This window comes from Vibrio methylphosphonaticus (genome assembly GCF_023634655.1).
Lineage (GTDB): Bacteria > Pseudomonadota > Gammaproteobacteria > Enterobacterales > Vibrionaceae > Vibrio > Vibrio methylphosphonaticus.
In genome coordinates this window covers 1-171,243 of sequence record NZ_JAMKMS010000010.1, presented here as the reverse complement: position 1 = coordinate 171,243, position 171,243 = coordinate 1, and the positions used below count along the sequence as shown (strand labels likewise).

The window sequence follows — 171,243 nt, the reverse complement described above, 5'->3', positions numbered from 1 at the left end:
GTTTATTGGAGGTATGTTTATTGGAACTGCTGGAGTATTACAGGTCCTGTTTAGCTAAATTTATCGTCGTAACAAGGGTTTCGTCGAACTCGTCGTTATAAACAAATGCGATTCTTGAGCCAACATGGTGCCCGCTTCGCACTTTGTTGGTGCGCGTGAGACTATGAAACTCCCCAGATTAGTGCCTTAGCTCACCTTTTTCTCTATTCTATCTAAAAAATCGATATATTTCAGTTAGGTACGTAAATTGCAAAGTAGTCAGTAAATCGCAATTAAAGGGAATTGATCATGGATTTAACTCATTCAGAAAGACATTGGCTACCGTGGTTAGGGAAAACCGGCAAGGTCGCTATGAAGATGTCATGTTTTGCAAACCGACGACGTCAGGTAGAGCTGGAGCAAACATTTGAAAGTATTGCGGAGACACGAGTCAAGCTCCTGACGACGTGGGCAAATAATCAGTGGCGCTTTCTGGAGGATGCGGCATTCTATTTGTCATCAAAGTCGGAGCAGGAATACTCGGAAGCTTTAACATTGCTGCTGAGTCGAAGCCGTGACTTTTCTGAGCTCTTTGTTGTCAATGACGAAGGCAGAGTTTCACATTCCACCTATCTTCCTCAGAACAATGAAAAAGTTACCCAAGCCAAAGCGCTCGATCTCGGTCGCTCACAACCGTTTTTACATGGACCTTATGTTGATCCAGTGACCACCGCTGTTGGTCCATCTTCCTCGACATTTCACGATGCCGTAACACTGATGTTCTATCAGCCCATCTTGCTTAGTGACGGCGAAAAGAAAGTACTGTGTGGCCGAGTGCCTAACGATGTTTTAGGCGATTTAATTCAACGTGAAGCCGGGCATATTTACACAGAATCAGGTGATAACTACCTGTTCATGGTGGAGGCGAAATTTGACCCAAGTATCCCACAAGGCTCAGCGCTTTCTCGGTCTCGATTTGAAGATGCCACGTTTTCTCATGGTGAAAATTTAAAACAAGGCATTTCTACGGACTGGGGAGAAGTGAAAATACGAAATCACACGGAATTTGAGGTCATATTCAATGATCCAGCGACGAATCAGCTGCATCCGGGGGTACGAGAGACGATTCGTCATGGACGTAATCTATTTGTCGATTATCCCGGCTATTCAGACTATCGACATATCCCTGTAATAGGTAAAGGTGTCACATTTTCGTTGCCGGGCTCAATGGATAAATGGGGCATGATGTGTGAATCAGATTTAGAGGAAGTGCATCGTCATCGCTCTGTGACAAGACGATTGACGTCGCACTTTTTTCTATCTGTGTTGTTGGTGACGTCTCTCCCTGTTGTATTGCAATATTTTCTTTCGTGGTCAGCTTATATGAGCGCGGGTGTATCCTTGGTGTTTGCTTTGGCAATGACCGTGTTGTTCCAGCAACTGACCGCTAGACCGTTGGTAAAAAGTCTCGAGCAGATGACAGGGGTGATGAAAGTCCTTGCTGAAGGAGACGGCAATTTAACACAGCGACTTGACGCGTCGAAATTCAAGTCTGATGAAACCGGTGATCTGGGACGGTGGACAAACAGCTTTATCGATAATTTAGAAACGGTGGTACTTGAGCTAGTTTATGCGAGTCGAGAAGTGAATAAGGTTTCAGAGTCGATGTTCCGCTGCAGCCAACGTTTGTCGAGTTCAAGTGAAGACACCGCCAATTCAATTTCTCACTTGCTTGAACTTTCTGGTAAGCAAGGTAACGAAATACAGTCAGCAAATGATAATGCGCATGAGATGCATGGATTGATGACTGACTCGGTTGAGCATGCACAAAGTGAATACGTTAAAGCTCGAGACAGCGCAGAGTCAATTAAGCAGATCGTACAGGCGTCGGCGACCAGTGTGAATGATGTGAATACTGAAATGGAAAAAATTGGCGATATCGTGACGCTCATTACTGATATTACAGCACAGACGAATTTGTTGGCGCTCAATGCAGCGATTGAAGCGGCTCGTGCTGGTGAGCACGGACGAGGGTTCTCTGTGGTGGCTGATGAAGTGAGAGTATTAGCGGATAGAACCGCCAATGCGGCGCAGGATATTGGGCAACTCATGAATCAATTACGCCAACAGTCAGAAAAAGCAGTGGGTACAATGCATCAAGGCATTCGAAATGTGGAGAGTAATTCTCAGCTCATCGATGCTTCGCATAAGAATGAACAACTGCAACTTTCGGTGAACTCACTATTTGAAGCGATCACTGATCTTGCCAGCATGAGTTCTAGCAATGCGACAACGGCGGAAAAAGCGGCGAATTCAACAGATACACTTCAACATCAATCTCAACAGCTCGCACGAAGGACAACACTGATGCAAAATGCTATTTCTAGACTTGATCAATTAGTGGGGCGGTTTGAAGTGTCTTAACCGCATTTTCATTCCTAATGTTTCGCGACCCTATCGTTTTTACAAGCCTAATGCCTAATATCGGTGCGAAAGTGATAGTCATGGTGATTGCGCGCGTCTTGTTTACTTGATGTTTTTCAATAGGTAATGAATGCAAATTGATCTAATACAGTTAACCTATCAGTCTGAATGGGGTAACATCCGAGACTATGATGTAAATGCCTGATTAAAATGGAATTGAATAGTAGATGTTGTTGGAACGAATTGCTGAAATCATTGAACTTACTGATAGTGACCACCTCGCTCAAGCGATGGAAATATTTAACCAAAACGGTTCGGTATTAGATGAGTACTTACCGTTTTTAAATGTTGTCTTTGAACAAGCTCCGGAACTATTGGTAATGCGGCTGAGCAAGCTTGGATTTAAAGGCACTATAGTGATTACCCAGGTTAATGGTACTGAAGGTTTTAGTGGTTATATGCTTTACGATGCTGAGCGAATTACCCATAAGAGGACGTTAGCGCCTGTTACAAATGAGGCGGTAGTTCTTCCTGCTGAGTAGTAATGAGTTTCTCTAGGTTACTTATTATTGTTGTAAATGCGGGTGGTTTTAGTGAGCTAAATTACGAGCGTCCTTCATTTCTACAGTGTCGGGTCTGACTTCTTGCCGACGCTATCATCTCTATATTTTTAGTTCTGTACACAGTCGAATTTTAACGGCTTACACTCGCTACGGAGCGAGTTAACACACGATCAAGTAATGCGCGTTTTAGCTTTCGATATTCAATAAAAAAGCCAGTCATTTTAATTTCATAATGACTGGCTTTTCTTTGCGTCGTAGCATGCTAACGTTAATGTCGTCTCATGGCTAAGGCTAGCGAGACAAAGCGTTAAGCTTAACCTTCTGCGCGTTTTACTCGGATTTTGCTTTTGGCAACGTCGCTAAGGTTCAGTGCCGCGATAGCTGCTTTAGCTTCATCGTCGTTTGGCATTTCAACAAAAGCAAAGCCCTTAGACTGACCTGTTTCTTGGTCTAGAACGAGTGTGCATTCGCCCACAGAGCCATGTTCTGAAAAAAGAACACGAATTTCATGCTCTGTCGTGGTGCGCGCTAGGTTGCGAACTAAAAGTTTCATAATGAACCGTTTGATATAAGAATTCCATCGGCGATTGTCTCAGGTTAGCTGGTGCAAACCAAGGGATTATTGATACCCAACCCATTTTATTATTCACACTCACCCGCTTTATTATTCTAACTCTCGAAAGTGGATAGTTATTTTTGAGCAATGGCGTATCTCAGAGTAGACTGTCTCCTATGAAATTTTTGATAAAACGACAGATTCGAAAGGGGAACGGGTGAGTATTCATCGTCATAATATCGTGGGTGGGCTTTTCGCACTGATCGCCCTGTTTTTGAGTGTCTTTTTTATTGTAGAGGGCTCTCAGTTCCCTATTTACCAATGGATCCCAGAGGCGTTTAACGGCTTGGTCTTTAGTTTCGTTTGGGGATTTGGCGTGTCGAAGTGGGTCGGTAGTGCTTATGCCGTGATGAGCTTTGTCACCATTGCCGTCGTGAGCTTTGCTTGCGGACATAAAGTCAGTCGTATGTTGAACTCTGACCAAACTGAATAGTTCGCGCTAAGGTAGGCGCAAAAACACAAGGAGTGTGTTGTTGAAAAAATTTGCAGTGATCTCAGACATTCACAGTAATGTGTATGCCTTAAAAGCGGTGGTCGCCGATGCTCGCGCAAAAGGAGTCAATGATTTTATTAACTTGGGCGATATACTTTATGGGCCTATCGCGCCTCGTGAAACGTATGAATATTTACGGACATTGAACGCACTGACAATTTGCGGTAACCAAGATAGACAGATCTATCAAGCCACGCACAGTGACGTGCAATCTAATCCTACGATGCCGTTTATCTTGCAAGATCTAGGGGCAGAACCCCTTACTTGGATGAGGCAACTTCCTTTCGATTCTCGTGTTTTACCCGACTCTCGGCCACTTTCATTACCTGCTGATATTTATGCGTGTCACGGTACGCCTAGTGATGACCTGACTTATCTTTTAGAGGATGCCTCTTCTGGACGAGCCGTGGTTCGCGAAGATGCCGAAATTATTGATCTATTGGCGGGTATCACGGCCCCTATCGTTCTTTGCGGGCACACACATTTACCTCGCTGTGTTCAAGTATCGACTGGGCAATGTATCGTCAACCCAGGAAGCGTAGGTTTACCGGCTTATGAAGATGATGAACCGTTCCCACACGCAATGGAAACGTATTCGCCTATGGCCTCTTATGCGGTAATTTCGCAAACCACAGAGGGAAGCTGGGATGTGTCATTCAATAAAGTGGCCTATGATGTCTCGAAAGCCGTTGAGGCCGCCCGCGCTCAAGGACGTCTGGATTGGGTTCATTTTTTGACAACGGGTCGTCGTCAATAATGACAAGTAGCGATTCTAATGAGTTGAGCGCCTATGCTCAAAGCGCGCTATAAAGGGAGTATGCATGGCAAATTCGCAGGCACTATCGATGCCAGAAGCAAGAAAACTGGTGTTATTGTCACAGCAATTACCTTCGAAGCAGCAAAAAGGCACCGCCCACCACGCCACCTTGTCTGCGATTGAACATTTAGGCTATGTGCAGATTGATACGATATCGGTTGTTCAACGCGCCCATCATCATACTTTATGGAATAGAAACCGACGTTACCAGCCAGAGCACATTGATCACCTAACAAAAACACGAGATATCTTTGAGTATTGGTCCCATGCCGCCGCATACTTACCTATACGTGATTATCGCTTTAGTTTGTTCCGTAAACTCGCCTTTAAGGAAGGACGATTACGTCATTGGTATCGTGATGACCGTGAGTTAATGCAGCAGGTTCACGAGAGAATTAGAACTGAAGGTCCATTAATGGCAAAGGATTTCTCTGGGGCCCGTCACAGTAAAAAAGGGTGGGGCAGTAAACCCACTAAGCAGGCATTAGAGTGTTTGTTTATGCAAGGCGATCTTATGGTGACGGCGCGCCATAATTTTCATAAGGTTTATGATTTAACTGAACGCGTTATTCCGGCTGACTCGGATGTTAATGTCCCTTCCGAGTATGACTATGCCCGCTTTTTAGTGATGCAATATTTGCAGGCCAATGGTCTTGGGCGGGTGAGCGAAATGACCTATCTACTCAAAGGGTTAAATACGGCGGTGAGTGGTGTGGTTGATGCCATGATTGAAGACGGGGAGCTCCTTGTCGTGAATGTTGAAGGGGATCGTTATGTTGCACTATCTTCTGCTCTTTCCTTGCTGAATCAGCCACTATCACGAGCCAAGGCTGTTATTCTATCCCCCTTCGATAATTGCATTATTCAACGTAAGCGTATTAAAGCCTTATTTAATTTTGACTATCTTCTTGAGTGTTACGTACCAAAACAAAAACGCCAGTTTGGTTACTTTTGTTTACCGATATTGTGGGCTGGGGAGCTGGTGGCAAGAGTGGACTGTAAGGTCAACAAAGCAACGGAGATCCTTGAAGTGTTGCATTTGGCTCTAGAGTTAACGTTGAAAGAAACCGCAGTATTTATGGAGGCGCTAGAATTAGAACTGCAGCAATTTGCTCGCTTTAATGGCTGTCGCACGTTCAAAATAGTGCGGATAACGCCATAAAATTTACGTTTTTAGGCATGGCATGGCATGAGGTAATTGGTTTCGGGGGCTTTACAGGATTAGCTATAGGATTAGTGATGCCAAGCCTCGCGTATTGGTTTACCACAGGGCTTTCGAAGGGCAAAAAAAACGCAGCGGGTGAGCGCTGCGGAATATAAAGATAGTAATCAAAACCAGAGGGCTGAGTTTCCGGTTGAATTCTCTATAGGATGATCGGCTACTTTGTGAGTAGTGCTTAGATCTTATCGGGATCGTTCAGTTTGAAGAATTAGACTAAAGAGGTATAAATAGTATGATACTTACAAACTTAGATTGCATCTTTGTTGTGTGCTTTTAGTGTAAACAAGCATGTGGCTATTTTTGGTAGACGTTTGCTTGTTTTATCAAGTCTACTTTCCTCTGTAGACAAAGACGCTCTTTGCCTAAGTTCACCTCCTGCTTACGGCGGTCAATGGGCGGCTACTGTTCGTGTCACACCGGCATGGAATTGATTTACGCTTCCAGATTAAGCAAAGCCACTATTGGGCAGCTGTGTGCTGAGTCCTGTAGTTAGCAGTATGTTTCTGGTTTGTCAGAGTTTGAATCGGTCAAAAACTGTCGTCGACTGACTTTTAAATAACGCATGGTTACGTTTGATAGGAATGACCTATTAAATAGATAGGAACAGACGAATTTCCTAAAACTCTCCGATGTTGCAATATACCTCCATCGGCGCAAAACAGCGCTTAACCTTCTAAAAAAGAACACGTTAAGAGAGAACGACATTATGATTAACACGACTATCAAGCCATTTTCAGCAACCGCATTCAAACAAGGCGACTTCGTAGAAATCACCGAGCAAGACGTGAAAGGTAAGTGGGCAGTCTTCTTCTTCTACCCAGCAGATTTCACATTTGTATGTCCAACAGAGCTGGGTGACCTTGCAGACCATTACGCAGAGCTTCAAGCACGTGGCGTAGAAGTGTACTCAGTATCAACAGATACTCACTTCACTCACAAAGCATGGCACGATAGTTCAGACACTATTGGCAAAATCAATTACTACATGCTGGGCGACCAAACAGGCAACATCACCAACAACTTCGGTGTGATGCGTGAAGGCCAAGGTCTTGCAGACCGTGCAACGTTCTTAATTGACCCAGAAGGCGTGATTCAAGCCATGGAAATCACAGCTGAAGGCATTGGCCGCGACGCCGAAGACCTAATGCGTAAAGTCAAAGCAGCGCAATACGTAGCGGCTAACCCTGGTGAAGTTTGCCCAGCAAAATGGAAAGAAGGTGAAGCGACATTAGCACCATCCCTAGACCTAGTTGGCAAAATCTAAGCGAGCATCTTAAGTTAGCGAATACCAACTAACTAATAATGAGTTTAAACGGAAGTTTGAGCCGGTTACACGCCCCAATATCGCCTAGCGAATTGGGGCGTGTGCTTTTGTGGCAAAGCAAAGGGGCTGTTCCAAGTGATAAGCTAGCGGCGAGATCGTAACTGTCCGTCACAAGTTTTTCTGCTTTTGTATCGCCACCTTATATTTATCTGATGATATAGTGCAGTTTCTTATCAATAGAGAGGGAGGAGATAATATGGATAAATTTTTAGAGTTGCTGGCGACAAAGCCGAATGAAATCATGTTTGAACAGACGATGCAAGTGATTGACGAACATTTTGATTTTAACCCAGTCAGCTTTGTAAACGGAGAAACCGAAAACCAAGCAGGCCAAAATAATGGGTCTTGTAAGATTTTTGCTTTTGCTCAGATACAGGGATTAGGTGAGTCATCTACGCTGGCCTGTTTTGGTCAATTCTATCGTGATGACGTTTTAAAGAATCCCAATGGCAGCGATCACGCCAACATTCGTAACTTTATCCAACACGGTTGGGCCGGTATTCAATTCGATGGTGTTGCGTTAACAGAAAAGTAAGCCTTTGACATGACTCATGTCAATAGCCCCGCCTTATAAACAAGCCCATCCGAAGTATCAGCAAAAAATTCTATCTTGCTCACCTTAGAGGTTAAGTTGAGCAAGGTGCGATGAGTTCAATAGTATGCGTAATGGCTTTACTATTCTCCAAGCCGCTTCGTTAATCATACTGCCGTTGTTGCGATTGTGACTTTCCGCACGTTGAAACTCATTTTTGGACAATTCCGTGTCAGTGAATCTACTAATTTAGATATTTATGGATTACTTCGAGTAAGGCGAATCGTGCCTTACTCGTTTGTTAGGTGACAGCAATGCCTATCGAAAAAGTAAAGCTGATTTGATTGTGTCTATCATCAACACCTATATTACGACTAACCAGTTCACGGTGTGTGATTAATGATATGACGTCCTGATTAGCGGGGCTATTTCCGTCATAGCCTAAATAGGCTGTACCAATCGCAATACCTAATATAAATGACTTCAAGTTGCCCCTGTCACCTAACTCCGCCATAATCGACAGCTGTGCGTGAAGCGAATTTTAGGCTGCCCTACCACTAAGTGGCGATGGCTAATGGCGTTGCTGTCATTGCCTTTTAATATCTTCCGTAGTTCTTGCTGCCATCGGTGTCTCAATATCCAATGCTTGAAACTCATCGAACCATTTATGTATTTTTGGTGATGATTTAACAAGTTGTGCACAATACACCTGAAGAAACCCTACCAGATTTCCAAGTGCTAATTCAGGAGAATCAAAATTATATGAATAAGATTGTAGTGGTCAACTAATTTAGCAAGATGCGGATAACTTTAGGTATTGGAAAGCCGCTTGGTAAGGCGGTCTACGGCAACTGGTAAAATTTTAGATAGAGGCAGGTTTGCTCAACAATCGGATTAAGCACTGGCTTCGTAGCGCTTAATCCTTATTTGTTATGGTGCACTTAGTAACAGCTACTCTACTCGCTCTCGTTCCAATTTATACGCTAAATACTCTCGAGAGACCTGTTCATCAGAATAATCGCCATCAACATTATTCGTTTCACCGACACCATCTAGTCCTTTTATACTTTTAATTGAACCGCCCCATGAATCCCGATTTCTAGATGAGCTTATAAATTGAGAAAGATATGCGTTTAAAGATTTATCTCTTGGCTTCTCAATCTCTTTACTCAAGGCAGTCAAGTATTCAAACTTCGTCGTTTTTTCCCACTCTATCGAGAAACCTGCTCGGTGACACAACTCAGTATGAATTAACAACATTGTACGACCATTTCCGTCTAGGAAAGGGTGACCATAGGCAAATAAGCCCATAACTTCACCCGGATTAGCCCGCATGTACTCTTTGTCTTGACCTAACCGCAACCCGTAATCAATTGAAAGCTGTATTTCCATAGGGTGACAAAACTTAACGCCCGCTTTAGATATAGCTTTATCAGGCACTAACTCATTTCTATCCTTACCTGCCCATGGATAAATTTCTGAGAATAATATTCGATGGACCTCTAGGAAGTCACTGTATGCAATCTCTTCTCTTTTTGATAGGTATTCTAATGCGTCATCTAGACCAGCACGAAACATCGTATGCTCTAGTTCTCTAATTACATTAGGATCTTTTTCTTTGAACCTATTTTGTAAATAGCCGTTTTCCTCAAAGTCTAAAAAAGGGTCAAAGACTGGCATGACGTTCCCTTAGATAATTAACTGATAACGAAGCAACTTGTTGCATTGATAGCTTTCCAGCTCTTTTTAATGCAACTAGTAAGTCCTCAACTTGATCATGTTTAACCTCATCTCCTGCCAATGAGGTCACCGAATCGGCAAATTGATCTATTGAACTGTATGTGTAAAAAACATTATGGAGCTTAGCCAGTGCTAACACGTACTCTCTAATATTTTTTTTCGGTATTCTCTCGACCGACTCCACATCACGGTTCTTATCACTCTGACTTTTCTTATGGCTTCTAAGTATGATTTTTATACCATTAAACTTCAAAACTCTTTCCGTACGCGAAGACTTTGTTTCAACAACTAAAGTGGACTTTGGTTTGGCGTTTTTTAGCTCTTTAGCTGCATTGCCGTACAATTGTATGCCTAGCTTTTTCAAAGTGTCTCTAACCACTTGATCTGCAGGAGCACAGGTTTTTACCTCTCCGCCCATAAAATGAGCTTTTGCATAAAACCCTCGTGAAATTCTCAACAACTCGCCATTATCAACTAGCTTAGATAAAACGAAAGTAACTTGAGATTGACTACCAAGCGAAGCTAAGTCTGAACGTGAAAAAACAGCATCTTTACGATGTGTTATCGATTGTCTAATACGAGTTTCAAGCTTCATAAAATGCACCTACTAAAACACACAGCTTCATTTTAACAGCAACAGGAAGAACCATCAAATTAATAGATGTAAAACAATAATTTAAAGTAAAAACAAGCTCTTATAAACCGTCAAAAGTTGTAGTGAATTAGAACTGAGATTGTGTTGGCACATAACGCTTTACCTACGGTTCAAACCCGTACATCACCTTATAAAACCGAATGTATATCAACTCAAAGCTGCTCGAACTATCGATCATCAAGCTATGTACAAATCTGTATTAGAGGTTCGTATTAGGTTTAGTAATACTCCTCTATTGGGGGCCAAGCACACTTTGGGGCAGATCTACGTTACGACGATCTACCCCGTCAGTGTGATCACCAAGCGACTTTGTACAGTCCTGTGTTGATTTCTGCTTAATGACAGAATTTGGACAATATGGAATAGCGTGTTGTCGAGTGTTACAACTCACTCTCTCTCAAACCGCACTCCTTTAATAGGAAACTCCTATCAAATAGATAGGAACAGACGAATTTCCTAAAACTCTCCAATGTTGCAATATACCTCCATCGGCGCAAAACAGCGCTTAACCTTCTAAAAAATAACACGTTAAGAGAGAGCGACATTATGATTAACACGACTATCAAGCCATTTTCAGCAACCGCATTCAAACAAGGCGATTTCGTAGAAATCACAGAGCAAGACGTGAAAGGTAAGTGGGCAGTCTTCTTCTTTTATCCAGCAGATTTCACGTTTGTTTGTCCAACAGAGCTTGGTGACCTTGCAGACCATTACGCAGAGCTACAATCGCGTGGCGTCGAAGTGTACTCAGTATCAACAGACACGCACTTTACTCATAAAGCATGGCACGACAGCTCTGACACAATCGGCAAAATCAACTACTACATGCTGGGCGACCAAACAGGCAATATCACGAACAACTTTGGTGTGATGCGTGAAGGCCAAGGTCTTGCAGACCGTGCCACGTTCCTAATTGACCCAGAAGGTGTTATCCAAGCCATGGAAATCACAGCTGAAGGTATTGGCCGTGACGCTGAAGACCTAATGCGTAAAGTCAAAGCAGCGCAATACGTAGCGGCTAACCCGGGTGAAGTTTGCCCAGCAAAATGGAAAGAAGGTGAAGCGACACTTGCTCCGTCTTTAGACCTAGTTGGCAAAATCTAAGCTGGCGTCTTAAGCCCGCCAAGTACTCGCTAACAACCCGTTAGCGTTAGCAGAAATTCGAGTCCGTGTTGCACGCCCCACTGTCGCTTTTATTGTCTCTACCATTGGCACATAAAAGTGGGGGCGTGCAGCCCTTAAACAGTAAATATAGTTATTAACCAAACATCAAAAGGGTCTCTTTTTTATTCATCCCTTTTTAAATTCCTTCTGATGTTAAGCAGTCTTATAGAGTAGGTATCGTTATGTTAGATCAAGCAATGAAGCAGCAGCTAAAAGCGTATTTAGAAAACGTAAAAACCCGAGTTCAATTGGTTCTCAGCCTTGATGACAGTGATACAGCAAGTAAGATCCAGTCTCTTGCCGATGACATCGCATCACTAAGCAGCAAAATTGACGTCGTTCGTGACGATGCTGCAAGTCCGAGAAAGCCTGTGATGCGCGTTGTTAATCCAGAAAAAGGCACGGCAATTGGTTTTGCTGGCCTGCCAATGGGTCATGAATTTACTTCACTTGTGCTCGCGCTGCTGCATACAGGTGGTCACCCAATCAAACTTGAAGCAGAAACGATTGAGCAAGTAGCGCAGCTCAACTCGCCACTTGATGTTGAGATTTTTATCTCGCTATCATGCCAAAATTGTCCAGAAGTGGTGCAATCTTTCAATATGATGGCAGCCATTAACCCACTGATTAATGCCACTATGATTGACGGTGCAGCATTCCAAGATGAAGTGAAGCAGCGCGATATTATGGCGGTGCCAAGTGTATTCATTAATGGTGAGTTGTTTGGCCAGGGTCGCATGTCGCTAAACGAAATCTTGAATAAAGTGGACACTGGTGCCGCTGAAAAGAAAGCTAACCAACTTAATGAAACCGCACCTTTTGATGTTCTGGTTGTTGGTGGTGGTCCTGCGGGTTCATCTGCCGCTATCTATGCGGCGCGTAAAGGCATTCGCACCGGTGTGGTTGCCGATCGCTTTGGTGGTCAAGTCATGGACACCATGGCAATTGAAAACTTTATCTCAATGAAATCCACTACCGGCCCGAGTTTAGTAGCGAGCTTAGAAGAGCATGTAAAAGAGTACGGGGTTGAAGTGATTACAGAGCAACGCGCGGCAACCATCATTGATGCAGAAGATACCGAAGACGGCTACACGCATGTGGTATTGGAAAGTGGCGCAGTACTCAAAGCTCGATCTGTTATTACCAGTACTGGTGCACGCTGGCGTGAAATGAACGTTCCGGGTGAGCAAGAGTATCGTAATAAAGGTGTGGCTTACTGTCCTCACTGTGATGGCCCGCTATTCAAAGGCAAGCGTACTGCGGTTATCGGTGGTGGTAACTCAGGTATTGAAGCCGCTATTGACCTAGCTGGCATCGTTGAGCATGTTACCGTGCTTGAATTCGCCGACACGCTTCGCGCTGATCAAGTATTGATCGACAAAGCAAACAGCACAGCTAACATTGAGATCATTACGATGGCTCAAACCACGGAAGTACTGGGTGATGGCACGCGGGTTACTGGTCTTGAATATAAAGACCGTAATACGGATGAAATTAAGCGTGTTGAGCTGTCAGGTATCTTCGTTCAAATTGGTCTAGTACCAAACAGTGAATGGCTGAAAGGCACCAACGTTGCATTGTCGCCGCGTGGCGAAATCGAAATTGATGCGCATGGCGCGACGAGTATGAAAGGTGTATTTGCGGCGGGTGATGTGACCACAGTGCCATACAAACAAATTATTATTGCGATGGGCGAGGGTGCGAAAGCAAGTTTAGGCGCATTTGATTTCTTGATTCGTAATCCAGCTCCTGTGAAGGAAGTAGAAGCCGCCTAATACTCGCTCACGATGAATATCATTTAAACCACGCCACTTGCTAGCACGAGTGGCGTTAGTGTATTAGACAAAGGGTATTTAATGGTAGCTTTAGACGTATAGCGGGTTTAGTGGTCACTTTGAGTTGGTTGATTCGCACCTTATACTGGTACACAGTGGCAACGCATCGTATAATCGCAGGTTCATCAAAAACAAGGTAATGAAATGAAAATTTGTGGTGTTGAAATTAGTGGTAATGATGCAATTGTAAGCCTGTTGTCACTATCTGACGGAGTGTTTACCATTCTTGATTGCCGAGTGGCAAAAGTATCCATAGGTGATGCAAACGACACTCAAAAAATGAAAGATTTTCAGTTTTCGTTCGCTAAATTAATGCAAGATTATCAGGTTGAAAACGTTGTGATTCGCCAACGCCAGACCAAAGGTAAGTTCGCGGGTGGTGCTGTTGGTTTTAAACTTGAAGCGGCGATTCAACTGATCGATGGGATTTCCGTTGATGTTGTGCCTGCAACAGAAATTAAAGAGCGCTTGAAACGAAACCCACTTGCGGTTCCGTTTAAAGAAACGGGTCTTAAGCAATATCAAGAGCAAGCCTTCCTTGTGGCTTATGCGAGCGTCATGAATTCGAACGGCTAAGTATCGTTTGGGGAAGCGATTATTTCTCGTCGCCTTCCCCTTTAATGATGACCTTCCAAAACGCGCGCTTAACGACGCTTGAGACTTTTCAAATTCGTTGCCTACATATGCCGTTCGTTATCGAATGAGCAATAAGGGCACCTCGCTATTTGCCAATACTTTCGTTGTATTACTGCCGACAAACACCTGCCTTAGCTTGGAATGCCCATAGGCACCCATGACAATCATACCTACCTTATGTTGTTGCTGGTAGGTGAGTAGGGCCTCATCAATGGGTCCATTGAGACATGCTGCTGTCACTTCCATTCCAGCGCTCTTTAGTTGTTGTTTCGCCTGCTCAAACGCAACACTTTTGGTTGATGACTCATCAATCGTCGTGAGGTGGCAGGGCAGTCCTTTTAGTAATGGGGTTCGAGTGGCCTTATCAATTAACTTCTGACTAATTGGACTACCATCAAAGGCGATCATATAGGAATGAGGGGCTTTGAAGTGATCACTAACTACGAGAATATGTTCATCTACTGCTCGAATGACGCTTTCTAATTGAGATCCGATAATATTCTTACTGCTGTGATGCTCGCCTGACTTTCCAATGACTAATACTCGTAATTCGCTAGTGAGATCGGATAAGGTCTCTAGTAAGCTACCGTGTCGTTGCAATTTTTTGACGTTACTGACGCCGTCACGGCATGCCCATTCATAGGCGGAATCGAGCATTTTATGGCTATGTTCTAGCATGATTTTACTGCGTGTTTCATCGAGTTTCGCTAATTCATCGAGCAACTCTTCTTGGCTACCTAGCCCAATTTGGCCTGAGAATTCACTTAAAACTGGGCGTGTTGTTTTATCAAGCGCATGAAACAGAACAAGCGGTGCATCAAGCGTCTTCGCCACCCAAGCGCTTCCCTCACAAGTCGAAATCGTCGACTGAGAGCCATCAATACAAGCGATTATGTTTTTCATATTTTATCCTTAATGTCCGGCCAATAACTTTTCTACTTCTTCTGGCTTATCGTGCACGCCAAATTTGTCCACGATGGTACGCGTTGCTTGGTTCATGCCAATTAGATTGACTTGAGTCCCTTCGCGGCGAAATTTAACGACGACTTTATCTAACGCCGAAACGGAGGTGACATCCCAAAAATGCGCTGAGGATAAATCGATAGTGACGGTTTTGATGACTTCTTTGAAATCAAATCCCCCAATAAACTTATCTGCAGACGCAAAGAATATCTGCCCAGTTACGGTGTATTTACGACAATGGTCTTCCGTTGTTTGGTTTTTCATCACCATCATGCGGCTAATTTTATTGGCAAAGAATAAAGAGGCGAGTAATACGCCAACCAAGACACCAATGGCAAGATTATGAGTCGCGACGACAATACTGACAGTTGCAAGCATCACGATATTGGTGGAAAGGGGATGCTTTTTTAAATCTGCAATTGAGCGCCAAGAAAAGGTGCCAATGGCTACCATAATCATGACTGCGACTAACGCGGCCATGGGAATTTGTTTGAGCCATGGTCCAAGAAATACCACCATAACGAGTAGAAAGATGCCCGAGGCTAAGGTTGATAGACGACCACGTCCGCCTGATTTTATGTTTATCATTGACTGTCCAATCATAGCGCAACCTGCCATCCCGCCTAAAAAACCAGTACAAATGTTGGCAATTCCTTGGCCTTTGCATTCCTGATTTTTGTCACTTTGGGTATCGGTTAAATCGTCAACTATGGTGGCTGTCATCATGGATTCTAGTAGACCGACAACCGCCAATCCGGCGGCGTAAGGAAAGATGATGAACAAAGTGTCTAAGTTGAGTGGTACATCCGGCCAAAGAAAAATGGGTAAGGTGTCGGGTAAATCTCCCATGTCGCCAACTGTTCTCACATCAACCCCAAACATCATTGTGATAATGGTGAGGGTAATAATGCAGACTAAGGGGGATGGGATTAATTTTCCAATAACAGGCACATAGGGGAAGAGATAGATAATCGCAAGCCCGCCGGCCGTCATGGCATAGACATGCCAAGTGACATGAGTCAATTCGGGTAACTGCGCCATGAAAATTAATATCGCTAGGGCGTTAACAAAACCTGTCACCACAGAACTAGAGACAAAACGCATGAGATCACCCAGCTTTAAATAGCCTGCTAGAACTTGTAATAGCCCGGTTAAAACCGTCACCGCAAGTAGGTACTCTAACCCATGCTCTTTGACAAGCGTCACCATTAATAAGGCCATTGCTCCAGTAGCTGCGGAGATCATACCGGATCGTGAGCCCGTGAAGGCGATGACAACAGAAATACTAAATGAGGCGTATAAGCCTACTTTAGGGTCAACACCTGCAATGATTGAAAAAGCGATGGCTTCGGGAATAAGCGCTAGAGCGACAACGATACCTGCTAGCAGGTCGCCACGGATGTTCGACATCCAATCGAGTTTGAAGTTTTTGTACATTGAATTCTCAATTTTTGCACGGCAAAACGCACCAGATAATATCTGGGGAAAGTGGTGCTTTGATGAATTTTTGGCGCGACAAATTAGCCTGAAATTGGCTGATTTTAATAAGCGCGAAGGTCAGCATGGCACTAAGGGTAGTCCAGTACTTTAGTAGCAATGAATGCTATAGAGAGGGGGTGGAGCGTTTAAGGCGGCGTAATTAACACGGTGATTAATATCCTCTTACATTTTGAGTGTGGCGAAATCATACGCCGATATTGATAGGAAGAATACTACAAATTAGATTAATTATTTTGATGGCTGGTTTTTTGAGCACCATCAAGGGTGTTTTGCATTGAAGAGCGTTATATCTCCTCAATGCAATGGCCACATCAGAACCGTTAAAGTTTTTAATTCTAATACTGTTGTTCTTGGCGAAATGACTGGCTAGGAAATGGATTTTTGGGAAGTCGCGACCATTTTTGCAAGTACGCATTTTAATTGCCCGTAATCATAACGTTGCTCGAAGTGTTCATGCAAAGGCTTGATCTTTCCTTCTGATAAAATATTGAGCGTGATAGCTTGTGCGATGATGGTATCGATCTCTGATGAAGACAAATCAAGGACTTGTTCAAGGTCGCATGCACCATTTTCTATGGCAATCGCTAGGTGTGCCAGCACCGTGGCCTTTTTTATTTGGCGCTGCTCTGCGATGTCATCAGCACTTAAACCACGCTTTAGCATGGATAATGATTCTAACTCAGTGTCGGTGAGCGTATTTTCATGCGCCATTTTAGGTGTGATTGCGGCTAGAAAGCGATCGCCATATTTTTCAATTTTAGTGTCGCCGAATCCTGAAATTTGGCTAAGCGCGGCTTTTGATAGGGGACGCTCTATGGCTAATGCTTGTAAGGTGGCATCGTGACAAATCATGTACGCAGGTACTTGTTGTTCAGACGCTAAGGCAGAGCGTATCACTTTCAACGCTTCGAACTGTTTGCTGTCTGCTGACGTTAACCCAAGGTGTTTTTGTTTCTTTGTTGATGCCTTATTGGTTGAAGCGCTTCTTAATGTCCTTAGCTGTATTGGCCGTTGGCCTTTTAGGAAGGGGCGACACATTTCAGTTAGCCTCAAGCTGCCATGATTACCGTGTACTTCAAGTAAGTTCATGGCCAGTAATTGTCGAAAAACGCCTTGCCATTGTTTGGCAGACAGGTCAGTCCCGATACCAAAGGTCGAAAGGGTGTGGTGTTGGTTTTGTTCAATTCGTTGGTCAGTCTTTCCAAGTAAGATATTAATGAGGTAGCTCACCCCAAATCGTTGCTCGGTTCTAAATACGGTAGACAATGCTTTTTGCGTTGCTTCAAGGCCGTCCCAAGTCTCAGGTGGCGAGACGCAGTTGTCACAGTTTCCACATGGCGTCTTTAACGTCTCACCAAAGTAGGCAAGTAAAGATTGTCTGCGGCAACTAGCAAGGTCGCAGTAGCCTAATAAGGCATTGAGCTTTTGCAAAGAGGTGAATTTAAATTGCTCATTGGCGTCAGAGTTTTGCACCATCTGCCTTTGCAGCACCATGTCTTGCATGCCGTAAGCCATCCAAGCATTAGCGGGTTCGCCATCACGACCAGCACGTCCAGTTTCCTGATAGTAGGCTTCAATGCTCTTTGGTAAGCTCAAGTGAGCAACAAAACGAACATCTGGTTTATCGATACCCATTCCAAATGCGATAGTTGCAACGATGATAATGCTATCTTCACGTAAAAAACGCTGTTGGTTTTGGGCGCGTTGTTCATTGGACATGCCTGCATGATAGGCGAGCGCTTGTTTTCCTTGGTCGCATAGCCACTTTGTTGTTTCTTCGACTTTTTTACGCGATAAACAATAAATGATACCCGCATCATTGGCATGATGAGTTTCAATAAATGACCATAGCTCTTGCTTGGCGTTACTGAGGTCCGAAACGTGATAGTGAATATTCGGTCTATCAAAGCTGTGTACAAACACCTGAGCGTCTTGCAACCCAAGCTGCTCAACAATTTCATCTCTTGTCCGGCTGTCGGCCGTTGCGGTCAGAGCAATTCTTGGCACTGACGGAAAGCGTGCTTTTAGAATGCTGAGTTTTTGGTATTCCGGTCTAAAGTCATGACCCCACTGGCTTACACAGTGAGCTTCATCGATAGCAAACAGTGATAAATGAGTTTGTTCTAAAAGTGATAAGGTTCTCTCCATTAATAACCGCTCAGGGGCGACATAGAGAATTTGAATTTCACCCATTAACAGCTGCTGCTCAACCGCTTGCTGATCATAAGGACTGAGAGACGAATTGAGATAAGCCGCTTTTACTCCAATTTGATGTAACGCATCCACTTGATCTTGCATCAATGCGATCAGTGGTGACACTACGATACCAACGCCCTCACGCAGAATGGCAGGGATCTGATAACAAATGGATTTACCACCACCTGTTGGCATCAATGTTAATGCATCTTGACCTGAGATTAAGGTGTCGATAATAGTGGCTTGTTGATGGCGAAAGTCATCGTAACCAAAAAGAGATTTGAGCAGTTGTTTTGGCGTCATTATTGTCAGAGAGAAAAGATTGATGTAGGTAGTGTCGCAACCTCACTCGCGCTTTTCAAGCCTTGTTCTGCCTTGTTAGAGTCGACTCACGAGAATTTGCTATTTCGATGTTGGTAAAGTTGTAGCCGAGAGGATGTTATTCTAGAAAGAAAGAAAGAAAGAAAGAAAGAAAGAAAGAGATGTCGGGCCTAGCTTGGCATGTAAGCCCGACATTTACGGAGCTTTGGAATACGCTAGCACTCCATTGCTAGTCACTTTTTGTATCTAGTGACGTCTTTTTAGAACAAAAGGTAACAGAAAAGTTCCGTTACCCTTTGTCAAAAAGTCTTGTTATAGATCTTTGATGTTTTCTACTTCAAGTTCGTTGAAGTATTTAACCGTCTTCACTTTTAGTTCTTGTTGTGCAGCTTCATCGGCAACGATGATAGCTTTACGGTGCATTTGCAGCGCAGTAACGGTCCACATGTGGTTAACTGAACCTTCAACTGCCATCTGTAGTGCAAGTGCTTTGTTGTGACCTAGTGTTAGGATCATCACTTCTTCGGCATCAAGTAATGTAGCAACACCAATGGTTAGCGCGTATTTAGGAACTTGGTTAATGTCACCATCGAAGAAACGAGAGTTCGCAATACGAGTATCTTCAGTTAGAGTTTTGATACGAGTACGAGACGCTAAAGAAGAACCTGGCTCATTGAATGCAATGTGACCGTCGATACCAACGCCACCCATGAACAGATTAATTTTGCCGTATGAGCGTATTTTTTCTTCGTATGCTGCGCAGTGAGCATCGATATCTTCAGCTTTACCATCGAGTAAGTTGATGTTTTCTTCTTGTACATCAACATGGTTGAAGAAGTTATTGTACATGAAAGAACGGTATGACTCTGGGTGGTTAGGGTCGATGCCTACGTACTCATCCATGTTGAACGTCACAACGTGTTTGAAACTCACTTCTCCAGCATTATAAAGCTCAATCAGTGCTTTATAAGTAGATAGCGGTGTACCACCAGTCGGCAGACCAAGTACAAATGGCTTGTCAGCCGTTGGTTGGAAAGCGTTGATGCTTGCTGCAATATGACGCGCTGCCCATTTACCTACTTGTTCTGCTTTTTTTAATGGAATAAGTCTCATGTTCTTCCCCTAATAGAAAAATTTGTGTGTGCTGAAACATTAATTCGCATTATAAAATAAGTTTTTCGAGTCGGCTATTACTTTTCTATGAATTTTATGTTTTTTCTTGATCGAGATCGCTAATGTGGCGAAATTCTCATTTAACGGCATGAATGGTTGGTCAAACCTGGGGCTAATTTTTGTGAGTAAATAAAGTAGAGGCTTAATTGAGTGGATTATTAAGCTTCTTTATTTTCAGCATGGAGTGCATGAAAAATGATCGTTGGGTGAGGTTGTGACGTAAGCAGGCGGTGAAAACCAAAAAACAACAGAAAAGGAAGCCAACATGTTTAAGAAAATGACGTCACTTCTATCAATTGTCGCGGCAAGCTTTTTATTTATGACCGGAGCGCACGCTGACCACCACGGGATGAAAAAAGACATTGTCGATGTCGCTGCAGATAACGGTTCTTTTAATACACTTGTCGCGGCGGTGAAAGCAGCAGGCTTAGTTGAAACTTTGAAAGGGGATGGACCTTTCACAGTTTTTGCCCCTACAGATGAAGCATTTGCTAAGTTGCCAGCCGGTACCGTTGATATGCTTTTAATGCCAGAGAACAAAGACAAGCTGGTTGCGATTCTTACATACCATGTTGTACCGGGCAAAGTAATGGCGGCTGATGTTGTCAAATTAGATAGCGCGGCTACGGTAGAAGGTCAAATGGTGACTATTAAAGTGGACGGAGGTAGTGTGATGGTTGACCAAGCCAATGTTGTGGCGACCGATGTTGCGGCCAGTAATGGTGTGATTCACGTCATTGATGCTGTATTAATGCCAAAATAATTCTGTCTTAATGCCCCTAGGCTCGACCCAATGTCGAGCCTATACAAAAAGAGCGCACCACTTCGTCATCTTTTCTCGTTGAAAGGATAGAAGTGAGGGCGCTCTTTTTTATTCGAGATGACAAGCGTAATCGGTCAACGATTAAAGGGCTTGTCCATTAGCGGTTACCTTGACATCAACATTGCCACGTAAGGCATTTGAATACGGGCAAACTTGGTGAGCGACCTTCACAAGTTCAACGGCTGCTGACGTCTCTAACTCAAGTGTTACGTCTAACGCCACATCCAGAACAAACCCACCATTTTCGTTTGCTTTTAGCGCAACGACGGCTGTCGTCGGTGCTTGCTTTAGCGGGATTTTTTGCTGTTGTGCGACATGCAATATGGCATTAGAAAAGCAAGCGGAATAACCAGCCGCAAACAGTTGTTCAGGGTTGGTTGCGTTACCTGTTCCACCAAGTTGCTTGGGATAGGACAGCGCAAGATCAAGCATGCCATCATCCGTTTTTACTTGGCCATTTCGGCCTGCTAGTGCTGTTGCTGAAGTAGTGTATAGAGCGCTCATGGCAATTCCTTTCGTTATAGGGGTTACTTTAATTGCTAACAATTAGGTTGTGTGCAAACTATATTGATCATTTGTGCCTTTTGCAAGTATATTGTGCACAACTTAAATTTTTGGTTCATGATAATGGATGTAAATAGCCCAGATAACTTAGATATTGATAAGCAAGTTTGTTTTGCTTTGTATAGAGCAAGTAACACGTTAACACGCGCCTACCGTCCGATTTTGGATACACTGGATCTCACGTACTTACAATATATGTCTATGTTGGTACTGTGGAAAAAGTCACCAATGAATGTCAAAAATATTAGTCAGGACTTAAGTATAGATTCTGGTACGTTGACACCGTTGTTAAAGCGATTGGAACAAAAAGGCTTAGTACTGCGCCAACGCTGTGAGAATGATGAGCGCGCCAGACTCATTTCTTTAACAGACGCCGGTTGGGCATTGAAAGAACAAGCGGAGGCGGTGCCATCAGCGATCGCCTGTAAAGCAAAGCTTTGTGTAGAGGATGCGATACAACTGAAGCGTCTTTGTGATCAACTAACAAATAATCTAATGGAATAGATAATGGACTTCGACGGACTGTCTCGTGTCAGCTTTAAACATTTAACGGCTTTGCATGTGATGTTGGATACCAACAGTGTCACGAAATCGGCAGAGATTTTATCTGTGACGCCCTCAAGTGTGAGCAAGACGATAGCGCAACTGCGGGAACTTTTACGAGATGAATTGTTTTACCGAGATGGGACACAGCTTACCCCTACTCGCTATGCATTAAAAATCGCCCCATTGGTTCACTCGATGCTGGCAAGTATGAACGGACTACTGAACCAAACAAACTTTATCCCTCATCGATTTGAAGGGCGCTTTTCCTTGTCGATGCGTGAAAGTACTTTTGAGTTGTTTGCGAAACCATTGGCTCATTTGACGAATGACTATATCCCGAACGGCAAACTTAATATTCTTACCAAAGCAAAGTATGGCTTTGATGCACTCATGAGTGGGCAGGTTGATTTTATTATTTTGCCCCATGACGTGAGTCAGCCTCCCACTAATATGAAAGATCTCATTTGGGAGCCTATTGTAGAAGATGAATTTGTTTGTTTGATGTCACCAACCCATCCGCTCGCCGATGAAGAGCTAACCATTGAAGCGTACCTAGACAGCCAGCACGTTGGTATTACGGACTCTGAGCTGAATCGCCCTTACTTTGAGCAATCATTGCGCCAAACCCATCGCGATCGTGATGTAAAAGTCATGCTGCCAGATTTTGGTTCAGCAGCGATTTTGTGTCACCAGTCCAATTTACTGTTTACTTGCTCTAAAAAGTGGGCAGATGTCGCCATGCAAGCAAAGGGGTTAGTGGCAAAACCAGCACCGTTTGATTACGGGCGTCTGGGTTACAGCCTTGTTTGGAACAAAGCGAGTATTAATGACCATTCGATTCAATGGCTGTGTAATTACCTTCGTGGATTGATTGATACTCACATGGATAGCGAGAAGGATCGCTAGACAACAGAATGAATAATGAATAATGAATAGCGTTCTGCTCGTTGCCTGAATCATGTCATTGTTCGCTCATTATTGACAAGGTTGCATAATCACTGATTTGTCCGTAGTGTAGTGAATGCTGATCTATGGAGAATAGAATGACACACGCAATGACCTACCTCTGGCTTCTTCTGCTTATACCTGTAGCCCGGTAGGTAACACTGTGCCTGGCTACGAGTAACGTAGTTAGGTTAGCCCTTCTCCATTTCTCGTAGCCCCAAAATATAAGGGAGATGAGAATGGCCAACCGCGACACTATGCATAATAGTAACTCTTCTATCCAACAAGCAAACGTTAGCAATCATCAACATGATGAAGCGCCTAAGCGAGATGCGTTAATAGGTACGGCTAACGTGGCCTGTGAGTCACTGCCGACCAAAAAACTGTTAACAGGAATATTGTTGGCGCTGCTCGGCGCAGCACTCTTTTCAATCAAACCTATTTTGATCAAAATCGCGTATCAGTACGGGGGCGATACTACCTCTATCATGTCGTTGCGCGCGTTCAGCTCGCTGCCTTTTTATTTGGTCGTATTCGTCTTTCTTTGTCGTGACAAAGAAAGACGAAAGAAAGTACGAAGTCATGGGCTCAATGCAGCGGCGCTTGGCGTGTTGGGGTATTACGGCGCCAGTTATTTAGATATTGAAGCGTTAAGCTATATATCTGCACAATTAGAACGATTGTTGCTGTTTTTATTCCCCAGTTTTGTGGTTCTTATTTCATGGCTATGGCTCAAGCAAAAACCCAGTGCGAACGTGTTGAAATCGGTAATGATTGGTTACGCCGGGATCACGCTCATTGTTGTTCATGATGTCACTTCATTGGGTAGTGACGTCTGGCGGGGAAGTGCACTCGCGGTGAGCTCAGCGTTGGCGTTCGCGTGTTATTTAGTGCTTAGTAAGCCGGTCATTAGTCAATTGGGCAGCACGGCGTTTACCAGTATTGGTATGGGTAGTGCTGGTCTTGCGATTTTAGTGCATTTGCAGTGGTCAGATACTGATGTTACGCAGTGGAGTATTGAGCTTGTGTCTTTGGGTCTCGCCTTAGGTGTAGTTTGTACCGTGATACCGTCTTATTTGATGGCGGGTGCCATGGCGCGGTTAACCGCAACGGAATTCAGTTTGACGGCAAATGTAGGCCCTGTCATCACGGCTATTGCAGCTGTCACCGTTCTAGGAGAGTCTTTTACGATATTCCACGCATTAGGAATGCTATTGGTGATCATCTCGGTTTATTGGATGACTAAGCCTAAATCGGAATGAGGGTGCACTATATACACGCTATCGCTGGGGTATGAATCCACGTACAGGTTTGATTCACAACTCTAGCGATAGTGGTGAGTAGAGCCAGTGCTATGACATTGGCAGATGGTAATTCGGTAGACTTACCAGGCGCCACCAAACTGAATATACGTTGTCCACTCCTCTGGACCTTTGGCAACATCTACACCCATTCGTAACCCTAATTGCCGTGCTAATAAGTAACGAAAGCCACCGCCACGAGTGTAGTGTAACTTGGCTTGACCGATACTCTGATCGTGATTGAAGGCCGTCCCTGCGCCAGCGAATGCCAGTACTGTCCAACGGTCATCGATATCGTAACTCAACTCTACTTCGCCCAGTGCGGTGTTGTCAGCTTGGTAGCGCATAGCGGCGATGCCGCGCATATCGACAAATGGTTTAGCGTAGATAGAGGCAGGAAACTCAACATTCTCCGATATCGATTTCGCATCCGCACGCAAGCCTAAGCCCCAGTCTTTCGATAAGCGTCGATAATTATGAACGTACGCATGGTATTTTTGATAGTTGAATTGCCCACCAAACGCTTTTCTATGATGATCGACTTGGAATTGTGCTTTAGTCCCCTCTCGCGGGGCAAATTGATTATTTCGACTATCGTATAAAACTCGCCACCCTAAACGTCCATCCTTAGAGTCGGTGTTGAGATCTTGCTGTCCCGCAATGGTCGACTCAGATGACATGTAGCTGTAAGAGCCGCCCAAAAAAAAGTTACTGTAACCTATTCGTACATCGAGATCTTGAAAAAAGTAGCTACCTTTGAGGCTAAGGTCGGTGGCACCGAGTTCTGGTACAGGATAAAACTTGAGGTTGAATGTCGCGCTGAATAATCCACCGAGATACCTCACTCGATCATTGAGCCAGTTACCCGAATGAAACCCTCCAACCATGTTACTGCCATTGCTCGTGCCTAGCGCCATAACGCCCGACACACTGGCAGGTATATCGCCTACATGTTCACCTGCGAGACGTTTGGCTTCGCGTTCTTCCGATTCGTGGAAAAAGAGCAGTGCTGCACCGCCGCCAAAACCTACGGCTGGGTCTGTGATCGTCAGGGGTACAGGTAAGAACCCTACAGCGTTGTCTAGAATAAATTGGCTGCCATCTAAGCGACCGTCTTCAGGATCGATAAAAGAGTCCATTAGGCTCGCGTTAGCTTGGAGCGGAGAAAATAAAGTCAATGCAAGTAGAGGAGGCAATGAAAGTGTATAGGATCTTTTCATGGGTCGTTTAATCTTAATTTATAGGCAAAAAGTGCTCCTTGCATTTAATGTCATTATAAACAGTAACTTTCAGTCCTGAAGTCAGCGTGGCGTGTATTATCCTTGATTATTTTTTAACTTCAAATATGTGTTATTTATATAATGAATGGTTCCTGGTTCAATATTGAATGGTTGTATTAAAATCGAACTTTTTTATCTGTTTACGACAGTGGCATGCTGAGCTTAGTGGGCAGGATCATGAGATTATTTGAGCGGCATTTTGAGTTCGCTGTTGTTCAAGAATTGTGACAAAGCGGTGGATCCCCCTTATCCATGCTTGATTATCATGAAAATTGGCGACATTAAAACGTAGACAGTGTGCGTATTGTCCCTTACTGCCAAATAATGTCCCAGGCAGTACCGATACGCCCTGTGTTAAGCATTGTGCATAAATTCGCTGACTGTCGTAATGGGTAGGCAGTGTTAGCCAGCATAGAAAAGAACCGGTAGGGCTGGTGAGTGCATACTCATCAAGAAAGTGACTGTCTAAGCGTTGACGTAGTAGGGTAATAAAATGGGTCAGATTATGTTGATAATGACGGGTCATACGGCGAACATGTTGCTTATATTTACCCGTGGCGAGAAACTCCCCAACAGCGGATTGTATAAGATTCTGACTGCCCATATTGTCACTAATGAGTGAGCGCTCTATATGATGATGGTATTGCCCGGCGATTAGCCAGCCAACTCTAAGACGAGAGTCCAACGTTTTTGACAAAGATGTGCAGTAAATGACTCTCCTTTGTGTGTCGAGTTGCTTGAGCGATGGAATGGAGGCGTTGTTGCCCAGCGCGCCAAAGACATCGTCCTCAATGATCGGAATATTGCCGCTGTTTTCGAGCAGTTGCTGACGAGCGTCTAGTGGCATTAAGGCCCCTGTTGGATTGGTATAGTTTGGGGTCACAACGATAGCGGCAACAGGCCATTGCGCCAGAGCGGATTGCAGCGAAGGAACATGCAGGCCAAATTCCGGTGAGCTTGGGATCTCCAGCGCTTTTAGGCCTAATGATTCAAGCATTAATAAGATACCGAAATAGCAAGGAGACTCTACCGCGACGGTGTCTCCGGACTGGGTAACGGCTCGTAAAGCCTGGCTGATGGCTTGTTGCGAGCCATTGGTCACAAACACCGATTCACCTTGAAGGTTAATGCCTTGGTCAATGGATAATTTCGCTATTTGTTTGAGTAGTTTTTCGTTCCCTGGTGGGAGTTGATAGTGGCTAGGGATGTGAGACTGTGCTCGGCTGTGGCGACCGATTTCTGCGTACAGGCTACTAATTGCAGGTCCTTCCGTGTTTGGGTGAGCTGAGCCTGCTGGCATTAGCAGTGTTTCCCGAGATTGACCGAGAATTTCTTTAGTCATTGATAGTAAGTCGACGGTTGTGGGGACAGTTTCTACCTGTGTTGAAATAGAAAACTGCGCCAAGCCGCCAAGAAATGAACGATGTACAACAAAGCCTGAACGGTCATGGGCGATAATTTTACCTCCGGCTTCTAACTCTTGATATGCCCGAATGACGGTGTTTTTCGCCACTCCTAGCTTAGCGCTGGTGGAACGGATTGATGGAAGTTTATCGCCCACATTCAAACCTCCGCTTTGTATGAGCTTATTGATATATTCTTCAACCGCTTTATATCGTGAGACGGCTTTGGTTTCTGTCACAGACATAATCATTCCTTAACGTGGCAGTGGAAACATAGCGACGCAACTATGGCAACGGACTTTTCAAGTCACGTGATAATTAACTGTACCCATAAAATAAAAGCAAACTGTATCTTACCGTTCATTTTGTACCCTGTTAATTTAGCACTATCATGGAGTGAATGACTAGGCTATATCATGTTAAAACAAGCTATTCCTTTTATTTTTGTTGTGCTTTGGGCATCGGGTTTTGTCGGCGCTAAAATTGGGTTGGTGTACGCTGAACCTGCCACGTTATTAATCATTCGAATGGTGGGTAACGTCGTGTTTTTTTCAGTGCTTATTATTTTGCTTAAGCGCTCGATACCTAAAGGAAAAGCGCTACTACACTCTGGTGTCGTCGGCATTCTAATCCATGGTTTTTATCTCGGTGGCACCTATGAAGCCATTAAATATGGGATGCCAGCAGGATTAAGTGCGCTATTAGTTGGCATTCAGCCACTTTTGACGGCGATTATTGTCACGAGTTTTGCTAAGCAGGTTTTAAAACCTTCTCAGTGGCTTGGTTTAGTTATCGGGTTTATCGGTATTGGGTGTGTGTTGGTGGGTAACATCCATTGGCAAGAAGGGAGTGAAAAGCTTGCTGCCTTTGTTTTTGTTTTTGCGGCGTTGTTAGGCATTACTTTTGGGACGCTTTACCAAAAGCGTTTTTGTCAGGGAGTCGATATGATTGGTGGAGCGATGACGCAATATATTGCCGCCGCGATGTTATTCATTCCAGTAGCGTTAATGACAGAGACTCGAGAAGTGAATTGGACGTGGGCGTTTTCATTGACCATGTTATGGCTGGTGGTCGTGTTATCTGGTGTCGCGGTATTATTGCTACTTTATATGGTAAAGCATGGTGAGTCTTCTAAAGTTGCTTCAGTCTTCTATTTAGTACCTCCGGTTGCTGCCATTCAAGCGTGGCTATTATTTGGTGAATCCTTTGACCAATTTGGTATGTTGGGCTTTGCTTTAGCCTCTGCTTCTGTCTATCTCGTGGCGAAAGCACCAAGGCTAAAGTTAAACGCGTTTTCATCCCGTGGAGATTCATTCAAAAAATATAAAAATGTCGACAAAGGCATGTCCAAGCAGTATGAAATACGATAATGTCCGAGATTATTGACACCTTATAGTAAGAATTTCCATGTTAACCCGTTTTTTAAGCTTATCCGAATCAACAAAGGGCGTTGTTGCTTCTATCATTGCTTCGTGCCTGTTTGCACTAATGCCACTCTATGTTCAGTTTCAACCGGAATTTAGTCATTGGTCTGTTGAAGGTGGGGAAGGGCATTGGATTGCCAGTCAAAGGGTGATATGGAGTGCACTCTTTATGATGCTCGTGCTCAATATTAGTGGGCGCTTTGCCCTTTTTTGGCGCGCTTTTCGTCAAACTCATCGCTGGCATAGATACCTTTTTTCAGCCTTGCTGGTGGGGCCTCAATATTGGATCTTTGTCTGGGCTCCTTTGTACGGTGAGACACTTTCTGTAGCGTTGGGTTACTTTTCTCTTCCGCTGGTATTGGTATTGGTGGGGCGATTTGTCTATGGAGATAAACTGTCCCCTCTGCAAACGGTCGCCTGTATTGTTGCTGCGGTTGGTGTGGCGTACGCTTATATGATGGCGGATGGGTTATCTTGGATTGTACTGCTGATCGCTTTAGGTTATCCGGTCTATTTTGTTCACCGTCGTTCACTCAATATCCAAAGTGATGTGGGTTTTACTCTAGACAACGTATTTTTGTTGCCATTTGCACTTAGTGCAGTGTTTTATTTGCAACCGCTGGATGTCATTCGTAACTTAGACCTATCCGTTATGGGGTATTACGTTGGCTTGGCGATTACTGGCTCTGTACCAATGCTGCTGTTTCTTTTCGCCTCGCAGTCATTATCTATGTCGCTATTTGGTCTGCTGGGCTATGTTGAACCAGTATTAGTTTTTGTCGTAGGGTTGCTATTAGGTGAGCGAGTGGCAACGGCAGATTTGCCTACTTACCTACTGGTTATGGCGGCGTTAATGATACTGGCTATAGACGGTGTGCGTCGGGCGCGCTCTCACGGTATGGTGAAAGCCAAGTCATAGCGGATTTCGTGAGTGAGTTAATATCTGGCAGTTGCGTGATGTTTATACGCTAATTTGATTTATACTCAATATTCAGGCGTTTTAATACAGAGGGTTTAACCATCATATCGTGGTTAAACCCTCTGTCATTTTGCAAGTCAGAGACTAAACTGTAAGACAAATGGAAAGAGACTATGATCGAAAAGAAACTATGATCGAAAAAATATGGGCTGATTATCAAGCTAGCCTGAAACGCTTCTTGTGGACGAAGTTATCAGACCCCGATGATGTAGAAGATGTGTTGCAAGAAGTACTGATTAAAACCTATCAAAATTTGGAAAAGCTTGAAAGTCCGGACAGCGTTAAGGCATGGCTATTTCAGATTGCGAATCGAGCGGTGATTGACTTATATCGTCGTAATGGGCGAAGTGCAGCATTAGAGGATAATTCGCTTTGGTTTGAACAAGATGAAGAAGATGCGAAAGCGCAACTGGCTCAATGTATGCAGCCGTTGGTCGACTCTTTGCCAGAGGCCTCTGCCTCATTACTGACAGCTGTGGATCTAAATGGACAATCTCAGAAGCAATTGGCACAAGAAATGGGAATTAGCTATTCAACGTTGAAATCTCGCATTCAAAAGGGACGTCGTGATTTAAGGGATACGCTTGAGCAATGCTGCCTACTCTCTTTTGATGCTAATGGCAATCTTATGGATTATCAGCCAAGAAAAAAAGGGTGCGACAACTGTTAGGGCGTTACGTTATGAGGCTGCTAGGGCTAGGTTAACGATAACTCGCGCGTTAGTGACGGCTTCTATTTGATTTTATGGTGGTATTAAATGATGTTAAGCCCATGGTAGTAAGCATTTACATTGTAAATCTATTTTGCGATAAATGGTCTCGCCTTGTAATGTCTTGTTTAGATTGGACCAAGAGGTGAGTGAGTCAGGCCTACTCAACATCGCGTTTGATGTAAGCCTGACTGAATATCTTAGTGATGACTTAAAGACTTAAAGACTTAAAGATGCTTGTGCGTTAAGAAAGCACCATCTTCTCTTACTTGTCATGCCAATCACTAAGAGGCTCTATGCAATACTTACATTGCGGTCTCGAATATCGCCATGATTTCTTCTTTTGACGCTTGTTTTGGATTCGTCATGCAGCAAACGTCTGTCAGCGTGCTTTCTGCCAACGCTGAAATATCGGCTGATTTCACGCCAATTTCCGTTAAATTGGCAGGGATACCGACCAAACTCGCTAAATCAGCCATTGCATCAATAGCGCAAAGCGCGGCTTCTTCAGCGGCCATGCCAGAAACGTCTCTTCCCATCGCGACAGCAATATCACGGAATTTTTCAGGGCAAGCCGTATAGTTAAATCGCTGCACGTGCGGTAGTAATACGGCATTACAAATGCCGTGAGGCAGGTGGTAGGTCGCGCCAAGTTGATGTGCCATAGCGTGGACATAACCTAACAACGCATTGTTAAACGCCATACCTGCCATAAACTGTGCGTAAGCCATTTGCTCACGAGCTTCTAAGTTTTCGCCATTTTCGATGCATAGCGGTAAATTAGTGTGGATCATCTCTATTGCTTTGAGCGCAACGGTATTAGTGATTGGATTTGCTGCCGTAGAAACATACGCTTCAATGGCGTGAGTTAATGCATCCATACCAGTTGCGGCAGTAAGAGATTTAGGCATCGCGAGCATCAGTTGCGGGTCATTAACTGAAATAAGCGGCGTGACTTTTTGATCAACAATCGCCATCTTGATTTGGCGAGCTTCGTCAGTGATTACGCTGAACATTGTCATTTCTGAAGCAGTACCAGCGGTAGTATTGATTGAAATCAGTGGGAATGGTGCCTGAGCCGCTTGGTTAATACCTTCGTAATCTTGGATCTTACCGCCATTCGTGGCAACCAGTGCAACACCTTTTGCACAGTCATGCGGAGAACCGCCACCGACAGAAATAATCAGGTCACAGTCGTTATCGACTAAGTGGCTTAAACCTTGCTCAACGTTGTCAATAGTTGGGTTTGGTTGAGTGCCATCATAGACTGCAAATGAGATATCACGCTCTGCCAACAGGTTGGTAATTTGAGCTACGACGCCGATTTTGTTTAGCACTGCGTCTGTGACGATCAGTGCTTTTTTAAATCCTTGTTGCTCAATAATATCGATGGCTTGTGTTAAACACCCGTTACCTAACAAGTTTGTAGATGGGAGGATAATAGTACTGCTCATTTGAATGCTCCTTGCTATTCGTCATGATGAATATATGGCGTAAGCTAACACGGAGTTTTTTTGAATTTTATGACTTACGTCAATGAGAACAATGCCGCATATTTAGTGAGCATTTTTACTTAATTAAATAAAATCATACACTTAACTTGTATTTTGGTCGCTACATCAAGCTGAGTGGATAGTTTGCCTGCTCAAGTATAAGTAAATCGGATGGTTAACTGAGGCTCAGATCACCTAATGTGACCTTTGATAACGCGTTGTAAGCCATATTCGAGTTGTGAACAATTTGCGCCGCGCCTTCGAGTTCAAACCCTAACTCTAACGATTCTTTCGTGCGTTCATCGACCTTGTTTAATAATTGAATGCAAAACGATACGTCGTCATTGGACCCTTTTATAGAGTCTAATAATTGCAAACTCATTAATTGGTCGGCGAGTTTTCTTACCGTCACTTCTAAATCATAAGCGTCTTCAGTGCGGCAAATTTGTTGTTGGTATTTCTCTAGTAATTTTAATGTGATGACAAGGTGTTCTTGTAGCGTCAACTGATCCATGTTTTTACTTATCCTAATTAGAAACGAAAAGGTGTTTAACTGTCTATGATAAACACCAGTGTCGTTCATAAAATGTTCACATGCAGGAAACAATTGAGTAACGCGACCTATATCCCATTTTAAGTTACTTGTTTCATATTGTATGCTGAAGTAAATGGATCTATCACGCGTAACCTGTTAGGCGCAGGAGCCGATGAATCAATGAAGCCTAAGTCAAATAAGGAAGCCTAAGCTAAATAATGCAACGAACCCAACCTAGCCAATAAAGCCTTTCAGTTTTGCCAGTCCCCAAGCGCCAGTCGTGACGATATCTTGAATGTCACCAGTAATGATCATGGCCTCAAATTCTTCAATAGAAAATGATTGCGTGATTAAATCTTCTTCCTCGATATCAAGATCACGTTGTGTTTGGGTCAATTCCGTTGCGATATAGATGTGACAAGTCTGTTTTAGGAAACCATAGGCGATGAGCTGTTGACCCACGGCAACCATGCTGCCAGCTATTAATCCGGTTTCTTCTTGAAGCTCACCTTTTGCCAGAGTCAGTGGATCAACGTCAGGATTAGACTCCCAAGCTCCTTGGGGAAGCTCCCAGTATCGAGCACCAACGGAGTAGCGATACTGCTGTACTAGGTGAATATACCCATTATCAATGGCGATGATCACCGCGCAGTCTGGCTTTTCTACTACGCCGTAAATCCCTTCTGCGCCACTTTCTCTTTCAATTTGGTCTTCTCTAACGGTCATCCATGAGTTTTGATAGACGACTTTCGAACTTAGGGTCTTGATGGACACTACGATTGCTCCTTTTCGTTATCACTAAAACGTCCGTCGATACTTTTGCAGCGAATAAGGGCTACGTTGAATCTACGGGTGTTATGAGAGAGTTGATATATTCTATGCTGATACAGCCACCTGCTCAATAACGGTTCCGTTTAGTTGCTATTTGAAGTAGTTGCTATTTAAGGTTCCGCTACGACAGCCATTTAGCATCCATTAGATAGAGGCAAATAACGATAATCAAAGCGATATCACAGTTAAGTGGAAAGGTAGTTATGAATAGGCAGAAATGACGAGGATTTCTACTAATTTACAGAGTACAAGTTTGAAATCAAGTAGAGTGGGTTGGAGTGATAAATATGATGCAATGGATGATGAAATGGGTGTTATGCCTGGCAATGGTAGCATTTCAAAGCGTGGCTCAGAGTTCATTTCCATTAGCACCGCCAGATACTAGCTCGCCAAGTGCGACGTACCATAGTTATTCAGAATTGGTTGAGGAAGCCAATCAAACCCTACAACAGGCGATTGAGTCGTCAAACACAATGACGGATGCTGAAAAGCAACATATCTATAGTCTTTTTGATAAGGCGACACAAACGTTTGATCTATCGGGAGTACCGGCTTCCAGCCACCACCGGGTTGGCGTTGAGTCCGTTATGTTGTTAAAAGAGATCCTCGACCGTTTGCCTGTGTTCGATCTGAAGACGATTCCAGTCAATCAAGATAGCGTTAGATGGCGTGTCCCCAATTCGAACATTGAAATTGTAAAGACCCCAGATGGGCAATTCTTATTCTCAAAGCGTACGGTTAATCAGCTATTTGAGTATTATTCGCTGGTGCAGCACTTACCAAGTCGTGATGGGATGGCGGTGGATTACTACCAATATTACTCACTAAGTGCGGGTCGCCTAATCCCACCAAGTTGGTTTGAATACATTGAAGCACTACCGAAGGGTTTTATGCAGGAATTCGCCGACCAAGCGGTATGGCAATGGCTTGCCATTATGGTGGTGAGTGCGTTGCTTGCAAGTTATTCTTTTATTGTCTATCGCCACGTTAAGCGCACTATGGTAAAGCCTATGCTGATGGCCATAGGAGTATTTGGTTATATTTGGGTTGCGGATTATCAGCTCAATCTAACGGGCAGTGTCATGAACCTCATCAATATTGTCGGTGAACTATTACTTTGGCCGTTAGTGGCACAAGTCGCTTATATGCTAGGTGCGTCAACGTGTAAGTGGCTACTTGGTAGTGGGCAGCAAGATAATGGATTGCGCAGAAGTTTGAGGCAAATTACAGGCACCATTATTGGTACTTTGTGCGCGGTAGGTGTACTGGGTTTTGGTTTGCATCGTTTAGGAGTACCTGTTTATGGCATTGTTACTGGCTTAAGTTTGGGGGGGATGGCCATTGCGTTGGCGATTCGCCCTACGATGGAAAATCTAATCGGCGGAGTGATCTTGTTTATGGATCGTTCGCTCTCAGTCGGGGACTTTTGTGCGGTAGGGACTATATCTGGTGTGGTTGAGCAAATAGGTGTACGTTCTACCCGAATTAGGGCAAAAGATCGTACACAGGTAACCATTGCTAATGGGGATTTGGCTAAAATGCAGATCATTAACTTTAGCCGACGAGATAGATATCCATTTCTGGTTAAGTTGGGGCTGCGCTACGAGACGCCGATGGAAACTATGGTGCAGATCACTCGAGGTATTCAGCAGGTTTTGTCCGCTCATGAGTCAGTATTAGAGTCGCCACTGCGCGTTCATTTCTCTGCTTTTAGTGACTACAGTATGGACATAGATGTGTTCGCACACATTGACACATCCGACAGGGAAACGTTCCTAACTATTCAACAGGGGTTGTTGGTGGAGATTAATGCCGTGATTGTCGAGCATAATGCGAAATTTGCCTTACCTTCGAATACGACTTATTTAAACCCAGACAATTTGGCTCAAATGACAACGCCACGCAAGGTCGCGAATGATACGGTTCAGTGATGTGCGAAGTAAGACGATATAACCGCGCGCGTTGTACCCGTTAATTACGCGATTTCTGCAGGTAAACCGAAAATGCTGCTAGCTCCAGTCCTGACTTTTTGTTAAAAAGAGCAGATAAAAATGAGAGTGCACCGCCAAGTTATCTTCGCATCATCGTTTGTGTGCTAATCAGCATAGCGAACGTACTAATTCGCATAGTTAGCGTATGAATCTGCATAACTGGCGTGTACTCAATAAATCCCAATTGAAAAATAGCAAAAGGACATAGGCGTGCAACCCAATATTCAGTTCGAAAAATTTGTAGACCTAGATTTTGACCTTGCCGAATGCCCTCGATGGGATTGGCGCAATGATTCTTGGATGTGGGTAAACATCTGCGATGGAGAGTTATGGCGAAATAAAAACGGTGAAAATGAAAAGCTCGAATTCGGTGAGCCGATTGGCTGTTTTGCTTTGTACGGTGAGCAGGGCTTCATTGTGGCATTAAAATCAGGAATGTACCTTGTTGATGGTTGGAGCAGTGAGAAAACCTCGCTAGCGCCGCTGGTTTCTGAGTACCCGAGAATGCGCTACAACGATGGGCGCGGTGCACCAGGTGGACGTTTTGTAGCAGGCACTCGTAATGGCGCAAAAGTTGGCGACCAAGGTCAGTTCCACCAATTGAATCTTGATGGCAGCATTGAAGCGTTACCTATGTTTGCATGGACTTGTAACGGCTTAGCGTTTTCTCCTGATGGTCAGTGGTTATATTGGGCAGATACTGGGTCAAGTAAAGTTTATAAACATAGCTATAATCCACAAACGGGTGAATATGGCGAGCAGGAACTGCTTTGTGATCTTGAAGGTTATGCTGGTCGACCAGATGGCGCAAGCGTGGACGTAAACGGTAACTACTGGGTTGCGATGTATGCTGGACAGTCGGTAGTACAAATTTCACCTCAAGGTGAGGTTATGCAGGTTGTTAGCCTAGAATCTGAGAACCCTACGATGGTGGGTTTTGGTGGCGAATCAATGTATGATCTGATGGTGACGTCTGCTGCGGGTGAGAATGAGAAAGGTCAGTTGCTTATTGCTAAAGGAGTCGTTGAAGGCTTGAAAGAGTCTCTGGTTACTGTCGCGCTATAAGCTGCTGTGAATGACGTAAACAGCGATACTTTGCTATCGCTGTTTAAGAGGTCATTAATAGCCGTTGTTTTTCCGTTCTGTTCATCTCACTTAAATCATCTTCCGTAATGTATTTTTTGGCTACTACGTTACCGGACACAACTAAGTGTGAAATGTAATCATGCCTAGGTGATGACGGCATATTGCTCCACAAAAAGTCCGCCTTTGTGGTGTCTGAAAATTGGATATTTAGCACGATAGCGTCTTGCTCATCTCTTACGTCATAGACGTTAATTTCGCATTGCCTCATGGGGTCACCTCTTTATTTAGTGGACGCACTTCGCTTCGTGAACTCACTAACGTTAAATCAAAACAAGTAATAGAAGAATGCGCTCTGGTGTTTCCCTCGTCAGCTTCTCAATACTGCAACATGTTCTCACATTCGTTAACGTTCAGGTTACGCGTAATCCGTACGGTAAACTTTGAATTACTTCTAAATGCCTCAACTTTGTGTTCTAAAATTGGCTAATTTGGAATGTATCTCTTAAAAAATCACCACTAAGTGATGCTTTTACCGGTAATTTCTAAAATCTATTCTGCATTTGGAAATCTTAATCTTATTTGTAAAAGTAGTTAAATATCGAGAACGAGTGTTTCATCCTTACTTAGGTTGGAAGCGTTGGTGGTGGTTGCAAATGATATTTGGGGGTCACCAAGAGGCATGTATTGGTCAAGAGGTAAGCGTGGGCAATATAGATGTTGACCGAAAGAGAAACGCTAAGCAAAGGTGAGTGTTGAGTAAGCGATGTAGCGCCGATGATTTAGAAATGAGAACGGTATGGCTCACCAAAATGGCAAACCATACGAAACTTTATTATTGAAGCACTTTTCTTGCGTGGATAGGTTGCACAGGTCTCGCGTTATTACCCATGATAGTTTTTAGCTGATCGATTTCTTGTTGATCTGCGGTTTGTTTGTCTTTGAGTACAAACCAACGAACGCCTTCGCTGCACGGTGGTGTGGTTAGGGAGCCACTAAAGCGATAATAGCTACGCACTCTAGGAAGAAGTGAATCCAGGGCAATAGATGCTGAGGGTTCTATCGTTTGGCTGTTGTTTGGGATGCTAGACAACACTTGCTTTAGCGCACTGTCTTCTCTTAATCCTGCTTGGTAAAAAACGCTGACGACGGCTAAGGCGTTATCGCTATTAGCATGGACAAAATGCGCCTCTAGCGGCGAATGTTCACCATTAAGCGTATTTTCTGACGGGGTATGGAAGTGGAACTGTTTGAGCGCAAAGGTATCACCATCGATACTGAGCGTATTGTCTCCAGAGACATTCACTTGCACGGTGTGCCCGTTGTTCACGATGTCAGAGACTTGCCCTGAATAGTTCATAGCGAGGTTGGTTAGTGAGGCATCAACGGTGACGTTGTTATTGATGTCTATAGGGCTCTGATTTTTGCCCTCAGAGCAGGTTGCACTAATTGCCCCCCAGCTATCAACACCATGTTCGCCTTGATACCCCCATTCAGATGCCATTGTAATTGATGGGGATAATAGTGCCCCCACGGTGATAAAAGCAAATAAACGGGTTCGATGGGGTGCGGTACGTGTCTTCATACAGTCTCCTTATCTTTGTTGAAATAGTGAGCAAATAAGCCCAGTTCCTTTGGATGTGCAAGCGTGGTCACGAGTTCACGACATGTCGTCATTTTATAAAGTAACAAAGACTAAGGGATTTATTTATGTATGCCATCGATTGACTATGGAGTTGTGAGACTAGTCCAATTTTATGCAACGAGTTTGTTTTGCTAGGCTCAGGTCACCCTGAGTGACAAGAGAGGCGCCTTTAGGAATAAGTCCCCACGAGAGGAGGGGACAGGGTTGGTGTGATTTTTAGACGCGGTGCCGGGATTAAAGTTGGTCTTTCAGACGCGCCATGTAGTAGGTAGAAATGAATTCGCCGTCACGTAATACGGAGCAGAGTGCTTCACCTTCAATTTCAAAACCGTACTTAGTATACAGGGCTATCGCCGCTTTATTGTCCGCATTGACTTCAATTTGCACGCGCTGAACATTTAACCAATTGTCGGTCAGCTCCAAGACGGTATCGATTAACCGACTACCTATACCCATACCATGAAAGTCGTCATGCACGCCGATCCCAAAACTGGCGCAGTGTGCCGTTCTTGGTCGTTGTGAATGTTCAAGACCTATATTACCGACGATTTTTCCATCTAGCTCAGCGACAAAGCTATATGTGCCCGTAGGCATGTTTTTCAGGCGCTCTTGCCACATACTAATGGAAGGGAAAGGGAGCTGAAGTGTTTCGCGCTGTGCTTTAGGTTGAGAGTAAAGTTGCGTTAGGCCCTCGGCATCTCTAAGTTCTGTCGGTCGGATAAGGATATTCATGCTCATGCCCTAGTATTGGATGGTAATGATATAACTAATTGATTTTAGTTGTTTATGCAATAGCGTTGATCATTATTCACTCTGGTCCCTACGTTTAAGCGTTATACTGACAATAGCGTGATCGGTACTGACATCATCATCACCAAACCTTGGGTCGATGATGTGTTTATCGACTAATTGATAATCTTGCAGCTCAAATAGAGAGTGAGTGTCGCTGATATCAAACTCTGGGGAGAGTAGGATATGGTCGAGTCGGTTTCCTTTCGCACCGTAATAATGGGTAATTGGAGAAACCGCGCTAGGCGATGCTTGTCGCTGTTGAAATAACGCCCAGCTGTCTAGCAACGTATAGGGAAAAATAGGCTTGGTGGATAACGGCTGGCGTCTTAAATGGTTGGAGCGTAGAGGGGTAAACTCAAAAGCGTCGAGATTATTATTGAAGTCTCCTAACAGGACTGCAGGGTTATACGTGGATTTTTTACGCGTCACAATGGCGTTGTGAAGCGACAGCACTTCGGTTTGTCGCAGTTGTGTAGAGGCATGGGAGGCATGCAGTTCGTTTAACCATTGTTCAACCGTTGATTCAAGTGTGGAATCAAGAATATCGGATGCAGGGCGTTGAGACTTTAAGTGAACATTGTAAAAGTCGATATTGTGTCCATCACCAATGTCGAGAGTCACATGCAATGGAGGGCGGCTGAATTCACCTTCTGTTCCCGAGAGAAATGGTAGGTTAGCCTGCTGTGTTAATGGAAAGCGTGATGCAAAGGCAAGTGAAGGCTCTGAGTAGATATAATCCGCCTCGATATGGCAATCTTGGTTGAGATAAAAGTAGCGATAGCCAAGCTTGTCTAGATGCATACGCAGTGTTTCTGCGGAAAAAACCTCTTGAAAGGCGATAATGTCGGCATCGAGTAAGCGCAGCGTTTTTTCCAACCAACGGGTCTTTTGAGACCATTGCTGGCTGGTGTAGATATTGTCCATTTCATAGAAGGCAAAGGGTGGGGCGGCGAAGTTACATAAGTTAAAAGTCGCGAGTTTTATTGTATTTATATTTTGCAACGGTTTAGACTCCACATTGGCTCGTAAAATCACTCGAATAACAGAACGAGCATCGGTCAGTTCAATAGTATCAGTACTTCAGGAAAATAATCATGTTATCTAGCCATAAATCACAAGATTGGCGAACGCCACAAAACTTTCTCATTATCATTTCGATTATTGTTCCTATCGCATTTTCCAGTTGGATGGCGCTGTTGAATAACTTTGTCATCGAAAAGGCGAACTTCGATGGCGCAGATATTGGTTTGCTGCAAAGTGTTCGAGAAATACCGGGGTTTCTGGCATTTACCGTGGTGTTTGTGCTGTTGTTCATCAAAGAGCAGAAGTTTATGGTGCTTTCCCTGCTCATGTTAACGTTGGGCACTGCCATTACAGGTTTCTTCCCGTCGGTTGCCGGGCTGCTGATCACCACATTTATTATGTCTACCGGCTTCCATTATTTTGAAACGTTAAAACAGTCTTTATCCCTACAATGGTTGAGTAAAGAAGAAGCGCCTGAAGTGCTGGGGAAACTCATCTCTATTGGTGCATTAGCATCGTTGCTGACTTATGGCGCGTTATGGGTAATGCTGGAAATTTTTGCATTGGACTACATTTGGGTCTATGGAATTTCAGGTGGTATTGGCTTTGTGTTGGTGCTGGTTATTGCCTTTGCGTTTCCTCAGTTTAAAACAGAAACGCCACAAAATAAGAAATTGGTATTACGCAAGCGCTACTGGTTGTATTACGCCCTGACTTTTATGAGTGGTGCAAGACGACAGATATTTACCGTTTTTGCCGGTTTTTTAATGGTAGAGAAATTTGGCTACAGCGTGGCGGATATCACGTTACTATTTTTAATTAACTACTTGTTTAATTTCTTGTTTGCGAAAAAAATCGGTCGCTTTATTGGCATTGTAGGTGAGAGAAAAGCCCTTATTTTCGAATACATTGGCTTGATCTTTGTGTTCGTTGGTTACGGACTTGTACAAACGGCGGAATGGGCGGCAGCGTTATATGTTATTGATCATCTGTTTTTTGCACTTGCACTAGCAATTAAAACCTACTTTCAAAAGATTGCGGACCCTGCAGACATGGCGTCAACGGCTGGCGTGTCGTTTACGATCAATCATATCGCTGCAGTCGTCATTCCAATAACGTTTGGTGTGATTTGGCTCGTGTCGCCGTCTAGTGTGTTCTATATCGGTGCCGCTATGGCGATGGTGTCATTGGTGCTGTCATTGAATATTCCTAGAAACCCAGAAGAAGGGAATGAAGTACGAGTACTAAAGTGGAATTGATCAAGTGGTGATTGTGTCGCTGATGACCAAAACTGCACCTGACGGTATAGGGTAATTGATATGTGTAGGCAGCCTTTTAGGCTGCCTTTTTTATGTGTTACATCACAAGGATAAGGGGAATAAACGCTACAACCGAGTTATGATTACTGGTATGATTGGATTTATTGAACCGCCATTTCATAAAAATAGATTCAACCTTTCGGATTGTTAATGGTTAATGGTTAATGGTTAATAGCCAATAGCCAATAGCCAATAGCCAATAGCCAATAGCCAATAGCCAATAGTTGGTGGTGAGTGAAAAAATCAGGGCGATCAAGCATCGCTGAACATGAGCTGTTTTTATAGCAGCGGCAATTTAATATTGAATAGAACACAACTGGACAGCCAATTATGACCCAATACAAAATAGCCATCATTGGCGAATGCATGGTGGAACTGCAACGTAACGGCGAGCTACTCAAACAGAGTTTTGGTGGTGACACCTTGAATACGGCACTCTATCTTTCTCGTCTTACTCAGCAACACGATCTCACCGTCAGTTATGTGACCGCGTTAGGTCAGGACCCTTTCTCTACTCAAATGATGAATGCTTGGCAGCAAGAAGGGGTGGACACGCATTTAATCCTCAAGCTAAATGATAAAATGCCAGGCCTATATCATATTGAAACTGACCAAACGGGTGAGCGAAGTTTCTTTTATTGGCGTAGTGACGCAGCGGCAAAATACGTTTTTGACCAACCAGAGTCGGATCGCCTGCTAGAAACCTTATTAAGTTATGATGCAGTGTATCTAAGCGGAATCACACTCGCGATCTTAACAGACCACGGTCGCCACAAGCTGTTTGAATTCTTGAGAGCATTCAAAACGCGCGGTGGCAAAGTGTTTTTCGATAACAATTACCGCCCGAAACTGTGGCAAGATCAAGCGTTTGCTGCTGACACTTATAAAACAATGCTAAGTTACACGGACACGGCGTTATTAACGTTTGACGATGATCAAGCATTATTCGGTGATGACGTTGTTGAGCAGTGTATAGAACGCACCTCTCAAGCGGGTGTTACTGAGATTGCGATCAAACGTGGCGCGGAAGACTGCTTAATATACAGCGGCAATGAAACGATAAGTGTCGCGCCAAAACCGATTAGCCATGTTGTGGATACAACGGCTGCAGGAGATTCGTTTAGTGCCGGTTACCTTGCCAAGCGACTCACTGGTGGCAGCGCTGTTGCATCTGCTGCTATGGGCCATAAAGTTGCGGGTGCGGTTATCCAGCACCGAGGCGCAGTGATTCCAAAAAATGAAACACCAGAACTCGATTCGTAGGACAAAAAAATGACAACATTGAATGAAAAACTAGCGGACTTAAAAGTCATCCCAGTTATTGCTATTAACAAGGTTGAAGATGCTGTTCCACTAGGTAAGGCGTTGGTTGAAAACGGCATGCCTTGTGCTGAAATTACGTTCAGAACAGCGTGCGCGGTGGATGCCATTGCTGCGATGCGTAAGGCGTTCCCAGAGATGTTAATCGGTGCTGGTACGGTGCTAACCAATGAGCAAGTTGATCAGGCTATCGATGCTGGCGTCGACTTTATTGTTAGTCCTGGCTTCAACCCAAGAACAGTTCAATACTGTATTGATAAGAACATGCCAATTGTTCCGGGTGTTAACAACCCGAGCTTGGTTGAGCAAGCGATGGAGATGGGATTACGTACATTGAAATTCTTCCCAGCGGAACCATCAGGTGGTGTGGGAATGCTTAAAGCGCTAACCGCAGTGTATCCTGTTAAATTCATGCCGACCGGTGGAGTTAGCCTTAATAATGTTGATGACTACCTGTCTATTCCGTCAGTACTAGCCTGTGGTGGTACGTGGATGGTACCAACGACGCTTATCGACGAAGGTCGATGGGACGAGCTTGGCGCATTGGTCAAAGATGCGGTTGCTCACGTAAATTGATTGAAAGCCGCTGCGCTCGTTGGGGTGGCTTTTGATAATGATTCCGATGATAGAAAAAGCAGCCGCATCGTATTGATGTAGGCTGCTTTTTTATCGTCGGTTGAACGTGAGTTACACAGGGTAGTTGTTGAACCCTAAATGCTCGGAAATATGTTTGCCGGCTTGGTGTAACAGATGCACATAATGATCTTTTCTATTTTCGTCGAAACGAATGGTGGGGAAGGAGATCGATACACCAGCAATAACGGTACCAAAGCGATCGTAGACTGGGGCGGCAATACAACGCAGACCAGGCTCTTGCTCTTCGTTATCTTCACCAAAGTGCTGTTGTTTGACCAGACTCAACTCTTGAAGAAGCTGTTCGATATTTTCCAGTGTATTGGGCGTGCTTTTGACAAATTCGGCATCGATTAATGCATGACGAATAAAGGCTTCATCACGCTCTGCTAGCAGTACCTTACCGATTGCCGTTGTGTGTAATGGGTTTCGGCGCCCGACTCTAGAGTGCATCCTTAATGCATGACTAGAGTCTATTTTATGAATATAGATGATAGAGCCATGATCCAATGCACCCAGGTGAATGGTCTCATTGGTTTCTTCTGAAATAACACGCATTTCTTTTTCCGCTAGCTCAACGAGATCAACCCACTCTAGCGATTTTGAACCCAGTTCAAACATCTTCAATGTTAATGAATATTTGTCAGCCTCACCTTGTTGGGAGACATAGCCAAGCCCTTTCATCGTTTGTAAAAATCGATAAGTGGTGGCTTTAGACATCATTAGACGTTGTGACAGGTCGGAAACACTGATCTCTTTTTGGTCACCTAATGACTCTAGAATATTGAATACTTTTAATACCGAAGAAACGGCTTCAGGCTGCGTGGATTTCTCCATGTTCATTCCTTTCTCATTATGGCTAACAAGCGAACGCTAACACTGTTCACTATTTTTAAAAAGCCTTTTTAGAAAAAATGATTCAATTGAGAAGTGCTTCACATTTGCTTTTGGTTTTGAAAAATATTTTTGAAATGATGTTTTAAAAATATTGCTAAAGGTGTTTTATTGATTTATTGTAATCACATATTCAGTCAGCGATACACATCGCTACGATGACAATCATAAGTTGAGGAAAAGGAAAATGATGTTAGATTCATTTAATTTAAGCGGTAAGGTTGCGATTGTTACTGGTTGCGATACTGGCTTAGGTCAAGGTATGGCGCTAGGTTTAGCGGAAGCTGGCTGTAAAGTAGTGGGTGTTAACTACGTAGAGCCAACTGAGACCATCGAAAAAATGCAGGCTGCGGGTCATACTTTCTTAGATGTACGTGCGAATCTACTCAAGCAAGAAGATATCCCAACGGTTATTGATAAAGCGGTGACTGCGTTTGGTCGAATCGACGTGCTAGTGAACAACGCGGGTATTATTCGCCGTGAAGATGCGATCAATTTCTCTGAGCGGGATTGGGATGATGTGATGAACATTAACTCTAAGACTGTTTTCTTCATGTCTCAAGCGGCCGCTAAGCAGTTTATGGCACAAGGTAATGGCGGTAAGATCATTAACATTGCGTCAATGCTTTCTTATCAAGGTGGTATTCGTGTGCCATCTTACACTGCGTCAAAAAGTGCAGTTATGGGCATCACACGTGCCATGGCAAATGAATGGGCAAGCCACAATATTAACGTTAATGCTATTGCCCCTGGCTACATGGCAACGAATAACACGCAAGCATTGCGTGAAGATGCAGACCGTAATAAAGCGATTTTAGAACGCATTCCTGCAAACCGTTGGGGTACACCACTTGATGTTGCTGGCCCATGTGTATTCCTAGCGTCGTCAGCGTCTGATTACATTAATGGCTATACCATTGCCGTAGATGGCGGTTGGTTAGCGCGTTAATACACAAAGAGAATTATTGAGATGGTGGAGGAAGTAACAGCACAAGTTTTTGGCTTAATTAGCTTTGCGCTGGGTATGTCGACGTTTTATCAAAAAGACGACAAGAGGCTCAAGATTCTGATGCTGTTACTTAACCTTAACCATCTGGTTCACTTTGTCTTAATGGGTTCGATGGTGTCTGCGGCAAGCGCGCTATTGTCCACTTTTAGAACCGGAATAGCGATTTACACCCGTTCATTATGGGTCGCGGCATTGTTTGTGATTATCAGTGTGGTGGTGGGCGTGACGTTAGCTCAAGATGCATGGCAATTATGGCCAATTGCAGGCACGGTTATCGGAACCATCTCTATTTTTTTATTAAAGGGTATTCCTTTACGCTTATGATTCTTGCTTGGTGCTACGTGTTGGCTTATCAATAATATTTCGATAGGGTCAATCGGTGGGAGCTTACTTGAAGCGTCTGTCATTATGATGAACCTATTGACGATTGCTCGCTTATATCGTGATAAGCGCAACCTAAACACCGTCTCGTCAGGTTAGCTAATCGCTATTATGGCAAGAGAGCGGACAGCAAAACGTCTTACACAAATAGCGCTCCTCGAAAGTAAAAATATGAGTAAGCAATATCTTGCGTGACATTGTAATTGGATGGTTGTTGCTATTAGTCTCTCTAGATAAAGATAAAGATAAAGATAAAGATAAAGATAAAGATAAAGATAAGACTCAGCGACCGCGTGTAGGCGAAACCGTCACACTACTGGAGCTTACTCCAGACAGCATGATATCGATTTAATCGGCTATGATAGTTTCATGCTAAGTGATAAAAATATTTTAGTTATAACTTTTGATTCGCAATATAGCGGGAGAAACAAATGAAAATTGCATTGATGATGGAAAACAGCCAAGCGGGTAAAAACGCAGTGGTTTACAACGAACTGACTAACGTGGTTGCACCACTAGACCATGCTGTATTCAACGTTGGTATGAGTGATGAAAATGATCATCATCTTACTTATATCCATCTAGGTATCATGGCAAGTATCCTTGTAAACTCGAAAGCCGTTGATTTTGTTGTGACAGGTTGTGGTACTGGTCAAGGTGCAATGATGTCACTTAATATCCATCCGGGTATTGTGTGTGGTTACTGCCTAGAGCCATCAGATGCATTCTTATTCAACCAAATTAACAACGGCAACGCGTTGTCTTTAGCATTTGCAAAAGGTTACGGTTGGGGCGCGGAACTGAATGTACGCTATATTTTTGAAAAAGCATTTACCACTGGTGAGCGTGGCCAAGGTTATCCACTTGAACGTGCTGAACCACAACAACGTAATGCTGGCATTTTAAATGATGTTAAAGCGGCAGTAGTTAAAGAAAACTACTTAGACACGCTAAAAGCCATTGATGTTGATTTGGTCAGAACAGCAGTGACAGGTGAACGATTCCAACAATGTTTCTTTGAGCATTGCCAAGTGCCAGAAATTGAGCAATACGTACGTACGTTATTGGATTAATCGTTACCCTACTCATACTCATACTCATACTCATACTCATACTCGAGCTACAGCTACAGCTACAGCTACAGTAATAGTAATAGCAATAGTGATAGAGAAAAGAATGGCAACCCTAGGGTTGCCATTCTTATTGTTTGCTACTTAACGATTATTCGGTTGGGTACTTACCATCATTATGGCTAAGAACGGTGCTCTTCACCGGAGGACACAGAGCTGATCTTAGTGATCCAAGTAGAGGTAATTTTGCCAACTTTTCATACGAATCAATACTTTTCGCATAATCGAAACATGTTTGAAACTATCGGAATAAATCGCAATCTCGGCATTGGAGCCAGTAGGGAGTACGTATTCACTCATATCATCATCGAGCACTAGTTTCACCATAGCACGACCCGTGGTATTGAATGTTTGCGTACTTCTCAGTGTGCCGCTTGCACTAATTTGACCTTCAGCAATGGTCGGTAACACTTCTACGATTTTACCTTTGAAGACTTTCCCCGGCAGTGCTCTAAATAAGAATTCTGCTTCAAAGCCAGGTTTAAGGCGTTGCAACGAGTTTTGTCGAAATGCCCCGACAAAGTATTCTTCTTCTTTATGCACGAATGTCATTAGTGGTACCAAAGGTAGCGGTACTGCCATCATGCCGGGTCTAAGTGCCAATTGAGTGACATAGCCATCAGTAGGGGCACGGACAACCGTTTCTCTTAGGTTAAATTCGGCTTGAATTAATGCGGCTTTTAACTGAGCAACAGTTGTATTCTCGCCAAATATTTGTGACTCAAACGCGAGTCTCGAGCTTTCTTCTTTCGCTTCTGCAGCTTCAAGTGCCGCTTGGTTTGCCTTGAATGATTGACGACGTGTATCGACTTGTTGCTCAGTAAATGCGCCTCGTTTGAAGCCTTTTTGATAACGAGCAAACTCTCGCTCTGCTTTGTCACGCTCGGCTACGGCTTTAATCGTATCGGACTGCGCCGCTTTATAATCACTCTCGAGTTGCAATACATCTTGATTGGCATCGGCGAGCGCTGCTTTAGCTTTAATGACTTCCGCTTCATAAGGAATCGGGTCAATTCTTAGCATGACATCGCCTTTTTTCATTTCCTGGTTGGCTTCTACGTTGACTTCAACAACTTTGCCTCGAACACTGGAAACGATAGGAGTAGTACTATAAAACTGACCGCCAACTTGCGTAAACGGGTGGTTATAGTTCATTAATAAGATAAGTGTACCGATGAGAACAACGCCACCCAATACGGCGGTAGGAACGGTCCACTTGTTGAGTGGGATTTTAAAAATTTTGAAAATGGCAATACACAGTGCTGCGTAAGTTAATACCAGTAATAAATCCATGAATTACTTCTCCTCTTCCACAGCTTGAGCTTGCTGTACAACTTGCTTGCCTTTTAGGTATTTTATTTCTTCTTCCATATCAGAGACTTGGTCAATCAGCTTTTCAAGGCGGTGGTGTAAATCATGCTGTTCTTCTTCAAGTTTATGAAAGCCCCATCCTCGTTCTGAGCGCCAAAGCGTTGCCCAAATCCATAGAAATGGCCAGATGGCATGCAGGGTGAATAAGCTGACCCAACCGGCGACATGAATCGCGTCCTGATGAGGGTGATCGCGTTCTTTTGCAATTTCAAAAGGAATGTCGTGAATAACAATAATGCCGTAAAATATGACTAGGGCGACGAAAACGAGCAGCCCAAGAGCAAAGTAATCAAGAAACATAATTCATCCTTGCGAGAGTTAAAGTTGCGAATTGAAATAGTTCGACTGGTTAAGTATTTGTTATATTTATGTATTATGCAATAGATAAATGATGATTAAAGAGGGGTTTGATGACATTTATTGGCGAGAGTGCTGCAATTGGTGCAGCGATGGTTTGGGCGATGGCGACTTGGATTTACAGCCAGTTTAGTCATCACTTTAGCTCGATGCAGTTAAATATCATTAAAGGCTCTATTGCTTCACTCATGATGCTCATGGTGTTGCCGTTGACTCAGATGCCTGATGTCACTGTAGAACCAAGATATTTATGGATTCTCGGCATTTCAGGAGTGATAGGTATCGCTATTGGCGATAGCGCTTATTTTGCGGCGCTAAAGCGTATCGGTGCGAATAAAACCTTACTGCTAGAATCTTTGGCTCCGCCACTTTCTGGTATTTTGGCGTTGTTATTTTTGGGCAGTGCTTTGCAGCTTCAAAGCTGGCTTGGCGTTGTGATTACCACCATTGCGGTGACGTCTGTCGTCATTCAGCCAAATGATGGCAACGGAAGCGGTTATGATTTAAAAGGCATTGCTTTTGGTCTATTGGCAAGTACCTGTCAGGCATCTGGCGTAGTGATTTCCCATTTTGCATTGGTGCAGGGGGATCTACCACCTTTACTTGGCGCGTTAATTCGACTGACGATTGGGGTTGCAGCGGTGGCTATGTTTGTTGTGGTTGCCGAAAAAAAGCCCTTTAGTGCGATAAAAAAGCAGTGTTTGTCGATGACACATAACAATTGGTTATGGTTACTAGCGGCTATTTTTGTTGGGACGTTCTTGGCCCTGTGGTTACAGCAGGTGGCATTAAAATACGCCAACCCTGCTATTGCCCAGACTCTGATCGCAACCAGTCCGTTGTTCATCTTAATTATTTACGCGATCCGTGGCGAAAAGATTAGTCGTCGTAGCGTCGTTGGTACGTTGTTCGCGGTGTTAGGAGTATCGCTATTCTTCCTTTAAGGCGCTGTATTATTTAAAGCACTATTTACAGTGTGGTTCCTCGAAAGGAAATTTTATAGAGCATCTACTTAGTCCAGTAACTGTTTTAAGGTCATCGGGGTCTCACAGACGTTTAGCCTTTGGGCTGCGGTGAGCCCTTGTTTGTCTTGATAACAGAGGTTATGCCAAGCCCGAAAGATGTCGAGTAACGGCATAATGCCTCCCGGTCTTAATTTTCTTCTTGGCTCGTTAATAAAGCTTTCAAACAGCAGCTGGAAACGAGATTGATAAAATTCCACGCTCTCAATAGAAGCCACCTTTAGCCAATAATTGGTGTGGTCGACGTTGTCTGAGGAAGAGTTGTTGCCTGACAAAGTCTCATTTGCGGATGATAGGTAACATAACCCTTTGCTTGCCCCACTGGCTTGGTGCGCTATAGCCCAGCGGTCACGCCACCAACCCATCAGGGCAATATCGGTTGTTTTTGATAGTCCGCTATTGTCCCATTCTGGATCTTGCATGACGTATAGGAGGTCGATGCTATGGCTTTTGATACGTTCAAGATAAACGGAGAGTGCTGCAGAGCGAAGAACCGGATCTTGAGGCATAAAGATAGCAAGCGGCTTTTTATCACCAATCATCTGCGATATATACAGGTAATGAGCATAAGAGGTATAGGGCGCTCGTATAAGCGTTCCCGTATTGGGGTAATCAAATGTTGAAAAATTGCCTAATGGGTCCTCAACATTACTTCTTGCCAGAATATTCTGATAATTGATGTCTATACGTTCTTTGATGTTTGGAGGCATAGCCCCAATTGATGCCGGTTCACGACGACCAGTTGGGCTTCTTTCGCTTTCGGTACGTTCATTGGTACTGCCATAGTTTTCTGCTACATACTGCTGAGATAAAAACTGTGCATTGTTTTGATAGGCATCATGATCGAGAGTGCTATTAGCGCTATTTTTTAAGGTGTAGTTGGTGTGTTGGCACAGCACATAGCCGGAGTCAGCGTCGCAGGTCACGAACCAAAAAACACCGTTGTGACTGTTTGGTTGTAGGCTTTGATAGTTCGAAGCAAGGGTATATTGGCTAGCGTGGTTTAACCAACGTGCATCAATATGGGCGAGTTTTCTACGACAGCGGCTCGCGATTTGGTCGATATTGTCATAAAAAGTTTTCGGATTGATGTGAAGCTTACGACAAATTTCTCTTACCGAGTACCCCGTAAACAAGAACGCCAGTAATGCTTCTTGAAACTCAATTTTTTTATTGGCTCCAGACCATTTGTCGACAAAGGTCCCCTGGCATGATTTACATCGATAACGTTGGCGATCACCGCTAAATCCAAAAGCGTGGTAGCGCTCTTTATGGGTATCCACCGATAGGCCAAAGTTGTCACACTGGCTATCTTTACATGCAGGAAGTCCATCATCATGAGCAAGCCTCAAGCGTTGCAGCTCGCTTAGGACTTCTTGGTTGTTAAGTAGGGGGGGAAACGCACCACACTCTCGGCATACCATCGCAGGTCGCTTAGGATTACTGTGCTGCAAAATATAAAGGTTTGCATCACTTCTTCCAAAATTGTCACACGCCAATGTTTTACAAAAATTGAGCTGTAATCCATTAGCAACCAGCGGCAATTTGCCTTCTGACACGTTCACCCCCTAAGGTCTATAAAGCGCCGGTCTATAAAGCGCCGGTCTATAAAACATCGGTCTATAAAAATGGTTTTATACAAAACGGGTTGTATAAAAAGTGCTTCATGCAAAACACTTGAAAAAAAGCCAGGGTAACTTCAGGCGTTACACTGGCTTTAAAGCTTATAGGTTGATGGCTGTTTCTAGTGCGACGGTCATCATTTCGTTAAACGATTTTTGACGGTCTTCAGAACTTAATTTCTCGCCACGGATAATATGGTCGGAAACCGTAAGAATAGTCAGTGCTTTTGCACCGAGATCGGCGGCAACGCCATAGATACCCGCAGCTTCCATATCCACACCCAAAATACCTAAGTGTTTCATTTTGTCGAAGATGTCTGCTTCTGGTGTATAGAAAAGGTCAGCAGAGAAAATATTACCGACTTTAACGGGAACGTTTTGGCTGCGTGCCTGTTTAACCGCTTCCTCTAACAGACCGAAATCAGCAATGGCAGCAAAGTCATGGTCATTGAAGCGGATACGGTTTACTTTTGAGTCGGTTGATGCACCCATGCCAATAACAACGTCCATTAGGTTAACGTCGTCACGCACTGCACCACAGCTGCCTACACGAATAACGTTCTTAACACCAAAATCTTTGATGAGTTCGTGTACATAGATGCAGCAAGATGGGATACCCATGCCATGACCCATAACGGAAACGCGTTGACCTTTATAAGTGCCGGTATAACCGAACATATTGCGCACATCGCAGACTTTCTCAACGTCTTCTAAAAACGTATCAGCGATATATTGAGCACGAAGCGGATCGCCTGGCATCAGGACGGTTTCAGCAAAGTCACCCGGGTTTGCGTTGATATGAGGGGTAGCCATGGTATTGCTCCTAATATTTTAACTAATTCTGTTGAATGATGTCATTCTTTGTTGGAATGAATAGTAGCGCCAATAATAAGGGCTCTATGAGATTTCAGTCACATTTTCTCCTCAATCTGACATTGTTTCTCTTGATGATAACTGAATATGTTGAAACCTAATGAGCAATCGATTCACTGGGTGAATTTATGGTTATAAATAAAAACGTTGCATGAGTGAACTGTTACACTTAAACGACGTACTATTGTACAGAGCAAATTTTTGTATCACTTAATACTTAATACTTGGTGCCAAAGTGTCACCACACTGCATTATTAATCGGGAGCATGTCATGGAAGAGCAAACCATTACTATCGGAATAAGTTCTTGCCTTTTGGGCGAAAAAGTTCGTTTTGATTCAGGCCATAAGCAAAGTAGTTATGTAAATAAGGAGCTGCGTGATTATTTCTCGTTTGTGTCAGTGTGTCCGGAAGTAGGGATGGGCCTACCCGTCCCCCGACCAACAATACGTCTAATGTCTAATGAAGAGCGTATTAGTCTTGTTGAAACTAAGGATGCAACCAAAGACTATACCGATGGGATGCTGTCTTTTACGCATAAAAAAGTAGCCGAGCTAGAGAGTACGGAAATGTGTGGTTACATTGTGTGTGCCAAATCACCGAGCTGCGGTATGGAACGCGTGAAGGTATATACTGTTGGTCACGCGAAAGCCAATGGTGTCGGCTTGTATACAGAGCATTTGATGAAGAAAATGCCATGGCTACCAGTCGAAGAAGATGGCAGATTGAATGATCCTGTACTTAAAGAAAATTTCATATCGCGTGTATTTGGCCTAAATGATTTCTATCAGTCAATGCAAGGTGAACCTACTCCAGGGAAAATTGTAGATTTTCACTCCCGTTACAAATTGACATTGATGGCGCATAACCCAACCTCTTATAAAACGCTTGGTAGACTCGTCGCTCATCAGAATGAGTATGAACCAGGCGAGTTTTACCAAGCTTATCGCTTGGGGTTGATGGAAGGTCTCAAGCACAGAGCCTCTCGTAAGAATGTCACCAATGTCCTCATGCACATTCAAGGGTATTTTAAGCGAGCACTGGATGCGGACGAGAAACGCGAACTAGCACAAGTAATAGACGATTATCGTACTGGATTATTGCCATTGCATTCTCCCCTTACACTGCTGAAGCACTATCTGCGTGCATACCCAGATGACTATTTAGCGTCGCAACGATTCTTACAACCTCACCCAGAAGAAATGCGTTTACGTTATGGGCTCTAGCAACGCCCGCTATGCAATCCGAGAAGTCGCTGAGATGACAGGTGTCAAACCAGTGACTTTAAGGGCGTGGCAAAGGCGTTATCAGCTTGTGCAACCTGAACGTACAGAGAAAGGGCACCGTTTATATACGCCAAAAGATGTGGAAACGATTAAGCGTGTGCAGAGCTGGCTGGCGAAAGGGGTATCCATTGGCAAAGTTAAAGCGCTTTTGGCGTCGAATAGTTTACCCGTTGAACACGATTCATCTCAGCGTCTTGATGAAGCTGAGTCCTTGCTGCAAGCCTTGAGCTTACTCGATGGCGACGAGGTTGGGAGAATTCTCTGTTTTGTTTTAAAAGAGTACCCGCTAGACATAGTTGAAACGCAATTTGTCATGCCGGTGTTGACGGCAATAGACTTTGTCAAAATGGGTCAACGGTCGCTGCAATATGCGCTATTTCGCACCTTACTTATTCACCAGTTATTGCTGATGATTCAAGCCGAGTCAAAGAAAGGTGGGAAACATAAATACCTTCTCGTCAATTTAGACACGGTAGGCAACCTTTTCGCTTGGCTCTGTTACGCCCGTCTTATTGAAAAAGGGGGGAGAGTAATATTTTTGGATGGTGTCGATGATATTGGTGCTCTATTCAATGAAGAGGTGATTACGACCTATCACGGGGTGCACTTATTCGCAGAAAAATCGTTATCGGAAAAGCATCTTTCAGTGATAAGAGAGCAAAGAGCCAATCATCTTGTTCCGGTTTACGTTTCACCTGTCATTGAACATTTAATTTAGTTTAATTTAGTTTAATTTAATTTAATGCGGAATAGGATCGTTAAGCGCGGCGATGTCACGCATTAGGAGAAAGTAATGAAACGATTAGTGTTATTCAATCGTGATCTAAGAACTATCGACAATACCGCACTAATACAAGCCATTGATGGTGAGACACCAGTCATAGCGGTATTCATCGCTACGCCACAGCAATGGGCGCAGCATGACTTAGCGCCGATTCAAGCTGATCTCATTCGTAGGCGCTTAGAGGCGTTACACGAAGAACTCGAGTTATTGAACGTGCCTTTTCTTTATAAGGAGTGTGATGATTTTGAACGGGCTAATGAGTGGTTGCTAGCGTTGTCTGCGGAGCTAGGGGTAAGCGAATTATTCTTGAATTTCGATTATGAAATCAATGAAAGGAACAGGATCACTGCGTTGTCTGAACGACTGGAACAGCAGGGTAAAACGGTCTGTGTATTCGATGATAAATGCATACTTCGACCGGGTAGCGTATTAAATAAGCAAGGTAAAAACTTCAAAGTATTTACTCCATTCAAAAATGCTTGGAAAGCGCAGTTTACGTTAGCCAGAGTTCAAAAACCGAAAATGTCCGTCCCCACAGATGTTCCCGCGCATTATCGATATGAGTCGAATGTGCCGTTTAACTACCCGACGGTGTCGAGCTTACCTATGCCCGTGGATACCAACAGCATCATCGATAAGCTTCGAGCATTTAGTCACGATAGAGTCGCTAATTATCACCAGGATCGAGATTTTCCAGCAGTGGATGGGACAAGCCAACTGAGCGCCTATTTAGCGATCGGAGCGCTTTCAGCCAGACAGTGCGTGGCTCGTCTTTACCTCGATGCGACGATGTCAAATGGCCAAGAACCAACGCTATCAGAAGGGGCAGAGATATGGTTAAGTGAGTTGATTTGGCGAGAGTTTTATCAGCACTTGGTCTATTTTGAGCCTAAATTGAGCCGTCGTCATGGTTACCTGAGCTGGGAGCGAAATCTGATTTGGCAGGGAAATGAAGAGGCGTTTACTCAATGGTGTAATGGCGTGACCGGCTACCCCATTGTTGATGCGGCAATGCGACAACTGAATGCAACAGGCTGGATGCATAATCGGCTGCGTATGATTGCGGCAAGCTTTCTAATCAAGGATCTTCATGTGGACTGGCGCTGGGGTGAAGCCTATTTTATGTCCAAACTAGTGGATGGGGATTTCGCAGCAAATAATGGCGGGTGGCAGTGGTGTGCCTCTACAGGGTGCGATGGTCAGCCCTATTTCCGTATTTTTAACCCCATCCGTCAGGGCGAGCGTTTTGACGCACAAGGAGAATTTATTCGTCAATGGATTCCGGAACTGGCCAATGTGCCTAATCGTCATATACATCAACCTTGGTTGTGGGAAGCGTGTCAAAAGTTGGAATATCCTGAACCGATAGTTGATCACAAGACACAAAGAGAGATAACCTTAAGTGTATATAAAGCAGCAAAGGATCAACATTGATGTATCGTAGGACGATTTTAGCGGCTTGTCTGAGCTTCTCACAATGGATAAGTGCAGCTACTTATGCGCTTCCCGAGGATGGCAGCAATCTTGTTGGCACCATCCATTACCATAGTATCGTGGCGGGCGAAACCATGTCTGACATTGCTAAGCACTATGATGTTGGTTTTTTGTCATTGATGGCGGCGAATAAAGGCGTCGATCCTTTTCTACCACCGGAAGATTATGTGTTGACGATCCCAAGTCAGACCATATTGCCAGAGGTCGAATACAAAGGCATTGTCATCAACCTTGCTGAACTTAGACTGTATTATTTTGAACCAGAAAAAGACATCGTCCATATTTTCCCTGTCGGTATCGGTCGAATCGGGCAAGATACGCCAGAGATGACGACCAAAATTAGCCAATTGCGTAAGAACCCGACGTGGACGCCCCCGACGTCAATACGCAAGGATTATTTGGAGAAAGGGATAGAATTGCCTGATGTTGTTCCAGCAGGTCCTGAAAACCCGTTAGGGGACTACGCGATGCGGCTAGCGTATGGAACAGGGTCGTATTTGATTCACGGAACCAACAAAGACTTTGGCATTGGTTTACGTGTCAGCGCGGGATGTATTCGTATGGATCCTAAAGATATTGACTGGTTGTTTAACGAAGCAAAAGTTGGACTGCAAGTGCGTGTTATCGATGAACCCATTAAAGTCGCTCTTGAGCCAGACAGAAGCGTGTTTATTGAAGCTCATGAACCATTAACGCGGAGTGATGGGACGAAAAAGGCCATGTCCATTCCTCAAGAACTAGAGTGGTGGTTAGAAGAGTATGGTATTTCTGACCGAATCGCTAAAGCGGCGGTGTTAGCACAAAATGGTGTGCCTGTAGAAGTGGTGCCCGCAATGGAAGATCTTGAGTAGTTTGTGTTTGAGCTAACTTATAATGCGTGACGGATTGGAAAGCGCGTTCTAACACGGTTTTAACTAAGCGTATAGCAGGCTAGATTAACGTATAGCGGACTGGATTAAAGGTATAGCGGTAAGAATTTAACTTAAGACAAAAAAACACCCGCCTTAGCGGGTGTTTATCATTTATCTAGTGATGCTTACTTAGTGTAATGCGTAGCTATTTCAAGAACCCAGTAAAACCAAGGGTTCCGTAGCCATTTCAATGCCTTAGTGATTCCCTGTTTTGTCAGTATTGTTCAATAATGACCAGTATTTAGAAAATCTGTCGCCATTTTGTCGCCACTTTCCTCTGAATTTATGGCTACAATCCCAAGCTGGAAATGGGGTTTAACTCTGCCGCCTGAATGAGATGATCAGGCGAGAAATGGGCATAACGCATGGTCATTTTTATGTCGCTGTGACCAAGGATTTTTTGCAGCACCAAAATGTTTCCTCCTGCCTCCATAAATCGGCTTGCGAAGGTATGACGAAAGACATGGGTATTTTGCCCATCCGGCAAGTCTGGGAAGGTTTGGTTAATGATAAACGCAATGCCATGATGGCAGCTTTTAAACAACCTATCCTTTTCTCCTGTTGGCTCAAACGCCATCAGTTCATTATAGAGCTTTTCTGTGATTGGCACCGTACGGTTCTTTTTGCTCTTGGTATCCAAAAATGTGATTTTGAATTTGGTGATCTGCGAAACACGAAGATTATTGGCTTCTGAAATACGTGCGCCAGTAGATAAGCAAATTTTACAGACCAGCTCGAACTCTTTAGCGCGTTTGCTTTTAGCAATCCTATCAAAGAGCGCAGTAATATCCTTATCTGAAAAGAAGCCCATTTCAGATTCCGTCACAGGGATCTGTTTAACGCCAGTCAGTGGGTTAGGTTGCGTCCACTCGCCAAGGGCAATGAGTTCATTAAACACAGCACGCAAGCATCTTAAATCAAGGTTATTAGTGGGAGCGGATATCAATTTGTCTGTATCCGCTCCCGTGTGACTGTGTTTTGCTTTTCTGCTAGAACGCCAGTGAACAAAGTCTTTAGCCGTAAACTGGATGGCAAAAGGGTTCCCCAGTTCTTCAACAATGGTGCAGAGGCGAGGGTAAAGCTTAACCGAAGATTTTAAGTGCTGGCCGTGAAGCTTGTACCAGAGCTCAACCAAGTCATGAAGTGTACGTAAGTCCTTTTTATCACCCAGCCAAGGTTTATCATCCACCTCGGCCATAGTGAACTTTTCGAAAGCAAGGGCTTCGCCTTTAGTAGCGAAGCGCTTGCGAATACGCTTACCTTTACGGCCCTGCGGGTAACACTCGCAAAGCCATGGTTTTTTGTTATTGTCTTGAAGGTTTCTGACGGTCATCTAGTAAGTAGCTTTCTTGATAAACATATGATCTACCTGGTTTAACTGTTTCAAGTACTTGTGATAGATACGTAAGTAGCGGACTAGGACATCAATATCTGCTTCGCTTAATCTCTCGGTTACAAGTTTGTCTAAAGTTTCAATTGGAATCCCCATTTCTTCTAAAGCGGAGAATGCTGTTGGCAAATGACTATGCTCAAATAAATGTACTAGGTAGCCTAGGTCTGCAATTTCTGGTACACCCAAACTTGTAAACTCAAAATTTAAAAGATCTTCTAATAGTAATAGAGCTCGTGTAACTGAGTGCTTAAAGATATTCCTTGTGATTTTTAATTCTTTGTCCGTCATATCCGAACGGGATACAGCGTCGTCTCTTGAGTCATATATGAAGCTAATTTGTTTCTTAATATAGCTACTATGATTTTCGGCATAGATGTACCACCCCAACCTATTTTGAAGGTCAAGGTTATCTTCAAAATGGAGGTTAAGTCGAGTTAATGAACCACTTTCCACTGTTTTTATGAATGTTGATAGGAGCTTCAAATGTTCGCTTTTAGGAGCTTTAATGGTCGCAATCTGATTCATATCTGAAATGGATAGTTGTGTAATTAACTCGTATGCTTTTAAGATTAACTCAACCTTATAAGTTGAATGTTTTTGAATGATTTCGAGAGGAACATCAGAGTTTTTAGCGAACTTCATAAGACTTTCGGTGCTTTGTTCAGACAGATGTTCTGGTTGAATTCCTGCTAACAAGTTTATTGGGGATTTATGGTCTTGCTGCCCTAAAGGTAGGTCCACAACTTGAGTCTGTAATTCTTGTTTAGGTAGCGCCTCTAAACAAAAAACATTACCAACAAGATATTGATTCATTCGCCCCGCACGACCTGAAATGTTTTTGTGCGTAAAGTTGTCTATTCTAGGTGTTCCATTTCTATTGTCGTAAATAATTATATTTTCAGCAGCTGTGTTTACACCTTCAATTAATGTAGAGGTGCATATCAAAATTTTAATCTTTTTTGAGTTAAATAGGTCAATGTTTTTCTGTTGAATTGCACGAGGTAAGGCACCATGGTGGATTCCTATACCATGACGAATAGCACTGGTACATCCCCAATCTTTTCCGTAATATTTTACCAACCACATATAATATTTTTTTAATGAGTTGGAATTTAGATAACCGATAGATTTTTCTTGAATTTGGTGTAAGCGCCCTAAGTATCGAGATACTTGTGCTATAGAAGCAGCGGATTTACAGTAGATAATAGTCTGCCCGTGGTGGTTGTTGACTATTTCTTCAAGTTGGAGGTTCTTTGATGCTAAGTCCATCGCTGCAATATTAAACTCATGAATATTAAGAGCTACGGTGTTAAATTCGGATGGAACAAATACATAGTCTCGCTGTATCACTTCCATTCCTCGGATTGCATCTATATAAGGCCCGATCATGTAGAATTGCTTTGAAACAGATAGCAATTTACTTAGGGCAATATTCAATGCGATTACTCTAGATGAGTCATCATTTCTGAAAGCAAGCTTATAGAACTCATCAACAATAAATAAGTCGATGTTTTTTAGATCCTTACGTTCGTTAACTCGCTCTTGGGTTAGTATGTAAACAACCTTGTTTTTTCGCTTGATCTGTGAGCCGTGGTGAATTACTTGATACTCTGAACTGAATCTTTTTTGGATTCGTCTTCTGGTTTCATCTATCAGCGCTATCGTAGGAACAACAATAACGATCTTACTGAATTGGTCTTCCGCGATTAGAGCATCGATAATTGCACTTTTACCCATGCTAGTAGGCGCACTTAGAACTAAATTATTTCCTGATTTCAATAGGTTGAAGATCTTTGCTTGCATCGAGTGGAAAATAAACTGCTTGTCAAAGTTACTTTGATATAAGTCTAATGTTAATTGTTTGTCATACGATAAATCGGAGAAGTACTTTTTTAAGTATGGGTATAATCCAGCTTTTCGTATGAGATTTTGCAGTAATAATATTTGACTTTCAAAGAGTTCTAATTGGTCTAATGCGCGAATAAGATACTCACGTCCCTTAGCTTGTTTCGCAGGGATAGATAAGTATTGATTTGCTTTTTTTAAATATAAGAAAGGTGATAGTTTCTCACATTTTACATCTTCAATACATGCTCTAGGTTCTAAGTTAGCTTGCATTATTTATTTGCCTGTGTTGTTACCGCATGAATAAGGGAGGGGATTGATGGAATTGGGTAAATATATACATCGATATGTAAATCTTGGTAAAATTCACTTTGTTCAACTAAGCACTCAATTAGTCTTTTAAATCTATCCTTAACTTCCTCTTCAAGGGTTAATAAGTAGTCCTTATGCATGTGTTTATTGTTACAGTCAAGGTTACATGATTCGTAACCTAAAAAGAAAGCAAACCGAAATCTATCAATATTTTCGTCTAAGGAAGAGTTAGCATTAAGTATTTCATCAATATCATGCTTTAATAAATATCCATCCTCTTTGGTTTCTAATATTTTTTCTTTCTGGGTATCAAATGCTTCGGAACCTAACAACTCATCAAACTGCATGATCATATTGTCGACAGCGTCTTTGATACTACCTTCAATAAGATAACTAAACCCCATGAGTAACTTATCAGGAGAGTGATCTTCTAAAAGTATATGAACGTTATCAAAACATGTTTTCATATTGTCGTCGATATATAAATTAGCAGCAATTGGTTGAGATTTATACTTGGTTCTGATTATTGAATAAAGCAGTGCCTTTGAAATTAACTCATTAATATTTTGATAGCTCTGTTTTTTTCTCTTGGTATAAATAGCTATTTTTTCATCAAGGTTTTCAGGTTTGTGATCTGCTAACTCATTAGGAAGTAACAGTACCTGAGGTAACCACTGGCATAGATTTTTGGCAATTTGCCCATAGGTATAGTTTCTGCGATGGTAACCTCCATGTAATCCAGTACATATCTTTTCACCGTCAAAGCTATGGTTTTTGTATAAATCCCGATCAGTAAAGAAAGACTTAATAATAGCCGTCAGTTTATTTTGATTGGTGGAGTATACTTTTATATGTCTGCTATTTAAGTTCGCGTAGTGCTCAATCTCATTGCTGAACCATTTAATAAAGTCAATACGATGGTATGACTTATCAGCAGCAGAATACAGTACTCGAGAAGTTGCACTTTTTTTGGTAAGGTTGCTTAGAAGCGAACAAAGTATTCGTATGTCGTCACTATTAGAGCTAAGAAAAATGCCTTGCTCCTGAGCTGCTTGCAAAATCAAACTAGTACAAGCCAGTTCCAACTGAGTTTGGTTGGGAATTACGGTCCACTCTGCGTGATCTAACCAGTATTCAACATCATTTCCTTTTGGTGTTTTGAATTCGGTACTATTACGAGGCTTATTAAGTTTTATTTTTCTTCGCAGAGATGCCAGTAATTTTTCTTTACCTTCTTTTTGCGGCCTAGTATTTATATCTATTTTCAATAGGTGAAGTTCTTTTTTAACGTCACGAGTAGTTAGTATTCGAAAGTAACCAGGAAGCTGAGATTTATCACATGCCATAGATTTGTGGAGAATCGAGTCTTCTTTACTTACGATTTGATCTTTTTTTTGTTGTCCTGTCTTTGGTACAGTTCTAGTCGACGCTACTGCGAATTCTTTAATGGACCATTTAGTATCATCGTCTGTGGTTTTAACTTGAACATATTCAATTCGGTCATCATAAACGAGGTCTATGTCGTCAACAACTTCACAGCGGACAGAGAGTAAAGACTTATCTCGAAGCATTGATAACGTATAGTACGCTGCAGCAAAGTTTTGGTAGGAAAACCCTTTAAGGGCAGCTGGTCCACCACTATCAGATTGCTCCATTTCCGTAGAACTCATATTTTTACCTAGCCATTAATAAGGATTTTCAGGTACAACTCTATTTTGAGTGTTTACCATTTTTCATTTTAGAATGTGTAGTTCGTTAATTACCCAAACCGAAAACAAAGCCATGTTAAAAATCAGTGGTAGCGAAAGATCAAACACTTCGCCATTTCGAAGAAATTCTTTTAGGTAGTGGCTAGACTTAAGCCACAGCAACCGCATTCGATATCTAACACTAGTGATTTTATATGATCGATAGGTAACGTGATGTTCGTCTGAGTCGGGTTTTAATCCCCATTTTTTTGCCAGTGCTCTCTTACGCGAAACCGCTTCGGGAATTCTATGTATTAGGTCTTCAGAACTTTTGATAGATTCGAATTGATAGCTGCCATTGAACCTAAAGCTGAAACTATAAACTAACTCTGAGGAGTACTCTGTTTCATCGTATTGGTATGTATTTATGTCGATGGTGTGTACTGCTAGATCTTCAATTGTTCTAATATTAACGTAATAGTGATCTTTACTAATAAATATGGATTGTCTAACAAAAGACTCGCCTATTTTGCCTATTTCTAAACTACTTGCTAAAGCATTGAACCAGTGTTTTCTAAACACGGTTGCATGCTCAAGAACATAGCGATACATGGCGTACCATACTAGCCCCCAGTAGAGATAAATTAGGTTCTGAGGGCTTTCAAAATTAATGGTAGGAAACCAAGGGATTGCTATCTTTACATCCTCTAAACCTACGCCCAACACCATATGCGCCAACCCAATACAGAATAGCGTCATCAAACCTTTTGCTGAGTTGGTGAACGTTGGGTCGGTTACTTTATCGAGGACTGGATTCATTTCTTCTTCATTTCCATAGCCACTCGGCCTATAACTTTTATGTCTTCTTCTGCAACTTCGACGGTTGATTCACCGAACGCTATTGCCAGCTTTTTGCCTGGTAAGCGTTGCAGGTGATTGATCGATAGCGAGCCGTCGATATCAATGAGGTAACTACCTGCTGTTGGGTGCGTTTCGCTAGTGCTAATGAAGTGATTGCTCCCATCTTGCTCTACTACAATGAGCGCACTCTTTTCAAGCCCAAAATCGGCCAAAGTAGCATGACCAATTTCTACTTGTCCGCTCTCAAGAAGCTGACCGTTAACTAGTCCGTGTTTGACGAACCCATTTCCCTTCGCAACGTCGTCGGTTTCTTTTGGGAAAGGTTTGCCTTCACCAAGCGCAAGGTATTTAACCGAAGCTCCTGAGTGGAGGTGTTCTCTTACAATAAGCTCAAAAGGAGTCCTATCATGGCGGTGCCAAGTAAGAATGGTTGAGCGTGGGACACCAAAATAATCTGCAAGTTGGTTGTACTGAGGGCATTCCGTTACTTCTCTCAGCTTATCCGTAAACTCTCGACCCTTAAGGTATTCAAAAGGCTCTACTTTTGCTGGAATTCTAGTCATTTGTCTCACTTTGTATTCATTTGCAATCATTTGAACTGTGATTCAGATCTCTATAAAACCGCATGAATATGGTCAAAAGACTCTTGTAAATGTATTCATTTGCGATCAATAATGATTGTGAAAGTTACCTATGATGCTGTCATGTACCACCATTAAGCATCAAGAATAGTCTTTAAGCGAATAGGATACCACTTATGGCAAGTCTTCAAATAGCGTTAGACGCACCTTTTTGCACGAAAAAAGAGTTTATTAGACGTACTGGCTGGTCTACATCGTCACTCGATAGAGCAATAGCCCGTGGCGAAATCCCAATTCTTCCTAAACATGGCGAGAAAGGCTCTGTGCTCATCAACTTAGTGAAAGTATTCGAGCGTTCTGCGGAGCAAGAAGTATGAGCTTTCTTACCATCCTTAAAACCAAACCCACTTTGCACCAATCGCAAAGTGAGTCTTGGGAAGAAAGCTATCCAAACGAATGCCCAACTTGGCTCAATGTCGTTGGTTGGCTATTCGTTTTCGTCCCTTTCTTCTTCATTTGAGTATTAGCTATGGACGTAAACAACTCAATGTGCGGATTCTGTGAGTCCAAACAAAAGTCATTTGACGAGGCTTGTTTCTCATTCGCGAGACAAGAGAACATGGAAGCGATAGCTAGAAAGCTAAAAATGCAGCCCGGTATGCTGCGTAATAAGCTGAATCCTGATCAGCCTCATGTTCTAAAACCCGTAGAACTGATCGCCATTTCTAAAGTGAGCGGCAACTACACCCTTATCAATAGTCTTTTGCTTGGGCTAGACGTTGTCACCGCCCCCATTGAAAGCGCCGAACAAGCGCAAAGCATTGTAGAAAGAGTGCTCACGCACAGTACCAACGCTGGCGAACTGTCTACTTGGGCGTTGCAGCACGGCAACGGCCCACGCTTATCACGCACTCATAAACAGTCACTCATTAAAAAAGCACAAGCTGGCATCGGCAACCTTGTGCTTCTTATCAACGATATCGAAAACCGCACTTCTGGCGTTTCCCCAATGTTAAGCATGGGCGTGGACTTTATTGCCAACGGTGCAGCAATCCCAGGTTTAACCTAAGGAGCCATGATGACCCAGTTAGCGAGAGAACAAATTGAACAACAGCAAATAGCGCAGCCCACAGCCCCCAATGCAATGGAAAGTATTGCGGCTTGTAAGTCCCTTTTTAACGGTGAAGCGACGCGTCGTAAGTTGAAAAAGGTGTTCAACAATATGCCGGATAAAACTCGTGGCTTAGTGCTGATTGCTGGCGGCTTACCCGCCAAAGATTACCAACGACGCTTTGAATCCTTCAATGATTTAGAGCTGCAAAAAATCCGCACCGGAATGCAGTGCCTAAAAGAAATCGTGGTGGGCTTTGATAAGAAACTCGGCGATGTCCGCCGCCTAAAACACTACCAGTTCAGCAGTACCCATTAACACCCTAGCCAGTGTCCTTTGCCCTCGAAAGGGGGCGTTTTTTTCGTCTTAGCGTAGGAGCATAGAAGATGACAGACCCAAAATATCGACACAGACCAAGACAACCAATCCCGCCAGTTAGTGACCAAGCATTAGCGGAGAAGTATCACAAGGAGGCAAGCGACATGCTGCGTCAGTCGCGGGAAATCCACGACGTGATGTTAAGCAGCCAGCGACGTTTAACCTTTGCTTTAAGTTGGCTAGTGCCGAAGCAATTACTCACTCAATGCGGTTTCGACGAGCATGACCAATCTGCAGAAGGTGTTGGGAATAATGCCCAAGCAGTGAACGTGAGTTTAGATATGCGCGATGTATTCGACATTGTTCACGCCATTAACGTGTTGGCGATGGCGAACACGGATGTGATTCATGTCTTTACCGAGTTTAGCGGCCAATATAACAACTACAGACTAGCGGCTTATGACACCTGCGAACTACCCATGAAAGTTCTGTTGGTTGCACAAGTTGAAATGTCAGCAAGCGACATATTGGAACAATTGCTGTCTATTGAAAGCCAATTAACAGAGCTGATCATTGAAGCCCGTGAAGAAGCCGAAGCAAAAGCAGAGGTGAAATCATGAGTGATTTTGAAATCCATCTATTTGACACGTCATTTGAGCAAATTTCGGCAAGGTTCGAGAAAAGCAGCACTGAGCAACAACATGAAATGCTCATTCAACTCGACGCCATTGCGAAGAAACTCACCCCCGTTCAAACCCATCGACCACAAGAAGATGTGTTGGCCGACATCAAACAAGCCATGCAAGGCGACCGCGCTTGTGTCTTCTTTGCTCATCACTACGTGAGCTGGTATCGCTCTTGCCAAAGTGAAAACGCGAAACCACAGCTACACCATTGGTCACAGCTAGATATGAACAACCGCCGCTTGTTTATTGAAATGCTCGCCCTACGTGACTTAGGCCACTGGGATGATGAGGCACTTTTTCAGTTCGAGCAGTACTGCTTGGCAGCGATTGGGGAATAGGGGAACGCTATGCAATATGCCGCAATAATGCTTTGTCCAGATGGAGGAGTTATTCGCCATGAACAAACGCAAGAAGTTGCCAATGTTTTGGTTGGTGATTTTGAATCGATGGAACGAGCTATTGACCAAGCTTGTTTCGAACTTGGTTGTACTCACTTAACTAAAGGTGTGTTGAAACAAGTTGAAGGCAAGGGCGGTTTTATGTTGGTCACAACTCAGGAATTGGAGGCAGTATGAAAATACGAGAATATGCAACAATGCGATTAGTTAAGGGCGCCGATAGAGGTGCCGAGATTAATCTTACATCTAAACAGAGAGCATTGTATGAACGAAAAGTTAAAGCAATTACAAAGTGTCTTGGCAGACATATGCCAAGAAAGCGACCTTCTTCTTAAATTTGAAGTCGATGAGTATGAACTGGAGCCTGCTCAAGACGACACGTTTTTAGACGTGAAGGAAAATAATCCCGATTGCGCAGTAGCGGTCGGGATTGGCAACGAATACATGCAGCGGGTTTTCGTACTTGATGAAATTGAATCGAATGTTTATTCGTTCGTAGAAATTTCGCAAAAGCATGCCTTTTTCAATGTGGCGTTACGTGCGGAAGATGGAATTTGGGATATCAATGTTATTGAAACCAGAGAAGGGGAGAACTGGTAAAGCACTTACCAGTAACGACCTCACTTTTGTCGCAGGGGCAGTAATGCCCCTTGATAGAATCAAAAAGAATGATGCCAGCTATAATGCTGGTTTTTTTGGTTCCAAACTTTATACCGACCAAGAACAAGCGATTTTGGATAGTGGAGTGGTTAAGAAAATCCCTATTTATGACCGTGTTCTTAATAAAAAATCGAAGCGCGAAGTTGATCTTATTAGAAGAACGGACTTCTTTAACAAGGTGAATCATACACCCAAACCCCTCCGCGAAGCGGCGGCGAGAATCGCCGAAGAGTATAGGCTAGTCAAGGGGCGCAAAAGTCCGACAGGTCGACATAGGGTTGATAACTTCAAGAAAATTAGCCGATTGCTGCGCCCTTTGAGGGAGAGAAGCTCCGGCACAATCCTTTTGGCGTCAACGCAAGCGCATGATAATGAGGACATCCTGTACCGCTCTACGGAGCAAAATAGGGCGTCTATCCTGAATCAAAATGGTAAGAAGGCGAGAGGTGAACCTGACAAAGTACCAACATCTGTGCAACTCATGCATAGAGATTGGAACGAGACATACAAACTGCAGGTCATTACGGAAACGCCATCAGGTAATGCCCCGGCTGAAAATGTCGGAGTGAGGTTCACTGACAAACTTAACCCCCGAGCGGTGAGTCGAATATTCGAGGCCGGAGCCTATACGGCTGCTTGTCATGGAGGCTTCACTACTTTCCTTACATTAACGTTTTCCCAAAGGAAGCGACTTGAACTGTTTGGAGGCATGGTGGATGAGGTTGATTGCAACACTATGGGTTCCCATCACCCGATACGCTACAGGCGCAACATGGTTACGGCTCATCCAAAGCGCGGTGAAAAGAAAATTTGGGACTCAATTACTGAGATTGGGGGAGAGTATTGTACCGTCCCTTCCAAGGATACGCCGTATCCCAAAACAATGAATCGTGGTGGCGTTATCGCTGGCCCCTATTGCGATATTAAGCAAAAGCCAGAGCAAGAATTCACTATGGAAAAGACTCTTGAAACGAGCATAGGAAAAGAAGTATCTCGCTTTCTGGATGCGGCTAAGAAAATGTATCAGCGGGGTTGGGTTGCAGACCACACTACCCAGATAGATGCGGACTCGGGAGCTAAGTACAGTGATCTCAAAAATCACAAAGTTCCTATGCATGTGCAGCCTTCACCTGAGGGACCAACTATCACACCCGCTGATTTTCATTACATCTGGGTAGCGGAGTGTCCCGCAAATGAATACGGAGAACCAAACCCACATGTTCACTTGCTATTGCGGTGGTCGGTTCCCGAACCGTTGTTTAGTCCTTGGGCGAAACGGCTTGAGAAAATTTGGGGGCATGGTTTTGCTCAGTTGGCGCGAATTCGGAAACCGACCGCAGCCAGTTCGTACATCATCAAAGCTGTTGGGTATGCAGCGAAAGGTGCTAATGCTGACCAAGGATTGATACGTGGGAATCGCTATAACATAGCTAGGTGCTCACGCGCTCCGGGTTGGGAGTGCCTTGCCGCTTTTGAAACTCATAATATGACAGCTATTATCCGAGAAATGGGCTCTAAGCTTGAGCAGTGGAAGAAGCCTCTACAACGCAAAATCAGAAAGTTGAACACTGAAAAAGCTCAAGCTATTAAAGCCAAGTCAATTGCAAAGCTACAAAAAAAGCCTGACGTTTATCAGAACAAGCTCTACCAACGAATTATCCGTTTGGAGAAAACTGCGCAAAAGATAAGTAAAACGGTTCGAGAGCGCGGCGTACACGTCAGCAGTGCAAATCGCTTCTGCATTTCATTTGATGGAGAAAATTCGAAATCTAAAATGGACAGTTTTCTGCTTTGGGCTGCAGGTGCTCGTGGTTGGAGTTTGAAATGTTCCGACATTGATATGTGCGATATAAAGCAGGATGCCAATGAGTTCTATAAAAAACACTACATTCGGTTTAAAGATCGGCAGGCTTATTGGCGTTCGTTAGCAGACCGTTACACGGTTCCTGATGAACCAGAACAAGAACAGATAGATAAATGGAATCAGGAACTTCTTGATTATAAGCAAGGAACGTTGGTGCCGATGCTATGTTAACATCAGTTGAGCAATACGCTCCGTGTTTGAGCTTATTAATATCTGAAGGTGGGGAATGGACAAGGAAACGAAGTTAGGACATCTATTAATGACTCGTGCTGTCGATAAGACAGGTAATGTCATTTCCATCAAAGATGCTGATAACGGACTTAAATGTGATTGCAATTGTATTGTGTGTGATAAGCCAGTTCTTGCTCGCCAGGGTAGTATTGCATGGAGTTTTGCGCATGTTAGTACGCAAGCTTGTTCCTGGTCAGGAGAGACCGAGCTTCATTTAATTGCTAAAGAAGTGATTAAGAAGGATAGAAGAATCAAGTTTCGACACTTAACGTTGAATGGGCAAAGTCACTATATTGATGTTGAATTCTCGGAAGTTGAAGAAGAAGTGTTTGATGGTCTATATCGGCCAGATCTTGTCTGTACTTCAGTTGATGGTGAACGTTTCTTAGTTGAAATTTGTGTGAGTCATCAATGCGAAAAAGAAAAGGTATCCTTCTATCGAAAGCAAAGAGAAAACCTAATCGAAATAGTGTTACCAACTCGTCTCCCTGAGGGAGTGGAGTATTTAGATGAAGAGATAGTTAGAGCATTGATCGACCAAGCGACGGTTCACTGTCTATCCATTAACCCATTATCAATTTTTGCTGAAGAGCTTGCAGCGTTAAACCAAAAACATATCTCTGAGCAGGGTAGCCAGCTCCGGTATTTGCGCGAGTGTGGTAGAGAGTTGGAAGCTAAACGGGACACGCTCAGTCAGTCAGTGAATAAGCTATCAAGATGTTACTCTGACTGGGAGAAGCACAAAGTTAAAGTTGAAAATAAGGTCAAAAAATACGAAAACAACCTACGACGAAATATTGAATCTCAAAAGGAGGTTAGGGCTTATCTGCAACAGACACATCAGCTTCAACATCAAATTAAAGAATTGAAATCTCAGTGTAGCGCAGTCAAAAATCAATTTAACAATGCGAAAGTCGCACTTGATCAAGAAATCTCAAAGTATAGAAAACAGCAAATGGAAGCGGTTAAACACCAGGTTTCCACCACTGAATTTAGCTTGAACTCTCAGCTAAGCCTCCTCAAGTCTGAAATTGAAACGCTCCGTACCCTAGAGCTGGTTTTAAGAGAAGATGACTCTGTAACGAAAGTAGACACTGCTATACAGATTATAAAGCTGCACTACGAAGACAAATTCGATGAATTAGAAAGAGACTGGATGGTTGTTAGGAGATTAAAAAATGATTCTCTTATGCCGACTACTATTGCTGAAAATAGAAGAACACTACCTCCGTTGACTAGTGAAAATGTTGATTCACTTGTGTCATCAGTGAGAACTTATAAAGACATGAAGGGGTAAGCCCAACTCATAGAATGTAGTGCATTACCGTCATCGTCTAACATCACAAATACGAAAGAAATAATAGTCTGATAGTTTTTAAGATATTGATTAATATAAATAAAATAACTCAGTGTCAATAAGGTCATTTAAACCAAAAATGAATGATTGACACCATGAAAGAAAAGTAGATTATTAAGTTAACTCTCCTTCCCAATCCCCCTCCACTCATTCAGTTTTTTATTAAGCACAATTGCGCCATAACATATTTGGTTCTGCAAACAAAATACGTCAAGTAGCGATCAATTGGTTTCAGACCGAATTTGTTACTGTGTTTGTGTATGGAAAAAAACAAGGAAAAAGAAGATGAGTGAAGTGAGTCAAAAAACGCCTATAGAATACTGTATGAATATACAGTATATTTGTAGGGTCGTTGGTAAGGGTATTGATATGAAAGAAGAAAAAAAGCTATTTCAATTGGCGCTTGATGTGATCATTGACGGTGTTTCAGTGAGTATGCCTGCGGAAGGGCGTGCTGAAGCGGGAGTACTATTGATGAGAGGATTAGTGGCGAAGTACCCTCACTTAATTGATGCTGAAAAAACAAAAGCCATTCAATCGATAATTGAAATGGCCGATGAGGTAGAAAGCCCTGAGTTTAGGTTGTAATTAGAACATCGATAGCTGAAGACTAAGCTCCTGCCTCTTTTCTGGGGGCAGAGCCTTTACCAATGAATTAGCCAGTTGCTGTGTTGTTTTTGATGATGGGCTTAATGTGTGGCTGAAGTATAACGACATCACAAATTGATGTTCACATTCAGGGTTTTTACATTCGCAATAAAGGTCTGCGCAGTCATTGGATAGGCGGTTGGTTTTGTTGATTACCGCCCGTTCTCCGCAACCACAAAAAACACGGGTACCAAATACTTTACCAAACAGAGGCTTGCTGGCTGCACCAATCCCTAGGTGAACCTTTGAAGGCTTTAAAGAATGTTTATACCCTAGCGCACTTACAAAGGTGTGGCCGCAATCTGGGTTTGAACATGAACAAGATAACTCCGCGCAATTTGCATCCGCTGCTTTGCTTCTGCTAACAATCGCGCGTTCACCGCATTTGCAATAAACTCGCATACTTAACCTAACTCGCTGACTGACCTTGATATAGTAGATTAAATACTGTGCTTTTGTACAGGTTTAATGGGGGTGTATGATCGATGAAAATGCCAGGTTTGGGCGGTAAATGTTGGCTATTTCATGTGACGCTAAATTAATGAAAATACGGGAATACTGAGAAAGAACGTCTTCACTGGTCAGCGCCAGAATGAACAGGATATCGGGCAGGCTTTGGTCGTTCATTCTGTGAAAATCAATTTCATCATCAGGCGTTTTTTTGACTGTTTTTTCCAATGTGCTAGTGAAGTGGTCTAAAGCTGGTTTTTCAGCTCTTACGAATTTGATAAGGGTGAGCAGTTCGGTTTTTGTATTCATGTCGCTATTTAAGCAAATTTAGTTGGAAGATTAGTATGAGATAAGAGGCGATATTTGCGAGTAACGTCTTAGGTAATTGAACATCACACTATTAATAAAAAGGTAAGGAAAGTCGTTAAAACTATCCTATAAGAACATGTACAACTTGTTTAGTAATTAGAATTGAAGGTATGAAAAATTTTAAGCTAATAGCGATGTTGGTAGTATCCATGGTGATGTTTGGGTGTGCTTCTACAGAGCAAATGCTACCAAGTGAACCCCGTGAACCCAGTGAAGATGACGAGTCATATACTATGGTTGATGTTTTCTTTGCTACAGATCGTGCAATCGATAATGAACAAGACGTTTACGAATATTATGGTGCTAAACGTGCGGATGTGACCTACGGAATTGCTGCAGTCTCTATTCCCCAAGATCATAAAATTGGTGAATTAGAATCACCCACATGGTGGAAGTTAGAATTCTTTGAAAATCCAGATAAGCATGTCATTTTACACACTATTTTCCGGTCGGAAAAAGAAGACTATTTTGAACGATTAAAGGGTAGAGTAGGAGTATCACGTGACAACGATTTGCTCATTTATGTGCATGGCTACAATGTGACGTTTTCAGATGCCGCGAGAAGAACTGCCCAGATGGTTTATGACCTGAGCTTCGATGGAGCAGCGGTATTTTATAGCTGGCCTTCACATGGGAAAATGTTGAAGTACACGTCAGATGAGGTGAATGTCCAGTGGGCTCAAACAAATATTACGGCGTTCTTGAAAGATGTTGTTGAAAAGTCTGATGCTGAAAATATCTATTTGATTGCCCATAGTATGGGGAATAGGGCTCTCACTCGCTCTTATGTTGACTTGATGAGGAGTAACCCTGAATTTTCAGGTAAGGTTCGGGAAGTTATCCTAGCGGCGCCAGATATAGACGCTGATGTATTTAAGAGGGATATTGTCCCTGAGATGGTTAAGTCGAATACCCCAATAACGCTATATGCTTCATCCGAAGATATACCACTTAAAGTATCGCGTGAAGTGCATGCCGGCTACCCAAGAGCGGGTGATGCGGGAGCCAATTTAGTGGTTTTAGATGGAGTTGAAACCATCGATGCGACTAATGTAGGATCTGGATTTCTAGACCATTCATATTACGCTGAAGAACGCCCTGTTATTTCTGACATTTTTAATATTCTTCATCATAGTATGAGGGCGTCTGACCGAGCGAGTTTGACCGAAATACAAACCCAAGATGGAACGTATTGGAAGTTTAGACGTTAGTGGAGCACGACTTAAAAACTGTTAACCCGTGTTGACGGCCATTGTTTTATCAAACTCTAACTTCAGTGACCTAGGTATCTCTGGGTCACTGTTCACTTCATCCATAATCAGTTCACAAACAGGAATGATTTCATCTTTGGCGTATTCGCTGCCAATCTTGATCGGGTCCCCTAAACTGGTTGTGCCTTGCGGGATAATGCCTGCTTTGCCAACTGGGAATCGGTGGCCTACCAGAATGTCTTGTGCGGTAATGTTCTTAATTCGCTCGAACTCATCTTTAGTGGCAATGTCTCCTACCGGAATCAATTGAATACCTTTCTCTTTGCCGTTCGGGATGTTCACAAACATGCTGCGAAAGTTACCCACGCCTTTAGAGCTGGCAATGGTCTCCTTCATCATCTCTTCGTCGGCTTCGCTTAAGCTCGGGTCTGTTGCGTAAAAGATAAAGCCCATGTGAGCGCCGTTCTTGTAATAACGGCGGCGAAACAGCGTGGCATCTTTGTTCAATAAGCTGCTTTGGATACTGCCTAAGTAGTCGGGTAAACCATAAATCTGCTGTTGGGGATCATACTGTGGTAAAAATATCACATCGTCTTTGCGGTATTCTCGCTGTTGGTTGTCGCGTTCTAGAATGATGAAGTCGCCATTTTTACGTTTACGCAGGTACATACCTGGCAATGGATGTAACCGCACCACGCGCTTAAAACCATCTCGAATTTTTAAGAACCCAGCATGACCAAAGGTGAAGTAATCACGACAAAATGCTTGAACATGTCGACGGCGAATTGCACCACCTTGTTGGAACCGTCCTGCTACGTAGTTAGCTCGAGCGATTAGCAAAGAACCATGATAAGAATTGGCTCTGGCCACATCAGCCAATCCTGTTGGTGAAATGGGAGGTTCCCAGTAATTATCTGAATCGTTGTAAAACAAATCTGAGTAGGAGGTCATCCAACTATTGCTATCAATGGCTTCTGATGCAGAGTCGATGTGATAGACAGATTCAGGTGCTTGTTCTTCTTGTTTGATTAGTGTTTCGGTTTGCTCGGTCATGCTGCAGTCGCCCAAGTTGATTTAGTTGGTGATGAATGGTCTAACGGCTCATTAATAATGGCGTGAGAGATGGCCCAGAATGCATCGGCGTGGCCTGTGGTTTGGCTACGCTCTGCTTTAAATGTCATTGCATTGCCGCTGGCGGTTGGAACTCGCTTAATTGCCATAAATGCCATGGCAATGTCTTTGTGTTCAGCATCGAATTGAAGCCGCTTAGCTTCTACAATGTCGATCATCTTCATGACGAGACGGTTTTTGTTTTCGTTGCTGTAGTGAATGGCGTGCGCTTCACGTGGGTGTTTTTTAGAGATTAAGTCCCAAACACCGCCACCAATGCCCGTGGTATCTACGCCAATGTAAGTGACTTTGTAACGTTGAAAGACTTTGTCGATTTCAGAAACGTGATACTGAAAGTTGAGCCCTTTCCAGTAGTGCTTTTCTAGTACGCGGAATTTTTCCCCTGCGACGGCAGGTGGTGCGATGACCACTAAGCACGCATTGTCTCGAGTACGGCTTGGGTCATAACCCAACCAAACCTCACGGTGGGCGAAGGGCTGTTTATTGTTTGGTTTGAAATCTTGCCAGTGGTCGGCATCAACCATGCTTTTTTCAAGGTCTGAGAACTTGAATACTGAAAGTGAACCATCAACAAAGATGCACATGAATAGGTTGTTGAAGTCGTCTTGGCTGTATTCTTCACGCAGTTCGTCAATGTCGAATAGGTCACAGCCACCGTTGGCGGCATCTTCAATGGTGACGACATAACGCCACTGTTTATCGTCACAAAGTCGGCCACCGTCGCGAAATTCTTCAAACGTTGGAAATTCAATTTTCTCGCGAGATTCTTTGCCTTTGCGCCATTGGTCACCTGTCCAGAATGGGTAAGCCTGGTGCATTTTTGACGATGGTGTAGAAAAGTAGGTTTTACGCCACTTCTTATGTGTTGCCATTGCTGACGCGAGTTTGTTCAGCTCGTCGAACTTGGGTATCCAGAAATATTCATCCACATAAACATGGCCGTGGTAACTCTGGGCGGTTTTGCTGTTGGTTGATAAAAAGCGAAGTTCAGCACCATTAGAAAGAATGATAGGGTTGCCGGTTAACTCGATGTCTAAAAACTCTTTGCCAATAGCAATAATGTAGCTGCGGAAAACCTCTGCTTGAGCGCGAGAAGCGGAAAGGAATATTTGGTTGTCGCCCGTTAGGATAGCGTCTTCTAGTGCTTCACCACTGAAGTAATATGTTGCCCCGATTTGGCGCGACTTAAGGATGTTGCGAATACGCTGCTTGATGTTGTTACGCATGGTGTGTTGGTATTCGAATAATGATTCATGCCAGTCTACAAAGTCACCTTCACCAAGGTGTTCGATGTTGTTTTTTCCTTTTCCTTTCTTTTTACTTCCGCCATTACCATTACTGCTTTTATTGGATGATCCGGAGTGGTTTGCCTTTGAGCTGCTTTGCGAAAGCATTCGTTCTGCTTTGGCTTTTGCATCGGCATTCGCTTTGAGCAGTTTGACGTGATGGTCTATGAGTTTATCCATCTCTTTAAGCTGCTGATCGCTTTTCTCGTCTTTATCAATTAACACGGCCAAGCGGCGGTTAATCATTTCCTCTACAGACAGTTCGTTTAACAACAAAGCCCAGCCGAATTTCTCCGCCCAGGTATAAATGATGCGGTCACTATTTAAGTTAAGTTGCACCGCGATTTCTTTTGGAGGTACTCCGCGTAAATAAAGCTTTTTCGCGGCCTCTTTTATTTCATCTGAATATGCCATAGCCGCATCATACGCGCTGAAAATACGCAAATGACTAACCAAAATTCGGATGAGTTCGGATACGCGAAAAATCCGAATTTCTCGGAATTGAAGTGGCTGAAAGCAACAATTCAAAGGCGTATTGTTGGCTCAAATGAAAATGTGAACAACGAATTTGAGTACGCAAATGCCAAAGACGAGTGACTGGAAAATCGTAGCGACAGAAGGGCCAACCGTAGATGGGCGAAAAATTACCCGTGAATGGCTAACCCAAATGGCGGAGTGCTATTCACTTGACGAATATCCTGCATTGATTTGGCCAGAGCACCGTCGATTTTATGGGTTTGGTGAAAACTGGGGCAAGGTTGTTGAGCTTAAAGCGGAAGAAAAGGACGGGAAAATGCGTCTTTTTGCCAAGCTAGAGCCTAATGACTACATGCTTGAAGCCAACCGTAAAAAACAAAAATTATTCACTTCTATTGAGCCAAATCCTGATTACAAGGGCGAAGGGCGTTGTTACTTAATGGGCCTAGCTGCGACTGACTCCCCAGCATCCACAGGTACTTCGCTACTTCAATTCTCCCGTAAAGAAGGCGAAACCACTCGCCTTGAGTGTAGCCACCTTGAAGAAATCAATCTTGATGAATGCTTTACCCGCAGTGAGCGATTTTTCTCGATGTGCCATCAATTCTTTTCCTCTGGCGAAGATAGGCCAGAGAATTCATCGCAACCAGAGGATAGCGACGTGACCGAAGAGCAACTACAAGCCGCACTACAAAAGCAATTTAGTGCTTTTAAAGGTGAGCTAAAAACCGAACTTACCGACGAACTCAAGCAAGAGTTTAGTAAGCAAGAATCTGAGCCAGAAACAAAGCCAGAAGTTAAACCAGAAGGCACAACAGTAGAGCAGTTTTCTGCAGCGTTAGACGCAAAGCTCAGTCCACTTTTAGAAAAAGTGTCTGGACTCGAAACCAAGTTCAACGCGCTTTCGCAAGAGGTACCTGGTCAAGAGCCTGGCGGTGAAGGCTCTGATGAGAAATTCTCTAACAAGGAGATGTTTTAAATGTTAAATGCAATTTCTACCAAGTATTTGCAAGAGTTCTCTGCCGCTACGCTGGCGAGTGCTGGAGCATCGACTAGCGCTGGTATGTTCTCCCTTACGCCACCAATGGAAACGAAGCTTCGCCAAGCCATCATGCTGTCTGATGCTTTTCTTGGCATGGTCTCTTTGTTACCTGTTCAGCAAATTAAAGGGCAAGTGGTTGATGTGGGGGATGATGGCCTTTCAACAGGCCGTGGTGATGGCAGGCGCTTTAGTGTTGAAGTCGGCCAAAGTGGCAACACCTATGAGCTGGTTAAAACAGATTCAGGCGCACATATTCTTTGGGAAACCATGACCCAATGGGCGAACTCTGGTTCTAAAAATCAGTGGTTGAAGATGATGCAAAATGCGATTTCACGCCGCTTTGCGTTAGATATGCTTCGTATCGGTTTCAATGGTACATCTGCAGCGGTGGTCACAGACCCGCAAGCAAACCCACTTGGACAAGATGTAAACAAAGGTTGGCTCAAAATTGTGAAGGAAAAGAAAGCCTCACAAGTGTTAGCGTCAGCTGATTTAGATCCTACGGGTGGCGTGCAAGATTCGTATAAAAACCTTGATTCGTTGGTTCAAGACCTCATCAACACCACGATTGCACCAGAGCATCGTCAAGACCCTGATCTAGTAGTTTTGGTCGGTTCAGACTTGGTAGCAGCCGAGCAGCATCGGTTGTTGGAATCTGCGGATTCACCAACCGAGCATAAAGCGGCGCAATCCCTAGCGAAAACCATCGCGGGCAAAAAAGCGTATACGCCACCGTTCTTCCCCGCTACCCAAATTTGGGTGACTAATACCAAGAACCTGCAAATCCTGACCCAAGAGGGTACGCAGTGGCGCAAGCAAAAGAACGATGATGATGAACTTCGCTTCAAGCAGAACCATATTCGTATGGAAGGTTATGCAGTGGGTAATTTAAACAAGTTTGCTGCTATCGAAGCGGTAACTGTTGCCGACGCGGCATAAGGGTAAGTCATGGCTAGCTCATTAGCGAAACAACGTAAGCGAATTCTTGAAAAACAGGCTAGTCAGTTTGCACCGGAGGTTGTTTCTGGTGCAGACACCAATAGCTTGCACATTAAGCTGATTGACTTCGAAGAAGACCGTAAGTATTTGCGCTCTTTCAATGCGATTTCTGATCGTGTTGAGCATAAACGCAATGTGTTGGTACCGAAATACAAACCGTATGTTCAAGCCTATCTAGAAAGTGGTGAGCAATTTGAAAACCCAATTTTTACCAATTTAGTGATTTGGTTATTCGATATTAAAGAGTTGGATACTGCGATTGATTGGTGCATGACGGCCATAGAACGTGACCTGCCAACACCAGAAAACTTCCGTCGTGACTGGCCGACGTTTTGTGCTGATGAAGTTCTAGCGTGGGCTGAAAGTGAATCAGAGCGTGGTAACTCAATTGAACCGTATTTCTCCAAGGTGTTTGAGAAGGTTAATAAAGAGTGGCGGCTGCATGAAAAAGTTGAAGCTAAATGGTTCAAGTTCGCAGGCTTACACCTGATTCGAAATGAAGACGGCCAACCGCAAGCCACTGCAGTTGGCAATTTGGAAACGTTGGAAAAGGCTTTGGGCCTACTTCAACACGCACACAATAAGCACTGCAAAGTGGGTGTGGGTACGCAGATAAAGAAAATCGAACAACGCATTCGTGCCATTAGAGACGGTACGAATCTTTAAGGACTCCTACGCCACCGCGCCTCGGCTGGCAAGAGTGCAATAGCAAACGCTCATTGTGACTCGTTGACCCAGTGGCTAGAGGCGCACCTATTTCGTAATTGGAAAGCAAGGAATCGAAATGAGCTTTGGTGGGAAAGTGAATAGCGCAGTAAATGCCGCCTTACCAGGTGAAGGTTGGCCGGATTTATCAACCGATGAATTCCGCCAATTGCGCCGTATTCCCCACACCTTTGATAACGATTCTATGGCTGCTGCCGTGAGCATTGCCGCTTTGAATATTCAGCAGCGACTTGAAAGCCTGTTGGTTGATGGCAACCCGCCAGTACTAAGCGCAGCAAAAACAGCCGCATATAAGCGCGCAGTTTATGGTTTGGCTCATGCTGATCTTTTACCGGAGTTCGCCACGCAGGACCGTCGAAAGGAAGGTGAAAGCGTAGCGACTGATGAACCAGAGCAAGAGGCTCGCTTCATTACGCAAAGCAACCATGATGTGCGTTTGCTACTCGGCCGCAGCGCCAATGGGATTGGTTCGATATGAGTGACACGGTTTATAACAAAACCAAGCTTGAGCATTTAACGGGTTACATTGTCAGCCACCTAAACAGCAATGTGCTTAATAACAAAATTGATGCTTGGCAAGAAAACGGTTCGATAGTGCCAAGTGGTGAAGACCGCGGGAACAACGGTTATATCGCGTGTTATTGGAAATACAACGCGGTGCTCTCGGTTGAAGAATTCCCGCACCAGAAGTTAGACCCACGTTGCTTGTTAGCTTTGGTTGCTTGTTGGTTAAGCGACCATGAAGAAGACCGAAACGAACAGGAACTAGAAGACCCAACGCTGTCGGTCGATGTGATCAGTAGTGAACTGGCGGATGTGAGTATAGAGCTTGAGTTGATGGAACCTATCGAGCTAGTACCAGATTCAGAAGCCGGAATGATTACCTGGCGCGGCATTAAATATCGAGTTCAAGCTGTAGAAATTTACACCGCAGAAGAAGCGGAGTTGGTGAATGAAACCGACGGTTAGTGCGAATAAAAGGGATGTGCTCAACATGCAAGAGAAGCTTGCCATGTTAGCCCTTCCACCTAAAAAGCGCATTTGGATTTTGAAAACGTTAGGGCGCTGGGAAAAAGCCAATACGCGTAAACGGATCCAGCAACAAAAAGACATTCACGGGAAAGCACTTGCGCCCCAAAAAGGCAAGAAACGCGGCAAAGTGATGCGCCGTATGGCGAAGGGGTTAACCCCTTATGTACGAAACGCCAACAGGCTAGACCTAACTTGGAATAACAAGCTCACCGCAAAAATTGCAGCCAGGCACCATGTGGGTCAAAAGCAAAAAATGACCGCACGGCAAATGCAAAAGCGATGGGGAACACCAGACTATTCAGCGTCTTGTTCCAAAGGACAGGCGAGAAAGCTAAGGGAGCTGGGTTACACGGTATCAAGGAAAAGCGGCAAAGGGCGGAAAAAGCCAAGCCTTCGTTTGTTAATGGACACCGTTACCCATGGGCAAGCGGGAAAAATAATTCGAGAGCTGAGCAATCAGCCCAGCGTGACCGCTTGGGATATTCCGTTAGCACAACGGCAAATATTAGGCAGTAAAGAACGCGAAGTAACCCGCCGACTCATCACCATTTTTGAGCAGGCCAAGACGCGAAAATAAGCGAGGAAACAACCAATGGCAACCGGAAAGGTAGAGGTAAACAACCTCAATTTAGGGCAAGGCGGGATACCAGAAATAGAACGCCACTTGCTCTACATCGGGCGCACCGATAAAGCAGAACTGCAAGGTAAGGTCACGCGCGTAAATAACATGACCAACCTTGATGAAGTGGTAGCAGATGATGTGTTAGGCGCAAACATCAAAGCTGCACAGCTTAATGGCAAACAAAACTGGACGGGTGCCATCTTCGGTTTGGCCGTGGATGATACTTGGCAAGAAGCCGTAGACATTGCCAACCGTACGGATTCGTTTGAAGGCGTTTGCATTGTTGATGTGGTGACAGACAAAGCGCAGTTCACTGCCATGCAAGACAAAGCAACAGAGCTCACGAGCAAACTTGGCCGTTGGGTGTTCTTCTTGGCTGCGTGTCCTGGCATTGATGCAGATAATCAAACCTGGTCGGATTATGAAACCGCCATGCTAGCCCTAGTGAAAGATGTGGCGGCAAACATGGTCACGCCAGTACCAATGCTTAACGCCAATAACATGGGTGTTCTGGGTGGCCGTTTATGTGACCGTGCGGTCACGGTCGCTGATAGCCCAATGCGAGTCGCAACAGGTGGTTTACTTGGCTTGGGTGCAATGCCGATTGATAGCACGGGTAAGCCATTGGAGATGAGCACTATTTCAGCATTAGCTGATGCCCGTTACTCATTACCGCAATGGTATGCGGATATGGAAGGGGTGTACTGGACGGACGGTTGCACGCTAGAAGCCAAAGGTGGCGACTACCAATACCTTGAATACGTTCGTCCGGTTCACAAGCTTAACCGCCGCGTTCGTATTAAAGCGATTCGCCGTATCGCTGACCGAATCCTTAATTCGACACCACCAAGTATTGAGCTTAACCGCACTTACTTCAGTAAAGACATGCGCGACATGTCCAAGACCACTGAGATTGGTGGCATTCCGTTCCCTGGTGAAATCATGCCTCCACGCGATGAAGATGTGTCCATTCAGTGGATGACCAAAACCAAAGTCAACATTGGCTTAATGGTTCGCCCTCATAACTGCCCGAAACACATTGTGGTCAACATTGGGCTTGATCTCTCTAACCCTGCCGATGTGGAGGCATAACCAATGAGCATGCGTATTTCTGGCAAGAACATGCACTTTTCAATGGGCGACTACAAGCTAAAAGCGCAAAAAGTCACCCTATCGATTACCGACAATTCAGCCGTGAATAAAACCTCTGGTGTACCTGATGGTTGGGTAGATGGCGATGTAGAAGCAAGCGGTGAAATGGAGCTGACCACTCAGCAGTTCAACCAAATGAGCAAGGCAGCCAAACAAGCCGGCTCTTGGCGTGGACTACCGGACTTTGATTCGCTGTTCTACGGCAAAATTGATAAAGACGAATTGAAAGTAGAAGCCTTTGGTTGTCGTATCAAAATCTCTGATCTGCTTGATGTGGATTCCAATGGTGCCAACGCACTGGTTCATAAGTTGCCGTTTGAAGTGACCAGCCCAGATTTCATCAAAATCAATGGTGTGCCATACCTGCGACCAGATGAAACCGAAGACTTGGTTCAGTAACTTTTTGCTAAGTAGATAGGAGGCGTAATGTCTGATGTTATCGACCATGCCAGTGGCCTTGAAGCCCAATTCACACAAGTGGCGCTTGCCAACCACCTGGCAAGGGCTAAGCAAAATGAACAACGGGAAAGTGCAAAGGATTGCGAAGAATGTGGCGACCCAATCCCTGAGCAACGCCGTCAAAAAGTGCCAGGGTGTCAATACTGCACTCAGTGCCAATCCTCAAGGGAGTGATGAATGCGCGACTGGCTAGATAAAATCACCGCAGGCATAGCGTATTTGTGTTCTGTGTTCGGTATCGCTGTCAGCCAAATGACGATGGAGCACTGGTACTTCCTGTCTTCTATCGTGCTCGGGGTAATTATGGCGGGGGTTAACATTTGGCATAAACGCAACATGCAGCGCATTGCCAAGGAAAAGGGAGTAGTCATCAATGAAGCTGGCTAAAAAGATAGTGTGTTCGGTTGGTGTGGTTATCGCCTTAATTACAGGCGGGGCAACATTAGGTACCCATTCAGTAGCACCGACAGGGCAAATAGTTATCGCTAATGAAGCCCTAGGTGAACTTCGTATCAGTCCGAAAGGGCTAGCGATTGTCGGCAATATGGAAGGGTGTCGATTAGACCCTTATACCTGCCCGTCAGGTTTAACAACCAATGGCATTGGCAATACGCACGATGTGCCGGATCTCATTATTACCATGAACCAAGTGGCTAAGGATTGGGTGAAGAACTTGCAAGGTGCAGAGCGCTGCATTGCCAGAGCCGAGAAACAGTCGGGGGTAGCGTTATCTCAGGGCCAATTTGATGCCTTTGTCTCTTTTGCTTTTAACACGGGATGCCCCCGTTTTGAACGTAATCGTAATGGCACCAAAACTCGCATTTACAGCCACCTCTTGGCGAGTCGTTATGAACAAGCGTGCAATCAATTGCCGCGATGGGTTTATGGTGCGGGGAAGAAGCTACCTGGTCTGGTGAAACGGCGGAGGGCGGAACATGCTCGCTGCATGGAAGTGGATTAAGTGGGGCGGGCTCGTGTTGTTCATTGGTTTATTGGTACTGCAGGGGTTTGCGCTTAAGGCGAGTTACGCCAAGCAAGATCTTCTTCAAATCAAGTTAGATAAGGCAGAGCAGGACAACCAAACCAATCACCGCACGATTAACACGCTCAAGCAGGATAACCAGCACATCAACCAAGTGTTGGTTGCTCGCAAGCAACGACAAATTATTCAGCGTCAGGAACTAGAAGATGAAGTACAGCAGCTCAAACAACAGATGGAAGGCATTGAATGCGTTATTCCTAACGCTGTTACTGACCGCTTGCGCGAGCACTACTAAGACGACAGCAACCGAAGTGATCGTGAAGCTGCCACCTGCTGGTTTGATCGAGCCTTGCTATAAACCCACCGTGATCGGTACTTGGCCAGAGGTGGTGACCGATGACATACCCAATTTAAAAGCCGCACTCGGAGAGTGTGCAAAACAACCCGATGAATATTTTAAATGGCGTGCGATGCACGAACAGGAGACACAACAATGAGCAAGTCAATTGTACTAACTGTCGGTAATACCGATATTGAATTTATCCCAACCCCTGCCGAGTACGACGAAGCACAAAACACCATTCTACAAGGTGATGCGAGTAGCGCGGCGCACAACTTCTTAATGAGCTGTGTTAGCGAAGACTCCAAAGATGCGTTGCGCGAAATTACCAGTAACAACGCAGGGGCGGCGACACAGATTTATGGCGCCGTTCTTAAAGAGTACGCGCCTAAGCTCGCTATCTCAGTAAAAAAATAGATGCGCTTGTCGCTGCTGTGGAAAGCAGCGACAGGCAAAAGATGTATGCGTGGCGGCGAAAGTGGCTACCCAATGAGCCGGATACTGAGCAGAACCTTGCTTACGCGATTTGGTTAGAGAAGAACCATTGGGAAAACATGCAAGCTGTCACCGCTAGCGGTGTAGCGAAAGGGTTTGGCGCATAAGCCTATTTGTTAACAGGAACTAGTAATGTTACCAGAAGCACTCAGATTTCAAGTTGGATTGATTGACCAGATTTCAAAACCTCTGGGCAATATTCAACGTCATCTGAATGATGTCACCAATACCTATCGTCAAGGTACTCACACCATGATGGCAGGTGCGGCTGGCATGGTGGGTGCAGGTTTCGCATTGCAAAAAGCGTTGATGCCAGCGATTGAAATGGATAGAGCGCTAGGCGAAGTAAAGTCTCTGGGTGTGGCTGATGATCAATTGAAAACCCTTACGTCTACCGCTATGAAGTTTTCGGTTGAATACGGTAAGTCCGCGACGAATTTTGTGGCCGCGTCTTACGATATTAAATCGGCGATGGGCGATATGACCGGTGATGAACTAGCGGGTGTGACAAGAAGCTCTGCTATTTTGGCCGCCGCGACCAAAGCCGACACCGCCACGATTACTAACTACATGGGCACCATGTACTCGGTATTCAAAGACCAAGCGGATGATATTGGTAAAGATAACTGGGCAGAACGTGTCGCAGGGCAAACTGCTAAGTCAGTGGAGCTATTTAAAACCAACGGGCAAGGCATGTCTGATGCGTTCAAAGGGGTAGGCGCTTTGGGTAAAACTCACGGCGTCGCCATGGAAGAACAAATGGCCATCCTCGGTATGTTGCAGGGCTCGATGTCAGGCAGTGAAGCGGGGACTCGATACAAAGCGTTTTTGAGTGGCGTAGTGAAAGCTCAAGATGACCTGGGCATTTCCTTTACTGACAGTAACGGAAAGATGCTGCCCATGTTCGACATCATGAACAAGCTTCGCAGTGAGTTCGGTGAACTGGACTCGATGGAGATGGCCAAGCTGAAAAAGGCATTTGGTAGTGACCAGGCGCTATTGGTTATCACGGACTTAATCGGCAAAACGAACGATCTAAAGTCCAATGTATCCAGTCTAAACAATGCCGCGAATTTAGATACTGCCGTCAATATGGCGCACAGCATGACCGACCAATGGGAACGATTAGAGCAAGGGGTATTTGCGGTTCGCACCGCGTTTGGTGCAGCGTTACTTCCGGCACTGCTACCGGTGATTTCAAGCTTGGCTGATGGTGGTATGGAAATCATCGAATGGACCGAGATGTTCCCGAACCTCACCAAATACATTGGTTTTGCTGCGATAGGGATTTTAACCGCGGCTGCAGCGGGTGGTGCATTTACGTTAATGATGGGCGTAGGCAAACAGGCAATGGCCACTTACATGTTAACGATGAAGTTGTTTACGGGAGTAAGTTTTCTACTGACAAAAGGCATGGCAGGACTACGAGCGGTCATGCTTGCAGCAAACATTGCGATAGCTGCGAACCCTATCATCTTAATTGTTGGCGCCGTCATTGCGGCAATCGCTGCCGTGGGTGCCCTGATTTATTACTGGGATGATCTTAAAGCCTCGTTTGGTGACACAACTTGGTTCCAGATATTAGAAGGTGCCATCAATTTAATCACCCTGCCATTTCGAACATTATTCAATTTCGTATCGGCAGGTTGGCAATGGGTGATGAGTGGATTCACAGATACCAGTGGTTTTGCCTTCATTGGGCAAATGGTGGCTCGTTTGAAGAACGGATTTGAAAGCCTAGTGTTTGGTTGGAAAATGTTTACAGCCGCAATGGCCGATACATGGTGGTTTGCTTCATTATCCGGCGCAGTAGGACTGGTGACACTGCCATTTCGAACCTTATTCAATTTCCTATCGGCAGGTTGGCAATGGGTGATGAGTGGCTTCACAGATACCAGTGGCTTTGCCTTCATTGGGCAAATGGCCGAATACATGCGCAACATTTTCGGCAGCGTGTTTAGTTGGTTCACCGACAAATTAGCGGGTATTTGGGAAAGCTTAAAAGGATTAGTGGATTGGGTTCCAGATTTCGGTGGAGAGGATGAATCGATTCAAGTGAAATCGAAGTCAGTGCAAAGCGCGACCCCTCATGCACAAATTCCGCCAGGTGGCGCGGCCAAGAGCATCGCCAGCTATCAAACCAGTTCCACCAATTACGGTGGTGTGGCGATTTATCCAACTTACATGAGTGACCCACAAGACATGGCGAGTGAACTAGAAATGGCGGCAGGCTAATGGCGAACTATCTCTATCAAGACATCCTAATTGAAAGTGGTGATGTGGTGCTTGATGCAGGCCGTAACCCGGTATTGATTCAAGACCGAGCCGTGATCGCCCAAGACATTAAACACGCCATCATTGAAAGCAATTTAGCGGTGTATCTGATTGCTGAGCGCAGTCCTTCGAAAAAAGCAGATGCACGAACCCAGCTAGAGCTGTTGGTTGAAGAAGATGTGCGATTGGTGCCTGGAACCGTTCGTATTGAAGAAGTCGATGACGGACGAATTTATATTTTTGCAGAAACCTTAGAGTTTGGCGGCGTAAGCGCAGAGGTGAACCTTGACTGATATCCCTAAACCAGATTTTACCGAGCTGGCCCAAAAAGCGGGTTTGCCGCTTGAAGAAGCACAGTGGAAAGCGGTGCTGAAAGAAGAAGCTGAAAAACAAGGCAGTATCGTTGCGAACGATTCAAAGTACTCACCGTTCTGGCGCTTAATCGAAACCATGGTGATCAGTCCGACGGTCTGGCTTATCAATACCTTTTTGGTGGGTTACATACTGCCAAATATGTTTGTCGCAACAGCAAAAGACAAGTGGTTGGATTTATGGGCATGGCAATTCAATGTACTACGAAAGCCTGCCACGAAAGCGGTGGGGCAAGTGGTGTTCTATCGGGCTGCATCAAAGGGGCCGGTCATTGTGGTTCCAAAAGGCACCTTTATTCAGACTGACCCTATTAACGGCACGGTTTATCGCGTGATTTTAAAAGAAGATACCACCTTGCCTGAAAATGCGCAGTCTGTAGTGGGCGAAGTAGAAGCTGAACATGAAGGCGCTGCGTTTAATCTTGGTGAAGGTTACTACCATATTTTCGCCACGGCAGTGCCAGGTATTGGAGAAGGCGTTAACTCAGCGGATTGGCTTATAGAAGCAGGGGCGGACAAAGAGAGTGATGATCAACTTCGAGTACGCATTCGCAACCAGTTCAGTGGCGTAGCAAAATGGCATATCGATGCGGCGTACCGTTCTTTGCTTATGCTCCGCGCGGGTATTAATAGCGAAAACGTCTACTTCGAACATAACGCACCGCGCGGTTCGGGTTCAGCTAACGCATTCATTTTGTTGGATTCCGGTGAGCCATCTTCTCAAATGCTCAGTGACTTAAATAATCATATCAATCGTGATGGCAACCATGGCCACGGCGATGATCTTCTTGTGTATGCGATGCCAGGTAACCTCATTGATGTGACATGCAGAGCGTGGGTAGGTCGAGTGCTAACAGGTTCAGAAAGGCAAGAACTAGAAACAAATATTGGCTTATTTATTGGTTCAGCATTTAGGCAGAACACCGACTACAAGGCGACGAAAACGAAACCATCATCGCGCTTTAGCTTTTCTAAATTAGCGCAAGAACTTCACGGCCAGTTCCCTGAAGTAGAGTCGATAGAGTTTGAGAATGCTGATATTGCCAATGGAATGGAAGTTCCACGAATGAGCCGTTTGGAGGTGAACATTGAATCTGCCTAACTTAACGCTCAAGCACTGGATGGGTAAAGGCGAACTCTACAAATTAGGCAATGCTCTGTTGGGGTATTGGAGCCGAATTAAAGCCATTTTGGAATGGCCGCTTCAGCAGCTCGATCCTATGGTCGCGCCCATTGAGTTTGTCGATTTGATTGCTTGGCAGCGTGACATTGAACGCTTACCCAAAGAGCCCGAGCAGATATACCGAATTCGAGTGAACTTTGCTTACTCGTTTGCGGCAGGCGGCGGCTCGGAAGTGGGTTGGGAAGATATGTTCGATAAGTTGGGCTATCCCCATATCGAAATCGACGAGCGGCTGAACTATTACCCTTGGGATATTGTGAGCGTCAAAGTGAAAGACGGTGATATTAACGATGTACCGGGTTTGATGGATGCCATTGTAAGGCAGTACGGACGAACGTGCCGTCGATACAGTTTTGATGTGACCTCTACCGCTAATTTTCACGTTTCGGTTGCTGAATTCAGCCATACCCATGAAACCTACTCCGCCTCAATAGGATAAGAATATGGCAGTCATTACTATCGCGGGTGAACGGCTTGTTGCACAAAAGCAGCAAGCAGAGGAGCCACTAGAAATTGCAGAGTTTGTGTTGGCCTACGTGCCAGGTGTTGATCCTTCATTGCCGCCAGAAAGAAACCAGTCATTGCCACCGAGCAATCAAATTCGACTGAGAATGCCTCCAACGAGAAGCGCCTATGTGAATTCGAATGAAGTGGTTTATTCACTCATTTTGGATAACACGGTTGGTAACTTTGATTTCAATTGGCTCGGGCTAGTCAGTGAAGAAGGTGTGTTGGTCTCGGCCAACCACATGGTGGTGCAGTCTAAACGCAAAAAGAATGAATTGACTGGGGAAGAAGGGAATAACTTAACGCGCAACTTTTTGCTCAAGTTCTCTGGTGCGCAGGCAATTACAAACATCACCGTGCCAGCCGAAACATGGCAATTCAATTATTCAGACAAAATTAATTACTTTGACACGATGGTGGTGTCTTTAGCAGCAAATCACTTTGCTTCTCAAAAACACATTATCGAGCTTTATCACAAGAACATTCAAATCACTGAACGATTGAATGCATTGGAGAAACAAAATGGTTAATCAATCTATTGAACAGCTATTGCAGCAAGCGGTAGACCAGTCGATGGCCCAAACGCAAGAAAGCCGAGAGTTGGCGGATGATGTTTCAGGTCTAATTGGTGACATTCGAAATGAAGTTGCACAGGCTGTTCAGCGAACAGAACAGGCTATTACAGATGTGAATGCAGCTATTCCGAGCGCTGTTGAAGATCAGATGTATCAAAAACTATATCTTGATTCAATTAATGGAGATGACAGCACCGCTGATGGCAGCAATGCTAAACCATTTAAAACATTAAAGGCATTAATTGATTCTTGTCCTATAGGTTCATCAATTGAAATTGTCGGTAATAATGGCCAAACGATTGATATTGATAGCGATATAATCATCAACAATAAAAACATTAGATACGCGTTATACCTATCGACCATTAATGCTACGGCATCAATATACTTGTATGCATGTTTATTCCGGACTGGAAATGGAATTAATTTAAATCAAAATGTTTACAATTTCATCTACTACCATAACGCCGATGTGTCTTTATATGCTTTAGATATCAACCCTGGAGCAAACGCAGCTTCTCTGAGCATGGTTCGCCATGCAAGTGGTTTTGGTGGGAATATGGGAACATTTCAGATTGGTGGGCTTGGTTCATCGAGTGTTTCAGATGCGGCTAATCCGTATTATTTGTGTGATAGACAGAATTATGACATGGCGGTAATCGCATTAATCCGTAACATTTCAATGGGATCTAACGTAGATACTTTCTCCCCCAATATTGAAGAAACAAAGTTCGGAACTAAGCCAGTATATATGTTAGCGGGGTAATATTGTGATAATAAATTTTGAACACCAAGGCAAACGTTATGTGAATTACGACACTGAGAGTGAGGCTTGGTCTGAACTTGAAATTGATAGTCGTGATAAAGATAACATTATTCATCAAGCGCAATATGATGAAGCTGTAAGCCTACGTAAAAAAGCTTATGCCGCAGAATCAGACCCACTTCGTAATGAATGGAAATATGAAGAGGAAACGGGCAATCCAGATGCTGACCAATATAAGCAAAAATGGTTGGATAAAGTTGTAGAGATTAAAGAGCGAATTCCGTTACCTCAATTAGTGGTACAAGCCTAATGCTAACTCTCGACGGCTCCCAACTCCCACTAAAAAACCTACGCATTAGCGTGCGCCAACAACTTGCCGGACAAGACATGTCCGGCCAAACTTCGGCTACTGACCAAGCGGAAACGGGTACTAAGGGTAAAATCTTAACCGTAAAAGGGGTGATCCCGTTCAGTAAGAATCAGCTCCTTACCAATCTGTTTAGCATGGCCGAAGCGTTAGAAAGTGGCTCTCGTCATATTTACCGAATCAGTAACAAAACGGCAGAAGCTTTGAAAATTCGCCAGGTGAAATTCCAAGGCGCCGTTCGTGCTGATGAGCAAGATTCTCACAGGCAATGGAGCGTGTCATTTGAACTGGTAGAGCATCTATCGGTACCAGAACGAGTAGAGCAACGCCAACCGGATAAACCTGCGGCACAGCAAAAAGTGCAAGGTGTGAATACTCCGGTTGAAACCGGACAAAGTGACGATGTGCCGCCAGATACATACATTGAATTAACGGGCGTAATGAAAGTACTCAAAGCGGTGGATAATGCTTTGGCCTAACCGTGAAAAGGCGGTGAATAATGACAACAAACAACAAGTTTCTTTGCCGTGCTTACCTTGGTAAATCCAAGGTCAAAGTGAAAAGCCATCGCATTGTGTTTAGCGAAAACACACCGGGACGTTGTGAACTCTCAATTCAAGCAAACCCGCAACCCAACGCTATCATTGCCGTGGACCTTGGTTGGGGGGATGACATTACTCGAGTATTCCTTGGTTACATTGAACGAGTTCAACCCGCTGAAAAAGGATGGTCGAAAGTGTTTTGCCGTGAATTAGCCGCAATACTCTACAAGCCACTTAACATCATCATGCGTCACCCAACACTCATGCAGCTGCTTAGCGAAGTCACAAACAAAACGGGACTTCAATTTGTGGTACCAGAGAAAGCTTACAGCAAAACAGCTATTCCTTGTTTTTACAGCGATGGTAACGGCTACCGAGTTATAGACGAGTTAGCCCAAGCGTTCAGCATTGATGGCTTATTCTGGCAGCAACAAGGTAATGGGCAAATTTACGTAGGCAGTTGGAAGGATTCATTCTGGGCAGATAAGCCTATCACCATACCCAATGAACTCATGACCAAGCACACGGCCAACAAGTCAGTAAAGGTACCGGCTATTCCAAAACTAAAGCCGGGTGTTGTCGTGAATGGCCTTCGCTTAGTCGGCGTCGAGTTTGAAGGAACGGAGGCAAAGCTAACATGGATGTGAATGTTATCAAGCGTATTATCTTCCGCTTGTTCCCAGAGCTTACAGGCCAATGGCATTTGCCAAGGTGGGGCAAGGTCGTCGCATTGCCAGAACTTCCAGAAGAAGGGGATTTATCGGATCGTTTTTATCCTCACTATGCGGTAGATGTTCAGCTACTTGATGAAAAGGGCATGGAATACGAAGATAAACCACCATTGCAGGCGGTACCACTTCCGGTGCCTGGTCTTGGTGATCACGCAGGTCGGTTAGAGCCGCCGGCTATTGGCAGTATTGTTGAGTTGGGTTTTATGTTTGGCCAACCAGACAAGCCGTTTATTCGTTGCGTTCTTCCGCTTGGCTTCAAGTTACCAAGTATCAAAGAAGGTGAAAGCCGATACCAACAGCGTAAAGGCGTTTACCAGCTGGTAGACCAAGACGGAAACTTTGAGCGCAAGACGGATAAAGAAGATAAGTTGGAATGCCTTACTCAACGCATCAGGGTGCTTGAAAACCGTTTAGCCGAAATCGAAGGCGATCACACGGAAACCGTCAAAGGTAATAAGGCCACCACGGCTAAGAACATCACTGAGAATGCAGACTCGATAAAGATGAATGGCGGGAAAGGAGTTTGCACAGGAGCAAGCATTTGCCCGTTTATGGGTAAGCCGCATGTAGACGTATCAACCACCGTATTTGCAGGTAAGTAAGATGGCACTAAGAAAAGCATCACTGAAAGAGAAATTAGAAAACGAATTGAAAGCACAGGGCTTTGTTCTTGATGGTGAATTCGCTATGGCTGGTAAGATGGCAGAAGCCATCGCTAACGCAGTGGTGGATGAAATTACGCAGAATGCCCAAGTGCCAGTCACAGGCGGCAGTTCAGCCGGAAACTACAAAGTCACCTAAACCCACACAATATCATCATCAAGCGCCCATCACGGGCGCTTTTCTTATATCTAAAGCCAATGGCATAGCGACAGCCTAACGCCACGGAAAGGAGCAATCAGGTGACGGAATCCGCACTCCTCCTCCCCACCTGCGACGTTTTTGATCTGGTTTTTTCGCAATTTTGATTTGGTGAAAATCTACGGGCCTAGGAGGAACGTAGAACATTCGTTAAACCCTTTTGCTATAAAGCCTCCGAGTGATATGAAAAGCCGCTGAAAGGGGCTTATATTGCACCTAATAGAATTTCTATAATTGCGTTTTCTTTCGATTAATTGCAATAATGACGATCTGAAAAGATCTGGTGGTTTGTTGTAACTTGTTGATTTTTAGGTGTATCTTGTGTTTTTTGTCAGTTTTTTAAAGATCTAGTACGCATGATTCAAGATCTCTTTTTGTGTCTGTAAACCCCAGTATAATTAGGTCTGAGAGTGAATCTCAGACCGTTAGAAAATTTCAATTTACGGGCTAGGTTTTGGAAGAGGGATCTTTCTTTTAAGTTGCCTCACTTTATCGCTAAGTCGCTTTAAACGGGAAACATCGTCAGTAAGTGCAGTAAGCACACAGAGATTTTCGTGGAGTAGTTCTCGAATTTTAGTTTGGTCAACAGACAGTTCTTGTATCTTCTCTTGGTCAGAAAACAACTGACATAGAGCGATGTACTGTTGATTGACCTCAGGATTTTTTCTTAGTTCAGAGTTGTCGAATGCAATAAAACACTCGTAAAGGCAGGAAAGGAATTCGTATAGTTCACCAAAATGTACGTTATGGCCTCTCTTGTTCGTTGGGGAAAGCGCGAAATCAAGAAGAGTACGAGTGAAAAAGCTAGAGTGTCTGTGGTTTAAGTTGTCTTTTAATCTGACTCCGGAAAAAACGCATATTCCTCGGAGTACCTCTTGGAGGACTACTTGAGTATGGATGGGTCTGAACACATTGATAATGAGAAAGCCTTTCTCAATGTCAACTTTTACATCTCCAATCTCATTTTTGGAGATAAAGTTAACTCTCAAAATAGAAGTCATACTAAGGATGTTACCCAGATGTTGATGTAGTAACCTATTTTGTTTTTGAGCGGGCGTAGTCGCGTAAGCCTCTAGATCTGAGATAAGTTGATTGTACAGATAAAGGATATCTCTCAATGAGTCAGGTTCAATCTCTGAGTTGGAATCAATATCGATTTTGGTAGAGCAGTGTGAGAAGTCATTCATAGGGAAGATGTTGTGATAAAGACTATCTCTATCGAAAAACTCAAACTCACCATCATACTTGCTTTCTAAACCATCGAGCATTTTGTCGAACATTTTCTTGTGCGTCTGGTATTTCTGAAAGTTAATACTTTCGGCTTGCGAATCCCACATATCTTGTTGTTTCTTCTCAGCATGGAGTAGTGCTGTTTTCTCATTAATATTCTGCCAAGTTAGAAAGACAAGAGTGCTTATAGTACCAAAAGCAGCGAAGACAGTTGCGATGGCTGAAACCCATGCAGCTGAGTCGTCTACCAATTCTAACAGGCGAATAAAAATCTCATTTGCACCTGTCAATATGGCACCTACCATACACGACATGATAGCGACTAAAATTACTTTATAAGTCCAAAATGTTGAATGCTCAGACACTATCTACTCTCCAATATTGGTCAATGCGCATAAATATAACCCATTGACACAAAAGGAACCACGACCTATTCTACAAAAGCACTGGCAAAATCCAGTGTCGGGATTCGTACCCCGCATTATTACACAAGGCGCATAGACGCCAGCTTGCCGCTGGTTTTTTTATGTGCGGCTTCAGCACACCTATACATGGTGGTTTGCCTATTATATAGGCAAGATGTACCTCATTATGGTGGGCTGGGCAAGGCAGCTTAGGCTGGCCGTTACCTTGTGAGCGGTAGTACGAACCTTGTCCAGTTCACCACCCATTGATTCGTACCTCTGAGTGGTGATTTAACTGTAAATCACAAGGAGGTCACGATGACCGCAATTACTTTTCTTCCAGAAAATGCCGTTGTAGAAAACCACGGTGCTCTCAGAACAACTTCACTTAAAGTTGCACAAGCCTTTGGTAAGCGTCATGACAATGTTTTACGTACTCTTGATAATCTAGAATGCTCGCAAGAATTTAACGCCCTCAATTTTGAGGCGGTTGATTATATCGACCAAAAAGGGCAATTTAGGAAAGCCTATCAAATGACCAAAGACGGCTTCATGTTCCTTGTTATGGGCTTTACTGGTAAGCAAGCAGCACACATCAAAGAAGCCTACATCAACGCATTTAATCAAATGGCAAACCAACTCAAACCGGTCGTTCCCGTCCTTTCTCTGTCGAGTAACTTACTCACTACACTTTCACGGTTACCAAGCTATTATGATTCAGGTTGGCTGCCAGCACTTTATCGACGCTGCGAATCTGAGAAACATTGGACTTACCACATAACGTTCAGCGTTCGAATGGAGGGTGATAGGTTTACCGTGCTATTTAAGTATGGTGTCGCAGGTAAGAATGAAAGAGAACCGACTTGGTCTAACGGTGGAAGCAAGAGTGTGAATAGTGGTGACTACTTTGTTTACCGTGATCTTGAAGAACTTTGGGAAAACATACGCAAGGTGTTACAGAAATATTCAGCGCAAAGCCCGTTCTAAAGAGTATGGCGACAAAGTAAGGTGTGGGGATTTTGTTTCAGTTGGCGCTGACAGCGCGACTGCAGCCATAAAAACAAAAGTGGCGACATGAAATTATGTCGCCACTTTATCGCCATTAGGCGGCTATTCGAAATGTAACCTATTGATTAATATCGAATTTTAAAGCCAGTTTAACTTACTTAGTGTAAGATTGAGCGATGTTATCAATACGCTCATTGGCACGTGCTGCTTCTTCTTGTGCAGCCATCGCATTTTTGTTGCCCATTTGTACTTCGTCTTTTAGCGCTTGTACGTCAGTGCTAAGTTGGCTTACTTGATTGTTTAAATCGTCCATTTTAGCCATTTCTGCTTCATCTGGACCAGATGCACAACCAGCTAAAAGAAGAACCGACGATGCTGCTGCTGCAATTAACACTTTATTCATTATAAGCTCCTTAAGGATTATTATTTCAAACAGCCCTGCTACGTCTAGGCAATAAGGCTATTTTTGAGTTTAGTGCCTTATTTTAAGAACGCAAATTATTTAAAAGTCAGAAAAACCAAAAAATTACGCGATTTTCATGTTAAACATGTATTGTCTTATTTTTGAGAAAGCCCATTTTCGGCATTACCTGATGCATATCACACTTTCATGGCCGCTTGTCGTTAACACTCTGTTTAAAGAGTGGTTTAAAAGATGGCGATGTTAAAGAAAAATGGCGATCAGAATTGGCCTACATTCGTCGGCGTTGTTTAGGGTTTTTAGTTGATATGCACTATGCTGGTGGCATTGGGAAATATCATGTATTATGCGCCCCTTATTTTTGTTCGTCCCATCTCGTTAGGAGTATAACCTTTGCAATTTAAAGATCTTGGTCTTGATAACCGTTTATTGAAGAATCTGAAGCACTATGACTTCAAAAAAGCGACAGATATCCAAAAGCAAGCGATTCCAGTCGCGATTGCAGGTAAGGATCTGATCGCCTCTTCGAAAACGGGCTCAGGTAAGACTCTGGCATTTGTATTGCCAATGCTTCACAAATCTTTGAAGAGTAAATCTTTTTCAGCAAAAGACCCGCGTGCGGTTATTTTGGCTCCCACTCGTGAACTTGCGAAACAGGTATACAGTGAATTAAGAGCTATGCTGGGTGGGTTAACCTACGATGCAACGTTGATTTTAGGTGGTGAGAACTTTAACGATCAAGTTAAAGCGCTGAGCCGCTACCCTAAATTTATTGTTGCCACACCGGGACGATTGGCGGACCATTTAGAGCACCGCTCACTATTCCTTGATGGTTTAGAAACATTAATTTTGGATGAAGCTGATCGCATGCTCGATTTAGGTTTTGCACCTGAGCTTATGCGCATCCACCGCGCAGCGAAACATCGTCGTCGTCAAACATTGATGTTCTCTGCCACGCTCGATCACGCGGAAATGAATGAGATCGCAAGCGAAATGCTTAATGCACCGAAGCGTATTTCCGTTGGTGTTTCTAACGAAGAACATAAAGACATCACGCAGAAGTTTTACTTATGTGATCATTTAGATCATAAAGAAGCAATTTTGGAGCGTGTTTTAGAAGAAGCAGACTATACGCAAGTCATGATCTTCACTGCCACGCGTGCAGATACTGAGCGCTTGGCAACTTGGCTCAACGAGAAAAAACTGAAAGTTGTGGCGTTAAGTGGCGGTTTGAATCAAACCCAACGCAATAACATCATGAGTCAGTTTGAGCGTCATGTATTTAAGATCCTAGTAACCACGGATGTGGCTTCACGTGGTATCGATATCAACACAGTGACTCACGTCATTAACTTTGATATGCCTAAGCATACAGAAGAATATGTCCACCGTGTTGGACGTACTGGTCGAGCGGGTAATAAAGGCGACGCAATCTCATTAGTGGGTCCAAAGGACTGGGACAGCTTAAAGCGTGTGGAAGCTTTCTTACAGCAAGACATTACGTTCTCTGAACTGGAAGGGTTAAAAGGTAAATTTAAAGGGTTACGTCCGCGTAAGCCTGCCTTTGCTAAGAACACAGCAGCAAAACCCGTTCAGAAGAAGAAGAAACAAACGGGTACCAAGAAGCCAGTTAAGCGTGATAAAGCGTTTTACCAAAACGTGGCAGTGGGCGATTCGGTCTTTATTCCAAAGAAAAAACCAAAACCAACTGCTGATTCAGAATAAAGAAAAGAGCCTCATTAGAGGCTCTTTTTTTATGTCTTCGATTTGAAAAGTGTCACCTAATAAGTCACTGATTGAAACTTAATGAACACCTAAGCGTATACGAACAATTTGTTCGCATTTATCGATATGAGCGACACTCTTTGGAATGACTAGCACGGTATCATTCCCTCCGACTGTGCCAAGAATTTCGCTATGAGGATCAATATCAACCAATCTAGCGATGAGTTGAGCGCTTCCCGGGTGAGTTTTGACTACCACAACGGCTTGATTATGAGTAATAAACTCTATCTGTGATGAAATGGAAGATTCCACTCGAACAGGCGCGCTCTCTACGGTCAAGCAGTATGCTTTTTTCCCACACGCATTCTGCACTTTAATTACGCCAAGTTGTGAAAGTAAGCGAGAGACTGTTGATTGACTTATGCCACCAAAACCCAGATTTACAAGTGCTTCTCGTAGTTTATTTTGTGTAGTAAAGCTTTGCTGCTGTAGTAGTTTTTTACACGCTGCAGTGAGTGTCTTTTCATCAGCGTCGATGAGTTCAAGAGTCTCGTTCATGATAACTCCTTCTTTTATGGGATGAACGATAGCGTCCTTGTTGTCACACACTCCGAACCCTTGGAGTGAGAAGCCATATGGATGTTTGATGATTTCAGAATTCTTACTTGCAATCTGCGTTCAATATAAATGTATCATCTAGTTATGGTCTTAAATTCTTTGCTTATCATCTAATATTCTATCATTTTCTGGATTTTAATAATTGTAGGTGAGTTAACATTATTGGATATTATCTACCCTGTGAAAGAAGTCCCTATTGAAGGCTTGAATGTCACTAGGTTTAAAGCCGCTTGGGTTAAAAATGCTTGGGTTAAAAGGTTAAAAGGTTAAAAGGTTAAAAGGTTAAAACTGCTTGGTTTAAAGCGACTAGTGTGGCGGCGAATAAGATTAATGCTAGTAAAATCCATGATGCGAGCCGTATTCATTGTGGGCGTGTGTATCACCCGCGATGAACTAGACTCGCGATCGGTTTTGGAATTAACAACTAGTCACCCAGCGTTGCAACCATCACTGCTTTAATGGTGTGCATTCTGTTCTCTGCTTCGTCAAAAACAATCGAGTGCTCAGATTCCACTACTTCATCGGTGACTTCGCACCCTTGGGCTAAGATAGGGTAGTCTTTAGCAAGAGATTTACCGACCACAGTATCTTCACCGTGGAAAGCTGGTAGGCAATGCATAAATTTCACATGGGGATTCCCCGTGGCTTTTAGCATCGCCATGTTTACTTGATAAGGTAGCATTAAATTAATTCGCTCTGCCCAGGCTTCTTTTGCTTCTCCCATTGACACCCAAACGTCGGTATAAAGGAAGTCACACCCTTGAACCCCTTCACTTACGTCGTCCGTTAGCGTGATTTTCGCGCCAGTCTGCGTTGCTAACTCTTGGCATTGTTCCACTAAAGAGGCGTCAGGCCAGAACTGCTTTGGTGCGACAAGACGGATATCCATGCCCATTTTTGCAGCGCCTACCATGAGTGAGTTACCCATGTTGTTGCGAGCATCACCCAGGTAAGCAAACTTAATTTCATGCAATTGCTTGCCACGACCATGTTCCATCATAGTTAAGAAATCTGCGAGGATTTGAGTGGGATGGAATTCATCGGTTAGTCCATTCCAGACAGGGACGCCTGCATATGCACCGAGCTCTTCAACGATGTCTTGCCCATAGCCGCGATATTCGATGCCATCGTACATTCTTCCCAATACACGAGCGGTGTCTTTCATGGATTCTTTATGGCCAATTTGAGATCCTGTCGGACCGAGGTAAGACACTTGTGCACCTTGGTCAAATGCTGCGACTTCAAAGGCACATCGGGTACGGGTTGATGTTTTCTCAAAGATTAACGCGATATTTTTGCCTTTTAGACGTGGTTGCTCGTAGCCATTGTATTTGGCTTTTTTGAGTTCAGCAGACAAGTCTAAAAAGTGCTGAATTTCACGTGGAGTAAAATCAAGGAGTTTAAGGAAGTTACGGTTACGAAGATTAAAAGCCATGATGATTTCCTTTTTGATTCGTCGCGATGTCACACGACCGATATTATCTATGTGCTAATTGAGTTCAGTTACGTATTGAGTCAATCGAACCCTATTTAGTGATTAGTTAGTAAATAGGCTGTTAGCCTTTGACGATATTAGTGCCAGCGGTCCCTTCTAGGATCTTAATTCCTTGCGCTAATGACCCGATGCCGACCACTTTTCCACCTCGATTAATGAATTCACACGAAGCGTCAATTTTTGGTCCCATTGAGCCTGCATCAAATTGGTGTTTCGCGAGCTCACTTGGTGTGGTTGAACGCAGCGCGTGTTGGGTCGGTTTGCCCCAATCAAGATAGACCGCGTCGGCGTCGGTGAGAATCAGTAGCGCATCGGCGTTGAGTTGCCTTGCTAGGTACGCCGCTGACATGTCTTTGTCGATCACGGCTTCGACACCAACAAGTTTGCCATTTTCTCTTTTGACTGGAATGCCGCCACCGCCAGTACAAATAACCAAATGCCCTTGATCGATAAGCGTGGTGATCGCCTCATGTTCAATAATGCCAGTTGGTTGAGGGCTAGGAACGACACGGCGGAAGAACGCGCCATCGGGTTTTATGGTCCAGTTGAATTTCTCTGCTAACTCGCACGCTTCTTCTTTGCTATAAACCGGACCAATAGGTTTCGTCGGGTCAGCAAAAGCGGGGTCGCTTGGGTCAACCGTCATTTGCGTTAGCATGCATGTAACATTAACTGCTGGCATTTGGTTCTTGAACTCTTGCATGAGCATGTAACCAATCATGCCTTGAGTTTCACTGCCTAATACGTCAAGTGGGTAAGGGCTAACTTTTTTGTACTCCAGACCTTGTAGCGCGAGCAAGCCGACTTGTGGGCCGTTGCCGTGGACTAGAACTACATTATATTCTTCGGCAATTTTAGAAATGGTGTTGACGGCAATTTCTATATTATGACGTTGGACGTCAGCTTCTAGAGGCTCGCCTCGGCGTAATAATGCGTTTCCACCAAGGGCAACAACAATGGTTTGTTTAGTCATGATTTAACTTCCTATTACTAGGGCAAAGTCGTTGGCTCTGCCCATAGAGATACATGAGAGTGACGCAGTCTTGTCTATTTGTGCTTGTTAGATACCATCTCGTTCAATCGGGCAGCTCATGCAGCGAGCACCACCACGTCCACGCCCTAATTCGTCGCCAGGAATTGGCAATACAGTGATACCAGCTTTGTCGTATTTCTCATTGGTATAGGTGTTACGTTCGTAACCGATAACAACGCCAGGCTTCACCGTTAACACGTTATTTGCGTCATTCCATTGCTCACGCTCAGCTTCGAAGTTGTCTCCCCCTGTGGTAATGAGGTTGAGCTTGTCAACGTGCAGCGCCTTTTCAATGGTATGAATATAGGACTCTTGTTGCGTTGCTTTAACCAACCCGGATTCATCACCGGTTAGGCTCCAGCATTTCACATCGTCAGGAATCACATTTGGATAAACCGAGAATGTGTCTTCACGCATGTGTGTCATGACGGTGTCCAAATGCATGCATGAACGATCTTTCGGCAGTTCAAGAGCAATGACTTGTTTTGCCTGACCATGTTTAAAAAGCCCAGATGCTAGTTGCTCAACCCCTTGAGGCGTCGTTCTTTCTGACATGCCGATTAACACTGAGCCTTTGCCGATAACCAGGACGTCACCGCCTTCAATAGTTGAGCGGTCGTATGATTTCTCTTCATCTCCGAAATACTTAACAAAATCTTGACCAGCAAACGTTGGGTGCCAACGATAAATCGCCCTGACATGGTTTGTTTCTCTCTGACGAGCCACCTTAGCCATTGGATTAATTGAAACACCGCCATAAACCCAGCAAGACGTATCACGAGTGAATAAGTGATTAGGGAGTGGGTCAATAATGAAATCGGTTGGTTTATGCATAGACTGTAAAATAGAAGAGGATCTCATTGGCATTTCACCAAAAGACAAGCCGCCAGTGAGTATTTTTGCTAACTCTAGATTAGGAATGTCGCCAAGGTAGCAACGAACGTCATTGGCAAAGGTAGGGCCAAAACGATAATTAGATATTTGCGTATTCAATAACCATTCTTTTGCTTCTGGTACGGCAAGTGTTTCGGCAAGTAGATTAGTGAGTAGTAAGACTTCAACACCTTGATCTCTTAATGTTTGTGCAAATACGTCATGCTCGTCGCCAGCGCGCTCGACTGACAACACGTCGTCGAACAGCAAGTCATGGCAGTTAGAAGGCGTTAAGTGAGTAAGAGCGCGTCTTGGGCGATGAATGAGTACGCGACGTAGTTGACCAACTTCTGAACCGACATAAAGTTTATTCATGATCTTATCTCTCTTATTATATGACGGCTATCTATTATTAATAAACCATCATAGTTAGGGGCGTTTTATTTATTAGCTTTGTCGTGGTGTTATTTATATTACTCATTACTCATTGTGATTATTTGAGCTTAATCACAAATGTATTTTACTGCCTGAATCTCTAGGTTCTCGGCTAAATAACAATATGTATTCAGCGTGAATTTGCGCTTGCTAAAATTTAATGGCTAGTTAAATGGAATAATATTCATATTTCATTCAGGCTGAGTGTTGTTTTGGTCGTCTGAGAGAATTTCATGCAATCGTAAAAACGGCAAAGTGCGACCTGCGAGACTATTTATGCACGTATGGATGCTAGATATATAATTTTCCAATGTGAATTAATAACTTTGCAACAAAATTTCCGTGCAGATCTGTTAGCTGAATCACAATTTTGTGTTAGTGGTATTTCAACTTTTAAAGATTACATATTAAAAATTCTAATTAATATGGCTTACCTATATTAATCTCAAGGTAAAGAAATATTAACAGGCTGCGTTATTGATAGAGTATCGAATTAAATTAGAGAATAAAAATACGAAAGTTAGGCCGAGTATGCTCACGCGTGTTCTTAATTGGTGCGATTAAAGTGGGCGCTAAAAAGTGCATGGTCTAAGCTAGGGCACTGCTGAGCCGCTTACAGTCGTCTCAAAATTGGCGTAGGATTTAGCGTGTAGCACGGAGTGGCCGCGTTGATAGGTGTGTAGGGCTGGCGATATAAAAACGCAACACATCGTGATAGCGCGATGTGTTGCGTTAGGTCGTGTCCTCTATATATTACGATATAGAAGCATCTTGTCTTTACGCGTATCTGTGTTTAGGCGTATTAGTATTGGCTGAATTTTATTACGCGATAAGCGCACCGATACTGAGCACGATGACACAAAATACCGTCAAAATGCCGAGTAATGGAGCGACCCACTTAACCCATCGAACATAAGGGACTTTAGCGATAGCAAGACCGCCCATGACCACTGCTGACGTTGGAGTGATGAGATTGACCAATCCCGACGCTGATTGATAAGCAGTAATGACGAGCTCACGGCCAACACCCGCAAAATCGGCTAATGGCGCCATGATTGGCATGGTAAGAACGGCAAGCCCCGATGTTGATGGTACTAAGAATGACAGCAGTATTTCTAAAAAGAACATGACATTAATAAAGACCACTGAAGACAGACCAGTAATCATATGTTCAGCTGAATTCAAAATAGTATCGGTAATCATCCCACGATCCATAATCACGACGATGCCACGGGCAATACCAATGATGAGAGCAACCCCAAGAAGATCTCGTGCGCCATCGATAAAGCTATTGGTAAAGTCCTCTTCGCTCATTCTGGCAACGAGTCCAACCAAAATGGTTGCCGCAAGGAACATCGCAGAGATCTCTGCCATCCACCAACCTGCGACAGAGACACCATAAATCATGACAGCAAAAGAACCTGCAAAGATGGTTAAGATGACTTTGCGTGTCATGGTGAATTCGAGCTTTTCACCGTTTTGATTGCCAAGGAAGTGCGCTTTGTTCTCTTCATACTTGTCGTATACGATCGACTTCGTTTGGTCTTTTTGTACCATCCTAGCGTAGCGCATGACATAGGCGACACAAATCCCCCAGCCGGCAACCAGCATGAAAACCCGCAGCATGATACCGTCGGTAAAGGGTATTCCTGACGCGTTAGCGGCAATAACAGTTGCAAATGGGTTGATGGTGGAACCAAGTACGCCGATACCCGCACCTAATAGCACGGTTGCTGCTGCCACTAATGGATCGAAGCGAGCCGCCATCATGACAGGGACTAATAAGGTATAAAAAGGCAGAGACTCTTCCGCCATGCCGTACACAGTGCCACCAGCTGCGAATAATGCCATTAGAATTGGTATCATCAGCTCTTCTCGGCCATGCAGCCTAGCCGTGACGCGTTCAATACCAGCATCAATAGCGCCGGTTTTAGTCACCAGCCCTAGAAAGCCACCAATAACCAAGATAAATAAAGACACATCAATAGCGGCAGCTTCATAGGTATTGTGGTCGTAGAATCCGTCAATGGGTGCCAGTAAGACATCAATCACACCTTGTGGGTTACTCTCAACAGATTGATACGTTCCAGTGACAGGCACTTCACGACCTAAATCATCATTCATGACTCGGTCATATTGTCCTGCCGGAATTATCCATGTCAGCATGGCAACGAGTGCAATTAAGATGAAGAGGATGGTATAAGCGGATGGGAACTTGAAATTAGCAAAGAATCCCCGTTTATTCGTTTTTTGGGGTATGGTTTGTGTAGTCATAGCTTTCTCCTTATTCTATCCAGTGACCACCAAATAGAATGCCAGTAGAATATATTAAGTTATATCAAGCACCACGTTGAAACTAATAATATAAAGTATAGAAAGCGAACTTCTTTTAATTAAGAAGTGTTTGTGTGGTAAGTCTATTATTAATGGTTGCAAGTAACTATGTGGTTGTTCACAAAGTATGAGTCTAAAATTAAAAGAAGAACGTCTGATATTTATTGACTTGGATAGTATAGATAATATGTTGCATCAATATTCACCTTATCCTAATTAAGGTAAGTAGCGGCACTTAGATATCAAGCAACGAACCGGTATGTCAGAAATTCTATTCATCCTAGCGAACAATCAACCTTAATGACAAATTCGTACTATTGTTGATTTAAATCAATTGTCAAAATTTACACAAAGGTTCACATCAAAACTCAAACTCAAACTCAAACTCAAACTCAAACTCAAACTCAAACTCAACTAAAACGAGCGAGAACCAGCACTCACATTGTAGCCGTGTCAGCGATCATGCGGTGTATGGTGACTATTTATGACAGTCACCAAGTGAAATTGTGGAGAAATATGACAACTTTCTCTCCAACAAAAGTACCTAGATTAGCGATAAAATCATCAGTAATGATGGTAACTAATTGAATTTATTCTTAATGCTTGATTTTTGACCCTAGTAAAAAAAATGACGCTGTCATACACCTTTCAACTTAGTGAAACACAACTGTCATATTTAACCTCTAATCTTGACCTCGTTCTAATGAAACGGGCAATCAAGCCAATAAAGGAAATTGTGATGAAAAAGACAGTTATCGGTGCAGCAATCGCACTACTAGGCGCACTAGCAGTGACTCCAGCTTCAGCTAAAGAGACTATCTCTGTAGTGGGCTCTAATAGTGCTTCTCCACTGGTTGAAGTTTTTGCTGAAACTTACATGAACAAGGGCGAACCTGTGTTTATCGAAATTCAGGCACCTGGCTCTTCTGCAGGTATTCGTGCAGCAAAGGATGGCAGCGCTGATTTAGGTATTTCTTCTCGTGACTTGAAAGAAGAAGAAAAGTCTAGCGATTTAAAAGAGCTAGTTATTGCTCGTGACGGCATCGCTGTTGTTGTTAACCCTAACAACGAAGTTCAAGAGTTGTCAGCAGAGCAAATCACTAACATCTACAAAGGCGACATCACTAACTGGAAAGATGTTGGCGGCGCAGACAAGCCAATCGTTGCTATCACTCGTGATACAGCATCTGGTACTCGTGGCGCATTTGAAGACATCATGACACTTAAAATGGAAATTTCTGGTCAGAAAGTATCAGCAATCTCTCAACGTGCTCAAGTTGCAAATGGTAACGGCGCACTTAAAGTATCTGTAGCAAGCAACCCTTACGCAATCGGCTATATCTCTCTAGGTACAGTTGATGAAACCGTTCAAGCTCTTGCTATCGATGGTGCAGCTGCAACTGTGGACAACGTTAAAAACGGTTCATACAAAGTGGCTCGTCCTTTCCTAGTGCTATACAAAGATGGCGCGACAAGTGAAGAGACTCAACAATTCCTTGACTGGATGGTTGCTGACGAAGCTCAAGCAATCGCAGGTAAGAAAGGTTACATCACTGTAAACTAATACCAGTAAATATTTAGATTGCTCGGCCCACCTTTGGGCTGAGCCTTTTTGTGCCTCTATAAATAGAAGCTTTATTATGACCATCGCAACAAATAGTGAGAAGCTTATGAACGACCAAGCGACTCAGTCCACAACCCGTAGCCTAAAGGCTCGTAAACGCGTTGACTGGAAAGAGAGAATCTTCCACGGACTTTTCCTAACTAGTGCAATTGTTGGCATTTTGTCTCTTGCCATCATTGCCTACTTTATTGTTAAAGAAAGTATTCCAGCCTTCCAAGCTGTCGGTGTCTCTGGCATTGTTCTTGGCCAAAACTGGTTACCGCCTGCGCTCTACGGTGTTGCTACTATGATTGTAGCCTCCATTGTATCCACGCTGGGTGCGGTTGTGGTAGGCGTGCCAATTGGTGTGTTGACGGCAGTTTTTATTGCCGAAATTGCTCCGAAACGTTTGGCAAATATCATCCGTCCTGCGGTCGAGTTACTTGCGGGTATCCCGTCGGTAGTTTACGGCTTCTTTGGCTTGGTTATTATCGTTCCTTTGATCCAACAGGTCTTCAATGTTCCAGCAGGTAATACCATCCTTGCGGGTATCATTGTGCTTGGGATTATGATTCTACCAACCGTAATTACTGTATCCGAAACATCAATTCGCGCAGTGCCTCGCACGTATAAAGAGGGCTCATTGGCTCTTGGTGCATCAAAGATTTACACCATCTTTAAGCTGTTAGTACCAGCGGCTCGTTCGGGCATTATGACCGGTGTTATCTTAGGTATTGGTCGAGCGCTAGGTGAGACGATGGCGATTATCATGGTGATGGGTAACTCACCAGCGATGCCAGAAGGCATTCTAGATTCCGCACGTACGCTGACCGCGAACATCGCGATTGAAATGTCGTACGCGAGTGGCGTGCATGCTAATGCGCTTTATGCGACGGGTGTAGTACTTCTTGTGTTTATCATGATGCTTAACTCGGCACTTCTTTACTTGAACCGTAAGAAAGAGAAGTAATAATTATGGATACAGTAAAACTTAAAAAAGCTCGCCAGAACAAAGATACAGTTCTACATGCATTTGTTTGGGCAGCAGCAGCTCTAACCGTTGGATTCTTATTCTGGATTATCTGGTACATCCTTTCTAACGGCCTGCAATACGTAGATTGGAACTTCGTCACTGATAACTACACGCGCACAGGTGAAGAGCGCGGTATTTTTCCGATGATCATCTCTACGATTTACATGGTAATTGCATCTATTGCAGTGGCAGCACCATTGGGGATTATGACGGCGATTTACCTCACTGAGTACGCGGCAGTAGGCAGTAAACTGGTTAAGGTAATCCGTTTTTGTACGGAGTCTCTGGCTGGTATCCCGTCGATCATCTTTGGTCTATTCGGTATGACGTTCTTCGTGGTTATTCTTGGCTTCGGGTTCTCTATTTTGTCTGGTGCACTGACACTGAGTATTTTGATCTTGCCAGTCATCATCCGAACGACCGAAGAAGCGTTGATGGCTGTGCCGCAAACTTACCGTGAAGGTTCGTATGCACTGGGATCATCAAAAATATACACCATCTGGCGCTTAATCTTGCCAAGCGCAATGCCAGGTATTTTAACTTCAGTCATTCTTAGTATTGGCCGTGTCATTGGTGAATCAGCGCCGGTATTTATGACCGCCGGTATGGTTGCGCGTATCCCTGAGTCTTTATTGGATTCTGGACGTACCTTAACCGTTCACCTTTATAAGCTAACAACAGAGCTGTTTACAGTGGACGAGTGGAACCAAGCATATGGTACAGCGACAGTACTTATCGTAGTGGTATTACTTATCAACATGCTGACTAAGCTCATTGCTAGCCGATTTAACACAGCAACGTACTAATAGATAATATACTCGTCGGATGGCTTAGCCAGAACATAAAGAGCTAAGCCACCAAACTAAAGACAGTATGACACGACAAAGAATTTAGAGATTAAGCAAATGAACAAATTTAACATTGAAAATCTAGACCTTTTTTACGGCGAGAGCCAAGCGCTAAAAAGCATTAACCTTCCAATTCCAACGCGTCAGGTTACGGCGTTAATTGGCCCATCTGGCTGTGGGAAATCGACGCTTCTGCGCTGCCTAAACCGCATGAATGACTTAATCGAAGGCGTGACCATTACAGGTAAGCTAGAGATGGATGGCACGGATATTTACGGCAACATCGATGTTGCTGACCTGCGTATTAAAGTCGGAATGGTATTCCAAAAACCAAACCCATTCCCAATGAGTATTTATGAGAATGTTGCTTATGGCTTGCGTGCTCAAGGCATCAAAGATAAAAAGCATATCGATATGGTTGTTGAGCGTTCTTTACGCGGTGCAGCGCTTTGGGACGAAGTAAAAGATCGCCTCAAGTCTCATGCTTTTGGACTATCTGGGGGTCAGCAACAGCGTTTATGTATCGCTCGTGCAATTTCAATGGAACCAGACGTCATTTTGATGGATGAACCAACGTCGGCACTGGATCCTATCGCAACACACAAGATTGAAGAACTGATGGAAGAGCTTAAAAAAGACTATACCATCGTTATCGTTACTCACTCGATGCAACAAGCGCGTCGAATCTCAGACCGTACGGCTTTCTTCTTGATGGGTGAATTGGTTGAACATAACGATACCCCTGTGATCTTCTCAAATCCAAGTGACGATCGTACTCAAGGTTACGTAAATGGTGACTTCGGCTAAAGATTACATTTAGTTTTGCTCTAGATGATGCAGAGCAGCTAGGAACGAAAACTGGTAAACATAATCACTATAACTATAAGCGATGGAACTTTTGCCCCTCATGATGAGGGGCTTTTTTTTGCCTCGAAAATAGCCAATGAGGTTGGATGGTGATTATCGTTGCTAGTTGCTTTTGCTTTGAACTATCAAGTGAACTACTAATCTTAATAAGCCCCTCAAAAAGAGGGGCTATTTGCTTGACATAGAACCAGATTAACGTGAGTGCAGCGCATCAAATCCAATGCATTCAATATTGTTAGCGGCTAGCCAGTTTTTCAATTCGATAGACGTTAGGATGTCGAGCTCGGTCACGCGTTTATCTGTGTAACCGGATAACTGCTTGAGTTCCGCTGTGACAGCCTTTGCAGGGTGACACATGAACTCCACAATACCGTCGGGCATTGTATGTTGATAGTGAGTCAGCATCGTTTTGAGGTGCTCAAGGCTTGCGCCGGCATCATAGAAACCAAGATCAAACGCATCAGGTGTCGCGACCTTTAGTAGGTCTTGCCCCTCGATAATGTTGTCAGTGCGTCGTACGGGTAAACCAACGTCGTTAGCAAAGCGCGTAAATGTGGCTTTGAGGTTAGGAAAGACACCACCGAAGTGATGAGAGTCGAGATGGTTGATCGCTAAACCCGCATTGAGCGCAGCGTGATATTGCGCTTTCAACTCTTTATAGACTTGCTCTGAGCAAACATCAGTTTTTCCATATAACTCACGTCGTTCTAGAAAATACCCTTCCTCATCAACTAATGTTGATACCTGATTCGCGTCCAAAATCGGTTTTCCTGCCGTGACAGTGAAATGCAACCCCACTTGGTCAATCAGCCCCTGATGATATAAATCCACAGCATGTTGCGTACCGGGCTGATTCATCATGATGGTTGTCGATTTAACAATGCCCATTTTAAAGCAGTCGACGATAGCGTTATTCACGCTTTCCGTTAGGCCGAAATCATCAGCATTGAGAATAATTTTCATACGATTACCTTCCGTTTATCGACTTCGATCGTGAGTGAATACGGACAATAATTCAATCTTATTTTTGCTGCTTTGTCTTTGGTTTCTTCAAAATAGCCTCTTGCAATAGAGGCTATCAAAAAAGGAAGGTACTAGGCTAAGCCGCTGCTAAGGGTTTAAACGGACGCAGAGGTTTGTCATTAATTGGCAGATGAATGAGCGCCGCAAGGAAAGCAAGCACGACGGTTGACCACCAAATAGGCTCATAAGAACCATAGTAATCATAGATGCGCCCGCCTACCCAAGCCCCTAAAAAGCTGCCTATTTGGTGAGTAAAGAAGACCAAACCATAGAGTGTCGAAAGATAACGCGCGCCAAAGATCTGACGAACAAGACCTGAGGTGAGTGGCACGGTCCCTAACCAACAAAAACCAATGGCACCACCAAAAATAGCCGCGGTACTTTCCGTAACTGGTAGCGTGACGAAGCAAGCAATAACGACAGTACGAACCAAATAAAGCGCAGACATCACGTGACGTTTACTGAAACGATCCCCCATCACGCCCCAAAAGTAGGAACCAAAGATATTAAAAATACCCACGTAGGCGAGTGCTAAAGCCGCGCTGCTGGCAGGCAAGTGCTTGTCCGCAAGATAGCTTGGTAGGTGGGTGGCAATAAACATGACGTGGAAACCACAAACAAAGAAGCCAGCATGAATGAGCCAATAGCTTTTATTGTTAAAGGCTTCTTTAAGGGCTTGGCCGAGTGTTTCCTCAGTCTCTATCGCTTGGTTGGCTTGAGAGGAGGTATTCGCTTTATTGGACTTCATAAATAGTGCAAACGCAATCATCATAGTGCAAAGCATGGCAAACGCTTGCAGCGCGCCTTGCCAGCCGATGGTTTCTAGCATCATTTGTGCGCCAGGGATCATGGCGAACATACCAAATGATCCCGCCGCCGTCGTCAAACCAAATGCTTTAGCAGCGTGTTGTGCAGGGACTACTTTAGCAACGGCACCAAGCACAATGACGTAGCTGGTGGCGCTTAATCCAAGCCCGACCAACGCGCCTAGCGAGAAGTAGAGTTGCGATGGGATAGTAGCAATAGAAGTTAGATACAAGCCAGCCGCGTACGCGACCGCACCCATTAAGATAATGCGCTTCGAACCCCATTTATCGGCCGCCATGCCAACAAAGGGCTGGAACACACCAAACATTAGGTTTTGCAACGCAATGGCGAAGCTAAAAAATTCACGTCCAGTTTGGAAGTGTTCAGAAATAGGCATCATAAAAATGCCAAATGACTGACGGATACCTAGACTGGTAATTAAAATGCCAATACCAAGCCAAACTAAAATAGGAAAACGGAAAATACTCATATAAATCTGGCTCTAATGATGGTGGTGTGTTGATTGGTGTGAATGATGAGATTCACCCGTTGGGTTTTGTTGGTGGCAGCCAGAGTTAATGGCTTGTCCAGCAAACAGTTCAAGTAATGTCGGGGAATGATGCACAGCCGCCAGCGTAACGGTAAGTAATGCGATCATCCTAAACAGTTGAGCCAAAATTGATTGTGAAAACATGGCACTCAGTCGTGATGTTAATGGTGATAAAAAAGAGCGCGCAGTGTAATGATGAGGAAGTGATGACTCAAATGATATTATGTGAACTAGTCTATGCATTTTGTGCATAGACTAATTTGGACTTGATATGGCGCGGACTCGTTGTTACGCAGATTTGATATTGTTCGGAGATCATACTGTCTAGAGCAAATTACATTTAGATCTGAAATGATGGAGCATTGATCTTGCAAGAAGAGAAAAAAACGACCCGATATAACGGGTCGGTTTTCTAATCATCAAAGAGTAAATTAATCGCAACGCCCATTAACACTAACCCGGTAATCGGTCCCATTACTGCCAGTGGTGCTCGCTCAATATAGGGCAAATTCTCAGCAATCATTAACCCCCATTCCGGTGACGGCGGTTTTTCCCCTAAGCCAATAAAACTGAGTGACGTTAGGCTAAGGGTAATGACGGGCAATCTTAGCAGCGCGTGTTTTAATAATGGAGGCAACACGTAGGGGAGCAGATAGTATCTGAAAATTCGTATTTGGCTGGTCCCCCAGATGGGTGCGAGGTGCGTGTACGGTTGGGCTTTAGCTTCCACAATCAGACTAGAACAATGCGCGGCAAGCGGTGCCCAAGAGACCAATACAATAGCAATCATCGCACTATTTGGGTTCATGTTAGTCAAACCGGCAACCAGTAAGCCTGCGATAATATAAGGAATGCCTTTGGTCACCTCTATTAGTCCCTGGCTGAAACGAGTATTGAAGCCGAGAACAAGTCCAACGAGCAAGCTTAACAGCGTTGCTATTATCCCGGACTGGAACGTTGAAAGCATACCGGTACCAATACGAGCCAATAGATCTCGTCCAATCCCATCCGCACCGAGCGGGGTGTTTAAGCTAGGGGAGGCAAGTCGACCAAACTGGCTGGTGTAGGGATCACGAAACATTGACCAGATGATAATGGCTAGCAACAATGCAAAAATCGCGCTAGCAACCACACGTTTTTGTTTGCTAGAAGTGAAAGCCAATGAAGAATGACTGCTGATCAATTTACCATTTTTAGCACTGTGTCCAAGTATCCATTGCTGAAGCAGTAGACTCACACTACTGATAAAAATAGAGATCAATAATAAGACTAGCAGCCCCCCTTGCAGCGTGGGCAGATCTTGTGCTTTTGCTGCACCGAGGATGAGTCTACCGATACCCGGAATAGAAAAAATCTGCTCTACCGCCACCGCGCCACCGGTTAGACCAATCATGATCATCGCAATTTGAGGGATCAAGCTACTGAACGCTCGTTTGATGGCAAAACGTAGAATTTGGTTGGCAGTGACATTTGCGCTCAACCAGGTAATCACCCAGGGCTCATTGAGAACCCGCAATAGGCTATCGCGGAGTAAACGGCTTAATAAACCGCTAGCGGGTAAGGCAAGAGCTAAACTTGGCAACCAAACATCTTGCCAACCTTGCCATCCGTAGGGTGGTAGCCACCCTAACCAGATAGAAAAGACCAGAATTAAGATGGATGCCACAACGTACTCTGGAAGCGAAATAAGCACAGTGCTCAAACTATTATGAGATTGGGCTAGCTTGCCTCGTTTCCAGCGATGAAATGTGTGAAGTAGACTTAATGTGCATAACAAAAAGGTAAGGCTTAATGCTATCGCCATTAATAGTAAAGAGGTGGAGAGTGTCTGTTGAATACCCTCAATAACAGAAGAACCATCAATCCAAGAGAGACCAAAATCACCCTGAACAGCACCGTGTAACCAATCGATTAGACGTTCCGTTGCGCTGCGGTCGAGTTGTAGATCGGCTCTTACCGCGGCTAGCGCTTCAGGTGTTAGCATGTGCTGCTGGCCTGAACGCGCTCTCAGAATGGTTTGGCTGGGGTCAATACCGGCAATATCGGGCATCAGACCGACGAGAATCACCACCACAATAAGTGCGGCAATTCTCGAGATCCAAGGCATCAACATGGTCCAAAATCGACCCGAGGTTTCAACAGACAACATCGCGTTAGTTTACCTTGGTCGATGCATTGATAAGACGGCGCTCACTTGGATCGCGCACGACATCGACTACTCGGGTACTTTCGCCTTGAATGACTCGCTCATGAAGCAAAGGGATAGCGGCATAGTCATTAAGGATCTTTTGCTCGGCGGCAATAATGGCTTTTTGGCGCAGAGGACCTAATGGTTGTAAGTCCGCGTGCGTTAATGCGTTATCGACATCTTCTGAACAAAACTGACCTAAGTTAAAAGAGCCTTCACACCCAAAATCACTCATCATGTAAGCCACAGGATCACCCGAATCTAACACGGTTGCTCGGGAGAGGATAAAGGCATCAAATCTCCCTGCTAGTGCATCGTTTTCGATCTGCGCATATTCGCGGATATCGAGTTCAACTTGAAAAGCGGCGGCTTCAAGTTGCTGCTTTAGCAGTGCAGCCACTTCTGGCAGCTCAGCTCGGTCAGTAAACGTACCAATAACGATTTTCTCACCGTTCGCCTTTTTCGTGTTATCAACCACCAATGCTTCTGCGCCAACCTCGGTTCGAATTGGGCCAGCCCACGCTAATGCGGGACCTAACAAACCTTCAGCGATGTCTGCATGGTTTTCGTAAACAGTGTTAATGATCTGCTTTCTGTCAACGGCTGCGGCGGCGATTTTACGCATTTCTAATTGGTTAAAGACGCCCGATTTACTGTTCAGATACAGCGTATTGGTACGTGGCATTGCTACTTCATATAGCAGTTCTGAATCAATCGTCGCAATTTGAGACACGGGTACCGCTTCTACCACATCGGCAGTTCCGGTGCGAAGCGCGGCGGCGCGGGCAAAACCATTTGGCACATATTCTGCGATCACAGTTTCGATGTTGGCTTTTTCACCCCAGTAACCATCAAAGCGCGTTAATTTAGCGCTGGTGGTCCCGTTGATTTCAACAAGTTCAAATGGTCCTGTTCCCATGCCTGTCGGAACGACTCGACCGTTTTCTTTATAAGCGTTGGTTGAGAGAATCGATAGCTGCGGGCTAGACAATCGGCTCGGCAGCAGTGGGTCGTTGAAGCTGGTTTTAATCTCAACATGACTCTGATCGAGTGCGATTATTTCAAGATCAATACCGTCCAGAATTCGTGGCTTTGGTGCAGCAAGTAGTGCCTTTTGCAGGGAATTAGCGACGGCATTTGCATCAAGAACCGATCCATCATGAAACGTCACACCTTGGCGAATAGTGAATTGCCATGTCAGTGGGTCGACTTGCTTCCAATCGGTCGCCAGCATGGGTTCCGCTTCAGATGTTGGCGTGAGGTTGATTAAGGTTTCAGCCGTACTCCAGCGGGATAGTTTAAATGCATCGTCAGAAAGCGGTGATAGTCCGGTACGTGGAGGCTGCATCATTGCAACACGGATTTCAGATTTAGCGACGGGTTCACTAGTGTCTGTTTTTGAGTCAAAACAGCCGGTGAGTGGCAGGGCAAAAGCGAGTGCACAAGCCAGTTTAATGGAATTAAAACGCATTCTATATTCTCTAAGGTTTGATGTTGTGGAGGCGCTCTAGATCTAGGTCTAGGTGGTCGAAATTCAACGCCGCCTGCGCTGAAATGAGCGCTTGAGTGACGGGATGACTCGGAGCGCTCATGATGTGTTTGCAAGCGCCATATTCAACGACGCAACCATGGTCTAGGACGAGCAGTTCATCGCACAAGGCGTGCGCTGCTTGAAGATCATGAGTGACTAAGATTAGGGTGAGTTTTCGTTTACGCTTAAGCGAGTTAAGAAGGTCAATGACTCGCTGTCGATTCACCGGATCTAAGCTGCTAGTAGGCTCATCGGCAACCAATACCGAGGGCTCCACAATAAGTGCTCTTGCCAGTGCCACTCGCTGAGCTTGACCTGTGGATAGTTGGTTCGGTGTGAATGCCAGCAGGTGGTTGGGTAACCCTACATCCGCTAACGCCTGTTTGGCTAGCGCAGTATGATCGCCACTAATACTGAGATTCACCAATGGCTCAACCAGAATTTGACCCAGATTATAATATGGGTTCAAGCTCGTATGGGGCTCTTGAGGCATCATTTGTATTTGCCGGCATATTTTGCTTCTGTCTTGCTGAGAACGGATAGGAAGTTTGATCCCACAAATCTCGACCTGGCCTGAAGAAGGTGATTTCAAGCCAAACAACAGTTCAATAAGTGTTGATTTTCCCGCTCCAGATGGCCCGACAATGGCAAGGTTTTGCTGTTCTATTGCCAAAGAAATGTTATCGAGGGCCTTAAAAGGCTTCCCTCCTAACCATTTTGGAAGCGTAAAATACTGCACGCTAACATTATGAAAATGTACGCTGTTGGCAGAGTCATCGTGCTGCGGCGTTATTATTTCTTGCGTTAATTCACTCATTGAATCAATGTTCTCAAAGAACGACAAAATTCATGTGAGCTGCCTAGCAGACAGGCTTTAGGTTCGCCATACGCGATGACTCTCCCTTCATCAATAACGAGTAACTTATCGCACTTCATTGCGCTATGAAGATCGTGGGTTATCACAATGCCAGCCATGCCATTTTGTTTCACGCTGTGGTGAATTAACGTTAATATTTCTTGCTCGGTAACGGGGTCCAGCGCGCTTGTAGGTTCATCAGCAATGAGTACTTTCGCCTGACCAAGTAGCCCCATAGCAATGCAAATACGTTGTCGTTGTCCACCAGATAGCTGACTTGGTGTTAGAGGTAATATTTGCTGAGGATGTTGGAAACCTAATTTGTTAAGCCACTGATTTATCGTTGTTTTGTCTTGGGCTGTCGGTGTCGTGCGACGCGAAGTCAGTGCGAGGCATAATTGGCTTTGCACTGAAACCAGAGGATTAAGCGCTTGCAGCGCGTCTTGGAAAATAAACGCGACCCTTTGTTGAGGTGTTCTAGTGAGTAAAGGCATTGCGCAGACGTTAGTGCCGTCTAGTATGATGTCACCAGATACCGTTATCGTCTCGGGTGTGAAGCCTGCGATAGCCTTTGACAGCATAGACTTACCAATACCAGAGGGGCCCATCACGGCTAGCACTTCCCCTGCATGCACATTGAACTGAACATCTTGAAACAGAGTTTTGTCAGTACTTTTTATGGAAAGCTGATCGACAGAAAGAAGAGGGGATGTCACGGAAACTACTCAATATAAAACGTTATAACATAACAATGTTAACATCTATCTTTCGCCATGAGAAGGATTAACAAGGCTGTTAATCATCGTTTTATTAATATCATTGATTTGTAAAGAAAGCGCGATAAAGAAGTACCAAACTCTCGGCACTCCTTTTCGGTTTTCGCATCCTGTTACTAACCAACCCGAACGGGTCCTAGGGCTAAAACGCCATCGCCTTTTTCTTAACCTGACTAATGAATGGATATAGGAAAGCAATACGCCCGCAATAAAATAGTGTAAAAGCTAACCATAAACCATGGTTTCCCCATCCTTCTACGGCAATGGAGAGAACCAACAAAAATAAGCAAAGAGTGGCGATACTAGAGTTTCTGACAGGTCTCGTTGTACCCGTGCCAGTGAAAATGCCATATACCGTTAAGCCAAACCCCGCAACGAAAGGGAACAGAATGAGCCAAGGTGTCATCTGTTGATATAGATGGACAATGTTAGGCAAATCGGTAAAGAGATAAACAAACTGATTTTGGAAAACAAGGGTGATAGTAGTGAGAATGACAACAAATCCCATGGTCCATTGGGCATTCAGCGTGATGACGCGATTTAACATATTAGCGCTTTTCTGACCAACCGCTTTACCTGCAAAAACGCTTGAGGCGTTGGCGATCCCATCAAACATATAGCTGATGATGAACGTAATTTGCATGAGAATGGCATTGGTGGCGAGAACATCGGTACCCAGTTTAGAACCTGTTCTCGCCATCATGTTAAAGAACACCAGAATGCACACAGTGCGCAGCAGTAAGTCCGTGTTGGAAGAAACGATAGTCGCAAGATCTTGCTTGCTCATTTTTGTCGAAGTAAGAAATGTCGTGACCGAAAGCTGGCTGGTTTTTAGTACTAAGGTCACGCCAATGATGAAGGTGATGATCTGAGAGATCAAACTCGCATAGGCAACCCCGGCCACGCTCAAGTCGAAGTGCAGGACAAAAATAACATTAAGGACAATGTTTAAGACATTGCCGAACACTTGTGTGTAGAGCGTTTCTTTGGCTTTAGCTTGCCCCATCAACCAACCAATAATGGTGTAGTTAAGTAGAACGAAAGGCGCGCCATAAATCAAAACTTGGAAGTATATGTATGCCTGCTCAGCGACAGCGACCTCAGGCTCCATCACCCAGAGTGCGCCTTGCCAAATGAACGACTGTAGCGCAATAAAACACAATCCAATCAACGCTGACAGCATAAATGGTCGCATTAAACTGCTTGTCAGTAATTGCTGATCGCCTTTACCCAGCGCCATCGCACTTTGTCCTGTCGTACTGACGCGGAAAAAACCAAACAGCCAGTATAGGGTATTCATGATAACAGTGCCGATAGCTACCCCACCAATGAGTTCAGCGATACCAAGCTGACCAATAACGGCAGTATCAACTGCGCCAAGCAAAGGTTGCGTCACAGTGGAAATAATGAAGGGCAGAGCAATTTTGTAATAGTCTTTGTGGGAGATAGTCATGAGAAATACTGCTAGTGATGAAGTGGTGGTTAAAGGTGAAAATAGTTATCATTAATATTTAATGGCGATGGTAACTGACTGTCTGCGACTTGTCATTACTAATAGATCAAATAATCGCTGTTGCTTAGTAACCAGACGTATCATTACATTGAGTATCGGTGGAAGAAGCGAGACGGAGTGTGTCTCAATTACGCGATCATCAGTTGACCTCGTTTTGTGAAAGAGTGTAGCGTGTTGATTGTCGATACCTTGGGGCTAGAGTGTCTGTCTTTAATGTAAGGGAGCTTATGAAGAACGAATTATTTGGCAAAGATGGCACCGCGCAAGGGGTAGCGAAGCAACGCTTGATTGAATCACTTGCCAACCCGAAAAAGCGCATCATCTATGACCCTTATGCGGCTTGTTTTGTTTTCGGTACGAGCTTAATCAAACTGATGGGACATAGACTAAGTGTTTGGATGACTCAAAAGTTTGCCCCCGGGTTCCATGAGCATCTAATTTCCCGAACCCGTTTTATTGATGATCGTATTAAAGACGGTGCCCAGAATGGTATGGAACAATATGTCATTTTAGGGGCAGGGTATGATACGAGAGCGCATCGCCTTGAACTGCCACCGTCACTGACGATCTTTGAAGTCGATCAATTCGATGTCCAGGCTAGAAAGCGAGAAAAACTGCCTAATGCGCTGAAAAATGAAGAAAACGTGACTTATGTGAGCGTTGACTTTAACCACCAGTCGCTTAGTGAACAACTGCTTTCCGCCGGTTTTGACCGAAGTAAATCAACGGTGTTTACACTCGAGGGTGTTTCTCAGTACATCACCAAAGCGGCATTAGCATCGACCATCGATGAATTAGCCGCCTTAACTGAACATACAGACGCGACATTTATCATGTCTTATGTCGATCAAGCTTTAAACACCGATCCTGAGCGTTGTTTTGGGCAAGGCTACCCAAAAGCCGCGAAGCGAGCGAAAATGATTCAACAGTTATCGGCGAAAGTTGGTGAGCCGTGGATATCCTTGTATTGCGCGGAAGAAATCGACACGTTGTTGTCTCAAAAAGGATTTTCACTGCAAGAAAATAAATCGTTGGCTGATCTCAACGACGTGTATTTTACTCCGGTCGGCAGAAAAATCCCTGAGCAACAAATTATGAAGCTTGAACATTTTGTCATGGCTAAATCATTCGCCCATGATGTTTCTCAACAATGACGTTTCTAAACAATGATGTTTTCGACCCCGACAATTCGACACCAACGATAATAAAGCGCACGGCGAAGCCATCGCACTAAACCAGATAACACATAAGAGTATGTATGAATTCAATTAATATCAGCGAGTCTTTCTCCTTAACGAATGGTCAATCGATTAAAAATAGACTGTTTAAATCGGCGATGAGTGAACAGCTCGCTGACAAGCAACATAACCCTACAGCCGGCTTAGTAACCCTGTATCAGCGATGGGCGGAAGGCGGTATCGGTTTAGCGATTACGGGTAATGTTATGGTGGACCGAGGTGCGTTGGGCGAGCCTAAAAACGTGGTGTTAGATGAGAACAGTGATTTAGCGTGCTTTAGGGCGTGGGCAGACGCTGGAAAACAAAATGGTACTCACGTGTGGATGCAACTAAACCATCCAGGTAAGCAAATTCCGAAATTTTTATGCGCTGAGCCGGTTGCCCCTTCTGCAATTTCACTCGGACGTGGATTAGAAAAAGGCTTTAATACCCCGCGTGAGCTAAAAGAAACGGAAATCTACGATATTATCAATAAATTCGCGTTAAGTGCCAAACTTGCCAAGCAAGCGGGTTTTACCGGGGTGCAAATTCATGGCGCGCATGGTTATCTGGTTAGCCAGTTTTTATCTTCGAGGCATAACCAGCGTCAAGACCAATGGGGAGGGTCACTGGAGAATAGACTTCGTTTTGTTGTTGAGGTTTATCAGGCGATCCGTCGTGAGGTGGGTAATGACTTTCCTGTGGGCATTAAACTCAACAGCGCCGACTTTATGAAAGGGGGCTTTACTGAAGAAGAGTCTATGCAGGTTGTCCAAGCGCTTAGTGCAAATGGCATTGATCTCATCGAAATATCGGGAGGGACTTATGAAAGCCCTTCAATGATGGGGGCTAAAGATAAACATGAGCCCGTCAAAGCGAGCACCGTCAAACGCGAAGCTTATTTTTTGGATTATATGGAAAAAGTGAGAAAGCTGGTGGATACACCGCTCGTAGTGACAGGTGGTTTTCGCACCGCGCCTGCAATGAATGAAGCATTAAGCACTTCCGCGACCGATTTTATCGGCATCGCGCGTACCATGGCGGTCGATCCTGACTTTCCAAATAAGCTTGTTGAAAACCCCAATTACGGTATGCCTTTGATTGTGCCGACGACAGGCAAACCTGCACTCGATAAAATGGCGATGGTTGGTTTGGTTTGGTATGAACATCAAATGTGGCGAATCGCGGATGGAAAGGATGCTGACCCGAAATTGAGCGCATTGGGTGTGGTACTGAAAACGATGTTTAGTGCAGGCTGGCATTCGTTTAAAAAACGCAGAGGATAGTCACCAATAGGCCGAATTCAGGTGCTCGGTTTATTCTGGTCATCGCAGTTTTTGAAAACGACCATAACGACGCATCTAAATTGGGCATAACTCAACGACTTAAGGTTCAGGCTGTTAACGCTCGTTTACTTGTTCAACTCAGCAACGCCTGTTTTTGACCATTTAAAGATTAGATACCAGACATGAGAATAAGTCGCATGGTATGCTTCATCGGCTTTTTACTCAGACGATGAAGTCCCTGGAGTGACTTCCCACCAACCAATAAGTGAACCCAAGCATTGAATAGATTATTCGTCCTCTTTGCATCGATGATTTCGTTATCGGCTGTATCATTTTGTAGTTTTTCTAGTGAACCAACCCAATTAGATTGGCAGGATTTAAAACCCGCACAGGTAGAAAATCAAATGGTGTTGCCAGAGCTAAGCTATCAACAAAAAATGATTCTTCAGCAAATACTCACGCTTAGTCAATTTGATGATCCCGAGACCAAGAAAGATTTACTTGAACTTAAAGCAACCCTAAAAGCGGATGGATTAAATGCGGATGGATTACTAAAACTTCGCGCCGAGTATATCCAAAATGAGCAGCGTGTCGCACAAGCCGTAACGTCTGACTTTGATGGGCAGAACGTCAAAATTCCGGGGTTTCTCGTTCCCATCGAATTTAGCGCGCCTCTAGTCGCAACGGAATTTTTGCTTGTTCCTACCGCTGGGGCTTGCATTCATTTGCCTCCTCCTGCGGCGAATCAAATTGTCCGAGTGTCCTATCCGCAAGGATATGAAGTGGACACCGTGCAATATCCGGTTTGGGTTGAAGGCGTGATTTCCTCCAACTTAAAGACAGATAATGTCTACCTTGTTGATGGGGATGCTGACGTGACGATGGGTTACCAACTCAATGCTTCATCGGTCGTTGACTATCATGAGTAGTTTCATGTTATTGCTTACAAAAAGAGCCTAATATTGGGCTCTTTTTACATTTAAGGTGTTTGCAACTAAGCCGTTACATTCAGGCTATAAGGTCTTTTTGTCGACCTTGCCGTCTTTCATTATCACTTTGTTCGCGTCGTCATTCATCACGTACTCAACGCCTTGACCTAATTTCTCTTCATTATACGAGTGCTGGTAACTCGGCATTTCAAATAAGCGCCCACAGCTTAAGGTAGCCATTTAATAACACCACGAAAACTAACCGTTTTTCGCCATAGTGGTTGCCGAGGTCGCGTTACGTAGTGCACTTGGTGTAGTTCTAAACCACCGTTTACAAGCTCTACAAAAATTGGCGCTGTCGCTAAAACCAAGCCAGTCGGCGATGGTGAGAAATGGTAGCGTTGTCATGGTGATATAGTGGTAACTCACCAGCATAGCAACCTCATCTTTCATCTGAGTTAACGTTTTGTCATGCTTGGCTAGGCGACGTTTAACTGTTGCAATACTGCAGTGGGATTGGTTGGCAATGAGAGTTAGGTTAACGGGTTTTCCTTGCCGAGATAGTTGCTCATAGATAGTCCGATAGAGCTCAGATAACCACATCATATTCTCTTGATTGCTATGTACCGCCCATGATTCGAATAGCGATGTTACGGTTGACGATGGCGCACCGATTGATCTTAACCAGTCGGCTTTAGGTAGCTCGATAAATGTACGTTGAGCATTGAATTCAATATCAACCGAAAAGGGCGATGTGCGCGCGATACTGTGCTTTTTTGCTGGGGCTTGCAGCGATACTCTTCGCGGCGTTAGCTGGGTTTGTGCCAATTGTGTGAGCATTTGCCAACAAGCCATGAGCGCATCTTCATACTGCCATGCAAGGGGGGACTGGTCGTCTGAAAACCCAATGTAAAGTCTACTAGTGTCTTCGCATAGGTGTATTTTTAGAATCGCCTCAAACTGAGGTGCATACTGCGAAATCAAACGTACAGAACTTGCTAGGTTAGGCGCGCTTTGTAACGCAATATTAAACGCCCCAAAACTTGCCACGTTGAATAAGCCTCCCAGAGCAAACCCAGCATCCGAGTGTCCTGCTTGAAGCATATTTTCTATTGATGTTTTCTGGATCTGTCTAAGCGCGACTCGACCAATATCTTGCTTAGAAAGAAGTAATTCATCGATGTGAATGCTCAATGAATTCGTGAGTTGATAGCGTCGGAATAATGTTTTTAGGTTTTTTAGCGTGTCATGATTGTAGTCATTCTCGATCGCTAGAGAGCCTAGTGCTTTTGCAATATCCATATTCGTCTCCGCATCAGATTGAGCTATAAGGACAAATATTATAAAGACAAGTTCGATATAGTAAAAGGCAAGTAATAACTTGTAGGAGAAAGAATATGAAAGTAGCAATGATTACCGGCGCTTACCAAGGAATTGGTTATGCAACGTGTGAGCTTTTACTTGCCAAAGGGTATGCGGTAGTGATGGCCGATATTCAAGATTGCAGTGAAAAAGCCGCACAGTTTAGACAAAGCGGTCACCATGCTATCGCGGTTGATCTTAACTTAGCAGACAGCACGACTTTCACTGCTGCTTACAATGTCATTCAGTCGAAGTTTGGTCAGCTGGATGTGTTGGTGAATAACGCTGCCATCCTCAAAGACTTTGGGATTGGCCCAATCGAGCTTCAAGAGCAAATGCTTCGTGATGTTCTGGAGATTAACCAAATAGGGCCGTTTTTGCTCACGCAGTCGTTGGTTCCGCTGCTTAAAAAATCTAAGGCTCCCCGCATTGTTAATTTAGCGACTCAAGTGGCTCAGTTAGAGCAGCTAAGTGATATGAATTCACCTCTCAAAGATGATATCTGCGCCGCCTACCAAATGAGTAAGGTGGGGGTTAATGCCAACACCGTGCTCTTTGCCAAAGCGCTCGAACCCTTCAATGGAAAAGTGAACAGTTGTTGCCCTGGTTGGGTAGAAACGGATATGAACCTCGACGATTTACCTGACTACGGTGAGGCGCAAGAGCGACCAAAAACAGTAAAAGAGGGGGCAGATACACCTGCTTGGCTGGCAACACTTGATGAAAATGGACCGACAGCCGGTTTCTTTACAGACCGTCAGCGAATCAACTGGTAAGGGGCTAAATTATGCAAAAGACAAAAACAAGCGGCATGCTGATGGGCACACCTATCGACAATAAGTACCTTGAGATGATGACAAAGCGAGACCAGCTGCACTCAGTATCTAAAGGGTACATTGAACGCCACAGCGGGAAAGCGTTTAAAGTAAATAAAGGGCAAGTGTTCCGTATTATTCAAGCGGATGGTCCTCAGATAGGGGATGTGTGGGTGTTTAACCAACATGACCGCACAGAACATTTTATGGGACATACCACCTTCTTGTACGAAGGGGCTTACCTAGCGCAGTATAATCAACTATGGTCGTGCATGCCTAATGTTCGACCAATGGCCACCATGCTGGTGGAGCATTCTGGAAATCCAGTTCTACCTGAACACTTCCATAACCACGTTGCGTTGGGCGGACACTGTACTCAAGCTCAATGGGAATTACTAAGTGGAGTGAAAGGGCATAACAGCTGTCATGATAACGGTATTCAGGCTGTGACGGAGTTTGGCATGGGAGAGCAAGACATCATTCACGATAACTTTATGGTGTTCCAACCTAGTTTTATCCAGATGGATGGCAGTGGTGATAGTATGCCTAGCCAAAGTAGTCCGGGTGACTACGTGGAATTTGTGGCCGATATGGACATACTTGTTGCTGTCTCAGCTTGCCCTGTTGGCGATTATTCGGTCCCTATGACGGAACCTGATAAAGTGAGCGCAAAAGGACTAGGGTTCGAAATTCTAGAATGGCGAGACTAGCAGGTTAGCTTAAAATTAGTATCGAGGAGTGGAGTTAAGTTATGCATTCGTGGAATCAATCTGTAAAACTGGCGTTGGAACCTCTGGCGAACGCTGAAAACGCCAGTTTTATGAAAGCATACATGCGTGGGCAATATCAGTTCTTCGGTATTCAATCGATGCCAAGAAGAACAGCATTAAAGCCGTTATTTGCTAAAGAGCAGCTCCCTTCTTTTGATGAAATCCCAGACGTGATTGATGAGTTATGGGCGTCACCCGAACGCGAGTTTCAATTGGTCGCGGTAGACCTACTCATCAAATTAAAGCAACAATTGCCACTGGCTATGCTGAAGGATTTAGAACGTTGGATCACGACGAAATCATGGTGGGATACGGTGGACATGCTAGCGACTCATATCCTAGCCAGCTTTTATCGTCGCTTTCCTGAAGAAACGTCAGAGGTAATAGGGCGCTGGCGTCTTTCAGACAATATTTGGTTGCGCCGTTCTACATTACTTTATCAGTTAAAGTTCAAACAGGAGACTGACAAGGATCTACTGTTTGAACTTATTCGAGAGAATCGCTCAGACAAAGAGTTTTTCATTCAAAAAGCCATTGGATGGATGCTAAGAGAGTATTCAAAAACCGATGCAGAATCTGTCGTTCGATTTATCGAAATAGAGAAAATTGACGGACTGGCCAAAAGAGAAGGGTTAAAGTGGTTAAAGAGCAAAAAGCTTATTTGATAGCCTTAACCACTTAACCACTTAACCACTTAACCACTTAACCACTTAACTTCTCATAATTCGATAGGACACGGGTATCAAGCGTTGTTTAAATACTGCTGCTTAGTGAGACCATAGAACAGTTTAGAATCAAACCCTTGTGCCGTTTTGTAGTAGTCAGCATGCGCACCTTCCTGAACATAGCCACATTTTTCAAGTGTCTTGTACGAGCCAGTATTAGAGCCGTAACAGTCCGCGCACACTTTATGGCTGCCCAGGTCGTTAAACGCTAATTCAGTCATCAGTTGGCAAGCTAGAGTGGCGATACCTTGACCCCATGCATGCACTGGAAGCTGATAGCCTACTTCGCGGTTGCCCTCTAAGAACATCACTTGAGTAATCGCCGTCATCCCCATGTACTGCCCTTGATGATCTCTAATGACAAACGTTGGATTGTCCGGCCATTGCTGTTCTTTAAGCGCCGCTTCAGTGTTTTCAACGATAGGACCAAAAAAGGCTTGATATAAGCTTTCGTCTGCCGGTGCAAAGAAAAGGTACTGGTTAACTTTTTCGTCTTCAAACATTTTGAAGATATCGACGAGATCTTTCTGTTGGATTAATTGGATAGATAGCGTGTCGCTTAATGGCATTGACTCGCCGTGTTTTAATTTTGAATATGACATGGGTTACCTCGTTATTTACGGGCTATCTTAATGGCTTTCACCAGAAGTGAATTGTACTTTTGCGACAAATTACGGCTCAAAGTCACCATAGATATCGATGGTGAGGTCTCGCTGATCGAGATAACGATTCGGTGTCCGCTTTATTTGCTGCTTAAGTTGCTTGATAAGGTGTGACTGATCGCTAAACCCAAATCGTTGTGAAAACTCAGCCCAATCCACAGACCCTTTTTCTTCATAAAGTGCAATGACCATCCGCTCGAGTTTTAACATCAATTGATACTTCTTTATACTAAGCCCCGTGACTTGCCGAAAGTGACGCTCAAGCGTACGCCGAGTACTATGACAACCCTGTGCGAGCCGTTCGACATCCAATTCAATGGCATCATTTTCAGATAACCACTCGCCTATTAGTGATAAAGCTCGATTCACCAGCGAATGCGCTTTGTCTTGCCGATAACTCAATCCCAAGTGTTTCAGCTGCGTTTCGATACAGTCAACAATCTCTTGCTGAGAAACGCAGTTCAATAATTCCCGTTGAAACTGCGGATTGAAGTGTGTCTCCAGCCAATCGTACCAGCCACATTGGTTTGTTAGCTCAGAAGATTTTTGGTTGATCAAATAGAGCGCGTCTGGTTGAAAGGTGATGCCAATTCGCTTTAAGGGAGCTACATCATCCATGATAAGCAAATGTTCCGATGCCGAGAGCAAATGGCTACCATGACCCGTCATGATCTGCTGCCCGTTGTCATAATGGTAATTCTGAGTAGGAGGGGTAAAGAGCAGATGCGCTCTCGGGTTCGGGATCAATTGTGGCGGCGCCGCAATGGTTTCATCATGCCCAACTTCTAGGTACCAAATCTGATGAATTAGCCATTCATATCCATCTAGAGATTGCTTCCAAGTGATCATTCGTACCCTGTTCGTTATTGAGCTAATTCAGCATTAATTCTAAGCGAATTTCAGGTTTATATGGATTAAATAATGTTTGGCTAGTCTTGGTTTCGGCTATCTAACCTGCATTATTGCATGTAGTGACACATTGATGCTGAGTTCTACCTTTAAAATACACACTCGTTAAGAGTCGGATGAGGTTTTTTGCTCAAATTGATTGAAGTGACTGATGAGTTAAGCGCCTTAGAAGATCTTCGTTTTCAAGAAGTTGGCGGTCTAGGCGGTTTAATTGAGATAGTAGGTGGGGGCTGGCTGGTCAATGAGGTTGCGTAGAAGTCTTCTAGTTGGCACTTGGTAACACGTGTCGTCCACCCGACCATTGTGTTTCACGTTAGATATTCTGTATGACATTTAATTTGGTATGTGACGAACTTTTCCTCATGACGCAAATCCTAGCGACATGGTCAAATTGGTTAATCCGTTACAAGCTCGTGTACCTTAGATTGTGAGGTTAACTTAGCAATCATGGTGTCTCGGCGAATATCTAAAATCTCATCAATCAAGTTCTGCTTTGCATTTAAACCAAAGTGTGTCGAGTAGTTATTAATCTGTTTTATTTCATTAGGTTCTAGTTTGTAAACGTGCTTTTTTAACTGAAGTTGTGCTTCACTTTTGATCATTCCGCTGTTTTGGAGCAGTGCAATGATTTTGCTATCAAGAGGATTCTTCGCCTTTGGCATATCGCTTCTATTTATAATGTTGGTTGCTAAATGTTGGGGGGTAATTTAAGCGGAATATATGACAACAATATGAAACAAAGAGCAAAGTAGATAAAGTAGGAGAAATTGCGGGCTAGGACTAAAGCCAAGCCAAAACGAGTGGAGCTAATACAATCATAAAACGAAATATTAGCTCATTTTGAGTAAGGCTCAGTCTCGCCTCGTTGAATATCTGTCGATTAACGATAGAGCGAATCTACTGTCGTCCGAATTGACTCAAACTTTTGCAATCCTTGCATAGTTCTCTCAGGTGCCAAAGCGGTAAGGTTTCTTATCATCGCATTCGTAATGACCAAAGAAGGGCTGACAGATTTCGTTCCTTTATGCTCACCTCTATAAATTCGTAACAGCTGAATGTCTTTTGGTAACGTCGCTGAACCTAAATCGGTAATGGCGATAATCGTTAGTTTTAGGTTACGAGCAATAGTGATTAAGCTTTTGGTTTGGTCACTTAGACTATTGTTAAACAATAGAATTAGGACATCTCCTTCTGAAGATTGAGCAAAACGCTCCGCGAATTTAGAGTGATTGAGAGATACGGTATTTGCGTCAAAACCTGAGCGCATCAGTCGCCTTGAAAAATGGTCAGCAAACCCTTCGACATTATCTTGGCCATTAACAAACACCTTACTCGCACTAATTATTAACTGACAGGGTTGGTCAAGTTGAGTTTGTGTCAGTGCCGTTGTCATCAACTTAAGATGTTCAATTTCTTGTTCAATTGTCGCTTGTAGCACATTTCCATCTATCTGATTCTTCGTGTGCTGATGGCGCTTACTTGCGTCTTCGAAGAGCTGGTTTTTCTTTCGTAAATAATGTTTAAGTTCGGGGTGCCCTTTAAAGCCGAGTTTTTGCGCCAAACGGACTAAAGTAGAAGGGTGAATTTGTAAGGCGTTGGCGATTTCTTTACCTGATAAATCAACATGAGCATCATTACTTAAGTAGTAGTCGACGATACGCTGTTCCTTTCTGGTGTAGCTCTTAGCTTCATTGCTAATCAAACGCTCGAAAATACTCTCTAATTGTGATTGATTATTAGGTTTGAAGTTGTTCATGGTGTTCAGTCATCAAAAGTTTGCTAGAGCATACTGTTCGTTCATGACCATTTAATTTCAAAGTTGCATTAATACTGAGTTTCGCAATATTTACGCTGTCAATTATTAACTATAAATACAGTCACTTAATATAATTCTGCAATTGTTGCATGGTCATATTCAAGAAATGCAATTATATATGTAACTAAAGTGTCATCGTGTGTGCTTAGCATGCTCAGCAGTTTTTCAATAAATGGAATGAAACATGAAACTGCGTCTATCTACAGTGGCACTTTCGCTCGTTACAGCAAGCTCAATAGCCAAACCTGTTCAAGTTGATCTTTGGCACAACCAAACGGGTGATGCGGAAGCTGTACTACAAAGCATCATCAACGATTTTAATGCAGCTCATGAAGGTGTTGAAGTCAATGCAACCTATAATGGCAAGTATGCCGACATTATTACGAAACTTCAGGCTTCAATTCCTGCTCGTCGAAATCCTGATATGGCTGTACTCGAGGTGACACAGTACGGTGTGTTTGCGGAAGCTGAGGTTCTGACTGATTTGAATCACTACTACGATTCAAATCTTGAGTTTACCGAACAACTTCAACCATTTGCGAAAGAGATCGGCAATTACAAAGACGGCAACTACATCATGCCATTCAACTCTTCTACACCGTTGATGTATGTTAACAAAGCTCTTCTGGCAAAAGCCGGTATCAAGGACCTTCCGGCGATGACTGATTTTGACCAAATTCTCGAGGTAGCAAAGACAGTCCAGAATCAACTCGGTTCTGAGAATATTTATGGCATCAATACTCCAAGTCAATTCACGCGTTTTGCACTAGTTATGCAAAATGGTGGTGATTGGGTTGATCCTGTAACGAATGAGTCAGGTTTTAACAACCAACGTACCATAGATGCCTTCCAGTGGATGGGGGATTTATACCATAAGCATCGAGTTGCTTCTGCAGAGAGCGTGACAGATGAGAAAATGGTGAAACAACACTTTAGTTCCGGTCGAGTCGCGATTCACTTTGATAGCACTGGCAACCTTGGCGACTACAAGCGTGCACTAGGTGACAATCTAGCGGTACTACCGATGCCTTGTACAGTGGAATGCCGAGTACCAATTGGTGGTGCGGGTATCGGAATGTTGGCAAATATCGGTGAAGAAAAACAAAAAGCGTCATGGCAGTTTATGCAGTACCTAGCGTCTGCAGAACCAAGTGCAAAATGGTTTCAACATAGCGGTTACATGCCAGTCAATACTCAAGCTCTTGAGTTGAGCTCTTCAAAAGAACTTCTACAAGATCAAAAAGAGTTTGCAGCCGCTATGGACCAGCTTCCTGTCGCGCAAGGCCGAGCTCGCCCACCTGCAATGGCTTGGATTCGTTCACAAGAAAGTGGTGTGTGGGAGTCAATTGCGCTTGGCATGAGAAGTGCCGATGACGCATTAAAAGCCTTCCATTCTCGAGTAGAGTCACGTCTATAAAACCATAAAGGCAGGGGTTCCTGCCTTCACTTAACCTTAATAGATTGATGAAAAAACTAACCCCCTATTTTTTTGTATTACCGTGTATCTTGCTGATAGGTATATTTACTTATTGGCCGATTGTATCGTCGTTCTTCTATAGCTTTCATAGCTGGAACTTCCTTAGCAGCGATATGCCATTTGTTGGCTTAGATAACTACCGATATCTATTAGAAGGTGACGAGTTTAAAAACTCACTCATCATTACCCTAATTTTCGTCGTGGTTTCCGTGCCCATTCGTTTAGGCTTGGCTTTGTTTCTCGCCAATTTTTTGGTGACAGAGACGAAGTTAGTTCGATTTTTGCGTGGTGCCTATTTCTTGCCGTCTGTAACATCGACAGTCGCGATTTCGGTTATCTGGAGCTGGATCTTTGCCACCGATTTCGGCTTGATAAACTCGATTCTTGCTGTGTTTGGCGTTGATAAAGTGACATGGTTGCAGTCTCCAATGTTGGCGTTGTGGGTGATCATCATCGTCAACACGTGGAAGCAGCTCGGTTACGACATGGTGATTTATGTCGCTGGTTTACAGGCCATTCCTAAAGAGCTCTATGAAGCATCCCAGGTTGATGGCGGAAAAAAACTGCATGTATTCCGCCGAGTCACGTTTCCTTTAGTCATGCCAACGACATACTTCCTGTTGATAATTTCTGTCGTAGAGTCTTTTCAGATTTTTACCATCGTGAATGTCATGACCAATGGTGGCCCAGCGTTCGCTACCGATATGTTGGTTAACTTACTCTATCGAACAGGCTTTGAGTTGTTTGATATTGGTCAGGGCTCGGCACTAGCCGTCATCTTATTTGTCATCCTGTTGGCTTTAGCCGTAGTTAAATCAAAACTTATAGGTAAAAAGGTTCACTATGAAGGCCGCTAGTATTATTAATTCTGAACCAAAGAAAGTGCGTTGGTCATTATCGTCTGTTGTATTGACTGCATTTGCTTTGCTGTTCTTGTTCCCGATTGGCTACGGCATATTTTTGTCGCTGATACCGTTTGATGCCTACTCGACTGGCGAGCTTCGGTTCTCACTAGAAAACTATGCCTTTGCATTTACTGAAATGAACTTTCCTTTGTACTTGTTTAATACGGCAGTAGTTTCGATTGCGGTGACAGTATTAAGCCTTACGGTTTCGGTTTGTGCTGCTTACGCTTTTAGCCGCATTGAATTTAAAGGCCGAGAATTTTTATTTTGGCTTGTGGTTGCAACGCTAATGGTGCCTGGCCATATCAGCCTAATTCCTAACTACCTAAATATGGCTAAAGTAGGCTTACTCGACAGTTATTGGACACTTATCTTGCCATCCATAGCGAGTGGTTTCGTCACCTTTTTCTTACGTCAATATTTCAAAAATATTCCCAAGGCGATGGATGAAGCCGCTTGGATAGATGGCGCAACACATTTACAAGTGCTTTGGAAAGTGATTGTACCTATGGCACGTCCAGCAATAGCAGCCATGGCTTTATTCACGTTTCTAGGTGAGTGGAACTCCTACATTTGGCCACTAATTTCTACTGATAGTGAAGACGTGCGTACGTTACAAATAGCACTGTCTCGTCTTTATGCGGGCGCAGCAGATGATGGAATGGTGAATTGGCCACTGGTGATGGCGGGCGCAACACTTACTATGCTGCCCACTTTACTCTGCTTTAAGCTTGTCGAAAAACATTTGGTTCGTGGCATTGCCATGGGCGCACTGAAATAAGAAGTATCCAATGATGAAATCACTAATCGCATCACACCGTGGTGGCACTTTACTCTGGGGTGAAAACAGCCGCCGAGCATTTGAAAATACATTAAAGCTGCCTGTAGAGTTGGTTGAGTTTGATGTGCATCCAACCAAAGATGGCGTTCTTGTAGTGCACCATGATGCCACGTTAGATCGCACCACAAATATGACAGGGCCAGTGAATGACATAACGTGGCAGGAACTATCGCAGGGCAGTGTTAATTACTCTGGCGGTCAACGCATCATGACACTTAGGGAACTGTGCGAACTCTATCGTAATAGTGATATCCAATTACGACTTGAGATTAAGGGAGACATCAATAAAGTCCCTTACCCAAATATCGTTGCACAAGTGCTGAGTGAATTGGAAGAGACTGGCATGAAAGAGAAATGCATTATTTCCTCATTTAATTGCGAAGTTCTCGCAGAGGTTGCTTCTAAAGCGCCCAAGATGTTTACGATTTGGTTGGTTGCTCGCAATATGCCAAGCCTACTCGGTGCTGAAAAAGTCGCTCAGATTGCAATGGATACCAAAGTAAATGAAGTCTCTGTGCATGTGAGTCAAATTATGGAAGAGACCCAACAAGCAGTCAAAGCGAGCCATTTAGAATATGGCTGCTACGGCGCGCACAATGAAGCTGACATTAACAAAGCATTGGCACTTGGAATGTATGCATTTACGACGGATCGACCAGACTTAGCGCTATTATTGCGCAACCAATTTATGTTGAGGACTCAATAATGACCGCTATTACACTAAAGAATATCGACAAAACCTATTCGGGTGATAACCAAGTGATCCACGATGTAAATATGGATATTAAAAGTGGTGAATTTATCGTTATTGTAGGTCCATCTGGCTGCGGAAAATCCACGCTTTTACGCATGATTGCTGGGTTAGAGCACATCACAAAGGGTGATTTACTGATAAACAATAAACGCGTGAACGATGTATCTCCTCAAGACCGTGATCTGGCCTTTGTATTTCAAAACTATGCGCTGTACCCGCACCTTACCGTTCGAGATAACATTGCTTTTAGTCTGGAGCTTCGTGGTATGGACAAACAGACTCGACATCTGCGTGCTGAGGAGGTGGCTAAATCCCTGCGTTTATCCGAACATTTAGATAAGAAACCCGGCTTATTGTCTGGTGGTCAGCGTCAACGCGTTGCTATGGGGCGCGCGATTGCACGTGATGCCGGGATTTATTTGATGGATGAGCCACTATCGAACCTTGATGCAGAATTGCGTAACTCTATGCGTGCTCAGATAAAGCAATTGCACCGCAAGTTAGGGAATACAACCGTGTATGTTACTCATGATCAAGTTGAGGCCCTGACACTGGCAGACAAGATAGCTGTGATGAAAGACGGTGTTTTGCAACAGTTTGCTAGCCCTGAAGAGATTTATGATAACCCCGCGAATGTATTTGTTGCGTCCTTTATCGGAAGTCCCGCAACGAATATATTACCTTTGCTAGTCACGCAGCAAACCGCGGAATTGAAAGGAGCCGATGTTTCATGGGATGTTTCCGCGAATTTACAGCAGCAGGGTGAATATTTGCTTGGAATTAGACCTGATAAAATGAGCATACTCGAAGAAAGTGCCAATAAAGCAATTCAATGGCAAGCAGACGTAGAGCTGGTGGAGACGACGGGGAGTAGCCGTATCGTTCACTGCACTTCGTCTGAACACAAATTCTTACTGAGTGTTGATCGGAAACACCAGATTAAAGAAGGGCAATTGATTAGCGTTGGGTTTAACCTTGAAGATGCCTTTATTTTTGATTCTCAAACGGGACGTCGTGTATCACTACCAATGTCAAGGTTGTCAAATATTGCATAGTGATCTTGGTTAACCTATCTAACTCAGGGGCGGAATCTTCGCCCCTGATAATGGGTGATTCAGATAATTAACGGGTAATTCAGATAATTGTGTACGCGGAGATAATTGGAAATATCCAATATACCTAGGCTTTGAGAACAGGTGTGTTTAAGGGCATTAAACACGAAAAACGTTGTGTCTGTTCAAACGCAGGCATCACTCGCTTAGGTCAACATTACTATACCGTGCATTAACACCACGCTAGAGGTTAATCTGGTTCGCATATCAAAATAGCCGTCGGGGCTTTCACTTTGGTTCTCTTCTCTCATTGACCTTTCTGACCGCCAAACTGCTATGTAGCCGATGATAAGAATTAGAGTGGTGAAGAACTCCTTCTGCTCACCGAGTAGCACCGCTAGCCAAGCACTCAATACAATAACATTGCTCAGGATTAGCGCTTTGTTGCTGGACTGACTTTCGAAGTTCTCTATCCCATTGCCCCATAAGATACCCGATAAAAAGCTCAAAATAACCACGCTGTAGGTGATGAACAGTGTTTCGCCACTAAAGATAAAGAGTTGGATATCGGTGAGCGATAACAACAGGCCGCATAAAAAGGGAACTAAACCCATATAACCAAGTTTGGTCATAGTGTTGCGTGTTTGAGTTGTCGCTATGTAATCTGACCTCATAGCTGCTGCTCTATCGCATTTTTGAGGGTAGGACTGGTTGGCGTTGTAGAGCTCGGAAAGGTTGCGACGACTTTCCCTTCTTTGTTGACCAAGAACTTGTAGAAATTCCATTGAGGTTTGACACCTGCTTGTTGCTGAATTTTCGCAAAGACTGGATTAGCGTCAGGCCCAGAGAGTGCTCCACGCGCCATCATAGGAAAGGTCACACCATAGTCAAGGTAGCAGATTTTAGCAGATTGCGCCTCGCTTCCTCTGTCTTGACGAAAATCATTACTTGGGAAACCAACAACCGTGAACCCTTTGTTTTTGTACGTTTGGTGAAGCTGTTCAAGTTGCTCGAACTGAGGAGTGAAACCGCACTGACTTGCCGTGTTTACAATCAATAATGTTTTACCCTGAAATTCTTCACACAGCTCAATCTCTTCGTTTGAATTTAACAGCCTTTGTTTGCCGTTAAGTATCTCTGGGCAGCTGGCTGAGTAGGCGAATGAACTTGTTAGGCTCGCGATTAGGGCGGTGGCGCACAGCTGCGAATATTTCATAGGTTTGACTCATTTTAGTTCGAGTAACCGGTAATACGGTTAATCGATTTGAAATGATCACTTTAAAGACCGCAATCGCTTAAGAATCTGTGACTGGTGAACAAATGGGATTCACGAAGCTCCTGATATTCATCTTGGATCCAAGGAGAGAAGCCAGCAGGTACATACTTCCAATTTTGCGGTGGAGGAATAGGCCATCGGCTGGTGGTGTGTGCCAACATTCTGACTCCATGCTGAGTTATGATTCCTGCTTCACGAAGCGAACAGCACCATCAATGCTGGACACTAAATTAAGCGATTTTGGACTTGATATGTCTATAGTTATTCATGAGCCGCTAAGGTTCGATATTTGAAGCTCAATTCTATCCAAAAACGTCACAGTCTGAATTTTTACCCGTGGCACTTTCTAACTCAAAAGTGCTTCAAATCATTCAGGCTTAAGGCAGGGCAAGATTACGAAACCCCTTGCCCCGCAAGGATTTGAGAAAGATAAGCGTTACTTCGATTTGCTTTCTTCTGCTTCCTCTTGATCCCACCGTTAAATGATTTTTCTGCTGTAAGTAAATTCAAAGCTATATGACGCACCACAGCAAAATTTTCTCCCGCTTGCTCTCTGCGTATTCGGCAAGCATCTTCATTGAAGCCAACATCCAAGCGCCAGTGCATTTGATTTTCAATGCTCCAATGCGCTCTAGTACTTTCAAGCAAAGCTTTAGCGCTCAGTGACGCTGAACTGATGTAGTATTTAACTTGCATCGTTTCTGGAAGCTTGTCACCTTCTTGACGGATTGAGAATACTACGCCAACAGTTGATAAGTTTGGCCAATTAAACGCTAAGTCACCTAAAAAATCAGTATTGGGTTCAACCATACTGACTCGTGTTTCAGTGCGACCATGCCCATTTTCTTGAGTAACATATTTATCGCCACCAAACGTATTTATTGTCCGCGAATTAAATATTTCTGATATCGCTTCTTCAAGCCGTTTTTGATTTCCTTTCACAGCTAATAAATAGTCAGCTCCCTTATTCACTATTTTCTCTGCTATTTGCCTCTGGCAACCCATCGCATCAATGGTAACAATGCATCCACGAATTGATAAAAGTTCGAGTAGCTCTGGTATTGCTTTAATCTCATTACTCTTTTCGGATGTCTTTACTTGCCCAAGAACAACTTGATTTGCCGCGCTAAACGCACTGACCATATGAATGGCACCACAACGCTTATCTTTGTTGTAAGTGCCTCTGAGCGTTTTGCCATCGATTGCAATAACTTCGCCTGAGGTTACATCATGACAATCTTTCATCCAGGATGAGAAACACCGTTGTAATTGCTTAGCTGATATAAGATTAATAACTCGAGCTATTGTATCGTGAACTGGAATACCATTACTGAAGTCACCATATTGACGAAGCCACTCTAAGTTATCTTCACCAAAGTCCTCAATATCTTCCCACCCTTCGGCTCCTGCTATTACTGCAGCGACCATCAGGAAAATAATATCCGTTAGTGAATGCTCTATTTTCCACGATTGACGAGGATCTCTAATAACTGAAATGTGTTCCAAGAGGCTTTTTTCGTCCATGCCATATACCTTGCAAAAGATAGTATATGATCACAGCCAACATTGATCGTCAAATCGATCGTTTATTAAGTTGTTATTTTGAGATGTTCACGCTATTTTGGGTCATTAGCTCATCACGCCTGAACCCTTATTCCATAACGGGTTTTCATGATCTTACCCTGAGGCTTAAGGTACTTTCAAATACCGAACCCAATAATTTAGATTAGATGAAGTTATCCTAGAGCTTTCATCTAGGTTGAAAGCTCACTTTGACGATCAGTTAATGAAAACTGATTATAAATCAGCCAATGGATTTTATACAATCAAGGTAAGTCAGACGATCCCGGAGAAGCTCCTTAAAGGTGCGATTTCTTAACTCGAATCTGAATTGCTGATTTTAAGCATTGGGGATTCGCCACTCTATAGCTTAAACCCAAAAAAGCCCCTCGCGGGGCTTTGCTAAAACTGTTCGGGAGTAGAAGCAGTTATACGTTGTTATCACAAGAGAAGGCAATCCCAGCACTTAGTCGTGCTTGCTCGATAACGTTCATCACAGAGACCGAATGGTTTAGGTGTTGATAGCATTGCTCAAGATCTTGTTCTCGGAACAAACGCTCGAAGCTTTGGAACTCTTCGACCATATGATTTTCATGATCCGCTTCATCAAACGTTTCGGTATGCTCGCCACACACAAATGTTACGCTTGGACAGAAGTTTGTCGCTCCTTCAACCTTAATGTAGCCTTTCTCACCTTGTATAATGGCAAAGTTTGGGCTGGTTGAGTCTTTTGCTGCTGCACATGATGCGATGAAACTTGGGTATTGAAGGGTGCAGATGCCCGATGTATCGATGCCGTTGTGCCCTTGATTCGCTAGGTAGTGCACATCGCTTGGCGTACCAAACAGCCCCATCACAAAATGAATGTTGTAGACATTTAAATCGTACAGGGCACCACCTGATAGCTCAGGACTAAAAGCAGGAAGAACATCGCCGCCTTTGTACTGAGGGTAGCGACTCGAGAACTGGGAGAAATTACACTGCACCAGTTTAATATCACCAAGCTCACCGATCTTTTCTTGAATATATCGGTAGTTTCTAAAGTGCAGCAGTGTGATGGCTTCAAACAGGTACAAGCGCTTTTCCACTGCCATAGTTGCCAACTCTCTACTTTCACTCGCTAACGATGTAAAAGGCTTCTCACAGATAACGTTCTTGTTTGCTTCAAGCGCTTTTTTGGTGAACGCATAATGCAGGCTATTGATGATACCAACATACACAGCATCGATTGATTCGTCAGCCAAGAAGTCATCGTAATCGGTGTATACCGTTTCAATAGCGTATTTCTCAGCGAGCTCTTCTGCAATCTGGCGTTCTTTTTCAAGAACACATATCGCAGACACAGTAATTTCATCAATCTTCAGAAGTGCTTCTAAGCAGACTTTTACGATACCGCCTGCACCCACGATTCCAAGTTTCATTATTGATCTCCTTTTACAGCTGAGTCCAGTCGAATGCGACGCACTTGTAGTTATCACGATCTTCCATCAAGCCTTGATAGCCTTGCATTGCATCACGAGGAGACAGGATATGACTGATGTAGTCTTCTGCTTTCAAACGACCATCTTTCAGACAATCGACGATGTACTGCATATTGCGCTCTACACACATGCGTGAGCCTTCTTGCTCGTAAAATGGATACAAACCATTGTATGCACCCTTAACGGTCAGCATGCGCATATGAATGCGATTAAGAATGGCGGTAACATTACCTTGATGCTCGGCACGTGGAGAGCCGCTCAAAATCACCTGACCATTGAATGCAGCACAGTTTACCGCTGTTTCGATAGCAGGCGATACGCCTGCGACATCGATGGCAATATCAACGCCGCGACCATTTGTTAACGCCATAACTTCAGACTCTTGATGCTCTGGTGCACAGCTAACAACGTGCTGAATGCCGATTTTTTTTGCGTCTTCGGTACGAGAAGCAACAGGGTCAATGGCAATGACTTTTGCTCCCGCAAGTTGCAGAAGCTTCGCGGTGATAAGACCGATGGTGCCGAGGCCAAATACGGCCGCTGTGTCACCAAGTTTGATGTCAGCGATAGCGACACCATTCATCGAGATAGAGGCTAGGTAGACCAGAGCCGCTTGCTCTAAAGTCAGCTCTGGATCGACTTTGAGGATAAGTTCTAGATTGCGTCCATTGTGCTCGAAACGTTGGAACTGTTTGTGCGGGCCGTTGAACATTACTCGGTCACCCACTTCGATGCCAGATAAGTCATCGCCTTTTTCAACGACTTCGCCGACGGAAATATACCCGGTGTAGAGAGGGTACTCGACACCTTTTTTAATACCATAAACGCGAGATAGCTCGGTACCAGCACTAATTAGTGACATCTCATTTTTAATGATGGCTTCATTGGATTTTAGATTCGAGTCATCAAGTTGTTCATTTAATAGTTGTACGTCTTTTAAGCCAACAAGCTTTACGTTATATGTATCTCTCATAACTTACCTCAAAAAATTTAAATTTTATAAGGGAGGAGGGCCTCCTCCCTGAAATTTGGATGGTCTAGGCTTCTAAACCTAATGCGTCACACATTTTCTCTTTATAGGTTTCTACGTGCATGCCAATGATAATTTGAACATTATTGCCATTAACAACGACGCCAGTTTGTTTACCTTTCTCTATCTCTAACTTATTAATTAACTGTGGGTTTTTAACTTGAACACGTAATCGAGTAAAACAGTTACCAACGGTTTCGATATTTTCTTGTCCACCTAAGCCAGAAATAAAGTGTTTCACATCTGAATTGTCACTGACGGCACTTTTAATTACGTCCTCATTGGAGACTTCTTGGTCTTGGAATATGTCGATATTTCTCTTTTTAATGATCCATACCGTTGGCAAATACCATAGTGGCATCATTAAAATACCGATCAATACAGTGAAATGAGCCTTCGTTAAACTTAACGGCATCGCAATATTGGTAATAATCAGGTCAATAATACCGTTTGGCATATAAGTGCTAACGCCAAGCATGTAGGTAATACTGTCTGCAATACCGCCAACAAGTCCATAGATAAACCAGATTGATGGTGCAATGAAGATGTATAGGAAGTGTAATGGCTCAAGAATACCCGTACCTACCGCTACCGCTAAGCTCGGAATAATGATGCTCTTAGCGTAGGCTTTCTTCTCTTTGGATGCAGTGCGGATAAAAGCAGCTGCGATAGCTAAAGAACCAAACACTTTAGTCAGACCGAAGCTCACATACTTAATCGATGGATCTAGCTCTGTGATCTCATTTATATGCGACATCTCAGCAAGGAAGATGGTTTGCGCACCATGAATCACTTCGCCGCCAACCTCTGCAGTACCGCCTAAAGGTGTGTAGAAGAAGGACATCCATAACGGGTGATGTAGACCTGTTGGGATTAGCCAGAAGTTCCATGCGGTGTAGTTAAAGATTCCGAACACACCTGAAGTCTCAATCAACGAAGCTAAGTTGTTGATCATATTGTTCATTGGTGGCCAGAAGTAACATGCAGAGATAGCAAGTACAGCGGTAATTGGAATCATTAGAATAAATACAAAGCGAGAGCCTTCATAGATTCTAAAATACGCACCAAACGTCAAGCCTTGGTATTTATTATGCAACCAACCGACTAAGATCCCCATTAGCATGCCGAGAATAACGCCCATGTCGACAACTTGGAAACCGAGTACCATTGCTTGACCAGTACCGTATAAACCAGCGATACCTTCTTCTGCTAACATATTGTTATTAGTCAGATAAGTATTGTTGGCAACCAAAAAGAATAGGAATGATATAAGCGCGGTTATAGCAGCATCGACCTTTTTCTTTTGTGCAAGTGCTGCAGCCAAACCCATACAAAATATAATTGGAAGATTGCCAAGCATCCCAAACATCATTGACATAATCATGTCGCCGATAGAAATAATGAAGCTAGGCATAAACTCCATTCTCATAATTGCCGCAACAGCCATCGCTGTACCCATTACGGCAATAAAAAGAATAACCTGTATCGCTGCTCTGGAGAACTTTTGTGTCGCCTCCTTGGCATTGTATCGTAGGGCAGAGGTATTCATTTTATTATCCTTGTTACTTATTTATTAAACTGAGGTAAATAACTTCTGTTTTCTTCAAGAATTTCTTCAACGATCGCTTTCGCCTTGGGTACATTGACCACAGTGCGGTTTAAAGTGAGGGCGTTGATGAGTTTTTGCTTGCTACCTTCATACCAAGCGTCAACCACGAGCTTTTCGTAGCCGAGTTGGCTTTCAATCATGGCTTTTTGGAATGTTGGTATCTTACCGACGCTTAGAGCTTTCGGCCCACTGCTCGTTAGCAAGCTTGGGACTTCAACCATCGCGTCTTCTTGAATATTTGAGATAGCTCCGTTATTTGGAACAATGACTAGGTAGGTTTCGCACAAATTGTAAGCAAGAGATGCTGCGACTCGAACCATGTAACGACCATGAATATCAGCGTGTAGCTCTTCTTGAGCCGTGCTGTTGGCGGAAATGACGCGCTGGCAAAGGTCAAAGACACGTTTTTCTCGCCCATTAATGACCTGGCGTGCACGCGTATTGTTGATGTCCTCTTTCGCGGCCATCTTTTCAGGGTACAGATAGTACTGTAGGTAGGTGTTTGGTAGGTACCCTGGGTTGTCACGAAGCATCGTTTGCATGTTCTTAAACGTTGCTTGCCATGATGGGTCATTGACGATTTCAGAATCTACCGCTTTGATACCCTCATTAAGAATCACGTCCTTAATACGGTTTGTAAGATCTTCACCCTGTCGGTTTTTAATGCCGGTAAACCAGCCGTAATGGTTGAGTCCGAAGTACTCAGGGACTAGATCCCAGATCTCGCAGCCAAGGATTTGAGCATAGCTGACCATAATAGCCGCAGGCATATCACAGATATTGAGGATCTTTTTATCTGTCGGGAATTCACGATTGAGAGCCTCTGCTACGATCGCTGCAGGGTTTGTGTAGTTCAGGATCCAAGCGTCTGGACACTGTTTTCGGATATCGTTGATGATTTCAATCATGTCACCGATTGAGCGAAGACCATAAGCCATGCCACCTGGACCACAGGTCTCTTGGCCAACACAACCGTGCGCAAGAGGGATTTGCTCATCACGCTCACGCATTTGCAAGCCGCCGCTACGGATTTGGATGAAGAAAAAGTCGCTATCTTTGAATGCTTCTTCTTTGTTTGTGGTGTAGTGAAACTCTTCTACTTCTGGGTAATGTTCTTTTAATAGGATCTTTGTCGCTTCGGCATTCAGTGCTTGGCGTTCAGCGTCAGTATCATAAAAAGTGATCTTTCTCAGCGGAAATGTCTCTTTTTCAGCGATCAAACTCATGATCATACCGATAGTGTATGTGCTGCCAGCGCCTACGATTGTAAGGTTTTGTTTCTTCATTTCTGAACCTATTGGATGTCGATTAAGTGTGTTAAATGTATCCCCTGGTTAAGTACATTTAAAGTACATTTGTGTTTTTAAGTTTAAAAAACAACCATAGATCACACAAATGTATGCTTTTGTAGATTGGTAACGGCTATAAGTACTATTTGTTGAATTAAAAGTACCATTAATGTATTATTTGGGGAGGGAAAATTCAACGAGGCGACATAATGAGTAAACACCTCTACATGAGAGTTTCGGAAGTACTAGAACAAAGAATTGCCGATAAAACTTATCCTCGAGATTCTTTATTACCTACCGAACAAGAACTGCAAAAAGAGTTTGGCGTAAGCCGAGCAACCATTAGAAATGCGATGAAGATGCTGGTCGAAAAAGATCTTGTGCATCGAGTGCGTGGCGATGGTACGTACATCAAATCGGCTAAGACTCAACATGATGCGTTAAGTCACTCTGGCTTTACGGAAGAAGTTGAGCAACAGGGCGGTAAGGCGTCAACCCGTATACTCTCATTTCAACTTCAAGAAGCTGACGAATATGTGGCGCAAAAACTGGATGTCGTGGCAGGCGATCAAGTCTACTTCATTAAGCGTGTTCGAATGATTAATGATGTGCCTGAGGTGTTAGAGCACAGCTATATGCCTTTTGCGTTGTTCCCAGACTTGTCTGTAGAAACGATTCAAAACTCGAAATACCAATATGTCGAGCATAAACTTGGTCATAAAATCAAACACAGCCGAGAAAAAGTGTACGCAGAAGGTATATCTGCAGAGGATTCAAAGCCTTTGAAGCTGAAAAACGGTACTCCAACATTGTGTGTAGAAACGATTGGTGTACTTGAAGATGGTACTATCTTTGACTTTGCCATTAATCGATTTAGTTTGAAGCAGTATTCTTTCGAATATACATCTCCACGAAGTAAAATTATTCAGCAGTAATAACCGTTTTAATGTAGTGGCTGAGTGATTCTGGCCACTAGAATTGAAGCTTTCAATAGCTAAAATTATGCGTGAGATTCTAATTTAGCAAATTCATTGACAAGCTTTGTCCCATTCCAATTCGGGACGCTTGTCTGTCACACTTCAAGGCTAGCCATTTAACCTACATTTTCTAACCCGTGTAGTGTCTAGCGAAGTAGGTCTAACCAAATGTGATCTGCTCCAGTGATGCTGGACACTCACGTAAGCGACTTTTGCTATACTATCAATAATTCATGCTTTGCTAAATTAGCATTTTCGCTAAAACGGAAATGTCCAGAGGCTTCTCAGCGCGGTCATCGCTAGTCATTCTGAGCCTATAAATTCTATCGCCATTTTTAGGCACTTCATGAAAGATTGGAAAAGAAGGAATAATGGGAGGGTTGAACAATTTGTGTATATAAAATTGTTGCCCCTTTTTGATTGTTATAGCCTGAATAAAAGTGGAACTGGCTTAAGAAGTGGTTTCCATTATGGTAGGAATTCGCTTAGCAAGTATATCTGCAAATATTTCATGTTGATCCACTTGCCAATGAATACCCTCTTTTGGGCAAGGTTGAATCTCCGTTGCCGCATCGAAGAAATGGCAGCCAAGCTCTTCAGAACGAAGCTTAAAATAGTAACCAAGCTCTTTTGATTTAGGTTCAGCGTTTGCAAACCCCTCTTTAAGCGGATTGACTTCAAGGACATGGGTGGGAGATATCAGCAACACTTCAGGTGGTTTCGCCATGAAACCGTGTTGATATTTTTGCACCAATTGAACAAGTCGTGCTGCACCTTTGGAAATATCACTGGCAGTCAAATTGAAGCGAGACTTTAGATCATTTGTCCCGAGCATCAGCACGACAAGATCTGGATGGTGGCTTTCAATACATGGAAAAAGGTAATCGAGTCCATTTTTCCCGGCTTCATAAGGGTCATCTAACACGGTAGTTCGACTGTTTAAGCCTTCTTCAATTACCCTATACCCAGTAGGTAGCTTTTTCTGAAGCAGCATAGTCCAACGCTCTTCAGTATTATACCTGCGGGGTAAATCAGGCGAGCAACCCCAAGTATTGGAGTCCCCAAAGCATAGAATTGATGTCATAGTCATTACAATTGTCATTTGAATTTTTTTTAATTGTATTATAAATGATGTTGATATTGTTTGTGCTGTGTCATGTGATCTACTCTATCAAGTCAGTGGCTATTCAGTGAGCGTCTTTTATCGGAATATTATGAGCGTTAATTTGCGGTGATTGTTGTAGGGAAAGAATAGTAATCGTCGATTGACAAATCTTCCATTTGTAGCAAAATCCGTTGCACATATTGCCTCCGGTTACTACCCAAGGAACACGCTTGATGAAATACGATTGGATTTTGTTTGACGCCGATGAAACCATTTTTAACTTCGATGCATTTGCAGGGATGAGGTTGATGTTTGAAAGGCTTGGTGTTGACTTCACTCATGATGATTACGCTCAATATCAGTTGGTGAACAAGCCGCTTTGGATTGACTACCAAGATGGGAAAATCACCGCTGCGCAGTTGAAACAGATCCGCTTTGAAGGCTGGGCAAAGAAACTTGATACGACACCGCTTGCTTTGAATAGCGCCTTTTTAGATGCAATGGCGGACATCTGTACGCTGTTGCCTGGTGCCCGCGAACTGATGGATGCGTTATCTGGTAAAGCGAAGCTCGGTATCATTACGAATGGCTTTACTGAACTTCAGGCGATTCGATTGGCGCGTACGGATATGTCGCATTATTTCGATCATGTGGTGATCTCTGAAGAAGTGGGGATCGCCAAGCCAGATGAAGGCATATTCTCTCACGCCATGACGTTGATGGGGAATCCATGCAAGACTCGCGTGTTAATGGTGGGGGATAACCCTCACTCAGACGTGCTAGGTGGGCTCAATTTTGGTATTGAAACGTGCTGGTTAAATACGCAAGGTCAAGAAAAGCCACAGGGTATTGAGCCTCACTATGAAGTGAACTCATTGCAGCAGTTACAGCAGATTTTGATCGCTTAGACACAGATGACCGTTACGAATGGTCACTGATAGCTTCAAAGGTATCCGGTCAGCGGTGCACTTTTTAGATGCTGCTGACCGGTTCATGATGCTTGGGCTAATTGAGCACGAGCCTTTTGAACGATGATGATAAGGGCGACTGCAATGCTTGCTGCACGTTAATTCACGCCGCGGCTAGTGAATGAAATATTGTTGCTTTCACTTGCACCTATCATGACGGCTTCGAAAATGGGGGCAGAAGCGCTATTTGGGTTAGACCACTGAATGTAGAAGTTAGCACCAGCGCCGCCGCTGACTTCGCGCTTTTCAACTAAGTACTCGGCGCTCGACATGGCGTTGAGCTCGTACCCTTCAGAAACAAACTGCTTAACACGCTCACCATTGGTATCGTAGTAATCAATGCTATGAATATTAATGGTATTTTCTGGATCAGTATTGCGAATCACGAGCGTAGATTCCAATAAGACGGCTTTACCACCATCGGCATAAATGTGAGAGTAAACCGGAACATAAGCCCCTTTTTTACCATGACTCGTGGGAGCAATCGCCGCTCTTTCGATTTGTTGTGCTTGATGGCTGAGCTTTTCTTCGATGGTATCAACCGATTTTACAAGGTTGCCTAGATAAATGGCTAAACCAAGCACTAAAACGACAGAAATAATGGAAACAAATTGGCTGGCATTATATTTTGCGGTCATAGACAGTCCTAAATGGTTACGAGGGTAGAAAACCATTGTACTAATAATGTCGGTTGATTTGGGGTTGTTTGTTTAGATTATTGTCGTCTAGTAGGGTGGTTTTGTTAGTAAGTGTGTATTTTTCCTATAAAAAGGCAAGAGGTGTCGACGTGTTAATTATTACGCTGGCAGAGTTGGATTAATACTGAGTTATGGCAAGTATGGGGTCGTCGTGAGCAGGCGATGTGCTCTGCTCACGATGAGTTGATGTCCAAGCGCCGAATGAAGCAATTAAGTGCTCAATAATGCTTAGCGTTATTGAGCAACAACAGCGGATGCTTCGAGCGCTGAAATGATAGGGTCTTGTTTCGCTGCCATGACGGTAGGGTTTACACCATAATGACGTGAGGTAAAGGTAAAGTCTTTACCTTTCGTATCAATATTATTTTTAGCGGAATCGCCGCAGTTGAAAGACACCGTGACAGAGTCGTCAGTGTTCTTCTGCCATGTATTTGAACTCACATGACTCACGCCTTCGATCAAGTATTTATCAGCATCATAGGCAGTGATTGAGGTGAAAAATTGGTTTTTTGGATCTGAAAATGTTGCCGTATAGCAGACATTCGCTTGCATTTTTGGACTGTTGGAATATTTGTTGCCCACAAAGGCTTCTGGGCTTGCGCCACCCCAGCCAGCGGCATTTTCTAGATTCCATTGATGAAGATCGGTGACTTTGTCACTGGTTCTTGGGAACGTGTAAGTGAAATTTTGCATGTTGTTCACTTCCTGAGTGTACTTTTTGACCCAAACTTCCACATCGTCGTAGTTATAGGGTTGAACCTGATAGTCTGTTGCGAAATTGAAGTCCGACGTATCAACTTTATCAAGCTCCGCTTTTGCTTCGGCAATGCCGTTCTCTGTTCCTGAGCGGTATAGTACGAATGCGTATTCAGATTCCACACTTACCGTGTAGTGCCCATCCTCTACGATATAATGTTGTCCATGTCCACGTTCTGTAACGATCTGAACAGCCATGTAGTTGTTCGTTTTAGGAATAGAGAAGGTCACAAAGCCATCAATCGCTTTGACAATGGCGACGCCATATAGTGTGTCATCATTCATCTGCACTGTAGGCGCCGCTTGACCGCGCGGAGGCAACCCTTGCATTTTAACAAATTCATGAGTTGCACCTTTACTTGCCCAGTTACGGTAGTTACGTGCGGTTTCGGCATGGGTAAAGTTTTGCTCAGTGATATTGATGGTTTGCGCGTTGGTTGTCTGAATAGCGTCGGCGGCCATGACCGAGCTTGTAATAAAGGCACTGGTGATTAGGGTTAACGTAGCGATATTGGCAGTGTTCATAGTGGTTCTCTCAGTGTTTGGCTTACTTGAAGTAAAAGGAATCCCTTTACTCATGAGTCCGATGAATCCAGCAAATCCGTTGACGTGAACTTCACGTGTAATCCTAATCACTTATTGCTTTTAATAAGTACGTTGCTTGTCATCTATGAGTGACATTAACCGGGACTGATTATTATTTGAAATGATATTAATTAATCCCAATCATGCGCTAGGCGTATATCATCTAATAATTATGAGGTTAGAAAGGGCTGAAAGAACAACAATGCGAGGAATGGCGTATTCCGCACGGCGGCATAGCGGCATACCCTTGGTATAACCGACACGCATAAGTGTTATGCATTATTACGATTCGTCACCATGGTCACATTAACGTATGTTTTCCTCATCGGTAGGGCTTAGCTCAATGAATGATTGAGCGCCCATAATGTAACTATGAGGTGGTACAACTTGCGATATCAATCCCTATTCGTCACGGCAATGATGCTTTGGTCTACGGCATCCTATTCAAATGGGGGGGCGTTAGTGGATCCCCATAGTAATTTAGCTTTTGACTATGACAACGTGACTCAGGATGTGGCTCAAGCTGAACTCAATGAATGCGTGTCTATTGCGTCCCAAGTCAGTACTCAGCCGGAAACACAAACACGCGGTTCGGGTGCCAGAGGCGCGGCGAAAGGCGCGGCAGCGGGTGCGGTAGTTGGGTCGGTTAGTGGTAATAGTGGCACTGATGCTGCGAAAACTGGGGCCGCTATTGGGGTTGTGGGCGGCAGACTCTCGGCTCGCCAAGAGAGTAAGGCTAACCAAGAAGCAGCCGACACGTCGTATAAGACGGTTTTACGTAACTGTATGCTTGATAAGCATTATGTCGCTTTAAATTGATCTCAGGTGACGGGGAGTTGACCACCTGAGCTTTGCCATGAGGTTGTGAGTGACGAACAGTCGTTAGTCAATGGCGGGGGGAAGGACAGCGTCTTCAACCGTAGAGATAATTAATTGCTTTAACCATTGATGAGCCGCACTTGTTGCGGTTCTTTTGTGTTCGATGAGGTAAAGATCAACGGCGAGTTCGGGTTCATTATTTAGCAACAGTACTGGCACAAGTTGCTCACCAATGTGGCTTAAATCTGTGAGTCTGTGTGAAGCAACCATAATGGTCTCAGTATGCTGCATCAGTTCGACAAGGGTAAAGAGTTGCGCACTTTTAAAGACAATATCACGCGCAATGCCTTGTTTAGCAAGATGAACATCAACGGGGTTACTGATGCCAATAGCGGAGCGAATGTCTAAACTCATGTCGACAAATCGATAGCGTAAACAATCTTCAAGTGTGACCGAATCGGCTTGAGCAAGCGGGTGATTTTTTGCAACATAAAAAACAGGGTAAGTCGTGCCTATCTTATTAAATGGGAATTCTATGCTATCGGCGGGTGCATTGATATGTATTGAAAAATCGACATCGCGCGACGCTAATTGTTGCACCGGACTGACTGTGATAGGGAATTCAACCAGACTTGCGCGTGGTGCTTGTTTAATCAGGGCAGCAGTAAGAGGGGCAGAGAGAAAACTGCTCATTAACGGTGGAACAGAAACAACAAAAGTTTGCTCGCACTTCTCTGGTGCGAAGGCTGATTTTGCCACCAGCGATTGGGTAGCTCGTAATAACTCCGCGAGTGGTACTTCTAACTCTAATGCTTTTTGTGTGGGCACTAGCCCATTAGATTCCCGATAAAAAAGAGGATCATCAAATAAGTCTCGTAAGCGACTTAAGGTGCGGCTCATTGCTGGCTGGGAAAGGTATAAGGTCTGTGCTGCTCGGGTTACGTTTTTTTCTTTAAGCAATACGCTCAGTGAAACTAACAAGTTGAGATCTAACCGAGACAGCTGTTGCTCTAATGTAACCATAGACATGCACCAAAGTAATATTCCTTAGTGAATTTGTACATCGGAATGGATAGTAATACAAGTGTCGTCGTTAGTCGGATGGGCTATGTTCTCTTAGTATCGGTGTCGAAGATCTATCGATTTTGTGGTTCAGTGAAAGCGAAGGAATGAAGTAGCGTTGTATCAAGCGGCTAGGCATTAAGCAGCTAGGCATCAAGCAGCTAGGTATGTTGACATAGCTACTTGATGAGATGCAGGGACTGAGTAACCCATGTTACGTTGAGGTTTGAGCAATAGGTTGTGTTAGTAGCGTCACACACGCCAAGCTAATATCTTGGTTGATGTAAGCCATACCAAGCTGCTTAACAAAAGCCATACGATCGGCATTTCGTAAATCGATATTCGGGACAGCCAGTCCATTTTTCTCATAGAGACTTGCTAAGTGCGCCATAAATTGCTCGCCACTGTCCATGAGTAAGAGGCTCATGGCGCCCACGTCTGGCTTGACGTTGGCATTTTGTTTCTCTGATAAGGTTACCGAAAGTACAATAGGCTGCTCAGAGCCTTCAAATCGTGCACTTCGCTCTCGTACGGTTTGCGTAGCCCAATAATAAGCCAGTTCCTTACTCTGCGTTAAAAACACAGGCTCTACGGATTCCGTATAGTTATTGCCAATAGTCGCCATGGTATTTTTAGCCGCTTCATTTAGCGCCTTGTCACCAGAACGTTTCAGCCCCTGACCTTGGATGGATGCGAGCAGTGCTGAAGACGTACCGTGATACCAAATGTCACTGGTAGCAAAACCATCGTCAGACAGTAATTGTGGTGTATCTTGAAGATATAAAGGCGTATCAGTCATAGGCATTCTCAACAAACAATGAATTTTAAGTGTAGTCGTCGTATTCTCTACTTTAACAAAGTCTTAGAGATAAAAAAGCGACCCGAAAGCCGCTTTTCTCTCATTACTTCAACCCATTTTACTCATCGACTCACGAGTGAATTATCGGCTCGTGACTTCATGGATTAGTTAAATTGGTTTGAAGTGTTCAGAGCACCACCAGCTTTTAGTGCGTTTTCGCCAGCAAAGTATTCTTTGTGGTCATCACCAATGTCTGAACCAGACATGTTTTGATGTTTTACACAAGCGATGCCTTGGCGGATTTCCTTACGTTGTACGTTTGCTACGTAACCCAGCATACCTTGGTCACCAAAGTACTCTTTAGCTAGATTATCCGTAGACAATGCCGCAGTGTGGTACGTTGGTAGTGTGATTAGGTGATGGAAAATCCCTGCTTCACGTGAAGAGTCGGCTTGGAAGGTGCGGATGCGGTCATCTGCACGAGTAGACAATTCAGTGTCATCGTATTCTGCGCTCATCAAGCTTGCACGGTCATAGGCAGAAACATCTTCACCTGCTTCAACCATTGCATCATAGGCTTGTTGGCGGAAGTTAAGTGTCCAGTTAAACGATGGAGAGTTGTTGTAAACCAGTTTTGCATCAGGGTGAACCGCACGAACGCCATCCATCATCTCTTTGATTTGACCGATGTGTGGTTTTTCAGTTTCAATCCAAAGTAGATCGGCACCGGCGTTAATCGCTTCGATACAGTCAAATACACAGCGGTCTTCACCCGTACCTTGACGGAATTGGTACAAACCAGACGGTAAACGCTTAGGACGAACTAGCTTACCATCGCGGTTAAAGCAAACGTCACCTTCTGCCATGTCTGCTACATCGATTTCTTCTACGTCTAGGTAAGAGTTGTATACGTCACCTTGGTCACCCGGCTCTTTTACTACTGCGATTTCTTTCGTCAGACCAGCGCCTTGTGAATCGGTACGCGCAACAATGATGCCGTTGTCGATACCCAGTTCAAGGAAGGCATAACGCAGAGCTCGTAGCTTAGCGTGGAAATCGGCGTGAGGCACCGTTACTTTACCGTCTTGGTGACCACATTGCTTTTCATCAGCAACTTGGTTTTCAATTTGTAGACAACACGCGCCTGCTTCAATCATTTGTTTTGCCATGAGGTAGGTCGCTTCTGCGTTACCAAAGCCGGCATCAATATCGGCAATGATGGGTACAACGTGTGTTACATGATTATCAATTTGGTCTTGAATCGCATCTTGGGCATTTACGTCGCCAGCTTCACGAGCATCGTCTAGGGCGCGGAATAGGCCACCTAGTTCACGGGCATCCGCTTGGCGTAAGAAGGTATATAGCTCTTCAACAAGACCGGCAACTGATGTTTTCTCATGCATAGATTGATCTGGAAGAGGGCCAAAGTCTGAGCGAAGTGCCGCCACCATCCAACCAGAAAGGTAAAGGTAACGACGGTCGGTTTTGCCACCAAAATGCTTCTTAATAGAAATCATTTTTTGTTGACCAATGAAACCATGCCAGCAACCTAGTGATTGTGTGTACTGAGAGCTATCTGCGTCATAAGCCGCCATATCAGCACGCATAATATCTGCCGTATATTGTGCGACATCTAGACCTGTCTTGAATTTATTTTGAGCACGCATACGAGCCGCAGATTCTGGATTAATAGCATCCCACGGAGCACCAGCAGTGCGTTTAGCAACTTCGATCATTTCGATATCTTGTGTGATTTGCGACATAACTCTTCCTTAGTTTCAGTTGGATATGTGGCCAAACCGGCCTGGGCTAAATCTTAACCATGGACAAAGCGTAAGCGAGTATGTGATAATTTTGTTAATTTATAGTTATTATATTCGGTATTTATTTTATGAATATTGCTCGTATAGACCTTAATTTACTTGTGTATTTAGATACCCTGCTCAGAGAGCGAAACGTGACTCGAGCAGCGAATCAGTTGGGGATCACTCAACCGGCAATGAGTAATGGACTGCGTCGATTGAGAGATTTATTTGAAGACCCTTTATTGGTAAGAACGAGCGAAGGCATGATTCCGACAGAGCGGGCTCAGAAGTTGCAGCCTGTGATTAGAAATGTACTGGCTAACGTTGAGAAGGCACTGCAACCCACCACCGAATTTAGCGCGGAAGACAGTGAGCGTGTATTTAGGATCATGGCCAGTGATTACGCTGAATCGACACTCATTCAGCCACTATTGGCAAAGTTAAGTGAAATTGCTCCGAAAATTCGCCTCGATATCATGACCCCCAGTGATGTCAGTTATCAAGATGTTGAGCAGGGGACGGTGGACATTATCATCAACCGATTTGATGACATCCCTCAGTCGTTCCACCAAATGAGCTTATGGCATGACGGTTTCTCATGTTTGTTTAGCCGAGATAACCCTATTGCTGAAAACTTCGATATTTTCTCTTATTTAAAGGCCCAGCACATTTGGGTGAGTAAAACCGGAATGGGAACAGGGGTAGGCATTAACCCCAGCGAGGCGCAAAAACTAGGCTGGATCGATGAAGCATTAATGCGGATTGGTAAGACGCGGAATATCACGGTATTTACCCGCCATTACCTTTCAGCAGTGTTGTTTGCTCAACAGAAAAACCTCATTCTTACTATCCCAAGTAAAGCGGCACAGTCACAGCGAAATAATCCGAAACTCATGATTAAACCAGCCCCTTTTGCCATTGAGCCATTTGAAGTCAAGATGGCATGGAGCCCTTTACTGCAGAGTAATCCTGATCACCAATGGATGCGGCGATTGATCAAAAGTGTCGCGAATGAAATAGAGAGTGGCGTTACGGAATAGTCCCCTTCATTGGGTATTTATTATGTGAATGTTCACTATAACTGGCATAAATTAGCTAAATTATCACCCATTACGTAGAGTTTTCTTATACGTAATCGGTAAATTCGAGAGAGATCCTATGAGCAATCGTATTCAACAGGGAAGCTTGAGCATTGATAGCTCCCTCTACGCATTAGTAAATGAACAAGCTATCCCAGGTACAGGGATTAATGCCGATGAATTTTGGCAGTCGTTTGAAACGATTCTTAATGATTTGGCGCCAAAGAATAAGGCGTTACTTATTAAGCGTGACGATCTTCAACATCAGATAGATGTGTGGCATCAAGAGCGTGCCGGTCATGCCCTTGATGCGGCAGAATATAAAGCATTCTTGCAACAAATAGGCTATTTGGTTGCCGAAGGCGACGACTTTCAAGTCGACACTGCGAATGTAGAACCTGAAATTGCGACTCAGGCAGGACCGCAACTGGTTGTGCCGATTATGAATGCTCGCTTTGCTCTGAATGCTGCCAATGCCCGCTGGGGAAGTTTGTACGATGCGCTATATGGCACGGATGTCATAAGTGAAGAAGATGGTGCAGAGAAAGGCGGCAGCTTTAATCCAGTTCGTGGGGCGAAGGTGGTGGCCTACGCACGAGAATTTCTTGATGAAGCGGCACCTCTAAACGGCGTATCTCATAAAGATGTGACGAAATACAGTATTTCAGACGTGAGCATTGGTAATACGCTGACCGCAACGTTGGGTAATGGTGAAGAAGTGACGTTAATGGACGGCACACAATTTATCGGTTACCAAGGGGAGGCGAGTACGCCTTCTTGTATTCTTCTAAAGCACAATAATCTACATGTTGAAATTCAGATTGATCCGACTGCCCCAATAGGCAGTGTCGATGCAGCGGGTATTAAGGACGTGGTGGTGGAAGCGGCGTTAACCACGATCATGGACTGTGAAGATTCCGTTGCTGCTGTTGATGGTGAAGATAAAGCCTTGGCGTACCAAAACTGGCTCGGTCTAATGAAGGGTGACTTACAAGAATCACTGGAGAAAAACGGTAAAACTATGGTGCGTCGACTCAATGCTGACCGCCATTACACTAGCGTGACTGGTGGGGAAATCTCGCTTAAAGGTCGCAGTATGCTGTTTATCCGTAATGTTGGTCATCTCATGACAAACCCGGCGATCATTGATGCGGATGGGAACGAAGTGCCCGAAGGTATTATGGATGGCATGATTACGTCGTTGATTGCGATGCATGATCTTAAAGGCAACAGCGCGTATCAAAACTCGACGGCAAACAGCATCAATATAGTGAAGCCTAAGATGCATGGCCCTGAAGAAGTGGCGTTTACCAATGAACTGTTTGGTCGTATTGAAGACGCGTTAGGGCTTGAACGTAATACCATTAAAGTGGGGATTATGGATGAAGAGCGTCGTACTTCGGTCAACCTTAAAGAGTGCATTCGAGCAGCAAAAGAGCGTGTGGTCTTTATTAATACCGGCTTTTTAGATCGTACCGGTGATGAGATTCATACCAGTATGGAAGCGGGCCCGTTTGCACCTAAAGTTCAGCTTAAATCAATGACCTGGATCGGTGCTTATGAAGATCAGAATGTGGATTTGGGCTTAGCCTGTGGTTTGCAAGGTAAAGCTCAGATTGGTAAAGGCATGTGGCCTGAGCCAGACAATATGGCAAAAATGATGGACGCTAAAATTGGCCACCCTCAGGCAGGGGCAAATACCGCATGGGTGCCATCCCCTACTGCTGCGACGTTACACGCCCTTCACTATCACAAGGTGAGTGTACCAAGTCGCCAAAAAGAGCTTCGTGAACGGGTTAGAGCAAATGTCGATGATATTTTGACGATTCCTTTGTTGGGCGCGCAAAAGTTGACGGCGCAAGACATTCAAAATGAATTAGATAACAATACGCAAGGGATCCTTGGATATGTAGTGCGTTGGATCGACCAAGGGGTGGGGTGCTCAAAAGTGCCGGATATTAACAATGTAGGTTTGATGGAAGATAGAGCAACATTGCGAATTTCTAGCCAGCATATCGCTAATTGGCTACGACATGGTATTTGTGGAAAAGCGCAAGTTATGGAAACCATGCAGCGCATGGCCGCAGTGGTCGATGAGCAAAATGCCAATGATCCAAGTTATCAAAATATGGCGCCGAACTTTAAAGAAAGCATCGCTTTTTCTGCGGCGTGTGAGTTGGTGTTTGAAGGTTGCGCGCAGCCAAGTGGGTACACCGAGCCTGTATTGCATGCAATGCGCTTGAAGCTAAAAGCCCAGCAGTAAAGAGCTTCACGCAAAGAAGCCGTCCGTATAGTGAAACGTTCACTTTGTAAACTGCCTAAGTTTCCGCGCCTTTGAGCGCGGTTTTTTTCGCTCCTTGTCGCCAGTATAGGTAAGAAGCTACGCCTTAACGGTCTTTTTAAGGCGGCAGTTATCGTGACGTATTGAATTATATCTATGATTTATCTCATTTTCATCCAATCTAGATTCGGATATAATCGATAAAAATAAGCATAGGTAATACAATATGACCAATTATAATCAAGCGGCTAAAGAGCTGTTAAATAACCGAGCTTCAGGCGAAAAAGCGCCAAGAATGACGGAGGCGTTGCGTCCTAAAACGTTGGAAGACGCGTTGCAAATCCAATCGTCAATGATCGACCTGCATACTGACAAAGTCGGTGGTTGGAAGTGTTTGCAACCCTTGGCAGAAGACAAATATATTGTCGCGCCTATCTTTGCTGCTAGTGTTCAGAATGGTGAACGTTGCGAGCTTTTTGCCGATAATGATAAAGCGCGACTTGAGCCAGAAATTGCTTTTGTTTTATCAAAGTCACTGCCAGCGAATCCTGAAGGATACAGTGAAGAGCAAATTAACGATGCTATTGGATCTTGCCATATGGCGTTGGAGCTTATTCAGTCACGTTTTGCTAATGATAGTGGCGCAGAGTTTTATGAAGTGCTGGCGGATGGGTTAGTCAATCAAGGGCTATTTATTGGTCCTGAGATAGACCGAGACAAAGCGTTCTTGGCCGAGAATGTTGGTGTATCAATTACACAAGGCGAGCAAGAACAAACGTTTGCGGGCGTACACCCTAATTCGTTACCGACTTCTCCGATTTATTGGCTAATTAACTTCATGACACGTCGTGGCACGGACTTCTTAGCGGGTGAGGCGCTCATTACCGGATCGTACTGCGGAGTGGTAGAGGTTGATTTCGAAAAGCCAACGCTGATTAAATATGAAGGCCTTGGAGAATACCAGGTTACGTTTAAAGAGAAGTAATCGCGCAGATTAGTTGGCTCTAATAAGTGACAAGTGTCGGCGACACCTGTCACTTTTTAGTCTGTTATCGATGTTTTATCATGCTAAGGCTAAGGCTAAGGCTAAGGCTAAGGCTAAGGCTAAACGCGTATTAGCTATCACTCCAGTTAAACTTACTTTCGTCAATGCCCTCTTTCGCTTCTTTCAGGCGCTCTTGTCGAAAACGCTCTTCGCTACGCGCAGCATCGATTTCTTGCATGATGGCTGCCAAATCAGCTTCAACAGTATTCTCTTGCACTTTGCCAGTGAGTTCAATTTCCGGTGTCAACTCGCCTTTTTCGTACAGCGCCCACATTTCTTTTGCGTACTCTGTTTTGGATAACTCTGGGGCGAACTGGCTGTAATAATCACGAATATTGTTGACATCACGCGTTAACATCCATTCTGCATTGTTGTTGGCCGATGCGTCTACCGCTTGTGGTAAGTCAATAATTACCGGACCATATTCATCAACTAGCACATTGAATTCAGATAAATCGCCGTGAATAAGCCCAACGCATAGCATTTTGACGATATAACCCATCATCACATCGTGGTCTTCAATGGCTTGTTCTGCAGACATTGTTACGTCGTTGAGTCGAGGAGCAACATAGCCTTCATCATCGGTGATCAGCTCCATGAGCAGGACCCCATCAAAGCAACCATAAGGAGAAGGTACGCGAACGCCGGCTTCGGCGAGTTTGTATAACGCATCTACTTCCGCGTTTTGCCAAACTTTTTCCTGTTGCTCACGGCCAAAACCTGAACCTTTCTCCATAGCGCGCGCTCGACGGCTATTACGCACTTTACGACCTTCACGATAAGCGGACGCTTTTTTAAAGCTACGCTGACTCGCTTCCTTGTACACTTTCGCACAACGGATGGTTTCGCCACAGCGCACGATGTACACGGACGCTTCTTTGCCACTCATGAGTTGGCTTGTCACCTCGTCGACGAGACCATCGTCAACCAAGGGCTGTATTCGTTTAGGTATTTTCATCGCATCGTTATACCTTACTTGGCGACAAAATGGCATGTTAAGTTGAAAAATAAGCTCGGATTTTTGAGTAATGATAAGCATCTTAGCTGAAATGGTCTGTTCATTTGCCAAACCTCGCTCCCACTCCTATGTTTTAGTCACAGTTACTTTTTGTCCATCCGCGTGTTTTGACGCGTACAACTGACTTTGAAGTCTTGTAGTGCGATCACCGAATAGCGCTAGCACCGGCTCACATGTTGCATTGAAACCTGAGGATGTTGTCAGAAAAATTGGAGCAGATTTTTTCGCAGTAGCTTCAGTTATACAGCGTTCTAAGCAAAAAAACGGACCTAACAAGGAATGGTGTCATGGGAACAAACTGGGTTACGAAAAAAATTGGCGATAAGCTGTTGCTAGTATCGAGCGCAATACTCGTTCTCGCTCCGAGCATCTCAAATGCTGATGAAAAGTTCGCTCTTGGAGAGCAAAAAGCCAAAGTCTGTGTGGCGTGTCATGGTGTTGATGGTATATCCAGTATTGAATCTTATCCAAATTTGAGAGGGCAAAAGATGGCCTATCTCATCACTTCACTTAAAAGTTACCAATCGAGAGAGCGTTCGGCAGGACTGGCAGTTTTAATGCAACAACAAGCCGATGCACTTTCAGACAAGGACATGTCGGATATTGCTTACTACTACTCGAAACTTGGTTCCAGTAGTGACATTGCAGGTAATGCAGGTAATGCAGGTAATGCAGTTAAGGCGAGTGATTCAGGTACCGATGAAAACCTGCCTGTTTCTGGCACAGCTGAATAAGGGGCCGTCACATGGAAGATACGTCCGCGCAATTCAACATTAAGGTCGTCAAGTACTTCATTATCGCCTCGCTAGTTTGGGCTATCGTTGGAATGTTTATAGGAGTGGTATTGGCGGCTCAGTTATATTGGCCAGTACTGAACTTCGACTCACAATATATCCAGTTTGGTCGATTGCGCCCTTTACACACATCCGGCGTTATTTACGGCTTTGTGGTGAATATTTTGATGGGAACATCGCTCTATATCGCGCAACGCACAGGGCAATGTAACCTCTTTAACAAAAGCCTCGCTTGGATGGTCTTTTGGGGCTGGCAATTAGTTTTGCTGCTCGCTGTGCTGACACTCCCTTTGGGGTATACCACATCAAAAGAGTACGCTGAACTAGAATGGCCGATTGACCTACTTATCGTATTGGTATGGGTACTTTATGCCGTCTTGTTCTTCGGGACTATCGGGCAACGGAAAGTACAGCATATCTTTGTTGCCAATTGGTTCTTTGCGGCATTTATTATTGTGGTTGCAATGATTTTTGTGGTGAACAACTTAGCGATGCCCGCGTCGTTTATGAAGTCCTATTCTGTGTTTGCTGGGGCTCAAGACGCGATAGTGCAGTGGTGGTGGGGGCATAATGCCGTCGGCTTTTTGCTAACCGCGGGCGTTATTGGTATGAACTATTATTTCATACCTAAGGTATCGGAAAGACCCATTTATTCCTATCGATTGTCGATCATTCACTTCTGGGGGCTGGTGGGCTTTTATACTTGGGCAGGAACGCACCACCTTATCTACTCTTCGGTCGCGGTATGGGTACAAAATATCGGTATTGTCATGTCGCTAATTCTTTGGTTGCCATCATGGGGTGGCGCGTTCAACAGTGCGATGACATTACTGCAAAATAAGAAGAAATTGAAATCAGATTATATCATGTTGTTTTTCTTTTCCGCCATTCTCTACTACTGCCTCGCTACCTTTGAAGGACCTTTGCTCGCGATTCGTTGGTTCAATATGGTGGCGCATAATACAGAATGGATCATCGGGCACGTGCATTCCGGCGCGTTAGGCTGGGTGGGGATGTCGGGCATTGCCGTTTTCTACTATTTCATTCCAAGGCTGTGGGGCAAGGAAGCACTGTGGTCGAATAGGCTACTAAAATGGCACTTCTGGTTAGCCCATGCTGGTGTGGCGATATATGCCATCGCACTTTGGGTAGCAGGGATCGGCGAAGGGTATATGTGGTTAGCGCAAAGCGACAATGGATCGCTGATGTATAGCTTTGTTGAAGCGATGGACTTTAAAGCACCTTGGCTATTTTTACGTTTCTTCGGTGGTGCGTTATTTGTACTTGGCTTGTTGTTAATGGCATTCAATCTATTTAAAACGGTTCGCTCACCAGCCACTGTTGCTGTAAAGGAGGCTTGAAATGACAGCTGATTTCACAAAGTCCGTGGGAATACTAATAGTGAGCACGGTAGTCGTGGCCTCCTTTTCTTTACTGGTTTGGGTTGTGCCTAATATTGTTAGAGGACCTGAGATAGCGAAAGGGAGTGCGGCGCTGCCGTTGACGGCAATAGAGGTGGCCGGGCGAGATATTTATATTAGTGAAGGTTGTCATGTCTGCCACACACAAATGGTGCGTCCGCTTGATCCAGAGATTGCCCGTAATGGTCGAGCGAACAAAGAATCGGATGACATTTATGAGTTTCCCAATTTGTGGGGGTCGAAGCGCACCGGTCCTGATCTTACCAATATGGGGCGAAAGTATTCAGATCAATGGCATACCATCCATCTTATCAACCCTCGTCAAGTGGTTCCTACCTCCATTATGCCGTCTTACCCATGGCTCTTTGAACAAAAGCTGTCGGGTGATGACATCACTGGCAAAATGGAAACGCTTCGTGACCTAGGTGTGCCTTACTCAGCGGATGATATTGCAGATGCGCGACTTCAGGTTCGAGGAAAAACAAAAGGTGAGGCTCTCATTCGGTACCTACAAAGTCTAGGTGTCGATACCTCAGAGGAGGCACTGTAATGGATTCAGTCGAGTTGAATAGTTTTTGGAATCTATGGGCGGTGGTCGGAACCCTAGTGTTCTTTGTACTGATGGTCGGTGTGGTGATTAAATATTGGCGCAGTAATCACCAGGCGGATGAACATCACACAATTGGCTCATTTGACGGGATCGATGAAAATGATGCTCCTCCCCCTAAGATACTGTTTATTTGTTATTTTATCGCCTTTAGTATTTCAGTAGGCTATTTGGCTCTATATCCAGGGTTAGGTAACTGGCAAGGATTAGTCAATTGGCAGCAAAGTGACGATAAATTAAGCCAAGTGAATACAAGCTTGGGAAATCAGATGGCGACGGTTACCGATAAAAGCCTAGCGAGTTTGGCAATGAATCCTGAAATTGTCGGTGCCGGTCGAGGACTGTTTCAAACTCATTGTGCTGCGTGTCACCGCAGTAATGCTCAAGGCGCGAAGCATTTTCCTAACCTGATTGATAATGAATGGCTTTATGGGGGAAGTGATGCGGATATTATTCATTCAATTACGATGGGTAGAAATGGTGCGATGCCAGGATGGGTTGATGCGATTAAGCCCGATGACATAGCCAAAATGTCCTATTACTTAGCGTCATTAAATCAGCGGCATACGGACGTACCGGCTGTCAAAGTTGAGTTGGGTAAAGCGCTGTTTGTACAATACTGTGCCTCTTGTCATGGGGATGGCTCTGTCGCTAATACCCAACTTGGTGTGCCAGATCTTTCTGACAATGTCTGGCTGCATGGTGGCAGTATTCTAGAGATCCAACATACGATTCGAAATGGTCTTAATAATGTAATGCCAGCCTTCGGGCAGCAACTTTCACAAGATGAAATTTTGGCGATTAGTGCCTATATGACAAAGTCTCGATTGGATGAGGATGCGAAACTGGCGAGTTTGGATTCAGTACTGGTAGAGCGAGGTGAGTATCTAGCCTATGCCGGAGACTGTGTGGCTTGTCACAGTGCAGAAGGTGGAGAACCGTTTGCTGGTGGTCTGCCATTTGTTACGCCATTTGGTACGATTTACTCAACTAACATTACTCCTCATACGTCGGAAGGGATAGGGCTGTATGATTATGAAGATTTTAAAGCAGCACTAGTCGCTGGGAAGGGGTTACATGGCTATTTGTATCCAGCTATGCCCTATACGTCTTATCAATATGTTAGTGATGAAGACATGCTCGCGTTGTGGGAATACATGCAATCTATCGCGGCCGTTTCTAGGCAAAATGATACGAATAAAATGATGTTTCCTTCCAATATCAGGCTTGGGTTATTGGGATGGAACCTAGTATTTATGGATACCGACGAGCTTGATTACCAGCCACCGAGTGATTTAAAAGACAACATAGCTGATCTCGAAAAATGGCAAAAAGGTAAGTACTGGGTCGCAGGGCTTGGGCATTGTTCCGAATGTCATACTCCTAGAAATATTGCTCAAGCGTTGGACACGGATAGGATTTTTCAAGGTAACCTTATTGATGGCTGGAATGCTCCCAACATCAGTGCTGACGAGCTCTACATGGATGGTTGGGACGAAAAGTCGCTGACAGACTTTTTACACACCGGGCATTCAGATAAAGGGTCCGCTTTTGCAGGGATGGCGGATGTCATCAAGAATAGCTTAAGCCTAATGACTCGCGAAGACATTGAATCCATGTCTTACTACCTACTAGTAGGGGATACCAATAATGTCATTCACGAGGAGACGGTTGTGCTAGAACCTAAAGGGTTTACGGACGCCGCGTACACGAATGAAGTTTACGCTACCTACAATCAAACGTGTGGCGCGTGTCATGGTGAAGATGGTAAAGGGCGTGACCCAATTGCACCTACGCTATTGAATAATGGCATTATCATGCACAGTGATCCGTTCAATACTATTGCCGTAGCATTGAGGGGGCTGCAACCGAGTTATTTGGATGAAGAACGTAACTTTATGCCGATGGTGAGCTTTAATGATGTTCTCTCGGATACCGCGTTAGCTGAGTTAATCTCTTTCGTACGTTTGCACTTGGGTGCACGTGAAATACCCGTTACCCGAGATCAGGTCAGAGAGGTGCGAGAGACCCTTGAAAAAGCGGGTTACACGGGAGGTTTGCATACTACGCCTGACATGTATGATGAGCGAGATCAAAATATCAATATGAATTGATATTTGCTAAGGGCAACTGAATGGCGGAATAAAGCGAATCATAGCGAGATTACACAGTATCGATATGAGGTGGCGACTCATATCGACTCGACGCAAATTATTCCGTATTGCTGTCGGTTAGTACAGCAATTGGACCGAGTTGCTTTGAAGATTTGTATTGTATTGGGTAGCGAGGAAGGAGTTGAGAACCAACCGAAATCTGATTACCTCAAGAAAAAGGGGCGTTGACGGACAAGGCTTTTCTTCAATAAACCACTACTTCCAGGCGAGCTATGCCCCAAGCACGACACGTGGTAGTAGCAGTTTTTACTTATCAGTAGTCCAAGCGATGTTAGCAACATAGTTCTAGTAGCATAATTCAAGCAGGATAGTTCAAGCAAAATAGGTTCAAGCAACGTTTCCACAGAAGATGCAGAGCGCCCTAGGTTGTTTAAGTTAGGTCGCTATCGAGGAATAATGTGGAATGAACGTTGCTAATCCACGGATTTCAATCCTGCATCAATATCAATAATGTCTTGTTCACTTAAGGTGCCTACCGTGAGTTTCAACTCAATTTGCGACAAAATGTATTGGTAACGGGCATTAGCAAGATCTTTGTTTGCTTGGTAGAGATTTTGAGTGCTCTCTAATACATCCACAATAGTTCGAGTCCCTACTTCGAACCCTTCTTGGGTCGCAGATAATGCTGATTTGGCTGAAACCACAGATTGCGTATAAGCCTTTATTGAGCCTATTGAGGAACGGATATTGTTATTAATGGCTCTCACTTGTTTTTGTACATCACGGTAGGTTGATTCCAAATCTTGACTAGCCGCAATATATTGAAATTCTGCCTGTTTTGCTTCTGATGTTACACGCCCGCCTGAGTAAACAGGCAAGTCAACGGAAAGCCTTAAGTTAAATTGATTGACGTCGTCATCTGACGTGATTGGGCTGATTGGCTGGTTGTAATGCTTCGAGTAGCTGTAATCTGTTAGTAAAGCAACGGTTGGTAAGTGCCCTGATTGTGCGAGAGCAATTTGTTCCTTTGCAATATCTTTGTTGATACGAGAAGTCAGCAATCTCAAATTTTCATTCGTGGCTTTTTCGACCATTTCTTCTATCGTACGGTTTGGTAACGAAGGCGAAAATCTATCCGTGTCCAATACGGCTAAAAGCGATGCTTCTTTACCTGTAATAGCCCTTAGGTCCTCATACTTGTTCTCAACGGTGTTAGTGGCTTGAATTTGTTGTGCGACCACACTGTCGTATTGCGCTTTCGCATCTTGAACATCTGTAATTGGTGCAACCCCAACGTTAAAGCGTTGTTCCGTTTGCTTAAGTTGCTTCGCGACGGCATTTTGCTCTGCTTTGACAAAAGAGAGATCATCTTCTGCTTTCAGAACATCGAAGTAGGCTTTTGCAACGTTAAACATGACGATCTGTTGCGTAGAAGCATATCGAGCATCTGAGCCTCGAGCATTCTTTTCTGATATAGACAATGCAATCCAGCTACTACGGTCATATATGGATTGTGATAAGCCTAAAGAAAGCTCGGTGGAGTTTCCGTCGGTAGCGTGAAGGTCACTATCTTGATAGGCATAGCCTGCGGTCAAGTCGATTTGGGGTAGCAAGCTACTTCTAGTCGAGTTTATCGCTTCAAATGCTGAATCCCGTTGAGCGGCTGCTTTTATTAGCAAAGGGTCGTTGGTCTTGGCTAGACTATACACTTCAGATAGCGAGTCTGCGTTTACCGGCGAGCAGATAGCGAAAAGGAGTAGGGACATAAATATATGGTTGTGTTTCATATTGAGACCGTATTAAGTGAATTTCTTTTCGTCGGTTTTAAGCTGCGATCATCATGGGAATATTGCCCAACAACGCTTTTAACCTTGTTAGTGTGGACAGCTCTAGTTGACGTACCCGTTCAGCTGAAATACTGTGCTTCTCGCCTAACTCAGATAAGGTGCTTTTTTCATTGCTTAACCAACGATGAAAAATAATATCGCGACTTCTTTCATCGAGTTTTTCTAGTGCATCTCTTAATTCAGAAGATACATGGTTTTTCCAATTCTCATCTTCATGAGCATCCGTGAACGTATCTTGAAGGTCATACAATTTACTGTCTTCCGTGTAAGGTGACTGAAATTCACTGTCAAAGTATGAAGTATCAATTTGTTTGTCTTTATTAGCGTTTTTTTATGGCGTCTTTCATTCGACTGCTCATCATATTCTACTTTCGGATCATATCGACAACAATAAGCTCATCGGTTCTGTCGCGTTATTTTTGGTCATGGGACTCAGTTGGGCAGCCGTGTATCTGCTCATCTTAGAAATAAACCCTAATGCCATTTTGGGCATTGAGAGCGCGAGTTCTTGGGGAGAGAACTTTTCCGAGATGACCTACTTTAGTTTTGTCACACTAACAACACTAGGCTACGGAGATTACAGTCCTAATAGCCCATTGGCGGAGGTGTTCGTTTATCTTGAAGCGATAACAGGGGTATTTTATATGGCGGTTGTGGTTTCTGGGTTGGTTAACGCAAGAAAAAGATGATATCCGCTAGACTGAGACGCCGCTTTTGTTTTTAAAGGGTGAGGGTGATAATAAATCCATAAATATTGTCGGTAACTATATGAAGTTTAGGCATTATTTATTCTTTATCCAAGGTGTAGTACTGGATGATAATTCTGGGTTATTAATGGGCTACCATCCACATCTCTTATAATTATAGCCTGTTGATAGGAACCAATATGTATGACATTCACCGTGACTCCTTTTATGGAACGACGGCACTTTTATCACAAAACTTCAATCTCACGCGGTTGTCTCAACGCGATATCCTTAATGTCGCCAGATTAGCCACTGGTAATGGAGCCAATTTTGAACCTAACAGTATAGACGTCAGCATATGTAGTGTTCGTTTAAACTGTTGTCGCAATAAGGCGAGACGATGAGTACCGTGCAAGCCAGTAAACGTAGTCTCTATGCGATATTTCACAATCTTATGTCTATCATTTTTTCGTGTGGTTCGATTGTGTATGCGATGATTGCAATCGCATTTGTTGCGGGCAGTTTTATCGCGATGGTTAGCGTCGGTATAACGCAATTGATGATACGGACGATACAAAGAGTCTCGCTGCATATGGGTTTCAAGAGCCAACGTTAGCCTTCAGCGTTGGTCAATGCAAACTCATTTTCGACCCATAACCCATAACCCAACAACGACCTCTGTAATGCCTGGAAGAGTAGGGTAACTGAGAAAACTCTAGTCGAATGACCACGCTCTCGACAATATTTTTACCGCCAAGGCAAGCCATCCAGAGAGTAAGAAGTCGGGTAAAAGCCAAAACGAGGTGATCCGTTGAGATCACCTCGTTTGGTGTCACTTGCTAAGGTTGTGCTTACAGAGTTAGCGCACTAAAGTACAAGCCCCCCATCGACTGCCAGTACCTTACCGTTGTAAAAATCATTTTCAATGATGAACTGTGCAGATTTAGCAATCTCGACATCTTGTCCTAGGCGTTTAACCGGTGCCATTTGTTCAAGTCTGGTGAGGGCTTCTGGCTTCATCGAGGCAGTCATTGCACTATAACAAGCACCAGGCGCGATGGCGGCGGCACGAATGTTATAGCGGGAGAGTTCTTTTGCCCAAACCATTGCTAAGGATGCTACGCCAGCTTTAGCCGCACTGTAGTTGCTTTGTCCCATATTCCCGTCACGAGCAACGGAAGAAATATTGATGATCACACCGGGTTGGTTAGAGCGAATCATAGCTTTTGCTGCTTCTCGACCACATAAAAACGTCCCGCTCAGGTTGACGTTAATGACGGCATTAAATTGGTCTAGTGACATTTCATCTAGCACCTCGCCATCTTTTGCTTTGACCATTAAGCCATCTCTTAGTATGCCTGCATTGTTGATTAAGACATTTACTTTATTGAAGTCTTTCAATATTTGTTCAAACACACTGATTGTTGCTTTCTCGTCGGTAATATTGGCGCAGTAGGTACCGATTTGTGTCCCATTCGCTTGCAGATCTGCAGCAGCAGAGACCAGTTGTTCTTCGTTACTATCAATGATAGCAATGTGTGCACCTGCTTTAGACAGCATGTTAGCAGTGGCAAAACCGAGGCCTTGAGCGCCTCCGGTGATGACGACAACTGAATCTTTAATATTCATGGAGCTTCCTTTTGTTATTGAACGGCTGAGTCTCTACAGATGAAAAATAGAGGCTTTATCACGTGATAATTTTTGTTTGAATTTACTCTTGTGATGTCGCTTTGTATTTTTATTGGAGATGATAATTAAAGGACTAATTACCTCCATGTATTTATAAGCGACGTATTAAGTGTAAGCACAAAATCAGCGGTGAAAAGTAAAAAATACGTGTCAAGCTCGAGCTGGTGGTGATCAAAGAAAGTGCAAGTATTGGCGCGACTCATTATTTTGAACTGGTCTTACCTGTTTTTATTTTATGTTGCTATGAAAGAAATCAAACAAAATTTGCATTAAATAACGCTATTTTTAAATAAACGTATTTTCTGTCCAACGAAATGATAGCCACTTTTCTTTGTTTTAATGATGCGAGGATTAACGTCAGCAATGACAGGATTCTGTGTTCGTTTTGTTTGAACGTACCATAAGAAATCCCCAGAGAGACAATGAGTCAACTCTGGGGATAGGGGAGGTAATTACTCACGCTAGCTTGAGCGTGACCATATTATTTATGCGACATGCGTAAGGTTTGGCGTGTCAGGTTGGTTGGTTAACGTCTCTTTCATATCGTGGCTAAAGTGATCCACTTGAATTGCACGATAACGAAGCGTGTCCGCCGCGACGATTTTATCCACTTCAGCTTGCGTCAGTACATCAGCTTCCAGTGCTTGTTGTAAACGGTCTGCAAGAATGCCTTTCTTCGCGACTTTGCCCGCCTTAACACCTTTAAAGAGCTTCTTCTCTAGATCTCGAATGTCATACATGGCGACGAATGCACGCTCCATGATGCCGACGTTGTCGTCTTCATGCTCGCCAATATAGCAAAGGTGCGTGAGGCGGTCTCGGTCGGCACCTGGCACCATGAGCTTTTCGGCGATCTTAAGACTTAGGCTATCTGCGGGTTGCTTGAAGTGATTGCCAAGCGGGAACAACAGAGCTTTGAGCGTCGTGCCCGCAAAACCGCTAGGGAAGTTACGGTAAGCTTCATTAAGTGATTTGGCTGCGTGGTAGAAGCAATGTTCAGCCGCGTAGTGAACGTAATCAAGATCGGCTGATGGCTCTCCTTCATCTTGATACTTTTTCAATACTGCGGAAGCCATGTATAAATACGCCAAGCCATCGCCAAGTCGAGCGGAAATCAATTCTTTACGCTTAAGCTCACCACCAAGTGTGAGCATGGCAAAGTCTGCACTCACTGCGAGCGCTTTACTCAGACGCTTCAGACTCTTGTAATGACGAGCGGTTTCGCCTGCAATCGGTGACGAAGTAAAGGCGGAACCCGTTAGTGCTGCAAACAAACCACCAATGGAGTTCTTTGTGGCATGCCCAATATGTTTAAACAGCAAATTGTCGAATGCTTTTGCGCCTTCGGCATGATTTGGATTCGCAGCAGCTTCCATCTCTTGTAGGACGTAAGGGTGACAGCGGGTTGCACCTTGGCCAAAGATCATCAGGTTACGAGTTAGAATGTTCGCCCCTTCAACGGTAATAGAGACCGGCATGAACATGTAAGCGGAAGCAAGGTAGTTCATTGGACCACACTGAATGGCGCGACCCGCGTGAATATCCATTGAATCGTTAAGAATAGTGCGAGAGATCTCAGTCATATGATATTTAGCAATGGCTGTGACAATTCCCGGAGTTTCCCCCATATCGAGTGACGTAGTGGTTAGCGTGCGGTTGGCTTCCAGTAAGTATGTCATGCCGCCGATACGCCCCATCGCTTCAGCGACGCCTTCAAATTTACCGATAGACATGCCAAATTGTTTACGTACGTAAGCGTAAGCACCCGTGGTTCTAGCCGTCAAGTGACCTACCGCAGTCCCTAGCGCGGGTAGAGAAATACCACGGCCTGCTGACAAACACTCCACCAGCATACGCCAACCGCGGCCGGCGTAATTTGCGCCACCAATTAGCCAATCCATTGGGATAAAGACATCGTTACCACGAATCGTTCCGTTCATGAATGCGAGATGCATAGGATCATGGCGTTCACCGATAATGACACCCTCGTGATTACTTGGAACTAAGGCGCATGTAATACCGATATTTTTCTTATCACCTAGCAGTTGGTCGGGATCTTCAAGCTTAAACGCGAGTCCCATTACCGTCGCAATTGGTGCTAAGGTGATGTAGCGTTTATTCCAGCTTAGGCGAATACCCAGTACTTCTTTGCCTTCGTGCATGCCATAGCAAACCTTACCGGTATCTGGTATCCCGCCAGCGTCTGAGCCCGCTTCTGGTCCAGTTAGAGCAAAACATGGCGTATCGGTTCCATCCGCAAGACGTGGTAGCCAATAATCTTTTTGTTCTTGTGTCCCGTAGTGTGATAGCAATTCACCTGGTCCAAGTGAGTTAGGTACCATAACGGTGATGGCGGCGTTCATGCTACGTGAGGCAATCTTGGCAACAATGGTCGAGTTGGCAAGTGAAGAGAAATGGCGTCCGCCGTATTCTTTAGAAATAATCAAAGAAAAGAAGCGCTCTTTACGAAGGTAAGCCCAGACTTCAGCGGGAAGATCGCGATCTTCTTTGACCATTTTATGATCGTCAAGCATTGCGAGCAGCGTTTCTAGTTCATTATCGATAAAAGATTGCTCTTCTTCCGTTAAGGTCGGTGTAGGGTATTGATGAAGTGTGTCGAAGTTAGGGTTGCCAGAGAATAGCTCACCGTCCCACCATACACTACCGGCTTCCATTGCCTCACGTTCTGTCGCAGACAGCGGAGGAAGTACTTTTTTAAACAAGCTAAATGCCGGTTCACTGATTAATTTTTGGCTGATAAAACTCATAAGCACTGTTCCTTTTGTTCAATTGAGTCATTGTTTAATGATTAGAGCGGTAGCTTTCTCACTCGTGATCGGTGTTAAATAAAATTTAGGTTGCTGGTGTAGGGGCAGAGAGTGTGGCACTCGGCTGAGCGACAATACCTGCTGCCAAATAGGGTATGAGCCTATCGATAATCGCTTCGGCATCAGCGTTATGTTGATTAAACGTACTCGATGCGATTTCCGTCAGCGCTTTACTGGATCCGATGGCGAAAATAAAAGTGCCAAGCGAGAAATGAAGTCGCCAAAATAACTCAGCATCATCGATTTCTCCGCAGCTTGCGCGAACGGATGCAACAAACAGATCTAATGTATTTTTATATCGTGTCAGAATGAACCAGCGTAAATGTCCTTGAATATCGGAATACCCTTTACTTAGTAGCAGTAGGAAGCGATTCATTCCATTCGGCTTGATGCTATTCAACGAGCATAATGGTCCTTTGATTGCTTTAAATACGTCTTCTAACGTGTAATGTTCTTGCTGATTTAAACGCTCGAGGGAATCTTGAATTGCAGGCATTAGCTCGCTTAAATAACGATTCAAGAGCTGGCGGATTAAACTTTTTTTATCACCAAAGTGATAATTAACAGAAGCCACATTAACCTTTGCTTTACTGGTTAGGGTACGCAAGGACGTGCCTTTATACCCATGCTCAGTAAATAAGGTTTCTGCGACATCTAATATTTTATCTCGCGTTTCTGTTTTATATTCCATGTAATTCAAACACTCGTATTAAACATTTGTTTTAATACTACTGGTTAAAAATTAACTCAACAAGTGATTAACATCAAATTTTTAAATTTAACAATGCATATGTAATTTGTTTAACGATTAACTATATGAAACATAAGTATTTTTCGTGTAAAAAATATTTTCCAGCATGGTTTTTTTAAATTCAATCCGGGTTGTTTTGTTTAAAATCAATGGCTTGGGTGGAGTTGTTGTGTTTGAATAATGCTGACTTATTGTTACCCAAAACATGATAGCCAATAGGAATGGAAGATATTTCAGTAAATATCTTCCATTATAAATTTGAATTAATTTCTCATGTTGTATTTGTATTTTAAATATAAAGACCTGTGTCTTATTTGATTTTTGAATGGTGTGGCGCAATTTGTTTTTATGTGTGAATGAAACAGAATGAGAACTAGATAATAAATTGTGATGTATGTTTTATTTTTTATAACTTTATAGTTGTTGCATATGTTCGAATTCAAACAGGAAAATACATAAATTCGTTTGTAAGTACTTTGTTAACTAAGGTTTTCTATTCTTTCTTTTACTTTTATTCAAACGAAGTAAATATGGCGAGCATGTTTTCCTGTGAGTTTTTAACAATTATTTTGGGTGACAACATGTGTTGGTTTGTACAGAATGAACTTATTCAAACGCTTGTTTGAATATTTATTGATTAAGATCATTGAACATTAAATAACGTCAATCAGAGCTTAGCGCCGTAGGCCGCTGGCCACATTATAAAGGGAACATACTATGTCTAACCAAGCCGCATTCGAAGCAGTAAACGCACAACTACAAACGGTTATCAATCCATTTGCGAACTTCAGCTCACTCGTTGCAAAAAACATGGAAACGTTGTCAAAAATGCAACTAGAAACGCTAACGGCGTACAGTGAATTGTCGAATGAAAACCTACAAAGCCTAGTGGCAATCAAGCAACCACAAGATCTTGCTAATCACGGCAGCAAGCAACTAGAAATCATTACTAAAGTAAGCCAGCGCCTACTTGAAGATGGCCAAAAACTAAGCGAAATCGGTAATGAGTTCAAAGCGGCAGTTGATGAGATTTCAGCAACCTCGATTAACGCTGCAAAAAGCAAGTAATACAAAGGCGGTCTGTGTTTGGGACATGATATGTGATCGGCCATATTTTGAGTAATTAAGTCGCCGTGATCATTAACCATTATGTGCTCTAACGCTAGACCGCCACTTCATTCACAGTACAGGGATGAGATGATGAATAACAAAGCACCCTTTCAAGACATTATAAACAGTTACTTTCAAGCAAGTGAGAGCTGGCTCGGCAACTTCCAACAACCGACTCAATCGACGATTTTCAAATCACAGGTTGAAGATTGGAGTGCATTAGCACAATCCGTCACTAAAAATCCAACAACGGTGCTAGAGCAGCAGATGAATTGGTGGAATCAACAAATCAATCTCTTCAATGACTGTATTTTAGGTGCTGGCGATCCTAATGCACCTGAAAAAGATCCCCGCTTTAAAGATGAAAGCTGGGCATCAAATCCGCTTTATCACTACATAAAAGAAAGCTACAAGCTCGTTTGCCAGTCTGTACAACAAACGATTGATGAAGCACAAGACCTTGACCCTGATGCGAAAGAGCGTTTGGAGTTCTTCTCTCGTCAGTTTCTTAATGCGATGTCACCGAGTAACTTTGTGACCACTAATCCAGAAATCATGAAGCTCACGTTGGAGTCCAATGGGTCTAATTTGATTAAGGGGTTAGAGCAACTGCAAGAAGACATGACTCGTAGCGTAGACATGCTAAATATTCGTATGACAGACGCTGAAGCCTTTACGCTTGGCGAGAATATTGCAGCAACACCGGGTAAGGTTGTTTTTAAGAATCACATGTTTGAGTTGATTCAATATCAGCCGACAACAGAGAACGTTTACAAACGCCCTATGATGATAGTGCCGCCGTTTGTGAACAAGTACTACATTATGGACCTGAGTCAAAAGCGTTCATTTGTGAAGTGGTTAGTGGACCAAGGGCACACGGTATTTATGGTGTCGTGGATTAACCCAGATGCCACATACAGTGAAACTGATTTCGGTACTTATGTCACTGACGGGTTGATCCCAGCACTGGATGCTATAGAAGCTGCAACCGGAGAGCGTGAAGTTAATGGTTTGGGTTACTGTATCGGTGGCACCTTACTGACCGCTACAATGGCCTATATGGCAGGGAAAAAGCGAAAACAACGCATAAAATCAGCGACGCTACTCACCACTATCTTGGACTTCAAGCAGCCTGGGGAGCTCGGTATTTTCATTAACGATGCCATGATCTCGGCAATTGAAGCGCAAAATACCGTGAAAGGGTATATGGACGGTCGCCAGATGGCTGTGTCGTTTAGTTTGTTACGTGAAAACAGTTTGTACTGGAACTATTACGTGACGAATTACCTAAAAGGTGAAAAACCGGTCGCGTTTGATCTGCTGCATTGGAACTGTGATAACACTAACGTTCCTGCTGCTTGTCACAACCAAATGCTTCGTCAGTTCTATTTGGAGAATAAGCTTAGCCAACCAAACGCCATAGAGATTGATGGTGTTGGTATTGATTTGTCTAAAGTGAAATCTCCCATCTACTTCTTATCTGCCATTGAGGATCACATTGCTCTTTGGAAAGGGACGTACAAAGGAACTGAACTCGTAGGCGGACAGAGCACATTTGTTCTGGCAGAAAGCGGCCATATTGCCGGTCCTATGAATCATGCTAACTCAACTAAATACGGCTATTGGACGAATCCAAACGTTAAGACTGATGCTGATACGTGGTTGGAAGCGGCAGATAAACAAACGGGTTCATGGTGGCCACATTGGCAAGAGTGGTTGGATGCGCGTAATTTCTCGGAAAAACTCGATCCAAGAACGCTGAGTGGTGAACTTGATGCACCTGGCACGTATGTGAAACAACGTATTGAAGAAGTCCTAGCAAACGATGAGGAAGAGAAAAATGTCGCTTGAGGTTGGTCAACATACAAGTCTTACTAAGACACTAGATAAAGCAGCAGTTGAAGCGTTTGCTTCTTTGGCTGAGGATTATAACCCAGTACATTTAGATGAAGCGTTTGCTGCCATGACGCCGTTTGAGGTGCCTATTGTACACGGCATGCTAGCGTCTAGCTTAGTTTCGGGGTTGTTAGCATCAAAGCTACCGGGCCCTGGCGCTATTTACTTGGGACAAACGTTGAAGTTTACTTGCCCAATTCGTGTTGGAGAAACGGTGACAGCACGTGTGGAAGTCAAACACATCCGTGAAGATAAACCGATTGTTACATTGCTGACGGAAGTGTTGACTGAAGAAGGGCAGGTAGCCATTCAGGGCGAAGCCACGGTTATGCTTCCTAACTAGGCTACCCTCGCCAATTACGTTATGAACGGTCATTGCAAAAATTTCATCGTTTTATTAAAGCTTAGTCTGTAAAGGCTAAGCTTTTTTTATGGTAACGCTGTTGTTGGGAGGCAATAAAGTATGGTCTTAACAAGGGTGTTAAAGATAAATGGTTTAGTTTCCTTTTTCCTCTAGTAACAACACCTGTGGCTGTCACGAAAGTGAGGAGCTTACAAAGCGCGTAGACAATTGAAAAACGTCGATTACGTTAACTATATTGAGTTTGAAACGCGCTGAATGAGATTCCCTTTTTCAAGGGAATGACGTGCTATTTTTTAGTGCTGAAACACATAAAGGGTGAAAATAGCCCACCATAATCACCACAGGTAAAATTCAACCTGTGAAGGCTCTGGACAT

General features: G+C 44.0%; 171 protein-coding genes and 4 pseudogenes. 102 read left to right on the top strand and 73 right to left on the bottom strand.

Annotated features, from left to right (window positions below; all coding sequences use genetic code 11):
- Positions 1–288: 288 nt before the first annotated feature.
- Together M9196_RS13775 and M9196_RS13770 are read left to right on the top strand one after the other, a co-directional pair.
- The gene (locus M9196_RS13775; RefSeq protein ID WP_250618100.1) at positions 289–2,403 is read left to right on the top strand and encodes a methyl-accepting chemotaxis protein; all 2,115 of its coding nucleotides are present in this window, start codon (positions 289–291) and stop codon (positions 2,401–2,403) included.
- Positions 2,404–2,630: 227 nt separating this feature from the next.
- Positions 2,631–2,945: a hypothetical protein gene (locus tag M9196_RS13770; protein ID WP_250618099.1), complete on the top strand. Its 315-nt coding sequence runs from the start codon at positions 2,631–2,633 to the stop codon at positions 2,943–2,945.
- Positions 2,946–3,279: 334 nt separating this feature from the next.
- Here the strand turns inward: M9196_RS13770 and M9196_RS13765 are convergent, their stop codons facing one another.
- Positions 3,280–3,519, bottom strand: a complete 240-nt coding sequence (locus M9196_RS13765; protein WP_250618098.1) for an RNA recognition motif domain-containing protein — start codon at positions 3,517–3,519, stop codon at positions 3,280–3,282.
- A gap of 220 nt (positions 3,520–3,739) precedes the next feature.
- On the opposite strand from M9196_RS13765, the gene M9196_RS13760 reads away from it, so the two are divergent.
- The 5 genes from M9196_RS13760 (at position 3,740) to M9196_RS13740 (ending at position 7,973) form a co-directional block, all read left to right on the top strand.
- Positions 3,740–4,015, top strand: a complete 276-nt coding sequence (locus M9196_RS13760; protein WP_250618097.1) for a hypothetical protein — start codon at positions 3,740–3,742, stop codon at positions 4,013–4,015.
- A 40-nt stretch (positions 4,016–4,055) separates the two neighbouring features.
- On the top strand, positions 4,056–4,832 hold the full coding sequence (locus M9196_RS13755) for a metallophosphoesterase family protein (protein WP_250618096.1): 777 nt from the start codon (positions 4,056–4,058) through the stop codon (positions 4,830–4,832).
- A 64-nt stretch (positions 4,833–4,896) separates the two neighbouring features.
- A complete protein-coding gene (locus M9196_RS13750; RefSeq protein ID WP_250618095.1) occupies positions 4,897–6,054 on the top strand; it encodes a winged helix-turn-helix domain-containing protein in 1,158 nt (385 codons plus the stop codon).
- 766 nt (positions 6,055–6,820) lie between these two features.
- Complete coding sequence (gene ahpC, locus M9196_RS13745; protein ID WP_250618094.1) at positions 6,821–7,378, top strand: alkyl hydroperoxide reductase subunit C; 558 nt, start codon at positions 6,821–6,823, stop codon at positions 7,376–7,378.
- Between the two features lie 256 nt (positions 7,379–7,634).
- Positions 7,635–7,973 carry a HopJ type III effector protein gene (locus tag M9196_RS13740; RefSeq protein WP_250618093.1) on the top strand — a complete coding sequence of 113 codons (339 nt, stop codon included), beginning with the start codon at positions 7,635–7,637 and terminating at the stop codon, positions 7,971–7,973.
- A gap of 298 nt (positions 7,974–8,271) precedes the next feature.
- Here M9196_RS13740 and M9196_RS13735 read toward each other — a convergent pair whose 3' ends face one another.
- The 3 genes from M9196_RS13735 to M9196_RS13725 form a co-directional block, all read right to left on the bottom strand.
- The gene (locus M9196_RS13735) at positions 8,272–8,457 is read right to left on the bottom strand and encodes a hypothetical protein (RefSeq protein WP_250618092.1); all 186 of its coding nucleotides are present in this window, start codon (positions 8,455–8,457) and stop codon (positions 8,272–8,274) included.
- 464 nt (positions 8,458–8,921) lie between these two features.
- The gene (locus tag M9196_RS13730) at positions 8,922–9,650 is read right to left on the bottom strand and encodes a Fic/DOC family protein (RefSeq protein WP_250618091.1); all 729 of its coding nucleotides are present in this window, start codon (positions 9,648–9,650) and stop codon (positions 8,922–8,924) included.
- The gene (locus tag M9196_RS13725) at positions 9,637–10,305 is read right to left on the bottom strand and encodes a type IV toxin-antitoxin system AbiEi family antitoxin domain-containing protein (protein WP_250618090.1); all 669 of its coding nucleotides are present in this window, start codon (positions 10,303–10,305) and stop codon (positions 9,637–9,639) included. Before M9196_RS13725 ends, M9196_RS13730 begins: the two co-directional genes overlap by 14 nt.
- A 606-nt stretch (positions 10,306–10,911) precedes the next feature.
- On the opposite strand from M9196_RS13725, the gene ahpC (M9196_RS13720) reads away from it, so the two are divergent.
- From ahpC (M9196_RS13720) to M9196_RS13710, 3 genes are all read left to right on the top strand, one after another.
- On the top strand, positions 10,912–11,469 hold the full coding sequence (ahpC, locus tag M9196_RS13720) for an alkyl hydroperoxide reductase subunit C (RefSeq protein WP_250618089.1): 558 nt from the start codon (positions 10,912–10,914) through the stop codon (positions 11,467–11,469).
- Between the two features lie 242 nt (positions 11,470–11,711).
- The gene (ahpF, locus tag M9196_RS13715) at positions 11,712–13,304 is read left to right on the top strand and encodes an alkyl hydroperoxide reductase subunit F (protein WP_250618088.1); all 1,593 of its coding nucleotides are present in this window, start codon (positions 11,712–11,714) and stop codon (positions 13,302–13,304) included.
- A gap of 204 nt (positions 13,305–13,508) precedes the next feature.
- A complete protein-coding gene (locus M9196_RS13710) occupies positions 13,509–13,940 on the top strand; it encodes a DUF3010 family protein (protein ID WP_250618087.1) in 432 nt (143 codons plus the stop codon).
- Positions 13,941–14,057: 117 nt separating this feature from the next.
- Here M9196_RS13710 and M9196_RS13705 read toward each other — a convergent pair whose 3' ends face one another.
- From M9196_RS13705 to nagB, 4 genes are all read right to left on the bottom strand, one after another.
- Entirely contained in the window at positions 14,058–14,903 is an 846-nt protein-coding gene (locus M9196_RS13705; protein ID WP_250618086.1) for a universal stress protein, read from the bottom strand.
- 9 nt (positions 14,904–14,912) lie between these two features.
- Positions 14,913–16,400, bottom strand: coding sequence for a SulP family inorganic anion transporter (locus M9196_RS13700; protein ID WP_250618085.1), 1,488 nt, complete (start codon positions 16,398–16,400; stop codon positions 14,913–14,915).
- 429 nt (positions 16,401–16,829) lie between these two features.
- Positions 16,830–18,962 (bottom strand): DNA helicase RecQ, encoded by a 2,133-nt coding sequence (gene recQ / locus M9196_RS13695; protein WP_250618084.1) that lies wholly within the window; start codon positions 18,960–18,962, stop codon positions 16,830–16,832.
- 330 nt (positions 18,963–19,292) lie between these two features.
- Positions 19,293–20,093: a glucosamine-6-phosphate deaminase gene (gene nagB, locus M9196_RS13690; protein ID WP_250618083.1), complete on the bottom strand. Its 801-nt coding sequence runs from the start codon at positions 20,091–20,093 to the stop codon at positions 19,293–19,295.
- A 325-nt stretch (positions 20,094–20,418) separates the two neighbouring features.
- Between nagB and M9196_RS13685 the strand changes: the two genes are divergently transcribed.
- Positions 20,419–20,916 carry a fasciclin domain-containing protein gene (locus tag M9196_RS13685; protein ID WP_250618082.1) on the top strand — a complete coding sequence of 166 codons (498 nt, stop codon included), beginning with the start codon at positions 20,419–20,421 and terminating at the stop codon, positions 20,914–20,916.
- Positions 20,917–21,057: 141 nt separating this feature from the next.
- Here the strand turns inward: M9196_RS13685 and M9196_RS13680 are convergent, their stop codons facing one another.
- The gene (locus M9196_RS13680; RefSeq protein ID WP_250618081.1) at positions 21,058–21,480 is read right to left on the bottom strand and encodes an organic hydroperoxide resistance protein; all 423 of its coding nucleotides are present in this window, start codon (positions 21,478–21,480) and stop codon (positions 21,058–21,060) included.
- 123 nt (positions 21,481–21,603) lie between these two features.
- On the opposite strand from M9196_RS13680, the gene M9196_RS13675 reads away from it, so the two are divergent.
- The 3 genes from M9196_RS13675 to M9196_RS13665 all read left to right on the top strand — a co-directional run bounded on the left by M9196_RS13675 (position 21,604) and on the right by M9196_RS13665 (position 24,293).
- Positions 21,604–22,044, top strand: a complete 441-nt coding sequence (locus tag M9196_RS13675) for a MarR family winged helix-turn-helix transcriptional regulator (protein WP_319946348.1) — start codon at positions 21,604–21,606, stop codon at positions 22,042–22,044.
- A 3-nt stretch (positions 22,045–22,047) separates the two neighbouring features.
- Positions 22,048–22,992, top strand: a complete 945-nt coding sequence (locus tag M9196_RS13670; protein ID WP_250618079.1) for a LysR family transcriptional regulator — start codon at positions 22,048–22,050, stop codon at positions 22,990–22,992.
- A 278-nt stretch (positions 22,993–23,270) separates the two neighbouring features.
- Positions 23,271–24,293, top strand: coding sequence for a DMT family transporter (locus M9196_RS13665; protein ID WP_250618078.1), 1,023 nt, complete (start codon positions 23,271–23,273; stop codon positions 24,291–24,293).
- Between the two features lie 122 nt (positions 24,294–24,415).
- Here M9196_RS13665 and M9196_RS13660 read toward each other — a convergent pair whose 3' ends face one another.
- Both M9196_RS13660 and M9196_RS13655 read right to left on the bottom strand, forming a co-directional pair.
- Complete coding sequence (locus M9196_RS13660; protein WP_250618077.1) at positions 24,416–25,552, bottom strand: BamA/TamA family outer membrane protein; 1,137 nt, start codon at positions 25,550–25,552, stop codon at positions 24,416–24,418.
- 235 nt (positions 25,553–25,787) lie between these two features.
- Positions 25,788–27,260: an aminotransferase-like domain-containing protein gene (locus M9196_RS13655; protein WP_250618076.1), complete on the bottom strand. Its 1,473-nt coding sequence runs from the start codon at positions 27,258–27,260 to the stop codon at positions 25,788–25,790.
- A gap of 171 nt (positions 27,261–27,431) precedes the next feature.
- Here M9196_RS13655 and M9196_RS13650 point away from each other — a divergent pair, with 171 nt between their 5' ends.
- From M9196_RS13650 to sigZ, 3 genes are all read left to right on the top strand, one after another.
- The gene (locus tag M9196_RS13650) at positions 27,432–28,385 is read left to right on the top strand and encodes a DMT family transporter (RefSeq protein WP_250618075.1); all 954 of its coding nucleotides are present in this window, start codon (positions 27,432–27,434) and stop codon (positions 28,383–28,385) included.
- A gap of 37 nt (positions 28,386–28,422) precedes the next feature.
- Positions 28,423–29,358, top strand: coding sequence for an EamA family transporter RarD (rarD, locus tag M9196_RS13645; RefSeq protein ID WP_250618074.1), 936 nt, complete (start codon positions 28,423–28,425; stop codon positions 29,356–29,358).
- A gap of 190 nt (positions 29,359–29,548) precedes the next feature.
- Positions 29,549–30,088: an RNA polymerase sigma factor SigZ gene (gene sigZ, locus M9196_RS13640; RefSeq protein ID WP_250618073.1), complete on the top strand. Its 540-nt coding sequence runs from the start codon at positions 29,549–29,551 to the stop codon at positions 30,086–30,088.
- 344 nt (positions 30,089–30,432) lie between these two features.
- Here the strand turns inward: sigZ and M9196_RS13635 are convergent, their stop codons facing one another.
- The 3 genes from M9196_RS13635 to M9196_RS13625 all read right to left on the bottom strand — a co-directional run bounded on the left by M9196_RS13635 (position 30,433) and on the right by M9196_RS13625 (position 32,881).
- Positions 30,433–31,581: an iron-containing alcohol dehydrogenase gene (locus M9196_RS13635; RefSeq protein WP_250618072.1), complete on the bottom strand. Its 1,149-nt coding sequence runs from the start codon at positions 31,579–31,581 to the stop codon at positions 30,433–30,435.
- A 214-nt stretch (positions 31,582–31,795) separates the two neighbouring features.
- Positions 31,796–32,134: a hypothetical protein gene (locus M9196_RS13630; RefSeq protein WP_250618071.1), complete on the bottom strand. Its 339-nt coding sequence runs from the start codon at positions 32,132–32,134 to the stop codon at positions 31,796–31,798.
- 255 nt (positions 32,135–32,389) lie between these two features.
- Positions 32,390–32,881 carry an NUDIX domain-containing protein gene (locus M9196_RS13625; RefSeq protein WP_250618107.1) on the bottom strand — a complete coding sequence of 164 codons (492 nt, stop codon included), beginning with the start codon at positions 32,879–32,881 and terminating at the stop codon, positions 32,390–32,392.
- 392 nt (positions 32,882–33,273) lie between these two features.
- On the opposite strand from M9196_RS13625, the gene M9196_RS13620 reads away from it, so the two are divergent.
- Both M9196_RS13620 and M9196_RS13615 read left to right on the top strand, forming a co-directional pair.
- Positions 33,274–34,917, top strand: a complete 1,644-nt coding sequence (locus M9196_RS13620; RefSeq protein ID WP_250618070.1) for a mechanosensitive ion channel family protein — start codon at positions 33,274–33,276, stop codon at positions 34,915–34,917.
- A gap of 270 nt (positions 34,918–35,187) precedes the next feature.
- The gene (locus M9196_RS13615; protein WP_250618069.1) at positions 35,188–36,042 is read left to right on the top strand and encodes an SMP-30/gluconolactonase/LRE family protein; all 855 of its coding nucleotides are present in this window, start codon (positions 35,188–35,190) and stop codon (positions 36,040–36,042) included.
- 43 nt (positions 36,043–36,085) lie between these two features.
- Here the strand turns inward: M9196_RS13615 and M9196_RS13610 are convergent, their stop codons facing one another.
- The 4 genes from M9196_RS13610 to M9196_RS13595 form a co-directional block, all read right to left on the bottom strand.
- Complete coding sequence (locus M9196_RS13610) at positions 36,086–36,331, bottom strand: hypothetical protein (protein WP_250618068.1); 246 nt, start codon at positions 36,329–36,331, stop codon at positions 36,086–36,088.
- A 564-nt stretch (positions 36,332–36,895) separates the two neighbouring features.
- Positions 36,896–37,564 (bottom strand): carbonic anhydrase, encoded by a 669-nt coding sequence (locus M9196_RS13605; RefSeq protein ID WP_250618106.1) that lies wholly within the window; start codon positions 37,562–37,564, stop codon positions 36,896–36,898.
- A 375-nt stretch (positions 37,565–37,939) separates the two neighbouring features.
- Positions 37,940–38,437, bottom strand: coding sequence for a GNAT family N-acetyltransferase (locus tag M9196_RS13600; RefSeq protein WP_250618067.1), 498 nt, complete (start codon positions 38,435–38,437; stop codon positions 37,940–37,942).
- A 72-nt stretch (positions 38,438–38,509) separates the two neighbouring features.
- On the bottom strand, positions 38,510–39,499 hold the full coding sequence (locus M9196_RS13595) for an endonuclease/exonuclease/phosphatase family protein (RefSeq protein ID WP_250618066.1): 990 nt from the start codon (positions 39,497–39,499) through the stop codon (positions 38,510–38,512).
- Between the two features lie 92 nt (positions 39,500–39,591).
- Here M9196_RS13595 and M9196_RS13590 point away from each other — a divergent pair, with 92 nt between their 5' ends.
- The 3 genes from M9196_RS13590 (at position 39,592) to M9196_RS13580 (ending at position 42,735) form a co-directional block, all read left to right on the top strand.
- Positions 39,592–40,779: an MFS transporter gene (locus M9196_RS13590; protein ID WP_250618065.1), complete on the top strand. Its 1,188-nt coding sequence runs from the start codon at positions 39,592–39,594 to the stop codon at positions 40,777–40,779.
- A 390-nt stretch (positions 40,780–41,169) separates the two neighbouring features.
- Positions 41,170–42,102, top strand: coding sequence for a 2-dehydro-3-deoxygluconokinase (locus M9196_RS13585; RefSeq protein WP_250618064.1), 933 nt, complete (start codon positions 41,170–41,172; stop codon positions 42,100–42,102).
- Between the two features lie 9 nt (positions 42,103–42,111).
- Positions 42,112–42,735, top strand: a complete 624-nt coding sequence (locus M9196_RS13580; RefSeq protein WP_250618063.1) for a bifunctional 4-hydroxy-2-oxoglutarate aldolase/2-dehydro-3-deoxy-phosphogluconate aldolase — start codon at positions 42,112–42,114, stop codon at positions 42,733–42,735.
- Positions 42,736–42,846: 111 nt separating this feature from the next.
- On the opposite strand, the gene kdgR is transcribed toward M9196_RS13580, so the two are convergent.
- Positions 42,847–43,629, bottom strand: a complete 783-nt coding sequence (gene kdgR, locus M9196_RS13575; RefSeq protein WP_250618062.1) for a DNA-binding transcriptional regulator KdgR — start codon at positions 43,627–43,629, stop codon at positions 42,847–42,849.
- 244 nt (positions 43,630–43,873) lie between these two features.
- Here kdgR and kduD point away from each other — a divergent pair, with 244 nt between their 5' ends.
- The 4 genes and pseudogenes from kduD (at position 43,874) to M9196_RS13555 (ending at position 46,149) form a co-directional block, all read left to right on the top strand.
- Positions 43,874–44,635, top strand: coding sequence for a 2-dehydro-3-deoxy-D-gluconate 5-dehydrogenase KduD (kduD, locus tag M9196_RS13570; protein WP_250618061.1), 762 nt, complete (start codon positions 43,874–43,876; stop codon positions 44,633–44,635).
- Positions 44,636–44,656: 21 nt separating this feature from the next.
- Positions 44,657–45,175, top strand: a pseudogene (locus tag M9196_RS13565) (YgjV family protein).
- Positions 45,176–45,263: 88 nt separating this feature from the next.
- Positions 45,264–45,428 carry a hypothetical protein gene (locus M9196_RS13560; RefSeq protein WP_250618060.1) on the top strand — a complete coding sequence of 55 codons (165 nt, stop codon included), beginning with the start codon at positions 45,264–45,266 and terminating at the stop codon, positions 45,426–45,428.
- Between the two features lie 79 nt (positions 45,429–45,507).
- A complete protein-coding gene (locus M9196_RS13555) occupies positions 45,508–46,149 on the top strand; it encodes an RpiB/LacA/LacB family sugar-phosphate isomerase (RefSeq protein WP_250618059.1) in 642 nt (213 codons plus the stop codon).
- A gap of 219 nt (positions 46,150–46,368) precedes the next feature.
- Here M9196_RS13555 and M9196_RS13550 read toward each other — a convergent pair whose 3' ends face one another.
- Positions 46,369–47,499: an HlyD family secretion protein gene (locus tag M9196_RS13550; protein WP_250618058.1), complete on the bottom strand. Its 1,131-nt coding sequence runs from the start codon at positions 47,497–47,499 to the stop codon at positions 46,369–46,371.
- A 3-nt stretch (positions 47,500–47,502) separates the two neighbouring features.
- Positions 47,503–47,877, bottom strand: coding sequence for a DUF3302 domain-containing protein (locus M9196_RS13545; protein ID WP_250618057.1), 375 nt, complete (start codon positions 47,875–47,877; stop codon positions 47,503–47,505).
- Positions 47,878–47,987: 110 nt separating this feature from the next.
- Here M9196_RS13545 and M9196_RS13540 point away from each other — a divergent pair, with 110 nt between their 5' ends.
- Positions 47,988–48,878, top strand: a complete 891-nt coding sequence (locus M9196_RS13540) for a DMT family transporter (protein WP_250618056.1) — start codon at positions 47,988–47,990, stop codon at positions 48,876–48,878.
- 68 nt (positions 48,879–48,946) lie between these two features.
- Here the strand turns inward: M9196_RS13540 and M9196_RS13535 are convergent, their stop codons facing one another.
- Both M9196_RS13535 and deoD read right to left on the bottom strand, forming a co-directional pair.
- On the bottom strand, positions 48,947–50,515 hold the full coding sequence (locus M9196_RS13535) for a lactate dehydrogenase (RefSeq protein WP_250618055.1): 1,569 nt from the start codon (positions 50,513–50,515) through the stop codon (positions 48,947–48,949).
- 165 nt (positions 50,516–50,680) lie between these two features.
- Positions 50,681–51,391, bottom strand: coding sequence for a purine-nucleoside phosphorylase (gene deoD / locus M9196_RS13530; protein ID WP_250618054.1), 711 nt, complete (start codon positions 51,389–51,391; stop codon positions 50,681–50,683).
- Between the two features lie 331 nt (positions 51,392–51,722).
- On the opposite strand from deoD, the gene M9196_RS13525 reads away from it, so the two are divergent.
- The 4 genes from M9196_RS13525 (at position 51,723) to M9196_RS13510 (ending at position 55,865) form a co-directional block, all read left to right on the top strand.
- Positions 51,723–52,676 (top strand): YbgA family protein, encoded by a 954-nt coding sequence (locus tag M9196_RS13525; RefSeq protein ID WP_250618053.1) that lies wholly within the window; start codon positions 51,723–51,725, stop codon positions 52,674–52,676.
- Positions 52,666–53,454, top strand: coding sequence for a MerR family transcriptional regulator (locus M9196_RS13520; RefSeq protein ID WP_250618052.1), 789 nt, complete (start codon positions 52,666–52,668; stop codon positions 53,452–53,454). The genes M9196_RS13525 and M9196_RS13520 overlap by 11 nt, the downstream gene beginning before the upstream one ends.
- A gap of 75 nt (positions 53,455–53,529) precedes the next feature.
- Entirely contained in the window at positions 53,530–54,954 is a 1,425-nt protein-coding gene (phrB, locus tag M9196_RS13515) for a deoxyribodipyrimidine photo-lyase (protein ID WP_250618051.1), read from the top strand.
- Positions 54,954–55,865 carry a L,D-transpeptidase family protein gene (locus tag M9196_RS13510; protein WP_250618050.1) on the top strand — a complete coding sequence of 304 codons (912 nt, stop codon included), beginning with the start codon at positions 54,954–54,956 and terminating at the stop codon, positions 55,863–55,865. Before phrB ends, M9196_RS13510 begins: the two co-directional genes overlap by 1 nt.
- 349 nt (positions 55,866–56,214) lie before the next feature.
- Here M9196_RS13510 and M9196_RS13505 read toward each other — a convergent pair whose 3' ends face one another.
- The 5 genes from M9196_RS13505 to M9196_RS13485 form a co-directional block, all read right to left on the bottom strand.
- Entirely contained in the window at positions 56,215–57,258 is a 1,044-nt protein-coding gene (locus tag M9196_RS13505; protein ID WP_250618049.1) for a phage integrase, read from the bottom strand.
- Positions 57,259–59,436, bottom strand: coding sequence for a DEAD/DEAH box helicase (locus M9196_RS13500; protein ID WP_250618048.1), 2,178 nt, complete (start codon positions 59,434–59,436; stop codon positions 57,259–57,261).
- On the bottom strand, positions 59,436–61,145 hold the full coding sequence (locus M9196_RS13495) for a dsDNA nuclease domain-containing protein (RefSeq protein WP_250618047.1): 1,710 nt from the start codon (positions 61,143–61,145) through the stop codon (positions 59,436–59,438). The genes M9196_RS13500 and M9196_RS13495 overlap by 1 nt, the downstream gene beginning before the upstream one ends.
- Before the next feature lie 63 nt (positions 61,146–61,208).
- Positions 61,209–61,982, bottom strand: coding sequence for a hypothetical protein (locus tag M9196_RS13490; protein ID WP_250618046.1), 774 nt, complete (start codon positions 61,980–61,982; stop codon positions 61,209–61,211).
- On the bottom strand, positions 61,979–62,587 hold the full coding sequence (locus M9196_RS13485) for a helix-turn-helix domain-containing protein (RefSeq protein ID WP_250618045.1): 609 nt from the start codon (positions 62,585–62,587) through the stop codon (positions 61,979–61,981). Before M9196_RS13485 ends, M9196_RS13490 begins: the two co-directional genes overlap by 4 nt.
- A 194-nt stretch (positions 62,588–62,781) precedes the next feature.
- Here M9196_RS13485 and M9196_RS13480 point away from each other — a divergent pair, with 194 nt between their 5' ends.
- The 11 genes from M9196_RS13480 to M9196_RS13430 all read left to right on the top strand — a co-directional run bounded on the left by M9196_RS13480 (position 62,782) and on the right by M9196_RS13430 (position 69,818).
- A complete protein-coding gene (locus M9196_RS13480) occupies positions 62,782–62,982 on the top strand; it encodes a Rha family transcriptional regulator (RefSeq protein WP_250618044.1) in 201 nt (66 codons plus the stop codon).
- Positions 62,979–63,125, top strand: coding sequence for a hypothetical protein (locus M9196_RS13475; RefSeq protein ID WP_250618043.1), 147 nt, complete (start codon positions 62,979–62,981; stop codon positions 63,123–63,125). The genes M9196_RS13480 and M9196_RS13475 overlap by 4 nt, the downstream gene beginning before the upstream one ends.
- 9 nt (positions 63,126–63,134) lie before the next feature.
- Positions 63,135–63,674 (top strand): phage regulatory CII family protein, encoded by a 540-nt coding sequence (locus M9196_RS13470; RefSeq protein WP_250618042.1) that lies wholly within the window; start codon positions 63,135–63,137, stop codon positions 63,672–63,674.
- A 9-nt stretch (positions 63,675–63,683) separates the two neighbouring features.
- Entirely contained in the window at positions 63,684–64,034 is a 351-nt protein-coding gene (locus M9196_RS13465; protein ID WP_250618041.1) for a hypothetical protein, read from the top strand.
- A 68-nt stretch (positions 64,035–64,102) separates the two neighbouring features.
- The gene (locus tag M9196_RS13460) at positions 64,103–64,654 is read left to right on the top strand and encodes a hypothetical protein (protein WP_250618040.1); all 552 of its coding nucleotides are present in this window, start codon (positions 64,103–64,105) and stop codon (positions 64,652–64,654) included.
- The gene (locus tag M9196_RS13455) at positions 64,651–65,058 is read left to right on the top strand and encodes a hypothetical protein (protein ID WP_250618039.1); all 408 of its coding nucleotides are present in this window, start codon (positions 64,651–64,653) and stop codon (positions 65,056–65,058) included. The genes M9196_RS13460 and M9196_RS13455 overlap by 4 nt, the downstream gene beginning before the upstream one ends.
- A 9-nt stretch (positions 65,059–65,067) precedes the next feature.
- Entirely contained in the window at positions 65,068–65,295 is a 228-nt protein-coding gene (locus M9196_RS13450; RefSeq protein ID WP_250618038.1) for a hypothetical protein, read from the top strand.
- Between the two features lie 87 nt (positions 65,296–65,382).
- Positions 65,383–65,718 carry a hypothetical protein gene (locus M9196_RS13445; protein WP_250618037.1) on the top strand — a complete coding sequence of 112 codons (336 nt, stop codon included), beginning with the start codon at positions 65,383–65,385 and terminating at the stop codon, positions 65,716–65,718.
- Positions 65,684–67,813, top strand: a complete 2,130-nt coding sequence (locus M9196_RS13440; RefSeq protein ID WP_250618036.1) for a hypothetical protein — start codon at positions 65,684–65,686, stop codon at positions 67,811–67,813. The genes M9196_RS13445 and M9196_RS13440 overlap by 35 nt, the downstream gene beginning before the upstream one ends.
- Before the next feature lie 55 nt (positions 67,814–67,868).
- On the top strand, positions 67,869–69,170 hold the full coding sequence (locus tag M9196_RS13435; protein WP_250618035.1) for a hypothetical protein: 1,302 nt from the start codon (positions 67,869–67,871) through the stop codon (positions 69,168–69,170).
- Between the two features lie 429 nt (positions 69,171–69,599).
- Positions 69,600–69,818: a hypothetical protein gene (locus M9196_RS13430; protein ID WP_250618034.1), complete on the top strand. Its 219-nt coding sequence runs from the start codon at positions 69,600–69,602 to the stop codon at positions 69,816–69,818.
- On the opposite strand, the gene M9196_RS23740 is transcribed toward M9196_RS13430, so the two are convergent.
- Positions 69,819–70,280, bottom strand: coding sequence for an ogr/Delta-like zinc finger family protein (locus M9196_RS23740; RefSeq protein ID WP_406707686.1), 462 nt, complete (start codon positions 70,278–70,280; stop codon positions 69,819–69,821). It abuts the gene before it with no gap.
- A gap of 63 nt (positions 70,281–70,343) precedes the next feature.
- Positions 70,344–70,637: a hypothetical protein gene (locus M9196_RS13415; RefSeq protein ID WP_250618033.1), complete on the bottom strand. Its 294-nt coding sequence runs from the start codon at positions 70,635–70,637 to the stop codon at positions 70,344–70,346.
- A gap of 170 nt (positions 70,638–70,807) precedes the next feature.
- Between M9196_RS13415 and M9196_RS13410 the strand changes: the two genes are divergently transcribed.
- Entirely contained in the window at positions 70,808–71,908 is a 1,101-nt protein-coding gene (locus M9196_RS13410; RefSeq protein ID WP_250618032.1) for an alpha/beta hydrolase, read from the top strand.
- Positions 71,909–71,929: 21 nt separating this feature from the next.
- Here M9196_RS13410 and M9196_RS13405 read toward each other — a convergent pair whose 3' ends face one another.
- Both M9196_RS13405 and M9196_RS13400 read right to left on the bottom strand, forming a co-directional pair.
- Positions 71,930–72,961 carry a phage portal protein gene (locus M9196_RS13405; RefSeq protein WP_250618031.1) on the bottom strand — a complete coding sequence of 344 codons (1,032 nt, stop codon included), beginning with the start codon at positions 72,959–72,961 and terminating at the stop codon, positions 71,930–71,932.
- Entirely contained in the window at positions 72,958–74,739 is a 1,782-nt protein-coding gene (locus M9196_RS13400) for a terminase large subunit domain-containing protein (protein WP_250618030.1), read from the bottom strand. Before M9196_RS13400 ends, M9196_RS13405 begins: the two co-directional genes overlap by 4 nt.
- Before the next feature lie 166 nt (positions 74,740–74,905).
- Here M9196_RS13400 and M9196_RS13395 point away from each other — a divergent pair, with 166 nt between their 5' ends.
- The 26 genes from M9196_RS13395 (at position 74,906) to M9196_RS13270 (ending at position 90,768) form a co-directional block, all read left to right on the top strand.
- Entirely contained in the window at positions 74,906–75,781 is an 876-nt protein-coding gene (locus M9196_RS13395) for a GPO family capsid scaffolding protein (RefSeq protein WP_250618029.1), read from the top strand.
- Complete coding sequence (locus M9196_RS13390; RefSeq protein WP_250618028.1) at positions 75,782–76,783, top strand: phage major capsid protein, P2 family; 1,002 nt, start codon at positions 75,782–75,784, stop codon at positions 76,781–76,783. It begins immediately after the preceding gene.
- Positions 76,784–76,792: 9 nt separating this feature from the next.
- Complete coding sequence (gene gpM / locus M9196_RS13385) at positions 76,793–77,509, top strand: phage terminase small subunit (RefSeq protein WP_250618027.1); 717 nt, start codon at positions 76,793–76,795, stop codon at positions 77,507–77,509.
- Between the two features lie 118 nt (positions 77,510–77,627).
- Positions 77,628–78,047: a head completion/stabilization protein gene (locus M9196_RS13380; RefSeq protein WP_250618026.1), complete on the top strand. Its 420-nt coding sequence runs from the start codon at positions 77,628–77,630 to the stop codon at positions 78,045–78,047.
- The gene (locus M9196_RS13375) at positions 78,044–78,538 is read left to right on the top strand and encodes a phage tail protein (RefSeq protein ID WP_250618025.1); all 495 of its coding nucleotides are present in this window, start codon (positions 78,044–78,046) and stop codon (positions 78,536–78,538) included. Before M9196_RS13380 ends, M9196_RS13375 begins: the two co-directional genes overlap by 4 nt.
- Entirely contained in the window at positions 78,522–79,178 is a 657-nt protein-coding gene (locus M9196_RS13370; protein ID WP_250618024.1) for a virion morphogenesis protein, read from the top strand. Before M9196_RS13375 ends, M9196_RS13370 begins: the two co-directional genes overlap by 17 nt.
- A 15-nt stretch (positions 79,179–79,193) precedes the next feature.
- Positions 79,194–80,315: a DUF2586 domain-containing protein gene (locus M9196_RS13365; protein WP_250618023.1), complete on the top strand. Its 1,122-nt coding sequence runs from the start codon at positions 79,194–79,196 to the stop codon at positions 80,313–80,315.
- Between the two features lie 3 nt (positions 80,316–80,318).
- Positions 80,319–80,774 (top strand): phage protein, encoded by a 456-nt coding sequence (locus M9196_RS13360; RefSeq protein WP_250618022.1) that lies wholly within the window; start codon positions 80,319–80,321, stop codon positions 80,772–80,774.
- Positions 80,775–80,801: 27 nt separating this feature from the next.
- Entirely contained in the window at positions 80,802–81,008 is a 207-nt protein-coding gene (locus tag M9196_RS13355; RefSeq protein ID WP_250618021.1) for a TraR/DksA C4-type zinc finger protein, read from the top strand.
- Positions 81,009–81,011: 3 nt separating this feature from the next.
- The gene (locus M9196_RS13350) at positions 81,012–81,221 is read left to right on the top strand and encodes a phage holin family protein (RefSeq protein WP_250618020.1); all 210 of its coding nucleotides are present in this window, start codon (positions 81,012–81,014) and stop codon (positions 81,219–81,221) included.
- Complete coding sequence (locus M9196_RS13345; protein WP_250618019.1) at positions 81,208–81,795, top strand: lysozyme; 588 nt, start codon at positions 81,208–81,210, stop codon at positions 81,793–81,795. Before M9196_RS13350 ends, M9196_RS13345 begins: the two co-directional genes overlap by 14 nt.
- Entirely contained in the window at positions 81,770–82,111 is a 342-nt protein-coding gene (locus M9196_RS13340; protein WP_250618018.1) for a hypothetical protein, read from the top strand. Before M9196_RS13345 ends, M9196_RS13340 begins: the two co-directional genes overlap by 26 nt.
- 22 nt (positions 82,112–82,133) lie before the next feature.
- The gene (gene lysC / locus M9196_RS13335; RefSeq protein ID WP_250618017.1) at positions 82,134–82,313 is read left to right on the top strand and encodes an Rz1-like lysis system protein LysC; all 180 of its coding nucleotides are present in this window, start codon (positions 82,134–82,136) and stop codon (positions 82,311–82,313) included.
- Positions 82,310–82,573, top strand: a complete 264-nt coding sequence (locus M9196_RS13330) for a putative phage tail assembly chaperone (RefSeq protein ID WP_250618016.1) — start codon at positions 82,310–82,312, stop codon at positions 82,571–82,573. Before lysC ends, M9196_RS13330 begins: the two co-directional genes overlap by 4 nt.
- Before the next feature lie 41 nt (positions 82,574–82,614).
- Positions 82,615–82,758: a DUF6890 family protein gene (locus M9196_RS13325; RefSeq protein WP_250618015.1), complete on the top strand. Its 144-nt coding sequence runs from the start codon at positions 82,615–82,617 to the stop codon at positions 82,756–82,758.
- 25 nt (positions 82,759–82,783) lie between these two features.
- Positions 82,784–84,886 carry a phage tail tape measure protein gene (locus M9196_RS13320; RefSeq protein ID WP_250618014.1) on the top strand — a complete coding sequence of 701 codons (2,103 nt, stop codon included), beginning with the start codon at positions 82,784–82,786 and terminating at the stop codon, positions 84,884–84,886.
- Positions 84,886–85,218, top strand: coding sequence for a DUF2590 family protein (locus M9196_RS13315; RefSeq protein WP_250618013.1), 333 nt, complete (start codon positions 84,886–84,888; stop codon positions 85,216–85,218). The genes M9196_RS13320 and M9196_RS13315 overlap by 1 nt, the downstream gene beginning before the upstream one ends.
- Positions 85,211–86,398 (top strand): baseplate J/gp47 family protein, encoded by a 1,188-nt coding sequence (locus M9196_RS13310; RefSeq protein ID WP_250618012.1) that lies wholly within the window; start codon positions 85,211–85,213, stop codon positions 86,396–86,398. Before M9196_RS13315 ends, M9196_RS13310 begins: the two co-directional genes overlap by 8 nt.
- On the top strand, positions 86,385–86,918 hold the full coding sequence (locus M9196_RS13305) for a hypothetical protein (protein WP_250618011.1): 534 nt from the start codon (positions 86,385–86,387) through the stop codon (positions 86,916–86,918). Before M9196_RS13310 ends, M9196_RS13305 begins: the two co-directional genes overlap by 14 nt.
- 4 nt (positions 86,919–86,922) lie before the next feature.
- On the top strand, positions 86,923–87,516 hold the full coding sequence (locus M9196_RS13300) for a phage tail-collar fiber domain-containing protein (RefSeq protein ID WP_250618010.1): 594 nt from the start codon (positions 86,923–86,925) through the stop codon (positions 87,514–87,516).
- Complete coding sequence (locus tag M9196_RS13295; RefSeq protein ID WP_250618009.1) at positions 87,509–88,327, top strand: hypothetical protein; 819 nt, start codon at positions 87,509–87,511, stop codon at positions 88,325–88,327. Before M9196_RS13300 ends, M9196_RS13295 begins: the two co-directional genes overlap by 8 nt.
- A gap of 4 nt (positions 88,328–88,331) precedes the next feature.
- Entirely contained in the window at positions 88,332–88,637 is a 306-nt protein-coding gene (locus M9196_RS13290) for a hypothetical protein (protein WP_250618008.1), read from the top strand.
- Positions 88,637–89,173 carry a baseplate complex protein gene (locus M9196_RS13285; protein ID WP_250618007.1) on the top strand — a complete coding sequence of 179 codons (537 nt, stop codon included), beginning with the start codon at positions 88,637–88,639 and terminating at the stop codon, positions 89,171–89,173. The genes M9196_RS13290 and M9196_RS13285 overlap by 1 nt, the downstream gene beginning before the upstream one ends.
- A 20-nt stretch (positions 89,174–89,193) precedes the next feature.
- Complete coding sequence (locus M9196_RS13280; protein WP_250618006.1) at positions 89,194–89,883, top strand: hypothetical protein; 690 nt, start codon at positions 89,194–89,196, stop codon at positions 89,881–89,883.
- A complete protein-coding gene (locus tag M9196_RS13275; RefSeq protein ID WP_250618005.1) occupies positions 89,874–90,569 on the top strand; it encodes a hypothetical protein in 696 nt (231 codons plus the stop codon). The genes M9196_RS13280 and M9196_RS13275 overlap by 10 nt, the downstream gene beginning before the upstream one ends.
- A 1-nt stretch (position 90,570) precedes the next feature.
- Complete coding sequence (locus M9196_RS13270) at positions 90,571–90,768, top strand: hypothetical protein (protein WP_250618004.1); 198 nt, start codon at positions 90,571–90,573, stop codon at positions 90,766–90,768.
- A 500-nt stretch (positions 90,769–91,268) separates the two neighbouring features.
- On the opposite strand, the gene M9196_RS13265 is transcribed toward M9196_RS13270, so the two are convergent.
- Positions 91,269–92,423: a hypothetical protein gene (locus M9196_RS13265; RefSeq protein ID WP_250618003.1), complete on the bottom strand. Its 1,155-nt coding sequence runs from the start codon at positions 92,421–92,423 to the stop codon at positions 91,269–91,271.
- Between the two features lie 357 nt (positions 92,424–92,780).
- On the opposite strand from M9196_RS13265, the gene M9196_RS13260 reads away from it, so the two are divergent.
- A complete protein-coding gene (locus M9196_RS13260; protein ID WP_250618002.1) occupies positions 92,781–93,449 on the top strand; it encodes a Rha family transcriptional regulator in 669 nt (222 codons plus the stop codon).
- A 175-nt stretch (positions 93,450–93,624) separates the two neighbouring features.
- On the opposite strand, the gene M9196_RS13255 is transcribed toward M9196_RS13260, so the two are convergent.
- On the bottom strand, positions 93,625–93,873 hold the full coding sequence (locus M9196_RS13255) for an Lpp/OprI family alanine-zipper lipoprotein (protein WP_250618001.1): 249 nt from the start codon (positions 93,871–93,873) through the stop codon (positions 93,625–93,627).
- Between the two features lie 411 nt (positions 93,874–94,284).
- On the opposite strand from M9196_RS13255, the gene M9196_RS13250 reads away from it, so the two are divergent.
- The gene (locus M9196_RS13250) at positions 94,285–95,616 is read left to right on the top strand and encodes a DEAD/DEAH box helicase (protein WP_250618000.1); all 1,332 of its coding nucleotides are present in this window, start codon (positions 94,285–94,287) and stop codon (positions 95,614–95,616) included.
- Positions 95,617–95,694: 78 nt separating this feature from the next.
- Here the strand turns inward: M9196_RS13250 and M9196_RS13245 are convergent, their stop codons facing one another.
- From M9196_RS13245 to M9196_RS13225, 5 genes are all read right to left on the bottom strand, one after another.
- Positions 95,695–96,174, bottom strand: a complete 480-nt coding sequence (locus M9196_RS13245) for an arginine repressor (RefSeq protein ID WP_250617999.1) — start codon at positions 96,172–96,174, stop codon at positions 95,695–95,697.
- Between the two features lie 484 nt (positions 96,175–96,658).
- A complete protein-coding gene (locus M9196_RS13240; protein ID WP_250617998.1) occupies positions 96,659–97,669 on the bottom strand; it encodes an ornithine carbamoyltransferase in 1,011 nt (336 codons plus the stop codon).
- A gap of 121 nt (positions 97,670–97,790) precedes the next feature.
- Positions 97,791–98,702 (bottom strand): carbamate kinase, encoded by a 912-nt coding sequence (arcC, locus tag M9196_RS13235; protein WP_250617997.1) that lies wholly within the window; start codon positions 98,700–98,702, stop codon positions 97,791–97,793.
- Between the two features lie 87 nt (positions 98,703–98,789).
- On the bottom strand, positions 98,790–100,010 hold the full coding sequence (gene arcA / locus M9196_RS13230; protein WP_250617996.1) for an arginine deiminase: 1,221 nt from the start codon (positions 100,008–100,010) through the stop codon (positions 98,790–98,792).
- A gap of 882 nt (positions 100,011–100,892) precedes the next feature.
- Complete coding sequence (locus M9196_RS13225; RefSeq protein ID WP_250617995.1) at positions 100,893–102,344, bottom strand: YfcC family protein; 1,452 nt, start codon at positions 102,342–102,344, stop codon at positions 100,893–100,895.
- Between the two features lie 799 nt (positions 102,345–103,143).
- Between M9196_RS13225 and M9196_RS13220 the strand changes: the two genes are divergently transcribed.
- The 4 genes from M9196_RS13220 to pstB all read left to right on the top strand — a co-directional run bounded on the left by M9196_RS13220 (position 103,144) and on the right by pstB (position 106,695).
- Complete coding sequence (locus M9196_RS13220) at positions 103,144–103,968, top strand: phosphate ABC transporter substrate-binding protein (protein WP_250617994.1); 825 nt, start codon at positions 103,144–103,146, stop codon at positions 103,966–103,968.
- Between the two features lie 76 nt (positions 103,969–104,044).
- Positions 104,045–104,977, top strand: coding sequence for a phosphate ABC transporter permease subunit PstC (gene pstC, locus M9196_RS13215; protein ID WP_250617993.1), 933 nt, complete (start codon positions 104,045–104,047; stop codon positions 104,975–104,977).
- A gap of 5 nt (positions 104,978–104,982) precedes the next feature.
- Positions 104,983–105,846 carry a phosphate ABC transporter permease PstA gene (gene pstA / locus M9196_RS13210; protein ID WP_250617992.1) on the top strand — a complete coding sequence of 288 codons (864 nt, stop codon included), beginning with the start codon at positions 104,983–104,985 and terminating at the stop codon, positions 105,844–105,846.
- Positions 105,847–105,945: 99 nt separating this feature from the next.
- A complete protein-coding gene (gene pstB, locus M9196_RS13205; protein WP_250617991.1) occupies positions 105,946–106,695 on the top strand; it encodes a phosphate ABC transporter ATP-binding protein PstB in 750 nt (249 codons plus the stop codon).
- Positions 106,696–106,947: 252 nt separating this feature from the next.
- Here pstB and M9196_RS13200 read toward each other — a convergent pair whose 3' ends face one another.
- The 8 genes from M9196_RS13200 to M9196_RS13165 all read right to left on the bottom strand — a co-directional run bounded on the left by M9196_RS13200 (position 106,948) and on the right by M9196_RS13165 (position 115,939).
- Positions 106,948–107,718, bottom strand: a complete 771-nt coding sequence (locus tag M9196_RS13200) for a carbohydrate deacetylase (protein ID WP_250617990.1) — start codon at positions 107,716–107,718, stop codon at positions 106,948–106,950.
- A gap of 136 nt (positions 107,719–107,854) precedes the next feature.
- Positions 107,855–109,075 (bottom strand): MFS transporter, encoded by a 1,221-nt coding sequence (locus M9196_RS13195; RefSeq protein ID WP_250617989.1) that lies wholly within the window; start codon positions 109,073–109,075, stop codon positions 107,855–107,857.
- Between the two features lie 12 nt (positions 109,076–109,087).
- Positions 109,088–109,279 (bottom strand): hypothetical protein, encoded by a 192-nt coding sequence (locus M9196_RS13190; RefSeq protein ID WP_250617988.1) that lies wholly within the window; start codon positions 109,277–109,279, stop codon positions 109,088–109,090.
- 268 nt (positions 109,280–109,547) lie between these two features.
- Positions 109,548–111,284 (bottom strand): ABC transporter permease subunit, encoded by a 1,737-nt coding sequence (locus M9196_RS13185; protein WP_250617987.1) that lies wholly within the window; start codon positions 111,282–111,284, stop codon positions 109,548–109,550.
- A 4-nt stretch (positions 111,285–111,288) separates the two neighbouring features.
- Positions 111,289–112,794, bottom strand: coding sequence for an ABC transporter substrate-binding protein (locus M9196_RS13180; RefSeq protein ID WP_250617986.1), 1,506 nt, complete (start codon positions 112,792–112,794; stop codon positions 111,289–111,291).
- A 10-nt stretch (positions 112,795–112,804) separates the two neighbouring features.
- On the bottom strand, positions 112,805–113,680 hold the full coding sequence (locus M9196_RS13175) for an ABC transporter ATP-binding protein (RefSeq protein ID WP_406707687.1): 876 nt from the start codon (positions 113,678–113,680) through the stop codon (positions 112,805–112,807).
- On the bottom strand, positions 113,668–114,426 hold the full coding sequence (locus tag M9196_RS13170; protein WP_250617984.1) for an ATP-binding cassette domain-containing protein: 759 nt from the start codon (positions 114,424–114,426) through the stop codon (positions 113,668–113,670). The genes M9196_RS13175 and M9196_RS13170 overlap by 13 nt, the downstream gene beginning before the upstream one ends.
- Positions 114,427–114,628: 202 nt before the next feature.
- Positions 114,629–115,939 (bottom strand): MATE family efflux transporter, encoded by a 1,311-nt coding sequence (locus tag M9196_RS13165; RefSeq protein WP_250617983.1) that lies wholly within the window; start codon positions 115,937–115,939, stop codon positions 114,629–114,631.
- A 287-nt stretch (positions 115,940–116,226) separates the two neighbouring features.
- On the opposite strand from M9196_RS13165, the gene M9196_RS13160 reads away from it, so the two are divergent.
- From M9196_RS13160 to M9196_RS13150, 3 genes are all read left to right on the top strand, one after another.
- Positions 116,227–117,153, top strand: a complete 927-nt coding sequence (locus M9196_RS13160; RefSeq protein WP_250617982.1) for a class I SAM-dependent methyltransferase — start codon at positions 116,227–116,229, stop codon at positions 117,151–117,153.
- A gap of 104 nt (positions 117,154–117,257) precedes the next feature.
- A complete protein-coding gene (locus M9196_RS13155; protein WP_250617981.1) occupies positions 117,258–118,502 on the top strand; it encodes an NADH:flavin oxidoreductase/NADH oxidase family protein in 1,245 nt (414 codons plus the stop codon).
- Positions 118,503–118,780: 278 nt separating this feature from the next.
- On the top strand, positions 118,781–119,431 hold the full coding sequence (locus M9196_RS13150) for a DUF3299 domain-containing protein (RefSeq protein WP_250617980.1): 651 nt from the start codon (positions 118,781–118,783) through the stop codon (positions 119,429–119,431).
- A gap of 84 nt (positions 119,432–119,515) precedes the next feature.
- Here the strand turns inward: M9196_RS13150 and M9196_RS23735 are convergent.
- Together M9196_RS23735 and M9196_RS23730 are read right to left on the bottom strand one after the other, a co-directional pair.
- A pseudogene (locus M9196_RS23735) lies at positions 119,516–119,671 on the bottom strand (metal-dependent hydrolase family protein); the annotation flags it as partial.
- Positions 119,672–119,689: 18 nt separating this feature from the next.
- A complete protein-coding gene (locus M9196_RS23730; RefSeq protein ID WP_406707685.1) occupies positions 119,690–120,733 on the bottom strand; it encodes an AraC family transcriptional regulator ligand-binding domain-containing protein in 1,044 nt (347 codons plus the stop codon).
- A 95-nt stretch (positions 120,734–120,828) separates the two neighbouring features.
- Here M9196_RS23730 and M9196_RS13135 point away from each other — a divergent pair, with 95 nt between their 5' ends.
- From M9196_RS13135 to M9196_RS13125, 3 genes are read left to right on the top strand one after another with little or no spacing between them, the layout of a single operon-like run.
- The gene (locus tag M9196_RS13135) at positions 120,829–121,569 is read left to right on the top strand and encodes an SDR family NAD(P)-dependent oxidoreductase (protein WP_250617979.1); all 741 of its coding nucleotides are present in this window, start codon (positions 120,829–120,831) and stop codon (positions 121,567–121,569) included.
- 11 nt (positions 121,570–121,580) lie between these two features.
- Entirely contained in the window at positions 121,581–122,318 is a 738-nt protein-coding gene (locus M9196_RS13130; protein ID WP_250617978.1) for a DUF1989 domain-containing protein, read from the top strand.
- Between the two features lie 41 nt (positions 122,319–122,359).
- Positions 122,360–123,043, top strand: coding sequence for a DNA alkylation repair protein (locus M9196_RS13125; protein WP_250617977.1), 684 nt, complete (start codon positions 122,360–122,362; stop codon positions 123,041–123,043).
- A gap of 77 nt (positions 123,044–123,120) precedes the next feature.
- Here M9196_RS13125 and M9196_RS13120 read toward each other — a convergent pair whose 3' ends face one another.
- Positions 123,121–123,705: a GNAT family N-acetyltransferase gene (locus tag M9196_RS13120; RefSeq protein ID WP_250617976.1), complete on the bottom strand. Its 585-nt coding sequence runs from the start codon at positions 123,703–123,705 to the stop codon at positions 123,121–123,123.
- 69 nt (positions 123,706–123,774) lie between these two features.
- Positions 123,775–124,614: an AraC family transcriptional regulator gene (locus M9196_RS13115; protein ID WP_250617975.1), complete on the bottom strand. Its 840-nt coding sequence runs from the start codon at positions 124,612–124,614 to the stop codon at positions 123,775–123,777.
- 186 nt (positions 124,615–124,800) lie between these two features.
- Here M9196_RS13115 and M9196_RS23550 point away from each other — a divergent pair, with 186 nt between their 5' ends.
- Entirely contained in the window at positions 124,801–124,929 is a 129-nt protein-coding gene (locus M9196_RS23550; protein ID WP_284677178.1) for a hypothetical protein, read from the top strand.
- A 140-nt stretch (positions 124,930–125,069) separates the two neighbouring features.
- Here the strand turns inward: M9196_RS23550 and M9196_RS13110 are convergent, their stop codons facing one another.
- Both M9196_RS13110 and M9196_RS13105 read right to left on the bottom strand, forming a co-directional pair.
- Entirely contained in the window at positions 125,070–125,336 is a 267-nt protein-coding gene (locus M9196_RS13110) for a hypothetical protein (RefSeq protein ID WP_250617974.1), read from the bottom strand.
- Between the two features lie 218 nt (positions 125,337–125,554).
- Entirely contained in the window at positions 125,555–126,430 is an 876-nt protein-coding gene (locus tag M9196_RS13105) for a MurR/RpiR family transcriptional regulator (protein WP_250617973.1), read from the bottom strand.
- Positions 126,431–126,674: 244 nt separating this feature from the next.
- Here M9196_RS13105 and M9196_RS13100 point away from each other — a divergent pair, with 244 nt between their 5' ends.
- From M9196_RS13100 to M9196_RS13080, 5 genes are read left to right on the top strand one after another with little or no spacing between them, the layout of a single operon-like run.
- Complete coding sequence (locus M9196_RS13100) at positions 126,675–127,907, top strand: ABC transporter substrate-binding protein (protein ID WP_250617972.1); 1,233 nt, start codon at positions 126,675–126,677, stop codon at positions 127,905–127,907.
- A 47-nt stretch (positions 127,908–127,954) separates the two neighbouring features.
- Positions 127,955–128,824, top strand: a complete 870-nt coding sequence (locus M9196_RS13095; RefSeq protein WP_250617971.1) for a carbohydrate ABC transporter permease — start codon at positions 127,955–127,957, stop codon at positions 128,822–128,824.
- Positions 128,811–129,653 carry a carbohydrate ABC transporter permease gene (locus M9196_RS13090; RefSeq protein ID WP_250617970.1) on the top strand — a complete coding sequence of 281 codons (843 nt, stop codon included), beginning with the start codon at positions 128,811–128,813 and terminating at the stop codon, positions 129,651–129,653. The genes M9196_RS13095 and M9196_RS13090 overlap by 14 nt, the downstream gene beginning before the upstream one ends.
- 10 nt (positions 129,654–129,663) lie before the next feature.
- Entirely contained in the window at positions 129,664–130,419 is a 756-nt protein-coding gene (locus M9196_RS13085; RefSeq protein WP_250617969.1) for a glycerophosphodiester phosphodiesterase family protein, read from the top strand.
- On the top strand, positions 130,419–131,522 hold the full coding sequence (locus M9196_RS13080; protein ID WP_250617968.1) for an ABC transporter ATP-binding protein: 1,104 nt from the start codon (positions 130,419–130,421) through the stop codon (positions 131,520–131,522). Before M9196_RS13085 ends, M9196_RS13080 begins: the two co-directional genes overlap by 1 nt.
- A gap of 203 nt (positions 131,523–131,725) precedes the next feature.
- Here M9196_RS13080 and M9196_RS13075 read toward each other — a convergent pair whose 3' ends face one another.
- From M9196_RS13075 to M9196_RS13040, 8 genes and pseudogenes are all read right to left on the bottom strand, one after another.
- Positions 131,726–132,193, bottom strand: coding sequence for a DUF3429 domain-containing protein (locus M9196_RS13075; protein WP_250617967.1), 468 nt, complete (start codon positions 132,191–132,193; stop codon positions 131,726–131,728).
- The gene (locus tag M9196_RS13070; protein WP_250617966.1) at positions 132,190–132,735 is read right to left on the bottom strand and encodes a glutathione peroxidase; all 546 of its coding nucleotides are present in this window, start codon (positions 132,733–132,735) and stop codon (positions 132,190–132,192) included. The genes M9196_RS13075 and M9196_RS13070 overlap by 4 nt, the downstream gene beginning before the upstream one ends.
- Before the next feature lie 79 nt (positions 132,736–132,814).
- Positions 132,815–132,995, bottom strand: a pseudogene (locus tag M9196_RS13065) (hypothetical protein); the annotation flags it as partial.
- Positions 132,996–133,188: 193 nt separating this feature from the next.
- Complete coding sequence (locus tag M9196_RS13060) at positions 133,189–134,319, bottom strand: ISAs1 family transposase (RefSeq protein WP_250617965.1); 1,131 nt, start codon at positions 134,317–134,319, stop codon at positions 133,189–133,191.
- 464 nt (positions 134,320–134,783) lie between these two features.
- Complete coding sequence (locus tag M9196_RS13055; protein WP_250617964.1) at positions 134,784–135,776, bottom strand: Gfo/Idh/MocA family protein; 993 nt, start codon at positions 135,774–135,776, stop codon at positions 134,784–134,786.
- A 13-nt stretch (positions 135,777–135,789) separates the two neighbouring features.
- Positions 135,790–136,809, bottom strand: coding sequence for a zinc-dependent alcohol dehydrogenase (locus M9196_RS13050; protein WP_250617963.1), 1,020 nt, complete (start codon positions 136,807–136,809; stop codon positions 135,790–135,792).
- A 64-nt stretch (positions 136,810–136,873) separates the two neighbouring features.
- Positions 136,874–138,415, bottom strand: a complete 1,542-nt coding sequence (locus M9196_RS13045) for a PTS transporter subunit EIIC (RefSeq protein ID WP_250617962.1) — start codon at positions 138,413–138,415, stop codon at positions 136,874–136,876.
- A gap of 17 nt (positions 138,416–138,432) precedes the next feature.
- Complete coding sequence (locus M9196_RS13040; RefSeq protein ID WP_250617961.1) at positions 138,433–139,761, bottom strand: 6-phospho-alpha-glucosidase; 1,329 nt, start codon at positions 139,759–139,761, stop codon at positions 138,433–138,435.
- A gap of 212 nt (positions 139,762–139,973) precedes the next feature.
- Here M9196_RS13040 and M9196_RS13035 point away from each other — a divergent pair, with 212 nt between their 5' ends.
- The gene (locus tag M9196_RS13035; protein ID WP_250617960.1) at positions 139,974–140,699 is read left to right on the top strand and encodes a GntR family transcriptional regulator; all 726 of its coding nucleotides are present in this window, start codon (positions 139,974–139,976) and stop codon (positions 140,697–140,699) included.
- A 493-nt stretch (positions 140,700–141,192) separates the two neighbouring features.
- On the opposite strand, the gene M9196_RS13030 is transcribed toward M9196_RS13035, so the two are convergent.
- On the bottom strand, positions 141,193–141,843 hold the full coding sequence (locus M9196_RS13030) for an SGNH/GDSL hydrolase family protein (RefSeq protein WP_406707684.1): 651 nt from the start codon (positions 141,841–141,843) through the stop codon (positions 141,193–141,195).
- A 236-nt stretch (positions 141,844–142,079) separates the two neighbouring features.
- Here M9196_RS13030 and yjjG point away from each other — a divergent pair, with 236 nt between their 5' ends.
- Complete coding sequence (gene yjjG, locus M9196_RS13025) at positions 142,080–142,754, top strand: pyrimidine 5'-nucleotidase (RefSeq protein WP_250617959.1); 675 nt, start codon at positions 142,080–142,082, stop codon at positions 142,752–142,754.
- A gap of 158 nt (positions 142,755–142,912) precedes the next feature.
- Here yjjG and M9196_RS13020 read toward each other — a convergent pair whose 3' ends face one another.
- Together M9196_RS13020 and M9196_RS13015 are read right to left on the bottom strand one after the other, a co-directional pair.
- Positions 142,913–143,452: a DUF3124 domain-containing protein gene (locus M9196_RS13020; RefSeq protein WP_250617958.1), complete on the bottom strand. Its 540-nt coding sequence runs from the start codon at positions 143,450–143,452 to the stop codon at positions 142,913–142,915.
- A 294-nt stretch (positions 143,453–143,746) separates the two neighbouring features.
- Positions 143,747–144,793, bottom strand: coding sequence for a DUF1214 domain-containing protein (locus M9196_RS13015; protein ID WP_250617957.1), 1,047 nt, complete (start codon positions 144,791–144,793; stop codon positions 143,747–143,749).
- Between the two features lie 447 nt (positions 144,794–145,240).
- Between M9196_RS13015 and M9196_RS13010 the strand changes: the two genes are divergently transcribed.
- The gene (locus M9196_RS13010) at positions 145,241–145,672 is read left to right on the top strand and encodes a hypothetical protein (RefSeq protein ID WP_250617956.1); all 432 of its coding nucleotides are present in this window, start codon (positions 145,241–145,243) and stop codon (positions 145,670–145,672) included.
- A gap of 63 nt (positions 145,673–145,735) precedes the next feature.
- Here the strand turns inward: M9196_RS13010 and M9196_RS13005 are convergent, their stop codons facing one another.
- The 3 genes from M9196_RS13005 to M9196_RS12995 form a co-directional block, all read right to left on the bottom strand.
- Entirely contained in the window at positions 145,736–146,695 is a 960-nt protein-coding gene (locus M9196_RS13005; protein WP_250618103.1) for a LysR family transcriptional regulator, read from the bottom strand.
- 253 nt (positions 146,696–146,948) lie between these two features.
- The gene (locus M9196_RS13000; RefSeq protein ID WP_250617955.1) at positions 146,949–147,533 is read right to left on the bottom strand and encodes a hypothetical protein; all 585 of its coding nucleotides are present in this window, start codon (positions 147,531–147,533) and stop codon (positions 146,949–146,951) included.
- A gap of 164 nt (positions 147,534–147,697) precedes the next feature.
- Positions 147,698–149,296 (bottom strand): isocitrate lyase, encoded by a 1,599-nt coding sequence (locus M9196_RS12995; protein ID WP_250617954.1) that lies wholly within the window; start codon positions 149,294–149,296, stop codon positions 147,698–147,700.
- Positions 149,297–149,424: 128 nt separating this feature from the next.
- Between M9196_RS12995 and M9196_RS12990 the strand changes: the two genes are divergently transcribed.
- The 3 genes from M9196_RS12990 (at position 149,425) to M9196_RS12980 (ending at position 153,683) form a co-directional block, all read left to right on the top strand.
- A complete protein-coding gene (locus tag M9196_RS12990) occupies positions 149,425–150,378 on the top strand; it encodes a LysR family transcriptional regulator (protein ID WP_250617953.1) in 954 nt (317 codons plus the stop codon).
- Between the two features lie 118 nt (positions 150,379–150,496).
- Positions 150,497–152,680 (top strand): malate synthase G, encoded by a 2,184-nt coding sequence (locus M9196_RS12985; RefSeq protein WP_250617952.1) that lies wholly within the window; start codon positions 150,497–150,499, stop codon positions 152,678–152,680.
- 244 nt (positions 152,681–152,924) lie between these two features.
- Entirely contained in the window at positions 152,925–153,683 is a 759-nt protein-coding gene (locus M9196_RS12980) for a hydratase (protein ID WP_250617951.1), read from the top strand.
- A 130-nt stretch (positions 153,684–153,813) separates the two neighbouring features.
- Here M9196_RS12980 and M9196_RS12975 read toward each other — a convergent pair whose 3' ends face one another.
- Entirely contained in the window at positions 153,814–154,701 is an 888-nt protein-coding gene (locus M9196_RS12975) for a PA4780 family RIO1-like protein kinase (RefSeq protein ID WP_250618102.1), read from the bottom strand.
- Between the two features lie 347 nt (positions 154,702–155,048).
- Here M9196_RS12975 and M9196_RS12970 point away from each other — a divergent pair, with 347 nt between their 5' ends.
- From M9196_RS12970 to M9196_RS12955, 4 genes are read left to right on the top strand one after another with little or no spacing between them, the layout of a single operon-like run.
- Positions 155,049–155,495 (top strand): c-type cytochrome, encoded by a 447-nt coding sequence (locus M9196_RS12970; RefSeq protein WP_250617950.1) that lies wholly within the window; start codon positions 155,049–155,051, stop codon positions 155,493–155,495.
- An 11-nt stretch (positions 155,496–155,506) separates the two neighbouring features.
- Positions 155,507–156,916 carry a cytochrome-c oxidase, cbb3-type subunit I gene (ccoN, locus tag M9196_RS12965; protein WP_250617949.1) on the top strand — a complete coding sequence of 470 codons (1,410 nt, stop codon included), beginning with the start codon at positions 155,507–155,509 and terminating at the stop codon, positions 156,914–156,916.
- A gap of 1 nt (position 156,917) precedes the next feature.
- Positions 156,918–157,526: a cbb3-type cytochrome c oxidase subunit II gene (locus M9196_RS12960; RefSeq protein ID WP_250617948.1), complete on the top strand. Its 609-nt coding sequence runs from the start codon at positions 156,918–156,920 to the stop codon at positions 157,524–157,526.
- A gap of 14 nt (positions 157,527–157,540) precedes the next feature.
- Positions 157,541–159,697 (top strand): c-type cytochrome, encoded by a 2,157-nt coding sequence (locus M9196_RS12955; RefSeq protein WP_250618101.1) that lies wholly within the window; start codon positions 157,541–157,543, stop codon positions 159,695–159,697.
- Between the two features lie 473 nt (positions 159,698–160,170).
- Here the strand turns inward: M9196_RS12955 and tolC are convergent, their stop codons facing one another.
- Together tolC and M9196_RS12945 are read right to left on the bottom strand one after the other, a co-directional pair.
- Positions 160,171–161,484: an outer membrane channel protein TolC gene (gene tolC / locus M9196_RS12950; RefSeq protein WP_250617947.1), complete on the bottom strand. Its 1,314-nt coding sequence runs from the start codon at positions 161,482–161,484 to the stop codon at positions 160,171–160,173.
- A 37-nt stretch (positions 161,485–161,521) separates the two neighbouring features.
- A complete protein-coding gene (locus tag M9196_RS12945) occupies positions 161,522–161,794 on the bottom strand; it encodes a sigma factor-like helix-turn-helix DNA-binding protein (protein ID WP_250617946.1) in 273 nt (90 codons plus the stop codon).
- Positions 161,795–161,870: 76 nt separating this feature from the next.
- On the opposite strand from M9196_RS12945, the pseudogene M9196_RS12940 reads away from it, so the two are divergent.
- Positions 161,871–162,233 (top strand): annotated as a pseudogene (locus M9196_RS12940) (potassium channel family protein); the annotation flags it as partial.
- A 397-nt stretch (positions 162,234–162,630) separates the two neighbouring features.
- Positions 162,631–162,846: a hypothetical protein gene (locus M9196_RS12935; protein ID WP_250617945.1), complete on the top strand. Its 216-nt coding sequence runs from the start codon at positions 162,631–162,633 to the stop codon at positions 162,844–162,846.
- 251 nt (positions 162,847–163,097) lie between these two features.
- Here the strand turns inward: M9196_RS12935 and M9196_RS12930 are convergent, their stop codons facing one another.
- The 3 genes from M9196_RS12930 to M9196_RS12920 form a co-directional block, all read right to left on the bottom strand.
- On the bottom strand, positions 163,098–163,859 hold the full coding sequence (locus M9196_RS12930; protein WP_250617944.1) for an SDR family NAD(P)-dependent oxidoreductase: 762 nt from the start codon (positions 163,857–163,859) through the stop codon (positions 163,098–163,100).
- 545 nt (positions 163,860–164,404) lie between these two features.
- Positions 164,405–166,687: an acyl-CoA dehydrogenase gene (locus tag M9196_RS12925; RefSeq protein WP_250617943.1), complete on the bottom strand. Its 2,283-nt coding sequence runs from the start codon at positions 166,685–166,687 to the stop codon at positions 164,405–164,407.
- An 85-nt stretch (positions 166,688–166,772) separates the two neighbouring features.
- Positions 166,773–167,438, bottom strand: coding sequence for a TetR/AcrR family transcriptional regulator (locus M9196_RS12920; protein WP_250617942.1), 666 nt, complete (start codon positions 167,436–167,438; stop codon positions 166,773–166,775).
- Between the two features lie 777 nt (positions 167,439–168,215).
- On the opposite strand from M9196_RS12920, the gene M9196_RS12915 reads away from it, so the two are divergent.
- The 3 genes from M9196_RS12915 (at position 168,216) to M9196_RS12905 (ending at position 170,847) form a co-directional block, all read left to right on the top strand.
- Positions 168,216–168,566 (top strand): phasin family protein, encoded by a 351-nt coding sequence (locus tag M9196_RS12915; protein WP_250617941.1) that lies wholly within the window; start codon positions 168,216–168,218, stop codon positions 168,564–168,566.
- A 132-nt stretch (positions 168,567–168,698) separates the two neighbouring features.
- Positions 168,699–170,459, top strand: a complete 1,761-nt coding sequence (phaC, locus tag M9196_RS12910; protein ID WP_250617940.1) for a class I poly(R)-hydroxyalkanoic acid synthase — start codon at positions 168,699–168,701, stop codon at positions 170,457–170,459.
- The gene (locus tag M9196_RS12905; RefSeq protein ID WP_250617939.1) at positions 170,449–170,847 is read left to right on the top strand and encodes a MaoC family dehydratase; all 399 of its coding nucleotides are present in this window, start codon (positions 170,449–170,451) and stop codon (positions 170,845–170,847) included. Before phaC ends, M9196_RS12905 begins: the two co-directional genes overlap by 11 nt.
- Positions 170,848–171,243: the final 396 nt, after the last annotated feature.

What these genes read in the sequence shown, in the direction of transcription:
- M9196_RS13080 (WP_250617968.1), top strand. Translation starts at nt 130,419, where the DNA reads ATGACCGCTATTACACTAAAGAATATCGACAAAACCTATTCGGGTGAT.
- M9196_RS13485 (WP_250618045.1), bottom strand. Translation starts at nt 62,587, where the DNA reads ATGACTAGAATTCCAGCAAAAGTAGAGCCTTTTGAATACCTTAAGGGT.
- M9196_RS13740 (WP_250618093.1), top strand. Translation starts at nt 7,635, where the DNA reads ATGGATAAATTTTTAGAGTTGCTGGCGACAAAGCCGAATGAAATCATG.
- M9196_RS13415 (WP_250618033.1), bottom strand. Translation starts at nt 70,637, where the DNA reads ATGAATACAAAAACCGAACTGCTCACCCTTATCAAATTCGTAAGAGCT.
- yjjG (WP_250617959.1), top strand. Translation starts at nt 142,080, where the DNA reads ATGAAATACGATTGGATTTTGTTTGACGCCGATGAAACCATTTTTAAC.
- M9196_RS12990 (WP_250617953.1), top strand. Translation starts at nt 149,425, where the DNA reads ATGAATATTGCTCGTATAGACCTTAATTTACTTGTGTATTTAGATACC.
- kduD (WP_250618061.1), top strand. Translation starts at nt 43,874, where the DNA reads ATGATGTTAGATTCATTTAATTTAAGCGGTAAGGTTGCGATTGTTACT.
- arcA (WP_250617996.1), bottom strand. Translation starts at nt 100,010, where the DNA reads ATGAATAAACTTTATGTCGGTTCAGAAGTTGGTCAACTACGTCGCGTA.
- M9196_RS13190 (WP_250617988.1), bottom strand. Translation starts at nt 109,279, where the DNA reads ATGTTTTCACAATCAATTTTGGCTCAACTGTTTAGGATGATCGCATTA.
- M9196_RS13300 (WP_250618010.1), top strand. Translation starts at nt 86,923, where the DNA reads ATGGCAGTCATTACTATCGCGGGTGAACGGCTTGTTGCACAAAAGCAG.
- M9196_RS13395 (WP_250618029.1), top strand. Translation starts at nt 74,906, where the DNA reads ATGCCAAAGACGAGTGACTGGAAAATCGTAGCGACAGAAGGGCCAACC.
- M9196_RS13725 (WP_250618090.1), bottom strand. Translation starts at nt 10,305, where the DNA reads ATGAAGCTTGAAACTCGTATTAGACAATCGATAACACATCGTAAAGAT.
- M9196_RS13045 (WP_250617962.1), bottom strand. Translation starts at nt 138,415, where the DNA reads ATGAATACCTCTGCCCTACGATACAATGCCAAGGAGGCGACACAAAAG.
- M9196_RS13050 (WP_250617963.1), bottom strand. Translation starts at nt 136,809, where the DNA reads ATGAGAGATACATATAACGTAAAGCTTGTTGGCTTAAAAGACGTACAA.
- M9196_RS13440 (WP_250618036.1), top strand. Translation starts at nt 65,684, where the DNA reads ATGTTATTGAAACCAGAGAAGGGGAGAACTGGTAAAGCACTTACCAGT.
- M9196_RS13505 (WP_250618049.1), bottom strand. Translation starts at nt 57,258, where the DNA reads ATGACCGTCAGAAACCTTCAAGACAATAACAAAAAACCATGGCTTTGC.
- M9196_RS13765 (WP_250618098.1), bottom strand. Translation starts at nt 3,519, where the DNA reads ATGAAACTTTTAGTTCGCAACCTAGCGCGCACCACGACAGAGCATGAA.
- phrB (WP_250618051.1), top strand. Translation starts at nt 53,530, where the DNA reads ATGAAACGATTAGTGTTATTCAATCGTGATCTAAGAACTATCGACAAT.
- M9196_RS13245 (WP_250617999.1), bottom strand. Translation starts at nt 96,174, where the DNA reads ATGAACGAGACTCTTGAACTCATCGACGCTGATGAAAAGACACTCACT.
- M9196_RS13155 (WP_250617981.1), top strand. Translation starts at nt 117,258, where the DNA reads ATGAATTCAATTAATATCAGCGAGTCTTTCTCCTTAACGAATGGTCAA.
- M9196_RS13030 (WP_406707684.1), bottom strand. Translation starts at nt 141,843, where the DNA reads ATGACAATTGTAATGACTATGACATCAATTCTATGCTTTGGGGACTCC.
- ahpC (WP_250618094.1), top strand. Translation starts at nt 6,821, where the DNA reads ATGATTAACACGACTATCAAGCCATTTTCAGCAACCGCATTCAAACAA.
- M9196_RS13580 (WP_250618063.1), top strand. Translation starts at nt 42,112, where the DNA reads ATGACAACATTGAATGAAAAACTAGCGGACTTAAAAGTCATCCCAGTT.
- M9196_RS12960 (WP_250617948.1), top strand. Translation starts at nt 156,918, where the DNA reads ATGACAGCTGATTTCACAAAGTCCGTGGGAATACTAATAGTGAGCACG.
- M9196_RS13665 (WP_250618078.1), top strand. Translation starts at nt 23,271, where the DNA reads ATGGCCAACCGCGACACTATGCATAATAGTAACTCTTCTATCCAACAA.
- M9196_RS13605 (WP_250618106.1), bottom strand. Translation starts at nt 37,564, where the DNA reads ATGGCATCTGAATGGGGGTATCAAGGCGAACATGGTGTTGATAGCTGG.
- M9196_RS13320 (WP_250618014.1), top strand. Translation starts at nt 82,784, where the DNA reads ATGTTACCAGAAGCACTCAGATTTCAAGTTGGATTGATTGACCAGATT.
- M9196_RS13105 (WP_250617973.1), bottom strand. Translation starts at nt 126,430, where the DNA reads ATGAACAACTTCAAACCTAATAATCAATCACAATTAGAGAGTATTTTC.
- M9196_RS13430 (WP_250618034.1), top strand. Translation starts at nt 69,600, where the DNA reads ATGAAAGAAGAAAAAAAGCTATTTCAATTGGCGCTTGATGTGATCATT.
- M9196_RS13460 (WP_250618040.1), top strand. Translation starts at nt 64,103, where the DNA reads ATGACAGACCCAAAATATCGACACAGACCAAGACAACCAATCCCGCCA.
- M9196_RS13405 (WP_250618031.1), bottom strand. Translation starts at nt 72,961, where the DNA reads ATGACCGAGCAAACCGAAACACTAATCAAACAAGAAGAACAAGCACCT.
- M9196_RS12905 (WP_250617939.1), top strand. Translation starts at nt 170,449, where the DNA reads ATGTCGCTTGAGGTTGGTCAACATACAAGTCTTACTAAGACACTAGAT.
- M9196_RS13550 (WP_250618058.1), bottom strand. Translation starts at nt 47,499, where the DNA reads ATGGATTTATTACTGGTATTAACTTACGCAGCACTGTGTATTGCCATT.
- M9196_RS13035 (WP_250617960.1), top strand. Translation starts at nt 139,974, where the DNA reads ATGAGTAAACACCTCTACATGAGAGTTTCGGAAGTACTAGAACAAAGA.
- M9196_RS13730 (WP_250618091.1), bottom strand. Translation starts at nt 9,650, where the DNA reads ATGCCAGTCTTTGACCCTTTTTTAGACTTTGAGGAAAACGGCTATTTA.
- M9196_RS23740 (WP_406707686.1), bottom strand. Translation starts at nt 70,280, where the DNA reads ATGCGAGTTTATTGCAAATGCGGTGAACGCGCGATTGTTAGCAGAAGC.
- M9196_RS13350 (WP_250618020.1), top strand. Translation starts at nt 81,012, where the DNA reads ATGCGCGACTGGCTAGATAAAATCACCGCAGGCATAGCGTATTTGTGT.
- M9196_RS13750 (WP_250618095.1), top strand. Translation starts at nt 4,897, where the DNA reads ATGGCAAATTCGCAGGCACTATCGATGCCAGAAGCAAGAAAACTGGTG.
- M9196_RS13770 (WP_250618099.1), top strand. Translation starts at nt 2,631, where the DNA reads ATGTTGTTGGAACGAATTGCTGAAATCATTGAACTTACTGATAGTGAC.
- M9196_RS13200 (WP_250617990.1), bottom strand. Translation starts at nt 107,718, where the DNA reads ATGAAAATTATTCTCAATGCTGATGATTTCGGCCTAACGGAAAGCGTG.
- M9196_RS13410 (WP_250618032.1), top strand. Translation starts at nt 70,808, where the DNA reads ATGAAAAATTTTAAGCTAATAGCGATGTTGGTAGTATCCATGGTGATG.
- deoD (WP_250618054.1), bottom strand. Translation starts at nt 51,391, where the DNA reads ATGGCTACCCCTCATATCAACGCAAACCCGGGTGACTTTGCTGAAACC.
- M9196_RS13110 (WP_250617974.1), bottom strand. Translation starts at nt 125,336, where the DNA reads ATGCCAAAGGCGAAGAATCCTCTTGATAGCAAAATCATTGCACTGCTC.
- M9196_RS13135 (WP_250617979.1), top strand. Translation starts at nt 120,829, where the DNA reads ATGAAAGTAGCAATGATTACCGGCGCTTACCAAGGAATTGGTTATGCA.
- ahpC (WP_250618089.1), top strand. Translation starts at nt 10,912, where the DNA reads ATGATTAACACGACTATCAAGCCATTTTCAGCAACCGCATTCAAACAA.
- M9196_RS13490 (WP_250618046.1), bottom strand. Translation starts at nt 61,982, where the DNA reads ATGAATCCAGTCCTCGATAAAGTAACCGACCCAACGTTCACCAACTCA.
- M9196_RS13710 (WP_250618087.1), top strand. Translation starts at nt 13,509, where the DNA reads ATGAAAATTTGTGGTGTTGAAATTAGTGGTAATGATGCAATTGTAAGC.
- M9196_RS13610 (WP_250618068.1), bottom strand. Translation starts at nt 36,331, where the DNA reads ATGAGGCAATGCGAAATTAACGTCTATGACGTAAGAGATGAGCAAGAC.
- M9196_RS13340 (WP_250618018.1), top strand. Translation starts at nt 81,770, where the DNA reads ATGCTCGCTGCATGGAAGTGGATTAAGTGGGGCGGGCTCGTGTTGTTC.
- M9196_RS13285 (WP_250618007.1), top strand. Translation starts at nt 88,637, where the DNA reads ATGCTAACTCTCGACGGCTCCCAACTCCCACTAAAAAACCTACGCATT.
- M9196_RS13495 (WP_250618047.1), bottom strand. Translation starts at nt 61,145, where the DNA reads ATGAGTTCTACGGAAATGGAGCAATCTGATAGTGGTGGACCAGCTGCC.
- M9196_RS13540 (WP_250618056.1), top strand. Translation starts at nt 47,988, where the DNA reads ATGACATTTATTGGCGAGAGTGCTGCAATTGGTGCAGCGATGGTTTGG.
- M9196_RS13330 (WP_250618016.1), top strand. Translation starts at nt 82,310, where the DNA reads ATGAGCAAGTCAATTGTACTAACTGTCGGTAATACCGATATTGAATTT.
- M9196_RS13355 (WP_250618021.1), top strand. Translation starts at nt 80,802, where the DNA reads ATGTCTGATGTTATCGACCATGCCAGTGGCCTTGAAGCCCAATTCACA.
- M9196_RS23730 (WP_406707685.1), bottom strand. Translation starts at nt 120,733, where the DNA reads ATGGATATTGCAAAAGCACTAGGCTCTCTAGCGATCGAGAATGACTAC.
- gpM (WP_250618027.1), top strand. Translation starts at nt 76,793, where the DNA reads ATGGCTAGCTCATTAGCGAAACAACGTAAGCGAATTCTTGAAAAACAG.
- M9196_RS13180 (WP_250617986.1), bottom strand. Translation starts at nt 112,794, where the DNA reads ATGCGTTTTAATTCCATTAAACTGGCTTGTGCACTCGCTTTTGCCCTG.
- M9196_RS13705 (WP_250618086.1), bottom strand. Translation starts at nt 14,903, where the DNA reads ATGAAAAACATAATCGCTTGTATTGATGGCTCTCAGTCGACGATTTCG.
- M9196_RS13555 (WP_250618059.1), top strand. Translation starts at nt 45,508, where the DNA reads ATGAAAATTGCATTGATGATGGAAAACAGCCAAGCGGGTAAAAACGCA.
- M9196_RS13775 (WP_250618100.1), top strand. Translation starts at nt 289, where the DNA reads ATGGATTTAACTCATTCAGAAAGACATTGGCTACCGTGGTTAGGGAAA.
- M9196_RS13685 (WP_250618082.1), top strand. Translation starts at nt 20,419, where the DNA reads ATGTTTAAGAAAATGACGTCACTTCTATCAATTGTCGCGGCAAGCTTT.
- sigZ (WP_250618073.1), top strand. Translation starts at nt 29,549, where the DNA reads ATGATCGAAAAAATATGGGCTGATTATCAAGCTAGCCTGAAACGCTTC.
- nagB (WP_250618083.1), bottom strand. Translation starts at nt 20,093, where the DNA reads ATGAGACTTATTCCATTAAAAAAAGCAGAACAAGTAGGTAAATGGGCA.
- pstB (WP_250617991.1), top strand. Translation starts at nt 105,946, where the DNA reads ATGAACAAATTTAACATTGAAAATCTAGACCTTTTTTACGGCGAGAGC.
- M9196_RS12925 (WP_250617943.1), bottom strand. Translation starts at nt 166,687, where the DNA reads ATGAGTTTTATCAGCCAAAAATTAATCAGTGAACCGGCATTTAGCTTG.
- M9196_RS13260 (WP_250618002.1), top strand. Translation starts at nt 92,781, where the DNA reads ATGACCGCAATTACTTTTCTTCCAGAAAATGCCGTTGTAGAAAACCAC.
- M9196_RS13015 (WP_250617957.1), bottom strand. Translation starts at nt 144,793, where the DNA reads ATGAACACTGCCAATATCGCTACGTTAACCCTAATCACCAGTGCCTTT.
- M9196_RS13255 (WP_250618001.1), bottom strand. Translation starts at nt 93,873, where the DNA reads ATGAATAAAGTGTTAATTGCAGCAGCAGCATCGTCGGTTCTTCTTTTA.
- M9196_RS13275 (WP_250618005.1), top strand. Translation starts at nt 89,874, where the DNA reads ATGGATGTGAATGTTATCAAGCGTATTATCTTCCGCTTGTTCCCAGAG.
- M9196_RS13620 (WP_250618070.1), top strand. Translation starts at nt 33,274, where the DNA reads ATGATGCAATGGATGATGAAATGGGTGTTATGCCTGGCAATGGTAGCA.
- M9196_RS13075 (WP_250617967.1), bottom strand. Translation starts at nt 132,193, where the DNA reads ATGAGGTCAGATTACATAGCGACAACTCAAACACGCAACACTATGACC.
- M9196_RS13470 (WP_250618042.1), top strand. Translation starts at nt 63,135, where the DNA reads ATGGACGTAAACAACTCAATGTGCGGATTCTGTGAGTCCAAACAAAAG.
- M9196_RS13270 (WP_250618004.1), top strand. Translation starts at nt 90,571, where the DNA reads ATGGCACTAAGAAAAGCATCACTGAAAGAGAAATTAGAAAACGAATTG.
- M9196_RS13475 (WP_250618043.1), top strand. Translation starts at nt 62,979, where the DNA reads ATGAGCTTTCTTACCATCCTTAAAACCAAACCCACTTTGCACCAATCG.
- M9196_RS13020 (WP_250617958.1), bottom strand. Translation starts at nt 143,452, where the DNA reads ATGACCGCAAAATATAATGCCAGCCAATTTGTTTCCATTATTTCTGTC.
- M9196_RS13325 (WP_250618015.1), top strand. Translation starts at nt 82,615, where the DNA reads ATGTATGCGTGGCGGCGAAAGTGGCTACCCAATGAGCCGGATACTGAG.
- M9196_RS13295 (WP_250618009.1), top strand. Translation starts at nt 87,509, where the DNA reads ATGGTTAATCAATCTATTGAACAGCTATTGCAGCAAGCGGTAGACCAG.
- M9196_RS13195 (WP_250617989.1), bottom strand. Translation starts at nt 109,075, where the DNA reads ATGAGTATTTTCCGTTTTCCTATTTTAGTTTGGCTTGGTATTGGCATT.
- M9196_RS13090 (WP_250617970.1), top strand. Translation starts at nt 128,811, where the DNA reads ATGAAGGCCGCTAGTATTATTAATTCTGAACCAAAGAAAGTGCGTTGG.
- M9196_RS12985 (WP_250617952.1), top strand. Translation starts at nt 150,497, where the DNA reads ATGAGCAATCGTATTCAACAGGGAAGCTTGAGCATTGATAGCTCCCTC.
- M9196_RS12930 (WP_250617944.1), bottom strand. Translation starts at nt 163,859, where the DNA reads ATGAATATTAAAGATTCAGTTGTCGTCATCACCGGAGGCGCTCAAGGC.
- M9196_RS13130 (WP_250617978.1), top strand. Translation starts at nt 121,581, where the DNA reads ATGCAAAAGACAAAAACAAGCGGCATGCTGATGGGCACACCTATCGAC.
- M9196_RS13465 (WP_250618041.1), top strand. Translation starts at nt 63,684, where the DNA reads ATGACCCAGTTAGCGAGAGAACAAATTGAACAACAGCAAATAGCGCAG.
- M9196_RS13660 (WP_250618077.1), bottom strand. Translation starts at nt 25,552, where the DNA reads ATGAAAAGATCCTATACACTTTCATTGCCTCCTCTACTTGCATTGACT.
- recQ (WP_250618084.1), bottom strand. Translation starts at nt 18,962, where the DNA reads ATGACGCCAAAACAACTGCTCAAATCTCTTTTTGGTTACGATGACTTT.
- M9196_RS13630 (WP_250618071.1), bottom strand. Translation starts at nt 32,134, where the DNA reads ATGGATCAGTTGACGCTACAAGAACACCTTGTCATCACATTAAAATTA.
- M9196_RS13680 (WP_250618081.1), bottom strand. Translation starts at nt 21,480, where the DNA reads ATGAGCGCTCTATACACTACTTCAGCAACAGCACTAGCAGGCCGAAAT.
- M9196_RS13625 (WP_250618107.1), bottom strand. Translation starts at nt 32,881, where the DNA reads ATGACCGTTAGAGAAGACCAAATTGAAAGAGAAAGTGGCGCAGAAGGG.
- M9196_RS13100 (WP_250617972.1), top strand. Translation starts at nt 126,675, where the DNA reads ATGAAACTGCGTCTATCTACAGTGGCACTTTCGCTCGTTACAGCAAGC.
- M9196_RS13545 (WP_250618057.1), bottom strand. Translation starts at nt 47,877, where the DNA reads ATGTTTCTTGATTACTTTGCTCTTGGGCTGCTCGTTTTCGTCGCCCTA.
- M9196_RS13600 (WP_250618067.1), bottom strand. Translation starts at nt 38,437, where the DNA reads ATGAATATCCTTATCCGACCGACAGAACTTAGAGATGCCGAGGGCCTA.
- M9196_RS13165 (WP_250617983.1), bottom strand. Translation starts at nt 115,939, where the DNA reads ATGACTATCTCCCACAAAGACTATTACAAAATTGCTCTGCCCTTCATT.
- M9196_RS12980 (WP_250617951.1), top strand. Translation starts at nt 152,925, where the DNA reads ATGACCAATTATAATCAAGCGGCTAAAGAGCTGTTAAATAACCGAGCT.
- M9196_RS13455 (WP_250618039.1), top strand. Translation starts at nt 64,651, where the DNA reads ATGAGTGATTTTGAAATCCATCTATTTGACACGTCATTTGAGCAAATT.
- M9196_RS13185 (WP_250617987.1), bottom strand. Translation starts at nt 111,284, where the DNA reads ATGTTGTCTGTTGAAACCTCGGGTCGATTTTGGACCATGTTGATGCCT.
- M9196_RS13120 (WP_250617976.1), bottom strand. Translation starts at nt 123,705, where the DNA reads ATGTCATATTCAAAATTAAAACACGGCGAGTCAATGCCATTAAGCGAC.
- M9196_RS13510 (WP_250618050.1), top strand. Translation starts at nt 54,954, where the DNA reads ATGTATCGTAGGACGATTTTAGCGGCTTGTCTGAGCTTCTCACAATGG.
- M9196_RS13445 (WP_250618037.1), top strand. Translation starts at nt 65,383, where the DNA reads ATGAACGAAAAGTTAAAGCAATTACAAAGTGTCTTGGCAGACATATGC.
- M9196_RS12975 (WP_250618102.1), bottom strand. Translation starts at nt 154,701, where the DNA reads ATGAAAATACCTAAACGAATACAGCCCTTGGTTGACGATGGTCTCGTC.
- M9196_RS13125 (WP_250617977.1), top strand. Translation starts at nt 122,360, where the DNA reads ATGCATTCGTGGAATCAATCTGTAAAACTGGCGTTGGAACCTCTGGCG.
- pstC (WP_250617993.1), top strand. Translation starts at nt 104,045, where the DNA reads ATGACCATCGCAACAAATAGTGAGAAGCTTATGAACGACCAAGCGACT.
- M9196_RS12995 (WP_250617954.1), bottom strand. Translation starts at nt 149,296, where the DNA reads ATGTCGCAAATCACACAAGATATCGAAATGATCGAAGTTGCTAAACGC.
- tolC (WP_250617947.1), bottom strand. Translation starts at nt 161,484, where the DNA reads ATGAAACACAACCATATATTTATGTCCCTACTCCTTTTCGCTATCTGC.
- M9196_RS13315 (WP_250618013.1), top strand. Translation starts at nt 84,886, where the DNA reads ATGGCGAACTATCTCTATCAAGACATCCTAATTGAAAGTGGTGATGTG.
- M9196_RS13650 (WP_250618075.1), top strand. Translation starts at nt 27,432, where the DNA reads ATGTTAAAACAAGCTATTCCTTTTATTTTTGTTGTGCTTTGGGCATCG.
- M9196_RS12915 (WP_250617941.1), top strand. Translation starts at nt 168,216, where the DNA reads ATGTCTAACCAAGCCGCATTCGAAGCAGTAAACGCACAACTACAAACG.
- M9196_RS13365 (WP_250618023.1), top strand. Translation starts at nt 79,194, where the DNA reads ATGGCAACCGGAAAGGTAGAGGTAAACAACCTCAATTTAGGGCAAGGC.
- M9196_RS13060 (WP_250617965.1), bottom strand. Translation starts at nt 134,319, where the DNA reads ATGGACGAAAAAAGCCTCTTGGAACACATTTCAGTTATTAGAGATCCT.
- M9196_RS13225 (WP_250617995.1), bottom strand. Translation starts at nt 102,344, where the DNA reads ATGACTACACAAACCATACCCCAAAAAACGAATAAACGGGGATTCTTT.
- M9196_RS13380 (WP_250618026.1), top strand. Translation starts at nt 77,628, where the DNA reads ATGAGCTTTGGTGGGAAAGTGAATAGCGCAGTAAATGCCGCCTTACCA.
- M9196_RS13525 (WP_250618053.1), top strand. Translation starts at nt 51,723, where the DNA reads ATGGAAGAGCAAACCATTACTATCGGAATAAGTTCTTGCCTTTTGGGC.
- M9196_RS12920 (WP_250617942.1), bottom strand. Translation starts at nt 167,438, where the DNA reads ATGGAATATAAAACAGAAACGCGAGATAAAATATTAGATGTCGCAGAA.
- M9196_RS13345 (WP_250618019.1), top strand. Translation starts at nt 81,208, where the DNA reads ATGAAGCTGGCTAAAAAGATAGTGTGTTCGGTTGGTGTGGTTATCGCC.
- M9196_RS13160 (WP_250617982.1), top strand. Translation starts at nt 116,227, where the DNA reads ATGAAGAACGAATTATTTGGCAAAGATGGCACCGCGCAAGGGGTAGCG.
- M9196_RS13375 (WP_250618025.1), top strand. Translation starts at nt 78,044, where the DNA reads ATGAGTGACACGGTTTATAACAAAACCAAGCTTGAGCATTTAACGGGT.
- M9196_RS13585 (WP_250618064.1), top strand. Translation starts at nt 41,170, where the DNA reads ATGACCCAATACAAAATAGCCATCATTGGCGAATGCATGGTGGAACTG.
- ccoN (WP_250617949.1), top strand. Translation starts at nt 155,507, where the DNA reads ATGGAAGATACGTCCGCGCAATTCAACATTAAGGTCGTCAAGTACTTC.
- M9196_RS12970 (WP_250617950.1), top strand. Translation starts at nt 155,049, where the DNA reads ATGGGAACAAACTGGGTTACGAAAAAAATTGGCGATAAGCTGTTGCTA.
- M9196_RS13085 (WP_250617969.1), top strand. Translation starts at nt 129,664, where the DNA reads ATGATGAAATCACTAATCGCATCACACCGTGGTGGCACTTTACTCTGG.
- ahpF (WP_250618088.1), top strand. Translation starts at nt 11,712, where the DNA reads ATGTTAGATCAAGCAATGAAGCAGCAGCTAAAAGCGTATTTAGAAAAC.
- M9196_RS13040 (WP_250617961.1), bottom strand. Translation starts at nt 139,761, where the DNA reads ATGAAGAAACAAAACCTTACAATCGTAGGCGCTGGCAGCACATACACT.
- M9196_RS13240 (WP_250617998.1), bottom strand. Translation starts at nt 97,669, where the DNA reads ATGGCTTTTAATCTTCGTAACCGTAACTTCCTTAAACTCCTTGATTTT.
- M9196_RS13700 (WP_250618085.1), bottom strand. Translation starts at nt 16,400, where the DNA reads ATGTACAAAAACTTCAAACTCGATTGGATGTCGAACATCCGTGGCGAC.
- M9196_RS13675 (WP_319946348.1), top strand. Translation starts at nt 21,604, where the DNA reads ATGGATGTAAATAGCCCAGATAACTTAGATATTGATAAGCAAGTTTGT.
- M9196_RS13000 (WP_250617955.1), bottom strand. Translation starts at nt 147,533, where the DNA reads ATGACTGATACGCCTTTATATCTTCAAGATACACCACAATTACTGTCT.
- M9196_RS12935 (WP_250617945.1), top strand. Translation starts at nt 162,631, where the DNA reads ATGAGTACCGTGCAAGCCAGTAAACGTAGTCTCTATGCGATATTTCAC.
- M9196_RS13400 (WP_250618030.1), bottom strand. Translation starts at nt 74,739, where the DNA reads ATGGCATATTCAGATGAAATAAAAGAGGCCGCGAAAAAGCTTTATTTA.
- M9196_RS13390 (WP_250618028.1), top strand. Translation starts at nt 75,782, where the DNA reads ATGTTAAATGCAATTTCTACCAAGTATTTGCAAGAGTTCTCTGCCGCT.
- M9196_RS13520 (WP_250618052.1), top strand. Translation starts at nt 52,666, where the DNA reads ATGGGCTCTAGCAACGCCCGCTATGCAATCCGAGAAGTCGCTGAGATG.
- M9196_RS13005 (WP_250618103.1), bottom strand. Translation starts at nt 146,695, where the DNA reads ATGGTTACATTAGAGCAACAGCTGTCTCGGTTAGATCTCAACTTGTTA.
- pstA (WP_250617992.1), top strand. Translation starts at nt 104,983, where the DNA reads ATGGATACAGTAAAACTTAAAAAAGCTCGCCAGAACAAAGATACAGTT.
- M9196_RS13635 (WP_250618072.1), bottom strand. Translation starts at nt 31,581, where the DNA reads ATGAGCAGTACTATTATCCTCCCATCTACAAACTTGTTAGGTAACGGG.
- M9196_RS13280 (WP_250618006.1), top strand. Translation starts at nt 89,194, where the DNA reads ATGACAACAAACAACAAGTTTCTTTGCCGTGCTTACCTTGGTAAATCC.
- M9196_RS13360 (WP_250618022.1), top strand. Translation starts at nt 80,319, where the DNA reads ATGAGCATGCGTATTTCTGGCAAGAACATGCACTTTTCAATGGGCGAC.
- kdgR (WP_250618062.1), bottom strand. Translation starts at nt 43,629, where the DNA reads ATGGAGAAATCCACGCAGCCTGAAGCCGTTTCTTCGGTATTAAAAGTA.
- M9196_RS13655 (WP_250618076.1), bottom strand. Translation starts at nt 27,260, where the DNA reads ATGTCTGTGACAGAAACCAAAGCCGTCTCACGATATAAAGCGGTTGAA.
- M9196_RS13480 (WP_250618044.1), top strand. Translation starts at nt 62,782, where the DNA reads ATGGCAAGTCTTCAAATAGCGTTAGACGCACCTTTTTGCACGAAAAAA.
- rarD (WP_250618074.1), top strand. Translation starts at nt 28,423, where the DNA reads ATGTTAACCCGTTTTTTAAGCTTATCCGAATCAACAAAGGGCGTTGTT.
- M9196_RS13500 (WP_250618048.1), bottom strand. Translation starts at nt 59,436, where the DNA reads ATGCAAGCTAACTTAGAACCTAGAGCATGTATTGAAGATGTAAAATGT.
- M9196_RS13370 (WP_250618024.1), top strand. Translation starts at nt 78,522, where the DNA reads ATGAAACCGACGGTTAGTGCGAATAAAAGGGATGTGCTCAACATGCAA.
- M9196_RS13670 (WP_250618079.1), top strand. Translation starts at nt 22,048, where the DNA reads ATGGACTTCGACGGACTGTCTCGTGTCAGCTTTAAACATTTAACGGCT.
- M9196_RS13435 (WP_250618035.1), top strand. Translation starts at nt 67,869, where the DNA reads ATGGACAAGGAAACGAAGTTAGGACATCTATTAATGACTCGTGCTGTC.
- M9196_RS13450 (WP_250618038.1), top strand. Translation starts at nt 65,068, where the DNA reads ATGCAATATGCCGCAATAATGCTTTGTCCAGATGGAGGAGTTATTCGC.
- M9196_RS13115 (WP_250617975.1), bottom strand. Translation starts at nt 124,614, where the DNA reads ATGATCACTTGGAAGCAATCTCTAGATGGATATGAATGGCTAATTCAT.
- arcC (WP_250617997.1), bottom strand. Translation starts at nt 98,702, where the DNA reads ATGACTAAACAAACCATTGTTGTTGCCCTTGGTGGAAACGCATTATTA.
- M9196_RS13095 (WP_250617971.1), top strand. Translation starts at nt 127,955, where the DNA reads ATGAAAAAACTAACCCCCTATTTTTTTGTATTACCGTGTATCTTGCTG.
- phaC (WP_250617940.1), top strand. Translation starts at nt 168,699, where the DNA reads ATGAATAACAAAGCACCCTTTCAAGACATTATAAACAGTTACTTTCAA.
- M9196_RS13070 (WP_250617966.1), bottom strand. Translation starts at nt 132,735, where the DNA reads ATGAAATATTCGCAGCTGTGCGCCACCGCCCTAATCGCGAGCCTAACA.
- M9196_RS13220 (WP_250617994.1), top strand. Translation starts at nt 103,144, where the DNA reads ATGAAAAAGACAGTTATCGGTGCAGCAATCGCACTACTAGGCGCACTA.
- M9196_RS13590 (WP_250618065.1), top strand. Translation starts at nt 39,592, where the DNA reads ATGTTATCTAGCCATAAATCACAAGATTGGCGAACGCCACAAAACTTT.
- M9196_RS13055 (WP_250617964.1), bottom strand. Translation starts at nt 135,776, where the DNA reads ATGAAACTTGGAATCGTGGGTGCAGGCGGTATCGTAAAAGTCTGCTTA.